Source organism: Microbacterium sp. 1.5R, assembly GCF_007667425.1.
In the GTDB taxonomy this organism is placed as follows: Bacteria; Actinomycetota; Actinomycetes; order Actinomycetales; family Microbacteriaceae; genus Microbacterium.
Window position 1 is genome coordinate 509105 of sequence record NZ_VDRC01000002.1, and the last position, 228340, is coordinate 737444.

Here is a 228340-nt window from a genome sequence, read left to right on the forward strand (position 1 = left end):
GTCGAGCACGGGCACACGACCGGGTCGAGGCAGAAGATCTCGTGCTGCGGGAACTGCGCGGCGAGGCGTCGCACCAGGTTGATCTCGGTGCCGATCGCGAAGGTGGTCGGCTCGGTCGCCGCGGCGATGGCCCGGCGGATGTAGTCGGTCGACCCCGCCTCGTCGGCGGCGTCGACCACCTCCATCGGGCACTCGGGGTGCACGATGACGCGGACTCCGGGGTGCTCGACGCGCGCCTGGGCGATCTGGTCGACGGTGAACCTGCGGTGCACCGAACAGAAGCCGTGCCAGAGGATGACGCGGGAGTCGGCCAGCTCGGCCTCGGTGGATCCACCGAGCGCCTTGCGCGGGTTCCACATCGGCATCTGCGCGAGGGGCACCCCCATCGCCTTCGCCGTGTTGCGGCCGAGGTGCTGGTCGGGGAAGAAGAGCACGCGACGTCCGCGCTCGAACGCCCAGTCCAGCACCGTCTGCGCGTTCGACGACGTGCAGACGATCCCGCCGTGCCGGCCGACGAAGCCCTTGATCGCCGCGGAGGAGTTCATGTACGTCACCGGGATCACCGGAACGCGCCCGTCCTCGTCCGGCTCGTCGAGGTCGCCGAGCACATCCGCGAGCTGCTCCCAGCAGTCCTCCACCTGGTCGATGTCCGCCATGTCCGCCATGGAGCAGCCGGCGGCGAGGTTGGGCAGCACCACAGCCTGGTCCGGCCCGGACAGGAGGTCGGCGGTCTCGGCCATGAAGTGCACCCCGCAGAACACGATCGCCTCGGCATCCGGTCTGCCCTTCGCGGCGGTGGCGAGCTGGAACGAGTCGCCGACGTAGTCGGCGTGCCGCACGACCTCTTCCCGCTGGTAGAAGTGACCGAGGATCACGACGCGATCGCCGAGCGTCTCCTTGGCGACTCGGATCCGCTGGTCGAGCTCGTCCTCCGTCGCCTCGCGGTATGCGGCCGGAAGCTCGCCCTGCCGCGGTGCGCCGGTGGGGATGACGTCGCCCATCGACGAGCCGGGACCGTACCCGGGGCGGATGTCGAAGTCCCAGGGCCCTGCTGCGAGATCGGTCGTACAGGTCGCGTCGGTCGAGGCTCCGGAGACGATCGCCTGAATCGCGTGATCCACGGACGCGTCGGGGGCTGCCCCGAGTGCCGGCACGGGCGGGGTGGGGACGAAGGTGATGCTCATCGGATGCTCGTTTCCTCGGGTCCGAGCGGGCCGTGGTCGGCCAGCTCCACATCGGTGTCGTATCGGTAGAGGCGCGCAGGGCGGTGACTGCCAGTGCGGAAACGCTCGGTGGGGATCAGATTCCCCGTCGCCTCGACCTGACGGCGGAAGTTGGCCGGGTCCAGCTGGCGACCGAGGATCGACTGGTACGCCTCGCGGAGGTCGGAGAGGGTGAACTCGGCGGGCAGGAAGCCATGCGCGACGCGGCTGTAGCCGACCTTGTTGCGGAGGCGCCACAGTGCGTAGTCGACGATCTTGTCGTGGTCGAAGGCAAGAGGAGGGCGCTCGGAGAGGTCGACCCAGCGCACGTTCTCGGGGGCCAGGCCGGAGGCGAGATGAGCGGCGCTCTGGGCATCGACGTCGTCCTGCCTGAGCAGCGCCCAGTACACGATCGACACGACCCGGGTGGGGGAGCGGTCGACGGCGCCGAAGGCGTAGAGCTGCTCGAGGTAACTCGGCGTGAGGCCGGTCGTCTCGGCGAGGGTGCGCGCTGCGGCATCCACGGGCGATTCGGTCGCCGTGAGCCATCCGCCGGGCAGAGCCCATTGCCCGTCGAACGGCGCACGCGTGCGACGCACCAGGGGCAGGGCGAGAACCGGGTCTCCGCTCTCCGTTCGTCGCAGCGTGAGGATCACGGTCGACACCGCGACATCGATACCGGCACTTTGAGTCTTTGGCACCTTAACCTCCCGCCTCGATCTTATTGTCGTCGCCACCTTTAGTCCAGCGATGTGACGGCATCCGCTGGTCGAGTCCGAAACGTTATGCAGGAGGGTCGCGAGGTCTTGTCGAGGATGGGCGGGTTTGTTAGGTTACTGTCCTAACAAACCCCTTCTCAGGGCGTTTGCCCGCGAGCCCCACCCAGGGTTCCGTCTCCAATCCGGAGAAATCCCTCCTGCAGTGCAGCACCGAGAGGAACGACAGAATGATCCGTACCGGAAAGCGCAAGATCGCGCTCACCGCCGTGGCGGGAGCTTCCGTCCTCGCCCTGGGCCTGACGGCCTGTGGCGCAGGTGGCAACGACGGGAGCGGCGCAGACGGCGACCGCGCGCTCCGCGTCTGGGCCGGAAGCCAGACCCCCATCACGGCGAACTACAACCCCTTCGCGCCCACCGTGCTCCACGGTGCGCTCGGCCCCATCTACGAGCCGCTGTTCTTCTTCAACAAGACGTCGGACTCGGAGCCCGAGGGCATGATCGGCGACACCTACGAATACAACGAAGACGGCACGGTGATCACGATCACCATCAAGCCCGACCTGAAGTGGAGCGACGGCGAGCCGCTCACCGCCGCCGACGTGGCCTTCTCCTTCAACTACGAAGCCAACAATCCCGAGGGCAACGGACTGGTCTCGGCCGAGGCGACCGACGACACGACCGTCGTGCTGACCTACTCGACCGCGCAGTTCACGACCGAGTTCCAGCGTCTCGGGTCGACCTACATCCTTCCCGAGCACATCTGGGCGGACGTCGACGACTACGCCAACTTCGCCAACGAGGAGCCGGTCGGCTCCGGCCCCTACGTCGTCGACAAGACCACGAGCGAGTCCTACACCCTCGTCGCGAACGAGAACTTCCGTGGCGCTGACGACCTCGGAGTCAAGAAGGTGCAGTACATCGCGGTCGACAACAACCAGACAGCTCAGGACCTCCTCGCCGCCGGGAAGCTCGACTGGACCGGCATGTTCATCCCGAACCCCGACGACGTCACCGCGAACGGCGCGATCTCGTGGGTCAACACCCCGCAGGACCCCACTGTCCTCTACACCTGCTCGAACGCCGAGCTCGGCTGCTCCGGTCCGCAGACCGACGTCGCCGTGCGTCAGGCGCTGAACGCGGCGATCGACCGCGGCACGATCAAGGACAAGGCGTTCGTCGGTCTCACCGGCGACATCTCGCCCACGTACGCGCTGCTTCCCCGCGACGAGAAGTGGGTCGCGGATTCCGCGAACGAGCTCAGCCCGCAGAAGGCCGACGCCGCTGAGGCGGACTCGATTCTCGAGGCGGCCGGCTACACCAAGGGCTCCGACGGCATCTACGAGAAGGACGGTCAGAAGGTCGAGCTCACGCTGACGTCCGTCGACGGCTGGACCGACTACAACGACGCCGCAAAGCTCATCGCCGAGCAGGCCGAAGCCGCAGGCATCAAGATCAACGCCTCGACCGTGCAGTGGCAGGAGTTCTCCGACTCGCGTCAGAGCGGCGACTTCCAGCTCATCGTCGGCGGCATGGTCGGAACCTCGGTCGCCGACCCGTTCCAGATCTACCGCGACTGGTTCGGCGGCACGACCGTCGGCTCCACCGGCCCCGTCGGTGAGGAGGTCCCGACCGGTCGCTGGAACTTCAGCCGCTACAACAACCCGATCGTCGATCAGGCCGTGCAGTCGGCCATCAGCACGGACGACGAGGCGACCAAGAAGGAGCTGTACGGGACGATCCAGACCGAGATCGTGCGCGACCTGCCCTACATCCCGCTGGTGATCAACGCGACCCAGACCTTCTACAACACGAAGGACTACACGGGCTGGCCGACGGAGGACGACCTCTACGCCTTCCCGCCGTCCTGGGGTTCGATCGCGGCAGGCTACGTCCTGACGCACCTCCAGCCGGCCAAGTAGTCCGCGTCACCGGGGAAGCAGGGAGTCGAAGAAGACCGTCATGAAGTTCTACGCACGACGAATAGGGTTCTACGCGTTCACGCTGTGGGCCGCCATCTCCATCAACTTCCTGCTTCCCCGCATGATGCCGGGCAACCCCGCCGACATCATGATCGCCAAGATGCAGCGTGCGGGCGGCGAGGTCTCCGAGACCACCATCCGCAACATCAAGCTGCTGCTCGGTGGCGACGACTCCTCCCTCTGGGAGCAGTACATCTCTTACTGGGGGCGCATGTTCCAGGGCGATCTGGGCGTCTCCGTCACGAAGTTCCCGACTCCGGTCACCGAGCTCATCGGGCAGGCGCTGCCGTGGACGCTGATCCTCGTCGGCACCGCGACCGTCATCTCCTTCATCCTCGGCGTCGCGCTCGGCGCCTGGGCCGGCTGGAAGCGCGGCACCTGGGTCGACCACATCATCCCGGCCACGACCGTCCTGCAGTCCATCCCGTACTTCTGGATGGCCCTCATCCTCGTCGCCGTGTTCGCCGTCGGTCTCGGCTGGTTCCCGATCTTCGGCGGCTACGACGTGTTCGACTTCCCCGACGGGCCCGAGCCGACGTGGGCGTTCTTCTCGAACGCCGTGTCGCATGCGATCCTGCCGGCGCTCACCATCGTGGTCAGCTCCGTCGGCGGATGGCTCTTCGGCATGCGCAACATGATGGTGCAGACGATGTCGGAGGACTACGTCCTCACCGCCGAGGCCAAGGGCCTGCGCCCTCGTCGCATCATGACGACGTACGCCGCCCGCAACGCCGCGATCCCCTCGATCGCCGGCTTCTCGATCACCCTCGGCTTCGTGGTCGCCGGTTCGATCGTGATGGAGCAGGTGTTCACCTATCCCGGCATCGGCAAGCTCATGTTCCAGGCGGTGACGAACAACGACTACGCCCTCATGCAGGGGCTGTTCCTCGTCATCACCATCACGGTGCTCGCCGCCAACTTCTTCATGGACCTGATCTACGGATTCATCGACCCGAGGGCGCGCCAGAATGTCTGACACCAAGCTCACTCCGATGCAGATCGTCAAAGAGGTGCCGACCTCCGAGCCGGCCACGACCGTCACGCTCGCGACGCACAAGCCGAAGAAGGGTCGTGGCCTGCTGCCGACCCGGTCGGCGAAGTTCGTCGTCGGCATGGTGCTCGTGCTGTCGATCGTGCTGTTCGCGATCATCGCGCCGATGTTCACGCAGAACCCGCGCAGCACCGACAACGCGGCCCTGCAGCCGCCGTCTGCCGAGCACTGGCTCGGTACGACCAAGCTCGGCAACGACATGCTCGCGCAGCTCGCGATCGGCGCCCAGGGGTCTCTGCTCGTCGGTCTCGTCGCCGGCGGCATCGCGATCGTCCTGTCGCTGGTCTTCGGTGTCCTGGCCGGCTACCTCGGCGGCTGGCGTGAAGACGCCCTCGCGCTGCTGACGAACGTCATGATCGTCATCCCCGGTCTGCCGCTGGTCATGGTGGTCGCCTCCTTCGTCCCGACGCGCAGCTGGCAGCTCGTCGCCTTCGTGCTCGGCATCACCTCGTGGGCGGGTGCCGCGTACGTGCTGCGGCTGCAGACGCGCTCGCTCCGCACCCGCGACTACGTGTACGCGTCGAAGGTCGCCGGCGAACGGTCGTTCCGCGTCATCCTGGTCGAGATCATGCCCAACCTGCTGCCGCTGCTCACCGCGCAGTTTTTGTTCGCGATCATCTTCGCGATCCTCGGCGAGGCCGGCCTGTCGTATCTCGGTCTCGGACCCAACTCGTCGATCACCTGGGGCAGCATCCTCAACGACGCGCAGTCGGGGCAGGCGCTCGGACGAGGCGCGTGGTGGTGGTTCGTGCCGCCGGGCGTGATGATCGCGGTGCTCGGCGCCGGCCTCGCACTGATCAACTTCGCGATCGACGAGGTCATCAATCCCAAGCTGCGCAACGCGCCCGACGCGGCGCGCCGGGTGCGCCAGGCCGCCAAGACGAAGGGAGTGGCGGCGTGAGCGCCCCCGAGGCTGTGCTGACGGCACGCAACGTGTCCATCGAGTACGAGGTCGACCCGCCGGTGAAGGCCGTGCGCAACGTGTCGCTCACGCTCCACCGCGGCGAGATCCTGGGCCTCGCGGGTGAGTCGGGATGCGGCAAGACCACCCTCGCGTACGGGATGAACCGGCTGCTCAAGGCGCCGGCGCTGATGACCGACGGCGAGATCGTGTTCCACGACCGCGACGGCTCCGACATCGACGTCGTCGCTCTCGACGGCGATGGGCTGCGTGCCTTCCGCTGGGACAAGATCTCGATGGTGTTCCAGGGGGCGATGAACTCGCTCAACCCGGTGATCGACGTCCGGGCGCAGATCTTCGACATCTTCGACACGCACCGACCGGGCATGTCGAAGCAGGACAAGCAGGCGAGGGCGGAGGAGTTGCTGACCCTCGTCGGTGTCGACCCCTCCCGCCTGCGCAGCTTCCCGCACGAGCTGTCCGGCGGCATGCGCCAGCGCATGATGATCGCGATGGCGCTCGCACTCGACCCCCAGGTCATGGTCATGGACGAGCCGACCACCGCGCTCGACGTGGTCGTTCAGCGCGGCATCATCCGCGAGATCATGCGGTTGCGGGAGCGGCTCGGATTCGCCGTCATCTTCATCACCCACGACCTCCCGATGCTGATCGAGATCAGCGACCGCATCGCCGTGATGCTGCAGGGCGAGATCGTCGAGCAGGGCACGGCGGAGGAGATCTACCGCACCCCGCAGCACGAGTACACCAAGCGTCTGCTGTCGAGCTTCCCGAGCCTGACGGGGGAGCGGGGCGACTTCGTCCGCACCGGCAGCCGCGTCACGCAGGAGGAGATCCGATGAGCGCCCCCACCCTCGAGGCGAGGAACCTCGTCAAGGACTTCCACCTGCGATCTGGCTTCACGACCTCGACTCTGCACGCGGTGAAGGACGTGTCGTTCACGATCGAGGCGGGCAAGACCATCGCGCTCGTCGGCGAGTCCGGATCGGGCAAGTCGACCATCGCGCGGATGCTGATGAAGCTGGAGACCCCGACGAGCGGGCAGATCCTGCTCGACGGCCAGGAGACCGGCACGAGCGGCCGCGCGGTCGAGGGGTACCGTTCGCAGGTGCAGATGGTGTTCCAGGATCCGTTCGCATCGCTGAACCCGTACCACACGATCTTCCACCACCTCGAGCGACCGATCCGTCTGCACCACCCGCGGCTGTCGCGCACCGAGGTGCGCGAGCGCGCGCTGGAGCTGCTTGAGCGGGTGCGCCTGAGCCCCGCCGAGAGCTTCGCCGAACGCCGCCCGCACGAGCTGTCCGGGGGCCAGCGGCAGCGCGTCGCGATCGCCCGAGCACTCGCACCGGGTGCCCGCTTCATCGTCGCCGATGAGCCGGTTTCGATGCTCGACGTGTCGATCCGGCTCGGGGTGCTGAACCTCCTCGCCGATCTGCAGCGCGAAGACGACCTCGGGGTGCTGTACATCACCCACGATCTCGCCACCGCCCGGCACTTCAGCGACGAGATCATGGTGCTCTACAAGGGCGACGTCGTCGAACGGGGGCCCGCTGACGAGGTCATCCTGAACCCGCAGCACGAGTACACGAAGACGCTGCTCGGCGCGGCACCAGAGCCGGAGAACCTGGGCCGTCTGCGCGACGAGGTGAGGGCGGAGCTCGCGGGCCTCTGAGGCGCGGCATCCTGGTCCGTCGCGCTCCGGTCGCACTCCGGTCGCACTCCGTGCCGCTCCGGTCGCGCTCCGGTCGCACTCCGTGCCGCCCCAGCGCGACCGACGCGGCACGAATCGCGATCGGAACGGCGGATCGTGCCCGCTACACTGGGACCACAATCGAACATCGGCCGAACGGGCCACGCGGGAGAGCCCCGGCGAACGCAGCCGGGCACCGAAGGAGCAAGCCTCCCCGCCAATCTCTCAGGTACGCGTACCGCGGGGTCCCGGCCACTCTGGAAAGCGATTTCGAGCGGAGCGAGAAATCGGGTTGAGCGAGGGCGTCCACGCCCGAGTCGAAACCCCGGCGACCCGAACACCACGAGTCTCCGTCTCCCGCATCCCGCAGAGATCCGCCGACGGTGAAAGCCCCTCAGGGGTGAAACTCTCAGGCCCATGACAGAGGGGGAGTTCCGAGGAACGACGTCACCGCCGTTCCGCCCGATCCAGCCCGGGAGAACTCCATGTCCGACCCCCGCTACACCCCGCTGCGAGACCGTCACGAGTCTCTCGGTGCATCCTTCACAGACTTCGGCGGCTGGCAGATGCCCGTGCGCTACACGTCGGACCTCGCCGAGCACCACGCGGTGCGCCGGGCGGCCGGGATCTTCGACATCTCGCATATGGCCGAGTTCCTCGTGACGGGCCAGAGCGCGGCGGAGTTCCTCGACTACGCCCTCGCGGGGCGTCTGTCCGGGATGGCGGTCGGCAAGGCCAAGTATTCGCTGATGCTGTCGGAGTCCGGGGGGATCGTCGACGACGTGATCGTCTACCGGCTCGCCGACGACCGCTATCTCGTCATCGCGAACGCCGGCAACCGCGGATTCGTCGACTCGGCGTTCGCGTCGCGCGTCCGGTCGTTCCCGTCGCTCATCGAACGACAGGCACCGCCCCTGGCGCCCGGTGAGGAGCGCAGCTTCGCCGGGTTCCTCGGAGACCGCGGCGTCGACGTCGAGGACGTGTCCGACGACTTCGCGTTGATCGCGGTCCAGGGTCCGTCGGCCGAGGCCGTGCTCTCGTCGACGGAGGGGATCACCGAGCTCAGTACGCCGTGGACCGAGCAGAGGTACTACGCGTGGGCCGACGCCGCGTTCCTCGGACACCCGCTGATGATCGCCCGCACGGGCTACACCGGCGAAGACGGCTTCGAACTTCTCGTGCGCGCCGATGACGCGCCGGCGCTCTGGGATGCGGTGGTCGCCGCGGGAGAACCGCACGGACTGATCCCCGCCGGCCTCGCCGCCCGCGACACGCTCCGCCTCGAGGCGGGCATGCCGCTCTACGGCCATGAGCTCACACTCGACACGAAGCCCGCGCAGGCCGGCCTCGGCCGCGTCGTCGTCGCGGCGAAGGAGAGCTTCGTCGGGAAGGACGCCGTCGACCCGGCATCCGACGCCCGGGTTCTCGTCGGCCTCGCCGCCGAGGGCAAGCGCGCCGGTCGCGCCGGCTACGCGGTCGTGACCGCCGACGGCGCGACCATCGGCGAGATCACGAGCGGCGCGCTGAGCCCGACGCTCGGCCATCCCATCGCGATGGCGTACGTGGATCCTGCTTCCGCTGCGGAGGGATCCGCAGTATTCCTTGACGTGCGGGGAACCCGCATCCCCGCGACCGTGACCGCACTGCCTTTCTACCGGAGGACGAAATGACCGATCTGACCACCCTCAAGTACAGCGAAGAGCACGAGTGGGTCGCCGTCGACGGCGCCGTGGCGACCGTCGGCATCACCGACTTCGCCGCCGATGCGCTCGGCGACATCGTGTTCGTCGAGCTGCCGGCCGTCGGCACGGCGGTCTCGCGCGGCGACGTGTTCGGCGAGGCGGAGTCGACGAAGTCGGTCTCCGAGCTCTACGCGCCCGTCGCAGGCACCGTCACCGAGGTCAACCAGGCCGTCGTCGACGACCCGGCGCTGCTGAACGCCTCGCCGTTCGAAGACGCGTGGCTCATCAAGGTCGAGGTCGCGGACGACGCGCTCGACGGACTCCTCGACCGCGACGCCTACGTCGCGCACACGGAGGGCTGATCGCGTCGTGGTCTCTTTCGCCGATCGTCACATCGGACTCTCCTCGTCCGCCCAGAGCCGGATGCTCGGAGTCCTCGGACTCTCCGACGAGTCCGCCGACCAGAGCCCGATCGAGTCGCTCATGCGCGAGGCCGTGCCCGCGTCGATCTTCACAGGCGAGCGCGAGGACAGCGTCATCCCGCCCGCCGCGAGCGAGACGGAGGCGCTGGCCGAGCTGCGTTCGCTGGCACGCCGCAACGCGGTGAACCGACCGATGATCGGCCTCGGCTACTACGGCACCGTCACGCCCAGCGTGATCCAGCGCAACGTCCTCGAGAACCCGTCCTGGTACACCGCGTACACGCCGTACCAGCCGGAGATCTCGCAGGGCCGCCTCGAGGCGCTCATCAACTTCCAGACGATGGTCTCGGAACTCACGGGTCTCACCACCGCGAACGCGTCGATGCTCGACGAGTCCACGGCGGTCGTCGAGGGGATGCTGCTCGCGCGCCGCGCCTCGAAGAAGGCGTCCAACGTCTTCGCCGTCGACGCCGACGCGTTCCCGCAGACCATGGCGCTGCTCGCCGCTAGAGCAGAAGCCGTGGGCATCGAGCTCGTGACCGTCGACTTCGCCTCGGGGGAGGAGCTGCCCGCCGAGCTGTTCGGCGTGTTCGTGCAGTACCCCGGTGCCTCCGGTCGCGTCTGGGATCCCACGGCCGTGATCGACGCCGCGCACCTCGCCGGCGGACTCGCGGTGGTCGCGGCCGATCTGCTGGCACTCACGCTCATCGCATCGCCGGGCAGCCTGGGCGCCGATGTCGCGGTCGGCACGACGCAGCGATTCGGTGTGCCGATGGGCTTCGGTGGACCGCACGCCGGCTACATGGCCGTGCGCGCCGGACTCGAGCGCCAGCTGCCGGGTCGCCTCGTCGGCGTCTCGGTCGACGCCGACGGTCGCCCAGCCTACCGTCTGTCGCTGCAGACGCGAGAGCAGCACATCCGCCGGGAGAAGGCGACGTCGAACATCTGCACCGCGCAGGTGCTGCTCGCCGTCATGGCCGCGATGTACGCGGTGTACCACGGGCCGGACGGGCTCAGCGACATCGCTCGCCAGACGGCGGCGAAGGCCGCCCTCCTGCGGGACTGGCTGGTCGAGGCCGGCGCCGAGGTCGTGCACGACGCCTTCTTCGACACGCTCCGGGTGCGCGTACCCGGCGCCGCAGCCGAGCGCGTCGCCGCCGCCCACGAGAAGGGCATCCTCCTGCTGGCCGTCGATGCCGACACTGTCGGCGTCTCGGTCGACGAGACCACCACGACCGCCGACCTCCACGAGGTCGCGCGCGTGTTCGGCGGTCCGCAGCAGCGCGTGTTCGGCCTGACGGGTCCTCTGTCGGCGCTTCCCGAGGAGCTGCTCCGTCAGGACGAGTACCTCACGCACCCCGTCTTCCATGCGCACCGCAGCGAAACCGCCATGATGCGGTACCTCAAGTCGCTCGCCGACCGCGACTATGCGCTCGATCGGGGCATGATCCCGCTGGGGTCGTGCACGATGAAGCTCAACGCGGCCACCGAGATGGCGGCCATCACGTGGCCGGAGTTCGCCGGCATTCATCCGTTCGCTCCGGCGTCCGACGTGCAGGGCTATCTCGACCTCATCGAGCAGCTCGAGTCGTGGCTCGCCGAGGTCACCGGGTACGACGCCGTCTCCCTGCAGCCGAACGCCGGCTCGCAGGGCGAGCTCGCCGGTCTGCTGGCGATCCGCGGGTACCACCTCGCGAACGGCGACACGCACCGCACGATCTGCCTGATCCCGTCGTCGGCCCACGGCACCAACGCCGCCTCGGCGGTGCTCGCCGGCATGAAGGTGGTCGTCGTCGCGACCGACGAGCTCGGCAACGTCGACCTCGCGGATCTGCGCGCCAAGATCGCGCAGCACGCCGATGAGCTCGCCGCGCTGATGATCACCTACCCGTCCACGCACGGCGTGTACGAGCAGGATGTGGTCGAGATCACCTCGGCCGTGCACGACGCCGGCGGTCAGGTGTACGTCGACGGAGCGAACCTCAACGCCCTGCTCGGGTACGCCCGCTTCGGGGATCTCGGCGGAGACGTCTCGCACCTCAACCTGCACAAGACGTTCGCGATCCCGCACGGGGGCGGCGGACCGGGTGTCGGCCCGGTCGCGGCGAAGGCCCACCTCGCTCCGTTCCTCCCCTCGCACCCGCTCGCGCAGCGCCCCGAGCACGCGGGCGGCTTCGTGTTCGAGGGCGGCCCGATCTCGGCGGCGCCGTACGGCTCAGCCGGCATCCTGCCGATCTCGTGGGCGTACGTGCGCATGATGGGCGCCGATGGCCTGCGGCGGGCGACGGCATCCGCAGTCCTGTCGGCGAACTACATCGCGGCGCGGCTCGGAGAGCACTACCCGGTGCTCTACAGCGGCGAGAACGGACGGGTGGCGCACGAGTGCATCCTCGACCTGCGTCCGCTCAAGGAGGCCACCGGGGTGTCGGTCGACGACGTCGCGAAGCGGCTCATCGACTACGGCTTCCACGCCCCGACCATGTCGTTCCCGGTCGCCGGCACCCTCATGGTCGAGCCGACCGAGTCGGAGGACATCGATGAGATCGAGCGTTTCGTCGAGGCCATGGTCATGATCAAGGCGGAGGCGGATGCCGTCGCCGCCGGTCGCTGGCCCGCCGATGACAACCCCCTGGTGAACGCTCCGCACACCGCCGTGTCGCTCATCGCGGGGGAGTGGGAGCACGCGTACACCCGTGAGGACGCCGCCTACCCGGTGCACGCCCTCGTCGCGGGCAAGTACTGGCCGCCGGTGCGCCGGATCGACCAGGCCTACGGCGACCGCAACCTCGTGTGCGCCTGCCCGCCGATCGAGGCCTTCGCCTGATCGAGATCTCAGGACGGGGGTCGGATGCCGCGGCATCCGGCCCCTTTTCCGTCGAGGGTCGCGATCACCGCTGCGAACCGGCGAACAACCGTACTCCGGTGGCTCCCGTGTTTCAGCAATATTACGGATGGTCACCACTGAGTAACGGTTCGTTAGCTGGGGGATGTGCTGGGATACCGCCGGGTTACGCTCAATCATCCCTACGCGTTCGACGTCGAGCGCGCAGTCTGATGAATACCCGTCCACAGGAGGACACACAGTGAAGCGCAACAAGATCGCCCTTTCGGGCACCGCGCTGTTCGCGATCGGCGCCCTGGCGCTCGCGGGCTGCGCGAGCGGCGGCAGCGACGACGGCGGCAACGCCGGCGGAGACGCCAACGCGGATGCCATCATCACCACGAACGGCTCCGAGCCCGAGAACCCGCTCATCCCCACCAACACCAACGAGGTGGGTGGCGGAAAGATCCTCGACGAGATCTTCGCCGGTCTGATCTACTACGACGCCGACGGCAAGCCGGTCAACGACATGGCCGAGGAGATCACCACCGAGGACCCGCAGAACATCACGGTGAAGATCAAGGAGGGCATGACCTTCACCAATGGTGAAGAGGTCACCGCCGACAACTTCATCAAGGCGTGGAACTACGGCGCCCAGGCCGAGAACGCTCAGCTCTCGGGCTACTTCTTCGAGGACATCGAAGGCTTCGTCAACGACGCCGGCGACCCCGACAACCCCGACGACGACATCTTCGGCGCGCAGGGCGACCTGACGGGTCTGAAGCAGGTCGACGACTACACGTTCACGATCGCGCTGAACAAGCCCGCGTCGGACTTCGCTCTGCGTCTCGGCTACTCGGCGTTCTACCCGCTGCCCGACGTCGCGTTCGACGACATCGACGCGTTCGGTCAGAACCCGATCGGCAACGGCCCGTACATGATCGACGGCGACGACGCGTGGCAGCACGACGTGCAGATCGACCTCGTTCGCAACGACGACTACGACGGCGGCCGCAAGGCAGCCAACGGCGGTCTGACCATCAAGTTCTACGCCACGCAGGAGGCCGCGTACGCCGACCTGCAGAGCGGAGACGTCGACGTGATCGACGCGATCCCGACCGGTTCGCTCCAGGTCTTCCAGGACGAGCTCGGCGATCGCGCCGTCAACCAGCCGTCCGCGGTCTTCCAGTCCTTCACGATCGGCCAGTTCCTCCCGCACTTCAGCGGCGAAGAGGGCCAGCTGCGCCGCCAGGCGCTGTCGATGGCCATCAACCGCGAAGAGATCACCGAGACGATCTTCTCGGGCACCCGCACCCCGGCATCCGACTTCACCTCCCCGGTGATCGACGGCTGGTCGGACTCGGTCCCCGGCAGCGAGGTCCTCGCGTACGACCCCGAGAAGGCGAAGGAGCTGTGGGCCCAGGCCGACGCCATCGCACCCTGGGACGGCGAGTTCAAGATCGCGTACAACTCCGACGGCGGACACGACGCCTGGGTGGACGCGGTGAGCAACAGCATCAAGAACACGCTGGGCATCGAGGCATCGGGCGACCCGTACCCGACCTTCCAGGATCTTCGCTCGAAGATCAACGACCGCACCATCACCACGGCTGCGCGCTCGGGCTGGCAGGCCGACTACCCGGGTCTGTACAACTTCCTCGGCCCGCTCTACGCGACCGGTGCCGGCTCGAACGACGGTGACTACTCGAACCCCGAGTTCGACGACCTCATCAAGGCCGGTATCAGCAACCCCGACCCCGACGCGCAGCTCGAGGACTTCACCAAGGCGCAGGAGGTCCTCTTCCAGGATCTGCCCGCGATCCCGCTGTGGTACTCGAACGTGACCGGTGGTTTCAGCGAGAGCGTCGACAACGTCACGTTCGGCTGGAACTCCGTCCCGCTGTACTACGAGATCACGAAGGCCGGCGAGTAAGTCTGACGGCACTTCACCTGTGAGGCGGTGACGATTCTTCGTCGCCGCCTCACAGGCTTGTGTTCGCAGCCTTCTCCCCCTCAAGAAGGGACAAGCGGATGCTCGGTTACATTCTGAGACGTCTTCTGCAGGTGATCCCGGTCTTCTTCGGCGCCACCCTGCTCATCTATTTCCTCGTGTTCGCCATGCCCGGCGACCCGATCCTCGCTCTGTTCGGCGACAAGACGCCGAGTCCGGCGGTCGTGTCGCAGCTGCGCGAGCAATATCACCTGAACGAGCCGTTCATCGTGCAGTACGGGTACTACATCGCCGGTGTGTTCCAGGGAGACCTGGGCATGACCTACTCCGGTCGCCCTGTCTCCACCGTGCTCGCCGCGACTCTGCCCGTCACGGGGCGCCTTGCCGTCATGGCGATCGCCATCGAGTTCACGCTGGCGATCATCATCGGCACGATCTCCGCACTGCGCAAGGGCAAGATCTTCGACAACGTCTCGCTGGTCGTGGCTCTCGTCGCGATCGCGATCCCGATCTTCGTCATCTCGTTCCTCGCCCAGTACTTCCTGGCCATCCAGTGGGGCTGGTTCAAGCCGACGGTCGGCGCCGACAACGACTGGGGCGGGCTCTGGCTCCCTGCGATCGTCCTCGGATTCAGCCTGTACGCCGTGAGCATGCGTCTGATGCGCAGCTCGGTGATCGACACGCTCAATCAGGACTGGGTGCGCACGGCCTACAGCAAGGGGCTCTCGCGCTCGCGCGTACTGCCCGTGCATGTGCTGCGCAACTCGCTGATCCCCGTGATCACCAACTCCGCCACCAACTTCGGCGTGCTGCTGGTCGGCGCGACCGTGACCGAGGGCATCTTCAATGTTCCGGGCGTGGGTAACACCTTGTTCCAGGCGATCCAGCGCGGTGAGGGTCCGACCGTCGTCTCGTTCGTGACGGTCTTCGTGATCCTCTACGTCCTGGTCAACCTTGTCATCGACCTGCTCTACGGTCTGCTCGACCCGAGGATTCGCTATGCCTGATCCCACTTCCCAGACTCACTACGTGGCCCCCGTCGAGACCCAGTCGATCGCTGTCGACGCCGTCCGCGTCGCCGACAAGCCGAGCAACCTCTGGCGCGACGCATGGGCCGACCTGCGCCGTCGTCCGCTCTTCTGGTTCTCTGTCGTGCTCGCGCTCTTCTTCCTCGTGATGGCGCTCTTGCCGACGCTGTTCACGGCCACGCCGCCCAATGCCGACTGCCAGCTGTCGAACAGCAACGGCGGACCGGCCGAGGGCCACCCGCTCGGCTTCACGTTCCAGGGCTGCGACATCTACGCCCGGATCGTGTGGGGTTCGCAGACCTCGCTCGCAGTCGGCCTGATCGCCACGGCGATCTCGTCGATCCTGGGTCTGATCATGGGCGCTCTCGCGGGCTTCTACGGAGGGTGGCTCGACTCGATCCTCTCGCGCGTCGGAGACATCTTCTTCGCGATTCCGTACATCCTCGCGGCCGTGGTCGTCATGACCGTGTTCCGCGACTCGCGATCGGTGTGGACCCTCGCGTTCGCGATCGGCGCGTTCGCGTGGGCGTCGACAGCGCGGGTCGTGCGCGCAGAGGTCCTGCGCGTCCGGCAGGCGGACTTCGTGATGGCGTCCGAGGCGCTCGGGCAGTCCAAGTTCCGCATCCTGCTGAACCACGTCATCCCCAATGCGATCGCGCCGCTCCTCGTGGTCTCGACGCTCGGCCTCGCGGCGGCGATCGTCGCCGAGGCGACCCTGTCGTTCCTCGGTGTCGGTCTCGGCAGCAACGTGATGTCCTGGGGCCTCGACATCAGCAAGGCGCAGGCGTCTCTGCGCGTCGCACCCATGGCGCTCATCTATCCGTCGATCGCGCTCACCCTCGCGGTGCTCGCGTTCGTGACCCTGGGCGAACTCATCCGAGACGCCCTCGACCCGAAGGCGAGGGCACGCCGATGAGCGAGCGCACAGCCGCACAGGTTCCCCTGCTCAGCATCCGGGACCTCACCGTCGCCTTCCGCACTCAGGAGGGTCTCCGCGAGGTTCTCCACGGCGTGAGCTTCGACGTCATGCCCGGCGAGACCGTCGCGATCGTGGGGGAGTCGGGTTCCGGCAAGTCCACCACCGCGACGGCCATCGTGAACCTGCTCCCGGGTACGGGTCAGGTCACCGGCGGGTCGATCACCCTCGAAGGGCGGGAGCTCACGACGCTCGGCCGTCGCGAGATCGAGAACGTCCGCGGTCGGGACATCGGGTTCGTCCCGCAGGACCCCATGTCGAACCTCAACCCCGTCTGGAGCATCGGGTTCCAGGTGAAGGAGGCGATCCGCGCCAACGGCATCGCCCAGGGCCGCCAGGAAGTCAAGGCGCGCGCGGTCGAGGTGCTGCAGCAGGCGGGTCTCGCTGACGCCGAGCGCCGTCTGCATCAGTTCCCGCACCAGTTCTCCGGCGGTATGCGCCAGCGCGCGCTGATCGGCATCGGTCTCGCGGCCGACCCGAAGCTGCTGATCGCCGACGAGCCGACCTCGGCTCTCGACGTGACGGTGCAGCGGGTCATCCTCGATCACATGGCATCGCTCACGCGCGACAAGGGCACTTCGGTGCTGCTGATCACCCACGACCTCGGCCTCGCGGCCGAGCGCGCCGAGAAGATCATCGTGATGAACGGCGGGAACATCGTCGAGGCCGGACCCAGCCGCGAGATCCTCGAGAACCCGCAGCATCCGTACACGAAGCGGCTCGTGTCCGCGGCCCCCAGCGTGGCGTCGCAGCGCATCCAGGCCGTCGTGGAGGACCGCGGTATCGAGACGCTCGACGACCTCGCCGACATCCCGCCGACGGTCAAGGTGGCTGGTCTCACGAAGGACTACAAGATCCGTCAGGGCGGGTTCCGCAGCGAGGACTTCCGCGCCGTGGACGATGTCTCCTTCGAGATCCCGCGCGGCAAGACGCTCGCTCTCGTGGGCGAGTCGGGGTCGGGTAAGTCCACCGTCGCGAAGATGGTGCTCAAGCTCGAAGAGCCGACGGCCGGCACGATCGAGATCGACGGTCAGGATGTGTCGAGGCTGTCGAGCGCGCAGGCGTTCGGTCTGCGTCGCCGCATGCAGCCGGTGTTCCAGGACCCGTACGGTTCGCTCGATCCGCTGCGCAACATCGGCAACACGATCGCCGAGCCCCTGCAGATCCACGGGGTCGGCGACCGCACGTCTCGTCGCGAGCGCGTCGAGGAGCTGCTCGATCAGGTCGCGCTGCCCCGTGCACTCGCGACCCGCTATCCGAACGAGCTCTCCGGTGGCCAGCGTCAGCGTGTCGCGATCGCGCGGGCTCTCGCGCTCAAGCCCGACATCATCGTGCTCGACGAGGCGGTCTCGGCCCTCGACGTGCTCGTGCAGGATCAGGTGCTGCAGCTCCTCGCCGATCTGCAGTCGGAGCTGGACCTCACGTATCTCTTCATCACGCACGACCTCGCGGTTGTTCGGGTGTCGAGCGACCTCGTGTGCGTGATGGAGAAGGGCAGGATCGTCGAGCAGGGGACTGTCGACGAGATCTTCGCCAACCCGCAGCAGGAGTACACGGATCGTCTGCTTCAGGCCATCCCGGGCGCATCGATCACTCTCGGCGGACACTGAGCGTGTCGGCTGACTCACGGCCGGAGGCCGCGCGGACCTTCCGCGCGACCTCCGGGCCGGTCTCGTTGCTCCTGTGCTCGCTGCTCGCCGCGTTCCTCCTCGGCGACGCCGTCGTGCGCGCGGGGTGGGGGCAGATGCTGCTCCTCGCCCCATGGGTCCTGCTCGGGCTGTGGGTCGTCTACGAGATCGCCTTCGTCTCGTCGGTCCGGGTCGACGACGAAGGCGCGGTGGTGCAGAACATGCTGCGGCGGACGTCTTTCGGCTGGAACCGCGTCCGCGACATCGATCTGCGCTGGCAGCTCGTGTTCTCGCTCGACGACGGCACCGACGTGACCTGCTACGGCGGGCCGGCGCGTGCGCGTCCGGCGCGCCGGTCGACGGGCGACGACGGCGAGGCCAAGGCGCCCTCGGGCCTGCGGGAGCTGACCGAGATCCGTGACCGGTGGCAGGCCGCCGTCGGCACGGTCGATGCGCCGATCCGCCGCGGGTGGGACACCCCTGCGCTGCTCGCGCTCGCGGGCATCGTGCTCTGGGCCGTGGTCGCGATCGTCATCGCCGCGAACTGAGCGCCGGACGCGCCCGGCTCAGCCCGGAAGTCCGAACAGCTCCGGCCAGGTCGCGGCGGCCCAGGGGTAGCCGACGAAGACGGTCGCGTCGATGAGGAAGTGCGCGACGAGGAACGGCATGAGACGTCCGCTGCGCTGGAACAGCCATCCGAAGAGCAGTCCCATCGCGAGGTTCCCGATGAACGCGCCCGGACCCTGGTACAGGTGATAGCTCGCCCGCAGCACGGACGTCGCGAGGATGATGGGCCACGGCCCCCAGCCCAGTCGCCTCAGCCGCGCGAAGAGGTAGCCCAAGACGATGAACTCCTCCTGGATCGAGGCGCGCGCCGCGGCGAGCAGCAGCACGGGGACCGTCCACCAGTGCGCGTCGAGGCCGGCGGGGTTCACCGCGACGAACAGCCCGAGTGCGCGACCGACGAGGTAGAGCGCGAGCCCGGGGATGCCGATCGCCAGCACGAGCAGCAGGCCGCGCCCGGCATCCGCTCCCACTCTCCGGCCGTCCAGGCCGAGCGCCCCGAGGTGCGGGCGGCGCGACTGCCAGAGCAGGAAGCAGACCAGCAGCACAGGCACGATCGAGAATCCGATCGAGAGGATCTGGTAGATCAGGTCGAAGACCTCGCGGTCGCTCCGCGATGGATTCAGCGTCGCCGTCTGGTCGGCGAGAGGCGTCGTGTCCGTCAGGCGATACGCCAGCTGCACGATCGCGTAGACGGCGGACTGACCGAGCCCGAGGGCGAGGACGATCGCGATCTCCCACCACAACCGGGAGCGCGAGGGGGCGGGGGAGAGGTCGACGGCTGTCACGCCCCGATCGTACTTCGCGCGCTCAGGAACGCGCCGCGTGCATACGGTAACCTGGAATGTCGGCTTCCCGGCGAAAACCCACACTCTTTAGGACTCCTGCATGGCGCACGCCCTCCGCTCTGACCTCCGCAACGTCGCAATCGTCGCGCACGTCGACCACGGGAAGACCACCCTCGTCGACGCGATGCTCCGCCAGACGGGCTCGTTCGGTGAACACGCCCACGTCGACGAGCGCGCCATGGACTCCAACGACCTGGAGCGCGAGAAGGGCATCACCATCCTCGCGAAGAACACGGCGATCACCTACAAGGGTGAGCACGCCGACGGCCAGGAGATCACGATCAACGTGATCGACACCCCCGGCCACGCCGACTTCGGCGGTGAGGTCGAGCGCGGCCTCTCGATGGTCGACGGCGTCGTCCTGCTCGTCGACGCGAGCGAGGGCCCGCTGCCGCAGACCCGCTTCGTGCTGCGCAAGGCGCTCGAGGCGAAGCTGCCCGTCATCCTGCTGGTCAACAAGACCGACCGTCCCGACGCGCGCATCGCCGAGGTCGAGGAAGAGGCGCACGACCTGCTTCTCGGCCTCGCGTCCGACCTCGTCGACGACGTGCCCGATCTCGACGTCGACGCGCTGCTCGACGTGCCGGTGGTCTACGCGTCCGGCCGCGCCGGCGCCGCGTCGCTGAACCGCCCCGCCGACGGCTCGCTGCCCGACAACGACGACCTCGAGCCGCTCTTCGGCGCGATCCTCGAGCACGTCCCGGCTCCGGCCTACGACGACGAGCACCCTCTGCAGGCGTGGGTGACAAACCTCGACTCCAGCCCGTTCCTCGGCCGTCTCGCCCTGCTGCGCGTCTTCAACGGCACGCTCAAGAAGGGCCAGACCGTGGCCTGGGTGCGGTCGGACGGCACGACGAGCAACGCTCGCGTCACCGAGCTCCTCAAGACCCGTGCGCTGGAGCGGTACCCGGCCGAGTCCGCCGGGCCCGGCGACATCGTCGCGATCGCCGGCTTCGAGAACATCACCATCGGCGAGACCATCGCCGACCCCGAGGACGTCCGCCCGCTGCCCGCGATCACGGTCGACGACCCCGCCATCTCCATGACGATCGGCACCAACACCTCCCCTCTGATGGGCAAGGTCAAGGGGCACAAGCTCACCGCTCGCATGGTGAAGGACCGTCTCGACAAGGAGCTCATCGGCAACGTGTCGCTGAAGGTGGTCGACATCGGCCGCCCCGACGCGTGGGAGGTCCAGGGCCGCGGAGAGCTCGCCCTCGCGATCCTCGTCGAGAACATGCGCCGTGAAGGCTTCGAGCTCACCGTCGGCAAGCCGCAGGTGGTCACGAAGAAGATCGACGGCAAGACCTACGAGCCCTTCGAGCACCTGACGATCGACACGCCGGAGGAGCACCTCGGCGCGATCACGCAGCTGCTCGCGGGCCGCAAGGGCCGCATGGAGAACATGACGAACCACGGCACCGGCTGGGTGCGCATGGAGTTCATCGTCCCGTCGCGCGGCCTCATCGGCTTCCGCAGCGAGTTCCTCACCACCACCCGCGGTACCGGCATCGCGAACGCGATCTCGCACGGCTACGAGCCGTGGGCGGGGTCGATCACGACCCGTCAGAACGGCTCGATCGTGGCCGACCGGCAGGGTGTCGTGACTCCGTTCGCGATGATCGCCCTGCAGGAGCGCATGTCGTTCTTCGTGCAGCCGACCGCCGAGGTCTACGAGGGAATGGTCATCGGCGAGAACTCGCGCGCCGACGACATGGACGTGAACATCACCAAGGAGAAGAAGCTCACCAACATGCGTGCGGCGAGCTCCGACACCTTCGAGTCGATGACGCCTCCTCGCGTGCTGACCCTCGAGGAGAGCCTCGAGTTCGCCCGTGATGACGAATGCGTTGAGGTCACGCCCGAGGCCGTCCGCATCCGCAAGGTGAACCTGGACGCGAACACCCGCGCCCGTGAGACCGCGCGCCTCAAGCGTCAGGATGCCAACGCCTGACCCCGGTCATGAGAGAGGGCCCTGCACCGTCGGAAGACGGGGCGGGGCCCTCTCTCATGAAGCATTCAGGTGGAGTGTTGCAGAATCGTTACCTTGCGCCTGGGACCGACTCCCGATGAGGGTTCCGTGAGGGGCGCACGACGACCCGAAAGTCGAACAACACCCATGCTGCAGAACACCCGTGCGCTTCGGCGCGCCTCGTCCGCGGCGGAGGCCCGCAGAGCGGTCACCGCCCGTCGCCCGAAGTGGATCTTCGGAACCATCGCGGGAGGCGTCATCGGCGCCGCCCTCACTGTCGGCATCGTCTCCGCGCCGGCCGCCGGCGCCGAGACTCCGGATGCCGTCGCCGAGGTGGCGTCCTTCGTCACCGGCGGTGCCGTGCCGCTCACCAAGAAGGTCGACGACTCCGCGATCCGCATCTCGCTCGCGCAGGACGCGACGGCCGCCGCCGATGCCGTCTCCGCCGAGGTCGCCGGCTCCGGTCTCGACCTCGCGGGAGCGCCGGCCGCCGTCGACACCGGCGACCTGAACGCCTGGATCGACCGGCTCGGCGACCGCGACGGACTGTCGTCGCGTGAGATCACGAGCCTCACCGCGTACGTCGCGTCCGAGACGGAGGCTGTCACCGCCGAGACCGCGACGCTGCAGAACGACTACGCGGCCGCCCAGCAGCGCAAGGTCGAGGAGGAGCAGGCCGCTGCCGCTGCGGCAGCCCTCGCTCAGGCCAACACCCCCGAGGGTGCGAAGGCCACAGCCCGCGCCATGATGGCCAGCCAGTACGGCTGGGGCGACGACCAGTTCTCCTGCCTGAACTCGCTGTGGACCAAGGAGTCCGGCTGGAACTACAAGGCCTACAACAAGTCCGGTGGCGCGACCGGCATCCCGCAGGCGCTCCCCGGAAGCAAGATGGCCTCCGCGGGGAGCGACTGGCAGGACAATGCCGCGACGCAGATCGCCTGGGGTCTCGGCTACATCAAGTCGGTGTACGGCGCTCCGTGCAGCGCCTGGGGGCACTCGCAGGCCAGCAACTGGTACTGACGACCCCGCCTCGACGAAGACCCCGTAGCCTGCGCTGCGGGGTCTTCGTCGTTCAGCGCAGTTCGGAGATGAGCACGGCGCTCGTGCCCGGTACGACGGCCTCGAACACGTGGGGCACGTCTCCCGCGTACGACAGGTAGTCGCCGGGATTCAGCAGCACGGCCTCGCCGACGGGGCCGATGTGCGCCTGGCCGGAGACGAGGACCACGTGCTCGGTGGTCCCGCCGTGGTGCGGATCGGAGCGGCGGGGATCACCGGGTTCGGCCTGGATCAGGTACACGTCGCGACGAGCACCGGGGGGAGAGGCTGACAGCAGGGTCGCACTGTAGGCGGCGGCCGATGACGGAACTCCGGCGTGCTCGTCGGCGCGGATCAGCGTGGGGGCGTTCGACTGCTGATCCACCAGGACGGCGAAAGGGACGCCGAGCGCGACGCCGAGAGCCCAGAGCGTTTCGACGCTGGGGTTGCCCGACCCCGACTCCAGCTGGGAGACGGTCGCCTTCGAGATACCCGCGCGGCGCGCGAGCTCCGAGACGGAGAGTCCGGATGCTTCCCGTTCCCGGCGGAGGGTGCGGGCGATGCGAGTGCGGAGGTCATCCATTCGTTCATCATGTCAAACGATCGTTCGCTTGACTATCCTGCTGGCCGTGTTCAGAATGATGGTCATGTGTTCATCGAATCGAACGTCACGTCGGTGACCGCGGACCGGGAGGTCTGGCGCGAAGCCACCGGGGTCGTGATCGCCACCAGCGCGTACGGCGTCTCGTTCGGCGCGCTCGCCGTCGCCTCCGGGCTCGACGTCTGGCAGACCTGCGTGCTGAGTCTGCTGATGTTCACCGGCGGATCGCAGTTCGCCTTCGTTGGTGTGTTCGCCGCCGGGGGCGTCGCAGCGCTGCCCTCCGCGATCGCCTCGGCGGTTCTGCTCGGCGTGCGCAACGTCGCGTACGGCATGCGCATGTCATCGGTGGTCGGCACGACACCCGCTCGGCGCGTCGCTGCGGCGCACTTCACCATCGACGAGTCCACGGCGGTCGCGGTGTCGCAGAACGACCCCCGCCTGCGACGGGTCGGCTTCTGGGTGACGGGCATCGGGATCTTCCTCGGCTGGAACGTCACCACCCTCGTCGGCGCGCTCGTCGGCGACATCCTCGGCGACCCGAAGACGTGGGGATTGGATGCCGCGGCCGCCGCAGCATTCCTCGCCCTGCTCTGGCCCCGCCTGCGGCGCCGGCAGCCGATCGCGGTCGGCATCGCCGCGGCCGTCGTCGCGGCCGCCCTCACACCCGCTCTGATGCCGGGGCTCCCCGTCCTGGTCGCTGCGCTGGTCGCGATCCTCGTCGGGTGGTTCGACTGGCTCGGCCACGACGGTGCGCCGAGCACCTCCGCTCCGGAGGCGATCCGATGAGCGTTTGGAGCGCCGTGCTGCTCGCGGCGGTGATCTGTCTCGCGCTCAAGGCGGTGGGGTATCTCGTGCCGCCGAAGGTGCTGGAGGCGCCCCGTCCGGCGCGCATCTCCGACCTGCTGACCGTGGCGCTGCTGGCGGCACTCGTGGCTGTGCAGACTCTCGGTGCGGGGCAGGCCGTCGTCGTGGACGCCCGGGTGCCGGCGCTCCTCGTCGCGGCCGGTCTGCTGTGGCTGCGACAGTCGTTCCTCGTGGTCGTCGTGGCCGCGGCGGCAGTCGCCGCGGTGCTGAGGTTGGTGGGGGTCGCGGCGTGAGCGCGCGTAGGATCGTTCCGTGCGTATCGGATGGATCTCCCGGGTGTTCTCCTGGATCGCCGCGGCTCTCGTCGGCGGCGTCTTCGGTGTCGCAGGGACCATCGCGCACAGCGTGATGTGGGGTCCCGTTCCGGTCGGCCTCATCGTCGGCGCAGTCGCGTGTGGAGCGATCCTCATCGCCATCCGCGCGCTGACTCACGATCGCGGTGCCGCGCTGGCCTCGGGGCTCGGCATGGTCGGCATGCTCGTCCTGATCTCCGGCGTCGGACCGGGCGGCTCGATCGTCGTGCAGGACTCGGTGAGCGGGCGGATCTGGATCTACCTGGTCGCGGGCCTGGTGCTCCTCGTGGTCGCGTGGCCGCGGATCACGCGCATGCCGACGCGGACGGAGGCGCCGGCGCAGACGATTCCCCCCACGGCCGCGCCGATCACCGAGGTCCCCGGTATCGATCGCCAACCCGTCGCCGGCACTCACCCCGAGCGGGGAGATCGCACGGGTCTCGGCACGTAGACTGTGGGGGTGACGTATGTGATCGCCCTTCCGTGCGTCGATGTCAAGGATCGCGCCTGCATCGACGAGTGCCCCGTTGACTGCATCTACGAGGGTGAGCGCTCGCTGTACATCCACCCCGACGAGTGCGTCGACTGCGGCGCATGCGAACCGGTCTGCCCGGTCGAGGCGATCTACTACGAAGACGACCTGCCCGACGAGTGGCAGGACTACTACAAGGCCAACGTCGAGTTCTTCGACGAGGTCGGGTCGCCCGGTGGGGCTGCCAAGGTCGGTGTCATCGCGCACGACCACCCGATCATCGCCGCTCTGCCGCCCCAGGGCGAGTAGTCCGTGGGCGTTCACGATCTCGCCGATTTCCCGTGGGATGCGGTGGTCCCGTACCGCGAACGCGCGGCGCAGCATCCCGACGGCCTCGTCGATCTCTCGGTGGGCTCGCCCGTCGATCCGACGCCCGAACTGATCCGACGCGCCCTGGCCGACGCGACCGATGCTCACGCCTACCCGCAGACGGTGGGGACGCCCTCGCTCCGCGAGGCGATCGTCGAGTGGTACCGGCGCCGCAGGGGAGTGCCGGATCTCACGGTGGACAACGTGCTCCCCACGATCGGCTCCAAAGAGCTCGTGGCGCTGCTCCCGACACTCCTCGGGCTCGGCGAAGGCGACATCGTCGTGCATCCGCGCGTGGCTTATCCCACCTACGAGGTGGGCGCGCGTGTCGCAGGTGCGACCCCGGCCGCCGCTGACGACCCCGCCGACTGGCCGGAGGGTTCCCGGCTCATCTGGATCAACACGCCGGGCAACCCCGATGGACGGACCTGGACCGTCGACGAGCTCGCCGCCGCGGTGCGGCGTGCGCGCGAACTCGACGCCGTGCTCGCGAGCGACGAGTGCTATGCGGAGCTCGGCTGGGACGGCGCGTGGGCGTCGGAGACGATCCCGTCGATCCTCGACCCGCGGGTCACCGGGGGCAGCAGAGCCAATCTGCTGAGCGTCTACTCGCTGAGCAAGCAGTCCAACCTCGCCGGCTACCGGGCTGCCTTCCTCGCCGGATGCGCGCGCATCGTGGGCGACCTGCTCACGGCGCGCAAGCACCTGGGCCTCATGCCGCCGGCGCCGGTGCAGCACGCCATGGCCGTCGCGCTCGGCGACGACGAGCATGTGGCCGCGCAGAAAGAGCTGTACCGCGAGCGTCGCGACGCTCTCCGGCCGGCGCTCGAGGCAGCGGGGTTCCGCGTCGAAGGGTCCGAGGCGGGCCTCTACCTGTGGGCGACCGCAGGCGAGGACGCCTGGACCAGCATGGACCGCCTCGCCGACCTCGGCATCCTCGCCGGACCCGGCTCGTTCTACGGTGCTTCCTCGGGTCAGCACGTGCGGCTCGCGCTGACGGCACCCACCGAGCACGTGCGCGCGGCGGCGCGTCGCCTGCGCGACTCGGCCCTGTAGGAGTCCTCCCGCGCTGCGCCTTTGTTTTGTGCGATGTCACAGTAGGCCGATGCGCCTACTAGGCTGTAAAAGCGATTCGGTCGCGTATCGACGATCTCGGCCCGACCCCGACGCACAGCGTCGTGACATCGCCACACAAGGCTTGATGAAGACCCATGAGGAGGCCCCCGCGTGAGCGCAGCGGCAGACCAGCAGCCGACGGCGAAGCTGACGATCGGCGACACCACCGCAGAGTTCCCCGTCGTGCGCGGCACGGCCGGACACGACAGCATCGACTTCTCGACGCTGACGAAGCAGACCGGCTACACCGGCCTCGACTACGGATTCGTGAACACCGCGTCGACGAAGTCGGAGATCACGTTCATCGACGGCGACAAGGGCATCCTGCGCTATCGCGGATATCCGATCGAGCAGCTCGCCGGCCGGACCAGCTACCTCGAGGTCGCGTGGCTGCTCATCTACGGTGAGCTGCCCTCGGCGGCAGAGCTCGCCGAGTTCGACGAGAAGATCCGTCGCCACACGCTGCTGCACGAAGACCTCAAGCGCTTCTTCTCCGCCCTGCCGCACACCGCGCACCCCATGTCGGTGCTCTCGTCCGCCGTCGCCGCGCTCTCTACCTACTACGAGGGCCAGACCGATCCGCACAACCCCGAGCACGTCGAGCTCAACATGGTGCGCATGCTCGCGAAGCTGCCCGTCATCGCGGCGTACGCGCACAAGAAGAGCGTCGGCCAGGCGTTCCTCTACCCGGACAACTCGCTCGGCTTCGTGGAGAACTTCCTCAAGCTGAACTTCGGGGTCAACTCCGAGCCGTACGAGATCAACCCCGTCATGACGAAGGCGCTCGAGCTGCTCCTCATCCTGCACGAGGACCATGAGCAGAACGCCTCGACCTCGACCGTGCGTCTGGTCGGCTCCACCGGGGCGAACCAGTTCGCGTCGATCTCCGCCGGCATCCAGGCCCTCTCCGGCCCCCTCCACGGCGGGGCGAACGAGGCCGTGCTCACGATGCTCGGTCAGATCCGCGATTCGGGTCAGAGCGTCTCGCGGTTCGTGGAGCGGGTGAAGAACAAGGAGGAGGGCGTCAAGCTCATGGGCTTCGGCCACCGGGTCTACAAGAACTACGACCCGCGCGCCAAGCTCGTCAAGGAGGCCGCCGGCGAGGTGCTCGCCGAGCTCGGCGTGACCGACCCCCTGCTCGACCTCGCGCAGGAGCTCGAAGAGATCGCCCTCGCCGACGACTACTTCAAGGAGCGTCGCCTCTACCCGAACGTCGACTTCTACACCGGCGTGATCTACAAGGCGATGGGCTTCCCGACCCGCATGTTCACCGTGCTGTTCGCGATCGGCCGCCTTCCGGGGTGGCTCGCCCAGTGGCGCGAGCTGCAGCTCGACCCGCAGACCAAGATCGGCCGTCCCCAGCAGCTCTACACGGGCTCGGTCGAGCGCACGTTCCAGACCCGCTGACCCAGCGGCACACGAAGAGCGGATGCCGTCGGCATCCGCTCTTCGTCGTCTCTGCACACCGTCTCGCCGACGCTCCACCGGAACGACGACGCCCCACCTGAACGACGCTGCCCGGGTGGGGCGTCGCGGCGCAGATGGGGCGTCGAGGAAGTCGGGCTGGGGTCAGCGCGCCTGGCCGCCGCGTCCGCGGCCGCCCTGACGCTGCTGCCCGCCCTGGCGGGAGCCGGATGTCGACTGGCCGGAGCCCTGGCCGCCCGCGCCTGAACGGGGGCGGCGACGACGGCGAGCGGGCGGCGTGGCCGCGCCGTTGCGCTCGCCGCCCGCCGGCCGCTGCTTCGCAGCCTGGCGCTGCGGCTGCGCCTGCACGGGGGCGGGGCGCACGTGCGGCGCGCGCTCCGGCACGAGCTCGGTCACGGCGGCGGCGGTGACCTCTTCGAGGGCGACCGAGATGGCCGCCTTGCGGAGCAGATCCTTCACGTCGCGGCGCTGCTCGGGCAGCACCACCGTGACGACGGTTCCCGCGGCACCCGCGCGTGCGGTGCGACCGGAACGGTGCAGGTAGGCCTTGTGCTCCATGGGCGGGTCGACGTGCACCACGAGGTCGACGTTGTCGACGTGCACCCCGCGGGCTGCGACGTCGGTCGCGACGAGCACGCGCACGCCGCCGTCCTCGGGGTCGCTCGAGAAGGCGCCGAGATTGCGCTCGCGCGCGTTCTGCGACAGGTTGCCGTGCAGATCGACCGCGGGGATCCCCGCGGCGGTGAGCTGCTTCGCGAGCTTCTTCGCCTGGTGCTTCGTGCGGGTGAAGAGGATGCGGCGACCGGTGCCGGAGGCGAGGTCGCGCACGAGCGTCGTCTTGTTATCGGTGGACTCGACGACGAGCACGCGGTGGGTCATCTCGCCGACGGGCACACTGGCCTCGTCGACCTCATGGCTCACCGGGTTCACGAGGAACCGGCGGGCGAGGCTGTCGATGCCGCGGTCGAGCGTCGCGCTGAACAGCAGCCGCTGTCCACCGGCGGGCGTCGCATTCAGGATGCGGGTGACGCCGGGGAGGAACCCCAGGTCTGCCATGTGGTCGGCCTCGTCGAGGACGGTGACCTCGATCTCGCTCAGGCGGACGACCTGCTGCTTCATGAGGTCCTCGAGACGGCCGGGGCAGGCGACGACGATGTCGACGCCGCCGTTCAGCGCCTGCTCCTGCGGGCGCTGGCTCACACCGCCGAAGACGGTCGTGACCTTGAGGCCGGCGGCCTCGGCGAGCGGGGTGACGGTCGCCGCGATCTGCGTGGCGAGCTCGCGGGTCGGTGCGAGCACGAGTCCGCGCGGCAGGCCGGCGCGGCGCTTCTTGCCGGAGGCGGCGAGGCGCGCGACGAGCGGCAGCGCGAAGGCGATGGTCTTGCCGCTGCCCGTGCGGCCACGGCCGAGCAGGTCGCGTCCGGCGAGGGAGTCGGGGAGGGTGTCGCGCTGGATCGCGAACGCCTCGGTCTTGCCGGATTCGGCGAGGACGGCGGCGAGATCGGCTGGTACGCCGAGTTCGAGGAAGGAAGGCATTGAGAAAACTCCACCAGCGCGTGCGAACGACCGCACGCGAGGGTTCTGGGTATGAGGTGGCGACGGCGCAGGACAGCGCATCGGTTCGCCGTGCGAAAGGCCAGCAACGGCTGGTTGTGGGGGCGAATGACTGCCCGCTTCGGTCCTCGGAGACCCCGTGACGACGACGACATCGCCGGACTTGGGGCCCGTGCGACCCCATCAGTCTATCAGCGCAGGCGGATCACCCGGCGCGCCTCGGCGTCAGGCGTGCAGCGCGTCGTTCAGGGTGACGCCGACGCCGGCCCGCGCGACGGCCTCGACCGCACCGCTGAGCGAGTTGCGACGGAACAGCAGCCCGTCGCGCCCCGACAGCTCGGCGCCCTTGACGGTCGGTCGTCCGCCGCCCGGCGTCGCGGGTGCGTCGACCAGCACGACCTTGGTCCCGGCTGTGACGTACAGGCCCGCCTCGACGATGCAGTCGTCGCCGAGCGAGATGCCGATCCCGGCGTTCGCGCCGAGGAGCGTGCGTGCGCCGATCGAGACGCGGTGGGATCCGCCCCCGGAGAGGGTGCCCATGATCGACGAGCCGCCGCCGATATCGCTGCCGTCCCCGACGACCACGCCCTGCGAGATCCGTCCCTCGACCATGGAGGCTCCGAGCGTGCCGGCGTTGAAGTTCACGAATCCCTCGTGCATGACCGTGGTGCCGGGGGAGAGGTGCGCACCGAGGCGCACTCGCGAGGCGTCGGCGATGCGCACGCCGGCTGGCTGGACGTAGTCGGTGAGACGCGGGAACTTGTCGAGGCCCTGCACCTGGATGCCGGCACGCTGAAGAAGCGGTCGAAGCCGCGCCGCGTCGGCGGGGAGCATGGGACCGGCGTTCGTCCACGCCACGTTCGGAAGATGCCCGAAGATGCCATCGAGGTCGAGCTCGTTGGGCCGCACGACGAGATGGGACAGGGCGTGCAGACGGAGGTAGGCGTCGACCGTCGACGCGGGCGACTCATCGAGGTCGATGTGCAGCTGCACGGTCTCGACGGTCGCGTTGCGCCGTTCGTCGGGACCCGCGGCGGCGTCCAAAGCCAGGAGGGCTGCGGCGGCGTCCTCCGCCGAGGGGGCCGTCGTCGAGACCTCGGGGAACCAGGCGTCGAGTACGGTGCCGTCTCCGGCGATCGTCGAAAGTCCAATACCCCACACGGTGCGCGACTCAGTCATTCCTCCACGGTATCGTCCTCCGCTGACCGTGACCGTCCGCATGACGGGGTAAGTAGGCTGGGGTCCATGCTGCTCGACCTCACCGCGTCATCCCTCGATCTGACCCGCGCGATCTGCGACATCCCCAGCGTCTCCGGCGACGAGAAGCCGCTCGCCGACGCGATCGAGGCGGCCGTCTCGGGTCTCGCGCATCTCGAGGTGATCCGGCACGGCAACACGATCGTCGCGCGCACCGCCCTCGGCCGCGAGCAGCGGGTCGCGATCGCCGGCCACATCGACACGGTGCCGATCAACGGCAACGTGCCCACGCGCGACATCGACATCGACGGTGCGCCGCATCTGTGGGGTCGAGGGACCGTCGACATGAAGGCCGGCGTCGCCGTGCAGCTCAAGCTGGCGGCCGAGCTCACCGATCCCGCCGTCGACATCACCTGGATGTGGTACGACAACGAAGAGGTCGAGGCCTCCAAGAACGGGCTGACGCTGCTCGCTGCCGACCGTCCCGATCTGTTCCAGGCGGACTTCGCGATCCTCGGCGAGCCATCCAACGGCGAGGTCGAGGGAGGATGCAACGGCACCATGCGCGCGATCGTGCGCCTCGCCGGCGTGCGAGCCCACGCGGCGCGGGCATGGATCGGCGAGAACGCGATCCACCGCGCGGCGCCCGTTCTCGCGAGGCTCGCCGAGTACCGGGCTCGGGAGGTCGCCGTCGAGGGGCTGCTGTACCGCGAGAGCATGAGCGCGGTGCGGATCACCGGCGGCGTCGCCGGCAACGTCATCCCGGACGCCTGCGAGATCGAGGTCAACTACCGCTTCGCTCCGAGCAAGTCCGCGGCGGATGCCGAGGCCCACATCCGCAACCTCCTCGCCGGCTTCGACGTCGAGATCACGGATGCCGCGGAGGGCGCGCGCCCCGGTCTCGACGCCCCGATCGCGCAGGAGTTCGTCGCGGCAGTGGGCGCAGAACCGCGTCCGAAGTACGGATGGACCGATGTCGCGCGGTTCTCGGCCCTCGGCATCCCCGCCGTCAACTACGGGCCGGGCGACCCGCACCTCGCCCATCATGACGAAGAGCGCGTCCCCGTCGCGCAGATCGAGGCCGTGGAGCGAGGGCTGCGTACGTGGCTCAGCTCGCGCTGACGCTCGCGCGGCGGTGGGCACGCGTCCCCGTGCCCCTGCAGGTCGCCGTGATCTACCTCGTGGCACGTGCGGTCACGACCGCGCTGATGATCGTGGCCGCCCTGCAGTCGACCTCGCTCTCGCGCTTCGGCGCGGATCCCGGGCTCGGCGATTTCGTCGTCGGGTGGGACGCGCAGTGGTATTGGCTCGTCGCCGAAGAGGGCTACCCGTCGACGCTGCCGCGCACGGACTCCGGCGATGTCGGCGAGAGCGCGTGGGCGTTCATGCCGGTCTTCGCGTACGCGGCGAAAGGCATCGGGTTTTTGGTCGGGTCATGGGGCGCGGGTGCGCTGCTGCTCTCGTTCGGGGCCGGCTACCTCGCCTGCCTCGCCCTGAACCGGCTCCTCCGTGAGCGGATCGGACGGGCCGCCGCGCTGTGGGCGGTGACGTTCTTCGCCTTCGGTCCGCTGGCCGCGATGTTCCAGGTCGGCTACGCCGAGACGCTGTTCCTCCTGCTGCTGTTCCTCGCGCTGGACGCCACGATCCGTCGGCGGTATGTCTGGCTCTACCTCTTGATCCCCGTGATGGCGTTCACGCGCCCCGGGATCCTGGCGTTCGCGCTGTACCTCGGGCTGCACGGCATCCTGCGCGTCCTGCGCCGCCGGGAGGATCCGCTCCGTCGCCTCGAGGTGGTCCACATCCTGGCGGCCGGTGCGCTCGCGGTCGCTTGCGGTTTCGCCTGGCAGCTCATCGCCGGCGTCGTCACCGGCGACGTCGACGCCTACCTCGCGACGGAACTCGCCTGGCGGCGCCTCTGGATCGTCGGGGGCGTCGAGGGGTTCATCCCGTTCGAGGGGTGGGTGCAGGCGTCGTCGTTCTGGTTCGCGCAGTGGGGCCTCCCGACGGGATGGGGTCCCGCCGCCCTCGCCCTCCTCGTCGTCGCGCTGGCTGCGGCGCTGCTGTATCTGCCCCAGGTGCGCCGTCTCGGCCCCGACCTGCGTCTGTGGAGCGCGAGTTACCTGCTCTACCTGCTCGCGGTCTTCTTCCCGCAGTCGAGCACCTTCCGCCTGCTGCTGCCGGTGAGTCCGCTGTGGGGAGCACTCGCCGTTCCCCGATCCCGTCTCTGGCGACTCGGGGTCCTCGCGGCCTGCGCGGCGGGTCAGTGGATATGGATCTTCCACGTGTACGCACTGGGGAACACCTTCTGGCAGGTCCCGTGAATGTTAACGCGCGGTTGCATTTCTTCTCAGCAGACATCCAGGTCTCGGTTGCACCCGATAAACTGATCGCATACCACCGGAGGAAAAGGAGCCCACGATGGCAGCGATGAAGCCGAGGACCGGAGACGGACCGATGGAGGCCGTGAAAGAAGGGCGCCTCATCATCGTGCGTGTCCCGCTCGAAGGCGGCGGCCGCCTGGTCGTGTCCGTGAACGACGCTGAGGCGAAGGAGCTTCACGACGTGCTGGCAGCCGTCGTGGCACCGGCCTGACCGAACTCCGGTCCGCTCGACGCGGACCACCGAAGAGGGCGACGGAGTGATCCGTCGCCCTCTTCGCGTTTCACGGCGCCGCCTCCGCGCCGCGATCGACGGGTCGGTCCGCCGCGATGCCGACAGGTCAGTCTGCAGCGATGCTGACGAGCTGGAGCAGTCCTTCACCGGCCGACGAGACCGTCGCGAGAACCGCCGGCGACTCCTGCGTCTCCTGGATCAGGGAGCGGAAAGCGGTGGTGACCGCGTCGCGCTGCACGGGGTCGGCGACCTTGCCGCCGACGAGCACGCGCGGGACCAGGACCATTCCGCCGGTGCGCACCAGGCGCAGACCGTGCTCCACGTACTCGATCACGTTCTCGGGGTCTGCGTCGACGAGGACGATGTCGTAGGACGCCTCGTTCATGCGGGGGAGCACGTCGGCCGCTCGGCCCGTGATGAAGCGCGCCTTGGTGGCGGGGATGCGCGCGTCGGCGAACGACTGACGCGCGGCCGCGAGGTGCTCCGGCTCGTTGTCGATCGACGTCAGCACCGCCTGCGGCGCTCCGCGCATCAGCCAGAGGCCCGAGACGCCTGCGCCGGTGCCGATCTCGACGATCGAACGGGCGCCGGTCGCGGCGGCGAGCACCGCGATCTGCGAGCCGACGGCGGCGCTGACCGGGGCGGCGCCGAGCTCGACGGCGTGCGCACGCGCGCGGGCGATCGCGGACGGCTCCACGATCGACTCGCGGATGAAACGTGCGTTCGCATCGTTCTCGCTCATGGCCTGATTCTCCCGACTGAGGTCTCTGTGTTCCCAGCGTATGCGCTCGGCGTGCGGCAGGCGGGCAGGCGCGGCGGTAGCCTGGACAGATGCAGTTCGGTATCACGTTCGAGAAGCTGCTGCTGATCGGTCTGATCGCTGTTCTGCTCGTCGGACCTGAGCGGCTGCCTCGCTATGCCGAGAGCGTGGCGAAACTGGCCCGCCGCGCCGGGGAGTTTCTCCGCGACACACGCACACGCGTACGAGACGAGATGGGTCCCGAGCTCGACGACGTCGACTGGCGCAAGCTCGACCCCCGCCAGTACGACCCTCGCCGCATCATCAGGGATGCCCTGTTCGAGGACGACCGAGCCCCGACCCCCACGCCCAGTGCCGGCGTGGTCGCCGAGCCCGCGGTCGTGCCCAAGAAGCCGACGGTGCGGCGGGACTTCTCCGTCGACAGCCCTCCGCCCTACGACGCCGAAGCGACCTGAGCCGACGTCGCGGTCCCGCGCTCAGCCGATGCGGTCGCGCAGCAGTGCGACCTCATGGTCTGTGAAGAGGATGCGCGGCACGGCGGTGACGGCTGACGAGCCCTGGACGCGGAGAATCACGGCGTCGCTCCCGACCCGCATGCCCTGGAACGTGTCGTACGGGATCACCGACACCCGGCGGTCGGCCCCGATCTGCAGCGTCTCGTCGTTCAGACGCGCCCAGGTGACCGTACCGGGCGGCAGCGCCTGACGCACCGCGCGTCGTGCACCCGAGACCGTCATGCCGACGGCCACCGCCATCAGCGCGACGCTGAAGAAGGGCAGCCACGCGGCCGTTCCGCTGACGGCTGCTCCTGACCCGACCGTCAGATTCAGGATGCTCAGCACGAGGCTCGCCGCGAGCGCGACCCACATGACGATCGCCCACGGCCGGGTGAGGCCGTAGACGGCGGCATCGCGGGCCATCCGCCGCACCAGCGCCTCGGAGACGGTGACGCTCACGCCGGGCCGACCGTCATCGGGAGCGAGCGCCCCGACAGCCTGCGACCCTGGCGCGCGAGCGTGCGGGCGAGGTCACGGATGGCAGCGGCAGCGGCATCCGTCTCGTCCGTGAGCACGATCGGTGCTCCCGCATCGCCGCCGGCGCGCAGCTCCGGGCTCAACGGGATCGAGGCGAGCAGCGGCACGGGGCTGTCGGCGGACAGCGCCTGCGCGACGGCTGCTCCACCGCCCGAGCCGAAGAGATCCATGACCGAACCGTCGGGCAGCGTCAGCGGGCCCATGTTCTCGACCACGCCGATCACCCGCTGCCCGGTCTGGCGGGCGACGAGCCCGCTGCGGATCGCGACGTCGGCCGCGGCCGTCTGCGGAGTCGTCACGACGAGCACCTCGGCGTGGGGGAGCAGCTGTCCGATCGAGATCGCGATGTCTCCGGTGCCAGGCGGCATGTCGATGAGCAGCACGTCGAGATCGCCGAAGAATACGTCGGTGAGGAACTGCTGCACCGTGCGGTGCAGCATCGGCCCGCGCCAGGCGACGACCGCCTCGCCGTCGCGCAGGAACATGCCGATCGAGATGGTCTTCACGCCGTGCGCCACGGGCGGCAGCATGAGGTCGTCGATGCGCGTGGGCTGCGTACCGGCGGGAATGCCGAGGAGGCCGGGGATCGAGAAGCCGTGCACATCGGCGTCCACGAGTCCGACCGCGAGCCCTTGATCGGCCAGCGCGACTGCGAGGTTCGCCGTCACCGAGGACTTGCCGACGCCGCCCTTGCCGCTCGAGACGAGGATGACGCGGGTCAGGGAGTCCGGACCGAACGGCATCTGCCTCGGTGCGCGGCCGTCTCTGAGCTTCTCGGTGAGCGCCTTGCGCTCCGTCGGCGTCATCACGCCGACCTGCACCTCGACATCGTCGATACCGGGGACGGATGCCGCGGCGGCGCGCACATCGGACTCGATGCGCGCCGCGGCAGGGCAGCCGACGATGGTGAGGACGATGCCGACCCGCGCGGCGGATCCGTCGACCGCGACCTCCCGCACCATGTCGAGGTCGCCGATCGGACGCCGCAGCTCCGGGTCCGATACCGCGGCCACGGCAGCGCGGACGGCTTCGACCGTGCTCATGGGGTCGAGCGGCTCTTCGCCCGCCGCTCCTCCGCTGATTCCTCATGCTCGCCGAGCTCGGCCAGCAGTGCCTTCAGCTCGTGCCGGAGCACGTCGCGCGTGATGACCTGGGAGTTGCGCTCCTCGAGCGACATGCGCAGAGCCACGATCTCGCGAGCGAGGTACTCGGTGTCGGCGAGGTTGCGCTCGGCGCGCTGTCGGTCCTGCTCGATCTGAACGCGGTCGCGGTCGTCCTGCCGGTTCTGCGCGAGCAGGATCAGGGGAGCGGCGTACGACGCCTGCAGGGAGAGCATCAGGGTCAGCGCGGTGAAGCCGAGAGCGGCGTCATCGAAGCGCAGACCGTAGGGCATCAGCGTGTTCCAGCCGATCCAGAGGACGCAGAAGAGAGTCAGGATGACGAGGAACGCCGGGGTGCCCATCGCGCGGGCGACCCACTCCGTGAACCGGCCGAAGCGATCGCGGGAGGTCGGGCGGGCGCGGGAGGTGCCGCGACCGAGCGGCGCATCGAGCTGGGGTGAGCGGCTGCGGGAGCGTGCCATCATCCCACCTCCTTCTGCACCGGTGCGGGCTGCTGAACGCTGTCGTCTGTGTCGTGCGTGCGCCAGTCGTCGGGGAGCAGGTAGTCGAGCACATCGTCGATGCTGATGGCTCCGACGAGCCGGTGCGCGGCATCGATCACGGGGAGGGAGACCAGGTCGTAGCTCGCCAGCATCCTCGCAACCTCTGCGGCGGAGGCGGTGACCGGAACGGGCTCGAGACTGTCGTCGACGATGGCGCCGAGACGCTCGTGCGGCGGGTAACGCAGCATCCGCTGGAAGTGCACCATTCCGAGCAGTCGGCCGGTCGGCGTCTCGAACGGCGGCAGGGTGACGAACACGGCCGCGGCCAGTGCCGGGTGCAGCTCGTGACGGCGGATCAGCGCAAGGGCCTCGGCGACGGTCGCGTCGGCCGAGAGCACGATGGGCTCCGGCGTCATCAGACCGCCGGCGGTGTCGGGGCCGTAGCGCAGCAGCATCCGCACGTCCTCGGCCTCCTCCGGTTCCATCAGTTCGAGGAGCTGCTCGAGACGGTTCGGCGGCAGCTGGGCGAGGAGATCGGCGGCGTCGTCCGGTTCCATCTGGTCGAGGATGTCGGCGGCTCGCTCGTCGCCGAGGCGGTCGAGGATGTGCACCTGCTCGTCCTCGGGCATCTCTTCGAGAGCGTCGGCCAGTCGGTCGTCGGAGAGCTCCTCGGCGACCTCGATCATGCGCTGCTGCGGAAGATCGAGGAGTGTGTTGGCGAGATCGGCCGCGTGCAGCTCGGAGTACGACGCGACGAGCTGCTCGGCGGACTGCGCCTCGCCGGGGGAGCGCTGCTCGGCGACCTCGCTCCAGGCGGCGAACGTGGTCGGCCCCTTCGCGAAAGGGGACGCGCTCGTCTTCGGTCGCCGCAGGAACAGCTGACTGATCGCCCATTCACCCAGGCGGTTCGGTTCGATCGCCACATCTTCGATCACGGCGTCGCCGGTGCCGTCGACAAGGGTCACGCGTCGCCCGAGCATCTCGGCGAGGATGCGCACCTCACCGGCGCGCGGAGAGAACCGGCGCACGTTGATGAGCCCCGTGGTGATGACTTGACCCGAGCGGATCGACGTGACGCGTCCGATGGAGAGGAACACGTGGCGGCGCCCCGGGATCTCGACGACGAGTCCGATCACGCGCGGCGCTGCCGTACTTCGGTACACGATGACGACGTCACGGACCTTGCCGAGCCGGTCGCCCACGGGGTCGAAGACGGCGCAACCTGCCAGGCGCGCGGCGAATACCCGTTGTGTGCTCACTCGTCCAGCGTAGTCCGCGAGACGCGGGGGAGAGCGGCGCATGTGTCCGAGGAGCGCTCGGCTCGGAGCCCGGAGCGAGGAGGGCGTGGGACAATGGCCGGATGAGCATGCTGAACCGTCCGACCGACAGTCGCGACGATGGCGAGATCGTCGCCTCGACCCGCGATTACGAGGGTGCGCAGAAGACCGTCTCCAAGTTGATCGCGCAGGAGGTGCCGGCCCGCGACATCGCCATCGTCGGGCAGAACGTCCGCACGGTCGAGCGCGTCACCGGCAGGCTCGGCTATGCCGCCGCTGCACGTTCGGGCGCCATCAACGGCGTGCTCATCGGACTCTTCCTCTCGGCCATCCTCGTTCTCGGCAACCCCGAGGTGCCGATCCAGCTGTTCGTGGGCTTCGTCTTCATCGGCGTCGCGCTCGGCATGCTGCTGAGCCTCGTGACGTACGCGATCGTCCGTCGGCGCCGCGATTTCGCCAGCGTCACCCAGTTCGCCGCCGATCACTACGAGGTGCGGGTGCAGGCCACCTCGCTCAGCAAGGCGCGTCAGGTGCTCGGCGCCGTGCGGCCGACGACCGTGCGTCAGCCGGTGGATCTCGACGAGCCGCCGAAGTACGGCGAGCGGATCCCCACTGGTGGGCAGCACACCCCGCCGCCCGCCGCTCCGGAAGGTCAGACCGGTGCGCCGGCCGGGCCCGACGCCCCGAGCGGGGAGCCCGTGGTCCCCCCGCGTCCCGCTGACCCGGCAGCGCCGCCGGTCGAGGCTCCCGAGACGAAGGTGCCCGGCACCCCGAAGCCGGAAGGCGCCTGATGAGCACGAACGACCCGCAGGGGCAGGGGCTGCAGCCGGAGTTCCCGCAACCGCAGCAGCCGCAGCAGCCGCAGCAGCCGCAGTACGGGCGGCCGCCGCAGTACGGGCAGCCGCCGCAGTACGGGCAGCCGCCGCAGAACGGGCAGCCGCCGCAGCAGTATGGGCAGCAGCCGCAGTATGGGCAGCAGCCGCCGCAGTACGGGCAGCCGCCGCAGTTCGGGTATCCCGCTCCGCCCGCCGGTTACCCGGCCGGTGCATACCCGATCGCCGCTCCGCCGAAGGGTCTGCTGCCCTGGGCGCTGGGTCTCCTCATCCTCATCCCGTTCCCGTTCGTCGGCGGCATCGCCTCGGGCGTCGCCATGGCTGTGAGCGGCGGCGCATCTCGTCGAGCCGGGGGAGTCGCGCGGGAGAACGCCCGCCAGGCCCTCAACTGGGGACTCACCTATCTGCTCGTCTCGACGGTGCTGCTCATCTCGCACTTCGTACTGCTGTTCGTGCTGTCGTCGAACGGGCCGATCTCGGGGTTCTTCCCCTTCGGCACCGTCATCCTGCTGTACATCGCGGTGGGCATCCTGCACCTCGTGGTCGTGATCGTCGGGATGGTGCGCGCGTCAGCCGGCAAGGTCATGCGCGTGCCGTTCGCCATCCCGTACCTCCGCCCCTGATGGCCGACGTCCGGGTCCCTCTGCCGACGGGGGAGACCACGGTGTCCGCCGACTGGTCGGGCGATGGCGACACGGTCGTCGTGATCGCGCATGGGGCGGGAACGGGCAAGGATCATCCGTTCCTCACCGGCTTCGCCGGCGCGCTGAACGACCTCGGCCTCATGACACTGCGCTTCAACTTCCCGTACGTGGAGCAGGGACGACGGATGCCGGGACCCGCCGCGCATGCGATCGCGACGTGGGAGGCGGTCGTCGAGGCAGTCCGCGAGCAGCATCCGGGTGGGGCGGTGTGGGCGGTGGGCAAGTCCTACGGCGGTCGGATGGCGTCGATGGCCGTGGCCCAGGGGCTCGCCGTCGACGGGCTCGCCTACCTCGGCTACCCGTTGCACGCGCCGGGGAAGCCGGAGAAGCCTCGAGCGGAGCACCTTCCGGCGATCGCGGTGCCGCAGCTGTTCGTGGAGGGGACCAACGACCCGTTCATCCAGCCTCGTTCGCAGTTCGAGGAGGTGGTGGCGACCTGCCGCGACGCCCGCGTGGCGTGGATCGAGGGCGGAGGGCACACCTTCGAGGTCAAGGGCCGCAAGCGACCGGCTGACGAGATCGGGGCCTCGCTCGCTCCGGTCGTCGCCGACTTCATCCGCTGACCTCCGTCCGACCAGGGGCATGCGCCGAGATCGGACGCGGTCGCCCAGATCAGGGGCATGCGCCGAGATCAGGAGGTTCTCGCAGAAACCCTCCTGATCTCGGCACAGCGTCCTGATCTCGGCGCGGCGACGGCGACGGCGTCAGGCCTGCACGCGGGCGATCCAGGCCTCGACCTCGTCGGCGGTGCGGGGGATGCCTGCCGAGAGGTTCACGGGTCCGTCCTCGGTCATGAGGATGTCGTCTTCGATGCGCACACCGATGCCGCGGTACTCGACCGGCACCGTGAGGTCGTCGATCTGGAAGTACAGTCCCGGCTCGATCGTGAACACCATGCCCGGGGCGAGGATGCCGTCGTAGTACATCTCGCGACGCGCCTGGGCGCAGTCGTGGACGTCGATGCCGAGGTGGTGCGAGGTGCCGTGCACCATGTAGCGGCGGTGCTGGCCGCCGGCATCCGCGTCGAGGGCCTCCTCGGCCGTGACCGGCAGCAGCCCCCACTCGGCGACCCGGGTGGCGATCACCTGCATGGCGGCGGCATGCACCTCGCGGAACCGCACACCGATACGGGCTGCGGCGAATGCGGCGTCGGCGGCTTCGCGCACGGTCTCGTAGACGCGGCGCTGCACGTCGGTGAACGTGCCGGAGACGGGGAGGGTGCGCGTGATGTCGGCCGTGTAGAGGCTGTCGGCCTCGACGCCGGCGTCGACGAGGATGAGGTCGCCGGGCACGACGGTGCCGTCGTTGCGGGTCCAGTGCAGGTAGCAGGCGTGCGGGCCGGATGCCGCGATCGTGTCGTAGCCCTCGCCGTTGCCGTCCTCCCGCGCGCGGCGGTGGAAGACGCCCTCGACGACGCGCTCGCCGCGGGCGTGCGCGATCGCGTCGGGGAGGGCGCGGATGATGTCGTCGAAGCCCTGCGCGGTGATGTCGACGACGCGGCGCATCTCGGCGATCTCGTACTCGTCCTTCACGAGCCGCAGCTCGGAGACCACGCGGGTGAGGTCTTCCGACTCGTCGAGCAGGAGTGCTCCGTCGGCCTCGGCGTATTCGTCGAGGTGGGCGGTGGCGATGTCGAGGTCGGCGGCGACGCCGGCGAGAGACGGGCGCGGTCCGATCCAGAACTCGCCGACCGTGGCATCCGCATAGAACTCGGTGGTGGTGCGGTCGGCGCGCTCGCGGAAGTACAGCGTGACGTCGTGGCCGTCTTCGGTCGGCTCGAAGACGAGCACCGAGTCGGGCTCCGAGTCGGCGGCCCAGCCCGTCAGGTGCGCGAACGCGGAGTGCGCGCGGAACGGGTAGTCGGTGTCGTTGCTGCGCTGCTTGAGCGACCCGGCAGGGATCACGAGGCGCTTGCCGGGGAAGGCGGCAGACACCACCGCACGGCGCGCGGCGGCGAAGGACGCCTGCGGGCGGGCCGTCGGAAGGGACTCAGGGCGGTCCGCCCAACCGCTCGAGATCGTGTCGAGGAAGCCACGGGGGAAAGGCTGCTTGCGGTTGGTGGTGCTGTTCTCGACCGGTGTCTCGACGGCGGGCTCTGCGATCGTGTCGCGCTCTGCGGTGCTCATCCCTCCAGTCTGTCACCTGACCGGCGGCGGGATGTCAGCCGGCGGGCTCCAGCTGCACCACGAGACCGCGGTGGTCGCTGCCGCCGGCGTCGTCGATCACGACCGATCCCGTCGGCGTCCAGTTCGGGGAGGCCATGACGTGATCGATCGGTGCGCTCAGCAGCGCGGGGAGCGAACTCGGCCAGGTGCCTCCGAGTCCGTTCCCCGTGCGCGAGGCGACGTCGCGGCAGTAGCCCATGTTGCCCCCCTCGACGCCGAGACCGGCCATGTGGTCGACGGTGGCGTTGAAGTCGCCGGCGAGCACGAAGTCGCCCTCGGGGCACTGGTCGGCGATCCAGCGCAAATCGCTGCGCCACTGCTCCATCTCCTCCATCCGAGGGGCGACGGCGTGGACGGCGACGATCGTCGGACCCGTCCCTCCCACCGGCATCAGCACGGCGCTCGGCACCGAGCCGGTGTTGCTCGATCCGTCCTCCGAGGACTCGATCACCGAGTACTCGCCGAGCTCGGGGGAGACGAGCACGGTGGTGTGCCATGATTTCGGCCCGTCGACGACGTCCGGCTGGAACTGCACGTGGTGCACCCACATCGGGTGCCCCTGCTCGCGCAGCATCACCGCTATCTGCTCGCCCACGGCCTCGGTCGTCTCGGGCAGCGCGACGATATCGGCGCCCTGGTCGAGGATCTGCTGCGCGATCTGCTCGGCGGAGACCGCGTCTCCGGCCGTGTTCCAGGTGAGCACGCGGATGCTGGTGTCGGTCGCCGCAGGCATCGTGCTTCCCCCGAAGCCGCGGGTCATCCCGACCACGCCCGTCGCGCCGGCGCCGAGCAGTGCCACGATGAGGACGGATGCCGCGAAGCCGCGCAGCGGCCGCGCGAGGAGCAGCAGGAGAGCCAGCACCGCGACGACGAGGAGGGCGCCGAGGACGAGCCCGCGAACGGCGACGATCTGCGCGAAGGGCCAGGTCTGCTCGAGGTGGAAGAACTGCGGCCACACGACGACCGCCGTCGCGATCGCGAGCAGCACCGTGAACAGGATCCCGAGGAGTCGTAGCATCGCGACCAGCCTAGGAGCGGTCGCTGTGAAGTCCCTGCCGCGTGCGCGCGTCTCGGGGCCTCGGCGCTGGGTACGCTCGGAGGATGGCCGTTCGCTCCTCCCGCTTCGCTGGTCCCGCAGACCTGCACCTGCATTCCAACCACTCGGACGGCACGGAGTCGCCCGCCACGGTCATGCGGCAGGCGCACGCGCACGGAGTGCGGACCGCGGCCCTCACCGACCACGACCGCACGACGGGGTGGGACGAGGCCGGGGCCGCCGCCGTCGACCTGGGGATGACCTTCCTTCCCGGCATGGAGCTCTCGGCGAAGCACGAATGGCGCAGCGTGCACGTGCTGGGCTACCTCTTCGACCCCGCCCACGAAGGGCTCGTGGCCGAGACCGAGCGCATCCGGGGGGACCGCATCGGACGAGCGGAGCGGATCGTCCGCAGCATCGGGCGCGACTACGACCTGCGCTGGGAGGATGTGGTGGCCCAGACGACTCCGGATGCCACGGTCGGCCGCCCGCACATCGCCGACGCGCTCGTCGCTCGGGGCATCGTCCGCGACCGCACCGAGGCCTTCGACGGGATCCTGCACCCACGCGAGGGGTACTACGAGCCGCACTACGCGCCGGATCCGCTCACGGCGGTGCGACTCATCCTCGAGGCCGGTGGCGTCGCGATCATCGCGCATCCGGTCACGGCGGGGCGGGATCGGATGATGCCGGTCGCTTTCATCGAGCGACTGATCGACGCGGGACTCGGCGGCTTCGAGATCGATCACCGCGAGAACACCGAAGACGGCAAGCGCACATTGCGGCGGATCGCCGCCGCTCACGACCTGATCGTCACCGGCTCCAGCGACTATCACGGAACGGGCAAGCCGAATCTTCCGGGGGAGAACACGACATCCGACGACATGGTCGCCCGACTGATCGACCGCGCCACCGGGTCTACGCCGCGGCTTCCCTGACGACCGACCGGGCGGTCCCGGCGTCTCTCACGGCCAACTGTCGAGGAGCGCGGATACGCTTCCCGGCATGCAGAGAGCGACCCCCCTCGAGCAGCGGATCGACGCGTTCGCCCACCGCATCCTCCTCGGCGCCTCCGACCGCGGCGTCCGCGCCGGACTCGTCGAGTTCGCCGTGTTCGTGCTCAAGCAGGCGTGGGCATGCGTGTTCGGGGCGCTGCTGCTGGTCGTGATCGTCGCGGCGCGGCTCTGGTACCCCGACGACGCCGCGCTCGCGCGCAACGACGCGCTCACCATCGCCGCCGTGCTCATCCAGATCGGGATGCTCGCGTTCCGCCTCGAATCCGGTCGCGAGCTCTGGGTCATCCTGCTCTTCCACCTGACCGGCACGGTCATGGAGCTTTTCAAGACCGACGTCGGCTCGTGGGCCTATGCCGCAGACGGCATCCTGCGCATCGGCGGCGTTCCCCTGTTCAGCGGCTTCATGTACGCGGCCGTCGGTTCGTACATGGTCAGGGTCTACCGCCTCTTCGACCTCGGATTCACCCGCTATCCGTGGCGATGGCTGACGACGCTGCTCGCCGCGGCGATCTACCTCAACTTCTTCACGCACCACTGGTGGTGGGACGCGCGGTGGCTGCTTCTCGCCGCAGTGGTCATCCTGTGGCTGCCGACCGTCATGCACGCGCGGGTCTGGCGACGCACGGTCCGACTGCCGCTGCTCGCGGTCTTCGCCGGGGTCGCCCTGTTCATCTATCTCGCCGAGAACATCGGGACCTGGGCGGGGGCGTGGGCGTATCCCGACCAGGTGGTCGAGTGGCAGCCGGTTTCCCTGAGCAAGCTCAGCTCGTGGTTCCTGCTCATGATCATCTCGGTCGTGATGGTCACGTGGGTCTATCCGCCCCGGTCGCCGGCACGTCGCCCGGAGACGACGGAGGGGGCGGATGCCGCAGCATCCGCCCCCTCGGAGGTCTTCTCTCGAGAAGCCGCTCAGGCTCCGGCGACCGGTGCCGCTCCGGCGCCCGAACCGCCGCGGCGGCGACGACGCCGGCGCGCAGGGGCCGGCTTGCCGTCGTGATGCTCCTTGCCGGCGCCGTCGTGGGTGCCGGCGCCCTCGGCGCTGCGGTCGGCGGATGCGGACGAGCCGGCGTCGTCTCCCGAGTTCTCGGTCGCACCCTCGGCGAAGGTCGATCCGACCTGGGCTGATCCGCCACGACGGCGGCGTCGACGACGCGTGCCGCCCTCCGCGGTACCGTCGGCCGCGGCGTCGGCGGCCCGCTCCGGGCGCGGGGTGCGTGCCGGCTTCTCGACCTTCGGGGCTGAGACGAGGCGGCCCTTCGTACCCTCGGGGATGTCGAGGTCGGTGTAGAGGTGCGGGCTCGAGGAGTACGTCTCGGTCGGCTCGGGCTGGCCGAACTCGAGCGCGCGGTTGATGAGGGCCCACTTGTGCAGGTCCTCCCAGTCGACGAAGGTGACGGCGATGCCCGTCTTGCCCGCGCGACCGGTGCGACCGGCGCGGTGCAGGTACGTCTTCTCCTCGTCGGGGATCGTGTGGTTGATCACGTGCGTCACGTCGTCGACGTCGATCCCTCGGGCGGCGACATCGGTCGCGACGAGAACGTCCTTCTTGCCGGCCTTGAACGCGGCCATCGACCGCTCGCGCTGGTCCTGCCCCATGTCTCCGTGCACGCCGCCGACGTTGAAGCCGCGGTCGCCGAGCTCGTCGACGAGGCGCTGCGCCGCGCGCTTCGTCCGCGTGAAGATCACGGTCTTGCCGCGTCCCTCCGCCTGCAGGATGCGGGCGATGACCTCGTCCTTGTCGAGCGAGTGGGCGCGGTAGACGAGGTGCTTGATGTTGGCCTGCGTCAGACCCTCGTCGGGGTCGTTCGCACGGATGTGGATCGGGTTGGTCATGAAGCGCCGAGCCAGCGCGACGATCGGACCGGGCATGGTCGCCGAGAAGAGCTGCGTGTGACGGACGGCCGGCACCTTCTGGAAGATCTTCTCGATGTCGGCGAGGAAGCCGAGGTCGAGCATCTTGTCCGCCTCGTCGAGCACGACCTCAGTGGCGTTCGACAGGTCGAGAAGGCGCTGTCCGGCGAGGTCGATGAGGCGACCCGGGGTGCCGACGACGATCTGCGCACCGGCCTTCAGCTGGTCGATCTGGCCCTCGTAGGCCTTGCCGCCGTAGATCGCGACGACGCTCGTGGAGCGGTTGCTGGTGAGCAGGTCGATGTCTTCGTACACCTGCACGGCGAGCTCGCGGGTCGGGACGACGATGAGCGCCTTGACGCCGTGCTCGGGGTCCTTGCCCAGACGCTGCACCACGGGGATGCCGAAGCCGAAGGTCTTGCCGGTACCCGTCTTGGCCTGACCGATGATGTCCTGGCCCGGGAGGCCGAGGGGGATGGTCTGCTCCTGGATGGGGAAGGCGTCGACGATGCCCTTGGCGGCGAGTGCGTCGACGATGTCCTGATCGATTCCGAGATCAGCGAAGGTAGTCAATGTTCAGATGCCTGTCCGGCGACCTGCGAGGATCGCCACGTTTCACGGATCCACGCCGTCTCATGTGCCACAGGCGCGGGCCCCGCTCCGACGGCGGGGACGGGTACAGCCTACCCGAGGGGGTGCGAACGCCTCGGAGCGACCGCTCGTCCGAGTATTGTGAACCCGTGGTCAACTGGTTCTGGAAGCGCAGCGCGCCCCGTCGCACACTGGCGTTGCGCAGCCGAGGCGATCAGGGCACGTCGACGAAGGTGGACTTCTCGGAGGTCGCCCCCGAGCTCGACCGATTCCTCGGGCAGGCGGCCTATCTGCAGCTCGGCTACTTCGAGACTCTGACGCGTCTCATCCGTGCCACACCGGAGCTCTCCGAGAAGGAGTCGCTGTCGCGCGCCGCAGGGGCCGCGCTCACCAAGCACCGCGCGATCGTCGACCTCATCGCCGAACGCGGTGACGACCCGACGCAGCTGATGCTGCCCTTCCGCGAGAACCTCGATGCTTTCCGCCGCAAGACGATCGGCGCACGCCCGCGCGAGACCCTGCTGTCGGTGTACACCACGGCCGGCATGCTGGACGACTTCTACCTGGCCCTCGCCTCGAGCTACGGCGAGGTGGGTGCACGTGTCGCCGGGATCCTCAGCCAGGACGACGCCCGGCATGAGATCGTCGCGATCATCCAGGAGACCATCGACGGCGACGGCGAGTGGCGCTCGCTGCTGTCGATGTGGGCGCGACGTCTGGTCGGCGACACGATCCTCGTGTGCCGCTCCGCTCTCCGCCAGCCGGAGCTCGCCGCCATGACCGAGGAGCGGGTCGAGCCGGTGTACACCGAGCTCATGGGCGCGCACGCGCGGCGCATGGACGCGATGGGGCTCGCGTCTTAGCCACCCGCAGTGCGCTGGCGCTGCAGTGGCGCTGCGGCAGTGCCCTGCTGGGGTGACGCCCGACTGAAGCCGAGCTGCGGTCAGATGCCGAGCGCGGCCTTGGCCGACGCATCGGACCGACGCCGGAAAGCCACCAGCGCCGCGGTCGCCGCGGCGGCGACCAGCGCGGAGCCGAGCACGCTCGCGACCCACAGCCAGATGTCGCCCTCACCCACGCCGAGCCACTGCAGGCCCGTGTACAGGATCGCGGCGACGGCGGTCGAGACTGCCGGCGTGAACGCCACTCCGCGCAGTTCACGACCACCGATCACGAAGTGCGCGGCGATCCCGAGCACGCACGCGCCGATGAGCGCGAGGAGGATGTACATCCGGGTCAGGCCACGAAGCCGACGCGGCGCGATTCCTCGGTGCCGAGCTCGATGTAGGCGAGGTGCGCGGTGGGGACCAGGTAGGAGTTCCCCTTCACATCGGCGAAGTTCAGGTGCGACGTGCTCTGCTCGAGCGCGGAGGACACCTGAGAGCGGACCTCATCCGCGCTCGCGGCGGTCTCGAAGCTGAGCTCGCGGCCGGTGTTGATGATGCCGATGCGGATTTCCACGCGTACTCCCGTTGTCGAATCGACCATGCTGTGCGCCCAACTCTACCCCGGGCGGGTGGGGCGGGATCGGCCGCGGAGCGCGGTTTCGCCCTGAGCGCACAGGCGCGGCGACGCGGGCGCCGCATCGATGTCGGTGCGCGCCAGTAGCGTGGAGGGCATGACTCAGGATGCCGCGCAGAACGCCGTGATCACCGCGGCCGACACGGCGTCCGGCATCATCATCGGGGCACCGGGAACGGGCAAGACGAGCACGCTGATCGATCGCGTCGTCCACTTGCTCGACGTCGGAGGTCTGAGTCCGGAGCAGGTGCTCGCGCTCACGCCGAGCAGGCAGGCGGCGACCGCGTTGCGCGACCGCATCGGCGTGCGCATCGGCCAGGCGACGCCCGGTCCTCTGGCCCGGTCGCTCGGGTCCTTCGCATTCCAGATCGTGCGCGGCGCGATGGTGCAGGACGGCGCCGAGCCGCCCGCTCTGCTCACGGGAGCCGATCAAGACCGGTTGATCGCCGAGCTGCTCGCGGGAGACATCGAGGACTCAGTGATCTCCTGGCCCGAGGCGCTGAGCCCGTCCGTACGGGCCTCGACGGGCTTCCGCTCCGAGCTGCGGGCGTTCCTCGCCGAATGCGTCGAGCTGGGCGCGCAACCATCCGAGCTGCGCGAGGCCGGTGATCCGGCATGGGCCGCGGCCGCCGACTTCCTCGTCGAATACCGCGCCGTGCTCGACCACGCGCGTTCCGCCCATCGCGACGCCGCCGATCTTCTCGCGGAGACGTCGGAGATCCTCCGGCATGCCGACGCGCCGACGCTCGGAGCTCTCGCCGGCCTGCGCGTCGTCCTCATCGACGACGCCCAGGAGCTCACGCGGGGAGGAATCGCGGTCGTGCGGGCGCTGAGAGAGAGAGGCACGGCGGTGCTCGCGTTCGGCGACCCCGACATCTCCTCCGGCGCTTTCCGCGGAGCGACCCCCGAGCTGTTCGCACAGCTCGCGAGCGCGCTCGGCGACATCCACGTTCTCGACGCACCGCACCGTCAGGTCCCCGAGCTCACGGCGCTGACCCGCACGGTGACGCAGGCGATCGGTGCGGCCGGCCGCGTCGATCACCGCCGCGCCCCCGAGCCGGTCGTCTCGCACGACGAGCGGGAGCCCGCGGTCCGCACCTTCCTCGCGCCGTCGCCGCACGAGGAGCTCGATCGAATCGCCGGCGTGATCCGGGAATGGCATCTCTCCGACGGGGTGCGCTGGGACCGCATAGCGGTCATCGCGCATGACACCCGACAGGTGGCGCAGCTCGAGACGGAGCTGGCCGCGCGGGAGATCCCGACCAGGGCCGCCGGCATCCAGCGTCCGCTCGGCAGCGAGTCGGTCGTGCGTGACATCGTCGGCATCGTCCGACTCGCCCTCACGCCCGCAGAGGAGCGCACGCCGCAGGACTGGGAGGAGGCGCTCCGCACGCCTTTCGGCGGCATGGACGCGATCGGTCTGCGGCGGCTCAGGGCTCGGTTGCGGCATGTCGAGCTCGACCTCGGTGGCGCGACCCCCGCCCGGGAGCTCCTCCGACACGCGCTCACCAGTCCCGACCACCTCACCCTCGTCGATGCGCAGGAGGCGCGCATCGCGGCGCGATTCGCGACGACGGTCGCCGAGGTGTCGGCGGCAGCGGAGGCGGGGGAGACCATCCACGACCTGCTCTGGCGCGTCTGGGACCAGGCACGCGCCGTCGACGGCCGACGTCTGCACATCGCGTGGCGCGAGTCCTCCTCGCAGGCGAGCGGAGCCGAGACAGCGCGAGCGCTCGACGCCCTGGTGTCGCTGTTCGGCGCGGCGAAGAGGTTCGTCGAAAGGACCCCGAACGAGAAGCCCGAGACGTTCGTGCGCGACGTGCTCGACAGCGAGGTGCCAGAAGACTCGCTCTCGAGTCCCGACCGACCGGGGCGTGTGACGTTGCTCACTCCGGCGACCGCGCTCGGCACGGAGTTCGACGCCGTCGTCGTCGCCGGCGTGCAGGACGGGATCTGGCCCAACGTGCGCCTCCGCGGGGGGCTTCTGCAGACGTGGCGGCTGGCCGATGCGCTGCACGCCGCCCGCACCGGAGCAACCGAAGACCCGCCGGGGACGCTCGACCGCCGTCGCGCGGTCCTGCACGACGAGCTGCGTCTCTTCGTGCGCGCGATCTCGCGGGCCGGGGCGCGGCTCCTCATCACCGCCGTCGACGACGACGACATGACTCCGAGTCCGTTCTTCGCATTCCTCCCCGCACCGGAGCCGCCCGAGCAGCACGCGTCGGCTGAGCACCCGCTCACGCTGCGCGGCCTCGTCGCGCGGCATCGCCGCGTGCTCACGACGTCCACCTCTCTCGCGGCGCGCGAGCACGCGGCCGGTCAGCTCGCCGTGCTGGCCAGAGAAGGAGTGCCGGGTGCCGACCCGCTCGACTGGTACGGCATCACGCCGCCGACGACCACAGCGCCGATGCACGACCTGACCGTGGAGGCAGCGCGGGTGTCTCCGTCGCGCATGGAGTCGTTCGAGGAGTGCGAGCTGAACTGGGCGGTGTCGGCGCTCGGCGGAGACACCGTCATGCCGCCGTCGGCCGGTATCGGCACGATCGTGCACGAGGCCATGGAGAAAGTGCCCGACGGCGAGCTCGACCGACTGCGCGCCGTGCTCGCCGAGCACTGGCCCGAACTCGATTTCGAGACCGCGTGGATCGGTCGCAAGGAACGTCGAAGGGCCGACCTCTACATCGACCGACTGCACAGCTATCTCGCGGCCGTCTCGGCCGAGGGAGGACGCGTGCTGGCGGGAGAGGTGGAGTTCCGATTCGCGGTCGACGTCCCCGAGGATCCGCTGTCGTCCCCGGACGTGCACGGCCTCTCGGATGACGCGGAGCCGCACCCGCACCGGGCGATCGTGCACGGCTTCATCGATCGCGTCGAGGCTTATTCTCCGGGCGGCGGTGAGCATGCGAAGGCCCGCGGGCAGAAATGGGAACGGATGCCGTCGCCGGAGGCGGAGCGGGTGGTCGTGGTCGATCTGAAAACGGGCAAGTACGAACCCGAGAGCGAGCAGAAGGTCGCAGCCCATGCGCAGCTCGCCGCCTACCAGGTCGCCGTCCAGCAGGGGCTCGTCGAGGGTGCGGAGCCGACCGCACTCGCAGGGGCCCGTCTCGTGCTCGTCGCCAAGACCCTGGCCGGCAGCGACTTCCGGGTCGCGCATCAGCACACGCTCGCGGGGGAGGAGCGTGTGCAGTTCCTCGGACGCATCGCCGACGCGGCGCGCGGGATGTCGGCATCGAGCTTCACCGCCCACGTCGACGCGCACTGCGCCGACACGCAGTGGCGCGTGCAGCCGTGCCGCATCCACACGGTCGCGGCGGTGAGCGCATGACGGCCTGGGCAGGCGCAGGACACGCGGTGTCGGCGCTCGACGTGGCCGCAGCGTTGGGGCTTCCTCCTCCCACCGCGGCGCAGCAGAGAGTGATCGAGGCGCCGCCCACGCCGGCGCTCGTGGTCGCCGGAGCAGGCAGCGGCAAGACCGAGACGATGTCCGGTCGGGTCGTGTGGCTGGTCGCGAACGGCCATGTCCGCCGCGACGAGATCCTCGGGCTCACGTTCACACGCAAGGCGGCGGGCGAACTCGCCGAGCGGATCGGCGCGCGGCTCGCCCGCATCGACGAGTACGGGCGGCGCGGATTGCTCCCGCATCTGCCGGAGATCGTCGCGACGGGCGCCCTCGACCGCGTGTCGGCTGCGGCCCCAGGACGGCAGCGCGACCTCGTGCGGTCCCACGTGCTCGACGAGCTCGCGGCACGCTACGGCACCGACGACGGGCCCGTCGCGCCGCCCGCGGTGGAGGACCTCCTGATCCGCCCGCGGGTGTCGACCTACAACGCTTTCGCCGACGGCATCGTTCGCGAGCACGCGGCGCGCATCGGGCGGGACTCCGATGTCGCGATGCTCAGCCAGGCGGCGTCCTGGATGCTCGCCCGCGACATCGTGCTGCGGGCGGATCTGCCCGAGCTCGAGGAGATCGATCGCGCGGTGAACGGGGTCGTCGACGCGGTACAGCGGCTCGCCGGCGATGCGCTCGATCACCGCGCAGATCTCGCGAGGGCCGACCGGATAGCACGGAGGCAGGCCGAGGCATTCGCGCCCTATGCGAGTCACGCCGAGATCGGCGGCGTGTCCGCGAACCTGCGCGCGCTCCCCGCGCTGACCACCCTGGTCCGCGAGTACATCGCGGAGAAGGAGCGGCGGGGCGTCCTCGACTTCGCCGATCAGGTCAGCGGCGCCTACGACATCGTGGAGTCCTCGCCCGACGTGCGCGACGAGCTGCGCGAACAGCACCGGGTCGTGCTGCTCGACGAGTACCAGGACACCTCGGTGATCCAGACGCGGTTCCTCGCCGAGCTGTTCCGGGATGCGCCGGTGATGGCGGTCGGCGACCCCCATCAGTCGATCTACGGGTGGCGCGGCGCCAGCGCCGACAACCTGCACGCCTTCGCCCGCACGTTCGCGCACCGGGAGCCGGTCGCGAACTACAGCCTCATGACCAGCTGGCGCAACGATCGAGGTGTGCTCGGCATCGCGAACGAGGTCCTCGGCCCGCTGCGCCGCGCCGAACTCGACGTCCCCCCACTGGAGGCGAGGCCTGGGGCGGGCGACGGCGTGGTCGATGTGCGGTTCCCGCTCACGGTCGACGAAGAGGCGGGTGAAGTCGCCGACTGGTTCGCTGCCCGTCGCGCCGAGCACGGCGACTCCTCGACACCGCACACCGGAGCGATCCTGTTCCGCTCGAAGCGCCACATGCAGACCTTCGCCGCGGCCCTCGCCGCGCGCGGCATCCCGCATCGCATCCTCGGTCTCGGCGGCCTGCTGTCGACCCCCGAGGTCGTCGACGTGGTGTCGACCCTCCGGGTGCTGCATGATCCGACCGCCGGTTCCGCGCTGATCCGGCTTCTGGTCGGACCGCGCTTCGCCGTGGGTGTCGCCGACATGGCGGCGCTGCAGGGTCTCGCGGCCGAGCTCTCCCGACGCGACAGCGGTCTGCTGCCGCTCGATGACGAGCTGCGTCAGCGCATCCGGGCGTCCCGCGGCGCCGACGAGGCCCTCTCCATCGTCGACGCCGTCGACGTCGTGCGGAGCCTGAGCGACGACTACCGGCTCCTCGCCGAGATCACCGCTGAGGGACGCGCACGTATCCGTGCAGCCGGCGAGATGCTGGAGCGGCTCCGTCGATCATCGTCGTTGCCGTTGCCCGATCTTCTCCGTCTGATCGAGCTGGAGCTGCGGCTCGACATCGAGCTGCCGGCGAATGAGACCAGGGGGCCTGCGCGGATCGCCGCCACGCAGCTGCGCGCCTTCACCGACGAGGTCAGGGCGTTCCTCGCCGCAGACGAGCGGGGCACGATCTCGAGCCTCCTGGCGTGGCTCCACAAGGCAGAGAGCACCGACGAGCTCATGCCGCGCCCGGAGCCGCCGGAGCCGGGGGTCGTTCAGCTGCTGACCATCCACGGTTCCAAGGGGCTCGAGTGGGATGCGGTCGCGGTCGTGCGCATGGTCGAGGGCGAGCTGCCATCGCGACCGACCGACACGGCCGGATGGTTCGGGTTCGGCGTGCTGCCGTTCGCACTCCGGGGCGACAGCGCAGCGCTTCCGACGTTCACCTGGATCCCGCCGACGGATGAGGAACCGGACGAGGCGAAGCGGCTGAAGTCGGGTATCGCGTCGCTCACGAGTCGCAGCAAGACCGCTCCGGGCGCCATCACCGTGTTCAAGGACGCGTATCGCGAGTATCAGCAGGAGGAGGAGCGGCGCCTCGCGTACGTCGCCGTGACCCGCGCCCGCACGCATCTGCTGCTGACGGGAGCCCACTGGGCGGGCCAGAAGCAGCCGAAGGCGCCGAGTCCGTATCTGCTCGAGGCGATCGAGGCGAGCGGCGCGCGCCCGATCGCCGAGGTCGATCCCGACGACAACCCGTACGACGGTCCGGGTGCGACGCTCGCGTGGCCCATCGATCCGCTGGGCGCGCGGCGCGCCGTCGTCGAGGCGGCGGCGCGCGCCGTGCACGACGTCGGAGGCGACGCCGCGGTGCCGACGCCCGAGCTGACGCGGCTGCTGGCCGAGCGCGCGGCGCGACTGCGCGGCACGGACGCCCCGCCGCCCACGCGCGTGCCTGCCTCGCGCTTCAAGGACTACGTCACGAACTTCGGCGACACGCTCTCCTCGATCGTGCGGCCGATGCCGGAGCGACCCTATCGGCAGACCCGCCTCGGCACGCTCTTCCACGCCTGGGTGGAGCGGCGCAGCGAGATCGTGGGAGTCGGGCAGCGTGTGGACGAGGCGCTGTGGGAGCTCGACGACGAGGATGCCGGCGCCTCCTCCGACGAGGCCACCGCGGAGGTGTCGCCGGCGGACGCCGCCGATCTCGCGGCGCTCCAGGCGATCTTCGAGCGCAGCGAGTGGGGCGGGCGGCGTCCGGTGGCCGTCGAGATCGAGATCGACTTCGTGCTCGGCGGCGGTCTGGAAGGTGTCAGTGACCAGGATCGCCACATCGTGATCTGCAAACTCGACGCCGTCTATCGTCGGGAGGACCGCGGCGGACGGATCGAGATCGTCGACTGGAAGACCGGCAGGGCGCCGCAGACGGCGAAGGACCGCGAGGAACGGATGCTGCAGCTCGCGCTGTACCGGCTCGCTTATCACCGCCGATTCGGCATCCCACTGGACGAGATCGATGTCGCTCTCTATTACGTCGCCGACGACCTCGTGATCCGAGACGACCGGGTCTATTCGGAGTCTGAGCTCCTCCAGCGCTGGAGCGCGGCTCGCGCGGCTCGCTGAGCCTCATCCTCCGGGGTGTCCTGGTAGTCCTCCGCTGATGACGCCGCATCCGCGGGCGGCGAGCCGGCGTCATCCGAGGCCGCGGTGGCGGGGTTGCCGTGACCGGACGTCGAGAAACGCCCCTGCACGGCCGAGAGGTCCTCGGTCTCGATGCCGCCGACGGCGACCCGTCGGGCGGCCTCAGCCGCCGCATCCGAGAGGTCGTGAGTGCTGTCCGCGTCGCCCGCCCCGACGGTGGCATCACCATTCCGCCCGTCCGCGTCGCCCGGTTCGTCGTGCCAGAGGTCGTCGGGGTTGTATGCGTCGGTCTCCATCGCGGTGCTGCCGACGGCACTCGCTCCCGAGGTCGCGCTGGCGGGAACACGGCCCAGCGCATCCATCGCGGAGTCCACGCCTTCGCCTCGCGCCGAGATCACGCTGAGGTCGTCGTGGCGGAGTCCGTCGGCGAGGGCCTCGAGCAGAGCGGCGGCGTCGTCGACGATGTCCGTCCGATGGAGCGCGTCGCCGTGCACGAGCCAGCGGGCGAACTCCAATTCGGCGAGAAGGCGCCCCCGCACCTCGAGTGCCGGGTCGGGGACGCGCGCGATGGCCGTGGCGTAGGCGGCGTGCACATCGTCGGCCGCGTCCGGTGCCGTCGAGAGCCAGGACAGATCGACAGCCGGATCGCCGACCGAGAGCGCATGCCAGCCGATCACCCCGGTGACCTGGGGCCCGGCGTCGGGGTCGTCGCGGAAGACGAACGAGGTCGACTGCACTCCGCCCAGCACCACGGTCGACTCGAAGCGCCACAGGTCGTCATCGGCCACGGCTTCGCGCCAGCGCACCGTGAGTCGGGCGGGGACGCGCCCGGTCGCGGCGGCCGTGTCGACGAGTCGGGCGATCTCGTCGCGGCTCTCCTGAGCGGTGCGGGTGAGCAGACCTGCACCGCGTACCACCGACGTCGGCAGTGCATGCACGGCGGCGATCGCGGTGCCCATGGACTCCGCGGCACCCCGACCGGACGGCACGTGTGCGGCCTCGATCTGGAAGCCGGGAAGGAGTTCGGTGACCAGCGCGCGGGCGTCGCCCAATCGGGTCTCACCGATGTAGGCGGGCGCGTCGAACGGGAGCATGGCCCGTGCCCCGGTCGTCAGCGCGCGGAGAGCGAGCGCCTCGGCGGCGAGCTCGCGTCCGGCCTCGTCGTCCTCCGCCACGCGGATCGCGAGCTCCCGGCCGTCGGCGAGAGTCGCGACGGCCGAGTCGAAACGTCCGTCGCTGTCGGCGGTCAGCGGTCGCGCTCCGGTGACCTCCGCTCCGGGCAGTGCGGCCGTCACCGCCGCGGCTAGAGTGAAAGGAGAGCGTCCCATACCCCCAGGGTAGGCGGGCGCCGGGGCGGTCCCGCCTCCGCCACGCCCGTGAGAGAGGGAGTCGATGACCACGATGCGCGCGTCCTTCGATCGTGCGGCCGAGCTGCGCACCGAGGCCGGAGTGGTCGAACGGCTTCGAGCCGACGACACCACCAGGGTCATCGCCGTCCGCGACGGACGCGCACGCATCGAGAACGCCGACCTCGACGAGCCTCGACTCCTGCGCGTCGCGCCGTCAGAGATCGCGGAGGCGACGTGGGCGCTGCTGGGGCGCGACGCGACCGGCGTCGTCGTGCTCCTGGCTCTGCTGACTCCGGAGGCCGACACGGTCGACACGACGCCGGACGAGACCTGGTTGGGACTGCGCGACCTCGGCGCTCGCCTCGACGACGAGGACTCCGAGCTGCTCATCGAGGCGCTGGCCCTCGGCGGATGGGTGCGCGACGCGCCCTTCTGCCCGACGTGCGGCGGCGGCACCGAGCTGCGCCAGGCGGGGTGGTCTCGGCGTTGCCTCGTGTGCGGTCGAGAGCACTTCCCGCGTACCGATCCCGCCGTCATCGTCGCCGTCGAGAGTCAGGGCGGCGAGCGGCTGCTGCTGGGAGCCAACGCCAACTGGGGCGGCCGCATGTACTCGTGCTTCGCGGGCTTCACGGAGGCAGGCGAGTCGTTGGAGACGACCGTGCACCGCGAACTCGCCGAGGAAGCAGGGGTGCGCCTCGCATCCCTGCACTACGTGTCGTCGCAGCCGTGGCCCTTTCCCCGGTCGCTCATGCTCGGTTTCCGGGCGGTCGCCCTCGACGAGGACGAGGTGCGCCCCGACGGCGAGGAGATCATCGACGTCCGGTGGTTCACGCGCGACGAGATCGGCACCGCGCTCGCCGGGGAAGGCCCGGTCGGGCTGCCCGGAGCCGCCTCGATCGCCCGCGCCCTGATCACGGCCTGGTACGAGGGGCGCGCGTGAGCGCACTGGACGCGCTCGACGACAGACAACGGGAGGCGGCATCCGTCCTGCGCGGCCCGGTGGCGGTGCTCGCCGGCGCCGGCACGGGGAAGACCCGCGTCATCACCCACCGCATCGCGCACGGCGTCGACACCGGCGCCTACTCGCCGTCGAGGGTGATGGCGGTCACGTTCACAGCCAAGGCGGCGGGCGAACTGCGTGGTCGTCTGCGGGCGCTCGGCGTCGAGGGCGTCGCCGCCAGGACGTTCCACGCGGCGGCGCTGGCCCAGCTGAACTTCTTCTGGCCGACCCTCGCCGGATCCCCCGCCCCCTCGATCATCGACAACAAGGTGCGGATGCTGGGACAGGCCGCCGACGCGATGCGTCTGCGCCCGAGCACCGCCACCCTGCGCGACATCGCATCCGAGATCGAGTGGCGCAAGGTGTCGATGCTCTCCGTCGAGCAGCATGCCGCGCTCGGCCGAGGGCCCGGCGGGATCGACGCGCAGCAGCTGGTCGAACTGCAGCAGCGCTATGAGGCGCTCAAGGACGAACGGCACCAGCTCGACTTCGAGGACGTGCTGCTCGCCTGCGCGGGGATGCTGGAGGCCGAGTCGCGCGTGGCCGCCTCGGTGCATGAGCAGTATCGGCACTTCACCGTCGACGAGTTCCAGGACGTCTCGCCCCTGCAGAACCGGCTCCTCGAGCTCTGGCTCGGCGACCGCCGCGACATCTGCGTCGTGGGCGACGCGAGTCAGACGATCTACTCGTTCGCCGGTGCCGAGCAGCGCTTCCTGCTCGACTTCGAGCGACGGCATCCCGACGCCACCGTCGTCCGCCTCGAGACGAACTACCGGTCGCAGGCGCCGATCCTCGAAGCCGCCAACGCTCTCATGCGCGGGCGCCCTGGCGCGCTCGAGCTCGTCCCTGCACGTGAGTCCTTCTCCGCGGATGCGCCGACGGTGACTGCCTACGACAGCGAGCGGGATGAGGCGGAGGGGATCGCCTCGTCGGTCTCCGCGCGCATCGAGTCGGGGGCATCGCCCGCCGACATCGCCGTGCTGTACCGCGCGCATGCGCAATCGGCGGCGTTGCAGCAGGCGCTCGCCGCGGAGGGCATCGCGACCTCTGTGCTGGGTGGCACGCGGTTCTTCGCCATGCCGGAGGTGCGCCAGGCCATTCTCGCCCTCCGTGCCGCTGCGGTGGCGCCGACCGAGCACGGGTTCCTCCCGGGTGTGCAGCGCGTGCTCCGCGAGCTCGGCCTCACGGATGAGCCGCCGGCGGCGGGAGGGGCGCAGCGCGACGGATGGGAGGCGCGTCGCGCGATCCTCCGCCTGGCCGAGGAAGCCGGTCCCGACGCGACGCTGCGCAACTTCAGCGACGCTCTGATGGCGCGCGCGAAGGATCAGCACGAGCCGACGATGCGCACGGTGACGCTGTCGACGCTGCATGCGGCCAAGGGTCTCGAATGGCCGCACGTCCATCTCGCGGGGTGGGCGGAGGGGGCCTTGCCGATCTCCTACGCGACCGGTTTCGACGCGATCGACGAGGAGCGACGGCTTGCGTACGTCGGAGTCACGCGGGCCGCGCGTACCCTCTCGGTGTCGTGGTCGCGTTCTGCCGGTCGAGGCGAACGGGCGCCGTCCCGCTTCCTGGCTGAGATAGGAACGACTGCTCGCGGCACCGGCATTCTGCGTGAAACCTCACCGGCGGCAGCTCGGAGCGAACGCCGCCGCTGAGGGAGACGACGCCGCCGTCTGCGCTCGGGGCTGCGAGCATGGTGGCGACGGCGGTGGCGGCCTGCGCGATGCGGGCCGCGCTGATCGCTCCGGCCGTGCGCCCGATCAGCTGCGCGTGCAGACGCGGCCACGCCGGGTCGCGGTCGCGTTCCTGGGCGTCGCGACACGACAGGCAGGGCGACTCGCCCGGGACGACGAGGGGGCCGACGGTGCTTCTTCCCCGCTCGAGTGCCACGGGGAGATGCGGGATGTCCTCGCGGAGATAGCGGGCGAGATGGAGGGCCGCCGCTGCCCCCTCGACCAGCACCACCGCGACGTCGCCGGGGGAGCGGCGATCGCCGGACGGCACTCCTTCGTCGAGCAGCGCTTCGCGCATGCGATACCCGCAGCGACCGTCGAGCACGTCGCTGCTGTCGACCCATGCGGCGCGGTGCGTCGTGATCTCATCGATCAGCAGGGGATCGATTCGGGCGTACAGGGCTCTGGCTTCGGCCCGCGGGGCACCGACGGAGTGCGCGATCACGTCGAACGCGGCGCGGCGGAACCCCGCGGCCATGCGCGCGAGCAGCTGCTCGACCCAGGGAGCGGATGCCGGGATGCGCAGAGTGCCCTCGATACCGATCTGCAGAGTGTCGCCATCGCGCCAGAGAAGCGGGACGGCGGGATCGAGACGGGTGATCGTGCGGGAGCTGAGCGGCATCCCTCGATTGTGCGGAGGATCCGGCGCGCTCGGGGACGAGGATCCTGTTTCCGTGGAGAACTCCGTGAGGCGCCCTTGCGTGCAGGAGCGGGCGCCTCACGAGGATCACACCGGGCGATCGCCCTCCGGCGATCCGTCGTCGCGCGGCTCGTCGTGCGAGTCGACGTCGGGGGAGTCGCCGGTGCGCTCCGACGGGCGATCCGTGCTCTCCGACGGGCGATCCGTGCTCTCCGACGAGTCCTCCACGCTGGCCGACGGGCCCTCCGTGCTTCCCTCCGACCGCTCCGTCGACTCCTCGGCGCTGCCGAAGTCCTCACCGTCGAGCAGGCGTGCGAGCGCCTCGTCGAACTCGTCGGCGACCGGCTCCTCGCCGCGCGCAGTCGCCTGCAGGCGTGCGACGAGCGCGGTGGGGTCGTCGATGTCCTCCGGCGTGGGCATGAGGTCGGGGTAGTCCCACAACGCGTCGCGCCCCGCGGCGCCGACGGCATCCGTCACCGCCTGCCACATGGCCGAGGCCTCGCGCAGCCGGCGAGGTCGCAGCTTGAGACCCACCAGTGCGCCGAGGGCATCCTCCGCAGGGCCACCGACCGCTCGTCGACGGCGGGCGGCCTCGGCGATCCGGGCGCCGTCGGGGAGCCGCGCGGTCGCCTGAGCCGTGACGACGTCGACCCACCCGTCGATGGTGGCGACGAGGTTCTCGAGTCGTGCGAGCGCGTCGCGCTGCGCGTCGGTCTGCGTGGGCAGCAGCGCGCCGCCCTCGATGGCGGCGCGCAGCTCCTCCGGGTTCGACGGGTCGAGGCGGCTGGCCACGTCCTCCAGGGCGTCGACGTCGACCGTCACGCCGCGGGCGAAGTCGGTGATCTGCGCCATGACGTGCAGGTGCAGCCACTTGGCGTGCCGGTACAGGCGTGCATAGGCGAGTTCGCGGGTGGCGAGATACAGCGCGATCTGATCCTCGGGGATCTCGAGTCCCTCTCCGAATCCGGTGAGGTTCTGCGGGATCACGGCGGCCGTGCCGGCCGGCAGCACCGGGATGCCGACGTCCCCGCCCGACACCACTTCCAGCGACAGGTTGCCCAGCACCTGGCCGAACTGCGCCGCGAAGACCGAGCCGCCCAGCCCGCGCATGAGCCTGCCCGCGCCCTGCACGACGTCGCGCATGTCATCGGGGACCTGCGTGTCGAGTGCCGCGGTGAGGGCGTCGGCGATGCTCGTCGACACCGGGTCGGCGATCTCCTTCCAGACCGGGAGCGTCGCCTCGACCCACTCGCCACGGGTCATGGCCCGCGGCGGCTCGGCGAGTTCGGAGATCGTCGTCGCCTCGCTCAGCCACAGCTCGGCGAGCGCGAACGAGTCGACGAGCGAGGTGCGCGACCCCTCCGAGATGCCGAGTCCGTCGCGGTTCGCGATGTGCAGCGCCTGCCTGAGCGCGTTCTCCCATGCGTCTCCGCCGAACGCTCCCTGGAGCTGCGACATGATGGTCTGCATCATGGCCGGGTCGAGCTGCAGCCCGTCCATGCCTGAGAACGCGTTGCGCAGTGCCTCTGGGTCGATGTCTCCGCCTCCCTGGCCGGACATCATTCGTCGGAGGAACTCCTGGAAGTCCTCGGGGGTCGGGTCGTTGTCTGCCATCGGGTTCGCCTCTCAGCACGTCTGAAGCCGTGCCATCTACGCTAGTCACAGGATCGGCCGCGGGACCCGGACACGGGGCAATCGCTGTACGCCGCCCGCGAACGACGGAGGAACCAGTGGATCGAACCCGGTCTGTGAAGCTCGGACTGGGCGTATGGGCGCTGATCGTCGCACTGATCGCGCTCGTCGTGCTCACCTTCCTGCCGACGCCGTACGTCATCCAGCGCCCCGGCCCCGTGTACGACACTCTCGGCACGGCGGCGGGCGCCGACGACGAGCAGGTTCCGCTGATCAAGGTCGACGGGGCTGAGACGTTCGAGACCGGCGGCACTCTCGACCTCACCACCGTGCAGGTCGTCGGCAACCGCGAGCGCACCCCGAGCTGGTTCGAGCTCGCACTCGCCTGGACGGATCGCTCGCGCGCCGTCGTGCCGATCGAGTCGGTGTTCCCGGCGGGGCAGACCAGCGAGCAGCGCGACGAGCGCAATGCCACGCTCATGGTCGACTCGCAGCATGAGGCCACCGCCGCCGCCCTCGGCGAGCTCGGCTACGACACCGGGGCCGCTGTCGCCGTCGTCGAGGTGATCGACGACGCCCCGGCGGCGGGGCTGCTGGAGCCGGACGACGTCGTGACCGCCATCGACGGCACGCCCGTCACCTCGGCGAAGGTGCTGCGACAGGCGATCCAGGATGCCGGCGGCGCGCCGGTGCAGCTGACCGTGCTCCGAGCGGGGGAGGAGCGGACCGTCGAGGTGACGCCCGAGAAGCAGGTCGACGGAGACGTCACCACGTGGCTCATCGGGGTGACGCTGCGGACCGACTACGACTTCGAGATCGACGTGACCATCCAGCTCGACAACGTCGGCGGGCCGAGTGCCGGCATGATGTTCGCGCTCGGGATCATCGACACGCTCACCCCCGGTGAGCTCAACGGCGGGCAGAACGTCGCCGGCACCGGCACGATCGAGGCCGACGGCACCGTGGGGCCGATCGGCGGCATCCGGCAGAAGCTCTACGGCGCCCGCGATGCCGGCGCGGAGTACTTCCTCGCGCCGCAGTCGAACTGCGACGAGGTCACGGGGCACGTCCCCGACGGACTGACGGTGCTCAGCACGTCGACGCTCGACGAGTCGCTCGCGGCGCTCGAGGCGATCGCCGACGGCGGCGACATCGGGGCGCTGCCGACGTGCGACGTCGCCGCGGCGAAGTGACGTCCTCCCGGCGAAGTGACGTCGTGACCTCCCCGTGACAGGAACGACAGCCGCACCACAGTAAGGGATGCCTAGGATGGAAGGGTGACCTCGACTTCCGCACCGAACCCGGCCACTCCTCGAACCTCACGAAGAATCTTCGGCATCTCCTTGGCGATCATCGCCGCGTTGATCGCCGTCTTCTTCGTCTTCTCGTCGCTCTTCACCGAGTACCTCTGGTTCGACCAGCTGGGCTTCACGAACGTGCTCACGACGCAGTGGTTCGCGACGGTGACCATGTTCGTCCTCGGCTTCCTCGGCATGGCGGTGCCGCTGTTCGTGGCGATCCAGCTCGCCTACCGTCTGCGTCCGGTGTACGTGCGGCTGAGCTCCCAGCTCGACCGGTATCAGGAGGTCATCGAGCCGCTGCGCCGTCTGGCGATGTGGGGCATGCCGATCTTCTTCGGTCTCTTCGCCGGGTTCTCCGCCGCGAGCCAGTGGAAGACCGTGTGGCTCTGGGCCAACGGCGTGGCGACCGACACCACCGATCCGCAGTTCGGGGTCGACACCGGCTTCTACATGTTCGCGATGCCGTTCTACTCGATCCTCCTCGCGTTCGTGTCGGCCGTGCTCCTGCTCACCCTGATCGTCACCGCCCTCGTGTCGTACCTGTACGGCTCAGTGCGGATCGGCCAGGGCGAGCTGCGCATCTCGAAGGCCGCCCGCATCCAGCTCGCGGTGCTCGCCGGCCTCTACCTCATCGTGCAGGCGGCGAGCCTGTGGCTCGACCGCTTCAAGACGCTCGTGAGCCCCGACGACCGCATCGTCGGTCCGGCGTACACCGGCGTCAACGCGACCATCCCCGGTCTGGCGATCCTCGCGATCATCGCGGCGATCGTGGCCGTGCTGTTCTTCGTCACCGCGGTGATCGGCCGGTGGCGGTTCCCGCTCGCGGCGACCGCGCTGCTCATCATCGCGTCGCTCGTCGTGGGTGTCGGCTACCCCTGGGCCGTCACGACCTTCCAGGTGCGGCCGAACCAGAACGCGTATCAGGCCGAGTTCTATCAGCGGAACATCGACGGCACGAAGGAGGCGTACGGGGTCGCCGACCTCGAGACCACGCCCTTTGAAGCCGAGACCGATGCCGAGGCCGGTCAGCTCCGCGCCGACGCCGAGACCACGGCATCCATCCGCATCGTCGACCCGGCCGTGATCAGCCCGACCGTCCGTCAGCTCGAGCAGTATCGCGGCTACTACCAGTTCCAGGAGAACATGGACGTGGATCGCTACGAGATCGACGGAGTCATGCAGGACACCGTGGTGTCGGTGCGCGACCTCGACATGAACGGCGTCGACGTCTCGAACTGGAACAACCGCGCCGCGGTCTACACCCACGGCTACGGCCTCGTCGCCGCTGCAGGCAACCAGCGCACGAGCGACGGCGAGCCCGTCTTCCTCGAACGGGGCATCCCGTCCTCCGGCTTCCTCACGGATCAGGAGAACTTCGAGCCCCGCGTCTACTTCGGCGAGAACTCGCCCGAGTACTCGATCGTCGGCGCCCCCGACGGCACGGATCCGGTCGAGATCGACTATCCGCGAGGCAAGGACGGGTCGAGCGAGACCAAGACGACGTTCGACGGCGACGGCGGTCCGAAGATCGGCGGCACGTTCACCAAGCTGCTCTACGCGCTGAAGTTCCAGTCCGAGCAGATCCTCTTCTCGAACCTCGTCAACGACGACTCGCAGATCCTGTACGACCGCGACCCCAAGACCCGTGTGCAGAAGGTCGCGCCGTACCTTGAGCTCGACAGCGATCCGTACCCGAGCGTCGTCGACGGACGCATCGTCTGGATCATCGACGGCTACACGACGAGCGCCTCGTACCCGTACTCGACGAACGTGAGCCTGTCGGAGGCAATCGCCGACTCGAACCTCCCGTCGCCGACCCTCGCGATCGATGACATCAACTACATCCGCAACTCGGTGAAGGCGACCGTGGACGCCTACGACGGCAAGGTCACGCTGTACGCCTGGGACGACCAGGATCCGGTGCTGCAGACGTGGCAGAAGATCTACCCGTCGACCCTGAAGCCGGTCAGCGAGATGTCGGGCGACCTGATGAGCCACGTCCGCTACCCGACCGACCTGTTCAAGGTGCAGCGCGACATCCTCGGGATCTACCACATCAACACGGCCGGCTCGTTCGCGCAGCAGGACAACCGGTGGCAGACGCCGAACGACCCGCGCAGCGATTCGGTCCTGCAGCCCCCGTACTACCTGACCATGCAGATGCCGGGTCAGGACTCCCCGCGGTTCTCGATGTTCTCGACGTTCATCCCGAACGCCTCGGGCAGCGGGGGCAACCGAGACGTGCTGATGGGCTATCTCGCCGTCGACTCCGACGCCGGGTCGGAGGCGGGCACGAAGGCGGAGGGCTACGGGCAGCTCCGGATGCTGGAGATCGACACCGACACCACGGTGCCCGGTCCCGGTCAGGTGCAGAACACCTACAACTCCGACACCTCCGTGGTGCCGCAGCTCAACCTGCTGCAGCAGGGTGAGTCGCAGGTGATCTACGGCAACCTGCTCACGCTGCCCGTGGGTGGCGGTCTGCTCTACGTGCAGCCGGTCTACGTGCAGTCGTCCGAGGGGACGAAACTGCCCCGTCTGCAGAAGGTGCTCGTCGCCTTCGGCGACAAGGTCGCGTTCGAAGACACGCTGACGGCGGCGCTCGACGCCCTGTTCGGCGGTGACTCCGGTGCGACGGGCGGTGACGATCAGGTCGAGCCGACGCAGCCCGATCCGGACACCGGCGAGGTTCCCACCGAGCCGAGCACTCCGACGGATGCCGAGGCCGCTGCACTCGCGGACGCGCAGCAGGCGCTGCTCGACCGTGACGCCGCCCTCAAGTCGGGGGACCTGACGAAGTTCGCCGAGGCCGACAAGCGTCTGACCGATGCGGTCAACACGCTTCTCGAGCTGGACGGTGCCGCCGGGGAGTAAGCCTCCAACGATCGGGCCGCGCATCCCGGCCGCCGCGAGAGGGCTCAGGCCCCGGCGGCGGCGGGGATGCGCGGCTTTCGTCTGCGGCGGTCTTCGCAGAGGACGCTGAGGAGGATCGCGGCGGCCAGGACTGTCATCGCGACCTGGGTGCCGGTGGCGAGAGGGGGCGCATCGCCGTGGCTCCCCGGCACGGCTAGCCATCTCGCGAGATCGCCGAGTCCGTGCAGCGTGATCGGCGCCCAGAGCGTGCCGGTGACCCGGAGCGCGGCATAGAAGAGAACGCCCTCCATCGAGGTCACGCCGACCTGGAACGCGATCGTGGAGATCGGCACGCCGCCCATCAGGCTGCCGACCGAGTGGGCGAGACCGAACCCGAGTGCGGTGGTCAGTAGCACCACGGTCTCGCCGTGGTGGGCGCGGACGGATTCGAGCAGGATGCCGCGGAAGAAGAGCTCTTCGCCGAGACCCACGAGAAGATAGGCGAGCACGCCGACGGCGACGTACGCGACGCTGAGCAGTGGCCAGTGCACCTCGCCGACGAGCGCCGCGATCTGAACGGCGACGACGACCGGAACGAGCCACCACCAGAGTCGCCGCGGAGTGCTCCTGCTGAGGGGAGGGTCGCTCCAGACGTCCGCCCACCATCCGGACACGCGGGCGAAGACCAGTCCGCCGGCGACGGCGAGGGGGAGCGGGATGAGGTGGGTCAGCGCCAGCTCGGATGCCGGGTCCGCGTCGGCGGCGCCGAGAGCATCGACGAGCGCACCGCCGCCCGCGGCGACGGCGACGTAGACGGCGACGGCGATGAGCCCGATCCCGAGGAGTCGCGGGACGCGATCGGAGCGGGAGGACGAGGTGGACGCAGGCGCGGGGCGTTCGCCTGGCTCGGTCATGGTGCGATCATGCCAGTCGGATACGGCGCCGACGACACTGTCCACAGGTCGCGCGGACAGAAGCGGCGTTGCGCCCATCGGCGAACCCGATGGGCACCACAGGGCCTCTGGGATGGGACGATGGCACATCGCGTCCTACTGTTGCTGACATGACGGTCTCCTCTGCGCGCAGCATCGAAGCCGTCGCCGTTAGTCCGATCATCGAGATCGGCGACGTGGAGGGAAACCTGCGTCGCCTCTCCGCCGCGCTGGCCGCGTTCGATGACGACACGCCCCGTCTCGTGGTCGCGCCCGAGCTCGCGACCAGCGGGTACGTGTTCGCCGACCGGGCGGAGGCCGCTCGGCTCGCGATGCGACGCGACGACGACCGGCTGACCCGGCTCGCGTCGGTCCTCGGCCCGCAGACGGTCGCGGTGATCGGCTTCGCGGAGAGCGACGGCGAGGTCCTCTACAACTCCGCGGCGGTGCTGACGCGCGACGGGGTGCGCGCGGTCTACCGGAAGTCGCACCTCTGGGGCGAAGAGAAGCTCGTCTTCACACCAGGACCGGATGCCGGGATGACGGTCGACTCACCTGTGGGGCGCTTGGGCGTCGCCATCTGCTACGACAACGAGTTCCCCGAGATACCCCGCGCCCTGGCCCTGTCCGGCGCTGACCTGCTGGCGCTTCCCGTGAATTGGCCGCTGGTACCTCGGCCGGCAGGGGAGCGGGCCCCGGAGACCATCCAGGCCATGGCCGCCGCTCGATCGTCGCGCCTGCCCACCGTCATCGCCGATCGGCACGGTGTGGAACGCGGGGTCGAGTGGACCGGCGGCACCGCGGTGATCGACGGGGAGGGCTGGGTCGTCGCGGCACGGAGCGACGGCGCGGCGACCGCGACGCTGCAGATAGTGACCGGCGACAAGGGGTTGGGGCCGCACAACGACCTGTTCGCCGACCGGCGCCCCGACATCTACCGCCCACACTCCTCCTGACCCGCAGGCCCCGCGCCGGCATCCACCGATTCCTCACCCGAGAGGGAACCCCCATGTCACACCAGAGCAACGGCCTTCCCGAGCCGCGTATCGCACAGACCGAGGTCGCCCTCCCTGTCACGAGCGGGATCGAGGTGAAGTCCATCGACTGGGTGCCGTTGACCGAGCGCACCGGAACCCCGTCGAGCCTGTTCTCGCTGTGGTTTATGTCGAACGCGAACCTCACGACCCTCGCGACCGGAATGGTCGGGGTCGCGATGGGCGCGAACTTCCTCGTCTCCGTCGTCGCGATCGTGCTGGGCGTCTGCGTCGGCACGGTGTTCACGGCGTTCCACTCCGCGCAGGGCCCGCAGTTGGGCTTGCCGCAGATGATCCAGTCCCGCGCCCAGTTCGGGTACCGCGGTGTCGCGATCGTCTGCCTCGTGGTGGTCGCGAGCATCGTCGGGTTCAACATCTTCAACCAGCTGCTCGCCGGCCAGGTGCTGACGACGACGACCGGCGTGGATGCGGGCGCGTGGTGGTACGTGCTCATCACGGCTCTCGCGCTGACCCTCGCGATCGTCGGCTACCACTGGATCCATCGCGTGCAGAAGTGGCTGACGTGGTTGTTCCTCGCCACCTTCGGCGTGTTCACGGTGGTCGCGATCTTCATGCTGCCGTTGCCCGCCGCCGACTTCTCGCTGGCGGAGCTGAACTGGCCCGCATTCCTCGTGCAGTTCGCGGCCGCCGCGGCCTACGCCCTCGGATGGGCGCCGTACGTCTCCGACTACTCGCGCTACCTGCCGCCGCAGACGAATCCGGGCAAGGCGCTCTTCCACACCGCATCGGGCGTCATCGTCGGGGCCGGCTGGCTCATGATCCTCGGCGCGTTCGTGGCGTCGCTCTTCACCGAGGCCGACCCGGTCGAGGCGATCGGCGCCGCCGCAGACGCGATCCTGCCCGGACTCGGTCCGGTGCTGCTGTGGTCGGCGCTGCCCGCGCTCATCACGGTCATCACGATCAACATCTATGCCGCGAGCATCGAGCTGATCACGGTCGCCGACTCGTTCCGCCCGGTGCGCCCCACGCGCCTGACGCGCATCGTCGCGTGCTCGCTGGTCGGTCTGGGCGGTCTGCTCGGTGCCGCGTTCTCGACGGGGGAGTTCCTCGACTCCTTCGGCAGCTTCCTTGTGGTGCTGCTGTACGTGCTCGTTCCGTGGACCTCGGTCAACCTCGTCGACTACTACCTGGTGCGACGCGGACGGTATGCGGTCGCGGAGATGTTCCGTCCGCACGGCATCTACGGCGCGTGGGGCTGGCGCGGCATCACGGCGTACGTCGTCGGCATCGTCGCGATGATCCCCTTCGTCGTCACGACCTGGTTCACCGGACCGATCGCCACGGCTCTCGGCGGGATCGACATCGCCCTGTTCGTCGGCCTGATCGCGTCGGCCGTCGCCTACGTGATCCTCGCGCGGGGCCTCGACCTGGACGCCGAGAGGCGACTCGCCCGCGAGGAGGCGGATGCCGCCGGCATCCGCTCCGTGAGCTTCGGCGCCAACCGGGGCTGACCACGCTCGGGAGCGAGTTCCGGAATGCCGGAACGCTGCCCGCGACGCTGAGGTGCGGGCAGCTCCCGCGACCTACCGTGCTGAATGACCACCATCGTGGTCGAGCAGATGCGGTACGGACGAATGGAGCAGCATGTCATATTTCGAGCTCGCCCCTCAGGAGCGACTGAGTCTCGCAGGACGGGTGCGCAAGGTCATCGACACCGTCATCGGGCGAAAGCCCACCATCGGTTGGAAGTGGTGACGGCACCATCTCGAGCGGAGCGGACCCTCTTCGGCGGGTCCGCTCTTTCGGCGTTCGGGACCGGCCTGACGCTTCCCTACCTGCTCATCTACCTCGTGGAGTCGATCCAGATCCCCCTGCACGTGGCCGTCCTCTGGCTCGCTGCACCAGCAATCGTCGGGCTCATCGGTACGGCATCCATCGGACCCGCCATCGACCGCATCGGACCGGCGCGGTTCGCTGCGCTGGCCTCCTCGTCGAGTGCGCTCGGATGCGGAGCTCTGGCTCTCAGCAACTCTTCCAGTGTGTGGACGGCGCTCGGTGGTGTCGTCGCACTCGAATGCGGCATGTCGATGACCGGAACAGCGCTTCAGGCCGCGGTCGGTCTGCTGGTCGTGCCGGATCGCCGATCGCGATTCTTCAGCGCGCAGGCGGGGTGGTCGAATGCGCTCTTCGCTCTGGGCACGGCCGCTTCCTCGCTGGCCGTCGCCGAGCACGGAGTGCGCATCGCGGCAGCGATGTTCGGCGTCAACGCCGTCGGCTATATCGCGTCTGGAGCGATGTTCGCCGTCCTGGCGCGCTCGGAACAGCGGGCGGCGACACCCGACGATCGTCGCACCGGTATCCGCTCCTACGTCGCCTCGATAGGCGTCCCGCTTCGTGATCCTCTCTTTCTTCGGCTCGTGATGCTCACGTTCGTCATCTCGCTCGTCATCATGAACCAGAGCGAGTACGCATTCCCTGCGTTCGCCGCGGGCTCGAGCCTTCAACCGTGGGTCGGGTTCGGGTTCACGGTCGGTGCGATCGCGGCCGCACTCACCCAGATCCTCGCGGCCCCGCTGCTGAAGGCGCGGCTCAATCGCATGTACGTGACTGTCGCGGCGATGACCGTCGCAGCGTCCTGGGTGCTGCTGTGGATGGGAACCTGGGGAGGCGCGGGATTTCTCCTCGGCTTCGCCGCGCTGCAGAGCATGGGCGAAGCTCTCATCATCGCCGTCGTGCCCGCCGTCGTCCTCGGAGCGGCCCCGGAGTCACAGGTCGGTAAGTACATGGCGTTGAACTCATTCGCCTTCCAGGCCGGACGCACCGCAGCACCGCTGCTGGTCGGCGTCATGGCGATCGGAGCCAAGGAGACGATTCCGCTGTGGGTCGCCCTGGGGTCGGTCATGGTCGGCGTTGCGGCCATGCGCGTTCTGAGGCCCGCTCGATGCTCGACGGCGGGTGATCAGCCGTGAGCATGCAGCCGTGGGACAAGCGTCGCTCGTGGCTCCGGCGCAGGTCGTGAAATGCGAAGAGGCCCGATCCTCTCGGATCGAGCCTCTTCATCTGTTGCGGGGACAGGATTTGAACCTGCGACCTCCGGGTTATGAGCCCGGCGAGCTACCGAACTGCTCCACCCCGCGGCACAAGAGATAACTTATCACGGATGCAAGAGGTGCGCGAATCGAGCCCGACTCCCCGGGCGTGTGGGGGAGGATGAGCACATGACCTCCGCCGCCGTGCCCGTCGCCGTCTGCCAGTTCGCTCCCTCCGAGTCCCGCGAGCAGAATCGCGAGCGCGTCGCCGAGCTGACCGGGCAGGCCGCGGCGCGTGGCGCCAGGCTGGTCGTGTTCCCCGAGTACTCGAGCTATTTCGTCGACCCGATGGACGAGACTCTCGCGGAGAATGCCGAGACACTGGACGGCGAGTTCGTGTCGTCGCTGCGCGCCGCGGCATCCGATCATGGCGTGGTCATCGTCGCCGGACTCGTCGAGCGGGCGTCCGAACCGGGCCACGTGCACAACACCGTCGTCGCGGTGCGGGGTGACGGGATCCTGGCCACCTACCGCAAGCAGCACCTCTACGACGCGTTCGGGCAGTCCGAGTCAGACTGGATCGAGGCGGGCGATCTCGATGCCGCCGCGACGTTCGAGGTCGCCGGGATCCGGTTCGGACTGATGACCTGTTACGACCTCAGGTTCCCGGAGGTGGCGCGCACGCTGGTCGACGACGGCGCGGACGTGCTGGTGGTACCCGCCGAGTGGGTGCGCGGCCCGCTCAAGGAGCATCACTGGACGACGCTGCTCGCCGCGCGGGCGATCGAGAACACGGCGTACGTGGTCTCCGCCGATCACCCGACGCCCATCGGCGTTGGGCACTCGCAGATCGTCGACCCGCAGGGCGTCGTGCTCGCCGGGGCCGGCACCACCGAGGGCATCGCCGTCGCCACGGTCGAGGCGGCCTCGATCGAGCGCGTCCGCGCGGTGAACCCATCGCTGCGCGCGCGGCGGTACCGCGTCGTTCCCCGCTGATCCCGTTCCCTGACCGCGGCGGGGGGCATGAGCCGGCTGCTGGTCCGGTCGGGGCGACGCTATTCGACGTCGGTTCGGCGTCAGAAACTGCTGGCGAGCCTGGCGGCCGCCTCCTGCAGAACCTCGACCCGCTTGCAGGCGGCGAACCGCACCAGCCCGGCGTAGTCCTGTCGATGCTCCGGAGAGACGAACGCCGTGAGGGGGATCGCGACGACCCCGGCGCGCTCCGGCAGGGCGCGGCAGAAGGCCGCGGCATCCGCTCCGCCGAGGTCAGTGGCGTCGGCCACCGTGAAATAGCCGCCCTGCGGCGCACGCACCGCGAAGCCGGCGGCCCGCAGGCCGTCGCCGAGGATCTCGTGCTTGCGCGCCATCGTGCGCGCGGCCCCGGTGAAGAAGTCGTCGCCGAGGCGGAGTCCCACGGCCACCGCCGGCTGGAACGGCGAGCCGTTCACGTAGGTCAGGTATTGCTTGACGGTGAGGACGGCCGTGATGAGGTCGGCCGGGCCGTGCACCCAGCCGATCTTCCATCCGGTGGCCGAGAACGTCTTGCCTGCGGAGGAGATCGTGAGGGTGCGCGCTGCCGCACCGGGGAGTGTGGCGATCGGGGTGTGCGGGGTCGCGAACGACAGATGCTCGTAGACCTCGTCCGTGACGATGACCGCGTCGTGCTGCTCGGCGAGCCGCACGACCTCTTCGAGGACGGCTCGGTCGAAGATCGTGCCGGTGGGGTTGTGCGGGTCGTTGATCAGGATGACCCGCGTGCGATCCGTCACGGCCCGGGCCAGCTGGTCGAGATCCGGATGGAAGTCCGGCGCGCGGAGGGGGACGGTGCGCAGCCGTGCCCCGGCAAGCGCGACAGCGGCGGCATAGGAGTCGTAGTAGGGCTCGAACACGACGACCTCGTCGTCGGGGCCGTCGATGAGAGCGAGCAACGTCGCCGCGAGAGCCTCGGTTGCCCCCGCCGTCACGATGACCTCGATCCCGGGGTCGACCTCCAACCCGTAGAACCGGCGCTGGTGCTCGCTGATGGCTGCGAGCAGATCCGGCGTGCCGCGGCCGGGCGGATACTGATTCTCGCCGCGGGAGATCGCGGTCCTCGCGGCCTCCAGTACCTCAGCGGGGCCGTCTTCGTCGGGAAAGCCCTGACCGAGATTTATCGCACCGGTTAGGGCCGCGGCCGCCGACATCTCTGCGAAGATTGTAGGTGCGACGGAACCGTCTGGTGCGAGCAGTCCGGCTCCTTCTGCCGTGCGTCGCCATGCGCCGGGGATGACACTCATGAAGAACAGGCTAAGGCCATAGCGGAAACTCATCTTCGACATACGAAACGCACAGATACGAGGCGCACTCTGAGGGGGCGTTGTTGAAGGAGCACACACCATGAACGAAGACACCACCCCCGACCAGCCGGCACCCGCGTCGCACGACGCCGTGTCGTCCGCCCCGGCATCGTCCGACGTCGACCGTTCGACGACGGATGCCGCCACCGACACCCCCGCGGGAGCGGCGGCCCCCGCCCCAGGCATCCCCGCCGCCCCGGCCCGCGGCCACGAGGTCCCCTCGACGTTCACGTCGTCTCAGCCGGCGGCGTCGACGTTCGAGGCACCGGCGGCGCACCTCGGGCAGTCTCCCACCGCACCGCACGCGCCCTACGGGGCGCCGGCGCAGCAGGGTCCGACCCCGTACGGCGGGCCCACCGCGTCCGCTCCGGGTGCCGCCTTCGGCATCCACACCGCTCAGCCGGCACCCGGCGCTGCGCCATCGGGTCCTGCTGTCAAGACGAAGGAGAAGCCGCGGGCAGGCGTGAAGTTCGCGGCCATCGTCGTCGCCGCAGCACTCGTCGGCGGTGTCGCAGGCTTCGGCGGCGGTGCGATCCTCACCGGGATCTCCAACCAGAACACCACGGGCGTCGCGCAGGGCCCCGACACCGTCACGGTCAACAACCCCGGATCCGTCAACGAGACCACCGCCGTCGCCACCGCCGCGCTGCCCTCGGTGGTCACGATCGAGGTCGCCGGCTCGAACGAGGCGGGCAGTGGCTCGGGTGTGATCATCAGCAAGGACGGCTACGTGCTGACCAACACGCACGTCGTGACGCTCGGCGGAGCCGTGGCCGACCCGACGATCAGGGTCACCACCTCCGACGGCCGCATCTTCTCGGCGACCGTGGTCGGCACCGACCCCATCTACGATCTCGCGGTCATCAAGCTGACGGATGCCGATGACCTCACTCCGATGGACTTCGCCGACTCGTCGAAGCTCAACGTCGGCGACACCGCCGTCGCGCTCGGCGCGCCCCTGGGGCTGTCGAATTCGGTCACGACCGGCATCGTCAGCGCTCTGAACCGGAGCATCCAGATCCAGTCGTCGGCCCTCCCCGACTCGTCGTCGGAAGACGCCCCACAGGAGCAGCAGTCGCCGGAGGACGGCGAGGGTCAGGGACCGTTCCAGTTCGACCTCCCCGGCAACGGCTCGCAGCAGAGCTCCGAGAGCATCTCGATCGCGGTCATCCAGACGGACGCGGCGATCAACCACGGCAACTCCGGCGGCGCGCTCGTCAACAGCAAGGGCGAGCTGATCGGCATCAACGTCGCCATCGCCGGCTCCGGCAGCTCCGAGGAGTCCGGGTCGATCGGCATCGGCTTCGCGATCCCCTCGAACGTCGCCAAGCGCGTGTCCGAGGAGATCATCGCCGACGGCGCGGCGACCCACGGCCTGCTCGGGGCATCCGTCCGTGACGCTGCCAGCACCGAGAACGCCTCCGTCTCCGGCGCGTACATCGCCGATGTCACCGGCGGGGGAGCAGCGGCCGCCGCCGGCCTCAAGGCCGACGACATCGTGACCGCCTTCAACGGCGTGCCGATCACGAGCGCCAACGACCTCACCGCGCAGGTCAGGGCTGCGGCCGCGGGCAGCGACGCGAAGGTCACCTACATCCGCGGCGGCAAGGAGTACGAGATCGACGTGACGCTGGGAGAGCTCGCCGGCTGACCCCGCGGCTTCTTCGCTCGCAGACAGGACGCCACCCCGCGATAGGCTCGCGGGGTGGCGTCCTTCTCGTTCGGCTCCGGCAATGCGGCCAAGCTGCTCCGGATCCCGCTCTACCTCGTGGGGCGCGTAGGGACACTCGTCGTTCCCCGAGGGACTCGATGGGTCTTCGGCTGCGGTGCGGGCATCGGCGACGGCGCACTCGCTCTGCAGCGGCATGCGGCCGCGCAGGGACACGACACCGTGTGGCTCACCTCCTCGGAGCGGGAGGAACGCGACGCGGCGGCCCTCGGCATCCGCACGCTCCCGAAGTCGGGCCTGCGCGGGTGGTGGGCCACGGCACGCGCGGGAGTCGTCGTCGTCACCCACGGTCTGGGCGATGTGAACCGCTACGCGAACGCCGATGCCTTCGTCGTGCAGCTGTGGCACGGCATCCCCTTCAAACGCATCGGCCTGGATTCCCCGGCGACGACCCAGGTGCCGGCTGTGCCCGGCGCGCCCGTGCTGCGCGCCCTCGTGGGATTCCTCTACCGTCGCGCCGCGCAGCGCATCCGCGTCCTCCCCGCAGCGTCCCACCGCTCGCGCGGACGGTTGGAGTCGGCCTTCGGCCTCGGTGGCGATCGGGTGGTCGTCACCGGGGAGCCGCGCGTCGACGTGCTCTCCGCGGGCGAGCCCGCGGGGCGGCGGGCGACGGCATCCGCCCTCCTGCAGGGCACGGTCGGCGACCTGTCCGGCGCCCGCACCGTGCTCTACGCGCCGACCTGGCGCGACGGTGCCGCAGACCCCGCCGTGCCGACGGCGGACCAGTGGGCGCGCATCGTGCACGCCCTCGATCGGCACGACGCCGTGCTCCTCGTGAGGTCGCATCCCCTGGGAGAGGGGCAGTACAGCCCGCCGGTCCCCACTGACCGGGTACGGATGCTCGGCGCCGGTGTCCTGGCCGACGTGACTCCCGCTCTGCCCGCCGTGGACGTGCTCATCACGGACTACTCCTCGCTCGCCTACGACGTCGGACTGCTCGGGATGCCGGTGCTCTTCCTCGCCCCGGACGCCGAGGAGTACGCCGAGACACGCGGCTTCTACGGCCGGTTCGTCGACGTCGCCGGTGACGACGCGGCTCGCGACTGGGACGGCGTGATCGCGCAACTGGTGACGCTGCTCGGCGACGAGGGCGCCTTCCGGGCGAGGTCGGAGCGTTCCGCTACGCTCAGCGCGGAGATGCATGCGTTCCGCGACGGCGGCAACACCCGACGCGTGTACGACAGGATCCGAGCACGGGGGATACCCGGGCCGAAGGGAGCAGCATGACCACCGCCCTGATCGACGAGGCGGCGGAGACCCTCGTGGTCGCGGGGACCGGAGCGCGCCCTGCCGACGCGTCGCTGGTCGGACCGCGCGCACGCGTCGACGGCCGCATCACCGGCGGTGGCAAGACCTGGAAGGCCACCTTCCCGCTCCGTGCCTCCCGCTGGGGCGGCGCCGAGCTGCCGCTGCCGTCCGGCAGATACGAGATCCGCATCCCCGGTGCCGCGCTCGACGATCTCTCCGTGCCCCCACACGTCCTCCCCGGCCTGCGCATCGCGGTAGAGGAGTCGGCCGTTCTCATCGCCGCGCCGATCGACCCCGTCTACGAGACCGCCGAGGGGCAGTCGACCCTCGAGGGCCGTTACGTCGCGCACTCCGGAGCGACGGAGAACGCGGTGTTCTTCGAGAGCTTCTACGGACGCAGTGTCGGCTGCAACCCGCGGGCCATCGACAGCGCGCTCGCCGCTCGGGCGCCCTCGGTCACGCGGTACTGGAGCGTCGTCGATCTGTCCGTCGCCGTCCCGGACGGCGCCATCGCGGTCGTCGAGGGCAGCCCCGAGTGGTGGCGCGCGCGTGCGGCGTCCAGGCTGCTCATCGTCAACGACTGGCTGCGGCGCCGTTTCGCGCGCAAGCCCGGCCAGCGGGTGCTGCAGACCTGGCACGGCACGCCCCTCAAGCGACTCGCGCTGCATCGCCCGGGGTTCGACCTCCGCCGCATGCTCGCGGTCGCGCGAGAGTCCCGCCGCTGGGATGTACTGCTCGCGCAGAACACCTACGCTGAGCGGGTTCTCCGCAAGGCGTACGCGTTCTTCGGGCGTCCGATCTGGGTCGAGGGGTACCCGCGCAACGACGCGCTCGTATCAGGCGACGCCGCAGCGATCCGCGCCGCCCTCGGCATCGGCGAGCAGGAGCGCGTGCTCCTGTACGCCCCGACGTGGCGCGACGACCGCGCCGAGATGGTGGACTTCGTCGACCCGGAGCTGCTCGCGCATCAGACGGATGCGGTCGTGCTGGTCCGCGGGCACTCCCGCACCATTGCCACCGACCGCGATCGCGCCGGAGCGCGCGTGATCGACGTCACCGGCTACCCCGACACGTCGCAGCTGCTGCTCGTCGCCGACGCCCTCATCACCGACTACTCCTCGGTGATGTTCGACTACAGCGTCACGGGCAAGCCCCTCTTCTTCCTCGTGCCCGACCTCGATCACTACCGAGGTCAGCTGCGCGGGTTCTACTTCGACCTCGAAGCGCGGGCTCCGGGGCCGGTGGTTCGCACGCAGGACGAGTTGGTGACCGCGCTGGGTGACGACGGCGTCGAATCCGCGTACGCGGACCGCTACGCGGCATGGCGGGCGCAGTTCAACAGCAGGGACGACGGGCACGCCGCAGACCGGGTCGTCGCCCGCATCCTCGATCAGGGGTTCGTCACACCCTGACCCCGGTCACACCCTGACCCCGGCGCCGACCGGTCAGGGGAGCGGTGTGTTCCTCGTGCCGAGGCGAGAGGCGTCCACGGTGTCGCGCGCGCCGCGCAGCACGCCCCCGAGAAAGCCGATGCCCCAGGAGAGGTGCATGGTCGGCATCACGATCGCCGTCCACATCCGCTGACGCGGGCCGCCGCCGCCGGGCAGCGCCGCCACGGCGAGCACGAGCACCACGTAGGCGAGCAGCGGCAGATAGAGCAGCGTCGAAAGCACCCACGAGAGCGCCTGACCGACGACCCCGGCCAGCTGCAGCACACCCAGGACCACGGCTGCCGCAGCGATGACGACGAGCGCGGGCGGTGCGAAGAAGCGGATGCCGTTGCGGCGGCCGAACCGTCGGACGAGCTCACCCCGCCATGCACCTGTCGCGCGGAACTGCCGCGCGAGGCGGATCCAGCTTTCCCGCGGCCAGTAGGTGACGGACAGCTGCGGGTCGAACCACACGACGTGCCCGGCCTGGCGGATGCGGAGGTTCAGCTCCCAGTCCTCGCCGCGGCGGATCGTCTCGTCGAAGAGCCCGACCTCCTCGACGACCGCGCGCCGCATCACACCAAGGTAGGCCGACTCGGCCTCGCCCTCGTGCGTGCCGCCGTGGTACGCGCCGCCGCCGAGACCGACGGGCGAGTTGTAGAGCCGGGCGACGGCGGTCTGGAACGGCGTGCGTCCGTCGGCGCGCATGACGCCGCCGACGTTGGCGGCGCCGGTGCGCTCGAGGGTGGCGAGGGCGCGCGCAGCGTACCCGGGGGAGAGCTCGGAGTGCGCGTCGACCCTGATGATGGTGTCGTAGCGGCTGGCCTTGATCGCCGCGTTGAGTCCGACGGGGATGTGGGCCTCGGGATTGTCGACGAGACGGATCCGATCATCCGCGGCTGCCAGTCGCTGGGCGAGTTCGGTGGTGCCGTCGCTCGAGGGGCCGAGGGCGAGCACGAGCTCGGCCGGCCCCGACAGCTCCTGCGAGAGCACCGAGCCGACGGCGTGCTCGAGGTAGTCGCGTTCGTTCAGCACGGGCATGACGAACGACACCCCTGCCGGGATGGCGTCGTCGTCTCTCTCTGGCACACCATGATCATGGCACGTGCGCTCGCGGGTTCCCTGATGGGCGGGGGCCCGTTCTCCGCACGTCTGAGCCCGGCGGGGTCACTCGGTATCCTGGAGGGATGGGTGCACTGTCCGACGCGAACAAGGCCTACCGACTCCTGAAGCGTGCTCTCGCCTCGCGGAAGGCCGTGCAGAAGGTGCGTCGCCGGCTCGCCGAGGGCGACCCGCATCCGGCGGGGCGGTACCAGGTGGCCGTGTACTTCGCCGATGGCGATGTGAACATGTACCAGATGCGCCAGTGGTACCGGCCGCTGCAGGAGCTGTCGAAGCACTGGCCGGTCGTCGTGCTCGCGAGGGCCGCGACTGGCGCCGCCAAGCTCGTTGACGAGGACGGCCCGCCCGTGGCATTCGTGCCGACGGTGCGTGATCTGGAGCGCTTCGTCGCGACGCAGGACATCCGCGTGGTGCTGTACGTGAACCAGAACACACGCAACTTCCAGATGTTCCGCTACGGCCGTCGCTGGCACGTCTTCATCAACCACGGCGAGTCCGACAAGATGTACATGACGACGAACCAGTACAAGGCGTACGACTACGCGCTCGTGGCCGGTCAAGCGGCGCGTGACAGACTCGCCCGCACTCTGTGGGGCTACGACATCGATCGGCGGACCATCGAGATCGGACGCCCGCAGGCCGACCACTACTCGGGCGCCCTGCCGTATACCGCCGATGATCGGACCGTCGTGCTCTACGCCCCGACCTGGGAGGGCGACCGCCCGAGCGCGCACTACGGCTCGATCGTCTCGCACGGCGAGGCTCTCGCCACGGCGGTGCTGGCGTCGGGGACGCATCGGCTCATCTATCGCCCGCACCCGCGCAGTGGCGTCGTCGACCCCGAGTACGGGGCCGCGAACCGGCGGATCCTCGCGGCCATCGCGTCGGCGAACAGCGCCAACCCCGGTGCCCAGCACGTCTTCGATGACGGCCCCGAGCTCGGGTGGCAGCTCGCGGCCGCCGATGTCGCCGTGGTCGACATCTCGGCGATGGTGTACGACCGTCTCGCCGTCGGCAAGCCGCTGATGGTCACCCGGCCCGCCGACGACCGCGCGGAAGTCGACACGAGCGGGTATCTCTCCGATTGCGAATGGCTGGACGCCGGAACCGCGTCCGAGATCCTGGCGCATGTCGCGAGGGTCCGCGCGGATGATGCCGCGATCGCCCGGCTGCGGATGTGGGTGCAGCACTACTTCGGAGACACGGCACCCGGCGTCGCCACCGAGAAGTTCCACGCCGCGATCGGGCGCCTCATGGAGGAGTGGGACGAGTGGCGGACCCGGGAGATGGGTGCCGTCCGCGCGGACGAGGACGACGATGACGACGAGGTCGACGAGGAGATCTGATGATGGACCTGCAGCGCACCCGCGGGATCGCCTCCCGCCTCGAAGTCCTGGACGAAGTCGGGTCGACGAACGCGGCGCTGCGGATGTTCGCGGCGGACCCCGAGGGCTGGCCCCATCTCTCGGTGCTGCTCACCGAGAACCAGACCGCCGGACGGGGGCGGCTCGACCGCACGTGGACGGCTCCGGCCGGCGCGGCGCTCGCCGTCTCGGTCGTGTTGCGCACCCTGCCCGCCGACTCTCGCGCACGCGGGTGGATCCCTCTCGCGGCCGGGGTCGCGATGGCGGATGCCGTCGCCGCTCAGCTTCCCGGCCGTGCCGTCGCGGTGAAGTGGCCGAACGACGTGCTCGTGGACGGGCGGAAGATCTGCGGCATCCTCGCCGAAGCGGCGGGTGATGCAGTCATCGTCGGGAGCGGCATCAACACCGCGATGACCGAGTCCGATCTGCCCGTGCCGACGGCGACATCGTTCGCGGTGCTGGAGGCGGAGGTCGACGAAGACGCACTGCTCTCGGCGTACCTGCATCGGCTGTCGGTACTCACGGACGCGCTCGCGAATGCGGGTGACGCTGTCGAGAGCGGCCTGCATTCGGCCGCGCTCGCGAGGTGCGCCACGATCGGCCAAGACGTACGGGTCTCACTCCCCGGCGACGCGGTGCTCGAGGGAACCGCCGAGACGATCGACGAAGACGGACGCCTCGTCGTGCGGTCGGGCACGGCGACGCATGCGGTGTCGGCGGGGGACGTGGTCCACGTCCGCCCCGCCTCGTCCTGACACGCGGAGTCATCGGAAAGCGGCTTTGTCGGTGATCGCGGGCACAATGGAGGGGTGACCCAGCCCGTGACACTCGGCGGCCGGCCGACTATGCCGCCGCCCGGCGTGCCGTCGGAGGAGCTGCTCGTCGCGCGTTTCCGCGGTCACGCGCGTCGCCTGACGTGGTCGGCGCTCGTGCTCATCGGGGTGTTCGGCGGCACGGGCTACTTCTTCGACAACCTGCCCGCCCCGTTCGAGAACTGGATGCTGCTGAGTGCGGCAGGCGCTCTGATACTGCTGCTCGTGCTGGTGCCGTGGATCGTCTGGTGGTCGCGCACCGTGACGGTGACGACGCGACGCGTGATCGTGCATCACGGCATCGGAGCGCGCAACAGGCAGGAGATGTCGCACGCCAGGGGCTACACGATCGGCGTACGACGCGGTGCACTGCAGCGGCTCTGGGGCGCGGGCACGATCACGCTCTCGAATGGCGTGGACGACCCGCTCCGACTGGCGAACGTGCCCAACGTGCGTCTGGTGCACGAGACGCTGGCCGACCAGATCGAGGTGAGCCAGATCCTGGCCCACCGCGATGCCCAGTCCGGTCAGGACGGCATCCCGACCTTCTGACCGGCCCCCGCGGCGCGTGCGAACGCACGCCGCGCGGATGCGGGAGAATGGTCCCGACGAATGGAGGCGGCATATGGCGCTGCGCGTGGGCGTGATCGGTGGAGGTCAGCTGGCGAGGATGATGATCGCTCCGGCGGTCGAGATCGGGCTCGATCTGCGGGTCCTCGCCGAGAGCGAGGGGATGTCGGCCCGGATCGCGGCGACGGCCGTGGGCGACTACCGCGACCTCGACACGGTGAAGGCGTTCGTGAAGGACGTCGACGTCGTCACGTTCGACCACGAGCACGTGCCGCAGGAGATCCTCCGCGCACTCGTCGCCGACGGGGTATCGGTGCACCCGGGTCCGGACGCGCTGCAGTTCGCCCAGGACAAGCTCGTGATGCGCGCGCGTCTCGCAGAGCTCGGCGTTCCACAGCCGGACTGGGCACCGGTTCGCGATGCGGCCGAACTCCAGGCCTTCCTCGATGCGCACGGCGGGAGCGGGGTCGTGAAGACGCCGCGCGGCGGGTACGACGGCAAGGGCGTGCGCGTCGTGCGCGCGGCCGATGAGGCGCAGGACTGGATCGACGCGCTTCCGGCCGGCGACGCGCTGCTCGTGGAGGAGCTCGTGGGCTTCGTGCGTGAACTCGCGCAGCAGGTCGCCAGACGCCCGAGCGGCGACATGGTCGCCTACCCGGTCGTCGAGACCGTGCAGCGCGACGGCGTGTGCGCCGAGGTCATCGCGCCGGCACCCGCGGCCGCCGAGCGGCTCGTGCAGGTGGCCGAAGCCATCGGTCGGCAGATCGCCGAGGGACTCGGCGTCACCGGGATGCTGGCGGTCGAGCTCTTCGAGACCGACGACGAGCGCATCCTCGTGAACGAGCTCGCCATGCGCCCGCACAACAGCGGCCACTGGAGCCAGGACGGTGCGGTGACCGGCCAGTTCGAGCAGCACCTCCGTGCCGTCGCCGACCTGCCACTCGGCGACCCGAGTCCGCGTGCGCCGTGGTCGGTCATGGTCAACATCCTCGGCGGTCCCCAGGAGGGGTCCCTGGGAGACCGCTTCCACGCTGCCATGGTCGAGCACCCCTCAGCGAAGATCCACACCTACGGCAAGGACCCCCGTCCCGGCCGCAAGGTCGGCCACGTAAACGTCTCGGGCGACGACCTCGACGACGTCGTGTACGTCGCCAGGGCGGCGGCATCCCACTTCGACTGAACGGCGCGGCGGCTCGGCGTTCCTCGCGCGCCGTTCGGGGGATCTCCCAGCCGTAGACCGTAGCCTGAGTGAGTGACTGAGCCACTGCACTCCTCCGCCGCTCCACTCGTCGGCGTCGTCATGGGTTCCGACTCGGACTGGCGTGTGATGAGCGACGCGTCCCAGGCTCTCAGCGACTTCGCCATCCCGCATGAGGTCGAGGTCGTCTCGGCTCATCGCACCCCCGACAAGCTCATGCAGTACGCCCGCGAGGCGCGCGGCCGCGGCATCCGGGTGATCATCGCCGGAGCCGGGGGAGCGGCGCACCTGCCGGGCATGCTGGCCTCGATGACCGCCCTGCCCGTCATCGGTGTCCCCGTGCCGCTGGCATACCTCGACGGCATGGACTCGCTGCTCTCGATCGTGCAGATGCCGGCGGGAATTCCGGTGGCGACCGTCTCGATCGGCGGTGCGAAGAACGCCGGGCTTCTCGCGGCGCGCATCCTCGGGACCTCCGACGACGATCTCGCGGATCGCATCGAGGCCTACGCCCTCGACCTCGAAGCGCAGGTCGAGGAGAAGAACGAGCGGCTGAAGGGCTCTCTGTGACGCTGGCGCCGCCGCGTGGCGCGGCGCGACCCCTCATCGAGACGCGGCCGATGCGGCATCCCGATACCGCGGACGCCGGTGTGATGATCAAGCGCGGGTGGTGGGTCGTTCTGCTGAACGCGCTGATCCCCGGCTCCGCGCAGGTCGTCGCCGGCAGTCGCAGGCTCGGACGCTTCGGTCTCGGCGCGACGCTGCTGTCGTGGGTCCTGGTGATCGTGGCTGCGGGTCTCGCCCTGTTCGCGCGCCCCGTCTTCCTCTGGCTCACCGTCGGCGGAGGGTGGATCTCCGCAGTGGTCCTCACGATCGTCCAGGTGCTGCTCATCGGCTACGTCGTGCTGTGGATCGTGCTGACCTTCGATGCGCTGCGCATCGTGCGACTCGTCCGGATCCCTGGGCCGTCGAAGTTCGCGATCCCGCTCGTCGCCCTGCTGATCCTCGGGCTCGTCGGCAGCTCGGCCGGCTACGCCTCGACCGTGGTGGGATCCGCGCGGAACACCATCTCTACGATCTTCGGCCAGAGCGGACCCAGCCTCCCTCCGAGTGACGGCTACTACAACATCCTGTTGCTCGGCGCGGACAGCGGCGACGGCCGTGACTCGATGCGATTCGACAGCATCTCCGTGGTGTCGGTGAACGCCGACACCGGGGCCGTCACGATCACGGGTATCCCTCGTGAGCTCCCGAACGCGCCGTTCAGCGAGGGCAGCCCGATGCAGGCGCTCTACCCGAACGGCTTCGAGGGGCACAGCTCGAACACGTGCGGCTGGAACGGCTGGATGAACCACGTGCGCAATGCCGCAGAGATCTGTCGCGAGGACGGCGGCACGAGCCTGTACCCCGATGCGGCCGCGCACGGCTCGGACCCCGGCATCGAGGCGACGAAGGATGCCGCCGAGGGCGTGCTCGGGATCGAGATCCCGTACTACGTGTTCGTCGACATGCACGGCTTCGCCGCCCTCGTCGACGCGCTCGGAGGTGTGGACATCAACGTCACCGAGCGGCTGCCGAAGGGCGGGCCGCCGGAGGGCGTGAACCCGCACGACGTCGACGCCTGGGCGATCGGCTGGATCGAGCCGGGCCAGCAGCACATGGACGGCGACACCGCTCAGTGGTACGCCCGTTCGCGGTACACGACGAGTGACTGGGACCGCATGAAGCGTCAGCGCGAGCTGCAGGAGGCGATCCTCGCCCAGTTCACACCGCAGACGGTGTTGACGAGGTTCAACGAGGTCGCCGCAGCGGGCACGGCGCTGATCGACACCGACCTTCCGCAGGACAAGCTGCCGGAGTTCTTCGATCTGATGACCAAGGCCAAGGAGCAGACGGTCACGACGATCGAGCTCACACCGGACAACGGCATCGACGAGCACTCGCCGAATTACGCCTACATCCACGAGGTGATGCAGCAGGCGCTGCACCCGCCGACGCCCACGCCCACGCCGACTCCCTGAGCAGCGGGCGGGTCCGAGCGGACTGCGCTCTCGGCTGACCGGCCTGCGGACCGGGCACCTCTATACGCCGGTGGCGGCGTCCTCGCGTGGACGAGCCGCTCGCCTGGATAACGCTCGCGTGGACACGCCGCTCGCCCGGACAACGCCCGCGCGGACAAACGACTGAGCCCACGGTTCTCTCTCAGAGGATTGAGAGAGAACCGTGGGCCCTCCGGCCGAAGACCGGACTCGCCAGACGACGGTGATCGGAGGGGGAGGGATCACCGTCGTCCAGTCGACCCCCGCAGAGCGGGAATCGGATCGCGCCACGCGTGCGTCGAGATGCTACGCGTGCGTGCGTCTGCGCCGTCAGGCGTTCCTGCGCCGGACGATTCCGGTGGCCACCAGCGCGCCGCCACCGATGAGGGCTGCCGCGCCTGCGCCGATCAGCCACGGCGACACGCTGCCGCCGGTGAGGGCCAGCTCGGTGCCGTTGCCGGTGAGCGCGAGCTCGGTACCGGCGGCTACGGGATCGTGGTGGCAGCTCGAGCCCGCGACGGCTCCGCCCGACACCGTGACGCGCGTCGTGTAGGACGCAGCATCCTGGGCGCGGTCGAAGGTGATCGCGTAGGTGCCCTCGGCGCCTGCCGGCGGGCGGAACGAGACCACGAGGCTCCCATCGGCCGCCGCCGTGTTCCCGGAGACAGCCGCATCGGCGGCGTTCTGACCGGACACGGACACGCCGAGGACTTCGGACGGCTGGTAGTAGCCGGCGCCGAAGGCGATGGTGGAGGCGCCGCACGATTCGATGACGGGATTGTCGACCGATACGCGAGGTGTGTTCGCGTACGAGTCGGAGTCGTCCGCGGCAGACGCCATCGACGGCGCCAAAAGCACGAGTGCGCCAGCGGTCAGGCCGATGGCAGCCAGTTTCTTCAGCATGATTCTCCCCAGAAATTCACGCGGAATCGCATCCGGACACACCCCTGCATCCAGCTGCGTGGGCCCACCCTGTCCCCACGACAGGTTTGTTGAACCCAGATATTCCCCAGTGCACAAGAGACTACATCATGGCCTGACGAAAGTCACTCACCGCAGCGAAGATCTTCCCGTGACACGTCGGGGTTCCGGACCATCGGCGTGTGCTGGACCTCTGTGCGGCGATTGCCCGCCCCCGAGCCCTGGAAGTCGACGGTGACCGTCGCGGATTCACCGGGCCCGAGGAGGACCTCCTGTTGCACGACGGGGCGGGTGTCGAGCAGCGCCGTCTGCACGTTGTCCTCTGCACCGCCCCCATCGCGGTCGACTCGAGACGGCGTCGCGTCCTCCGGCCCGTAGATCGCGATCAGCGTGCGCACGGCACCCGGCTGCACCCCGAAGGCTCCTGCGGCCGTCACGTACGGCGGCAGGCCGGTTGCGGCATCCGCTGGGGCGTCGTTCGTCCAGGTGACCTGCACGCGCGTCGTCGGCTGACCGTCGCAGGTTCCGATCGCGGTGGTGATGACGGCGTCCGTGTAGTAGTCCATCTTCCCGCCCGTGGTGTCGTTGAAGAGCACGCCGACATGGCTGGTCTCGCCGTCCACAGGCAGTGCGCCACCGAGAGCGGTGCCGGCGAGGAGCTCCTCCTCCTCGGGGTGAGAGCTCCAGATCCGGATGCGGCTCTCCTCGGCTGACGTCGCGAGCGCGGCGACGAGGGACTTCGGGTCGCCCCCGGAGAGCGCTGCGCTGAAGAGCGCGCCGGCGGCCTGGGCGAAGATCTCGTCCTGTGCCGCCGGATCGGGCACCTGCGCGTAGATCTGGGACAGGAGGAGGTCGACGACGTCGTCCTCCGTCGCCGTGAACGGTCCGAAAGTCAGAGGGCCGGTGGCGGCCAGGAGGTGCTCCATCACGACGGCGTCGACGGCGATGACCCCGTCCACGGGCGTTCCGAATCGCTGCTGCCACCGCGTCGCCACGAGCGGGCCGGCCTCGGTGAAGTCAGGGATGCTCGTGATGTTCTGCAGGTAGCGTCCTGGGCGGTCCTCGAACAGCGCCACCGTGGATTCGCTGAGCGGCAGCGACTCGTCGAGCGGAGGGAACTCCCTCGTCGATGCCTGCTGGACCAGGGTGATCTGACCGTTCTCCGCGTGCAGGAGGGCGATGGCTCCGACGATGCCGCCGTCCGAGCGCAACTCCGCGTTGTTCTGCATGGCGAGGACGTAGTTGCGGGGGCCGTCGGCACCGAGCATGCTCGGCAGCAGCACGGCGGCACCGTGGAGCGAGCCGACGACCGTGGCCGCCTGGGTGACCGCGCCTCGCATCTCGCGGACGGCGTCGGCCAGCGGAGGAAGGGTGGCGTCGGCGTCGATGCGGAGCGCGCGGTCCTCCGCGGCACTCAGCGTGGCGGAGGCCTCGGCCAGCGGGGGCTCGATCTCGGCGAAGGGCGTGAGGTCGATGCTCCCTCCTGAGAGACCCAGACTCGCGAGGTCGAGCCGGCCGGCCACGTCCAGCACCGGCACGAGCGCGTCGGAGGCGACATCGTCGGCGATCGCCGCGACGTCGCTCACAGCCGTGAAGTTGGGTCCGATCCAGGGCAGGATGCCGAAGGCGTGCCACACCGGATCGGCGGTGAGCCCGTGCGCCGACTGCGCGTGGTGAGCGATGCGGTCGGAGAGTCGCGACGCCTTCTCGAGGTCTCCCTCCGCGATCGCCGACTTCAGCTGCGACGACGACGTCGAGACCTCTTGCAGATCGTTGACCGCGCCGATGCCGCGTACGGTCACCCAGCCGATCGCGAGCACGAGGAGGGTCAGGGCGACGCCGATGGTCCACTGCAACCACCGGCGACGTGCGGGAAGGCGTCCGTCACTCACCCCTGCATTCAAGCATGAGCCGCAGATCGCCGTCGCCAGGCCGAGGTCCCAGGAATCGGCGGCGCCGCGATTACTCTGAGTTCATGGGTGCTCGGCTGCGTATTGTCCTCGATCAGCTGGTGCACGTCGTCGACGCGGACCAGGCGTGGGCGGCACTGGATCTCACCGCCGGCCTGGTCGCGACCGCGCCGACGGGCTGCGATGTCGAGGCGATCGTCCCCGCCGGGGGAGAGGCGACGGTACCGGGCGTCGCGGAGACGCGCCGCCTCTCGCTGGCTCGACGCGAACTGGCCGGCTCATGGCAGCTCGGCCTCGTGCCGGGGGTCGGGGGCGGGCTCATCCACTCCGCGTCCCTCATGGCACCGCTCGTCCGCCACGACCGGGTGCACCAGAACGATCAGACCACCGTGACCGTATGGGATCTCCGCGCGTGGGAAGCCCCCGACACCCTCCCGAGGTCGGTCGTCGGCTGGCAGCGGGCCATGCTCAGACGCGCAGCGAAGCATGCGGATGCCGTCGTGGTGCCGACCCACTCGATCGGCGCGCGCCTCTCGGAACTCGTCAAGCTCGGCGACCGCATCCGAGTCATACCGGGCGCCGCGCCCCATGCGTTCGGCGTCCCCTCCGACGCCGGAGAGCGGCGGAGGGACCTGTCCGTGCGGGAAGGGTACGTCGCGCTCACCGGGTCACCGGCGTCGCTGACGGAAGGATTCCGCGCAGCGATCGCGGCGGGGGCCGAGGCCGTCGTGCTCGACGCCCCTGAGGGCTCGGAACCGGCCGTCGTCGAGATCGGAGCAGCAGCGGGCCTCGCTGAGTCTCGCATCCATGTGCGGGGTCCTCTCGAGCGGGACGACCGTGCCGCACTCCTCGCCGGAGCCGCGGTCCTCGTGGCCACGGAGAACGTGTCGGCCTGGCCGTGGCGTGTGCTCGAGGCGATGACGCTCGGCGTCCCCGTCGTCGCCGTCAGCAGCGACAGCCACAGCGATGTGATCGTCGACGGAGGGGTGCTCGCGACGGTCGGTGACCTCGCCGACGCCGCGGCCGACGCCGCAGGCGGCGGGGCCCGTCGACTGAGCGTGCTCGCCGCCGACAGGGCGCGTGCGTTCTCGTGGCAGGGCGCCGGGGAGCGCGTATGGGGGCTGCACGCGGATCTCTGAGCACGCGGTCCGACGGCAGAGCGTCGAAGAGCGTCCGGGTTCTGCGGCGCACCCTCGCGCCGCCCCCAGGGCGATCAGGAGCGCATGAGCTCGACGGCGCTCTTGCTCGGACCGTCGAAACGAACTTTGCCGCCCTCGAGCAGGATGCCCCGCTCGCAGAGATCGGACACCATGTTCAGGTCGTGGCTCACGACCACCAGCGTCTTGCCCTGCGCGTGCAGCTCCCTCACCCGGGCGAGGCACTTCCGCTGGAACGGCTCGTCGCCGACCGACAGGATCTCGTCGATGAGCAGCACATCCACGTGCGTGTGGATGGCGACGGAGAACGCGAGGCGCAGGAACATGCCCGAGGAGTAGTGCTTCACCTCGGTGTCGATGAACTTCTCGATCTCGCTGAACTCGACGATCGAGTCGAACTGCTCCTTGGTCTCCTGCTTCGACATGCCGAGGATCGCGGCGTTGAGGTAGACGTTCTCCCTTCCCGACAGGTCGGGGTGGAACCCTGCGCCGACCTCGATGAGACCGGCGACCCGACCACGTGTGAGGACTCGACCCTCATCGGGGCGCAGCACCCCGGAGATCAGCTTGAGCATCGTCGATTTGCCGGAGCCGTTGAAGCCGAGCAGAGCGACGGCCTCGCCCTCCCCGATGTCGAAGGAGACGCCGTCCAGCGCTTGGAAGTCGGACGTGAGCGGCTTGCGCCGCATCGCAGCGACGAAGGTCTCCTTGATGGAGTGGGTGTGGCGGAGCTTGAAGTGCTTGTGAACGTCCTCGATGCGGATGCGGGACGTGTCAGAGATCCTGGGCAAAGCGACCCTCCAGGCGGCGGAAGACGAGCTCGCCGACGATCAAGAAGACGATGGAAACCGTGAGGGCGATGAGCGCGTGCACCCACAGAGAGGGGAGGGGCTGCGCGTCCGCCGGGTCGAGAGCGTGCCAGATCCCGTAATGGAAGAGCTCCACTGCACCGGTGATCGGGTTCAGGGCGTACAGCTGGAAGAGCCAGTCGGGCACCTTGCTCGCGACCATCTGCCACTGGTACATGACGGGCGATGCCCACACCGACACCATGACGATGATCTCGACGAAGCTCTGGGCGTCGCGGAACGTCACGTTGATGGCGCCGAAGAGCATGCCGAGGCCCGTCGCGAGCAGCGCGATGATGACGAGTCCGAACAGCACCGCCGCGACGCCCACCACCGACGGCACCCACCCGAAGAACAGGGCGATCACGATCACGACGATGATCTGGGGCACCGTGTTCACCGCCGCGACCATGGTGCTCGCGACGGGGAACATCTGACGGGGGAAGTAGATCTTCTTGATCAGCGCGGCGTTCTCGACCAAAGACTTGGTCGCGTTCGAGAACGACTCGTTGAAGAAGGTGACGGCCGTGATCCCGGAGAGCAGGTACAGCGGGTAGTACTCGATGCTGTCGTTGAGCCGCAGGAAGACCCCGAGCGCGAAGAAGAACACCAGGAACTGGATGAGCGGTTTGACGTAGGACCAGAGCCAGCCGAGGACGGAGCCCCGGTACCGGATCCCGACCTCTTTGCGGATGATCAGGCTCAGCAGATACCTGCGGCGGAAGACGTCGAACAGCCCGGTACTCGCCCCTGGCTGGACCATCCGCTCATCGACGGGGACGGATGCATGCGACACCGTCTCTCACCTCCTCAGGCGGCCGGTTCGGGCGGAACGCCTCACCAATCATAGATTCATCGCGTCGGCGTTCAGCACAGGTGTCACCGGGGTGTCGGCCGCCACTCGACCGCCACTCGACCGCGGTCCGAGCGAGTCCGAGTGCCGGCGGTAGGCTCTCTAGGACCACATTCGACGACAGCAGGGAAGATTCGGCAATGACTCCGCAGGGCGGCTGGATCGTGCTCGCCGCATACCGACCGGACCCCGAACTGTTCGCCCGGCAGCTGCGAAGCATCCAGGATCAGACGCTCACGGAGTGGACCTGCGTGATCTCGGTCGACGGCGAGGCGGATGTCGTGCACCGTGTGCTCGAGGAGACCCTGGGTGGCGACGTACGTTTCCGGGTGGTGAGCGACGGCACCCGACGAGGGTTCTACCTCAACTTCGAGCGCGGACTCCTGGAGGTGCCTGATGATGCCGACTGGGTGGCGCTGAGCGACCAGGACGACTACTGGTACCCCGACAAGCTCGCCGCACTCACCGCCCGGCTGGACGAGGCGCCGCTCGCATCCGGTCAGGCGCGTCTCGTACGGCATCCCTCCGGCGAGGTCACCGGCGTGACCGATCGTGCTTTCCATGGCGGCGCACAACTCGTCCTGGCCAACCAGGTCACAGGTTCGCTGTGCGTGTTCCGGGGTGAGATCCTCGCGACAGCCCTGCCGTTCCCGCGCGTACCGACCCGGGTCGAGACGCACGATCATTGGCTGGCAGTGGTCGCGGCGACGTACGGCGAACTGGCGATCGTCGAAGACGTCGTCCAGGACTACGTTCAGCACGGGGCGAACGTCTACGGCGACCCCTCTCAGCAACGCGCGATGGGCCTCGCCGAGACCATGCGGGTGACTCTGGCGAAGACACGTCGTTATGAGGGGAGCGCATCGCCGCTCGCCGTCCTGAGGATGATGTTCCTCGTGCAGGTGGGATGGCGTCAGGTGATCGTGGAGGTGCTGGAAGGGCGCGGACGCCCGGTGCCCCCCGACATCGCGGCCTCCTTCGGTCGTCGCCGTCGTCTGGTCCCGATGCGGCGTGTGCAGCGTGCTGCGGAGGAGAACGGGACCATGGTGCGGCGATCCTCCGTCGAGTACCTCATCGGGTGGGCCGCAGGCGCGCTCACCGGGGGGAGACGCCGCGCCCATTCGCTGGCCGTCGCCGCGCTGGCGGACCGTCCGTCACGCTGACTCCGAGGAGCACCCCGCGTCCGTAATAGGATCGGTCGGGCGCCGCCGTTGCCGATGCAGCCACGCGCCCAGTCCCGAGACACCCGCACCAGGAGCCCCGCACACGTATGACGATCTGGATGGAACTGCTGCTCGCCCTCGGAACGCTCGGCGTGCTCCTGTTCGTTCCCGGTTACATCATCGCCCGCGCGCTCGGGCTTCGGGGCCTGTGGTCCGTCGCCGTCTCGGGACCGGCCTCCGTGACGGCAGTCGTCTCAGCGTCGATCGTCGCGCCGCTGCTGGGGATGACGTGGGGCGTTCTTCCGGTCGCTGTCGTGACGGCGGCGATCGTGATCCTCGTAGTGGGGTTGCGAATGCTGCTGTGGCGGGCGACGCCGCCTCACGATCCTGGCGACAGTCTGCGTCCATGGGCACGGGCCGCCGTGGTCGCGGCCCCGCTGGTGATCGTCGTGCAGGTGCTGCTCATGATCGGTTCCCCCGATCACATCTCGCAGACCTTCGACAACATCTTCCATCTCAACGCGGTGCGATACATCCTCGAAACAGGCAACGCGTCCTCGTTCTGGGTGTCGTCGTTGACCAGCTCTGAAGCCGGCGTCCCGCCGAGCTTCTACCCCGCGGGATGGCATGCGTTCTCCGCTCTCCTCGTGGATGTGAGCGGCGTCTCGATCCCCGTCGCGTCGAACGCGCTGCTCATCGGCTTCGCGGCCTTCACATGGACGACCGGCATCGTGGTGCTGACCCGTGAACTGTCGGGCGGGCGGACCTCCACCATGGTCGGCGCGGCGGCCGCAGCCACATGCTTCCCCGCCTTCCCGATCCTGCTCGCCGATTACGGCGTCCTGTTCCCGTACATGATGGCGCTGAGCTTCGTGCCGGCGACGCTGGCTCTTCTCGTGCGGGCGGTGATGCGCGACCACACCGACGCCAGAGCGCGCGTTCCGTGGCTGGTCGCTCTGGTCGGACTACTGCCGGGAATGGCTGTCAGCCACCCGGGCGGCCTCGTCGTCCTCCTCGCAATGGGAGCCGTCGTCTTCGCCGCAGCCTTGGTGCGGCGCGCTCGGCGTCATGGAGGAAGACCGCCGGGCGGACTATGGGCGTGGATGGGGCTCGCCGGGTATCTCGTCATCGCGGGCTGCCTGTGGTTCTTCCTTCGCCCCTCCGCAGACGCACGCACGTGGACGCCGGAGCTGACCGTGGGTCAGGCGATAGGCGAGGTGCTGACGGCGTCTGTGAACCGTGCGCCGATCAATCTGGGCATGGCCGTGCTCATCGTGCTCGGCATCGTGGCGGCGTTCCGCACGCGCACAGCTCGTGGAGGACTGACGCTCGGGCTGTTCGCGCTCGCGGCGGGTCTCTACATCACAGCGGCCGGTGTTCCGTACCTCCTGCTCCGCGATGTGCTGGTCGGGGCGTGGTACAACAACATCCCTCGCCTCGCTGCGATCATGCCGCTCGTCTGGGTCCCGCTCGCGGCGCTGGGTTTCACCGCCGCGTGGGATGCGCTTCGCGCCCGGCGCCTCCGCGGCGGCCGTCGAATGGTGGCGACGCTGGGGCTCGCCGCGCTCGTGCTCGCTGTCTTCCCGCTGCCGCAGGCCATGAGCATGCGTCATGCCATCCGGGACGCGCGGGCGAACTACGCGGTCTCGGAAGACGCGCCGCTGTTGACCACCGACGAGTGGGCACTGCTCGAGCGCATCGACGAGTACGTCCCGGAGGACGCGGTGATCGTCGGCAGCCCGTGGACCGGCACCGCTCTCGCGTACGCGCTGGCCGACCGCGAGGTGCTGTTCCCACACACCCTGATGTACGTCTCGCAGGACATGCAGGAGATCCTCGACAGCCTCGACACCGCTGAGCCGGGTTCCGAGGTGTGTGATCTGCTCACCGATCGCCGGGCCGACTTCGTGCTCGACTTCGGGCGGCAGGAGGTGAACGGCGGTCGGCATGTGTATCGAGGGCTCGACCGCCTCGCGCGCTCCGACGCCGTGGAGCTCGTCGACAGCGAAGGCGACGCGCGGCTCTACCGCGTGACCGCCTGCGGCTGACCGGGGGAGCGGTTCACGGCCGAGCGGACGCGAGGCCGCGCAGGGCGACCCGCGAGCGGTAGACGGCCAGCCCGATCGACGTCAGAGCGAGTGCGGTCAAGGCCCCCGGGACTCCGACGAGCAGGGTTCCCGCGAGCACGCCGACCAAGGCCGCGGCCGTGGCGACTCCGGCGGACAGTGCGAGCTCTCGAGAGCGCCCGATGGTCACGAGCACTGCCAACCCCGTGACCTGACTGATGGCCTCCCCCGCGAAGCCGAGCCCCATGATGGCGGCGATCAGCAGGGGGATGGCGATGGCACCCTGCGAGAGCAGAGGCGAGACCCAGGGTGCACACGTGATCATGCCGATCGCGCCGATCGCTCCGATTCCGCAGGCGACGAGCATCGCGGTGCGGCCGCGCGACGGGATGTGCTCGGGTCCCGCCTCGGGCACCCAGCTCTGGATCGCCTGCAGCACCGGGGCGAGCACGAGTCCGGCGTAGCGCGAGAGCCTGTCTGCGAGCACGAAGAGAGGCAGCGCAGCGGCGGGCACGATCACCTGGACGATCACGACCGGGAGCGTGGTCAGCAGGCTGGTGGTGAAGGTCGCTGTGAATCCGGGCAGCTGGTCTCGCATCAGAGCCTGCAACGGTTGCGACCGATCCAGAGTCCAGCGCCCGTCCTTGCTGCGCGTGGCCACGAAGAGGCAGGCTGCCACGAGTCCGAGGACTGCTAGCGAGGCGGTGCATGACGCGTAGACCAGCATGGACGGGATCATCAGGACCCCCACGAGGGCCGCGGCTTGGCCGAGGATGGCGGGGAGCGCGTCGAAGAGGAAGAGAGCCACCGGCCGGTTCGTCCCGATGAAGTACCATCCGGCGCCGGCGGCGGGGGCGACGGCTGTCACGGCGATCAGCGCCGCGACGAGCGGGTCGATGCCGACGATGAGAGAGGCGGCGATCGTGCCCAGAGCGAGAACGGGCACGACGATGAGAAGTCGCGCGGCGAGGGACGTGGCGAAGAACGTCTTGCGTTCGGCTGCAGGGAGGCTCGCGACGGTGCTGGGCCCGGTGGCACCCCACCCGAAGCCGACGATGACGGCGAGGAACTGCGCGATCGCCTGGAGCACTGCCAGTCGTGCCCAGGTCGTGTCGCCCAGCTGGCCGATGAGGACGGGGATGGACGCGACGCCGACGAGCGTCGACAGGATGATCGAGAGCGAGAAGAGGGCCGACCGTCGGACCAGCTCGTGACCGATCGCCCGACGTGCGCCTCCTCGGCGCGACGGGCGGTCCGCGCTCACCGCGTCTCCCTGCCGAGTCTGCGGAGACGCGCCTGAAGGCCATCGGTGATGCGTCCGCCGATCCCCGCACGGCCGTCGCGGATGCCGCGCGCGAGCGCGACCAGCTGCGCCCTGCGGTCTCCGGCGACGAGGAGTCCGCCGAGGATCATGGTCGTGAGCAGCCGGGTTCGACGCCGGGTCCAGGCGGGGCGCTCGCGGCCGTACTCTCGGGCGATGATCACCGAGTTCCTGACCATGTAATAGGTGCGGAACGGCGCGTGGTAGAGCAGATGGCGGGCGCGTCCGCCGAGGACCAGCTGCCGTCCGAAGATCGTGAGTGGTACCAGCGTGCCCAGCTCGTGCCCGATGTCGGTGTCGGGTATGAGCACGTAGCGATAGCCCTCGCGCCACGCCCGGAGGGTGTACTCGCTGTCGACGGCATCGATGAAAAGCGTCTCGTCGAACGGGCCCACGCGGTCGAACACGTCGAGCTGGACCACCTGACCGGCCTGAATGGGGTCGAACGGTCGACCGACGGAATCGAGGATCACCCCGGTGCCCCCGGCGGACGCCGGCGCAGCACCGATCGTCCGCTCTCCGCGTGCGGCCGCTTCAGCGAGGACGGCGAGAGCGCGCCCGACGTAGCCCTCGGGGATCCACGAATCCTGATCGAGGGTCAGCACGTGCGTCGCGCCCCGATCGCGCGCAACGCTGATGCCGACGTTCAACGCGTGCGCGATTCCGCCGTTCTCGGGGAGTTCGACGACGTCGACGAGAGGACCGGCGATGCCGAGGGGAGCGGTCGATGCGGTGCCGTCATCCACCAGGACCACCGCGGAGACCTGAGTGAGGAGCGCACGAACCCGTTCGGGCAGCTCGTCCGGTGCTCGGAAGGTGGGGATCACCGCGACGACGGTGGATCCTCCCGGGTGCGGCGTCATCGTGGTCCCTCGCTGATCAGCTCGTTGTAGATGCCGGAGATCCGGCGTCGGAAGGCAGGTAGGCCGTATTCCGTGACGGCCCAGTCCCGGATGGAACCCGCGAGCTCGGGGCGGGGGTTCCGGATGGCTTCGATCACCGCCGTCGCGAACTCTTCGGGATCCTCGGTGATGTGGCTGATCGCTCCCTCGCGTTCGATGCCCTCGGCGCCGACGGGCGTCGCGACCACCGGAATTCCGCGCAGGAGCGCGTCGATCGTCTTGAATTTCACGCCCGCGCCGTTGTGCAGGGGGACGACGATCACATCGGCAAGGTTCAGATGGGGATCCATCGACTCGACGAAGCCCGTGATCTCCACCGCCTCGTGCTCCATCGCCAGGCGCTGCAGAGCGGCGCTGGGATTCGCGCCCACTACGGTGAACCGTGCTGAGGGAACAACCTCGCGCACCCTACTCCAGACTCGTTCCAGGAACCAACGCGCAGCGGCATCGTTGTCCGGCCTGCCCATGGCTCCGCTGAACACCACGAGCGGAGAGGAATCGTCGCGCGGAGTTCGCGTCGGCGCCGGCGGCACAGGGAAGCCGGGGCGGACGACCTCCGCCCTGGCTGTCGGGGCCAGTGACCGGACGAGACGAGCGTCTTTCTCGCTGAACACGATGACGCGATCGGCGGATTCGAAGGTGCGCCGCTCGCGGCGGGCGCTCAGCCATGCGGCAGCGCGGTACGCGGCGCGGCGCAGCGGATCGGGCGCGGTCGAGGCGGCACGTGACCACCTCTGGGTGATGACATCATGTGCGATGACGATCGTGCGCGAATGGGGCGAGACACCTCGCACCGACGGCAGCAGACTGCCCATCTCCGACCACTGGAACTCGATGACGGCGGCCCCTGCGAGGAGTTCGCATGCTCGGCTGCTGCGTCGAAGGGCGCGAGAGAACCACCGATGCGCCGCACTCCCGCGGATCAGCGAACCGATGTCCGCGAGGATCTTGAACCGGTCGTGCGACATGGGCCCCGATCCGAAGAGCAGGAGAACGGGCCAGGCGGGGGAGCGAGTGACGGCCTCGCGGTTGAGTGCTGTGGCTGGTGCGATCAGGGTGACGTCGAAGTCGGTCGCTAGCGCGCGATAGTGCTGAAGGGCGTACTCGCCGCCCGCGTGTGCGATACCGGAGTATGGGACGTATTTCGTCACGCTGACGACGGGGGGACGAGCTCCGTCTGCAGGCGGGGTGGATCGCATATGAGCTAGCCTAGGCCTCGATGTCCGAGATGAACGACGCCGCCTCATCGGCCGGCCGTTACGCCGCTGTGATCATCGCCTACCATCGACCGGACCTGCTGACCGCGGTTCTCGACCGCCTCGACGAGCAGACCCGACGGCCCGACCTGGTGATCGTCGTGGACAACGGGGGCGACATCGCCGAGTCATCGCTCACCGGACTCGCGCTCGCGCCGGTGTTGATCCGTCGCGCGGACAACCCGGGCTATGGGGCTGCTGTCAACACCGCCGCCGCGTATGCACGCGAAGCCGGGATCCAGAATCTCCTCGTCCTGACGCACGACGCTGTCTTCAGCCCGACGCTGGCGGAGGCGTTGGTCGGCGCGCTCGATGCGGATCCCGATGCCGGGTGCGTCGCGCCGACGCTGCGGTGGGTCTCGCGACCGGAGCGCGTCTTCTCCTCGGGTGGTGTCCTCACCCGCGGCGGGCGGGCCTACCATCGCATCGACGAGATCGCCGGCCCGCGCGCGGTCCACTGGGTCGACGGCGCGATCGCTCTCTTCCGCCTTCGTGCCCTCGAGGGGATCGGCGGCATCGACGAGAGGTACTTCCTGTACTTCGAAGACGTCGACACCGGCTGGTCGTTGGCACGAGCAGGGTGGCGCACTCTCGTCGTCCCGGAAAGCGCTCAGCAGGAGCCCGGGGCTCACCCGCTGCGCCTCGGCATCCGGAACATGGTGCTCTTCGCCCGGAAGGCGGGACTTCCTGCAGGACCGGTGGCACTTGCCGTGATGCGCCGCGTCGGGGAGGAGCTCATCGTCGCTGTCCGTCGCGATCGGAGGCTCCCCGTCTTCAGCGTCATCCGCGGCATAGCTGACGGCGTGGCGGGCCGGCGGGGGAAGCCGTGAGCGAAGGCGTGCGGATCGACATCGTCCTTCCGTACTACAGCCCGTGGGAGCAAGCCAGCGCGGCCATCACGTCCGTTCTCGCCCAGACCTACAGCCAGTGGCGGCTCGTGGTCGTCGACGACGCGTATCCCGGCGAGGGGGTGGCGGGCCGCATCGCAGCTCTGGGCGACCCGCGCATCGAATACATCCGACATGCCCAGAACATCGGGCTCGCTCGTAACTTCAGTTACTGCCTCTCGGTCGTGGAGGCAGACCATCTGGTCATGCTTGGCGATGACGATGTCATGCACCCGACTTACCTCGCCAGCGTCGCGGAGCGCATCGTGGCTCACCCGGACGCGGACATCATTCAGCCCGGCGTGCGAGTGATCGACGGCGAAGGACGACCTGTGCGCCCTCTCGGGGACCGCATCAAGGCCGTGCTCCGACCTCGCGGCGGCACCGGAGGGGTACTGATCCGCGGCGAGCAGATGGCGGAGAGCCTCATGCGCGCCGACTGGGCGTACTTCCCGTCACTCGTCTGGCGCACTGCGACGGCGCGCCGGCATGGGTTCCGCGAGGAATACGCGATCGCGCTCGACTACGGCCTTCTTCTCGACATAGCCCTCGAGGACGGCTCGATGCTCGTGTACGACGATGTGGTTTTCGACTACCGACGCCATCGGTCCTCGGTGTCGTCCGCGACGGCCGCGTCCGGCGTCCGGTTCGCACAAGAGCGGGATTTCGCCCTGGCCTTCTCCGCGCGAATGGCGGAGCGCGGATGGGATCGCGCAGCGCGGATCGGGCGGCGGCGCATCATCCCGAGGCTGCACGCGTTCTCGGAGCTGCTCGGGGCCCTCGTCGCACGGGACTCCACCCGCGCCCGCGCGCTGGTCTCGCACATCGTGCACTGACACCGCCGACGCGCGGTGCGATCGTGTTCCGCGTGCGCAGCCGGTCAGGCGATGTCTGCGTCGCCGCGCGCCGAGTCGTGTTGGTCGGCATGTTCCAGACGGTCGAGTCGCTGCGCGAGTCGATCGAGCTCAGTGCGGGCGAGCGCTGCCTCCTCGGCGACGCGACGCATCTCATCCTCAGTGTGCGAGAGCTCCCAGGACAGGTGCAGTGACACTCCGAGGAGGAGGACGATCGCCAGAGCGAAGAGGAGGTTCGCCGGCACCTGCACGCCAAGGAGCCCCGTCGCCCAGATGAGCAGTCCCGGCATGCATCCGAGGACCAGGACGCAGATCGCGATGACGATCCACATCACGGCGTATTTCTCTCGGATGCGGCGGGCGAGCAGCATCCAGAAGACGACGACGAGGATGATGACGGCCATCGCGATTCCGGCGGCGACGATCATGACTGCTCCGATCGGGCGACGGCCTGAGCTCGACGCGGGCCGCGAAGAAGGGCGAGGGCGAGAGCGAAGACGGAGCGCAGAAGGTACACGGTGGCACCGACCGGGCCCTGGCTGGGAGTGCCGTGCACACGGGCGCGCATGGCGACGGGCACCTGGGTGACGACGAGGCCCGCGTGGCAGGCAGCGACGAGCGAGTCGATCGTGTCTCCGAGGTACTCCGCGGGGTAGTACGCGATGTACTGACGCAACGCTCGGTGGTTGGCCGCGCGGAAGCCGCTCGTGACGTCGGTGAGCCGGGCTCCCGCGACACGCGACAGCGTGCGCGCAAGAAAGAGCATGGCCCATTTCCGTGGGCCGCGAACGGAGTAATCGCCGACGTCGGCGAAGCGGGCGCCGATGGAGATGTCCGCGTGCTCCAGCCCCGCGAGGACACGTGCGATGTCAGCAGGATTGTGCTGACCGTCGGCGTCCACTTGTATCACCCGGTCGTATCCGTGCCGGTGCGCGTAGGTGAATCCCGTGCGCATCGCGCCGCCGACCCCGAGATTGAAAGGGAGCGAGATCACCGTCGCGCCTGCGGCGCGCGCGACCTCGGCGGTGTCGTCCCCGGAACCGTCATCGACCACCACGACGTCGTACGCGGGACTCGCCTGCCGGATCTCCGCGACGGTGTGTGCGACGTTTCGGGCCTCATTCCACGCGGGCACGATGACCAGCACTCGATTAGCCAGGGTCGTCATAGTTCGTCCAGTCTACCCGGGGCGACCTGCAGCTCCCGGATGCCACGACGGTCTGCGCTGATGCTCGGAGCGACCGCAGGTGCCACCGACCGGATGCTCAGGATCCGAAGGTGAAGCTCCCGCGGAAGCTCTCGGGGAGAGTCTGGATCGGCGGAACCGCACCGCCCCCGAGCCGCAGGAGCGTCGCCCAGTCCTGGACATGCTGGAGGACCTTGCCCGTGTAGCGATAGACCTCGCCGCGTCCCGCGAAACTCACGAATGACCCCTCCGCGAGGTACGGAGCACCCTTCGCGTACGCGGCGATCGTCGCGTTGGACCAGGTCGCTGTGTAGGGCGACTTCCCGCCGCTGATCTCGAGGAGCCGCTGCTGCGACTGCACGTGGCGGATGGTGCCCTTCTCCAGTGAGTAGATGGGGTCAGACGACGCCGATTTGACGAACACGGGGTCGGGGAGAGTCTTGCCCGTCCGCGGCAGCACAGCGCACACCGAAGCCGGGAGCGTCGGTCCGGCGCCGGTCTTCGCAGCGCTTGCGAGCGCGCTCACCTTGCCGCCGTCGACGACGTACGCCTTCGCGCCGCAGGTGAAGAGCGGGGCCAAGGCCGACGAGCGGTCGTAGCCGGCGAATGTGCCGTTCGCGACCGGCTGGTACGCGGTGATCCCGGCGTCCGCGCTGAGCTCCCAGCTGGGGATGTGCGTGAGCTCGGAACCGTTTCCGACGATGAAGACCTCGTCGCGCGACTTCTCCTTGACGAGGGTGCCGGGTGCGAGGAGCGCGCGGCCGACCGGGGGGAACGCCGCGTTGCCGGCGGGGAAGACCGCGACATAGTCCTTGGCCTTCGCCCGCTCCAGCTGCCAGGCGAGCTGGTTGGCGATGTGGCGACGCTGACCGTTCTCCCACTTGAAGTAGTCGCCGGAGTCCTCGGACCGGAAATAGTCTCCGACCGGCCGCCCGGTGGGGTACGCGTCGAGGATCAGCGGCGAGAGAGGCGTGTAGTCCTCCGTGCTCATGCCGTATCGGGTGATCAAGGCCGTGGTCTGGAAGTGGTGCTTGGTGCCATCCGGCTGGAACAGGTAGACCGCACCGTTCCTGGCGTCTCGCACGAGCCGGATGAAGCGATTCCCCGTGGGAAGAGAGGCGACGTAGTTCGGCGACACGGTCAACACGGATCCGACACGCACGGTCAACACGCTGAGGTCCGCCGCGTTCGTCACGTAGTGCTTCGTGCCTGCAGAGACGAGGAACACCTCGCCCGTGGTGGAGGACCTGATCAGGTTCGACGAAGGTCCCTGGGTGCTGCCGAACCAGTCGGAGAAGATGCGGAAGAAGTTCCGGTTGCCGTGCGCCGAGCAGGAGTCACCGAGCCCGTACTGGTCGTTGAGAGCTGCGCGGTTCGGCTGGTACGGTGTGTAGTAGTAGAGCGCGGCGGTCGCGGTGTTCTCCACGAACACCGGCGCGCTGCCGCAGCTCACCGAGGGGTTGTAGCGGATGTTCCACGTCTTGCCCGGAGCGTAGTAGGTGAACCACTTGCCCTCGGCGTAGATCTTCATCTGACGGGCAGCGCCGTAGACCTGGTAGAAGAAGCCGGCGTACGCGGGGTCGCAGCCTGCGGTGTCGGGGCATCCCTGGCCCATCGCCGCGGTGAATCTGCCGGGCGCGGGGTATGCGTAGGTGACGAGGCTCTGCTCCTTCTCGAGCATCGTCAACAGCACCTGCGGGTTGATGCCGCAGGACTGGGCGACCTTGGCGATGATCAGGGACGCCAGCTCGCTGCGGCCGGCGGAGTAGCCGTTGCAGTATGCGTCGGCCGCCTTGTTCGGCGTGTGCTGGGAGTAGGTCTTGAGGCACGCGTACGACGAGCGGCACACGCTCACCTTGGAGTCGAGGAACGCCTGGATCTGACCCGAGTTCATCGTGCTCCGGTCGAAGAACACGGCGTCGGAGATGATGTTCCCGGGGCGGAACTGCGACATGTCGGCCGCCTTGCGGATCGACGAGTCCACGGACGGTGATCCGGAGGCGCTCTGCACCGCCGCGCCGACGCCGGAGGTCGCAACGGATGCCGTGGTCGACGCGCTGACGGGTGTCGCGACGAGGAGCGCCGCAGCGACGACGATCGCTGCTGCACTTGCGATCAGGCCGCGCAAAGGTGGGGTGGGGTAGGCGGTCACTCGCTCATTGTGGCGGAAATATACTCCCGATGCCAGTGTTAACGATGTGACGCAAGTAATAGGCGTTGCTCGGGCGCACAGCGGGGTGTGGCACGATATGGGGGTGAAAGGCATCATTCTCGCGGGCGGATCCGGCACTCGACTGCACCCCATCACCCTGGGCGTCTCCAAGCAGCTGATACCCGTTTACGACAAGCCCATGGTCTACTACCCGCTCTCGACGCTCATGCTCGCGGGTATTCGCGACATCCTCGTCATCACGACGCCGCACGATGCGGCGCACTTCGAGAGGCTGCTCGGCGACGGGTCGCAGTTCGGGATCAACCTCACGTTCGCCCAGCAGCCGTCGCCGGACGGACTCGCGCAGGCCTTCACCATCGGCGCCGATTTCATCGGCGACGACAGCGTCGCGCTCGTGCTGGGAGACAACCTGCTCTACGGGCCCGGTCTCGGCAACCGTCTGCAGCGCTTCGGCGACATCTCCGGCGGAGCGATCTTCGCGTACTGGGTGGCCGAGCCCGAGGCCTACGGCGTCGTGGAGTTCGACGCCGAGGGCACCGCGGTCTCGCTGGAGGAGAAGCCCGCGCAGCCGAAGAGCAACTACGCCGTGCCCGGCCTCTACTTCTACGACAACGACGTCGTCGAGATCGCCAGGAACCTCGAGCCCTCCGCGCGCGGCGAGTACGAGATCACGGACATCAACCGCGCGTACCTCGAGCGCGGTGCCCTGCAGGTCGAGGTGCTGCCTCGCGGTACGGCGTGGCTCGACACGGGGACGTTCGATCAGATGACGGATGCTGCGGAGTACGTCCGCACCATGGAGCGTCGCACCTCGCTCAAGATCGGCGTCCCTGAAGAGGTCGCCTGGCGCCAGGGGTTCCTCTCGGACAAGGAGCTGCAGGAGCGGGCGACCACGCTCGTGAAGAGCGGCTACGGCGCCTATCTGCTCGATCTGCTGAAGAGAGGAAACGCATGACCCGCCTGCTCGTGACAGGAGGGGCCGGCTTCATCGGTTCCAACTTCGTGCACTATGTCGTCGAGAACACCGAGTACGACGTGACGGTGCTCGACGCACTGACCTACGCGGGCAACCGGGAGTCCCTCGCGGGTCTGCCCGAGTCGCGGGTGCGGCTGGTGGAGGGCGACATCACCGACGCGGAGCTCGTCGACGGACTGACCGCCGAGGCCGACGCCGTGGTGCACTATGCGGCCGAGTCGCACAACGACAACTCGCTGCACAGCCCTCGTCCGTTCCTCGACACGAACATCATCGGGACCTACACACTGCTGGAGGCCGCGCGGAAGCACCGCACCCGCTTCCACCACATCTCCACCGACGAGGTCTACGGCGACCTCGAGCTCGACGACCCGGAGCGGTTCACCGAGCAGACGCCGTACAACCCCTCCTCGCCGTACTCGTCGACCAAGGCCGGCAGCGACCTGCTCGTCCGCGCCTGGGGGCGATCTTTCGGCGTCGAGGCGACCATCTCGAACTGCTCGAACAACTACGGGCCCTATCAGCACGTCGAGAAGTTCATCCCCCGGCAGATCACGAACGTGATCCGCGGCATCCGTCCCAAGCTCTACGGAGCGGGGGAGAACGTGCGCGACTGGATCCACGCCAACGATCACTCCTCCGCCGTGCTGACAATCCTGGAGAAGGGCCGCATCGGCGAGACGTACCTCATCGGCGCCGACGGGGAACGCAACAACAAGGAGGTCGTCGAGCTGATCCTCCAGGAGATGGGACAGCCTCGCGACGCCTACGACCACGTGACGGATCGAGCCGGCCACGACCTGCGGTACGCCATCGATTCCACCAAGCTCCGCACGGAGCTCGGCTGGACCCCGCAGTTCGCCGACTTCGAGTCCGGCCTCGCCGCGACGATCGCCTGGTACCGCGACAACGAGTCGTGGTGGGCGCCCTCGAAGGACCGCACGGAGGCCTTCTACGCCTCGAAGGGGCAGTGACGGCACGTGAGTGAGATCGAATTCGGCAAGAAGCTGACGGTCACGGAGACACCGATTCCCGGGTTGGTCGTCTTCGATCTGCCTGTGCACGGAGATTCCCGCGGGTGGTTCAAGGAGAACTGGCAGCGCGAGAAGATGACCGCCGCCGGCCTGCCGGATTTCGGTCCCGTGCAGAACAACATCTCCTTCAACGACGCGATCGGCACGACACGCGGCATCCATGCGGAACCGTGGGACAAGTGGGTGTCGGTCGCCACCGGGCGGATCTTCGGCGCATGGGTCGACCTGCGCGAGGGGCCGAGCTTCGGGCAGGCGTTCACCATCGAGGTCGATCCCTCCCGTGCCGTGTTCGTGCCGCGAGGAGTGGGCAACGCCTACCAGACCCTGGAGGCCGACACCGCCTACACGTACCTCGTCAATGACCACTGGTCGCCCGACGCCTCGTACTCCTTCCTCAATCTCGCCGACGAGACCGCGGCGATCGCATGGCCGATTCCCCTGGCTGAGGTGGAGATCTCCGCAAAGGACCTCGCGCACCCCCGTCTCGCCGACGTGGCCCACATCGCCGCGAAGAAGATCCTCGTCGTCGGTGCCGGTGGTCAGCTCGGGAGCGCACTCCGTGCGGAACTCGGCGACGACGCGGCGGTGGAGTGGACGACGCGCGCGGAGTTCGACCTCGCCGACCCCGCCGTCGCAGGGGCTCGTCGATGGCGCGACTACGCGGCCATCGTGAACGCCGCCGCCTACACGGCGGTCGACCTCGCGGAGACGCCCGACGGCCGTCGTGACGCCTGGGCCGCCAACAGCGAGGGCCCGGCGCGGCTTGCGAAGATCGCCTCCGAATACGGGATCACGCTCGTGCACGTGTCGAGTGACTACGTCTTCGACGGCACGGAGGAGAGGCCGTACCGCGAGGACGACCGGCTGTGCCCGCTCGGCGTGTACGGGCAGACGAAGGCCGCGGGCGATATGGCCGTGGCGACGGCGCCTCGTCATTACATCCTGCGCACGTCGTGGGTCATCGGCGAGGGCAAGAACTTCGTCCGGACCATGGCCTCTCTCGCCGAGCGCGGCATCGACCCATCGGTCGTGAACGACCAGCGCGGTCGGCTGACCTTCGCATCGGAGATCGCGCGGGCGATCTCTCACCTGCTCGACTCCGGAGCGCCGTACGGCACGTACAACGTCACGGGCTCAGGAGCACCGCGGACGTGGGCCGAGATCGCGGCCGACATCTTCGAGATCTCGGGCGCCGAGCGCTCCCGGGTATCCGGCGTGAGCACGGCCGAGTACTTCGCCTCGGCGAACGGTCCGATCGCGCCGCGACCGTCGAACAGTGTGCTCGACCTGTCGAAGCTCGAGGCGACCGGGTTCGTCCCGGCCGACGCCGACGAGCAGCTGCGGGAGTACCTGCGGCGGTGACCTCGACTGCGGCTCCGCCCGCGGTCTCCCGCGCATCGGTGCGCACCCGGGGTTTCCGCACGGACATCCAAGCCCTCCGCGCCGTGGCGATCGTACTCGTCGTGGTGAATCACCTCTGGCCGGATCGGCTTCCGGGCGGCTACGTCGGCGTCGACGTGTTCTTCGTCATCTCCGGATTCCTCATCACCGGCCACCTGCTGTCGGAGGTCGATCGCACCGGCCGGATCCGTCTCGCGGCGTTCTACGCGCGGCGGATCCGCCGGCTCCTCCCGGCCGCGCTGCTCGTGATCGTCGTCACGCTCGTCGGAGTCTGGTTGCTGCTGCCGTTCACCAGGTGGGGCGACAACGCCCTGCAGTCGATCGCGAGTGTGTTCTACGTCGAGAACTGGGCCCTAGCGGCGCTGTCGGTCGACTACTCGGCTCACAATGCCGCATCGAGCGCGGTGCAGCACTTCTGGTCGCTCTCCGTCGAAGAGCAGTTCTACCTGGTCTGGCCGCTGCTCATCCTGGTGACCGTCTCGATCGCGGTAGCCGGACGCGCTCCTGTCCGAAGGGCCGTGCTCGCCGTGATCGCCGGGGTGGCCGTCCTGTCCTTCGTGGCGGCCGTCGCCTACACCGCCGCCTCGCCCGCGCAGGCCTACTTCGTGACGTTCACCCGCGCATGGCAGTTCGCCGTCGGCGCGGCGATCGCCATGCTGCCGGCAGCCGTGCTCGGCCGATTGAACGCCGTCACCGCGGCGTCGATCTCGGCTCTGGGGTTCATCGGCATCGCCGTGGCTGCGGTCCTGTTCGGTTCGCACACGCCGTACCCGGGGGCGGCCGCAGCTCTCCCCGTGCTGGCCACGGCGGCCGTGCTCATCGCCGGAACCGGGCGGCGTGCTCCTGTGCTGCTGATCTCCACCGTCACGGACTCCCGCCCCGTGCAGTGGCTGGGCGACATCTCGTACTCGCTGTACCTCTGGCACTGGCCGCTCATCGTGCTGGCTCCCTTCGTGATCGACGCTCCGCTCTCGTGGTGGTCGCGCCTGAGCGTGCTCGCTGTCGCACTCGTCCTCGCCGCCGCGACTCGCCGACTCGTCGAGATCCCCGCGCAGCGCATGCTGTGGTGGCGGTCGCCGCGGCGTGCCTATGCGGGGGCCGCTGCGATGATGGCCGTGGCCGGGCTCGTCGCGCTTCTCCTGCTGGCCGCGTCGTCGTGGCGGTCGTCTGATGCCGCGGCCGATGAAGGCCGACCGACGACGTGCTCCGGCCTCGGCTCCGCCGGTGGACAGGATGCGTGCGATCCGACCGAACCGGTGGCGGATCCCGTCGTCACGCAGGATGATGCGTACTTCGGACTCGCCCCGCAATGCGGCGACCTGCTCCCGCTGCTCGAATTCGACGGCCGGGGCACGACGCGCGAATGCGACTTCTCCGCCGGGGCGGATGCGCCGCGGGTGTGGCTCGTCGGCGACTCGCACGCCGAACAGTGGCAGGCTGCGATCTTCCCGATCGCTGCCGAGCAGGGCTGGCGGCTCACGATCAGCTCCTTCCCCGGCTGCCCCCCTGCCGAGGTCGCCTTCGTCGGCTTCGACGCGTTGTGGGGTCCGGTCGACTTCGAGCGCTGTCGGCAGTGGGCGTCGTCTCTGAGCGACGAGCTCGTCGAAGAGGCCCCCGACCTCGTCATCACGTCGATGGCGGCCCGCCAGCAGCTCGTCGACGACGGCAGCGGTCGCCCGCACGACGAGCAGTTCGTCGAGGGCCTCCGCGAGACGTGGCAGCGGTGGACGGATGCCGGGATCGCCGTGGTGCCCGTTCTCGACACGCCGCTGAACGCCGACGTGCGAGACCAGGACTGTCTCATCCTGAACGCCGGCACCCCCCAGGACTGCGCCGTACCGCGCGATGTCGCGATGCCGTCGGATCCGGTGGCGCTCGCGGCATCCGGCATGAAGAGCGGAGTGTGGCCCGCCGACATGTCGCGCTTCCTCTGCGACGACTCGCTCTGCTTCGCCGCCGTCGAGGGCGAGCCGGTCTACTTCGACGCCGATCATCTGAGCAGCGCCTTCGCGGCATCCCTGAGCCGACAGTTCCAGGATGTCGTCGATGACGCCCTGGCGAGCGGGGCACAGCGCTCGCCGTGAACGGGGCGCAGCGCTCGTCGTGAGCTGAGCGGAGCGCTCGCCGTGAACGGAGCGTGCAGAATCCTGGGATAACGTGGAGACGACTCCTCCGACCGCCCGAACGGCGAGGACCCGCATCCGCCAGCCGACTTCGAACGAGGTGTCCGGGGTGACCACGACGCACTCGACCGCGCCCGTGTCGGGGCTGCGCCACCGGAGCGACATCGACGGTCTGCGGACCGTGGCCATCGTCCTCGTAGTGGTCTACCACGTGTGGTTCGGCCGCGTCTCGGGCGGCGTGGACGTGTTCCTCATGATCTCGGCCTTCCTGCTGACCGCGTCCCTGACGCGTCGTGCGGCCGACGGGACGCCCCTCGCGCTCGCGTCCTTCTGGAGCAGGCGCTTCCGACGACTGGTACCGGCCGCGGCCGTCACCATGCTCGGAATCCTCGCCGCCGCCCTCGCGTTCATGCCCCCGACGCAATGGCCGCGCATCTGGTCGGAGACCCTCGCGAGCCTCTTCTACGTCGAGAACTGGCACCTCGCGCTCGCGGAGGTCGACTACTACGCGCGCGACAGCGCGGAGACGAGTCCGCTGCAGCACTTCTGGTCGCTGTCGGTGCAGGGGCAGGTCTTCCTCCTCTGGCCGGCGCTGATCGCCATCGTCGCCGTCGTGCTGCGTCACCGGCGACACCTCGTGCGCCCCGTGCTCGGCGCGGTCTTCGCCCTCATCTTCATCTGGTCGCTGTGGTTCTCGATCACCGAGACGAGGGACGCGCAGGCGTTCGCCTACTTCGACACCCGGACGAGGCTGTGGGAGTTCGCCGCCGGTTCGCTGGTGGCGCTCGCGCTGCCCTACCTGCGACCGACGCGTCTCGTCGGTGCGGTCCTGGGGTGGGGCGGTCTCATCGGCATCGTGCTGTGCGGCATCGTGCTCGACGTCCGCGGGGGCTTCCCCGGCTACCTGGCGCTGTGGCCCGTGCTCTGCACCGCTGCCGTGATCGTCTCGGGTAACACGCAGAGCCGGCTGGGACCCGCTCGTCTGCTCTCGTCGCGGCCGTTGACGGTCCTCACGCCTGACGCCTACGCGCTGTACCTGGTGCACTGGCCGATCCTCGTCTTCTGGATGGCGGTGGCGGATACTGACCGCGTCGGTCCGCTCTCCGGTCTCGCCATCGTCGCGCTCTCGCTCGTCGCCGCGCGGCTGCTGTCGCGGGGTGTGGAGCAGCCCCTAATGCGGGGTTCCGCACGCCCCGGCCGGGGCACGGCGGTGCGGGGGATCGCGCTGGTCGCGGCATCCGTCGTCGTGGTCGCGGGAGTCACCGGGGGATGGCGCTGGATCGAGCAGTCGCGCACGCAGCAGCTCGCGTCAGCCGCCGCCGATGCCGACTACCCGGGCGCCGCGCAGGTCGAGGTGCCGTTCGAGATCGCGAGCGCGGATCTGCCGCTGCTGCCGGCGCCGACCGCGCTCGACGGCGAGTGGGAGGCGGTCGGACCGGCGTGCGAAGGGCTGCTCGCACCGTCCGAGTCGGTCCTCGAGGGCACCTGCAACCAGAGCCCCGACGCGGATGTCGCCGGGATGCGGATCCTCGTGATCGGGGATTCTCACGCGCAGCAGCTGGCCGCCCCGCTCATCGCCCTGTCGGAGGATCGGGATCTCGCCGTCATCACGCTGCTCCAGGGCGGATGCACCGTGGGCGTGCTCGAGGAGTCTCGCAGCGGCTCGATGGACTCGTGCGAGCCCTGGGTGCGCGCCGCCCTTCGGTACGCGGCCGAGATCGAACCGGACGCGGTGTACACCGTGCTCACGCGGGCCGACGCCGAGCAGCCCGAACGACTGCTGCACGGCGTCGACCAGGCGATCGACGCCTTCGCCGAAGCGGACATCCCCGTGATCGGCATCCGCGACAATCCCCGTTTCTCGTTCGACATGTACGCCTGCGCCATCGACGAATCACGGACGTGCGACGTGTCGCGAGACGACGTGCTGGCTCCTGACAATCCCGCGGCGGCGCTCTCCGATGCGGTGACCGTCGTGGACTTCACTCCCTGGCTGTGCCCGTGGGACGTCTGTCACGCGACCATCGGCAACATCGCCGTGTACATCGACGACAACCACCTGTCGCGCAGCTACGCGCGCACTCTGGCCCCTTTCCTCGACGGGATACTGGCCGAATCGCACAGGGTGGCCCTGCCCTCAGCATGATCTCAACACGCGCCAGCTAAAATGAGGGGACGCGTGCCTCGTCGGCTCGTCTCGTCATCGTGTCGCTCAGCATCAGGAAAGTTGCATCATGGATCTCCTCGTCGTCGGGTCGGGCTTCTTCGGACTCACCATCGCAGAACGCGCGGCCGCCGCAGGCCGGAAGGTCACCGTGATCGACCGGCGCTCGCACATCGGGGGCAACGCCTACAGCGAGAACGAGCCCGAGACCGGCATCGAGGTCCACCGGTACGGCGCGCACCTCTTCCACACGTCGAACCCGACGGTGTGGGAGTACGTCAACCGCTTCACGACCTTCACGAACTACGTGCACCGGGTCTACACGAACCACGACGGCGTCGTGTACCCGCTGCCCATCAACCTGGGCACCATCAACCAGTTCTTCCGCGCAGCGCACTCGCCCGACGAGGCCCGCGACCTGATCACCGAGCTCGCCGGCGAGTTCGACCCGAAGTCCGCGCAGAACCTCGAAGAACGGGGCATCGGGCTCATCGGACGTCCGTTGTACGAGGCCTTCATCCGCGACTACACCGCGAAGCAGTGGCAGACCGACCCGAAGGACCTCCCCGCGGAGATCATCAGCCGACTGCCTGTGCGCTACACCTACGACAACCGCTACTTCAACGACAAGTGGGAGGGCCTGCCCACCGAGGGCTACACGGCCTGGATCGAGCGCATGGCCGATCACGAGAACATCGAGGTGAAACTCGACGTCGACTTCTTCGACGACTCGCAGCCTCTGAGCAAGAGCGCCACCGTCGGACAGGTCCCGATCGTCTACACCGGGCCGGTCGACCGCTACTTCGACTACGCCGAGGGCGAGCTGTCCTGGCGGACCCTCGACTTCGAGGAGGAGGTCCTCTCCACCGGCGACTTCCAGGGCACGCCGGTGATGAACTACGCGGACGCTGGTGTCCCGTACACGCGCATCCACGAGTTCCGTCACTTCCACCCCGAGCGGGAGGACCGGTACCCCAAGGACAAGACGGTGATCATGCGCGAGTTCTCGCGTTTCGCCACCAAGGACGACGAGCCCTACTACCCGGTCAACACCCCGAGCGACCGCAGCGGACTCCTCGCCTACCGCGAGCTGACCAAGGGGGAGCAGGACGTGCACTTCGGTGGACGCCTCGGCACCTACCAGTACCTCGACATGCACATGGCCATCGGGTCGGCGCTGTCGATGTGGAACAACGACCTCGCCTGATGGGACACGCTATGAGCGACATTGAGACCGATCGATTCGTCACCGTCAACCACACCGTGTTCCCGACCGAGGGCGTCGCCGAGGTGTCGGCGCTGTACGTCGACACCGGGACGGGCGACGGATCGCAGCCCGGGCAGTCGTACGAGATCGTCGATCGGCGCAGCATCAAGGTCTACGCGCACCACCGGGTGTCGCTGAGCACCTACTTCAACGCGTTCCCGGCCAGCTACTGGCAGCACGGCACCACGGTGCGCTCCGTGCGGCTCGTCGCGACGGTCGAGGGCCAGGGGCTCATCTCCGTCTACAAGTCGAGCGCCCGCGGTCGGGCGTCGGCTCTGGCGTCCAAGCAGTTCACCGACGAGACGGTGACCTTCGATCTGCCGATCGCGTCGTTCATCGACGGCGGCTCGTACTGGTTCGACATTGCCGCCGGGAAGTCCGACGTCACGCTCCGGCAGGCGGAATGGCAGGCCGAGGCGCCCGAGGGATGGACGCCCGGCAAGACGACCGTCGGCATCACGACCTTCAACCGCCCTACGTACTGCCTCAATCAGATCATTGCTGTGGGCCAGAACGAGCACGTGCACGAGGTGCTCGACCGCGTGATCGTCGTCGATCAGGGGACCGATCTGGTCTCCGACCAGCCCGGATTCGCCGATGCCGCCGCGCGGCTCGGCGACAAGCTCGAGGTGCTCCGGCAGCCCAACCTCGGCGGCTCCGGAGGATTCTCTCGCGCGATGCTCGAGTCCCTCTCCTCAGAGGAGAGCCGCTACGTCCTCCTCCTCGACGACGACGCCATCTCGGAGCCCGAGGCGATCGTGCGCGCGGTGCGGTTCGGCGACTTCGCGGTGACGCCGACCATCGTCGGCGGAGGGATGCTGCATCTCGACGACCGATCCGTGCTGTACACGCAGGGCGAGGTCTGGGATCAGCGCAAGTCGTGGATGCGCCCCTCGGGTGCCAGCGAGTACGACCACGACTTCGCCGAGGAGCCGCTGCGCGACACCCCTGAACTGCACCGGTACCTGGGCGCGGACTTCAACGGGTGGTGGATGTGCCTCATCCCGACGGCGATCCTCCGTGAGATCGGGCTCTCGCTCCCGGTCTTCCTAAAGTTCGACGACGTGGAGTACTCGCTGCGCGCCCGCGAGCACGGGTACCCCACCGTCTGCCTCCCGGGTGTGGCCGTGTGGCACATGGCCTGGCACGACAAGGACCCCACGCGCACATGGGAGGAGTACTTCATCCACCGGAACCGGGTGGTGACCGGGCTGCTGCGATCGCACGTGTCGAACGGCGGCATCCTGCCCCTGCACTCGTTCCTCGGCGACGTCAAGCTGCTGTTCATGCTGCAGTACTCCGCGGTTCGCCTGCGGCACGAGGCGCTGCGCGACGTGATGCGGGGTCCGGCCGCGCTCCCGGCGATGCTGCCCACCAAGCAGGGCGAGATCAGGCAGCTCCGCACCCAGTACATCGACTCCGAGGTCGTTGCGGATCTGTCCGCCCTGCCGCCGATCCGACGCTCGTCGGTCGCCATCCTCGGAGGAGTCCGGAAGCCGACCAATCCGATCGCGGCGCTGCTCCTCGCGGCGCGCGTCGGCGTGCGTCAGCTCGTCATCAAGCAGTCCGCGGGCAGCCGTCGCAATCCGGAGCGGATCATCTCGGCGCAGGACATCAACTGGTGGCGCTTCGCCGACATCGACTCGGCCCTCGTCACATCGCCCGACGGGAACGGCGTCGCCTGGTACCAGCGCGATCGGACGATCATGCACCGATTCCTGTGGCGGAGCATCCGTCTGAACCTCGCCCTCGCTCGCCGGTGGAAGAGCCTGTCCGCGGAGTACGCGGACGGCACCCCCGCGATCACCTCGCCAGAGCGGTGGCGAGAGGCGTTCGACAGTGTGCGGACCGACTGACCGCCGCTCGTCCCCGGCCCGCTCGGCGGGCCGGGGCGAGAGAGTGTCATGACGGTCTCGACGGTCGGTGCACGGGGGACGCCGCGCCGCTACCTGCATTCGCTGTGGCTGCTCTCGGCGCGCGACCTCCGCGTCCGCTACGCGACGAGTTCGCTCGGCTACCTGTGGTCCGTGCTTGATCCGCTCGTGATGAGCGGGATCTACTGGTTCGTGTTCACGCAGGTCTTCCATCGCAGTGTGGGGGAGGACCCCTACATCGTGTTCCTCATCGTCGCCCTGCTGCCGTGGGTGTGGTTCAACGCCTCGGTGGGTGATTTCACCCGAGCGTTCATCAAGGACGCCCGGCTCGTGCGGTCGACGGCGATACCCCGGTCGATCTGGGTCAACCGGATCGTCCTCAGCAAGGGGATCGAGTTCCTGTTCTCGATTCCCGTCCTCATCCTCTTCGCCGTGTTCAGCGGTGCAGAGGTCTCCTGGGGTCTGCTCTGGTTCCCCGTGGCCGTCGTCATGCAGACTGCTCTCCTCGTCGGTCTCGGGCTCCTCGTCGCGCCGCTGTGCGTGCTCTACACCGATCTGGAGCGCACCACTGCGCTGGTCCTCCGCGCCATGTTCTACGCATCGCCGGTCATCTACAGCTTCCGCGACCTTCCGGATCCGATCCACATGATCGGCGCCTTCAACCCGTTGGCGGGGATCTTCACGCTGTATCGCATCGGGTTCTTCCCCGACCTGTGGGATCCGATCCCCATCCTCATCAGCGCGGTGATGTGCGCGGGCATCCTCGCTGTCGGCATCTGGACGTTCGGCAAGCTCGAACGACCCGTCCTGAAGGAGCTGTGATGCAACCAGCGATCGAGGCCTCCGGACTCGGGGTGCGCTTCCGCCGCAACCGTCGGGGCCGTCGCAACATCAAGGACCTGTTCGGCGGGTCGTCGCGGCGGTCGCGTCCGAACGAGTTCTGGCCGCTCCGCGACGTCACCTTCACCGTGTCGGCCGGAGAGTCGATCGGCGTGGTCGGACGCAACGGGCAGGGGAAATCGACACTGCTGCGCATCGTCGCGGGCGTGCTGCTGCCGGACGAGGGTGCGGTCGCCGTCCACGGGGGAGTAGCGCCGCTGATAGAGATCACGGGCGGGTTCGTCGGCGACCTCACGGTCGCGGAGAACGTGCGGCTCACGGCCGGTCTGCACGGCATGGGTAAGCAGGAGATCGCGAGGCGGTACGACCAGATCATCGCGTTCGCCGAGCTGGCCGGATTCGAGGACACACCGTACAAGCACCTCTCCAACGGAATGAAGGTCCGCCTCGCGTTCTCGGTGGTGTCGCAGCTCGATGAGCCGATCCTCCTCGTCGACGAGGTGCTGGCCGTGGGCGACAAGGCGTTTCGGGAGAAGTGCTACGCGCGCATCGACGAGCTCCTCGCCGACGGACGCACGCTCTTCTTCGTGAGCCACAACGAGCGCGACCTGCGCCGGTTCTGCACCCGCGGCCTGTATCTCGACCGCGGGACTCTCGCGCTCGACGGGCCGATCGGCGAGGTCCTCGACCGCTACAACGCCGACCACACCCGCTGATCCCGGCCGTCACTCCGGTACCAGCCGATAGGGTGGGCGGGACAGCGCGTTCACCCGGCCGCGCTGACGATGACCCTCCCGAGGCGGTCGTTCCTGCTATGCCCTCTTTTCCCGTCCCCTCGCGGACGCGCCTTCGGCGTGCCGCGTCAGCGCTCTTCGCGCCATCGCGCGAACCCGTCTACCTCGTGTCAGCCGGCGGGCAGCCGAACTTCGGCGACGAGTTCATCACGCGATCCTGGCTGGACTGGCTCGCCGAGAACCAGCCGGAGCGCGAGGTCTGGCTCGACACGATCGAGCCGGGGCGCGCCGCGCACCTCTTCCACGACACGCATCCGCGGCTGCGGACGACGAACACCCTGTGGCACCTCGCCCACACGGGACCTCGCGAGATCGAACCGGCCGAGGCACGAGTGCGGAATCTGATCCACGAACTGGGCACCCCTCGGTACGACCTCGGTCTGCGCGACCTCCGGCGGATGGAGTCCATCCATCTGCTCGGGGGCGGCTACATCAACGAGATCTGGCCCGAGAACTTCGGGATCATCGCGGCGATGACCACGCTCCGCGCGGATTTCGGAGTCCGCATCTTCGCGACCGGCCAGGGCTTCATGCCGGTGAGCGGTGGCATTCGCGACCGCCTCGCCGCGCACCTGGCCGATTTCGATCACGTCGACGCGCGTGACGCCTCCAGCGCCGAGGCCCTCGGCGTCGAACTGGGGACCGACGACGCGTTCCTCTCCTTCGCGAATCAGCGTGAGCTCTACGCCCCCGCGGATGACCTCCCCGATGCGATGGTGCTGATCCAGGGCGACATGTTCGAGGGTGAGGGCGAGCCGGCGCTCAGGACCCTCGTGTCGGACTTCGTCGGGCGACGGTCGCAGAGGACGGTCGGGTTCGCGGAGGCGATCCCGCCCGACGACGTGCGCTACGCGGAGCCCTTCGTCGCGGACGGGGCGCCCTTCTATCCGTTCATCCGGATGTGGGACGACGGTTTCCCCGCGAAGCCCGGCCAGGAGTGGCTCACCTCCCGATTCCACTTCCATCTGCTTGCAGCGGCCGCGGGGGCGACGGGAAGCGTCGTGAATGCGCGACAGGGGTACTACGACGTCAAGCACGGCCTGCTCACAGAGCTCGGCACGGGGTGGTCGGTGCACGATGCGGTGGAGGGTGCATTCGAAACCACGCCAACGGGCGACCCGCAGTTCGGAGCGACGGCACGTCGCCTCGGCGAGAGTCGGGCGGCACTTGCGGCCCGCCTTTACGCGTCGACTCCCTGAGCTGACGGAGCGACGGCGCTCAGCGGCCGAGCTCAGGCACCGGTGACGGCGCGCAGCTCGCGGAGTGCGCCACGCGCCGCCTCGACCGCGGCCGGTACGCCGGAGTCGGCGCCGACGGCGGAGCGCAGGTCCTCGAGCCGCGCGGCGTAGTCGTCGAGAGCAGCTCTCCACTCGGCCTCGATCGAGGCGGGGGCCGGGTTGTCGGCCAGACGCTGCACGTCGCCGCGCAGGGAGTCCACATAGCCCGCCGCCTCCTGGCCCGAGGTCTCGCTGACGAGTCCCAGACCCGTCTGCGCATCATCGAGGAGGGCCTGCACGCGGCCACGGAACACCTCGATGTCAGGATCGGCGGGCGGCGGCGGGGTCGTGACCGGGGTCTGCGACGGCTCGGGCTCGGCGGTCGGCTCCTCGCTCGGCGACGGTGTGGGCGTGGCCGATGCGGATACCGACGGCGAGGGAGAGGGAGAGTTCGAGGCCGTGGCGTCGGGCCCCGGGGCACCGCCGCGTGGAAGCAGCATGAAGAGCAGCACCGCGGCGACGACGAGGGCTGCGACGACGAGACCGACGATCAACCAGACGCGTCCGGCGTTGCGCGGCTTCTGCTCGAGGGGACCCCACTGCAGGTCGGGCTGGTGCTCGTCGCTCACGTTCAGTCCTCCAGAGGGGGCATCGGCTGCCAGGAGCGGTCGCGGCTCAGTCGACCGCCTTCCTTCAGCCCGCGGAAAAGGTTGCTCGTGCCGCGCACTGTACGTTCGACGAAGAGCAGCCGGATGAGCTCCTTCGCGAAGGTCATCGCGGTGCCGAGGCCGAAGAGCACCGGGTTGTAGTTGTCGTGCGCGCGGTAGTACTTCTTCAGGTACGCGCGATTGCGCATGATGTAGAACCGGTAGGCGTCGCTCGACGCGTTCATGTGGCGGATGCCCATGTCCCACTGCTTGATCTCGCGGGTGCGTCGCAGCACGAACTCGTCGACGATGACGGCCGTCGTCTTCCGCGACGCGAGCCAGCCGTACATCTGGTCATCCCAGTAGATGAAGAACCGGGGGTCGGGCAGGCCGATCTGCGCCACGATCGAGCGGTGGATGAACATGCCCTCGAAGCATCCGCTGTTCATCTCCTTGAATCCGGAGGCGTCGAACCCCGAGGGAGCGAACGGGATCGGGATGCCCATGCGCTCGGCGATCCGGTACTGCCAGTAGAACTCGCTGCCGTCGTAGTCGTAGCGTCGGCCCTGGATGCTCTTGAAGCGCGATGCCCATTTGCCCATCTTCGCGAGCCCGTCGGTGATGACCTCGACGTCGTCGTCCATCATCCAGATCCACTCGGAACCGAGCTCGTACGCGGTCCGCATGCCCTCGCTGAACCCGCCGGAACCGCCGGTGTTGGTCTCGAGCCGTCGGTACACGATCTCCGTGCCGACCCGAGGCCGGAACGACTCGACGACGTCCGTGGTGTCGTCGGACGACGCGTTGTCGATGATCACGACGCGGCCGGGCTGCGGGTCCATCGCCGTGATGCTCTCGAGGAGCCCGGTGAGGAGGTGCGAGCGGTTGTAGGTGACGATGACGATCGTGGCCGACGCCGGGTCGAAGGGGACGTGTGTCACGAGTGAGGTTCTCCGGGAGGTGTGTTCTCGCAGGGCGCCGCGAGCACCCCCAGCCTACCGGGCCGCGTCGGGAAACCCCCGAGGGCGCAGCGCGGGGTCACCGCTCGGGGTGCAGGGTCGGGATCGCGCCGGTGTGGGCCGCGTCGATGTTCTCCCGCCACGAACGGGACTGACCGGCGCGCAGGGCGCAGAGGACCAGCAGGAACCAGCCGGCCCCCTCGACCGTGAAGCTCTCGAACATCGAGTCGACCGCGAGCGTCACGAGCATGAGCGGCGTCCATGCGTAGACGACCGACCGGCGCGCGCTCGCGACCAGCCACGAGCGGACGAGGGCGACCCCGCCGAGCAGGAGGAAGAGGACGAGTCCGGCCCACCCGAGCTGCAGCATCACGTCGAAGTACGCGTTCAGCGCGCTCTGGTGCCGATCGTCGAGGAGGAAGTTGATGTAGGTGAACGGGAACTCGCCGCGCGACCAGGGTCCGAACCAGCCCCACCCCTGGATGGGCGTGAGCGAGACGAAATCGAGGATCGTGTTCCACAGCGTCGCGCGGATCGAGAAGTCCGAACCGGCGTCGAGAAGCCGGATGATCGCGTGGCGCAGGATGAAAGCTGCGACCAAGGCGAGTGCGACCAGCACGCCGAGCACCCACTGCACCAGGCCCCGGCGCTCGCGAGGAGTGTGCCGGACGATCATGAGGGCGACGGCGCTGACGCCGACGGCGACCGCGAGGACGATGACGGTCGGGGAGGAGGAGAGGAAGGCGAGCAGCGCCGCGAGAGCGATGGACGGGATCGCCAGAGGTGCGGTGACCGACTGCGAGCGCCATTCGATCACGAAGGTGATGAGCGCGATCACCGCGATGAAGCCGAGCATGTTCCGGCTTCCGAACAGGCCCTGGATCGGTCCGCCGAGCGCCAGATTCCCCTGGATGCCGAGGAAGCCGAACGGCATGTCGAGCAGGATGCCCGACAGGATCTCCGTCGCGAGGGAGACGACGAGCAGGCCGCGCAGGGTGTCGCCCAGCGCGCGGACGGTCTGCAGCGTGTCCCGCACGTGGCCGACGGTGATGGCCAGGAAGGCGAATCCGAACAGCGCCATCCACCCGAACGCGGTATCCGTCTTGTCCGTCGTCCACACCAGGCTCAGGAGCGCCCAGGCGAGGAACGCGAGCAGCGACGACGGCGCGAGACGCAAGGGCGACAGCTCCTCGCGGCGCACCCACAGGATGCCGGCACCGATGGCGCACAGCACCGCGACGATGGTCGCCAGTGTCACCCTGGACGTGAGGCTCTCGATCGTGAACGACGCGAACACCGCGGTCAGCACCGCGATGGTGAACGCTCTGGCGAACTGCGAGGACCCGAGCAGGTCGGCCAGTCGCCGTTCGGACGTCACGGAACCCGCCGCGCTCTCTCGCCGTGCTCGATCACGCGATCGCGTTCTCCGACACCGACGAGGGGGACGGACTTGATCTTGAAGGTGAGCACCACCAGGAGCATCCAGCCCCACAGCATGATCGGGGTGGACTCGGTGAGTCCCTGCACCAGCAGCACGACGGTGAACAGGCTGGGCAGGAGCGTGAGCGGCGAGTAGTCGCGGGTGGCGGTGAGGTCCCACCGCGGGCGATCGACGGCGAAGAACCAGGAGCGCCACAGCAGGCTCAGGTAGGCGAGCGCCATCAGCACCAGGCCGAGCACCCCGAGCTGCATCAGCACGTCGAGCCACATGTTGTGGGCGTGGAAGACGGTGATCCCGTGGTCGACGATCCACTCGTCGAATGCCGGGTCGAACGGCACCCACGGACTCGAGAAGCCGTTGCCGAAGAGCGGATGCTGGGCGACGCGCTCGAGCACCTTCTCCCAGATCTTGTCCGAGCGCCCGGTGAGGTCGGCGCTGCGGCCGAGCAGGCCGAGCAGCGGACCCCGGAGCAGCCACAGCGCGCCGGCGAGAACCGCGGCGCCGCCGATGAAGATCACGTAGAGACGCGTGCGGCCGCCGGGGGTCGTCGTCCGACGCATGAGCAGCGCGACGACGAGCACGACGGCCGCGGCTGCCGCGCAGGCGTACGCGGTGGCCGACCCCGCCCGCAGGAGGAAGTAGGCCGCGAGCAGCGACCACAGGGCGAGCGTCGTGCGCCACCGCGCCCTGGCGGCGAATCGCACGCCGAACGTGATGATGGCGAAGAGGCTGATGATCGCGAGGAGGTTGGAGTTGCCGACGATGCCCTGGATGCGCTCGCCGTCGAACAGGTTGCCGCGGACCCAGTACCAGTGCGCGTCGAGCTCACCATCCGGGCGGACGAAGAAGTTCGGGAGGATCGGGCCGTGCACGATCAGCGCCACCCACAGCTCGATCGCCAGGGACAGTCCGAGGATCCACTTGAAGGCCGAGGCGAGGGCGCGGACGATCTCGTTCCAGCTCAGGACGTGCGCGATGAAGAGGGCGTTCACGGTGACGCCGGCCAGCAGCGCCCAGGTGAGCAGAGTCGCCCCGCGCCACTGCGACCATGCCACCGACACGAGCGCCAGCACCGTGTACGCGGTCGCCGCCCACGGCAGACGTCGCCAGGCGAAGGGATGCGGACGACGTCGCGACACCATCGGGACGCCGATCGCCAGCGTCACGACGACGAAGGTCGCGAGCACGATGCCAGCCCCGAGCTCGCCGACGAAGTTGTAGACGGCGGAGTGGGCGAACGTGACGAACAGCACGACGATGATGTAGCCGCGCAACAGCAGATGCCCCGTCGACTCGCGTTCCGGTGCGCTGGGCGGAGCGGAGACCGGATGCTTCGTGTACTGCGCCATCGGGATCAGGCTACCGCGCGCGGTTGGACGCCGACCGGATGCGGTGCGCGGTCGCGTCGCCGAGTCGCTCGGCGACGCGTGCTCGCCCTACCCTGGTGACATGCTGCTCAGCCTCTCGAACGTCCCCCGCGATTACGCCTGGGGATCCACCGCACTCCTCGCCGAGCTCGAGGGTCGCGCACCCGCCTCGCAGCCCGAGGCCGAGGTCTGGTTCGGCGATCACCCCGGCGATCCCGCAGACGTCGTCGGCGGCGGCACGCTGGACTCCGTCACCGGCGGCACACTGCCGTACCTGCTCAAACTGCTCGCCGCTGCATCGCCGCTGTCGATCCAGGTGCATCCGACGCGCGAGCAGGCGCGCGACGGATGGAGCAGGGAGTCGGAGTTGGCGCAGGACGACCCGAGCCGCAACTATCGCGACGACAACCACAAGCCCGAGCTCATCGTGGCCCTGAGCGATCGCTTCGAGTCGCTCAGCGGCCTCCGCGACGTCCCCCTCACGCGCTCTCTTCTCGGGCAGCTCGGGGACGGCGCCGGTGTCTCCGCGCTGGTCGAGCGCCTGTCCGGCGACGGGGATGTCCTCCGCGACACGATCGGGTGGCTCCTCTCGGGCGACGCGCAGGCGGAGGTCGACGACGTCATCGCCGCGGTGCGCGCGGCGGCGGAATCCGCGACGGGGGAGTGGGGCGACACCCTGCGGGCGATCGCGGCGATCTCGCGCAGCTACCCCGGCGACCCCGGAGTGGTCGTGGCGCTCCTGATGAACTTCGTCGTGCTGAGGCGGGGTGAGGGCGTGTTCCTGCGTGCGGGCCTGCTGCACGCGTACGTGTCCGGTCTCGGCGTCGAGATCATGGCGGCGAGCGACAACGTCCTGCGCGGAGGTCTGACCCCCAAACGCATCGACGTGTCCGAGCTGCTGTCGATCCTCGACACCACAGCGGGCGAGGTGCCGGTGCTGCGCCCATCGGCGGCCGGCGGTCTGACGGCGTATGAGGTTCCCGTCGAGGACTTCGCTCTGCGGCGCGCCGAGCTCTCGGGCGAGCCCGTCGAGATCTCCGTGGACGGGCCGACCATGGTGCTCTCGACGGCGGGTGCGGTGGCGGTCGTCGCGGCGGACGGCACGAGGCACGAGGTACCCGTCGGCACGGTCGTCTTCGCGGATGCCGCGGAGGGGCGGGTCACGCTCTCCGGATCCGGGGAGGCCTTCATCGCGACGCCCGGTGTCTCGAGCGCGACGCCCTGATCCTCGACACGCCGATGCGACACGCCGACGGATCGTCATGAACCTTCAAGAGTTCGTTGAGGGTTTACGATCCGCGACTTGACCGGAGCGAATCACACGGGTGTAATTAGTGGTGCACGGCCCGCCGAGGGGGCGGAAAACAGGGTTGGAGATCGAGATGACGGGATACCGTTCGGACGTGCCGGACAACTGGTTCGTCGACCCGGTCAACCTCGGTGTTCCCGGGGTCCGCAAGGTCGAGGCCGACGATGACAACGCACTGGCATGGCAGACCGATGCGCTCTGCTCGCAGACGGATCCGGAGGCCTTCTTCCCCGAGAAGGGCGGATCGACCCGCGACGCCAAGCGCATCTGCACCTCCTGCGACGTGCGCGGCGAATGCCTCGAATATGCGCTCAACAACGACGAGCGATTCGGCATCTGGGGCGGACTCTCGGAGCGCGAGCGCCGGAAACTCAAGCGCCGCGCGAGCTGACCGGCGGGCTTGCGGCCACGCCGAACCCACTGCATCCGGTGGGCCGCGGGCCCGCTTAGGCTGACGACGTCATGCCAGCCCGAGTTCATGCCATCGTCGTGGCGCGCCCCGGTTCGTCCGCCCGCGCGCAGCTCCTGCACACGCTGGACGCGCTGCGTTCGCAGACTGCGCCGCCGGCGGCGATCACGCTGGTGATGTGCGGCGATGCGACGACTGCCCGCGAGAGCGGGACCGTCGCCGAGCTGGTCGAAGGGGTCATCGAGGCGCGCCAGAGCACCTCGTTCGCAGACGCGGTGGAGTTGGCGCGGCCGCGCATCGCCGAGGGCAGCGCTGTCTGGCTGCTGGCGCACGACACCGCGCCGCACCCCCGAGCCCTCGAGAGACTGGTCGGTGCGCTCGAGCGCTCTCCCTCCGCGGCCATCGCGGCTCCGAAGCTCGTGCTGACCGACAACGACCGCGAGATCGTGTCGCTGGGTGTGAGCATGACCGGCCTCGGCCGCTCCGTCGAACTGGCGGCGGGCGAGCTCGATCAGGGGCAGCACGACGGCCGAGAGGACGTCCTCGGTGCGGACATCCGCGGGATGCTGATCCGGTCGCAGGTCCGCAAGGCCCTGCGACCCGACCGTGCACTCGCCGGAGCCGACGAGGGGCTCGACCTCGGCGTCCGCGCCCGCCTCGGCGGCGGTCGCGTCGTCCTCGCGCCCTCCGCCCGGCTGTCCGTGTCGCCGGACGGTCCCGCCGCCCTTCCCACCGGGCGCGGCAGGCGAGCGTTCGCACAGCGGTTGGCTCAGCTGCACAGGCGCCTCGCGTACGCCCCCGCCGCCGCCGTGCCTCTGCACTGGCTGACGCTGCTTCCGCTCGCCCTGTGGAGATCCATCACCCACCTCATCGGCAAGCGCCCCGAGGCCGTCGCCCCCGAGTGGGCTGCGGCCGTCATGGCGATGGTGCGCGTGGGGGCCGTGTCGCGGTCACGCCGACGCATCCGTGAGTTCCGCACCGCGACATGGTCGAGCATCGCGCCGCTGCGCGTGACCGGCGCTGATCTTCGCAGACGTCTCGACGACGGCCACGGCAGCGAACGAGGCGTCGCGAACGAACTGCGCTTCTTCTCCGGCGGAGGTGCCTGGGCCGTGCTCGCGGCGCTGGTCGTCAGCGTCGCCGCGTTCACGATGCTGCTCGCCTGGCCGGTGCTCGGGGGAGGGGCGCTGCTGCCGCTGCGCACGACGGTCGCCGCGCTGTGGGCGGATGCCGCCTGGGGGCTGCGCGGCCTCGGGGTCGATGTCGTTGGGCCCGCCGATCCGTTCGCCGGCGTCATCGCGGTGCTCGGGTCGCTCTGGCCGGCGGGACCGTCCTTTGCGCTCGTGCTGCTCTGGGTGCTCGCGCTGCCGTTGGCCGTGCTGGGCGGATGGTTCGCCGCCACGCGGGTCACGGACCGCGCAGGTCTGCGAATCCTGGCGGGCATCGTGTGGGCGCTGGCGCCTGGGTTCCTCGCGGCGCTCGTCGAGGGGCGCCCCACGGGAGTCCTGGTCCATCTGCTCCTCCCATGGCTCTTCCACACCGCGATCGTCGCGCATCGCTCATGGGGGGCCGCCGGCGCGGCCTCTCTCGTCTTCGCCGCCGTCGCCGCATGCGCCCCGTCGCTCGTCCCGGCCATGCTCCTGCTCTGGCTGATCGCGGTCGGCATCAGCCTCGCAGGTGCACGGGTGCGCGGGGCGATCCGTCTGCTCTGGGTGCTCGTCCCCGCTACCGCGCTGTTCGCACCACTCGTCGTCTGGCAGCTGCGGCACGGGAGCCTGATCGCCCTGCTCGCAGACCCCGGCCTCGTCTCGGCCGGGCCTCAGGTCAGCGCCGATCCGGCGGGGCGGCTCGCACTCGCCTCAGGGTTCCCCTCGGCGGATCTCGGCGGCTGGGTGACGATCCTGGGTGCCGACGTCGCCCCGTGGATCGGTCTGCTGTTCGCCCCGCTCGCGCTCCTCGCCCTGATCGCCGCAGTCTCGCCGCGCTGGCGCGCAGGCATCATGTTGCTCGTCGTCGCATCCAGCGGCCTGGCGACGGCCTTCCTCGCGGTCGGCATCGCCGTCTCGTTCTCCGCAGGGACTCCGGTCGCCGTCTGGCCGGGCACGGGACTGAGTCTCGCCTGGCTCGGCATCCTCGGGGCGGCGCTGGTCACGCTCGACAGCGCGCTCTCGCTGCCCCGCCTGCGAGTGATCAGCGCCGCAGTCGCGGGCCTCGCCGTCGCGGTGTGCGCGGTCCCCGCGCTCGCCGCCTTCCACACGGGGCGCACGGCATTGACCGACGGCCCGGCGACCACGCTGCCCGCCTACATCGCCGCCCAGGCGGTCGACGACCGCCCTGTGGGCACCCTGGTGCTGACGCCGCGCGACGAAGGAGGACTCGCCGCCGAAGTCGCGTGGGGAGCGAGCGAGACGCTCGGAGCCCAGACGACGATGCTGTCCACCGCGACCGAGGTCCGCGGTCGGGACATCACCACGCTGGCCGTCGACCTGCTCTCGGCTCGCGACTTCGACGCGGCATCCGAGCTCGGCGAGTTCGGCATCTCGTACGTCCTCCTCGCGTCGGTCTCGGATGACCAGTCGGACCGCGCGAGAACGCTCGGGACCGCTGCGGTGACCGCGCTCGATCAGCGGGCGGGCTTCGTGCAGGCCGGCTCGACCGGTCGGGGCGTCCTCTACCGGCTCGAGGCCGACGCGGCGCCCCGCGACCCGCTCACCACCGGGCAGCAGGCGACCGCACGCCTCGTCATCACCATGCAGCTGGTGCTGCTCCTCGCGGCGCTGCTGCTGTCGATCCCGACGCGCGCTTCCCGACGCGCCGCACGAGCCACACCTCGGGTGGTCGGACTCGCACCCGAGGAGAGGTTGGTGCTGCCCCGTCACGCCGACGAGTTCGAGGGCCTGGGCGGACCGGCGGACCCGCGCCCACAGCAGGACGCCGCCGAGCGCGCCGCCGAGCGCGAGTCGGGTGAGACAGCGCCTGCTCGGCCCGGTGCGGGCGCACCAGGCGGGGAGGCCGCCGACAGCGACGGCGAACGGGCCGAGTCGGGCCCGGATGGTGCAGACGGCGGCGAGAATCGGCGGCGGTCCGCGGTCGACGAGCGGTCGGACGCAGACGGACAGGATGCCCCCGCCGGCGGCGCGACCGCGCAGGACGCCGACCACGACAGCGACCCCGAGGAGGGCAGGCGATGAGCGGCACCCGCGCCTTCAGAGTGGCGACGACCAGCGCGCGTGTCATCACGGGAGCGCTCGTCGCGGCCGCGTGCGTCGCGGGCACGGTGCTGGCCGTATCGGCGCCGTTGCCCACGATCTCTCACGAGCCGGCGCAGGCCGATGTCACACCCCTGCCCGGCGACACGGTCCTCGTATGCAACGGGGATTTCCGCGCGATCGGCCGCGACCCGATGAACTCGTCGGAGATGGTGTCCGCGGCGGCCCCGCGCTTCACGAGCGGCGGGACGGCCGGCACGCCCTCGTCGACCCCGATCACCGCCGAGGACCTCGTCGGAGCGGGCGAGGTGCGACGCCTCGTCGGCGAGGTGCAGGATCGCACCGCCCCGCTGATCGCCGGCTCCGAATCGTTCACGCTGGCCGAGGACGACCTGTACGGCTTCGCCGCTGCTCCCTGCCGCCCCGCCGGCAGCGAGTCGTGGCTGGTCGGCGGTTCCGTCGAGACCGGGGCGAAGGACGTCATCGTCCTCACGAACCCGGGCGCCGTGCCCTCGACGGTGTCGCTGTCGGTGTTCGGTACGACGCGCGGATCCACCTCGGTCATCGTGCCCGCGGGCTCGCAGTCCGCGCTGCCTCTGTCATCGATCGCGAGCGGGTCGGAGATACCGGTCGTCAAGGTCACCGCCACGGGCGCACCCGTCCGTGCCGTGCTGCAGTCCTCGCTGACGCGCACCCTCGACCCCGCCGGCGCTGACCTGCAGGACGCTGTCGCGGCGCCGCAGCGGCACCCCGTCATCCCCGGCGTCCAGGTGCTCCAGGCGCCGGCCGACGGCAGTGAGATGGCGGTGCTGCGGCTGATGTCGCCCGAGGTCGAGACGGAGGCCGTGGTGACGATGCGGGAGGTCGGCGAGTCCACTCCCGCGACGTCGCTGCCGGTCACGCTCGCGGCGGATCAGCCGACGGAGATCTCACTCGCGTCGGTTCCGGTGGGCGAGTACGTCGTCGACATCGAGGCTGAGTCTCCGGTGCTCGCCGGCGTCCGCGAGCAGGACGGGTCGGGGCCGCAGACGGATTTCGCCTGGCTGCTGCCCGCGCCCGAGTTCGACGACGACGTGGTCGTCGCGATCCCCGACGGGCCCGCACCGCGACTGGTGTTCGCGAACGACGAGGATCAGGATGCCGTCGTCGAGGTGGGCGTGCCGGGCGGAGAGACGTCATCGGTCACCGTCCCGGCGGGGTCATCCGTGTCGATCGACGTGGATCCCCGCACGGTGTACGCGTTGGCGCCGTCGGGCCCCGTGCACGCCTCCGTGCGGATGACGGCGGCCGGAGCGCTCGCCGGCTGGCCCGTGTGGCCGGAAGCAGGGGCGCAGCAGACCATCACCGTCTACCCCTGACCCCGCGGTTCCGCCGCTCAGATGCGGCTGCGCCGGCCGATGCGTAGGCGGCCGGGTGATGGAGGGTCTGCCGGCGATGCGACTCAGTGGTCGTGGCCGCCGAGGTCCCACGGCTCGCGGCCGACGTACTCCGCCGCGGCGCGGAAGACGGCGCTCTCGATGGACATGCGCCGGTGTGCGTTGTCGTCGTGCCCCGGCGGCAGGAGTCGCTCGATGGGGAGGCGGAACAGCACGATCCGACGGTTCTCGCGGTCGAGGTACCAGCGCGGAACCTCCCCGCCGCCGTCGAATCCCGGCATCGCGCCGATCTCGAAGCGCACGTCCTGCAGCTCGGGCCACGTGCCGCGGAGAAACTCCACAGCCGTGCCCACCGTGAGGTCGAAGCGGTCGATCCGTCCGTCCAGCGGGGCGAGCGGCGGGCGCACGACCTCGCTGCGGCCAAGGCGGCCGTGCCGTCCGTGACGCGCACCTCGTCGAGGGGCGGCGGACGAGCGGGACCTGCGGGGCATAGCGAAAGTCTAGGCCGAACGCCGCGCGGCGCGGCGTCGTCGCGCCGACCGGCCGCCGACGTACGCTGACGGGGATGGACGGAAGACTCTGCTCGAAGGTCGGCTGCGCGCGTGAAGCCGTGGCGACGCTCACCTACGACTACGGCGACCAGATGGCGGCGCTCGGTCCGCTGGGCATCGCGAATCATCCGCACGCGCATGATCTGTGCTCTCCGCACGCCGAGCGACTCTCGGTCCCCGCCGGGTGGCTCGTCGTGCGCCACGAGGCCCTTCGCGCCTGAACCGACATACTCCCGAGAACACGCCGAACGCTCGGGCAGCCGGCGCGCTTCCCGCCCGATACGCTGACCGCGGATGCGCCAGGTGGGCGCGGCCGGAAAGGCAGCCGTGATCGTCTGGCGACGCTGGATCTTCCCCCTCCTGCTCGTGATCGTGTTCGGGGCGTGCGCCGCGGCGCTGGTCAAGATCGCGTTCTTCCCCGATCGCTCCGACGCGGTGGCGGCGCCCGAGGCGTCGATCGTCGAGCCGGTGACGACAGTCGAGCGCGGATCGGTCGTCAACGCCCTCTCCCTCGACGGGAACATCGCGAGGGACGAGGAATACCCTGTCCGCAGTGAGATCACTGGCACGGTGCTGGCGGTCCACGTCGCAGACGGTGCGGCCGTCGCAGCGGGCCAGAAGCTGTTCACGATCCGGCAGGACGAACCGAAGAAGGACATCGACGTCCTGGCACCCGAGGCGGGCGACGTGTCGCAGATCGCGCTCGTCAAGGGCCAGGCGACCTCCGTCGGCACCGAGACGTACACGATGACCCCGGCGCGCTACCATCTCCTCGCCACTGTCGAACCGGTGCAGCTCTACCGCCTCGTCGACGCCCCCACCGAGGCGTCGGTGGCGATCACCGGCGGCCCGGCTCCGTTCGCGTGCACGGGGGTGCGGGTGCAGGTCAGCACAGACGGAACCGCGAGCGTGAGATGCGCGATACCCGCGGACCAGGTCGTCTTCGCCGGGCTCCCGGCGACGATGGACCTCGCCGTCGGACAGGTCGACGACGCACTCGTCATCCCCGTCACGGCGGTGCAGGGCGGTGCGGGCACCGGAAACGTCTGGGTGGATGCCGGCGACGGCGGCGACCCGGAGGAACGGGCCGTCGAGCTGGGCATCAGCGATGGCACGATGGTGCAGGTCCTCTCAGGACTCGACGAGGGCGACAGCATCCGGCAGTTCGTGCCGGGCTTCGTCGCTCCGGTCGAGGAGTACTGCTACGAGGTGGCGCCGGGCCAGGAGCAGTGCGACAGCGGGATGAGCTGGTGACGCTCGTCGCCCTCGAGGACGTCACGAAGGGCGTCCGCCTCGCCGATGACTCGGAGCTCGAGATCCTCAAGGGGATCACGCTGTCGGTCGGCGCAGGAGATCATGTGTCGATCGTCGGGCGTTCTGGTTCGGGCAAGTCGACCCTGCTGAACATCCTGGGCATGCTCGACGCGCCGACGAGCGGCACGGTGGCCTTCGAGGGGAACGAAGTGCGGCGGATGCGTTCCGGGCGACTCGACCGACTGCGCGGGGACAACGTCGGGTTCGTGTTCCAGCAGTTCAACCTGCTGCCGGGGCGTACGGCGCTCGACAACGTCATGATGCCGCTGGGGCACGCCAAGGGACGACTGTTCTGGTCTCGACGCCAGATCGCCGCCGACATGCTCGAACGCGTCGGCCTCGGGCACCGCGTCTCGCAGGTCGCCGACCGGCTCTCCGGCGGCGAGCAGCAGCGCGTCGCGATCGCACGGGCGCTCGTGCGACGACCCGTCCTCATCCTGGCCGACGAGCCGACCGGCGCCCTCGACATCGACACGGGGGCGTCGGTGATGGCGCTTCTCGACGAGGTCGCCACGGAGACGGATGCCGCCCTCGTCACCATCACGCACGACCTCCACGTCGCGGCGCGCGCCCGACGTCACTATCGACTGGATGCCGGGCGTCTCGCGCCGGCCGACCTGACTCGTGCCTTCGAGGCGTCGACGCTGGCGGCACCCGTGCCCGCCGGTGACGAGCAGATCCCCACTGACGACGGACACGTCCCTGCCCACGACGAGCACGTCCCGACCGACGACGGGTACGTCCCCACCGACTCCGCGTCCTCCCCGTCCGGGGCCCTCCGGACGCGCCGCACCATCGGGGCGGAGCTGTGACGGGCATCCTCGGCGCGCTCGCCGACGCCTGGGCGGAGATCCGTGTGCACAAGCTGCGGGTGCTGTTGAGCCTCATCGGCATCGCCGTGTCCGTCGCCGCGCTGACCGGCGTGGTGGCGATCTCCGAGTACCAGCGTCAGTATCAAGCGGAGCAGTCCGATCGATGGGGCGGGCGAGCGGCGACCCTCGTGGTCGGAATGAGCACCGACGACGGAGCAGCCGTCGACATCGACGAGTTCGACGAGCGCTTCGACCGCGCGACCGAACGGTTCGAGTTCAGCCACACCGCCCGGATCGCGCAGGGGCTGACGGTGCCGGTGGCGCTGCCGGACGGCATCGTCGACGTCAACGCGCGACTGCTCGACCCCGCGTACGGGGAGATCCACCGCGAGCAGCTCCTCGAAGGTCGCCAGCTGCAGGATGCCGACGCTGAGGCGCTCGCGCCGCCGGTCGTGGTCACGGAGGCCCTGTGGGACCGTCTCGGCCGGGTGCCGCTGACGCAGCATCCGACCCTCGCTCTCGCCGGTCCAGCCCATGGGACCTATCAGGTCGTCGGAGTCGTGCCCCGTCAGAGCTTCGGCGACGAGGAGCTCCGCGTCGACCTCCTCTTCGACGCGTACCGTTCCCGTGTCGACGCGCTTCCCGCCGGGGCCTGGCCGCAGTACGAGATCTGGGTCGGTCAGGACCGCGTCGACGAGATCGCCCCGGTGCTCGCGATGGACCTCCGCGCCGGTCTTCCCGAGGGGCAGACCGTCTCGGTCAGCCGCTCGGACTGGGCGGCGCAGCCCGGTGCGATGGACGTGCAGGCGACGTTCGAGATGGTGACCGGCGGCATCGCCGCAGTCATCCTCGCGCTCGGCGCGTTGAGTCTGATCAACATTCAGCTCGTCGCGATGCGGCAGCGAGTGCGTGAGATCGGCGTCCGGCGGGCGTTCGGCGCGAGCTCGGGAAGGGTCTTCGTCTCGGTGTTCCTGGAGAGCCTCGTCGCGACCACCGTCGCCGGTGTCATCGGCATCGCGATCGTCGTGGCCGTCCTGCGCTCGGAATGGGTCGTGTCGTCGATGTTCTACGGAATCCAGGACATCCCGCCGTTCCCCATGCGCGCAGCGTTCGTCGGCCTCGCGGCGTCGATCATCGTCGGGGCGATCGCGGGTTTCATCCCCGCCCTCGTCGCACTCCGGGTGAAGGTGATCGACGCGATCCGCTTCTGACTGGGCCGCCGCTCAGCGGAGCGTCGAGACGTCAGACGCCGACGCGACGACCGGTGAGCCGCTCAGCCCTCCGGTCGGCGATCTCGAGCGCCCGCCGTTCGCGCTCGCGGCGCAGCACGGTGACAGCGACGAGGACCTCCTCCGGCGACACCGGGGGGATCGGCGAGATGAACGGCGAGGCCTCCCGGAGCAGGTCGCCGGCCACCCTGGTGCGTGCGGCGGGGACCATGCGCGGAGCGCTCTGCAGGAACTGCGAGATGCGACGGGCGAGCCGGTCGGGCAAACGGGCGACGTCGGCGATCTGCGCCCAGCCCGCGAGCGACGGAGGGAGAACGGGAACCGAGGGCACCAGTTTCGGGGTGCGCACGCGCTGGCTGTACGTGCCGGCGACCATGTCGCCGAGTCGCTGCGAGCGGGCGCTGAAGGCACCGGCCAGCACGGCGACGCTGCCGAGAGTGAGATAGATCTCGAGCACGCCCAGCAGCGCGCGGATGAACGCGTGCCGGAAGCCGGGAGCACCGCCGTCGATGCGCACGATCCGCCCGCCGACAGCGAGCTTGCCGAGGCTGCGCCCCTTGAGCGCCATCTCCATCGTGATCGGCAGCACGACGAAACTGACGACGAGGGCGCTCACGGTGGCGATGCGGTCGGTGGCCTCGTCGAGGACTCCCGCGTTCCACAACCAGATGCGCAGGAAGACCCACAGCAGGAAGACGCCGAGGCTGACCAGCATGTCGATGATCGCGCCGGCGGCTCGCAGGACGAAGCCGATCGGCTGCACGTCGATCGCGACGGCTTCGCCGGAGAGCACCTCGTCTGAGGTATCGAGCGGCGCGGACATGAGTACAGTAAATCAGGTGGATGCCGATGCGCTGACAGATGCACGCCGCGCCGAATGGGAGCGGCTGGATCGGTTGAGCCGTGAGCGTCTCGACGGCGCGGGCGTCGACGAGCTGATCGTCCGCTACCGCGCGGCGTCCGCCGATCTCGCCGAACTGAAGACGACGGTCGGGGAGTCGCCGCAGGGGTCGTACCTGTCGACGATCCTGGTGCGGGCGCGGCTGCGCCTGACCGGGGCCTCCGACAGCATCCTCACCCAGGTCTCGCGCTTTTTCGCCCTGCAGCTCCCCGCCGCGCTCTATCGTCTGCGCTGGACCACGCTCGTGATCGCCGTTTCGTTCATCGCCATCGTGGTGGGCACGGCCGCGTGGATCTCATCGGATCCCGCTCTCATCGCCACCCTCGGGCCGCCGGACATGCTCGCCCAGTACGCCGACGAGAGCTTCACCGGGTACTACACCGAGAATCCGGCCGCGGTGTTCATGGGCATGGTCTGGACGAACAACGCGTGGATCGCGCTGCAGTGCGTGCTGTTCGGCATCACCGGCATCTGGCCCGTGAACGTCCTCGTGCAGAACGCGATGGGTCTGGGCATCTCCGGGGCGGTGATGGCCGCGCACGGTCGGGCCGACGTGATGATCCTGTACATCCTGCCGCATGGCCTGCTCGAGATGACGTGCATCTTCGTGGCCGCCGCCGGCGGTCTGCATCTGTTCTGGTCCTGGGTCGCACCGGGCGCCCGTTCGCGGGGCGAGTCGCTCGCCGCCGAGGGCCGTTCTCTGGCGACCGTGGCCATCGGCCTCGTTTTCGCGCTCTTCCTCGCCGGTCTCGTCGAGGGCTTCGTCACCGGCTGGGCCCTGCCGTGGCCCGTGAAGATCGGGATCGGTGTGGCCGCGCTCGCCGTCTTCCTCATCTACATGCTGGTCGTCGGTCGGCGTGCGGTACTGCGTGGTGAGACGGGCGACCTGGTCGAGTACGAGGCAGGGACTCCGCGGCTCGTCGCCGGGTGACCGAGGGGCTCCGTCGACCAGCGGCGGTCGGAGTCGTCCAGTGGTTCGACGGTCGGAGCATTCCGACGGTCGGAGTCGTTCCGCCGGTCAGAGTCGTCCCGCCGCCTTGAGTTCGAGATAACGGTCGGCGATGCGCGGCGGCAGCGACTCGGGATCGGAGGCGATCGCCTCACCGCCCGCCCGTCGGATGGCGTCGGCGACGTTCTCCGCCTCGCGCATCGTCTTCTCCGCTGCGGCGGCCACGTAGATCTCCTCTCGGCTCCCGCGCTGTCTGGCGAGATCGGCGATACCGTCGTCGGTCACCGAGCCGACGAGGATGGAGGTGGCCCTCGTGGCATCGGGGAAGGCGCCGAGGAACCCCCGCGCGGACTCCGCGGCGTCCTGCGCCGTCAGCACCACGAGGAGAGAGGGGCGCGTCGTGAGCGTCCGCACCGCGGCGAACACACTCGGCCAGTCGGTGTCGACGAGACGCGCGTGCACCGGCGCCATCGCGTCGGTGAGCGCGGGGAGCAGGGCCGCGCCCTCGACGCCAGAGACCCTGGCCCTGACCACTCGGTCGTACATCAGCAGGTGCACGTGATCACCTGCACGGGCGGCGAGGGCGGCGAGCAGCAGCGCAGCCTCCAGGGAGGCGTCGACTCGCGTGCCGTCCCCGACACGGGCAGCGGCGGTGCGACCCGTATCGATGATGATGACCACGTGCCGATCCCGCTCGGGTCGCCAGGTACGCAGCATGGTCGAGCCGGCGCGCGCCGTCGCACGCCAGTCGATCGACCGCACGTCATCTCCGCGCACGTATTCGCGGAGGGAGTCGAACTCCGTCCCCTGCCCGCGCACCTGGATGCTGGTGTTGCCGTCGAGTTCGCGAAGTCGCGCCAGCCGTGACGGGAGGTGTTTCCGCGAGGAGAAGGCCGGGAGCACGCGGATCGCGCCGCGGACGTCGTGTCGGGCCTGTCGACCGGCGAGTCCCAGCGGGCCGCGGGAGCGCACCATGACGAACTCGCTCACCAGTTCGCCGCGCCTGCGCGGGAGCAGCGGTATCTCCACCCGCCGCCGCTCGCCCGGTGGGATCTCGAGCCGCTGCCTGCCGGCGTCGGCGCCCGCCGTGGGCTGCCAGGCATCGCGGATCAGCGCGTGGAGAGTCCGGGTGCCCGTGTTCTGCAGCGCCACGCTCACCGGCACCAGCTCGCCGATGCGCGTGCGGTTCGGCACTCGGCGGGTCACCGTGACTGCACGCGGGCTCGGTGCCAGCACGGTGTCGAGCGCCGCGAGCACCACGCACAGCCCGATCCAGATGCCGAGCGCGGCATATGCGGGATAGCCGGCCAGGCCGACGAGGACGACGGGGACGACGCCGACGCCGACCGCCAGAGCGAGACGACCGGTGACGAACACCTAGATCGGAACCCTGGTCTGCTGCACGACGGATGTCAGCACCGCGTCGGCGGACACGCCCTCCATCTGCGCATCAGGACGCAGCTGCAGACGGTGGCGCCACACGGGAACGAGCATGGTCTGGATGTGGTCGGGCGTCACCGCGGTCGAGGCGTTGAGCCAGGCCCAGGCCTTCGCGGCCGCCAGGAGACCGGTCGACGCGCGGGGGCTCGCCCCCAGCTCGACCGACGGCGACTGCCGGGTCGCTCTGGCGAGGTCGACGACATAGCCCAGCACGTCGTCCGTGACCTCGACGCGTGCAGCCGCCTCCTGCGCCGCACGGATCACGTCGGCATCCACCACGGCGTCGACCCCGGTCAGTTCGCGGGGGGAGAACCCCGAGGCGTGCTTGCGCAGTACCGAGACCTCGGCATCGCGCTCCGGCATGCCGACGACCAGCTTCATGAGGAACCGGTCGAGCTGCGCCTCGGGCAACGAGTACGTGCCTTCGTGCTCGATCGGGTTCTGGGTGGCGGCGACGAGGAAGGGGTCGGGCAGCGGCCTGCTCGTCCCGTCGGCCGAGACCTGACGCTCCTCCATCGCTTCGAGCAGGGCAGCCTGGGTCTTCGGCGGTGTCCGGTTGATCTCGTCTGCGAGCAGGATGTTCGTGAAGACGGGTCCGGCTCGGAAGTCGAACTCCCCGCTGCGGGCGTCGTACACGAGCGAGCCGGTGACGTCGCCCGGCATGAGGTCGGGAGTGAACTGCACGCGCTTGGTGTCGAGTCCGACCGCGCGGGCGAACGACCGCACGACGAGGGTCTTGGCGACGCCCGGCACGCCTTCCAGCAGAACGTGTCCTCGGGCGAGGAGGGCGACGAGCAGCCCGGTCACCGTTCCGGCCTGGCCGACGACGGCCTTGTCGACCTCGGTGCGCACGCGGTGCATCGCCTGGCGCAGATCTGCGTCGGTGGGGGTGTCGGTGGTCACGCTTTGTCCTCGTCTTCCGGTCGGATTCGGTGCGGGCGGGCAGTGTCGTTCATTTCGGTCTCCGGGTCTCGTGCACGGCGACCTCGATGGCGCTCTCGAGCTCGCTCAGACGTCTGGCCAGCTCGATGAGTCCCTCGTCGTCGCCAGGAAGCGGTCCGGCGAGCAGGGTCTGCAGCGAACCACGGGGGATCCGCAGACGGTCGGATGCCGCGTCAGCCACCTCGTCGGCGCTCGCCCGCGCGGCGAGCCCGAGCCGACGTGCGAGCCGGCGACGGCTGCCGTCGCGGATCGCCTCGGCCGCGTGCGCCGCGTCGCCGGCCTTCGCCGTCAGCCGCGCACGGCCGAGCATCGTCTCCGATGCGCGCACCGTCACGGGGAGGGTCTCGGCGACCAGGGGCCCGAAGCGCTGCCCGCGCCAGAGGGCCGCAGCGAGCGCGGCGAGCATGAGCAGGAGGATCGCCGGCGTCACCCATCCGGGAGTGAGTGATCCGAGAGTGTCGGGCGCCGCGCCCTCGATGTCGGTGTCGCCGAAGCTCGGCACGTACCAGACGACCTCGTCGCTCTGACCGAGCAGCGCGAGTCCGAGCGCGGCGTTGCCGTTCTCCGCGAGGTAGCGGTTGCTGAACAGGCGGGACCCCTCGACCGCGATGCGGGTCTGACCGTCGACATCACCCACGAGGACGGCCGCAGCCGCGTCGGTGCCGAAACAGCCCCGCACGCCGGATGCCGGATCGAAGAGCCGATCCGGTCTGATGGCGCCCACATGGGCGAACTCGGCGACGTCGCAGTCGGCCGTGACCTCGGTCGAGTCCGCGGTCGCATTTGCACCGAGATCGAGTGACGCGACCAGATGCGTGCTGGTGGAGAGGAAGACGACCCGATCGGCCGGTTCGATCAGTTCGGCGATCCCCTCGTCGGTGAGGGTGTAGGGGTTGGTCGTGGCCAGCGTCGAGCCTGCATCCAGGGCGGCGCGCACCTCCGAACGGGAGCGCACGACCGTGACCTCCACTCCTCGATCGCGGAGCAGCTCCGCCAGGGCGCGTGTGCCGGAATCGCCGACGCCCTCGGGGTCGAGCCCGCCGCGGTCGCCCGGCATCTGCACGGCGACCTGCGTCGCGACGAAGACGCCGAGCAGGACGAGCACGGCGACGATGCCCCACCCGCCCACGGCCTTCAGGCGCCGTCGCGGATTCGTCGACGCAGCGGTCGACGTCGGCTGCTGCTCCGCCGAGACCGTCATACGGTGGCCAGCTCGGGTCGGAGGGCGATGAGGCGGTCATCCGTCGCGGCGAGCTCCGCATAGCTGTCTGAGGTCGCAGGTCGGCGGAGATAGCGGACGTCGTCGAACGACGTAGCCGCCCGGCGTACGGCGTCGGCGTCGGCGGGGAAAACCCGCGACACCTCGCGAGCGATCGCTTGCGCCGTCGCCCCGGGGGAGGGGTCGATCAGGTCGCGTTCGAGGAGGCCGCGTGCCAGGGCCCGGAATCGGAGGACGATCGCCTCGTCCCAGTCCTCGGACCGGGCAGCGCGCTCGGCGTCCGCCCGGAGCTGCGCCGCGGTGCGGTCGTCGTCGGCGCCGAGCAGGCCCGCGATCGGTCGCCGCACGGCGCGTCCGCGTCGCGGCCGCCCCCAGATGATGAGCGCGGCGACCAGTGCGGCGAACACGATGACGCACACCACGATCAGCGCGGTGGGGCCGACGTTCTCTCCGTTGTCGGAGCTGAAGAGGTCGGCGAGGAAACGGCCGATGTCGCGGGCGATCATGTCGAACCACGTGGGCTTGGCATCGGCGTAGCGGGGGTCGGAGAGTTCCTCCTCCGCCCACCGTCGCGCGTCGTCGCCGTCGGGTGCGAAGACATCGAGGAGGTGGATCATGCGGACTGGCCCGGACCGGATCCGGGGGCGGTCCAAGTGGTGGCTGCGGTGTCGGACGGGGCAGCTGCGGGCGGCGCGGCGGGCGGCGGCGTCGTGGGGGCTGCAGCGGGTGGCGCCGGATAGCCCGGCCCCGCGTACGGGGGCGGGGGCTGCGGTGCGTACTGCTGCGGTGCGTACTGCTGCGGTGCCTGCATCGCCGAGGGGTCAGCAGGGTAGGCGGGGTACTGCGGCGGGGGATAGCCCGCGCCCTGGTACTGCGCGTTCATCGCCCACTCGGGTACCTGCTTCGGAGGAGGAGCGCTCGTCACCGCTCGGTCGCGATCGACGGCGAACGGATCACCGAGCTGCTCCGCGCTCCAGCCGAGGTCACGGCGCTCGACGTGGCTGATCAGGGCCTGGTCGAGCCCCTCGTACCGCATACGGCAGTCGAGATAGACGAGAGTGCCCGCCGTGCTCTGCACGACCAGGGTGACCGCCTGGAGTACGAGGAGCAGGATCTGCGGGGCGAGCAGCGCGAACACGAAGCCCATGACCGCCGACGGGTCGGTCGAGCCGGTGGGCGCGATGACGGTGCCGAGCATCGAGCTCACCAACGCCACGGGGATGTTCACCACCTGCATCGCGAGCCCCATGATCGCGCCGATCAGGAAGGTGACGCCCCAGGCGACCCAGAAGCGCCCGCGCGTCAGGCGCCACGAACGCACCAGCGCGTCGCGGAACGTCGCGCGCTCGAGCACGAGGATCGACGGCACGAGCAGCAGCTTCGTCGTGAGCCACACGACGAGCGGGATGGTGGCGAGCACGAGCACGATCAGCAGGACCACGAGGCCGCCGATCGCCTCCATCGAGCCGCCGAGCCCGCCCGCGATGAAGGCGGCGATGATGAGGAAGGCGATCACGATGATCCCGAAGACGAACGCCACGGACAGCGAGGCGAACGCGGCGAGGCGCCAGAACGCCGGCAGCATCTTCTTCCACAGGGTGCCGAGCGTCGCCTTCACCCCGACGGCGGCGTTCCCGATCTCGGCGGCCACCACCCCCTGCATGAGGGCGGTGAAGGCGATCGAGGCCAGCCCGACGGCGATGCCGGCGAGGATGTTCATGCCGACCGTGCCGGCGAGCACCGCTTCGAAATCGGGTGACGAGGGCGAGAGCGATTCGAGACGCGCGAAGGTGGTCGCGAAGACGAAGGCCATCACCGACGCGCTCAGCACGACGACGATGAGCTGGATGACGACGCCGAAGCCGAACAGCACCTTCGGGTTGTGCCGCAGCGCTGAGAACGATCGTCCGAGCAGCATCCCGAAACTGAGCGGATGCAGCGGGATGATGCCCCTTCTGGGGGCGGGGGTCCACGTCTGGCCGGTCACCGGCACTCCCTCCGTCGTGCGCTCCCATCGTGTCATAACACACCTCGCCCGCGCAGACGCGGAGTCGTGGGACTGAGTGCCATAAGGTAACAGTTATGACCTCACGCATTCTTGTGGTCGACGACGACACCGCGCTCGCCGAGATGATCGGCATCGTGCTGCGCACGGAGGGCTTCGAGCCGGTGTTCTGCGCCGACGGCGCCAAGGCCGTCGAGGAATGGCGTTCCCAGCGGCCGGATCTGGTCCTGCTCGACCTGATGCTGCCCGGCATGGACGGGATCGAGATCTGCACCCGCATCCGCAGCGAGTCCGGCGTGCCCATCATCATGCTGACCGCTCGGAGCGACACCTCCGACGTGGTCCGCGGACTCGAGGTGGGAGCGGACGACTACATCGTCAAGCCCTTCAACCCGAAGGAACTCGTCGCCCGCATCCGCACGCGACTGCGTCCGGCGCCCACGACCGTCGGCGAGCAGCTGCGTGTCGGCGACCTCACCGTCGACGTCGACGCGCACGAGGTCCGCCGGGGCACCGAGCCCATCGCGCTGACGCCTCTCGAGTTCCAGCTGCTGGTCGCCCTCGCATCGAAGCCGCAGCAGGTGTTCTCGCGGGAGATGCTCCTCGAACAGGTCTGGGGGTACCACTACAAGGCGGACACCCGCCTGGTGAACGTCCACGTGCAGCGGCTGCGCGCGAAGGTCGAGATCGACCCGGACAACCCGAAGATCGTCATGACGGTGCGCGGCGTCGGCTATCGCGCCGGGAGCGCGGGCTAGGGCCGATGGCCGCGACGACAGCGACCACCACCGCGGTCGCCGTCCTCCGCGACTGGCGAGGGTGGCCCGACGTGCTCGGTGCCCTGTGGCGCAGGTCCCTCCGCTTCCGCACGCTCGCGATCACTCTGCTGCTCACCTCGACGGCCATCCTCATCACCTGTGTGACGATGGCCCTCGTCATCCAGAGCGATCTCTTCGAGTCGCGGAAGAACGAGGCGCTCGAAGACGCACGGCGTTCGATCGATCAGGCGCAGACCACGCTCGACTCGTTCGCGCTCGGCGACGATCCCGCCGCGCTGCAGGAGCTGTGGAACAGCGTCCAGAAAGACCTCGGGAGGAACTCCACAGCGGAGGGATTGGCCGGGTTTCGCATCAGGGACGAGGTCGCCGGGCCGCTCAACGGCTTCACCGCGGGGCTCAGCGACAACATCATCAGCTCTGCCCTGCACACCCGCGTGGCGGAGTTCGACGATCGCCAGGCCTGGCAGTCGGTGGCTCTGGACATCGGCGGACGTGCGGTTCCCGGTGTGATCGTCGGACAGCAGCTGCAGGTCCCGGAGGCGGGTCCGTTCGAGATCTATTTCGCGTACGACTTCGGTGATGCGAACGGCACCCTCACCTTCGTGCAGCGCACGCTGTGGATCGCGGGCATCGGTCTCGTGGCGATCGTCGCCGTGATCTCCTCCATCGTCCTGCGTCTCGTCTCGACGCCGATCGTCGAAGCGGCGGAGACGAGCGCCCGATTGGCGTCCGGCGACCTGGGTGTACGGATCGACGTGCACGGCGAGGATGAGATCGCAACCCTCGGCCGGTCGTTCAACGCGATGGCCGACAGCATCGAGTCGCAGATCAAGGAGCTCGGCGAGCTCTCGCTCGTGCAACAGCGATTCGTGTCGGACGTCTCTCATGAACTGCGCACCCCCCTGACCACGATCCGGCTCGCCGCTGACATGCTCAACGATCAGCGCGCCGAGTTCGACCCGACGACGGCACGGACGACGGAGCTGCTGCACACGCAGGTGCAGCGTTTCGAGACCCTGCTGTCGGATCTGCTCGAGATCAGTCGATACGACGCGGGCTCCGTGCAGTTGGAGCTGGAGGCCACGAGCCTCGCCCATCTCGCGGAGGACATCATCGAGCAGATGCAGCCGCTGGCCGACGGGCGGGGCAGCGACCTCCGACTGGTGGCGCCGGGCGGATACTCGCCGGTGGACATGGATCCCCGCCGCGTGCGCCGCGTTCTGCGCAACCTGATCGGAAACGCCATCGAGCACGGAGAGGGGCGATCGATCGTCGTCACGGTCGACAGCAATCAGCATGCGGTGGCCGTGGGTGTGCGCGACTTCGGCCTCGGCATGGATCCGGCGGACGCAGAGCGCGTCTTCGATCGGTTCTGGCGTGCGGATCCGTCCCGCCAACGCACGATCGGCGGCACGGGCCTCGGGCTCTCGATCGCGCTCGGCGACGCGACCCTGCACGGCGGAACGCTCGCGGTGTGGTCGGAGCTCGGCGTCGGTACCAACTTCGTCCTCACCATCCCACGAGGCACCTCGCTGGACGGCCCATCACCCGTGTCCGTCGAGCCGCAGGATCCTCTTCCGGGCATCGGTGATGCGACGCAGCCGATCCAGCTCGCGGATCTGCCCGCCGAGCTCTTCGACCGAGGGAGTCTCGAATGAACGCGCATCCGCGACGCGCACTCCTCGCGCTGCTGCTCGCCGTGAGCGCAGTGGCGCTCACGGCGTGCACCGGCCTCCCCACCACGGGCGACGTGCAGCCGGGACTCGCTCTGGGTGCCTCGCCGGAAGACCCGGACTTCCTCCCTCTCGCGTCTGGACCTGTCGAAGGGGCGGGCCCCGCCGAGATCGTCGAAGGATTCGTGGAGGCCGCCATCACCCCGGCCGACAACTGGGAGACGGCACGCAGCTTCATGACGCCCGAGATGGCGGCCGACTGGCGACCGACCACTGGTGTCTCGATCGACGTCAGCGCGGAGACGCGGTCGTTCTCCTCGACCGTCGAGGACGACGCCGAGGTCGACGACGGAGACACCGCCGACGTCCGGGTGACGTTCGACCAGATGGCGAGCGTCGACGGCACCGGAGCCTACTCCGAGGCGTTCGGGGCCTCGACCTCATCGTTCGTGGTGACGCGGACCGACGGTCAGTGGCGCATCTCCGGTGCGCCGGACGGCGTGGTACTCGATGAGTCGCGCTTCTCCCGTGTCTACGACGACTACGCCCTGCAGTTCTACGACCAGACGTGGGAGCGGCTCGTTCCCGACGTGCGCTGGTTCCCGCGGCGAGCCACGATCGCGACGACGATCGCGCAGACGCTGATCGGCGGCGCACCGAGCCCGTGGCTCGACCCTGCGGTGCAGAATGCTTTCCCCGCCGGGGTCCAGCTCGCACGCGATGCCGTGCCGATCGACCCGGACCAGGTGGCGGATGTCGCGCTCAACAGAGCGGCGGCGGGCTTGGACCAGGTCACGCTCGCCCGCATGCGCACTCAGCTGCAGGAGACGTTCCTCGCGGCGGGGGTGCAGGTGAGCCAGGTCCGGTTCAGCATCGACGGCCGGACCCTCGACGCCGGCGTCGTCAAGCTCGTCCAGGACCCGCCTGATGGGGGCAGTCTCGTCCTCAAGGACGGCGCATTCGGCAATCTGGTCGGTGGCGAGGTGACCCCCATCGCCGGCGTATCGGACGAGATCCTCGCCCTGACGCAGCCGATCGTCTCCGTCGATGTCGCCGTCGACGGTTCCCATGCTGCTCTGCAGCTCGGCGACGGACACGTCTACGTGGTCGGGAACGGGAACCTGGACGAGCTCGACCAGCGCGAGCAGCTCGTACGCCCCACTATGGATCCGTTCGACTTCACCTGGTCCGTGCCTTCGAACGCACCGTCCGCCCTGCAGGCCATCAGCGTGGAGGTCGCGTCCACCTCGATCGCGGATGCCTGGCCAGGCGCGTCCGAGGTCTCGGCCATCCGCGTGTCGGCGGACGGCGCGCGCATCGCGGCGGTCATCACCGTCGGAGGCGAGCGCTGGGTCGTCGTCTCCGCGATCATCAGGGACGAGACCGGCACGCCGACCGCGCTCGGGCCGACGGAGGAGATCACGGAACTGCGTGGCACGGCATCCGGCCTGGTCTGGCTCGGCCCAGACCGGCTCGCGCTGCTCGGTGACACCGACGACCGGATCGTGCTGACGCAGATCGTCGGCGGGACGGGGACCGTCGAGTCGGCACCGGCCGGTGCGGCGACGATCGCAGGGTCACGATCCGCCACGGGAGTGCGGATCCTCAGTGCCGACGGCTCGGTCTTCGCCCGCAGCGGGTCCGCGTGGAGCGAGGCGACGGAGGGCGTGCAGCTGCTCGCGACGCGCGCGGGACACTGACCCCGCTGGCGGGCGGCGTCCTCTCCTGCACGGATCCAGCGGCAGCAGAGCTCTCCCCGCGGTGCGGCGCAGGACCGACACGAGCGCTCGCCGCAGCGGGACGACCGACATGATCGTCGGATGCCAGGTCCTGCGACGTCGATGCCCACCCTGCGGTCGCTCGGGCTGGAGACGCTCGCATTCCTCCTCGCCGCCACCTGCGCGGGGTGCGGCACACCGGAGACCCTGCTCTGCGATCCGTGTCGCCGAGAACTGCGGCCCTCGCCCGTCGAAGTGCGTACTCCACGCGGTCGGACGGTGCGCGCGGCTCTCACCTACCAGGGCGTGGCCTCTCGCTGCATCCGACGGCTGAAAGACGAGGGAGAGACTCTTCTCGCCCGCCCGCTGGGTGCCGCGCTGGCCGCGGCCGTGGCCGAGAGCCAGCGCGGAACGGATGCCGCGGCGGTCCCCGTGCCGACCTCGCGATCGGCCTTCCGCCGTCGTGGGTACCGCGTCCCGGATCTCCTCATCCGCAGAGCGGGACTGCGGCCGCTGCGGGCGCTCTCCGCTGCGAGCACGCGGCGGGATCAACGCGGCCTGGGAGTCGACGGCCGAGCACGCAACGTCAGGGGCAGCCTGCGCGCACGTCTCCGGGGCGAAGGGGCGCCCGTCATCCTCATCGACGACGTCGTGACCACCGGCGCGACCATCGACGAGGCAGCTCGCGTGCTCGAGCGGGCGGGGTTCGACGTGGTGGCGGCGGTCGCTCTCGCCGCGACCCCGCTGCACAGCGGATTCCCAACCGACTCATCGGCGACACGGCGGAAGTGACCCGTGACATCGGTGCGCGACCGGACTACGGTGGGTGGTCACAAGGCGACCACGGTCCGCCCTTGGCCGGGTGGACCGGGACAAGGAGGCAGCAATGGAAACGAGCATCGTCGGCGTCGGAGTGGGTATCACCGATCGCTTCCGAACCGTTGTCGAGGAGAAGATCGCCAAGATCGAGACGTTCGCAGCGCGGGCGCAACGACTGGACGTGAAGGTCACCCATCGCGTGTACCGCAATGGGCGCGTCCCTGATGAGACCGTCGAGCTGACACTGATCGGCAAGGGTCCCGTCGTGCGCGCCGAGGCCACGGACGGCGACAAGTTCGTCGCGTTCGACCTCGCGGTCGACAAGATGGCCGAGCAGCTGCGACGCGCCAAGGAGAAGCGCGTCGACGGGCGTCAGCATCCTCGCGGAGCCCACTTCGAGAAGGAGAGCGGCGCGCTCGAGGGCATCGACGTCCAGCCGGCGTCGGCCGAGGTGCTCCACGCCGTCGCGACGGGAAGCATCCCCGTGCAGAACGACGAAGAAGAGGTCTACTCGCCCGTCGTCATCCGCACCAAGAGCTTCGACCCTGAGTGGATGACCGTCGAGGAGGCCGTCGACCGCATGGAGCTCGTCGGGCACGACTTCTTCCTCTTCGTCGATGCGCGCACCGATCACCCGAGCGTCGTCTACCGGCGCAAGGGCTGGGACTACGGTGTCATCGCACTCGAGACGTCGGCGCCGCCGGCCGAGGCGCTCGCGTCATAGAACCGCCTGCACGACGACGGCCCGCTCCGGAAGGAGCGGGCCGTCGTCTGCGTGGGGGAGAGCTCGGTCAGTCGAACATGCCGTCGAGCAGGCTGCCGATGACCAGACCGCCGAGGATGCCGGACGCGATGTCCCCGCCCCCGCCGCCACGGCGACCGCCGCCCCAGCCGCCGCCACCGCCCCATCCGTTGCCGCCCCACTGGTCCTGAGGGCGCGAGGAGTCGATATCCCGCTGCGCGAGCTGCAGCGCCTCGGATGCGAGGTGCGCGACGCGACGGGCGCTGGCGAGAGCCTGCTCCCTGGTCTCCTCCGCGGGCATGAGGTCGGAGAGATCGACGCGCAGACGCTCCGCCTCGGCGAGCCGCGTGCGGGCATCCGCGCCGATCCAGCCGCGATGACCGGCGATCAGGCCGCGAGCGACGCCGAGCTGCCGATCGGCGTCATCGACGGCGTGCTGCACCTGCTGGATGCTCGGGAGAGGGTGCTCGACGCGGTGACGTGCGGTGGCGATGGCGTCGTCGAGCGCGGTGTTCGCCGCACGCAGCTGCGAGAGCTCCGCGAACGGATCGCCGGGGGAGCCAGCGGGGGAGAGGGCGCTGAGGGCGTTCTGCAGGTCGCTCACCGCGGTGGCGACGGCCGGTACCTGCGGCGCCGTACGGGCGGCGATGAGGTCGGATCGGGAGTCGGCGACGACCTCGGCGAGAGTCGACTCAGCACGGAGCGCTTCGATCTCGAAGTCCTCCACGGCATCGAGGAGCGCGGAGGCCCGGCGGGTCGCCTCCGTCGCGGTCTCGAGCGCGAGGTTGGCTTCCTCGTTCTGCTTCGCCTCACGGCGTCGTTCGGAGACGTCCGCACCGTGCGTCGCGAAGGCGATCAACTGTTCCGCCTCGGCGGCGCTCGCGGTGATGTGGTGCATGGCGGAGTCCGAGTAGCGGCTCGACAGACGCGCGACCGTCGCATTCGTCTGCGGGATGCGTTCGCTCAGCGCGGCGGCGTCCGCGCGCACCTGAGCGATGACCTCGGGAGCCCGTCGGACCTTCGCGACCGATTCCGCGAGATCCGACGTCTTCTCGTCGAGCAGATCCTGGGCCCAGTCGCACAGCTGGACGATGCGCGCGTTGCGGGTGCGGAGCTCTTCGGCGGTGTCGGGGATCTCGTCGTGGTTGAGCTGGTGGAGTTGGAACGCCTCGCGCAGGTGTGTGCGCACGGCGGCGAGGGCTGCGCGGAGGTCTCCGGTGAGGGAGTCGCCCAACTCGGCTTCGGCGAACACCAGCTCGTCGGACGTCGTGCGGATGCGCTCGTCGGCCGCGACGAGAGCCTGCTCGGCGCGACGTGCCAGATCGGCATCCTGTGCGGCGAGTTCTTCCTGTTCGCGCTTGCGTCTGCCCCAAATACCAGCCATGACACGATCCTAGTTTCCCGGGTGATGACGGTGGCTGTGCATCCGCTTGAGGCGAACGGGCATCACACGAGCGCGGCACTCCCGGCTCGTGCGGGGCGGCCGCGCTTGGGCCGGTCGACGTCGAGGGCCAGTGCCAGCCCGTGATCGGGATGCTCGCCGAGGCGGGTGCGCGCGTGTTCGAGCCACTGCGACTCCGCCTCGGCGGAGAAGATCAGCGAGTCGAGAACGAGCGAGTGCGCGAGACCCTCAGGCCCTGCCTCATCCCTCGACGCGCGCATCATGCGCAGTTCGGCCAGGCGGCCCTCGGCGGCGGCGCGCTCCTCGTCGATGACAGCGGCGGCGTCCGCCCCCGGCAGGGTCGCGGCGAGAGCGATCTTGATGGCGACCTCGTCTCGCGGGGCGAGGGTGCGCTCCACCGCGCGGGAGAGCCACAGATCGACCTCGGCGAGACCTGGCGAGGTGATCTCCCAGTAGACGTGCCCCTGCGCGTCGGCGCCGTCGCGGCGCACCAGCCCGTCACGCTCCAGACGCTCGAGGGTGTTGTAGATCTGCCCCACGTTGAGCGGCCAGACCGACCCGGTGCGCCTGACGAACTCGTGGCGCAGCTGATAGCCGTAACACGGACCCTGCGCGAGGATCGCGAGCAGGCTCTGACGCACTGACATGGGACCTCCTGGGCTCGCGACCAATATACATACCGGGAAACGCGTCCCCCGCGCGCCATGCAGGCGACGTGCAGGTCACGGGCTTGTAACATGACAAGGTATGCCTTGCGCGCGCCGATGTGCGGCGGCGCGGGACCCATCGACAGGGAGATGACATCTGTGGCCAATCCTCTTGAGAAGCTGCTGCGCGCCGGTGAAGGGCGGGTCATCCGTCGTCTGAACCAGGTCGTGAAGGCCGTGAACGCGCTGGAAGAGGACATCTCCAAGCTCACCGACGACGAGCTGCGCAACGAGACTGTCGAGCTCCGCGCCCGGTATGAGAAGGGTGAGACGCTCGACCAGCTCATGCCGGAGGCCTTCGCCGCGGTGCGCGAGGCGGCTCGCCGTACGCTCGGCATGCGCGCCTACGACGTGCAGATCATGGGCGGGGCGGCCCTGCATCTGGGCAACATCGCCGAGATGAAGACCGGTGAGGGAAAGACCCTCGTCGCGACGTTCCCCGCGTACCTCAACGCCATCGCCGGCGAAGGAGTTCACGTGATCACCGTGAACGACTTCCTCGCGAGCTACCAGGCCGAGCTGATGGGGCGCGTCTACCGTGCGCTGGGAATGAGCACGGGCATCATCGTCTCCGGTCAGACCCCGGCCGTCCGGCGCGAGCAGTATGCGTGCGACATCACCTACGGCACCAACAACGAGTTCGGCTTCGACTACCTCCGCGACAACATGGCGTGGCGCAAGGAAGACCTCGTTCAGCGCGAGCACTTCTTCGCGATCGTCGACGAGGTCGACTCGATCCTCATCGACGAGGCCAGGACCCCGCTCATCATCTCCGGTCCGTCCTCGGGGGAGGCCAACCGCTGGTTCGCCGAGTTCGCGAAGATCGCCCGCACCCTCGAGGCTGGCGAGGACTACGAGGTCGACGAGAAGAAGCGCACCGTCGGGGTGCTCGAGCCCGGCATCGAGAAGGTCGAGGACTACCTCGGTATCGACAACCTCTACGAGTCGGCGAACACGCCGCTGATCTCCTTCCTTAACAACTCGATCAAGGCGCTCGCCCTGTTCAAGAAGGACACCGATTACGTCGTGATGAACGACGAGGTGATGATCGTCGACGAGCACACCGGTCGAATCCTTGTCGGCCGCCGCTACAACGAGGGCATCCACCAGGCGATCGAGGCCAAGGAGGGTGTGCCGGTCAAGGCTGAGAATCAGACCCTGGCCACGGTCACCCTGCAGAACTACTTCCGCCTCTACGACAAGCTCGCCGGGATGACCGGTACCGCCGAGACCGAGGCGGCGGAGTTCATGTCGACGTACAAGCTCGGCGTGATCCCGATCCCGACCAACAAGCCGATGGTCCGTAAAGATCAGTCCGACCTCGTCTACAAGAACGAGACGGCCAAGTTCGCGCAGGTCGTGGAGGACATCGCCGAGCGCCACGCGAGCGGCCAGCCGGTGCTCGTCGGAACCACGAGCGTCGAGAAGAGCGAGTACCTGTCGCGACTGCTCGCGAAGAAGGGTGTGAAGCACGAGGTGCTGAACGCCAAGAATCACGCGCGCGAGGCCGAGATCGTCGCCCGCGCCGGTCGCCTCGGAGCGGTCACGGTCGCCACGAACATGGCCGGCCGCGGTACCGACATCATGCTCGGCGGCAACGCGGAGTTCCTCGCCGTGCAGGAGCTCAAGGGCAAGGGTCTCGACCCGGTCGAGACGCCCGACGAGTACGAGGTCGCGTGGGACGAGACCTACGAGTCGATGAAGGCCGTCGTGACCGAGGAGGCCGAGAAGGTCATCGAAGCCGGCGGTCTCTACGTGCTGGGTACCGAGCGACACGAATCGCGGCGCATCGACAACCAGCTCCGCGGTCGCTCCGGTCGTCAGGGCGACCCCGGTGAGAGCCGCTTCTACCTGAGCCTCACAGATGACCTCATGCGCCTGTTCCAGTCGGGAGCGGCCGAGGCGATCCTGTCGCGCACGAACTTCCCCGACGACGTCCCGATCGAGTCCGGCCTCGTCTCGCGCGCCATCCGCAGCGCGCAGTCGCAGGTCGAAGCCCGTAACGCGGAGATGCGCAAGAACGTGCTCAAGTACGACGACGTGCTCAACCGTCAGCGCGAGGCGATCTACGCCGACCGTCGTCACATCCTCCAGGGCGACGACATCGCCGACCGTGTGCAGCACTTCATCGAGGATGCGATCAGCGGCGTGGTTCGCGACCACACGGGTGAGGGTCACAACGAGAGCTGGGACTTCGATGCACTCTGGACAGAGCTCAAGACGCTCTACCCGGTCAGCGTGACCATCGACGAGGTCGTGTCGGAGGCAGCCGGACGCAAGGGCGGCATCACCGCCGACGGACTCACGCGCGAACTGCTGTCGGACGCGAAGATCGCGTACGAGGGGCGCGAGGAGTCGCTCGGCGACGCAGCGACCCGCGAGCTCGAGCGGCGCGTGGTGTTGCAGGTCCTCGACCGTCGCTGGCGCGACCACCTGTACGAGATGGACTACCTCAAGGACGGCATCGGCCTCCGCGCCATGGCACAGCGGGACCCGCTGATCGAGTATCAGCGCGAGGGGTACGCGATGTTCCAGTCGATGATGGGCCAGATCAAGGAGGAGTCGGTCGGGTACCTCTACAACCTCGAGGTGGAGGTGCGCCGTGCGGGCGACTCCGAGACCGCCGAGGTCGAGGCCAAGGGGCTCGCCGACGGCGCGGCCGAACAGCGTCTCGAGTACTCCGCCGCGAACGACGCCGGCGAGGTCGAGGTGCGCAACGATCGCGGGCAGGTGCAGCAGGCCGCCACGGATCGCCTGCGCCAGGCTGCCGCGCGCGCGCAGGCTCCTGCGCCGGAGGCTCCGGTTGAGGAGGCCCCCCGCGGCGCCTTCGGACAGCGGACGGACGCGGCGCCCGCACAGGCCGCCGGCAATCGCGAAGAACGTCGGGCGCAGGCCAAGAAGAAGAAGTAGGAGGCGGCCGATACCGCCGCGATGAGGAGGGCCAGTCCGCGAGGATTGGCCCTCCTCTCGTCGCTGTAGGCTTGGCCGATGACACCATCGCGCCACTTCGACCAGTCGTCGAAGCTCAAGAACGTCCTGTACGAGATCCGTGGGAACACGCTCGTCGAGGCGGCGCGACTGGAGGCAGAGGGCCACCGGATCCTCAAGCTCAACACCGGCAATCCGGCGATCTTCGGCTTCGAGGCGCCGCACCAGATCGTCCACGACATGCTGGCTGCCCTCCCGACGGCCCACGGCTACAGCGACAGCAAGGGCATCGTCTCCGCCCGCCGCGCTGTGGTGAGTCGATACGAGGAGATCGAGGGCTTCCCGCGCTTCGATCCGGAGGACGTGTTCCTGGGCAACGGCGTGTCCGAGCTCATCACCATGACGATGCAGGCGCTCCTCGATGAGGGAGACGAGGTTCTGATCCCTGCACCCGACTACCCTCTGTGGACCGCGATGACGAGTCTCGCGGGCGGCACGCCTGTGCACTATCTGTGCGACGAGAACGACGGGTGGCAGCCCGATCTCGAAGACATCCGATCGAAGATCACGCCGCGCACCAAGGCGATGGTCATCATCAACCCGAACAACCCCACGGGTGTCGTGTATTCGCGCGAGATCCTCGAGGGAATGGTGCAGATCGCGCGAGAGCATGAGCTGCTCCTGCTCTCGGACGAGATCTACGACCGCATCCTCTTCGACGATGCCGTGCACATCCCGACGGCGACGGTGGCGCCCGACCTGCTCTGCCTGACATTCAACGGGCTTTCCAAGACCTACCGGGTCGCCGGCTACCGCTCGGGCTGGCTCGTCATCACCGGGCCGCAGAGACATGCCAAGGGGTTCCTCGAGGGGATCAACCTCCTCGCGTCGACTCGACTGTGCCCGAACGTCCCGGCACAGCACGCGCTTCAGGCGGCGCTCAGCGGAGTGCAGTCGATCGATGCCCTGATCGCGCCCACAGGGCGTCTGCACGAACAGCGCGACGTCTCGTGGCAAGGGCTCGAAGCCATCCCCGGGGTCTCGTGCGTCAAGCCGCAGGGAGCGCTGTACGCGTTCCCGCGGCTGGACCCTGAGGTGCACGAGATCCGCGACGACGCGAAGCTCGTCTACGATCTGCTCGTGTCGGAGCACATCCTGCTGGTGCAGGGGACCGGCTTCAACTGGCCCACCCCCGACCACCTGCGGATCGTCACGCTTCCGGAGCCCCGCGTCCTCGCAGAAGCCGTCGAGCGCCTCGGGAACTTCCTCTCGAGCTACCGACAGTAGCGCCGCCGCCACCCTCGCGGTCGAGCTCGGCTGCGAGGCGGCGTACGGCCGAGACCAGTGAGGAACGTGGGGCGACGTCGGCGATCGGCCTTGCGTGCAGCAGTGCGGCGTCCGTCGCTCGCTGATCGAACGGCAGGAACGCGACGTCCGTGACGCCGGCGAAACGGTCGAGCGTGGCGCGGATCTGCCCCCGCGCGTCGAGGCCGAGCGGGCCGGGACGCACCTTGTTCACGATGACGCGGACTCTCGCCCCGCTCGCGATCCGCCGCAGCTCGGCGTTGTCACGGACGAATCTGCCGATGCCCAGCGGATCGGCGGCGACGACCGCGAGCACGAGGTCTGCTTCCGCGAGCGCGGTCACCGTCGCTGCGTGTCGACGCGGACCGGCGATATCGAACGTGGCCTCGTCATCCGCGTCGAAGGCGCCGGAGACGTCGACGACGCTCTCCTCTGCCCAGGTGCGGCTCGCGGTCAGCGCCGCCTGAAGCCGGGCTGACGAGACCTCAGCCCACCGGCCGGGCCGACCGACACCCGTGAGGACGTCGATCGTGCCCCCGCTCGTCGTGAGGGGGATGGCGAGTCTGGTGAGTTCCGCGTCGTCCAACGCGCCCATCTCGGCGCGTCGACACGCGGCGGCGATGCCCGGCGACTCATCCCCGAGACCGAGCAGAAGCGCCATCGAGGGCGCCACCGTGTCGGCGTCGATGAGTGCGGTCCTGCGACCGCGGCGGGCGAGCTCGACGGCGAGTTGGATGGCGACGGTGGAGCGGCCGGGGGCGCCCTGGGGCCCCCAGACAGCGATCACCCGGGGCGATCGCACGTCCGGGTCAGGTTCGAGAGCGGCCGGTTCGTCGAGGAGCGTCGCCGCGATCTCCCAGCCGCTCGCCGTACTCGGCAGAGCCGCAGCGAGCCCGAAGCGCCCGAGCGCTCTGGTCTCCCGTCCGCCGAGGGGAACGATCCGCACGCCGGCGCGGTCGCAGGCGGTCACGAACTCCGGTGTCAGCACATCGCGTGCGGCGGGGACGATGATGGCGCGGCATCCGTCAGGGAACACCGCTGGGCCACCCGCCGGCGCGGCGACCGCCGCGACGCCCTCGAGGTTCAGCTCCGCGACCAGTTCGGTCGCACGCGGTTCGGGCAGCGCGACGACGACCGACGTCACTCCTCCGCCCCGATCGGAACGACCGACAGCGCCGCCTCTGCGGTGATGGCCGCGAGGACTGCGGCGACCTCGGACCGGTCGATGACCAGCTCGACCCCCGCCTCGTCGGACGCCAGCACTCCGTCGTCCACGATCACGGAGGCGACGGTCGCCCGGTCCAACAGGATACTCGGCGGTTCCTGCGCTGCTCCGTCTTCGGGAAGCGGAGACCTCCAGAGCTCGACCGTGCTCCCCGTGGTCACGCCACCGGGGATTCCGGTGCCGGTCTCGATCACGATCGTGGTCGTTCGGCGGCTGTCGGCATCCGCGAGTGCGGAGACCGGAACGAGTTCGTCCGCCACGAGCGTGCGCGCCAGGACGGATCCGGAGATCAGATCCTGCGGCCCGAGATACTCCCCGCCGACCGTCGACAGGTTCACCTCCACCACCTGGAAGTCACCGGACCCGACGGCTTCGCCCTCGACGAGCGTCCGCGTCGCCTGCAGCACCGGGGTCGTCGCGCCGGTAGCGGACACGACCGACCAGACGCCGCCGATCGACAGGGCGACCAGACAGAGGCCGATGAGGAAGCGGACGTCGCCCCAGAACGCACGACGAGGGCGGGAGTGTGATTCCATCCGGCCATGCTCACAGATCCGGAAGACGGCGGGGGAGTTATCCACAGCGTCGAGGCGCGGTCTGCGCACTCACGCACCCGGGGCAGAATGGGGGCATGCCCGACTCGACCCCGCCTGCACCGCGCTTCCTCGCGCCGGCGCAGGTCGCCGAGCTCCTCTCGATCGAGATCGACGAGGTGATCGAGCTCGTGTATCAGGGGCGACTCCGCGGATCACGACTGGGCTCGCCCGCCCGGTGGCGGGTGGAGGAGTCGAGTTTGTCCGAGTACCTCGCGGAGCAGTCGGAGGAGGCACGTCGCATGGCGCTGTGGCACCAGGCGAACGAGGCGAGCTTCCCCGAGCTGTGGGGGACGTCGCCCGCTCAGGGCATGTGATCTCCGGCGATCTGCACGGCGTCCAGGCCGGCGAACGGAATGACCCGGAAGTCCCGCACGGCGGAGATGGTCCTGGCGGTGCCTGCATCGTGGATCGCGAGATCGAGGTGGTCGGCGCCCGCCCGGTCGATCGTTCCCTGCAGCTCCGAGCCGTCCGCGCGGAAGATCCGGACTGCGATGCGACGGCGGGCGAGGTCGCGCATCACGAACCCGAGCGACATCCGCTCGCGGAGGGCGACCGCACCCGTATCCATCGATTCGAGGCTCGCCAGGAGCAGGCCGTGGTCGACGCCGAGCGAGCGGATCGCCGAGAGCGGGATGATTCGCGTCGACGGTGCTCGTCGCGCCCCCTCCGCCTCGATGATCCCCGCCGCGACCCAATCCGCGCCGAGCGTCTGCAGCCGTACCCGGATGCGCGCGCCTGAGGCGACGTCGACGACCGTGGGGGCGGCAGCGCCGCACAGCATCCGAAGTCTGTCCCGGAGGTCGAGGCGCGAGATCCTGAGACGTTCCGACTCGGCGTCCAGCGCTGCGCGCTCGCTCTCCCACTCCGAGGCGAGCTGACCTTCGAGGTCCTCGAACAGGCGATCCCAGTGCACTCGCACCACCGTAGGCCACCCGCCGACCGGACGTACGAGTTATCCACATTGTTCCGGAGCATCCCCGGATCGCGGGTGGCTGACGTGCTCTACTGACGGCAGTTTCCCGGACGGAGAGTGCTGTCAGATGTCGCTTCACGAGTACTTCGGCCCCCAGCCGACGCCGCGCACCGAGCTGCCCGACCCCCATCCGCTCCTGCGGAGCATCACCCGCGGTGTGCTGGAGGTGCTGGCGGGCGTGCGCGAGGTGGATCAGCTCGCACGATGGTTCAGCGAGGACGCGTACCGCAGCCTCGTGACGCGAGCGAACCTCTCTGCACGCGCCCGGAGCGCCAGAGGCGTCCCTCCGGCGCGGCCGTCCTTCGAGATCCTCTCTATCCGCACCTCGGAGCCCGTGGACGGCATCGTCGAGGCTGTCGTCGTGGTGGCCGGGCCCGGGCGCACTCGCGCGGTCGCAGCACGCCTGGAGGGCCTCGATCGTCGATGGCGTGTGACGTCTCTGGCCATCCTCTGAGCGGACGCGCTCTAGGCTGGACGGGTGTCAACCCTCAGTGATCTCATCAATGCCCAGGGACTTCTGACCGACAACGACGTGGAGTGGCTGCATCGCCTCGCGGGCGACGGTCAGCTGCTCGCCGATCTCGCCTCCGCCGACATCGTGGTGTGGGTGCAGACTGAGGACGACTCGTTCATCGCCGTCGCGCACGCGCGCCCGAGCGGTGCCGCCACCCTGTTCTATCGCGACATCGTCGGCGAACGGGTGCGTCCGCAGTGGCGCACGCAGGTGCAGGGGGCGTTCGACTCGGCTGAGATCGTGGACTCCTCGTCGCCGGACTGGTTCGAGGAGACTCCGACCCGCGTCCGTGCCGTTCCGATCGTCATCTCTCGCAAGGACGGCGCTCGCGCGGCATCCGTCATCGGCGTCGTCACCCGACACACGAACCTCGGCGAGGCGCGGACGCCGTCTCGCCAGCAGATCACCTTCGACGAGTGCGCCAACGACCTCTTCCGCATGATCGCGGACGGGAGCTTCCCCGACCTCGCGGCCCCCACGTCCCCCCGTCGAGGAGCGCCTCGCGCCTCCGACGGGCTCATCCGCATCGACGTCGACGGCATCACGACGTTCGCGAGCCCCAACGCCCTGTCGGCGTTCAATCGCATGGGCTTCGACGACGAGCTCGAGGGGGAGTCGCTGGCCGAGGTCACCACCCGCCTCGTACCGCCGTCCCGTCAGGTCGACGAATCGCTCCCCGTCGTCGTCACGGGGCGGGCGCCGTGGCGCACCGACATCGAGGCGCGCGGCGTGACGGTGTCGCTGCGTGCCATCCCGCTCAAGGACCACGGCACCCGGATCGGTGCGATCGTGCTCTGTCGAGACGTCTCGGAGCTGCGCCACCAGGAGCAGGAGCTCATCACGAAGGACGCGACGATCCGCGAGATCCACCACCGGGTGAAGAACAACCTGCAGACCGTGGCCTCCCTGCTGCGCATCCAGGCGCGACGCACGCACTCCGATGAGGCTCGCGACGCGCTGTCGCAGGCCATGCGCCGGGTCGACGCCATCGCCGTCGTGCACGACACACTCGCTCAGGGGCTGACGCAGAAGGTCGACTTCGACGAAGTGTTCCATCGCGTGTTGAAACTCGTCGCCGAGGTTGCATCGGCGCCGAACACCCGCGCCCGAACTCAGTCGACCGGTCGATTCGGCGTGCTCCCCAGCGAGTATGCGACTCCGTTGGCCCTCGCCCTGACGGAGGTCGTGACGAACGCCGTCGAGCACGGCCTCGCCGGCCAGGAGGGCGTCGTCACGATCGACGCCACCCGCACGGAGGAGAATCTGCGCGTCATCGTGCGCGACACCGGTCACGGCCTGCCCGAGGGGCGCATCGGTCAGGGGCTGGGGACGCAGATCATCCGCACTCTGATCCAGGGCGAGCTCGGCGGTTCGATCGCCTGGCGGGGGAGCGAGGGCGAAGGCACGGAGGTCGTGATCGACATCCCGCTGCGCTGGCTCAGCGCCTGACCTCCGACACGCGAAACGGCCCGAGACGATGTCTCGGGCCGTTTCCGTTCGCGCTGGAGCGCGAGAGCTCAGGAGGCGCGGCGGGCGCGGGCGGCGCGGCGCTTCAGAGCGCGACGCTCGTCTTCGGAGAGGCCGCCCCAGACGCCCGAGTCCTGGCTGGACTCGAGCGCGTACTGCAGGCAGACCTCGGTGACGGTGCAGGTGGCGCAGACGGTCTTCGCCTTCTCGATCTGGTCGACGGCCGGGCCGGTGTTACCGACCGGGAAGAAAAGCTCGGGGTCGACAGTCAAGCAGGCGGCTTTGTCGCGCCAGTCCATGGGGGCTCCTCGGTGTGGGACTTGTGAGACGTCGCAGCGCGACGACTCGGATTTCGGGTCGCAGTTCGGGTTCAGCTACCCTGTTGAGATACGGACGGATGCCCGCATTCTGTGATGCGGGCACGAAGCCCGCCCCACGCCGCTGTGGGAGCACATGACGCTATCCATTCTGTTACATGAAATCGGCGAAATCAAGGGTTTCTTCGCTTCTCATTCGATTCTCAGGAGACATCGTGCGCTCACCAGGACTGGCTCGCGCCGCCGCCGCGGTTCTCGCTCTCGAGGGGATCGCGCTGATCGTGTTCGCGCTCATCGAGCTGACGGGACTCGGGGCGGGCGCCGCCGCCTCCCTCCCCACGGCGCTCGCGTTGATCGTGTTGACGCTGATCGGCGCCGCCGCGCTCGTGGCCTTCGCTTTCGGCGTCAATGCCGGCCGCTCATGGGCGCGCTCGGGAGGGATCGTCTTCCAGGTGCTCGCGGTCGCACTCGCACTGGCGTCGCTCACGATCCAGCCCGTGCAGTGGTTCTTCACCCTCGCGGTCGGGCTGCCCGGCGCTCTCGGATTCGTGCTGCTCTTCGCGAGCGCCCGCGCCGAGAACCCGCGTCCGACGGAGTGACGCTCAGACGTCGATGCCGAGCTGCTTGCGCAGCCGCGCGACGTGGCCGGTTGCCTTCACGTTGTACTGGGCGAGAGTGATCGTGCCCTCTTCGTCGAGCACGAAGGTGGAGCGGATGACGCCCTCGACGACCTTGCCGTAGTTCATCTTCTCGCCCCACGCGCCGTAGGCGCTGTGCACGGCGTGGTCGGGATCGCTGAGGAGTTCGAAGGTGAGGCCGTCGCGCTCCCGGAAGGCCGCGAGCTTGGTCGGTTCGTCTCGCGAGATGCCGACGACGCGGTACCCGGCTCCCTCGAGGGAGGAGATGCTGTCGCGGAAGTCGCAGGCCTGCGTGGTGCAGCCGGGCGTCATCGCCGCCGGGTAGAAGTAGAGGACCGTCTTGCGACCGCCGAGGTCCGCCAGGGAGACCTGGGCGCCATCCTGGTCGAGAAGGGTGAAATCGGGGGCGGCGGTTCCGGTGTCGAGGCGCTCAGTCACGCCTCCAGCCTAGCGTCCGGGTGTCTGCTCGGCCTTGTCTGCGAAGGTCTGCAGAAGGCGCTGCAGCGAGTCGAGGCGCGCCCGGCCCGTCTCGCTCAGTTCGCCACGCTCGGCCGCCTCGATCAGGGCGCAGTCAGGCGCGTCGGGGAGGTGCGTGCACCCCCTCGGGCATCGCTCGGCGATCACTGCCAGCTCCGTGAAGGCAGCCAGGATGTTCGCCGGGTCCACGTGCCCCAGACCGAACGAGCGGACTCCGGGCGTGTCGATCACCCAGCCTCTGCCGGCCGAGCTCTCGTAGCGCAGCGAGACGGTCGACGACGAGGTGTGCCGCCCGCGCCCCGTGACCTGATTCACATGTCCGGTGGCGCGCAGCGCGCTCGGGACGAGGGCGTTCACGAGAGTCGACTTGCCCACGCCCGAGTGGCCGACGAAGACGGTCGAGTGACCGACGAGCGCCTCGCCGATGACATCGACGGGCATCTCGTCGCGCGCGCTGGTGAAGACGCGCAGATCATCGAGTCCGTCGAAGTGCGAGAGGAACGGCGAGGGATCTGCGAGGTCGGTCTTGGTGACGACGAGGAGAGGGCGGATGCCGGCGTCGAGAGCGGCCACGAGGTACCGGTCGACGAGGCGCTCGCGCGGCTCGGGGTCGGCGGCCGCGACCACCACGAGCATCTGGTCGGCGTTCGCGACGATGACGCGCTCGACCTGGTCGGTGTCGTCGGCGCTGCGCCGGAGCAGCGAGGTGCGGTCGACGATGCCGACGATCCGGCCGAGAGTGCCTTCGTCGCCGGAGGTGTCGCCGACGACGCGAGCGCGGTCGCCCGTGACGATGGGCGAGCGGCGGAGCTCGCGCGCCCTGGCGGCCGTGATCGTGCGTTCTTGCGCGGTGTCCTCGCCGATCATCACGGTGTAGCGGCCGCGGTCCACCCCGAGCACCCGGCCGATCTGCGCGTCCTCGTGGGCGGGGCGACGCTTGGTACGGGGGCGGTTGGCCTTCGGATTCGGACGCGAGCGGATGTCGCTCTCGTCGTACTCCTCGTACTCATCGTCGAGGTCGTCGGTGTCGCCCAGCCAGCTCACGCGGACGCGCCCTGCAGCATCCGCTCCCAGAGGATGGTGAACTCCGGGAGGGTCTTGGCCGTGGTCCCGATGTCATCGACCTCGACGCCGGGCACGCGGAGACCGACGAGCGCGCCCGTCGTGGCCATGCGGTGGTCGTGATGTGCCATCCAGGTGCCCCCGCGGAGTTCGCGGGGGAAGATGCGCAAGCCGTCGGGGAGCTCTTCGGCCTCCCCGCCGAGGGCGCGGAGGTTGCGGATCAGGGCGGCGATGCGATCGGTCTCGTGGAGGCGGATGTGTCCGATGCCGCGGATCGTCGTGGGCCCCGAGGCGAACGCCGCGAGTCCGACGAGAGTCGGCGTCAGTTCGCTCGCCGCCGAGAGATCGAGGTCGAGGCCGCGGATCTCGGTTCCCGCTCGCACGGTGAGAGTCCCGCTGTGTCGACTGACGTGCGCGCCCATCGCCTGCAGGATCTCGGGCAGCAGGGCGCCGGGCTGGGTCGAGTGGACCGGCCACCCCGTGATCGCGACGGCTCCGCCCGTGACGAGCGCCGCGCCCAGGAAGGGGGCGGCGTTCGAGAGGTCGGGCTCTATCGCGATCTCCTTCGCACGCGGCACCCCGGCCTCGACGAGCCATTCGCCGGTCGCCGGGCGCTCGATCCGGATGCCGCGACGACTCAGCGCCTCGATCGTCATGTCGATGTGCGGCAGACTCGGCAGGTGCTCGCCCGTGTGCACGAGGTGGAGCCCGACATCGAACCGGGGGGCAGCCAACAGGAGGCCGGAGACGAACTGGCTCGAGGCGGAGGCGTCGATCTCGACCCGCCCGCCCCGGATGCGGCCGTGGCCGCGGATGGTGAAGGGCAGCGACCAGGTGCCCTCGTCGTCGATGTCGACGCCGAGGTCGCGCAGAGCGCTGATGAGTCCCCCCATCGGGCGATGCAGGGCGGTCTCGTGCGCGGTGAGATGCACGTCGTGCTCGGCGAGGCCGGCGAGCGGTGCGATGAAGCGCATCACGGTGCCGGCCTGGCCGCAGTCGATCGTCGTGTCGCCGCGCAGCCTGGCCGGTGTCACCACGAGATCGGGACCGAATTCCCCGCCTGCGTCGACCTCTTCGATTCCGACACCGAGAGCACGCAGGGCGTCGATCATGCGGCGGGAGTCGTCCGAGTGCAGGGGCGCGACCAGGCGACCCGGCCCGTCGGCGATCGCAGCGATGACGAGCTCGCGATTCGTGAGCGATTTCGAGCCGGGGATCGTGAGGGTGGCATGCACGGCATCGGCTGCCGTCGGCGCGGCGTAGGAGCCCTGGGCCGGGGAGGGGGAATACCTGTTGGCGCTCATCGGTTCCCACCTTAGTAACAACGAGTCCTCGCCTCACCGATCGGCGCGGACTCGCCCAGGAGGAGAGACGATGCTCGCCACGCTCGAACGCGGTTCGGTGCGCCTCAGCGGCCTAGACTGGCCGGTGATGGATGACACCGAGACGGTAGACACGGTCGGCGACCCTCGACGACAGTTCGAGGATCAGGCGCTGCCCTTCATGGATCAGCTCTACGCGGCCGCGATGCGCATGACCCGCAATCCGGCCGACGCGGCGGACCTCGTGCAGGAGACCTTCGTGAAGGCGTACGGGTCGTGGTCGACGTTCACGCAGGGCACGAACCTCAAGGCCTGGCTGTACCGGATCCTCACGAACACGTACATCAACATCTACCGCAAGAAGCAGCGCGAGCCGTTCCAGGGCACGATCGACGAGCTCGAGGACTGGCAGCTGGGCGGTGCGGAGTCGACGACCGCATCGCACAGCCGTTCGGCTGAGGCCGAAGCGATCGATCACATGCCGGCATCCGTGGTGAAGGATGCCCTGCAGGCTGTCCCGGAGGACTTCCGGCTGGCGGTGTACCTGGCGGACGTCGAGGGCTTCGCGTACCAGGAGATCGCCGACATCATGAAGACGCCCATCGGCACCGTGATGAGCCGCCTGCACCGAGGCAGGCGGATGCTTCGCGAGCTGCTGGCCGACTATGCCGCGGAGCGGGGAATCTCCGCGGCCGACACGAGGAGCAGGAAATGAGCGACTGCGGCTGCGACAAGGCCCGTCTGGATCTGGAGGAGTACCTCCGCAACGAAGTGTGCAAGACCGAGCACTCCGAGATCCGCGAACACCTGGAGAACTGCCCGTCCTGCCGTGACGAGGCTCTCGTGGCGAAGACGCTCACCGACGTCGTCGCGCGGGCGTGCAGGGAGACGGCACCGGAGGAACTCCGCGACCAGGTGTTCGCGCGCCTGCGCGAGGTCCAGTCCGCGCAGCACTGACTCCGCGTCGCAGCTCGACCGGTACGCGTCCGTCGCCGCCCATAGGGTGGAGGGATGACGACCATCGATGCACGCGACGTCCCCGCCGACTCCACCTCCGCCGAGCGTCTCGGCGCGACCGGTCTCGACTACCGAGTCGTCGACGTGAAGGATCCGGCCTCCGCCGAAGCCTTCCAGCGCGCCGTGTCCCGCGGGTTCCTAGGTGCTGAGCCCACCGCCGAGTCTCTCGAGTTCGGGCGCGCCACGTTCGAATCCCGGCGGAACACCGGCGTCTACGACTCCGCCGTGCCGGACGGCCGCCCTGTCGCCACGATCGACTCATGGATCACGCCGCTGACGTTGCCCGGCGGCGACGAACTGCCGATGTGGGCGATCAGCGGTGTGACCGTGTCGGCCACCCATCGCCGCCGCGGCATCGCACGGGCTCTCCTCGAGGGCGAGCTCCGAGCCGCCGCATCGGCCGGCGTACCGATCGCCGGCCTCACGGTGTCGGAGGCGACGATCTACGGTCGGTACGGTTTCGGATCGGCGATACCGGTCATGGGATTCCAGGTGGATGCCCGGCGCGCGGGCTGGGCCGCACCAGCCGCCCCTGGCCGCCTGGAGTACATCGACCGCGACGCGCTGGCCGCCGAGCTCGGGACGGTGCACGAGCGGGCTCGCACGGCGCGGCCGGGTCAGGTGCCCGGCTGGTCCGCCCGGTGGGGTGGCATGGCGGGGCTTTCGCCGAGCGACACCGATCGCGATCGGGCGCGGGGCGTCCGCTACCGCGACGAGGCAGGGCGAGTGACGGGCGTCATCGCCTACACTCTCGCGGAGCACGGAACGGGTGCCGCGTGGCGGCACACGCTGAAGGTGCGCCTGCTCGTGGCGGAGACGGCCGACGCGACAGCGGCACTCTGGCGCTTCGCCCTGCAGCACGACCTCGTCGATGGTGTCGAGGCCGAGCTGCGGCCGATCGACGACCCGTTGCCCTGGCTCGTCCACGACCAGCGCGGTGTGACGCAGACGCTGCACGACCACGGCTGGCTGCGGGTGCTCGACGTGCCGACGAGCCTGTCCGCGCGCCGGTACTCCGCGCCGCTCGACGTGGTGCTCCGCGTGCAGGATCCCCTCGGCTTCGCCGATGGCGACTGGCGGCTGCGCGTCGATTCCGACGGCACGGCTCAGGTGGAGCCGACCACAGCGGATGCGGTCGACGTCGAGCTCGACGTGTCGGCGCTCTCGTCGCTGTACGTCGGGGGCGTCCGTGCCGCGGCCCTGCACGGTGCAGGCCGCATCGCCGCGGACGCGGATGCCGTGGCGGCGCTGGATCGTGCCTTCACCAGCACGCCCGCCCCCTCGCTCGACATCTGGTACTGATCCACGGCGTCACCCACGACGAAGGGCGCCGCGACCTCGGTCGCGGCGCCCTTCGTCGTATGCGTGCGGGCCGGGTGCCGGCTCAGCCGATGGTCAGCGCGTCACGGAGCAGCTGAGCCTGCTCGGCGGCGTGCACCTTCGAGGATCCGGTCGCCGGAGATGCCGATGCCGCGCGCGCGATCGGACGGAAGGTCCGGTCACCGGGCACATCCGCGAACGCGAGAGCGAGGAACGGCCAAGCGCCCTGGTTGACCGGCTCCTCCTGCACCCACACGAGCTCCGCGTTCGGGTAGGAGTCGGTGAGGGACTTGAGCGTCTCGATCGGCGTCGGGTAGAGCTGCTCGAGCCGCACCAGGGCGATCTCGGGGTTCGGCTTCTTCTCGAGCTCCGAACGGAGATCCCAGTGCACCTTGCCCGAGTGCAGGAGAACGCGCTTGACGGCCGAGCGGTCGAGCTCGCGGCTGTCGTCGATCACGGGCTCGAAACGACCCTGCGTGAACGCCTCGACCGGGCTCGTCGCACCGCGCAGGCGCAGCATCGCCTTCGGGGTGAACACGATGAGCGGCTTGCGGGGGCGTGCGTACGCCTGCCGGCGCAGCAGGTGGAAGTACGAGGCAGGCGTCGACGGGCGAGCGACGATCATGTTCTCCTGCGCGCACATCTGCAGGAATCGCTCGATCCGCGAAGAGGAGTGATCCGGTCCCTGGCCCTCGTAGCCGTGGGGAAGCAGCAGCGTGACGCTCGACTGCTGGCCCCACTTCTGCTCGGCGGCCGAGATGTACTCGTCGATTACGGACTGCGCGCCGTTCACGAAATCGCCGAACTGCGCCTCCCACAGCACGAGGGCCTCCGGCGCCTCGACCGAGTACCCGTACTCGAAGCCGAGCGCTGCGTACTCGCTGAGCAGCGAGTCGTAGACGAAGAAGCGTCCCTGCGAGTCGGAGAGATTCGACAGCGGCAGCCACTCCTGGCCGTTCGCGCGGTCGTGCAGCGTCGCGTGCCGCTGCACGAAGGTGCCGCGGCGCGAATCCTGGCCCGCGAGGCGGACGGGAGTTCCCTCGACGAGGAGCGAGCCGAAGGCCAGCAGCTCGCCGAAGCCCCAGTCGATGTTGCCGTTGCGGCTCATGTCGAGGCGCTTCTCGAGCTGCTGCTGCAGCTTCGGGTGCACGGTGAAGCCCTCGGGCTTGTTGACGAAGGCGTCGCCGATGAGCTGGATGATCTCGTTCGAGACGCCCGTCACCTCGGGCGCTCCGATCTGCTCCTCGATGGGTGCCTGCTCAGACACGACCGGGGTCGCGCCGGTCTCGGCGGCGTGCGTCTCGGCGAATGCGATCTCGAGGCGGTTCTGGAAGTCGGCCTTCGCCTGGTCGTACTCCTCCTCGGTGATGTCGCCGCGCCCGACGAGCGATTCGGTGTAGAGCTTGCGCACCGAGCGCTTGGCCTGGATCAGGTCGGTCATGAGCGGCTGCGTCATCGAGGGGTCGTCGCCCTCGTTGTGGCCGCGGCGGCGGTAGCACACGAGATCGATCACGACGTCGCGGTGGAAGCGCTCGCGGTACTCGAAGGCGAGCTGCGCGACGTGGATGACGGCCTCGGGGTCGTCGCCGTTCACGTGCAGCACGGGGGCCTGGATCGTCTTCGCGACGTCCGTGGCGTACACCGAGGTGCGCGAGTCGTTCGGCAGCGTCGTGAACCCGACCTGGTTGTTCACGACGACGTGCACCGTTCCGCCCGTGCGGTAGCCGCGGAGCTGCGACATCTGCAGGGTCTCGACGACGACGCCCTGTCCGGCGAACGCCGCGTCGCCGTGCACGAGGATCGGGAGCCAGGTGAAGGTGCCGATCGGCTTGCGGTCCTGCTTCGCCCGCACGATGCCCTCGAGCACGCCGTCGACGGTCTCGAGGTGCGAGGGGTTCGCGGCGAGGTAGACCGGCAGCTCCGACCCGTCGTCGGCGACGAACGTGCCCTGCGTGCCGAGGTGGTACTTGACGTCGCCGGATCCGCGCTGGTTGCCGGGGGTCTGCGTGCCCTCGAACTCCTGGAAGACCTGGCCGTAGGTCTTGCCGGCGATGTTCGTCAGCACGTTGAGGCGGCCGCGGTGAGCCATGCCGATGGCTGCACCTTCGAGGCCGGCCGTGGCCGCGCCCTGGAGGATCTCGTCGAGCAGCGGGACGAGCGACTCGCCGCCCTCGAGCGAGAAGCGCTTCTGTCCGACGAACTTCGTCTGCAGGAAGGTCTCGAACGCCTCGGCCTCGTTCAGCTTGCGCAGCACGCGCAGCTGCTCGTCGTGGCCGGGCTTCTGGTACTTGACCTCGACCTTCTCCTGGAACCACCGGCGCTGCTCGGGGTCCTGGATGTGCATGTACTCGATGCCGAGAGTGCGGCAGTACGAGTCCCGGAGCACGCCGAGGATGTCGCGCAGCTTGGCCACGCGGCGCCCGCCGAAGCCGCCGGTGACGAATTCGCGGTCGAGGTCCCAGAAGGTGAGGCCGTGGCTCTCGATCTCGAGGTCGGGGTGCGAGCGCTGCTGGTACTCGAGCGGGTCGATGTCGGCCATCAGGTGGCCGCGCACGCGGTAGGAGTTGATGAGCTCCTGCACCCGTGACTGCTTGTCGACGCGCTCGGCGAGGTCGACCGCGATGTCGGGGTTCCAGCGGATGGGGGAGTAGGGGATGCGGAGGGCGGCGAAGATGTCGTCGTAGAAGCCGCGCTGCCCGATGAGGAGCTCGTGCACCTTCTTGAGGAACTCGCCCGAGCCGGCGCCCTGGATCACGCGGTGGTCGTAGGTGCTGGTGAGTGTGATCGTCTTGCCGATCGCCAGCTCGTTGAGCGTCTTCGGGCTCGCGCCCTGGAACTCCGCCGGGTACTCGAGGGCGCCGGCGCCGATGATGCAGCCCTGGCCCTTCATGAGTCGCGGCACCGAGTGAACGGTGCCGATCCCGCCGGGGTTGGTGAGGGAGACCGTGGTGCCCTGGAAGTCGGCCGCGGTCAGCTTGTTGGTGCGAGCGCGGGTGACGAGGTCCTCGTAGGCGGTGAGGTACTCGGAGAACGTCATCGTGTCGGCGCGCTTGATGCTCGGCACCATGAGCGCACGCGTGCCGTCGGGCTTCGGGAGGTCGATCGCGATGCCGAGGTTGACGTGGGCGGGGGCGACCACCGAGGGCTTGCCGTCGATCTCGGCGTAGAAGACGTTCTGGCTGCGGAACTCGTCGAGGGTCCGGATGAGCGCCCAGCCGATCAGGTGGGTGAAGCTGATCTTGCCCCCGCGGGTGCGAGACATGTGGTTGTTGATGACGATGCGGTTGTCGATCATCAGCTTCGCGGGGATGGTGCGGACGCTGGTGGCCGTCGGGACGGTGAGGGACTCGTCCATGTTCGCCGCGAGGGTCTTCGGCAGGCCGCGGAGCGGCGTGACCTTGTCCTCTTCGGCCGCGTCGGCCGCCTCTTTCGCCTCGGGCTTCGGGGCCTGGGCGGGGATGGGCGCCGCCACGGCGGGCTTCGCGGTCGTCCGGGCGACGGGCTGCGACCCGATCACCGGGATGGGCGCGGTCACCGGGTGCGTGACCGGTGCGGACTCCGCGGCTGCGGGCGCCGTGCTCGGCGCGGCCTCGGAGTGGTACTTCTCGAGGATCGGCCACCACTCCTTGTCGACGGAGTCGCGGTTGACCTTGAACTGCTCGTAGAGCTCTTCCACGAGCCAGGAATTGGCTCCGAACCCCCCGTCGCCGCTGACGCCGGTCACCTGGTTCGTCACGCTCGATCGCCCTCTTTCATCGCTGAATTCCACGTGTGCGCATCAGGACGTCAGGATGCGTCCGGGCCCGCACACTCTCGACCATCAAGCCTAACGTGTTTCCACAGGGGATCGTCCAGGCGACGCCCCGGTGTGCGATCGATCTGGGTACCGTTGACCCATGGAGTTCTCCGGTGCATCCCCCTCAGTCGATCTGACCTACTCCGACGTCTTCCTCGTGCCGCGGCGATCGGCCGTGACGAGCCGACTGCAGGTCGACCTCGCCCCGCAGGACGGTACGCCGGCGACGCTGCCGCTGGTCGCGTCGAACATGAACTCGGTCACCGGCCCTCGCCTCGCCGCCGTGCTGGCCCGCCGCGGGGGCCTCGGCGTGCTCCCGCAGGATCTCCCGCTGCAGGATCTCGATGCGGCGATCCGCGACGTGAAGGCCCAGCCCGTGCTCTGGGACACGCCGGTCGTCCTCCCGCCAGAGGCATCGGTGTCGGACGCCCTGCGCCTGTTCCCGGCCGTGCAGGGGCACGGCGTCGTCGTGGCCAAGGGCGACGCCCCGTTCGACGCAGAGCGCATCCTCGGCATCCTTCCCGCGACTCGTCTGGCGACCGCCCTGCCCGACGCGCAGCTCGGCGACCTCGTGCACTCCGGCACGCCGTCGCTGGACGCCGACGACATCGGGTCGGGTCGTCACGCGTTCGACGTGATCACGGACGCGGGCGTCGAGATGGTCACGGTGACCCGTCACGGCCACCTGGTCGGCACGTTGAGCGCGCGCAGTGCGCTCCGGTCGACCCTGTACGGCCCCGCTGTCGACGCCGACGGCCGTCTCGCGGTCGCCGCCGCAGTGGGCATCAACGGCGACGTCGCCGCGAAGGCGCGCGCCCTCGCCGGAGCAGGCGTCGACGTGCTCGTCGTCGACACAGCCCACGGACACCAGGAAGGGATGCTGCACGCGCTCCGCGCCGTGGCCGACCTCGACCTCGGCATCCCGCTCGTCGCGGGCAACATCGTCACGTCGGACGGGGTCGACGATCTCGTCGAGGCCGGCGCGTCGATCCTCAAGGTGGGCGTCGGCCCTGGGGCCATGTGCACGACCCGCATGATGACGGCCGTCGGCCGGCCGCAGTTCTCCGCGGTGCTCGAGACCGCCGAGGCGGCCCGATCTCTCGGGGCGCACGTCTGGGCGGACGGCGGAGTGCGCTACCCGCGCGATGTCGCGCTCGCGCTCGCCGCGGGCGCGGCATCCGTCATGGTCGGCTCGTGGTTCGCCGGCACGATCGAGGCGCCCGGTGAGCTGCAGTCGGATGCCGAGGGGCGCGTGTTCAAGGAGTCGTGGGGCATGGCGTCGACCAAGGCCGTCCAGGCGCGGTTCGGGCGCCTCGACGCGTACGAGCGGGCGCGTAAGGAGCTGTTCGCCGAGGGCATCTCGTCGTCGAAGATCTATCTCGACCCGCTGCGCCCCGGCGTCGAAGACCTGCTCGACATGATCACGTCGGGCGTCCGCTCGTCCTTCACGTACGCGGGTGCGTCGTCGGTGCCCGAGTTCCACGACCGGGCGCTGGTCGGGCTGCAGTCCGCGGCCGGATACGAGGAGGGCAAGGCGCTCCCCGTGAGCTGGTGACCGCCCCGAGTCGCGCCCGATCCCGTATTATTCTGCTCACTATGGACGACCCTCCCAGTTGCAGTATCTCGCCCCACCGCCCGCCCCTCATCTGTGAGGGGAACCTGTGATGGACTACATCCTGCTGGGCGTGGGGCTTCTGCTCACGATCGGCACCGGACTGTTCGTCGCGAGCGAGTTCGCACTGGTCAATCTCGACCGCGCGGAGCTCGAGGCCCGTCATGCCCGCGGGGAGACCCGCCTGGCGATGACGATCGGCGCTCTGCGGCACACCTCGACGCACCTGTCGGCCGCACAGCTCGGGATCACCCTGACGACGCTGCTGACCGGTTACACGATGGAGCCGGCGCTCTCGAACATGCTGCGCCCGACGCTCACGGCCTGGAACTTCCCCGAGGCGACGGTGGCGCCGATCGCGACCGTCGTCGCCATGCTGATCGCCACGGCACTGTCGATGATCCTCGGTGAGCTGGTGCCCAAGAACTTCGCCCTCGCGCTGCCGCGGCACACGGCGAAGCTCGTCGTACCCTTCCAGGTCGCCTTCACCACGGTCTTCAAGCCGGCGGTCGTCGTGCTGAACGGATCGGCGAACGGCGTGCTGCGCGGCATGGGCATCGAGCCCAAGGAGGAGCTCTCCGGTGCCCGCACCGCGGAGGAGCTCTCGTCTCTCGTGCGCCGCTCGGCCAGCGCGGGTGTGCTGGAGGCCGACACCGCCACCCTGCTCGACCGGACCCTGACCTTCTCGCGCCTGACCGCGGCCGACGTGATGACGGCGCGTCCGAGCATGCACGCGATCGACGCGGCCGACCCGGCCGACGAGGTGCTGCGGATGGCTCGGCGCACCGGCCACAGCCGCTTCCCCGTGTACGGCGAGGACCTCGACGACATCACCGGCGTCGTGCACCTGAAGGCCGCGATCTCGGTGCCGCGCGATCGCCGTTCGGAGGTGCCGGCGGGTGCGCTGGCCACCGAGCCGCTGCGGGTGCCGGAGACGGCGCACGTCGACGGTCTCGTCGCCGAGCTCCGGGCGCGCGGCTACCAGCTCGCCGTCGTGGTCGACGAATACGGCGGCACCGCAGGTCTCGTCACCCTGGAGGACCTCGTGGAGGAGATCGTCGGAGAGGTGTCGGACGAGCACGACCGCACCCGCGCCGGTGTGGTCACCGGCCGCGACGGCATCGCGTTCCCCGGCGAGCTGCGTCCGGACGAGCTGCGGCGCCGCGCGGGCGTCGACGTCCCGGAGGGTGATGTGTACGACACCGTGGCCGGATACGTGATGAGCGTGCTCGAGAGAGTGCCCGTCGTCGGAGATGAGGTGCCGCTGGACACCGGGACGCTGCACGTCGTGAGGATGGACGGACGTCGAGTCGACCGCATCCGCTACGTCCCTGGTCCGACCGACGCCGAAGGTGAGGTGACCCGATGAGCGACTGGGCGGGAATCGCATGGCTCGTGGTGCTCCTCGTCGCCAACGCCTTCTTCGTCGGCGCGGAGTTCGCCGTGATCTCCGCCCGGCGCTCGCAGATCGAGCCGCGAGCCGAGCAGGGCTCGCGCTCCGCGAAGACCGCGCTGTACGCGATGGAGCACGCCACCCTCATGCTGGCGACGTCGCAGCTCGGCATCACGATCTGCTCGCTGCTGATCCTCAACGTGTCGGAGCCGGCGATCCACCACCTGCTCGCCGCTCCGCTGCATGCGATCGGCTGGTCGGATGCCGTGGTCGACACCGTGTCGTTCGCGATCGCGCTGCTGATCGTCTCGTTCCTGCACGTCGTGTTCGGCGAGATGGTGCCCAAGAACCTCGCATTCTCGGTGCCCGACCGCGCGGTGCTGCTGCTGGCGCCGCCGCTCGTCTGGGTGTCGAAGGCGTTCATGCCGGTGATCTGGGTCCTGAACGCCGCCGCGAACGGCGTGCTGCGTCTGTTCCGCGTCGAGCCGAAGAACGAGGCCGCCTCGACGTTCACCCTCGATGAGGTGGCCACGATCGTCGACCAGTCCCGCCGAGAGGGCGTCCTGATGGACGCCGCGGGGGCCGTCGCCGCAGCCGTGGAGTTCACCGACAAGAAGGCCAGGGACGTCGCGGTGCCGCTCAGCGACCTCGTGACCCTGCCGCAGACGACCACGCCGGACGACATCGAGAAGGCGGTCGCACGATACGGGTTCTCCCGCTACGTGATCGTCGATGCGGAGGACGTGCCCGTCGGGTACGTGCACCTCAAGGACATCCTTCGGGCCGCCGACGGGCCGGATGCGGACGCGAAGCTCTTCGAGCCGCTCCCCGCCAAGCGGATCCACCACATGGTGCCGGTGCAGGAGGATACCGACCTCGAGGACGCCCTCGCGGTGATGAGGCGTGCCGGCCGCCACCTCGCGAAGGTGCGCGATGCCGAAGGACGGACGACGGCCGTGCTGTTCCTCGAGGACATCCTGGAGGAGCTCGTCGGCGAGGTGCAGGACGCCACTCGTCGAGTCCGCGGGCACTGACCCCGAGATCGAGGCGGCCCTCCGGATCATGGGATCCGGAGGGCCGTTCTCGTGCACGGTGCGAATCAGCGCCAGTGCGCGCGCTCGTACTGCGGCGGCCAGGCGATCTCCACGCCGAGCTCGTGCGCCGCGCGCAGCCCGAAGTGCGGATCGCGCAGCCACTCGCGCCCCGCGAAGATCGCATCCGCGGAGCCCTCGGCCAGGACCTGCTCCGCCTGCTCGGCCGCGGTGATCAGACCCACCGCGGAGACGGGGATGCGACCGCCCTGCCGCAAGGTCGCCGCCAGCGGCACCTGGTAGCCGGGGTGCACGGCGATCTGCTGGTGGGCGACGAGTCCGCCGCTCGACACGTCGATGAGGTCGGCGCCGTGCTCGGTCGCCCAGGCCGCGACGGCCTCTGCCTCGTCCGGCGCGAAACCGCCGTCGGCGTGGTCGGTCGCCGAGATGCGCACGAACAGCGGCACGCCGTCACCGACCTCGACGCGCACGGCGTCGACGATGCGCAGCAACAGGCGCGCCCGGTTCTCGAGGGAGCCGCCGTATTGGTCGGTGCGCTGATTCGAGAGGGGGGAGAGGAACTGGTGCAGCAGATAGCCGTGGGCGCCGTGCAGTTCGAGGACGTCGAAGCCCGCATCGACCGCGCGACGCGCCGCTGTGACGAACCCGTCGACCACGGCGTCGATTCCCCCCGCATCGAGCTCGGCGGGTGCCGCATAGCCCTCGAACGCGATGGGCGACGGTGCGGTGGAGACCCAGCCGCCGTCCTCGGCCGGCACGGAGCCGCGCTCCGCGGCCCACGGCCACCACGTCGAGGCCTTACGACCCGCGTGGGCGAGCTGTACGCCCGCGGCGGCGCCCCGTGCGTGGATCGCCTCGACGATCGGCGCCCAGGCGTCGCGCTGCTCATCGGTCCAGAGACCGGCATCCCGCGGCGAAATGCGGCCTTCCGGGACCACGGCTGTCGCCTCGGCGACGATCAGCCCTGCGCCACCGGAGGCGAACTGGGCGAGGTGCGTGTGGTGCCATTCCTGCACGACGCCGTCGACGGCGCTGTACATGCACATCGGTGACACCCAGAGGCGGTTGCGGACGGTGAGGGAACGGAAGGTCACGGGGGAGAAGAGGATGCTCACCCCACCACGCTACGACGCTGGACCTGTCGCGCGGGCCGCCGCACTAACGTGGAGTCATGTCTGTTGCACGTGAGTGGTCTCGCAGCGATACTGCTCGATTCGTGCGGGTGCCGGGTGCCGACGACGACAAGTACTCTCGGGGCGTCGTCGGTCTGCGCACCGGTTCGCCCGCATACCCCGGAGCGGCGGTGCTCGGTGTCGAGGCGGCGTGGCGCGCCGGCGCGGGATTCGTCCGGTACATCGGCGAAGGCCGAGCCGCGGACGCGGTGCTCGCTCGCAGACCGGAGACGGTGGTCGGTTCGCACGCGGTCGGCGCGCGTGTGGGCGCCTGGGTGATCGGGTCGGGGACCGATGCCGCGTCCCGCACCGTCGAGGAGCAGCGGGAACTGCGTCAGATCCTCTCCGGCGCTGAGCCCGTGGTGGTCGATGCCGGTGCGCTGGACCTCGCCGCCGACGTCGCCGAGGAGTCGGGTGCTCGCGCCCCCCTGCTGCTCACCCCGCACGGGCGTGAGTTCGCGCGTCTACAGCGCCGTCTCGGCCTTGACGAGGAGTCGGACCGCTCGCTCGCGGCGGTCGCCGCGGCAGAGGCCGTCGGGGCTGTCATGCTGCTCAAGGGCGCGCGCACGATCATCGCCGCATCCGACGGTCGAGTCATCGCCGTCGAGGCCGGAACCGGATGGCTGTCTACGGCAGGGACCGGCGACGTGCTCGGAGGAGTCCTCGGCGCCCTGCTCGCAGCGAACCCCGACGCCGATGTCGCCGAGGTGGCTGCAGCAGGGGCGTGGCTGCACGGTCAAGCCGCCCGACGCGCGGCGGGGATCGTGAACGGTTCGGAGGCGACGGGGCATCCGATCGTCGCCCTCGATGTCGCCGAATCCCTGCCGGGCGTCATCGCGGATCTCCTCGTATGAGTCGAGGGAGTGCAGCGCGCGTCGCGCTGCTGTGGGTGGCGTTCCTCGCCGTGCACGTCGCCATCGCTGTGATGGGGTGGCTGTACCCCAGCCAGCCGATGGGTGACGTCGTGCTCGTCTACGAACCCTGGTCGGCCGCGGCGCTGTCGGGCGGACCGATCGTCGGGGTCACCGAGACCTGGGTGTATCCGCAACTCGCGCTGCTGCCGATGCTCGCTGCGAAGCTGCTCGCGGCGCCCCTCGTCGGGGCACTGGGGGTGTCGAGCGCCTATCTCGTGGCCTGGGCGCTGCTCGTCACGGCGCTCGATGCGTGGGCGTTCGCCGTGCTGGTCGGCCGCTCCGCCTCTCGGCCGCGTCGCCGGGGCGCATGGTTCTGGGTGGCGGCATTGCTGCTGCTCGGACCGATCGCGCTCTACCGGATCGACGCGGTCACCGTTCCGTTCGCCGTGGTCGGTGGTCTCTGGCTCTCGCGCCGCCCGGCCGTGGCCGCCGCACTGCTGACGATCGGCGCGTGGATCAAGATCTGGCCCGGGGCGCTGCTGGCGGCGGCGATCGTGGCGGCGACCACGCGCATGCGCATGCTTCTCACCGCAGCGGCGGTGACCGCGATGATCATCGGCGCGCTGCTTGTGCTCGGTGCCGACTCCGAGATCTTCGGCTTCCTCACCGAGCAGACCGGACGAGGGCTGCAGATCGAGGCGGTCGCCGCGACCCCGTTCCTCTGGCTCGCTGTCGCCGGCGCGGCGCGCATCGAGTACAGCTTCGACATCCTCACCTTCCAGATCGACGCCCCGGGTGCGGAGGCCGTCGGTGCGGTACTGACGCCGCTCATGCTCGTGCTGGTCATCGCCCTCGCTGCGATCGGAGCCCGCGCGGCCATGCGCGGTGCATCGTTCTCCCGCCTCCTGCCTCCGCTCGCGCTATCGCTCATCGTGACTCTGATCGTGTTGAACAAGGTGGGCTCCCCGCAGTTCCAGACCTGGCTGATCGCCCCAGTGCTGCTCTGGCTCGTGTGGGACCGCGCGAGGGCGACGACGCCGGCCGTGATCGTGCTCGCGCTGTGCGGACTCACCTGCCTCGTGTACCCCCTGTCGTACGACGCGCTGCTGCGGGCGGAGCCGCTGCCCGTGCTCGTCCTCACCGCGCGCAATGCACTGCTCGTCGTGCTCCTCCTGGTCGGCATCCGTGCTCTCGTGCGGGTACCAGCCCACCGCTCATCCACCATCAAGGAGTGAACTCATGCTGATCGCCTTCTCCGTCGCTCCGAGCGGCACCCCCGCCGATGGCTCGGACCGAACCGACGCATCCGTGCACGAGGCGGTCGCCGCCGCCGTGCGCGTCGTGCGCGGATCGGGACTGCCGCACCGCACCACGAGCATGTTCACCGAGATCGAGGGCCCGGACTGGGACACCGTCATGGATGTCGTCAAGCGGGCGACCGAAGCCGTCATGCCGTTCGGGTCACGGGTGTCCCTCGTGCTCAAGGCGGACATCCGCCCCGGCTACTCGGGCGAGCTCGACGCGAAGGTCGAGCGGCTCGAGGCGGCCATCGACGAGGACGACCGCTAGCCGCTGACGGCCCGCGCTACTCAGTCGTGCAGGCGCGCACCCTTCGTCATCCTGTCGACCGCGTTGCGAGGGCCTCGGATCGCGATCCCGACGAGATCGAGATCGTCGGAGCCCACCGCGGCGACGGCCGCGCGGTTGGCGGCGTCATGACCTGTGGCGAAGAGCTCGCGCGTGTACACCGCGGCCACAGTGTCGTCGCGTGAGGAGGACTTGGCTCTCACGGCGCGCAGCAGATCGGCGGACGCCGACATGATCAGGACGGGCTGTCGCAGCATGGGCAGGTAGTGGATGCCGTCGCCATCCCGGTAAGGCTCGCCGGTGAGTCCGGGAGCGCTCACCGTGATGCCCGAGACGAGGAACGCCGTCACGTTCAGCTCCTGCCACGCGGCCAGTCCCTCGTCGAGGAGCACCACGATCTTGGTATCGAAGCGGACGATCGTGTCGGGGTCGTCGAGACCGCTCTTCGGGCCGCGGACGAGAGTGTCGGCGGGGGACGTCGCGGGGGATTCGTTCATCCTTCCAGCATCCGATCCCGCCCCCCGCGACGTCTTGTACGTTTGTTGCGTGGCAGACGTCGTCCGAGCGTGGCATCCCGCGGTCCCGGGCATCAGGGAGATCTATCACGCCACCTTCCAGCACGCCTATCCGATGCACGCGCACGACGGCTGGGCCGTGATGCTCGTCGACCGCGGCGCGGTCTCCTACGGACTGCACCGGGAGTCGCACATCGCTGCGCCGCGCGCCATGACGCTGCTGCCGCCCGGCATTCCGCACGACGGACGCTCGGCGATCCCCGGCCAGCCCTATCGCAAACGCGTCGTCTACCTCGACGGCGACTGGCTGCCGACACGAGCGCGGTCTCTGTCGGTGTCTCGGCCGACGCTCACCGATCAGGGAGTGCTCACGGCGATCCGTCGCGTGCACGGAGCGCTCGCCGCGCCCGGTGATCTGCTCGCCGCCGAGCACTGGATGCTGTCGGTGCGCCGGCTCGTGCTCGCCCACCTGGGCGAGCCGACTGCGGGGCCAGCCGACTCCCCGCTGGCCCGTCGGCTGCGCGCGGAGCTCGACGAACGCTTCACCGAGACCTTCGCGCTCGCCGAGGTCGCCGCGTCGTTCGGTGTGCACCCGAGCCACCTCATCCGTGTGTTCTCGGAGACGTATGGGCTCGCGCCGCATCAGTACGTGGTGAGTCGTCGCCTCGATCTGGCGCGAAGGCTGCTTCTCGACGGAGAGGCGCCCGCGAGCGCCGCCGCGCACGCCGGATTCCACGATCAGTCTCATCTGACCCGCCATTTCCGCCGGGTGCTGGGCACCACGCCCGCCGCGTTCGCCCGGTCGAGCCGCTAAGCTGATCCGGTGAATCCCTCGACTCAATCGAGGGGTGCGGCGAAGTGGGCGCTCCTCTCCCTCGCCATCGGCAGCTTCGGCATCGGCATGACCGAGTTCGTCATCATGGGCCTGCTGCCCAACATCGCCGGTGAGCTGCTCCCAGGTCTCTGGGCACGCAGCCAGGAGGATGCGCTGAGTCAGGCCGGTTGGCTGATCTCGTTCTACGCGCTGGGCGTCGTGGTGGGGGCTCCGACCATCGCGGGCTTCGTGGCGCGGTTCCCACGGCACCGCGTGATGATCGGGCTCGCACTCGCCCTCACGGTCTTCAACGCCCTGACCGTGGTGCTGCCGACATTCGAGCTCGTCGGCGTCTCGCGCTTCCTCGCCGGGCTCCCGCACGGCGCCTACTTCGGGATCGGCGCTCTCGTCGCCGCCGAGGTCATGGGGCCGGGCAACCGCGCCAAGGGCGTCGCCTTCATCCTCACCGGCCTCACCGTGGCGAACGTCGTCGGCGTTCCCCTCGGCACGTTCCTCGGGCAGCAATGGGGCTGGCGCGCGGCGTTCGGTGTGGTCGCGCTCGTCTTCGCGATCGCGACCCTGTGCATCCTGCTGTTCGTCCCCGAGCACCCCGGCACGCCCGGACGCACGATGCGGCAGGAGCTCGGGGTGTTCCGCATCCCGCAGGTTTGGTTCACGCTCGGCATCGGGTCGATCGGGTTCGGCGGCTTCTTCGCGGTGTACAGCTACATCGCCCCCCTCGTCACCGAGGTCGCCGGGTCTCCGGAGTGGGTGGTGCCGATCGTGCTCGTCCTCATGGGCATCGGCATGACCGTGGGCAATCTCGTCGGCGGTCACCTCGCCGACATCGATCTGCGGCGCACCCTGCTGTTCGGCCTCGCCGCCATGGCTGCGGTGTTCGTGCTCCTCGCGCTCCTGTCGGCGTGGATCGTCACGCTGGCCCTGCTCGTGCTCGTCGTGGGCTTCGTCTCGGCGGCATTGAGTCCGACCATCCAGACGCGGCTCATGGACGTCGCCGGTGACAATCAGTCGATCGCCGCAGCCATCAACCACTCCGCGCTCAACATCGGCAACAGCCTCGGCGCCTTCCTCGGCGGCGTCGTGATCGCGGCCGGGTGGGGGTTCACCGCGCCGTCGTGGACGGGTGCCGTGCTCGCGCTCGCCGGCCTGCTGATCGCCCTGATCGCCTACCGCGCGCAGGCCCGCCGGCCCGCGCTGGTCTCCTAATCCGGTTCCCGTCTTCTGAGCCGGCTCTCACTCTTGAGCCGGCGCTCCATTCTGCCGGCGCTCGTCTCCCTGAGCCGGCGCTCGTCTCCGGTTCGAGACCGCGCCCGTAGAGTGACGGGATGACCGACCTCGATGACCTTCCCATCGCGGGCACCGTCGTCCTGCTGCGACCCGGCTCACCGACGCTCGGCGACGCTGCGGCGGTAGAGGTGCTGCTCATGCGACGCCCCGGGCGGGGGTCGTTCGCCGACGCCTGGGTCTTCCCCGGAGGAAAGGTCGAGGAGTCCGATCGCAGGCCGGGCGACGAGGAGGTCGATCTCGCGCGTCGCGCGGGCATCCGCGAGACATGGGAGGAGGTCGGACTGGTCGTCGACGACGCAGTGACCCTCTCGCGGTGGCAGCCTCCGGTCGAGGCGCCGGTGCGCATCCGCACCTGGTTCTTCCTCGCGACGGCACCGACGGGTGATCTGAGGCTCTCGGCCGGCGAGGTCGTCGACGCGCAGTGGATCAGCCCCGCGGGCGCGCTGTCCCGGCACGCGGCGGGGGAGTGGACGCTGTTCCCGCCGACCTGGATGACCCTCCACAAGCTGAGCACGGCGGGGTCGGTCGACGACGCACTCGCCACAGCGGGCGTCGTCAGACGTTTCTCCACGCGCGTGCTCCCCGGGGCGGCGGGAACCGTGTTCGCCTGGGGAGACCTGCGGCTCGACACCGGTGCTCTTCCGTGGAACCTCAACGCCGGGTGAGCGTCGCCCCGCGCCTCACCTCGTGATCGGTCGTCATGCCGCCAGCAGCCGCCGCAGATGCGCGCCGACGGCCTGCGTCTCGATGAGGAAGCCGTCGTGACCGAAGTCGCTGACGAGCACCACGGCCTCGTCACCGTCGAGCGTGTTCGGGATGCCGCGCGCGATCCGGTGTTGGCCGTCGACCGGGAACAGGCGGTCGCTGTCGATGCCGAGCACCAGAGTGCGCGCCGTCACGGCTGCGAGCGCCGCCTCGACTCCGCCGCGGTCGCGACCGACGTCGTGAGAGTTCATGGCCTCGACGAGCGTGATGTAGCTGTTCGCGTCGAACCGCCGGGTGAACTTGTTGCCGTGGAAGTCGAGGTAGGATTCGACGGCGAAACGCCCCCCGTGCCCCAGCGGTGAGACGTCGGACTGCCACGAGCGCTGGAACCGCTGGTTCAGCTCGATGGGGCTGCGATAGTTCAGCAGAGCCATGCGCCGCGCGAGCGCGAGTCCGCGGTGGGGTCCGTCGCCGTCGGACAGGTCGTAGTACTCGCCGCCCAGGTAGCGCGGGTCCATGCGGATCGTCTCCAACTGCACGGTGTTGAGCGCGATCTGGTCGGCGGTGGTGACGGGCGGAGACGACAGCACGGCGAGCCGCTCCACGCGCTCGGGGTGGGTGGCCGCCCACTCGAGCGCGTGCATGCCTCCCATCGAGCCGCCGATCACGGCCGCCCAGGTGTCGATGCCCAGCGCATCGGCGAGACGCACCTGCGCTGCGACCTGGTCCCGGACCGTCAGATAGGGGAAGCGGGACGCCCACTCGATGCCGCGGGGTGCGATGCTCGCGGGGCCGGTCGATCCCTGGCATCCGCCGAGCATGTTGGGCGCGATCACGAACCAGCGATCGGTGTCGAGCGGCGCTCCGGGACCGACGACGTCCTCCCACCACCCGGCGGTCGGATGGCCGGCACCCGCCTCGCCGCGCAGGTGGCTGTCGCCCGTGAGCGCGTGCAGCACGAGGATCGCGTTGTCGCGGGCGGCGTTGAGCTCGCCCCACGACTCGAAAGCCAGACGGATGCCGGGGAGCTCGGCCCCGCTCTCGGTGCGGAACGCCCCGAAGGAGGCGAAACGACGGCCGCCGACCGGATCGCCGTCGCGCCACGCGCCGGTCGCCGGTGGGCGTGCGCGGAGCAGCCGGACGTCGGCCTCCGTCACGGGTGCCGAGGGCACCGTGTCTTCAGAGGTCGTCTGCCAGTCCATCCCTCCATTGTCCCGTGATGGGTGCTCCGACGACTGAACGTTACGCCGCCCGGGAGCGTCGCCCGTCGCAGCGGCCCAGTCAGAGGACGAATGTCGTGACGGTGGCGAGGTGATCGCTCGCACCTGCGTGCATCGTGCCCGACGAGGCGACGTCGAGCCCTCGGGCGAACACCTGGTCGATGCGGGCGAGCGGCAACCCGGCCGGCCAGGTGAAGCCGAGTGTGCCGTCGGTCGGCCGCACCCAGTCGAGCTGCCCGCGCAGCGCGCCGAGCGCCGGGTCCGCCGAAGCGGCGTTGAAGTCTCCGACCGCGACGACTGCGCGGGCGCCGTCCGACGCCACCGTGTCGGCGAGGTTCGCGAGCATCGTGTCGCGGCCCTCCTGCTGCCCAGGACGCACGGAGGCGGCGTGCAGCACGTACACCGCGACCTCGGCATCCGGCGTCTGCACCGTCACGCGCAGCGCGCGCTTCCAGTCGAGACCGAGGGTGAGCGGATCGGCGCTCGTCAGCGGATAGCGGCTCCACACCCCGACCGTTCCGACGGCGTACGAGTGCGGGTACCGCTCGTCGAGCGCGGAGCGGGCTGCCCCGAGGCTGTCGCCGTCGAGCTCGGTGAGGGCGATGACGTCGGGGGAGGAGGCGGCGATCTGCTCGGCCGACGACATCGCGCCGCCCGAGTGTGCGCGGACGTTCTGACTGACGACCTGCAGGGTCGGCGCCTCGGTCGACATCGCCCAGCCCGGGGCGGTGGGGAGCACGGCCGACGTCCACACGACGACCGGGACGATCAGGAGCAGCAGGAGCCGCCGGGCCCGGATCAGCGCGACGACGACGAGGAGCGCGAGCACGAGTCCCACCCAGGGCAGCACGACGGATGCCGCGGTGCCGACGATCCCGGGCACCCACGCCGAGACGGTCGCGATCAGGGTCGCGGCGGCGGAGCCGGCGATCACTCGAGCGACGGTGCGGTGCCGGGAGCGGGCGGCGCGCGGTGCTGCGACGTCGGTCATGGTGCTCCTCGGGGTGGGGGTTCCATTCTCGACCGAGGAGCCTGGGCGCACGCCGAACGCAGAAGTGCCCCGGGAGAGGCCCGGGGCACTTCTGCGAGGAGGGCGGGTCAGGCGCGCGCCGCCTCCGACACGCGGCGGGCCGCAGCCAATGCCTCGTCGAGGTCGGCCTTGAGGTCGTCGATGTTCTCGATGCCGACCGAGAGGCGGACGAGACCGGGTGTGACGCCGGCGGTGAGCTGCTGCTCGGGCGTCAGCTGGGCGTGCGTGGTGGACGCGGGGTGGATGACCAGCGAGCGCACGTCGCCGATGTTGGCGAGGTGGCTGAACAGCGACAGGCTGTTGACGAACTCACGACCCGCCTCCACGCCGCCCTTGAGCTCGAACGACAGCACGGCGCCGACGCCCTTCGGCGCGTAGGTGTTCGCCGCGGCGTACCAGGGCGACGAGGGCAGGCCCGAGTAGTTGACACTCGCGACGTCGTCGCGGCGGTCGAGCCACTCGGCGATCTCCTGCGCGTTCTGCACGTGACGCTCGATGCGCAGCGACAGGGTCTCGATGCCCTGGATGAGGTTCCAGGCGCTCTGCGGAGCGATCGACGAGCCGAGGTCGCGCAGCAGCTGTACCCGGGCCTTGATGATGTAGGCCAGCGGGTCGCCGACGGCAGTGGTGTAGCTCGCACCGTGGTACGACGGGTCCGGCTCGGTGAGGCCGGGGAACTTCTCGACGTTCTTCGACCACTCGAAGGTGCCGCCGTCGATGATGACGCCGCCGATGGTGGTGCCGTGTCCGCCGAGGAACTTCGTGACGGAATGCACGACGATGTCGGCACCGTGCTCGAAGGGACGGATGAGGTACGGGGTCGCGATCGTGTTGTCGACGATGAGCGGGACGCCCGCTTCGTGCGCTGCGTCCGCCACGGTGCGGATGTCGAGGATGTTGATCTGCGGGTTGCCGATCGTCTCGGCGAAGAACAGCTTCGTGTTCGGACGGACCGCACGACGCCACTCCTCGGGGTCGTCCTGGTTCTCGACGAACGTGACCTCGATGCCGAGCTTCGCCAGCGTGTACTTGAAGAGGTTGTACGTGCCACCGTAGATCGAGCTCGACGAGACGATGTGATCGCCGGCCTGGGCGATGTTCAGCACGGCGAACGTGGACGCCGCCTGGCCGCTGGAGAGGACGAGGGCGCCGGTGCCCCCCTCGAGCGCCGCGAGGCGCTGCTCCAGGACATCCTGCGTCGGGTTCTGGATGCGCGTGTAGATGTTGCCGAACTCGGCGAGGGCGAAGAGGTTCGCCGCGTGGTCCGCGCTGTCGAACACGTACGACGTGGTCTGGTAGATCGGCGTCGCGCGGGCCTTGGTCACCGGGTCGGGCGCGGCGCCGGCGTGGATCTGCTTGGTCTCGAAACGCCAGGTCTCGGGTGCGGACATGTGTTCCCCCTGGAACGGTCGGAAGGTCGATGCGGCTGATGCCTTGCAGCGACAGTACGGAACATCGTTGCGTGTCAACAACGACCGGGAAATGTGACGTAACAGTGTGCGCCCGCGTTTTCTCGCGGAACATCGTACGGTGGAAGGCATGGCGAACAGGCGTGCAGTCGTGACAGGAGCGAGCTCGGGTATCGGGGAGGCCACGGTGCGCGCGTTGCGCGGCCGGGGGTGGGACGTCGTCGGCGTCGCCCGCCGACAGGAGCGTCTCGCGACGCTCGTCGCCGAGACGGGCGCATCGGCCATCGCCTGCGACCTGACGGACGCGGATGCCGTCGCCGCCCTCGTCGCGGAGCTCGACGCCACCGGCCCGGTGCACGCGCTGGTGCAGGTCGCCGGCGGCGCGCGCGGGACCGACCGCGTCGAGGACGGATCGATCGCCGACTGGCAGTGGATGTTCGACGCGAACGTGCTGTCGAGCCAGCGTCTGGTGGCCGGCCTCCTGCCCCTGCTGCGGCGTGCGGCTGCCGCCGATGGTCACGCCGACACCCTCTTCGTGACCTCCACCGCGGCGCAGGTCGCGTATCCGGGCGGTGCCGGCTACAACGCTGCGAAGGCCGCCGAGTCGATGCTGGTGCACGCGCTGCGGCTCGAGCTCAACGGCGAGCCCATCCGCGTGTCCGAGGTCGCCCCGGGGCTCGTGCACACCGAGGAGTTCACGCTCAACCGCCTCGGCGGCGACAAGGCGGCGGCTGAGGCCGTGTACTCCGGCGTCGAACAGCCCCTGCTCGCCGAGGACGTCGCCGATGTGATCGCCTATGCGCTCGACGCCCCCGGCCACGTGAACCTCGACCTCGTCACGATGCGTCCGGTCGCCCAGTCGGCGAACCACCTGCTGGCGCGCGGGCCGCTCCGCGTGCGCATGGTCGACGAGCGATGACGGCGCGGACCCTCTCGGAACTCGCGGCCGACGGGGCCATCGATCAGGGGTGGGCCGACGCCCTCGCACCCGAACAGGACACGATCACGGCGTTGGGGCAGCGGCTGCGCTCCGAGCAGGCAGAGGGGCGCGGATACCTGCCGGCCGGTTCCGATGTGCTCAGGGCGTTCCAGCGTCCGCTCGCCGAGGTGAAGGTGCTGATCACGGGGCAGGATCCGTACCCGACGCCCGGGCATCCGATCGGCCTGTCGTTCGCGGTGGACGGTGACGTGCGACCGCTCCCGCGCAGCCTCGGCAACATCTACAAGGAGCGCGAGAGCGATCTCGGCATCCCTCCGGCGCCGCACGGCGACCTCACCGCCTGGAGCGATCAGGGAGTGCTGCTGCTGAACAGGGTGCTCACGGTCCGCCCCGGCGAGGCCGCCTCGCATCGCGGCTGGGGCTGGGAGAAGGTCACCGAGCTCGCGATCCGTGCGCTCGTCGCGCGCGACCAGCCGCTCGTGGCGATCCTCTGGGGGAGGGATGCCGCGAATCTGCAGCCGCTCCTCGGCGACACCCCGGTCATCGCGTCCGCGCATCCCTCGCCGCTGTCGGCCAGTCGAGGCTTCTTCGGGTCGCGACCGTTCTCGCGCGCGAACGCCCTGCTCGACGGGCTCGGCGCAGACCCCGTCGACTGGCGTGTCGAGGGGGAGCCGCCCCTACACTGATCGCATGCAGTTCGAGCCAGGGGACCGTCGCCGCGTCCTGCCGCGCCATCTGCGCCCGGCCCAGGTCCCGGACGTGTTCTCGTACACGATCCGTCCCGCCCGGGTCGCCGACCTCGGGCATGTGCGCGAGATCTACAACCACTTCGTGAGCAACTCGGTCGTCACGCTCGACGAGCGCCGCAGCAGCATCCCCTACTGGCGGGACAAGTTCGCGTTCCTCACCAAGCTCGGGCTTCCCTTCCTCGTCGCCGTGTCGCCGTCCGGCGTCGTCCTGGGGTATGCCCTCGCGCAGCCGTGGGCGGGGAAGAACGCCTACCGCTACACGATCGAGGACTCGATCTACCTCGGCCCCGGCGCCGGCGGCAAGGGGCTGGGGAAGGCGCTGCTGCAGGCGCTCATCGACGCCTGCGAGCAGCTGGGGATCCGCGAGATGGTCGCGGTGATCAGTGACAGCAAGGCGGAGGCGTCGATCAGGCTCCATGAGCGCCTCGGCTTCGTGGAAGCGGGCCGGATGGGCCGCGTCGGTCACAAATTCGGCCGTGAGCTCGGCACGGTGTACATGCGCCGGGCGCTGACCCCGGCCAGACGTCGCCGACTCTTCGGGCGTTCGTCCGTCCGCTGACGCGCGCGCAGAGTCGACGGGCTCAGTCCTCGGGATGCGGAAGGACGGGGATCGCCGCCAGCAGAGCGCGCGTGTAGTCCTCGGTCGGGTGCAGCAGCACGTCGGCGGTCGTGCCCCGTTCGACGACGTGCCCGTCCTTCATGACGACGACGGTGTCGCAGAGGTTCTGCACCACCCCGATGTCGTGCGAGACGAGCAGCAGGGTGAGATCGGCGGTGCGCCGCAGCTCGATCAGGAGCTCGAGGATCTGTGCGCGCACGGTGACGTCGAGCGCCGACAGCGGTTCGTCGCCGACGAGGATGCGCGGCCGGTGCACGATGGCGCGGGCGAGCGCGATGCGCTGACGCTGCCCGCCGGAGAACTCGTGCGGGTAGCGGTCGGCCATCTCCGGCTCCAGACCCACCTGGCCGAGCACTTCACGGACGCGATCCGCATGGTCGCCCTCGATGCCCAGCGCCCAGAGCGGCTCGCGGATGATCTGCCCGGCGGTCATCCGCGGATCCAACGAGGCGTAGGGGTCCTGGAACACGAGGCCGGTCTGCCGGCGCAGCCAGTGCAGCGAACGAGCGGATGCAGTCGCGTCGACCCGGCGCCCCCCGACCTCGACGGTGCCGGCGGTCGGTCGGTCGAGACCGAGCAGCAGTCGCACGAGCGTCGACTTGCCTGAGCCGGATTCACCGATGATTCCGACAGACGACCCCTCGGCGACATCGAGGTCAGTGGGGGCGAGCGCAGTCTGGCGACGAGTGCGCTCGAACGGCGAGCGCTTCGGCACCACGAACTCGCGGCTCAGGCCGCGGGCCTCGATCAGACTCATGCCGTGCCTCCGTCCGGACGCCACAGGGTCGCCGTCGCATCGCGAAGCAGCCCCTGCGTCACGGGGGACACCGGGTCGCCGAGCAGCTGAGCGACCGGCGCCTGTTCGACGACCCGGCCGTGCTCCAGCACGACGCCGTGCGTCGCCACCTGGGCGAGTACGGCGAGGTCGTGGGTGATGAACACGAGCGACATGCCCTGGTCGGCGACGAGCGACAGCAGGAGCGACAGGATCTCGGCCTGGATGGTGACGTCGAGCGCGGTCGTCGGCTCGTCGGCGATGAGCAGGCGCGGCCGGCAGGCGAGCGCCATGGCGATGGCCACGCGTTGCCGCTGCCCGCCTGAGAGCTGGTGCGGGTAGCGATCGACGATCGACGCCGGGTCGGGCAGCCGCACTCGCGCTGCCTCCTCGACCGCCCGCTCCCGCGCCTCGCGTCGACCGATGCTCTCGTGGATGCGGATCGACTCGGCGATCTGCCTGCCGACGGTGCGGATCGGATTCAAGGCGGTGCGGGGCTCCTGGAACACGATGCCGATCTCGTCGCCGCGCAGTCGCGCGAGCGTGCGATCCGGCATCCCGATCAGCTCGGTACCGTTCCACCGGATGCTGCCGCTCGCCGTCGCGCCCTCGGGGAGCAGCCCGAGGATCGCCAGGGCCGTGAGGGACTTGCCCGATCCGGACTCGCCGATCAGGCCGACGCGCGCGCCGTCCGGCACCGCGAACGACACGCCGTCGACCACGCGGCGCCCATCGATCTCGACGACGAGATCGACGACTTCGAGGCTCACGCGACCACCGCCGGAGTGTGCGTCTCTGCGGCGCGATGCCGCAGCGTCGGATCGGTGGCCTCGCGCAGACCGTCGCCGAGCAGGTTCAGCGCGAGCACCGTGACCGTGATCGCGAGACCCGGCCAGATCACCGACAGCGGGTGCACGCCGATGTAGCGCTGCAGATCGGAGAGCAGCAGACCCCAGCTGGGCTCGACGACCGAGGCCCCGAAGCCCAGATACGACAGGCCTGCTTCGGCCAGCACGGCGACGGCCATGGACCACGACAGCTGCACGATGAAGACCGGGGCGACGTTCGGCAGCAGGTGACGGGCCAGACTCTGACCTGCGGTGAGGCCGGAGGCCCGCGCGGCGAGGATGAAGTCGCTCTGCTGCACACGGCGCAGCTCGGGCCGCGTGACGCGGGCGATGTTGACGCCGAAGCCGATGCCCACCGACCAGATGACGACCCACAGCGAACCGCCCCACACCGAGGAGATCATCATGGCGATGAGCAGCACGGGGAACGCGATCAGGATGTCGATGAGCACGGCGACCGTCTCCCGCAGCCAGCGCGCCGTGAGCGCGCCGAGCGCCGCGAGCGCGATGCCGACGACGGTCGCGACGAGCCCGGCGCCGATGCTGACGAAGACCGTCGTACGGGCGCCCGCCATGAGGAGGCTCAGGATGTCGCGACCGGTGTCGTCCGTGCCGAGCAGGTGCGGCCAGCTCGGCGTCGCCCAGCGCGACCGCAGGTCGGAGTCCTGGGGGTCGAAGGGCGTCCAGAACAGCGAGACGAGGGCGGTGACGCCGACGACCGCGATGACGATGACGCCGAAGCGACCCGTTCCGCTGCGCCAGAGCCTGCCGAACCAGTCGGACATCAGGCCTCCCTCTGTCGCGGATCGATCGCCCGGTGGACGAGATCGACCACGAAGCCGACGACCAGCACGAAGCCGGTGAGCACGAGCAGCTCGCTCTGCACCTTGATGAGGTCGCGCGTGCCGACGTCCGTCACCAGCATCCGGCCGATCCCCGGCAGCGTGAAGAGCTGCTCGATGACGACCGAGCCCACGATGATCCCGGCCACCTGCAGACCGAGCACCGTCACGATCGACAGCCCCACGGCCGGGATGCCGTGCGAGATGAGCGCCCGGGTGCGGGTGAGGCCCTTCGCCGCGGCCGTCCGCACGAAGTCCTGTCCGGCCGCCTGCAGCGTGGCGCTGCGGACGAACCTCATGAGCATGGCCCCCTCGACGATGCCGATCGTGAGCGCAGGCAGCAGCAGCGACTCGACGGCCCTGCCGGGGGTGCTCCACCCGGTGCGGGGGAAGCCCTGCGGCGGCAGCCATCCGAGCCACACCGAGAAGACGACGATGAGCATCATGCCGGCCCAGACGACCGGGACGGCGGCGAGGGCCTGGGCGCCCACGCTCAGGGCGGCCCCGGAGCGACGACCGCGCTGCAGGGCGGCGAGGATGCCGAAGGGGACGGCGATCAGGACCGCGATGAGCAGCGACATGATGCCGAGCGGGACCGTCACCTGCGCCTTCTGCGCGAGCTCCTCGCCGACCGAAGCGCCGGAGAGCAGGGAGGTCCCGAGGTCACCGCGGAAGATGCCGCCGATCCAGTCCGCATACTGCGCCGGGAGGGGGCGGTTGAGCCCCAGCGACTCACGCAGCGCTTCGACCTCGGTGGGCGATGCCTGGGTGCCGGCGATCAGCTGAGCCACGTCGCCCGGGAAGACGCGGAGAGTCAGGAAGATGATCACGCTCGACACGAGGAGCCCTGCGATGAGCAGGGCTCCTCGGACGAGCGTGTAGCGGATCACGGAATGCGGGCCGTGATCACTTCTCGGCGGCGACGGTCACGCCGGCGAGGTTGATGCGCGAGTTGATCGAGTCCTGCGGGAAGCCGCTCACGAGCGGGCTCACCGCGGTGATGGTCGCGCCGTTGTAGAGCCAGTCGGCCGCGTGGTCCTCCGACACGATGCGGGCCGCCTGGGCCAGCAGCTTCGCCGACTCGTCGGGGTCGACCTCGGCCAGGGCCTTCGTGTACAGATCCTGCACCTCGGCGTTGTCGTAGCCGAAGTAGTAGTCCGGATTCGCGAAGTTGCCGAAGTCGCGCGGCTCGACGTGCAGCACGAAGCTGAGGTCGTAGTCGTGGTTCGTGTACACGTCCTCCAGCCAGGTCGGGAACTCGACGGAGTCGACCTTGAGGGTCACGCCGATCTTCTGGAAGTCGGACACGAGCACCTTCGGCACCGTCGTGCCGTAGAAGCTCGGGATCGTCAGTGTGAGCTCGAGGTCCTCCTGACCTGCCTCCGCCAGGAGTTCCTTCGCCTTCTCGGGATCGTAGGAGACCACGTCGGACAGGTCTTCGTAGCCCGGGTCGAGCTCGGGGATCGGACCGTACAGGGTGGAGCCCGCGCCGACCGCCTCGACGAGACCCTCGTGGTCGATCGCCAGCCGGAGCGCCTCGCGTACGCGGACGTCGTCGAGGGGAGCCTTGGCGTTGTTGAACGCGAGTGTCGCCTTGTCGGTGGTGCGGCCCGTGGTCAGGGTGAAGTCGCCGGAGTCCTCGAGCTGCGGGGCGAGGTTCGGATCGACGGCGGTGAGCACCTGGACACCGCCGTCGAGGGCGGTGTTCACGCCGGCGGTGAAGTCCGGGATGTACTGGAACTCGACCTCGGCCACGCCGGCCGGCTCGCCCCAGTACGCGTCGTTGCGCGCGAAGGTGATCGCACTGCCCTTGTTCCAGCGTGAGAGCGTGAACGGGCCGGTGCCGTTCTCCGCGTTCTTCAGGTCCGTGGTGTCGCCGGTCTGGAACACGAGACCGGCGGGGCCGGTGAGGGAGAACAGGAAGTTCTGGTCGGGGGCGGTGAGCACGATCTGCACCGTGGTCGGGTCGGGTGCGGAGACGGACGCCACCGAGGCGAACTCCGCGTTGCCCTGCAGCGTCGTGTCGGTGCGCACGGCCTCGTAGGAGGAGACGACGTCGGCCGAGGTGAGCGCCGTGCCGCTGTGGAACGTGATGCCCTCGTTCAGCGTGAAGGTGTAGGTCAGGCCGTCTTCGGACACCTCGTAGTCGGAGGCGAGTCGAGGCACGATCTCGTTCGCCTCGTCGCGGCTCACCAGGCCCTCGTAGATGTTGTCGATGAGGATCTGCTCGATCGCCGCGCCGCTGGTGCGGCGGATGTCGAGGTTGGTCGGTTCGAGGACGAGACCGACCTGCAGCGTGGCGTCGGGATCGGGGTCGCCGACCGGCGTCGTGCTCTCGGGTGCTGCGGTGCCGGTGCAGGCGCTCAGGATGACGGCGCTCGCCGCGATCGCGGAGATCAGCGCGAGTCGCCTGGTACGTCGGAACATGGGTGGGATTCCTCTCGGTGCGGCAGTTGCTGTGTGCCGATGGATCGAGCCTAGGGACGAGGCGGAGGGGTCGGGGTCGGATCGGGAACGGAACGTCACAATTCGACGGGGAGGCGGTCGGCGACCAGGGCCGCCAGTTCACGCGGCGCCGTCTCCTGGACGTTGTGCGTGGCGTCCACCGCGGTCACGGTGGCGCGGGGGAGGCGGCGGCCGAAGTCCTCCGCATCGGCGGCTGTCACGAAGCCGCGTTCCGCCCTCACTAGAGTCACGGGCGCGGCGGTGCGCGCGAGGTCGTCCCATCCCGCGGCGCTGAGGAGAGACGGCGCCTCAGCCTGACCGGGGTCGTGGGCGGCGAGTGCCTGCGCGGCGAGGTGCGCGAAGTGGTGCTTCCACTCGACGCGGCCGTCTGATCGGACGCGGGTATTGAGGAACACTCCGCGCTCTGTGTCGGGGCGCGTGCCGCCGAAGCCGAACGCGATGGCCCGGTCGACGAGCTCGTCTCGAGTCGCGAAGTCGGTGGGGCCCGCGTAGAACTCGCGCAGGGCCGCAGGGCCGGCCGAGGTGTCGATGCCGGGGGTGATGTCGACGATGACGAGTGCGGCGACCAGGTCGGGGCGCGCGGCGGCGAGAGCCGCTCCGGTGAGGCCGCCGAGGGATTGTCCGACCACCAGCTGCGGACGGTCGGCCCACGCGTCGAGTGCGCTCGCGACGTCGACCGCGAGGGTGCGGGGCGTGTAGTCGAGGTCGTCGCGCCAGGCGGAGTCGCCGTGGCCGGCGAGGTCGACCACGAGGGCGGGCCGACCCAGGGCGAGCACCGTGGTGTCCCAGGTGTGGGCGTTGAGACCGGCGCCGTGCAGGAAGGTGACACGAGGCGGCTCGCTGCCATAGCGGAGTGCGCTGACCTGCCGGCCGTCGGAGAGCGGCAGGACGAGCCTGTCGACAGAGGGGACGGGGACGCCCAGAGCATCGGCCTGCGCGGTGAGATAGCTGAACTCGCTGATGTCGGTCGCCACATGATCATTCTGCTGCGTGCGGAGGGCGTCGTGGAAATGCGGGAGCATATCGCGAAGAGATAATGCATAGTCATTGGGCTTAATGCGAATCAGTACGCCCTTGTGTTGGTCATTCTGTGTTGGTCGGGCTGGCGTGATACCCAAGTGACTCCCCGTCTCCGCGGAATATCATGGAGGCATGACCGAGACGCGGGTGCACCTCTCCAAGACCGAGCCGACGGCGTACCAGGCTCTCGATGCCTTCTCGAAGACCGTCGGGCAGATCTGCGCAGCGAACGGCATCGACGATCGTCTCAAGGAGATCGTCATGATCCACTCGTCGCAGCTCAACGGATGCGCCTACTGCACACGCGTGCACGTCGACCGCGCCACCGCAGCGGGCATCGACGCCGACACCATGACGCAGATCGCGACCTGGCGCGAGAGCGACGTCTTCACCGAACGCGAGCGGGCGGCACTGGAGCTGGCCGAGGCGTTCACCTTCATCTCCGAGGACGGGATCTCCGACGACGTCTACGACCGCGTCGGAACCATCTTCACCGAGAAGGAGTATGCGGCGCTCAGCTGGGCGTGCATCTCGATCAATGCCTTCAACCGCGTCGTGATCGCGGGGCGCTACCCGGTGCCGCCGCGAGCGCCGCAGGCGCAGGCATGACGATCCTCGACATCGACGGCGTCACCAACGTCCGTGATGTCGGCGGGATCCCGGCCGAGGGCGGTCGCATCCGCTCCGGCATCCTGTTGCGTTCCGGCCAGCTCTCGGGGGCGACGACGTCGGGAGCCGACGCCCTGCGACACCGGGTCAGGCGCATCGTCGACCTTCGAGACGGCGAGGAGGTCGCCGCGGAGCCCAGCGGGATCGAGGGGCCGGAGACGACGCATCTCCCTCTGTTCCTCGGCTCGGTGCGGTCGTTCTTCGAGAGCGACACGAGTCTCGACGATCTCTACCTGCACCTGTTGGAGGAGAGCGGCGATCGTCTGGTCGCGGCCATCCGCGTCGTCGCCGACGGCGAGCCGACTCTCGTGCACTGCACGGTGGGGAAGGACCGCACGGGGGTCACGGTCGCCCTCGCGCTCTCTGCGGTGGGTGCCGACCGCAACGCGGTGATCGACGACTACGCACTGACCGAATCCCAGTTGCCCGCCGAGCGTTCCCGGCGCATCGCGGCCTACCTGCGCAGTCAGCATCCGGAGGCCGTGCACGCGGTGGCGCTCGCGACGCAGTCACCCGCCGAGGTCATGCGCACGCTCCTGGGAGTGGTCGACGAGCGGTGGGGTTCGGCAGCCGGCTATCTGCGGGCGAACGGGATGACGGATGCCGAGCTCGCTGCCCTCCGCGAGACACTCGTCGAATCGGCGGGCGAAGAAGGTTAGGCAACCCTTCACCTGGTGTACGATCGAAGCATCATGAGTGCTTCCCTCGACACCCGCAGCACGCGCGCCGAACGCCGCGCCGCTCGCCGTCGTGCGCACCACCTCGTGACGGCCGACGAGAACTCTCTCGCCGAACTCCAGGCCTTCCTGGCGACTCTGCCGCTGTGCGCCTCCGGCCGCATCTTCGTCGAGGTCGCGCAGGCGTCGGACATCGGGCTGATCGATGCTCCCGCACGGATGACCGTCACCTGGCTCGCTCGCGACCGGCGCTCCGGCGCTCCCGGCACTGGTCGCTCCTGCGCGCCCGGCCAGGCACTCACGCGCGCGACCTGCGCCTGGGCCGACGAGATGCTCTGCAACGACGAGGACGAGACGCACATCACACTCCTCGGCGGCTACCTGGGAACCGCGGATATCGTCGAGCACCTGACAGGCACGCTCGACGTCGATGCGCATCGCATCCACGCTCCCGAGCGCTTCGGTCTGCTGCCCTCCGACCGCTGAACTCGGTCGGCCGACCTCGATCGGCTGACCTCCAACCGCTGACCTCGGTCGGCTGCCCTGCGACTGCTGACCCGGTATCGCCGGCCGGAGCCGTGATGATGGACGCGCGGTGCGACTGTCAGCGTGTGCGTCGCACGTAGTTGCCGTCTTCCAGACCGGCCTCGATCTCGAAGCGGTTGCGCAGCGGATCGCGCCCCGCGAACAGATACAGCACCGGCATGAGGAATCCGTAGCGGAGCCACTGCGCCTTGTGCACGGCTTCGTGCCGCAGCATCGCTTCGCTCGGCTGTGCATCGCCGGTGAGGAAGCAGCCGCCCACGCACACGCCGCCGCGAGCGAACGTCCATCGCGGCATTCCGCGGAACACCCAGAGGCCCGCACGACGTTCGACCGGCCCGGTGCTCCACAGCGATCCCCACACCCAGCCCACGGCGGTGCCCCACCAGTAGCCCACGCGGCTGATCGGAGACCGCATCAGGAAGGAGGGGATGCGACGGTCGAGCCGGCGACCGCGCTCGAGGGTCCGCTCGGCTGCCGGCCGCCAGTCGACGGTCATGCGACCGCTCCGACGAGTCGCAGCAGGGCGCCGAGGTCGTCGACGGCGTCGCCGGGGGAGCGCGGTGCGAAACCCGCGATGGTGGCGCCCGCCAGCGGAACGCGCGCGCGCAACGCACGGATCGCCGCACTGAGCGTGGCGGGCGCGACGCCGAACGGAGCCGCGTCCGAGACGCCGGACATGTCGGAGGGGTCGAGGACGTCGACGTCGATATGAACCCAGACCCGGCTCGCTCCGGTCGCGGACACGGCGTCCGCGAGTGCATCGACCTGAGTGAGATCGTCGACGGAGAGACGGCGCAGTCCGTCGAGGACGGACACCTCCTCGTCGTCGAGGCTGCGCATCCCGACGGCGACGACGCGGTCGCGAGCGACGCCGGGTGCGAGAGCGAGCTGCGGTTCCCCTTCGCCGAGGACGGCGCGCAGCGCCATACCCGAGAATGCCCCTGACGGCGAGGTGTCGGGGGAGTGGAGGTCGGCGTGAGCGTCGCACCAGACGATCGCGAGGTCGTCGGTGCCGCCGGGGAGCGCGTCGAGGGCGGCCACCGTGACGCTGCAGTCGCCGCCGATCACGATCGTGTCGGCGGTCATGCTCTCGGCGACGAGCTCACGGGTGCGGCGCAGTGCGCTCAGACGGCGCACCCCTGTGCCGAGGGACTCGCCTGCCTCGACGGGGACGTCGAGCACGGTCGTGGCCGCACGGGGAAGATCGCCGGCGATCGCTGAGGCGCCGTCGACGAGCAGCATCGCGCGAGCGGCGGGCGACCCCTGCCACTGCGGCACGACGAGGAAACGCACCATGATTCTCTCCCGGGGAAGTGCGGATGCCCCGGACGCGGTCGTCCGGGGCATCCGCGGGGTGTGTCAGGAGCCTTCGATGGCCTGGCGCGAGGCGGTGGAGCCGCCGGCCTTCAGCTCGGCGAGGCGGGCTTCCACCTCGGTGAGCTCTCCGAGGTCTTCGAGGCTCTCGAACTGGGCGTCGAGGCTCGAGGCGGCGAGCTCGGCCTTACCCTGGGCGAGTGCCTCCTGTCGGCGCACCTTGTCTTCGAAACGGCCCAGTTCGCTGGTCGGGTCGAGGACGTTGATCGACGACACGGCGTCCTGCACCTTGGTCTGCGCCTCGGCCACCTTGGCGCGGGCCATGAGCTCGCTGCGCTTGTTCTTCAGCTCGACGAGCTTGTCCTTCATGCCGTTCAGGCCGGACTTGAGCTTGTCGACGATCTCGGTCTGCGACGCGATCTGCGGCTCGGCTCCGGTGGCCTCCCGCTCGGCACTGATCTGACGCTGCAGTGCGATCTTCGCCAGGCTGTCGAACTTGTCGGCATCCGCGGCGTTGCCGCTCGTCCGCATCTCGTCGGCCTTGCGGCTGGCGGCGAGAGCCTTGTTGCCCCACTCCGTGGCGGCCTGCACGTCTTCCTCGTGGTCGCGCTCGAGGAGCCGCAGGTTGCCGATGGTCTCGGCGATGGCCGACTCAGCGTCCGCGATGCTGTTGGTGTAGTCGCGGACGAGCTGGTCGATCATCTTCTGCGGGTCCTCGGCGGAGTCGAGGAGCGAGTTGATGTTCGCGCGGACGAGGGTCGAGATACGTCCGAAGATGGACTGCTTGGTCATGCGTGTTCCTTTCAGAGGGTCGTCGTCGAAGTATGGGTGTCGTGGTGTGTGCGGTTCAGAAGCGTCGACCTCCCGAGCGGCCGCTGCGGCCACTGGATCGACCTCCGCCCCCGAAGCCCGAGCTGCGGAATCCTCCGCTGCCGCTCGAGCGCCAGCTGCTGCGACGGGAAGAGCCGCCGCCTCCGCCGCCGGAGAGAAGGCCCCCGATGATGCCGCCGAGGATGTCCCCGCCCAGTCCGGAGCCACCGCCCCCGCCGAAGACTCCGCCGCCACCCCAGCCGTCGTTCTCATAGCGCGAGGGGTTCATGGCGGCGACGTCGGCCTGGGCCGATGCTGTGGCCTGGCGCGCGAGATCGAGAGCGCGGCCCGCCTCGGTGAGCGCGGCGTCGGGATCCGACGAGCGGAGGTTCAGGGCCTGGGTGAGCGTGGACTCGGCCTGCGAGAGCCTGGTGCGCGCCGTCGACCCGACAGTGCCACGGCGGGTCTCGATGTACTCCCGCGCCGCGCGGATCTCGGCATCGGCCTGCGCCAGGGTCTGCTCCATCATCTGCTGCACGCGGCGCGCGCGCTCCACGGCCTGCGTTCCCTGGGCGATCGCTGCGTCGATCTGCGCGTTGGCGGCGGTGAGCGCTTCGAGCGTCCGCTGCGGGTTCCGGGCGGTGCCGGAGCTGCTCGCCTGCGCCTGCTGCAGCTGCTGGGCGGTGGCGGCCGCGACTCCGGCGAGCGTACCGCCGGAGTCCGGCAGCTGCTGCGCTGCGGCGATGTCGCTCTGCAGTTCGGCCATGAGCGTCTGGGCCTGGGATTCGATGCGGCCGAGGTCGGCTCCGAGGGCCGAGATCGCCTGGATCAACTGCGTCGCCTGGGCGACCGACTGCTCAGCGGTGCGGATCGCGAACGCCGCTTCTCCGGTGCGGCCTTCGGCGATCGCCTGTGCGGCGGCGGCGATCGACCGGTCGGCGAGTGCCGCGCGCTCAGCCGCCTGGGCGGGGTTGTCGGTCACCGTGCTGAGGGCCTGCTGATCGTAGGTCGCGGCGAGGCCCGCAAGTGCGGCTCCAGCGCCCGCCAGCACCGAGGCGAGCGAAGCCCGCTCGCCTCGTACGCGATCGAGCTCCCGCGGAGCGTTCTGCTCCAGTTCGCGCAGTGCGTCGAAGGCCTCGGTGTTGTCTTCCAGCACGTCGTCGATCTCGTCGCAGAGCTGGATGATGCGGATGTGCCAGGCGCGACGGTCGTGGATCGTGTCCTCGATCTCGTCGTCGAGCTTCTGCTTGAGGTCGAACGCCTCCGACATCTTGGCCTTCGCCGTCTCGACGGCTCCGCTGAATTCGGCCGTCGCCGCCTCACCGAACTGGGCCACGGCGAAGCCGAGCTCCTCGCGACTGGAGGTGATCGCGTCGTCGGCCTGCACGAGCGCCGCGCCGGCCTGCGTCTGCACCTGCTCGTCGGTGAGAGTCGAGAACGGGTCGTTCGGATCAGGCTTCTCGGGCATCGCCCCTCTGGCGCGGATCGCTGCGTTGCGACGCGAGCGACGGACGAGCGCGATAACGAGCCAGACGAGAAGCGCCAGGACGACGATGCCGACGACGATGAGCGTCGCTCGCAGTGCCCCTGCGCCGCCGTCGCCCTGGATCTCGTCGGCGGCGGTGATGATGGCGCCGCTCCAGTCGTTGTCTCGGAGCTGCGGCTGGATCTTGGCCTCGATGTCGTCGAGGCGTGCGTCGCTGAGGGATCCGCCGTCCGCGGGCTGGGAGATGTAGTACGAGCGCCCCTCCACGGCGATGGCCAGGAGGTACTGCTCGGTGCCGATGTTGTTCGCGTCGGCGACGGCATCCGCCCATTCCGCGCTGTCTTCCGGTGACGTGAACTCATCGACGAAGACGACGAACAGCTCGACCGGCGAATTCTGCTCGAGTTCGACCAGTCTGTCCTCGACCTGCTGCTTCCGACTCGAATCGAGGACGCCGGCGACGTCGGTCACGTATCCGGCGTCGAGCCGCACGGGATCCGTGGCGAAGGCCACCGGTGCGCTCAGGACGACGAGCGCCGAGGTCAGAGCGGCGGCAGCCAGCGCGAGAAACCGTTTCTTCATCGTGTTCCCTCCGACTGGCAGCCGAGCCCCATGGCACGAGTCTATGCACTGAGTCCGACACGCGACAGCATCCGACGGCGGATGAGCGTTCGCCCTCAGCGGAGACACATACGCTGGAGGGCATGGACGACAGGTACGGATCCGACGTGCTCGCGGCGGGGTGGCGAGACCGGGGCAAGAAGCCCGTTCCCGACGTCGCTGCGGAGATCGACCTCGTGGTCGAGGTCGCGTCCGACGGCTTCTGCGGTGCCGTGACGCGCGTGCAGGGCGGGAACGTCGAGCTCGAGGACCGGGTGGGGCGCAAGCGACTCTTCCCGCTCGGCGGCGGCTTCCTCATCGACGGCGGGGCGGTGCGGCTGACCCCGCCGGCGGCGACGCAGCAGAGCGCGAAGCGCACGGCATCCGGATCCTTCGCGGTCGCCGACCAGCGGGCGCGGATCGCGCTCCCCAGCCGCATCCTCGTCGAGGGGCGTCATGACGCGGAGCTCGTCGAGAAGGTGTGGGGCGCCGACCTCCGGGTCGAGGGCGTCGTGGTCGAGTATCTGCAGGGGGTCGACCTGCTCGACGAGCTGCTCGCCGAGGAGCCGCCGAGCGCCGACCGGCGGTACGGCGTGCTCGTCGACCATCTCGTGCGCGGATCCAAGGAGTCGCGGATCGCGGATGCCGTCGCCCGCGGCCCGCACGGACGGCACGTGAAGATCGTCGGGCACCCGTTCGTGGACGTCTGGCAGTGCGTGACACCGCGTGCCCTGGGGATCAGAGCGTGGCCGGAGATCCCCCGGGGGATCGACTGGAAGACCGGGATCTGCCGCGCCTTCGGCTGGCCGCACGAGACGCAGGCCGACACGGCGCGGGCATGGCAGCACATACTGTCGAAGGTGCACTCGTATCGCGATCTCGAACCGGCGCTCCTCGGCCGCGTCGAGGAGCTCATCGACTTCGTGACCGCTCCGGCATCCTGACGCGCGTCGGCGGGGTCCGGGCCGCCGACTACCCTGGACTCATGCCCGAACCCCGCACCTTCCGTGATGAACCGGTGTCTTTCGTACGCCGAAGCGGACGGATGTCCGACGCGCAGGAGCGCGCCTTCGAGGAGCTCGGTCCGCACTACCTGCTCGACGTCCCGCGCGACGTCGCATGGACCTCGGTGCACCCGGAGGCGCGCCTCGACCCGACGGTCGAGTACGGGCGCGAGGCCGACCTGTACGTCGAGATCGGCTCCGGACAAGGCCACGCGATCGTCGCTGCCGCCGCCTCGCGCCCTGACGACGACTTCCTCGCGGTCGAGGTGTTCCGCGCAGGACTCGCTCGCACCATGCTCGACGCCGACCGTGAGGGCGCCAGGAACCTGCGAGTCGTCGAGGCCAACGCGCCCGAGGTGCTCGCGTCGTACCTGCCCGAGGGGGCCGCCGCCGAGGTGTGGGTGTTCTTCTCGGACCCGTGGCACAAGAAGAAGCACACCAAGCGCCGCCTGATCCGACCGGGCTTCGGCGCCACGGCCGCGCGGGCCCTCCGCGACGGAGGTCTGCTGCGGCTCGCGACCGACTGGGAGGACTACGCGCTGCAGATGCGCGAGGTCCTCGACGCCGAGCCCGACTTCGAGCGCGCATTCGAGGGGGAGTGGGCGGAGCGCTTCGACGGCCGCGCCATGACCGCCTTCGAGCGCAAGGGCATCGCGAAGGGCCGAGACATCCGCGACCTCGCCTATCGTCGCAAGCCCCGCGGCGCGTGACCACGGTGAGGAGCGAGGCGACCGTGTGGCCGGGCATCGCACCCGCGGTGCTCGTCTGCCTCGCAGCTCCGGCCTTCTTCGTGCTCGAGACGCCGTGGCTCGGATGGCTGCTCCTCGCCCTCGGCATCCTCTCCGCGTGGCTCCTGGAGCGCAGACGCCCCGGAGCAGCCGACCAGGTCGTCAGCGCGGGGTCGCGGCGCGACACCGCGCGCGTCGTCGGGGTCAGCCGTGAGCCGTCGCTCACCCGCGACCTCTCGCTCATCGCGCTCGGGATGCTGATCGTCAGCGTCATCCCGCTCGCCGCCGAACTCGACAACCTCGCGATGCTGCGCTTCACGCTCGCTCTGGGCGGCGCGGTGGCGGTGCCCTATCTCGTGTCGCGCTTCGTGTTCCGCGATCGCGCGATCAGCTTCCCGTGGCGTTCGGGCAGACGCTGGGGCCGACTGCAGTGGGGCTGGCTCGTGGCGGTGCTCGTGCTCGGCTGGCTGATCCTGCCGTTCTACTTCATCACGAGCGGCGTCTACCAGAACTGGCCCGTCGTCGACACTCCCGACCTCATCGCCCGGCTGTTCGTCGGGGTCGGCGCGGTCGGCATCTGGGACGAGCTGTTCTTCATCTGCACGGTCTTCGCGCTGCTGCGCCGGCACTTCCCCGATGCGCTCGCGAACGTCCTGCAGATGATCGTGTTCGTGTCGTTCCTGTGGGAGCTCGGCTACCGTGCCTGGGGTCCCGTGCTCACGATCCCGTTCGCGCTGCTGCAGGGGTTCATCTTCCTGCGTACGCACTCGCTCGCCTATGTGGTCACGGTGCACCTGCTGTTCGACGCGGTCGTCTTCGGCGTCCTCGTGCACGCGCACAACCCCGGTCTGCTGCCGATCTTCCTCGTCTAGCACGAGCCCGCTCGGTACGATCGAGTCATGCTCATCGTCGGTCTCGTCCTGGCAGCCGCTGCCGCCGCCTTCCACGTCTTCATCTTCGCGCTCGAGTCGCTGAAGTGGACGGAGCCCGAGACCCGCAAGATCTTCGGCGTGCCGAGCGAGGCGGACGCGGTCACCATGAAGGCGCTGGCCTTCAACCAGGGGTTCTACAACCTCTTCCTCGCCCTGATGACGCTGCTCGGCATCGGACTCGTGATCGTGGGTGCGCCGACCGTGGGCCTCACCCTCGTGTTCGCGGGCACCGGGATGATGGTCGCCGCCGCGCTGGTGCTCGTGCTGTCGGATCGCAGCAAGGCGCGTGCCGCGGCCATGCAGGGGACGCTCCCGCTGCTCGCGGTGCTCGCGACGGCCATCGCCGTCGCGATCGGCTGACACCCGGGGCGCGGATCCCCGCAAGGGGGATGACATCGCGGCAGCCCACCGCCACACTCGTTCCATGGCCGACTGGGTGCTGCACGTGGACATGGACCAGTTCATCGCCGCCGTCGAGGTGCTGCGGCGTCCCGAACTCGCGGGTGTCCCTGTGATCGTGGGCGGGCGCGGCGACCCGACCGAGAGGGCCGTGGTGTCGACCGCGTCGTACGAGGCCAGGGCATTCGGCATCGGGTCGGGGATGCCATTGAAGATCGCTGCGCGCAAGGCGCCGGAAGACGCCGTCTTCCTGCCCGTCGACCATGAGGCCTACGAATCGGCCTCGACGCAGGTGATGGAGACGCTGCGCGCGCTCCCCGGCGTCGTTCTCGAGGTCATCGAATGGGACGAGTGCTTCCTCGGCGTCTCGACGGACGACCCCGATCTGGTCGCACGCGCCGCGCAGACGGCAGTGCTCGAGGCCACGGAGTTGCACTGCTCGGTCGGGATCGGCGACAACAAGGTGCGGGCCAAGATCGCCACCGAGTTCGGCAAGCCACGCGGTGTCTTCCGCCTGACCGAGGCGAACTGGTTCGAGGTGATGGGGGAGCGCTCGACGCGCGAGCTCTGGGGCGTCGGGCCCAAGGTGCAGAAGAGGCTGGCCGCGCACGGCATCGACACGGTCCGAGACCTGGCCGACGCGGACGAGTCCGAGCTGATCGCGGAATTCGGGCCGCGGATGGGCGTCTGGTACCACGGGCTCGGAGCGGGGATCGGACCGGCCGTGGTCGACGACACGCCGTGGGTGGCGCGCAGCCACAGCCGGGAGAGCACCTTCCAGCAGAACCTCACGACGCCGGCGGAGGTCGAGGCTGCACTCATCGAACTCGCGACGCAGGCGTTCGACGACTGCGCTGCAGAGGGACGCCCGGTGATCCGCGTTCACCTCAAGGTCCGCTACGCCCCGTTCGAGACCAAGACCTTCGGCCGCAAACTTGCGGCTCCGACGGTGCGACGTGAGGACGTCGTCGATGCCGCCCGCGTGCTGGGTGCCACGCTCGACGCCGGCCGGGAGGTGCGTCTGCTCGGAGTGCGCGCGGAGATGGCGATGCCCGAGCGAGGTGACGCAGTGGAGCGGACGCCCGTGCGCGGTCGGATCTGAGTCGGGGGTCCCTGGCCGGCGGGACCCCCGATTCAGGTCAGAAGCGCAGGAGCACCTTGCCCACGCGTCCGGCGGAGGTGCTCGCACGCACCGCGTCGGCGATGTCGGCGGCGTCGAAGACGTCGGCGACGGGGAGGGTCAGGGTGCCGTCGGTGACGCGCTGGATGAGCTCGCCGAACAGTGCACCACGGGTCTCGGCGGCCATCGTCTGGATGACCTTGCTGCCCCAGAAGCCCTTGACGGTCGCCTGCTTGAAGATGACGTCGGAGGAGGCGATCTCCATCACCGGTGACTGCATCGCGCCGAACGCGACGAGCGTTCCGCCCTCGCCCACGAGCGAGAGCACGTCTCCGGCAGCCGAGCCGCCGACGGAGTCGACGCCGAATGCGATGTGAGCGCCGCCCGTGATCCGCTCCACCTGGTCGCGCCAGTCGTCGGCGTCGGTGGCCACGACCCGGTCGATGCCCTGCGCGCGCAGCTCGTCGACTCCTGCCGCGCGACGGACGAGCCCGATCACATTCACGCCCCGCGCGGCGCCCAACTGTGCCAGCATGCGGCCGACCGCGCCGTTGGCGGCGTTCTGCACGATCCAGTCGCCCTCCTCGGCGCCCAGGAACTGCAGCAGGCTGATCGTGCTGAACGGCATCGACACCAGCTGCGACGCGCTCTCGTCGCTCAGTGCTTCCGGCACGGGGATGAGGCCGGCGGCGTTCGCCACCACGTACTCCGCCCAGGCCCCGAACGTGCCGCCGGTCGCGACGCGCTGTCCGACCGAGAGGTGCTCGACGCCTTCGCCCAGGGCTTCCACGACTCCGAGCGCCTCGGTACCGGAGGCCGCGGGGAGCTCGGGCACGAACCCGTAGGTGCCGCGGACGGTCCACAGGTCGTGGTTGTGGATCGGCGAGAGCACGATGCGCAGCCGCACCTGCCCCGGCCCGGGGTCGGGGGTCGGTCGCTCCTCGACGGAGAGGACGTCTTCTGGTTCGCCGAAGGCGTGGTGGATGAGGGCGCGCATGGGTTTCTCCTTGTGGGATGTGTGGGTGGGAGCCGGGTGACGGGGTCAGTCGTCCGACACGGTGATCGCGACGTCGATGTTGCCGCGCGTCGCGTTCGAGTAGGGGCAGACCTGGTGGGCGGCGTCGGCGAGGGCCTGCGCCTCGTCGTGGGGGAGGCCGGGGATGACGACCTCGAGCTCGACGGCGAGGCCGAAGCCGCCCTGGCCGTTCGACCCGATGTGCACGCGGGCGCCGACCGAGGAGTCGGCGATCGCGACCTTCTGGGTGCGGGCGACGGATTGGAGGGCGGAGTGGAAGCACGCGGCGTAGCCGGCGGCGAACAGCTGTTCGGGGTTGGCCCCGGCGCCGCTGCCTCCCATCGCCTTCGGGATGGCGAGGTCGAGGGCGAGCGCGCCCTCCTGAGTGACGACGCGACCGTCGCGTCCTGCTCCGGTGGCGAGTGCCTCGGCGGTGTAGAGAGCGTCCATCGTGTGGACTCCTTTCCTGTGGTGCGGTCTGCGGGAGGTGTCAGGGGTCGGCCGCGGCGTCAGCGGCGCGGAGCCGCGGCATCCTCGCGGTCGGTCACGCCCTGGAGGAGCGCCGTGAGCTCGCGGAGTTCGGTGATGAGGCGCCGGCGGTGCGCGGGATCGGCCATGCCGGCGAGCTCGGCGACGGTGGCTCGGGCAGGGGCGACCTCGGCGCGCAGCGCTGTCCCTGCGTCGGTGAGGCGCACGAGCACGACGCGCTCGTCATCGACGCCGCGCGCGCGGGTGACGTACCCTGCCTGCTCCAGTCGACGCACCAGTGGCGACAGCGTGCCGGAGTCCAGCTGCATCGCCTCTCCGAGTGCGCCGATGCTCTGTTCGCCCTCGTTCCAGAGGATCGCGAGCACGAGGTACTGCGGATACGTGAGTCCCCAGGGTGCGAGCAGCGAGCGGTACGCCTGCGTGGTCGCGCGGGCGGCGGAGTACAGCGAGAAGCACACCATCTCATCGGTCACGGCCATGGAAGTATCGTACACAACTAAATTGTGCACAATCTATACGCAGGCGCTGATTCCCATCCGATTCAGAGGATGGTCAGCGGCGCAACCGAGCGCGGGTCTTGGTGACGCTGCTCAGCGTCGCGCGCACCGGGGTGCCGAGGTAGAGACCGAGCGAGGCGCCCGAGGCGAGACCGATGCCGATCACGGCGGCATCGATCAGCGAATTGCCCGCCCCCATGACGCCTGAGGCCGTGCCGCCGGCGTGCACCATCTCCAACAGCCCCTGGAACACCGCCACACCAGGCACGAGCGGCACGATCGCGGCCGTCGTCACCGCCACCGACGGCACATGGAGATTGTGGGCGATGAGCACGCCGACGAAGCTCGCCAGCAGAGCCCCCACGGCGCTCGCCGCCGCCGGGTGCACGTTCACCGACGTGGCGAGCGTGTACCCGGCGATCGTGATCGCGCTCAGAAGGGCGCTCACGAGGATGATCCGCAGCCCGGCCCCGTTGAAGACCGCCACGGCCACGGCGATGATGATCGCCCCGGCGAACACCGCGATCAGCGGGCCGAACGGTGCGGGGTCGTCCGGCAGGTCCATGGTGAACCCGAGCAGGCTGCCCAGCTCGAGACCGACGAGGATGCCGATCACCACGCCGAGCGTCTGCATCGTCAGATCGAGGATGCGCCCGCCGGCTGTCAGTGCGAAGCCGTCGATCGCGTCCTGCGCCGCCCCCACCACCGTGAGCCCGGCCAGCATCAGCACGATGCCGGACGCGACGATGATCGAGGGGCGGATGCCGACGAACGGCCCGATGCCCGCCGCGCCCAGGGCCGACACGATCACCGCCACGACGGTGGTGACGAAGCCTCCGGCGATCTGACTGAAGAACAGCGGCACCCGGATGCGGGCGAGCGCCGCCTGGGTGATCGCGGCGCACAGCGCTGCGACGAACGTCAGCCCCACGATGAGCGGGGAGGCGCCGAGAAGGATGCTGACGCCCACCGCGAGCAGAGCGCGCGCGACGATGACGACGGGCTGCTGATAGCGGAACGGCAGCCGTCTGATGGCGCGGAACGTCGACCTGGCCGATTCGAGGTCGAGACCGTCGTCGATGTCGGCGACGAGCGCCTGCACGCGCTGGAGTTTGGAATGGTCGGGTGCGGCCACCCGCACCACGCGCACCAGGGTCTCGGGCCAGACCTCGCCGCTCAGGTGGAACGACACCGTGATCGAGTTGTAGGTCACGTCGACCTGCACCCCGCGCAACCCGTAGGCCTCGCACACGCGGATGATCGCCAGCGTGACCTCGTGCGCCGACGCCCCGACGGCGAACATGGACTCCCCGATCCGGGTCGCGAGGTCGAGGACGCGCGGCACCGTGCGTTCGTCGATCACGGGCAGCGCCTCGGTGTAGGCCACGGCCGACGGATCGGTGTGCAGGATCCGTCGCATCGAGGAGAGCAGCCGTCGGCGCGGGTTCGAGGACATGCTCTCCATTCTCGCCGTTGCCGCCCGAGAGCCCGCGCCGACGCGGGCGCGTCGCATCAGGCGGGCGTGTCGCCGTCGGATGACGTCTCGGTCGCCGCCTCGGCCCCGGCGGCTGCGGTGGTGTCGCGCGGCGCGAACCCCGCGGCACTCGGCCACCCGTCGGGCCCGTCCGTGCCCGCCGCGTACTCCTGCAGAGGCACCGCGCCCGCCGCCCAGGCATCGCGGATCGGCTGCAGGATGCGCCAGCACTCCTCGGCCTCGTCGTCGCGCACCGACAGAGTGACGTCGCCGTCGAGCAGCTCGTCGAGGACCTCCTCGTACGACCGCTGCTGGCCCTGGCCGAGCTCGGCGACGAGATCCTCCTCGCGGAGGTCGAACGGCTCGTCGCCGCTCGTCACGTGCACGCCCAGGGTCATCCGGTCGGGCCCCAGCGCGAAGGTGAGTCGGCCGCCGTCGCGCGGTGCGTTGCGGAGCCCCTCCGGCAGATGCCGCACCGGACGGAAGGTCACCACCACCTCCGAGCGCTTCGCCGGGAGCGCCTTGCCGGAGCGCAGCACGAACGGCACCCCGGCCCAGCGCTCGTTCGCCACCTCGAAGACCACCTCGGCGAGGGTCTCGGTGCCCAGCGACGGGTCGACGCCCTCCTCGTCGGCGTACGAGGGGATGTCGCGGTCGCCCACCCGCCCCGCGGTGTATCGCGCACGGAACGAGGCCTTCTCGGGGTCGTTGCGCCACACGTGCGTCGCACGCAGCGCTGCGGCCTTCGCGTCGCGCAGGTCGCGCTCGCCCAGGGTCGCGGGGGGCTCCATGGCCATGAGTCCGAGCACCTGCAGCAGGTGGCTCTGGATCATGTCGATCATGGCGCCGGCGTGGTCGTAATAGCGTGCGCGGTTCTCGAGCGCGAGGCTCTCGTCGAAGCGGATCAGCACCGAATCGATGTGCTCGGCCGACCACACCGGATCCCACATGCGGTTGGCGAGTCGCAGACCGAGCAGGTTCAGCAGCATCGAGCGCCCGAGGAAGTGGTCGACGCGGAAGATGCGGTTCTCGGGCACCAGCGCCACGAGTGCCTCGTTGAGCGACCTGGCGCTCGCCGCGTCGTCGCCGAAGGGCTTCTCCATCGCCAGCACCACGCCGTCGGGCAGCTTCGCGCCCTGCAGCGCCTCGATGGCCTTGCGCGTCACGGCGGGGGGCAGCGCGAAGTACAGCACGGTGCGGGGTGAGAGGGTCTTCACGAGCGCGCCGATGTCGTGCGGGTCGGTCACGTCCAGCGCGGTGTAGTCGCCGACGGTCACGGTGCCGTCCTCGACCGGCGCGCCGACGGCATCCTGCACCGTCTTCTGCCAGCGCGCGGCGTCCCAGTCCTCGACGCCCGCCCCGCGGACGGTCACGGTGCGACCGGGCTCCCGGGTGAGGAGGGATCCGAGCGAGGGCAGCAGCAGGCGCGAGGTGAGATCACCCGAGGCGCCGAGGATGAGGAGGGTGCATGGCGAACCGGTCATGCCGACGAGAGTATGCATCGGCTGTGTCCCTGCGCCACCCCGTGGCCTCCCGGCCTGGAATCGTGACACACTACGGTCCGTGCCGGAACGGATCGAGGACTACGCCCTTCTCAGCAGCTGTCGGACGACCGCCCTCGTGTCCCGAGGGGGGAGCATCGACTGGCTCTGCCTGCCGCGACTCGACTCGCCGTCGGTGTTCGCCGCTCTGCTCGGCGATGAGAGCCACGGTCGCTGGGAGCTGCGGCCGACGGAGGCGGATGCCGTGAGCAGTCGGCACTACGACGGCGACACCTTCGTGCTCGTGACGCGGTGGCGGCACGGCGATGCGATCGCCGAGGTGCACGACTTCATGCCCGTGGGTCCCGATCCCGAGTCCGCGATCCTGCGCACCGATCTCGTGCGTCGCGTGGTCGGCGTCGCGGGGGAGATGTCGTTCACCCAGCATCTGACCCTTCGGTTCGACTATGCACGGGCCATGCCGTGGCTGCGTCAACTGGGCACCGCCGATGCGCCCTGCCTCGTCGCGATGGCCGGCCCCGACGCGGTCGCGGTGCGCGGAGCGTCGCTCGCATCGGTCGACCACGAGCACCGCGGCGAGGTCGTCGTCCGCGCCGGGGAGGTCCGCGATCTGCAGCTCACCTGGTTCCCGTCCTATCTCGACGTGCCGGAGCCGCTCGATGTCGGGCAGGCGCATGTCGAGACGGTGGCATGGTGGCGGGACTGGGCGACGCAGATCTCGCACGAGGGACCGCATCGCGATGAGGTGGTCCGTTCGCTGCTCATCCTGCGCGCGCTGTCGAACCATGAGACGGGAGGCATCGCGGCCGCGGCCACGATGGGGCTCCCGGAGGAGATCGGCGGCGAACGCAACTGGGACTACCGCTACGTGTGGCTCCGCGATGCGGCGCTGACGCTCGAGGCCCTCGTCGGTCACGGGTTCCTGCACCTCGCCGACGCGTGGCGCACGTGGCTGCTGCGCGCCGTCGCCGGTGACCCGGGTGATCTGCAGATCATGTACGGGCCGGCGGGTGAACGCGACATCGCCGAGCGTGAGCTCGGCCACCTGCCCGGTTTCGAGGGGTCGCGCCCCGTGCGCCTCGGCAACGGCGCCTCCACCCAGTACCAGGCGGATGTCGTGGGCGAGGTGATCGTGACGCTGTCTGCGGCGCGCGCAGCCGGCGTCGCCGAGTCGGCGTTCTCGTGGGCGCTCGAGCGGCAGCTGCTGCGCTTCGCCTCGGAGCAGATCGAGCGGCGAGACCAGGGGCTCTGGGAGATCAGGGGAGAACCGCGCTTCTTCACACACTCGCGCGTCATGATCTGGGCGGCGTTCGACCGGGCGGTCCGTGCCGTCGAGGAGGACGGACTAGACGGGCCTGCCGACCGATGGCGCGAGCTCCGCGACCGCCTGCGAGACGAGATCGACGCCCGTGGTGTCGTCGACGGCCACTTCGTGCAGCACTACGACACCGACGAAGTCGACGCGTCGCTGCTTCTGCTCCCGCAGGTCGGCTTCTGCACCCCCGATGACGCTCGCATGCTCGCGACGGTGGGGCGCATCGAGCAGACGCTGATGCACGGCGGGCTCGTCCATCGCTACCGCACCACGACGGGGGTCGACGGTCTGGCCGGCACCGAGGGCGCGTTCCTCGCGTGCTCGTTCTGGCTGGTCGAGCAGTACGCGTGCACAGAGCGCACGGACGAGGCTGAGGCGCTCATGGAGCGCCTGTGCGGGCTCGCGAACGATGTCGGGATGCTGTCCGAGGAGTACGACGTCGCCGCCGGCAGACAGCTCGGCAACACTCCGCAGGCCTTCTCGCACCTCGCGCTCGTGCGGGCCGCCGACGCCCTCGCCCGCCGCGCCCACCGTCCGCGCGGCTGACCGGGCGCGCGTTCCCGGCGACGCGAAGGCGGACCCCCGCAGGTGCGAGGGTCCGCCTCTCGGCCGGGAGGGTCAGCCGATCGGTGTGGGGTTCACGGGGTTCGGAGGGACGGGCAACGAGCCGTTGATGCGGTTCTGCGCCTGGCACTGGCTCGTGCAGTTCGTCGCTCCGGCGGAGAGCTCGATCGCGTCCTCGCCGAGGACGCCGCCCATGCGGCCTCCGGACTGCACGACCCACTTCGTCACGGTGCCCGACTGGAAGGTCTTGGTGGCGACCTGCGGGCTGTCCTTGCCGAGCAGCATCTGGTGGGCGTTCGCGCCGGAGGCCACGGCATCCTTCCCGTCGCCGAAGTTGATCTTGCCGGTGTACGAGTTCACGAAGTAGAAGAGGCCGGTGCCCAGCGTGTGGACGATCTCGACCGGCGCCGCGAACTCGGGCTCCATCTGGAAGATCCCACCCTGAGCCCCGTCCTTGGCCTGCACCTTCAGCTTGCCGGCGGAGGTGCTGAAGATCGCGACCACCGAGTCGTCCTTGACCTCGAGCTTCGACAGGCGCACCCCCGAGAGCTGGGCGGGGGTGAGGGTCGGAACCTTCGAGGCGAAGACGACGGTCGGCGTCGTGACCATGCGCTGCGAGTCCGAGGCACCCGTGAGCGTGTAGTCGTACACCCCGAGCGTCGCGGGGTCGATCGTGAAGCGGTTGTGTCGACCGGCGACCGACACCGGTCCGCTGACGGCGAGGTTCTGGAGCTTGATGTCCCTGCCTGCGGCGGGGTTGTAGGTGGTGCCGTTGACGGTGACCGCGTAGTCGCCGCCGGTCGCCGAGGTCTTCGCCTGGGCGGGTGCGGCGGTGAGCAGGAGAGCGGATGCTGCGACGAGTGCGGTGGCGAGCACCGCGGCGCGGCGCCTCACGGGGATGTGATGCATCGGGGTTACCTCTTTCGGTGGGAATCGATGCGTCCACGATCCGGCCAAGACCGGAGCACCGGCAATCGGACCATGGTCGTAGTACCCGTGCCCGACGGAGAGGTACTACGACCAAGGTCCGATGGTGCGCCTCGGCGGAGCAGGCGAGTCTGGAGCGAACCTGCCGGACCCGCGTGCTTCTCCGAGTGCCGGACGCAGGACACAATGGATGCGAGGTCGACCATGATGAAGAAGCGGATTCTCTGGAGCGCGGGTGCGCTCCTCCTCGTCGCGATGCCCGCGGTGATCGGTCTGTGGGGCAACGCGTCGTTCGCGCAGTCGGTGCCGGTGCGCGTGCCGACGTCCGGTCAGGTCTCGTCGCCCGCGCCGACCGTCGCTCCGGGCCCGACCGCGACCCCCTCGTCGTCGCCGGGCGTCGACGATCACGGCGGCGACGTGCCCCGCGACGAGCGCACCGAACCCGGTGACGATCGCGACGTGCAGGGCGGCACCGTCCCCGCACCTGCTCCGACGGCGGACGATCGCGGCGGCGACGTGCCGCGCGACGAGCGCACCGAACCAGGTGACGACCGAGGCGGGAGCGGTGGCGACGACCACGGCGGAGACGACGACAGCGACGACCACGGCGGACACGGTGGCGACGACCACGGCGGACACGGCGGGGACGACTGAGTGACGAGCGTCCCGAACGACGACGCGCCGGTGCCGTGGAAGACCCTGGTGACCGCGCCGACGAGCGCGGTCGCTCCCCGGCCACGGGCGACCACCCGCGCGATCGTCGTGCGGTTGGCCGTCGGCCTCGCGGCGGTGCTCGTCGTCGTCGGGCTGCTCGCGGCGTGGGCGGCGCAGTGGCTCGCCGAGCGGGAGGCGGTGAACGACGCCGCGACCGTGACCGACGTCCTCGCGGATGCCGTCATCCAGCCGCATCTCACTGACGCGTTCGCGGACGGCGACCCGGCGTCGGTCGAGGAGTTCGACGCTGTCGTGCGCGCACAGGTGCTCGGCGACGACGTGGTGAGGGTCAAGATCTGGGAACCCGACGGCACCGTGCTGTACGCCGACGAGGCGCAGTTGATCGGACGCACGTTCGAGCTCGACGAGGCGCAGCGGGAGGCGTTGGAGAACCCGTCGACGCGCGCGTCCGTCTCCGACCTCGATGAGGAGGAGAACGTCTTCGAATCGGGCTCCCGCCTGCTCGAGGTGTATCGCCCGGTGTGGGCACCCGACGGACGTCAGCTGCTGTTCGAGGTGTACCTGCCGTACGAGCCGGTCGCGACGCGCTCGGCCGATCTCTGGCGCGGCTTCGCCGGCGTCACGACGAGCAGTCTTCTCCTGCTCATCGTGCTCACCGCGCCGATCGTCTGGGGCCTGCTACGCCGCCTGAATGCCGAGGAATCGCGGCGCGCCGATCTGCTCCAGCACGCGGTCGACGCGTCGGATGCCGAGCGTCGCCGGGTCGCCGGAACCCTCCACGACGGGCCGGTGCAGGAACTCGTCGCCACGAGCTTCGCCGCCGAGAGCGCGGCGGACGCCTCCGTCCGCTCCGGCGACGACGCGGCCGCCGACCGCTTGCGCTCCGTCGCGGCGGCCGTCCGTGGCAACGTGCGTGTGCTGCGGTCGCTGCTGATGGACATCTATCCGCCCGGACTCGCGGCCGCCGGCCTGTCCCACGCCCTGCACGACCTCGCCGCGACCGCACGCAGTCGCTCCGCCGATGTCGAGCTGGACCTGCCGTCACCCCCGCCCGAGCTGTCGGCGGGGGACGAGCAGCTGATCTATCGGGTCGCCCAGGAGACTCTGCGCAACGCGGTGACCCACGCGGTGCCGTGCCGCGTCGTCATCCGGCTCCACGTCGAGGGCGACGAGGCGATCCTCGATGTCGTCGACGATGGAGCCGGGTTCGACCCGTCGATCCTCGACCGGCCACCACGGGGCGGGCACCTGGGCACCACTGTGCTCCGAGACCTCGCGCGGCAGGGTCGCGCCGAGCTGTCGGTGGCCACGTCGCCCGGACGGGGCACGCGATGGCGTCTGCGCCTGCCGATGCTGTCCGCAAGGATGGAGGATCCCTCATGATCACAGTGCTCGTCGTGGACGACCATGCGATGGTCCGCGAGGGCCTCGCCTCGGTGCTCGCCGCCGACGGCGACATCTCGGTGGTGGGTGCCGCAGCCACCGGAGCCGAAGCGGTGCGTCTCGCGGCGGAGCTGCGCCCCGACGTCGTCGTGATGGATCTGTCGATGCCGGTCATGGACGGAATCGAGGCGACGAAGGCCGTGCGGGAGGAGGTCGCAGGAACCCGCGTTCTCGTCCTCACCTCGTTCACCGAGCGCGATCGGGTGCGGCGGGCGATCGACGCCGGCGCCACGGGTTATCAGCTGAAGGATGCCGAGCCCGCCGACCTCCGTGCCGCGGTGCGCTCGGTGCATGCAGGTCACGCGCCCCTCGATCCGCGTATCGCCGGCGTCCTCCTCTCGGCGGATCGACCGGCATCGGGGCTGAGCGTCCGCGAGCGCGAGGTCCTGCGTCTCGTCGCCGAGGGGCTCGCGAACAAGCAGATCGCCGCCTCTCTCGGCATCGCCGAGCGCACGGTGAAGGCGCATCTCGGCAGCGTGTTCCGGCAGATCGGAGTGGCCGACCGCACGAGCGCGGCGCTCTGGGCCCGCGACAACCTCGACTGATATGCAGCAGCAGATGCAGTGACCGGGACCCGGGGATCGCGTTCTCGCCCGTCCGTGGATCTCGGAACTCGAGAAGTGCACGTGGACGACGAAGACCCCGCCCGAATGGGCGGGGTCTTGTCGTGGTGTTCCGTGCCCCCGACAGGAGTCGAACCTGCGACCTACGGTACCGGAAACCGGCGCTCTATCCACTGAGCTACGGAGGCGTACCGAACGACGATATCACTGCTCGGCGGTGGGCTCCGACCCGGCCTCCGTCACGGGCGCGTCGCCGAGTTCGGACAACGCCGCGGCCACCTTCTCGGCGAGGTACCGGTGCCCGTCGGTGGACGGATGCTTGCGCCCGACCTCCACGTCGATGACCGAGAGGTAGTTCTGGTCGGTGATCCAGTTCTGGGAGACGGGGGAGATGTACCACCACCCACGTGCGGCGGCGAGCTCCGACAGGTCGCTGTCGATGCGGGCGGTGCCGGCGCCGACGGGGAGCTCGTGCGGAGCGGGGCCGAGGATCACGATGGTGGCCGCCGGGTACTTCGCGGCCATGGCGTCCCACGCCGCATTCACGGCATCCCGGTATCCGGCGGCGCCCTGCTTCCGATCGTTGATGGAGCCCTGCAGGATGATCAGGTCCGGGTCGAGTGCGGGGTCGAGAGCGGCGATGCGCTCGCCGAAGGCCGGGCCGTCTATGCCCGGTTTCAGGTAGCCGCTCCCACGCACGCCGTTCACGATCGTCTCGCCGTCGAGCAGGTCGGCGAGCACGTAGGCGTATCCCTCCGTCGGCACGGTCGCGGCGGATCCGTACGTCCACGAATCGCCGAACACGAGCACGGTGGGGTGCTCGGGCAGCGCCAGCGGAGCGGGGGCGACAGCGACGACGTCATCGCCCGCAGGGGCAGCGCCGATGGGGTCCGTCGACGGCGTTCCGGTCCATGGTCGCCACACCCCGAGAGCGACGGCCGCGACCGCGAGGATGACGGCGACGACGACCCCTGCGACGGGCAGGCGACGACGGGCGGAGGCGGGCTGCATGGCATGACTGTAGATCACGTTCCGTCCGGCGCAAATTCGATCGTGCGACGCGCCGTAAACTGGGAGCTCTATGACTCCTAAAACGCTCGCCGAAGCCCTCCTCGCCGTCCTCGCACCGATCGCCGAGGAACGACGCCCCGGCGAGTCGCTTCCCGTCGCCGCGGCCGACATCGTCTTCGAGCGCCCGCGCAACCGCGAGCATGGTGACTGGGCGTCGAACATCGCGATGCGCCTCGCGAAGCAGCTGGGCACGAACCCCCGTGAGCTCGCCCAGCAGATCGCCGACGGTCTGGCCCGCGTCGAAGGCGTCGAGAGCGCCGAGGTGGCGGGTCCCGGATTCATCAACATCCGCCTCGGTGCTGCGGCTGCCGGCGCGCTCGCGAAGGTCATCGTCGATGCAGGCACCGCCTACGGCACGAACGACTCGCAGGCCGGTCAGAGCATCAACATCGAGTTCGTCAGCGCGAACCCCACCGGCCCACTGCACATAGGGCACACGCGCTGGGCGGCGCTCGGCGACGCGATCGCCCGGGTGCTCGAAGCCTCGGGTGCGACGGTCGCCCGCGAGTACTACATCAACGACGCGGGCGTGCAGATGGAGCGCTTCGCGCATTCCGTGCTCGCAGCCGCCAAGGGCGAGCCGACCCCGGAGGGCGGGTACGCCGGAAGCTACATCGGCGACCTCGCCGCCCGGGTGCTGGCCGCGCGCCCCGATCTGCTCGAGCTCGCAGACGACGAGCAGGTGCTCGTGACGCGCGAGCTCGCCTACGAGTTCCAGCTCGCGGAGCAGAAGGAATCGCTCGCGAAGTTCAACGTCGAGTTCGACGTCTGGTTCTCGGAGCGCCGTCTGCACGCGAAGGATGCGAGCGGTCTCAGCCTCGTCGACCGTGCGGTCGACCGGCTGCGCGAGCAGGGACACGTCTTCGACGAAGAGGGCGCCGTCTGGGTGCGCACCACCGACTTCGGAGACGATAAGGACCGCGTGATCCGTCGCTCTAACGGCGAATACACCTACTTCGCGGCGGACGCCGCCTACTACCTCGACAAGGGCGACCGCGGCTTCGAGTACAAGCTCTACCTGCTCGGTGCCGACCACCACGGCTACGTGCACCGTCTGAAGGCGATCGCCGGTGCGGCAGGGGAGGACCCCGCGAAGAACGTCGAGGTGCTCATCGGTCAGCTCGTCTCGATCGGCGGCGCTCGCCTCAGCAAGCGCGCCGGGAACATCATCGAGATGGACGACCTGCGCGAATGGCTCGGGACGGATGCGCTGCGCTACTCGCTCGAGCGTTCGCCCGCCGACTCGCCGCTCGCTCTGGACCCCGAGCTGCTGCAGAAGCGCAGCAACGACAATCCGGTCTTCTACGTGCAGTACGCCCACGCTCGCACGCACAACGTCGGCCGGAACGCCGCCGACTCGGGCGTCGACCGGTCGGACTTCGCTCCCGAGACCCTCACGCACGAGACCGAGGGCGCCCTGCTCGGCGCGCTGCAGGAGTTCCCGCGCGTCGTGGCGTTCGCCGCGGAGGTGCGCGAGCCGCACCGTGTGGCTCGTTACCTCGAGGAGCTCGCCGGCCTCTACCACCGCTGGTACGACAACTGCCGCGTGATCCCGCTGGGGGACGACCCGGTCGAGAGCGTGCACCGCACGCGGCTGTGGCTCAACGACGCGACGGGGCAGGTGCTCCGCAACGGCCTGCAGCTGCTCGGAGTCTCCGCGCCGGAACGCATGTGACACCGGTCGGCCGTCCTCCGATATACGGCAGGATGGCAGCATGAGCGACGACAACCACACCCTGCCGTACCCGGAGGCCGACTCGCAGCATCCGACGCTCGTGATCCCCGGCGGAGCGGACGGGACGGATGCAGCGGTCGCGCCGCGTCGTCGTCGCCGCTGGCCCTGGGTGCTCGTGATCGTCGTGGTGGTGCTGGCTCTGCTCGTCGTCGCCGCGGAGTTCATCGCTCGCGCCGTGCTCCCCGGCGTCGTCCGCTCGCTCGTCATCGAGCAGCTCGATCTCCCGACCGACCAGCAGATGGAGGTCGAGGCCGACGGCATCCTGCTCCCGCAGCTCATCGGCGGGCGCCTCGACACCCTTCACCTCTCGACCGATTCCGTCACGCTCCAGGGCATCACCGGCGCGGTGGACGTCACCGCATCCGGCGTGCCGCTGCGCGGCGGTGATCTCGCGGGCGCCGACGGCACCATCCGCATCGACGAGTCGCAGTTCACGACCCTGGTGGGGCGTACCGACCTGCCCGTCGACGAGGTCACCCTGGACGCGCCGAACGCGACCGTCTCGGGATCCGTCACGGTGCTCGGCATCGCGATCCCGGTCTCCCTCACGGTCACGCCAGGAGTGGCGGAGGGCGACCTCGAGCTGACGCCGGTCGGACTCACGATCGGCGGACTGCAGGTGGACGCCGATCAGGTCGGCTCGTCCCTGGGATCCCTCGGAGAGGACATCACCAGGACGCAGCGTGTGTGCATCGCCGATCAGCTGCCGGCCGGGATCACGATCACCGGGCTGCAGATCGACGGAAGCGAAGCGGTGATCGATGTGGACGTCGACGGCGCGATCGCCACCGACGCCACCCTGCTCGACAACGGCGTCTGCCCGCGCGGCTGACACCCGGCCCTCCGGTCGGTCAGCGCGCCTCGCGCTCGGCTTCCTGCGCCCTGCGCAGCTCGGCCGTCGCGATCGCCACGTCGACCTCCGCCCGCTGCACGCGGCGCTGCGGGAAGGTCGTCGCGCCGAAACGCGCACGGACCCGGTCATGGCGCTCCTCCTCGGAAGTGACGATGAACGCGCTCGAGATGAGGATGACTTGGGTCGACAGGTTGAGCCAGATGAGCAGCGCCAGCAGCGAGGCGAAAGAGGCGAGCAACGGGTTGCTCGTGGCGCCGCCGACGAAGAGGCTCGACAGCTGCTGCAGCACGACGAGGCCTGCGCCGCCCACGATCGCACCGGTCCACAGCGATTTCGCCGACGCCTTCACACCGGAGAGGACCCGGAAGACCCCGGCGATCAGCACGGTGTCGAGCGCGAAGACGATCAGCACCGAGGCGATCCCGATGATCCACGTCGCGGCGGCCGAGTCGTCGGCGATCCCCAGCAGCCCGGAGATCCACGAGATCCCGATCCGGCTCACGAACGTGACGCCGGCCGCGGTGACGAAGAGACCGCCGATGCCGATGGCGAGCAGGAGGTTGCGCAGCATCACCCAGATGAACAGGACGTCGTCGTGCGACGTGCCCGCGACGACGCGGATGGCGGTGCGGAGCGAGCCCACCGCCGCCAGCGCCGAACCCAGCAGGGCGACCGCGGAGACGATGCCCGCTACCGAGAGTGAGATCGGCTCACGCAGGTCGTCCGGGTTGATCACGCCGCCCTCGCCGATGAGGCCGGGAACGACCGACTGCACGGCATCGATGATGGCCCTCCAGGCATCCGGGTTGCCTGCGAGCCACAGCGCGGCGATCGAGAACCCGAGCAGCACGGCCGCGAAGACGCTGAACAGAGCGCGGTACGTCACGCTGTCCGCGAGCATCGGGCCTCGTCGCTCGGAGTAGAGGAGGAACGACCGCACGGCGCGTCGCTGCAGCGCCCATCGGATGGCGCCCGCGCTCACGCGCTGGATGAACCCGGGCCGGGCGTCGTCAGGGGCAGGGGTCTCTGAACTCGTCACGTGTTCACCCTATGAGCCCTGGAGCAGGGCTCCCAAGGGGTTGACGCGGAGAGTCCCATGACGGGCGCGGCATGGAGGGTGCCCTAGAATCGGGGTCAACTCGCCGTGCCCGCTCCGGCCCGAGACCCGCCCCACGATTGGTGATCCTTGCTTTCCCCTGCCGACTCGCCCGCCCCGGAATGGCTCGTCGCCCCCGACGACGCCAACGATCTCGCGACGGAGGTCTGGCCGGCGTCGGCGGCCCGTGACGGCGACGGTGCGATCACTCTCGCCGGGATTCCGGCCACCGCCCTCGCGCAGACCTACGGCACCCCGCTGCTCGTGATCGACGAGGACCAGGTCCGCGCCCGGGCCCGTTCCTTCCGCATCGCGTTCGACCGAGCGGCCGCCGACAACGGCACGACCGCTCAGGTGTACTACGCGGGCAAGGCGTTCCTGTGCACCTCCGTGGCCCGCTGGGTCGTCGACGAGGGACTCCGCATCGACGTGTGCACCGGCGGCGAGCTCGAGGTCGCCCTCGCGGCGGGTGTCGCCCCTGCGTCACTCGGCTTCCACGGCAACAACAAGTCGGTGGCCGAGCTCGAACGCGCCGTCGAGGTGGGCATCGGCACGATCATCGTCGACAGCGCGATCGAGATCGAGCGCCTCGCGGCGATCGTGGCACGCACCGACTCGACGCAGCGCGTTCTGGTGCGCGTCATCAGCGGGGTGCACGCCGAGACGCACGAGTTCCTCGCGACGGCGCACGAGGACCAGAAGTTCGGCTTCCCGCTCGCCGAGGCCGAGGAGGCCGTCGCGCGCATCCGCGAGATCGACGGTCTGGACTTCGCCGGGCTGCACTGCCACATCGGCTCGCAGATCTTCGGCGTCGCCGGGTTCCGCGAGTCGGCATCACGAGTCCTCGAGCTGCACGCGTCGCTGCTCGAGGGCGGCCCGGTGCCCCTGCTCAACCTCGGCGGCGGCTTCGGCATCGCCTACACGCGCGTCGACGACCCGACCCCCATCGAGACCCTGGCCGCCGAGATCGTCGCGGCCGTGGCCGAGGGGTGCGCCGCGCGCGGCATCCCGATGCCGGCTCTCTCGTTCGAGCCGGGGCGCGCGATCGTCGGCACCGCGGGCGTCACGCTCTACGAGGTCGGCACGACCAAGGACGTCGAGCTGGGGTCCGACGTCGTCCGGCGCTATCTCAGCGTCGACGGGGGGATGAGCGACAACGCGCGCCCCGCACTGTACGGTGCGCAGTTCTCCGCTCGTCTGGCTTCGCGTGAAGGGGTGGGCGCCCCGCAGCTCAGCCGCGTCGTCGGCAAGCACTGCGAATCCGGCGACATCGTCGTCGAACACGAGTATCTCCCCGACGACGTCGTACCGGGCGACCTGCTGGCCGTGCCGGTGACCGGCGCCTACTGCGCGTCGCTCGCGAGCAACTACAACCACGTGCCCCGACCCCCGATCGTCGCCGTGCGCGACGGTCGGTCCACGGTGATCGTGCGGGGCGAGACGATCGCCGACATCCTGTCCCGCGACGCCGGGATCCCCTCGGCGGACGCCGAGCGTGCGTGACCGGCACCGCGTCGGACGACACACAGCATCACCGATCCATCCTCCGAAGGAGAAGCAATGACGACTGAGTACCGACGACTTCGGGTGGCGCTGCTGGGCGCAGGAGCGGTCGGCTCGCAGGTCGCCGCCCTTCTGCTGCGGCACGGCGACGAGCTCGCCGACCGCGCGGGCGCCGCGCTCGAGCTGGCTGGTATCGCCGTGCGCGACGTCGACGCCCCTCGTGACGTCGATCTGCCGAAGGAGCTGTTCACGACCGACGCGGAGTCGCTCGTCCTCGGCGCCGACATCGTGATCGAGCTGATCGGCGGCATCGAGCCAGCGCGCACGAGCATCCTGCAGGCGATCGGCTCCGGAGCCGACGTCGTCACCGCGAACAAGGCCCTGCTCGCCACGCACGGTCCGGAACTCTTCGAAGCCGCCGACCGCGTCGGCGCCTCGGTCTACTACGAGGCAGCGGCAGCCGGCGCCATCCCGATCATCCGTCCGCTGCGCGACTCTCTCGCCGGTGACCGAGTGGTGCGGATCATGGGCATCGTGAACGGCACCACCAACTACATCCTCGACCGGATGGAGACCGAGGGCGCCGACTTCGCCGAGGTGCTCGCCGACGCCCAGCGTCTCGGGTACGCCGAGGCCGACCCCACGGCGGACGTCGAGGGATACGACGCCGCGCAGAAGGCCGCGATCCTCGCGAGTCTCGCCTTCCACACCGCCGTCCCGCTCGACGCCGTGCATCGCGAGGGCATCACGTCGATCACCGCGTCGATGATCGACGAGGCCCGTTCCGCCGGGTTCGTCATCAAGCTGCTCGCGGTCTGCGAGCGCCTCGAGGCCGACGGCTCCGAATCGATCTCCGTCCGCGTGTACCCGGCCCTCGTCCCGCAGTCGCACCCGCTCGCATCGGTGCACGGTGCGAACAACGCCGTGTTCGTCGAGGCCGAGGCAGCCGGTTCGCTGATGTTCTACGGCGCGGGCGCCGGCGGCGTGCAGACTGCGTCGGCCGTGCTCGGGGACGTCGTCTCCGCGGCGCGTCGCCACATCGCCGGCGGCGTCGGAGTGGGGGAGTCGACCCGGGCCAACCTGCCGATCGTGCCGATCGGCCACGTCACCACCCGCTACCAGATCACCCTCGAGGTCAGCGACGCCCCCGGTGTCCTCGCCACCGTCGCCGGGACCCTCAGCGACGGCGGCGTCTCCGTGGCGACGGTCGTGCAGACCGTCGAGGGGGAGGCCGAGCCGACCGCCCGTCTCGTCATCGGCACCCATCGTGCGACCGAGCAGGCGCTGAGCGCCACCGTCGACGCTCTCGCCGAGAGCGCCGTGGTGGAGGGCGTGGTCTCGGTGCTGCGCGTCGAGGGCGAGTGACGATGGGGCTCGGGCGCACCGTCGAGGTGACGGTCCCCGCGACCAGCGCGAACCTCGGTCCCGGCTTCGACACCCTCGGCCTCGCGCTGAGCATCTACGACACCCTCTCGGTCACCGAGCTCCCTGCGGGCGAGCTCGAGATCCAGGTGTCCGGATCCGGTGCGGAGGAGATCCCGCGCGACGCGTCGAACCTCATCGTCCGCACCATCGCCCACGTCTACGCCGATGTCGCGCGCGACATGCCCGGTCTGCGCATCGTCGCCGAGAACGGCGTGCCGCACGGTCGCGGGCTCGGCTCGTCCGGAGCGGCGGTGACCGCCGGCATCCTCGCGGCGAAGGGCCTGCTCGAGGGAGACGTCGCGATCGCGGATGCCGACATGCTGCGCCTCGCGACGGAGATCGAGGGCCACCCCGACAACGTCGCCCCCGCCCTCTTCGGCGGTCTCACGATCGCGTGGGTGGGCGAACGGGGACCCCAGCACAAGAAGCTGCTCGTGCATCGAGGCGTGTCGCCGCTCGTGCTCGTGCCGTCGTACACGATGTCGACGTCGAAGGCCCGTTCGCTGCAGCCGCCGCAGGTGTCGACCGCGGACGCCGTGTTCAACGTGTCGAGGTCTGCGCTGCTGATCGCGGCGCTCATGCAGAGCCCCGAACTGCTGCTGGATGCCACGGCCGACCGCCTCCACCAGGACTACCGTGCCGAGGCAATGCCCGAGACGCAGCGTCTCGTGCAGGCGCTCCGAGCCGCCGGCTTCGCGGCCGTCGTCTCGGGAGCCGGGCCGAGCGTGCTCGTCCTCGCGGACGGTCCGGGCAGCCGTCAGGAGGCCGCCGAGCTCGCCGCGACGACCACCGACACCCCGTGGGACGCGCTCCTGCTCGCCGTCGACGTCCGTGGTGGTACAGTGGGGAACCGAGCGGAGGGCTCCACGTAGTTTCGTGAATCTGGCCCCATTGCAACTCTGCAAGACCCGCACGTGAACCCCTGATGCACTGATCGTCCCCGTACGCCGTCTCTTCCGAGAGATCGTCGATCCGGGAGCACAGTGCTGAGGTCGGCTGGCGCCGAGCGTCAGCCCGTGCGATCGCGCGCAGCACCCGTTGCGCGTGTACCGCTCATGTCTTCGAGACCAAAGAGGGAGCACTCGTGGAGAACTTCTCCGAGACCCAGAACGACCAGGCGGCCCCGGCCGCCGAAGCCCCGGCGTCCGCCGCGGCATCCGACACGGCGACCGAGGCGCCCGCGGCACCCGCCCGCAAGCGTGCTCCCCGGCGCGCGACCACCGCCAGCGCCGCGGCGAAGGCCGAGAAGGCCGCCGACACCGCAAACGCGACTCAGGCACCCGAGGCCCCCGCGGCTCCGGCCGCCGATGGCTCGGCATCCGACGCCCCCGCGGCAGAGGCGCCGAAGGCCAAGGCTCCCCGCCGCAGCCGCGCGAAGAAGGCCGACGCCGAGCCCGCAGCCGAGTCCGCAGAGGGTTCCGCCGTACCGGCGGTCGCCGACAAGCCCGGCGACGCCGCGCCTGCGTCCGACGCGCCGGAGGCGACCGAGGAGCCCAAGAAGGGCCGAGGTCGCCGCACCGCCAAGAAGCCCGCTGCCGACACCGAGGCGGCTCCGGCCGACGAGAAGCCGGCGGAGACCGCTCCGGCCGAGACCCAGAGCCAGGCTCCGGCGCAGACGTCCGGCGACTCCGGCTCCGACAACGCCGACGGTGGCGAGGAGCAGGGCGGCCGCAGCCGTAACCGCAACCGCAGCCGTAACCGCGGACGCGGCCAGAACGGCAACGGCCAGCAGGAGCAGCAGCAGAGCGCCCCGGCCGACGACGAGCAGGGCGGCAACGGCCGCAACCGTCAGCGCAACAAGCGCCGCAACGGAGCGCCGACCGACGAGTTCGAGACCGAGATCGGCGAAGACGACGTCCTGATCCCGATCGCCGGCATCCTCGACGTGCTCGACAACTACGCATTCGTGCGCACCACCGGCTACCTCGCCGGCCCGAGCGACGTCTACGTCTCGCTCGGCCAGGTGAAGAAGTACAACCTGCGCAAGGGCGACGCTGTCGTCGGCTCGATCAAGCAGCCGCGCGAGGGCGAGCAGCAGGGGCGTCAGAAGTACAACGCTCTCGTCAAGGTCGACTCCATCAACGGACTGTCGGTCGACGACGCCGCCACGCGCGTCGAGTTCGGCAAGCTCACCCCGCTGTACCCGCAGGAGCGCCTGCGCCTCGAGACCGCGCCCGAGAAGCTGACGCAGCGCATCATCGACCTGGTCGCCCCGATCGGCAAGGGTCAGCGCGGGCTCATCGTCGCGCCGCCGAAGGCCGGCAAGACCATCGTGCTGCAGCAGATCGCCAACGCCATCGCGCAGAACAACCCCGAGGTGCACCTCATGGTCGTGCTCGTCGACGAGCGCCCCGAAGAGGTCACCGACATGGAGCGCACGGTCAAGGGCGAGGTCATCGCCTCGACCTTCGATCGCCCGGCCGAAGACCACACGACGGTCGCTGAGCTCGCGATCGAGCGCGCCAAGCGTCTCGTCGAGCTGGGGCGCGACGTCGTCGTGCTGCTCGACTCGATCACCCGGCTGGGTCGGGCGTACAACCTCGCCGCGCCCGCCTCGGGCCGCGTGCTGACGGGCGGCGTCGACGCGTCGGCGCTTTACCCGCCCAAGCGCTTCTTCGGTGCGGCGCGCAACATCGAGAACGGCGGCTCGCTCACGATCCTCGCGACGGCTCTCGTCGAGACCGGTTCCAAGATGGACGAGGTCATCTTCGAGGAGTTCAAGGGCACCGGAAACAGCGAGCTCCGCCTGTCGCGTCAGCTGGCCGACAAGCGGATCTTCCCGGCGGTCGACGTCAACGCGTCGAGCACCCGCCGCGAGGAGATGCTCCTCTCGGCCGACGAGGTGAAGATCACCTGGAAGCTGCGCCGCGCCCTCGCCGGTCTCGACCAGCAGCAGGCCCTCGAGGTCGTGCTCGGCAAGCTGAAGGAGACCCACTCGAACGTGGAGTTCCTCGTGCAGATGCAGAAGTCGATCCCGACGCTGCCCGCCGGCGGCCACGGGCACGACAACAACATCCGCTGAGCGGAGGGGCCGTGTTCGAGTCCGTCCAGACTCTCATCGACGAGCACCGCCGGGTCCAGGAGGAACTCTCCGATCCGGCGGTGCACGCCGACGCCGCACGGGCGAAGCGGGTCAATCGTCGGTACGCCGAGCTCTCGCGCATCGTCGCGGCCCACGAGGCGTGGGTCGCGGCCACCGACGACCTCGACGCTGCGCGCGAACTGGCCAGGGAGGACGAGGCGTTCGCCGACGAGGTGCCCGCGCTCGAACAGGGCCTGCAGAGCGCGCAGGAGAAGCTCCGTCGGCTGCTGATCCCGCGGGATCCGGACGACGCCCGAGACGTGATCATGGAGATCAAGGCGGGGGAGGGCGGTGCTGAGTCGGCGCTGTTCGCCGCCGACCTGCTGCGCATGTACGTGCAGTACGCCGCCTCGAAGGGCTGGAAGACCGAGCTCCTCGAGCGCAACGAGTCCGACCTCGGCGGCTACAAGGACGTGCAGGTCGCGATCAAGGGATCGTCATCCGACCCCGCGCAGGGCGTCTGGGCGCATCTCAAGTACGAGGGCGGCGTGCATCGTGTGCAGCGGGTGCCGGCGACCGAGTCGCAGGGACGCATCCACACCTCCACCACGGGTGTGCTGGTCTTCCCCGAGGTGGACGAGCCTGATGAGATCGAGATCAACCAGAACGATCTCAAGATCGACGTGTTCCGCTCGTCAGGACCCGGCGGGCAGTCGGTGAACACGACCGACTCGGCCGTGCGCATCACTCATGTGCCGACGGGGATCGTCGTCTCAATGCAGAACGAGAAGTCGCAGCTGCAGAACCGCGAGGCCGCGATGCGCGTGCTCCGTGCGCGTCTCCTCGCGAAGCAGCAGGAGGAGTTGGATGCCGCGGCCTCCGACGCCCGCAAGTCGCAGATCCGCGGCATGGATCGTTCTGAGCGCATCCGCACCTACAACTTCCCCGAGAACCGGATCGCCGACCACCGCACCGGGTTCAAGGCCTACAACCTCGACCAGGTCATGGACGGAGCGCTCGAGCCGATCATCGAGAGCGCGATCCAGGCCGACGAAGAGGCCCGCCTAGCGGCCGTCGGCTCGGAGGGCTGACCGCACGAGCGCAGGGCGCTAGGCTCAGCGCGTGATCACCTTCCTGCTCCGCGCGGTGACGTATCTGGCCTCCGCCGCCCTCGGGCTGCTCGTCGCCGACATGCTGCTCGACGGGTTCCGCATCCAGTGGGATCGCTGGTGGGGTTTCGTCGTCTGCATCGTCGTCTTCGCCATCGTGCAGAGCATCCTCGCGCCGATCGCGAGCCGGCTCGCCGATCGGTACGCGCCCGTGCTGATGGGCGGAATCGGCATCATCTCGACGCTCGTCGCTCTCGTGATCGTCGTGCTGCTGCCGATCGGCGGCCTCCGCATCGTCGACGCCTCCGGGTGGTTGCTCGGCGCGCTGATCGTCTGGATCGTCACCGCGCTGGGCAGCGTACTGCTGCCGTTGCTGTTCCGCAGGAAGCGCGACAAGGAGCGCCGAGACCGCTGACTCAGATCGAGTACTCGGGCGCGGTGAGCAGCGCCCGGGTGTCCTCTCCGACCGTGCGCCCGCGGGGCTTCGCCGGGATTCCGACGAGGATGCTGTCGGCCGGTGCGTCGCGCGTGACGACGGCGTTCGCGCCGACCACCGAGTGCGCTCCGATCGTGACGGGACCGAGGATCTTCGCTCCCGCCCCCACGGCGACGCCGTCGCCGATGGTCGGGTGCCGTTTGCCGGAGTCCCGGGTCCGACCGCCGAGCGTGACGCCGTGGTACAGCATCACGTCGTCGCCGATCTCCGCCGTCTCGCCGATCACGACGCCCATGCCGTGGTCGATGAAGAATCTGCGCCCGATGCGCGCCCCGGGGTGGATCTCGACCCCCGTGAGCCACCGCGAGATCTGCGACCCTGCGCGGGCGAGGAGCCTCAGGTGACGACGCCACAGCGCATGCGAGACGCGGTGCGCCCAGATGGCGTGCAGTCCCGGGTACAGCAGAGCGACCTCGACGGCGCTGCGCGCCGCCGGGTCGCGGAGACGCGCCGCGGCGACGTCCTCGCGCAGTCGACCGATGACGTTCATCGGGCGGATCAGGCCTCGCGCAGGTGCTCGTACAGAGCGGTCGACAGGTACCGCTCGCCGAACGAGGGGATGATCACGACGATGGTCTTGCCCGCGGCCTCGGGGCGCTTGGCGATCTCGAGCGCCGCCCAGATCGCGGCGCCGCTCGACATGCCCACGAGGATGCCCTCGCCGGCCGCGGTCTCGCGCGCGACGCGGATGGCGTCGTCGAACGTCACGTCGATGACCTCGTCGAGCACCTCGCGGTCGAGGATGGGCGGCACGAAGTTCGGGCCGATGCCCTGGATCTTGTGGGGCCCGGGGTGGCCCTCGGTGAGGATGGGGGAGTCCTTGGGCTCCACTGCGACGACCTTCACGCCGGGGATCCGCTCCTTGAGCACCTGGCCGACGCCGGTGATGGTGCCGCCAGTGCCGATGCCGGCGACGAAGTAGTCGACGTGGCCGTCGGTGTCGCGCAGGATCTCCTCGGCGGTGGTCTTGCGGTGGATCGCCGGGTTCGCCTCGTTCGCGAACTGCTTGGCGAGCACGGCGCCCGGCGTCTTCGCCGCGATGGCCTCGGCCTCGGCGACCGCGTGCGTCATGCCCTTGGTCGGGTCGGTGAGCACGAGCTCGGCGCCGAACGCCTTGAGCAGCAGTCGGCGCTCCTTCGACATCGAAGCGGGCATCGTGAGGATCACCTTGTAGCCGCGGGCGGCGCCGACCATCGCGAGCGCGATGCCGGTGTTGCCGCTGGTGGCCTCAACGATCGTGCCGCCGGGCTGCAGCTCGCCCGACGCCTCCGCGGCGTCGACGATCGCGATCCCGAGGCGGTCCTTGACGCTCGACGCCGGGTTGTAGAACTCGAGCTTGGCGAGAACCGTGGCGTCGAGGCCCTCGGTCACCCTGTTGAGGCGGACCAGCGGAGTGTTGCCGAACGCCGTGGTGATGTCGGAGTGGATGCCGGGCATGGGAGCGCCTTCCTGTGCGGGGTGACTGGGCTCCAGCCTAGGCGAGCGCCCGGTGCGGGGCGGCAATGTGACGGGTGCGGCGCTCTACGCTGGAGGGCATGCCCGACACCTCTCTCGCCGCTCTCGTGCGTGCTGCCGCAGTGCGGCTCGCCGCCGCAGGCGTCCCCGATCCGCTGGTCGACGCCGAGCTCCTCGCCGGGCATGTCCTCGGCGTCCGTCGGGGCGAGGTGCAGGCGGCGACCATCCGGGGCGACGCTGTGTCGGAGGCGGACGCCGCCGCGCTCGACGCGCTCGTCACGCGGCGGGAGGGTCGCGAGCCGCTGCAGCACCTCACCGGCACCGCACCCTTCCGTCACCTCGAGCTGGCTGTCGGGCCCGGGGTCTTCGTGCCGCGGCCGGAGACCGAGACAGTGGTCCAGTTCGCGATCGATGCCCTGCTGGCGGCCCCTGAGCCCGCTCCGATCGGCATCGATCTCGGAACGGGGTCCGGAGCGATCGCCCTCGCCATGGCGACAGAGGTGCCCCACGCCCGGGTGTTCGCGACCGAGCTGTCGCCCGAGGCCTTCCCCTGGGCGCAGCGCAACACCGCCGACGCGGCGAACCTGACGCTGGTGAACGAGGACTTGGGCGACGCGTTCCGCGACCTCGACGGTATGGCCTCGGTAGTGATCTCGAACCCGCCGTACGTGCCGGATGCCGCGGTGCCGCGCGACCCGGAGGTGCGGCTCTTCGATCCGGCCATGGCGCTGTACGGCGGGGAGGACGGACTCGACATCGTCCGCGTGCTCAGCACCCGCGCTCTCGATCTGCTGCGACCCGGCGGTCTGCTGGTCATCGAGCACGGTGAGCTCCAGGGGGAGGAGATCCGCAGCATCCTCACCGTTGACGGATGGCGCGCGGCAGCGACCCATCGCGACCTCACGCTGCGCGACCGAGCGACCACGGCCCTGCGCCCCTGACGGCGGCGTCACCGGTCGCACAGGCACCCGGCGTCTAGAATCGGAAGGTCATGTCCACCATCTTCGACTGCGGCGACGAGTCCGAGCTCCTCGCCGGCATGCGCCACGCGCGCCAGGCCATCGCCAGGGGCGAGCTCATCGTGATGCCCACCGACACGGTCTACGGCGTCGCCGCCGACGCGTTCTCCCCTGCGGCGGTGCAACGGCTCCTCGATGCGAAGGGCCGTGGGCGCAACCAGCCGCCACCCGTGCTGATCGGCACGAAGGACACGCTGCTCGCCCTCGCCGAGTCGGTGCCGGAGCCCGTTCAGCGGCTCGTCGACGAGTTCTGGCCCGGTGGGCTGACGATCGTGCTCCCAGCGCAGCCGTCGCTGGTGTGGGATCTCGGTGAGACGGAGGGCACCGTCGCCGTGCGCATGCCCGAGGGACGCGTCGCGCTCGAACTCCTCGCCGAGACGGGGCCGCTCGCCGTCTCGAGCGCGAACCTCACCGGCCGCGACGCGGCCATCTCGGCGTACGACGCCGAGCGGATGCTGGGCGACAGCGTCGCCGTGTACCTCGCCGACGGGCTCAGCCGGGAGGGCATCGCCTCGACGATCGTCGACGCTACGTCGCTCGTGCCGCGCGGGATGGAGCAGACGACCGGTACGGCGCGCATCCTCCGTCAGGGTGCTGTCAGCCGCGAGCGGCTCGAGGAGGTGCTCGGCGACCTGCTCGAGCCGGCTCCGGAGGTCGAGGCGGACGAGAGTTCGTGAAGCAGTACGTCTTCACGGTCCTCATCACCGCCGCGATCACGTTCGTGCTCACCTGGGCGGTGTTGAAGGTGAGCCTGCGGTTCAAGCTCTACCCGGCGATCCGTGAGCGCGATGTGCACACGACTCCGAAGCCGCGGCTCGGGGGAGTGGCCATCTTCCTGGGCATCGCGGTGGCGATGGGCGTCTCCGCCGCGAACCCCTTCTTCGCGACCATCTGGATGCCGCCGCAGACGATGTGGTCGGTGCTCGCCGCAGCCTTCCTCATCGCGGTCATCGGCGTCGTCGACGACCTCTGGGACCTCGACTGGATGATCAAGCTCGGCGCGCAGTTTCTCGCCGCCGGCATCATCACCGTCGGGGGAGGGCTGCAGATCCTCTCACTGCCGTTCGGCGACCTCATCGTCTTCTCGAGCTGGCTGAGCATCACGATCACGATGTTCGCGATCGTGATCGTCATGAACGCCGTGAACTTCATCGACGGCCTCGACGGACTCGTCGCCGGCGTCTGCCTCATCGCGAACGGCGTCTTCTTCGCCTACTCCTACATCCTCACGCGCGACACCGGTGCCTCGAGCTACTTCAACCTGGCCTCCTTCCTCGCCGCCGTCCTCATCGGCGCCTGCATCGGGTTCCTTCCGTTCAACTGGAGTCCGGCGAAGATCTTCATGGGGGACTCGGGCGCGTTGGTGCTCGGGCTGCTCATGGCCACATCGGCGATCGCGGTCACCGGGCAGCTCGAGCCGTCCGCGCTCGACCTCGAGCGGCTGGGCCGTTCACAGCTGCTGGGTGCCTTCATCCCGATCCTGCTGCCGCTGCTCGTGGTGCTGCTGCCGCTGCTCGATTTCGGACTCGCGGTGCTGCGGCGGATGAACGCGGGCAAGAGCCCGTTCTCGCCCGATCGCAAGCACCTGCACCACCGGATGCTGGACCTCGGTCACCGCGACCGTGACGCGGTGCTCATCTTCTACGCCTGGACGGCGATCATCTCGTTCGCCGTGCTGCTCATGTACGTCGGCGCCCGCGAGGACTGGCCGGGCCAGTACCTCCCCGGCGTCGCCTTCGGCGTGGTGGGTATCGTCGCCTGCCTCGTCATCACCCTCATGCCTTCCCGTCGCAAGAAGCCGGCGACCGCCCCCGAGCCCGACCCGACCTCCCTGGAGTCCTGATGAGCCCGAACCCCGTATCCAGCACGCCGATCCTGCGAAGGGTCCTCACGTGGTCGGCCGTCGCGACGGTCGTCCTCGCGATCGCGGCCGCGATCGTCGGGTACGTCGTCGCGGAGGGGGAGGGCCTCGTCAGCGGGCTGCTCGGCGTGCTGCTCGCCGCCGTCTTCCTCGGCATCACCGGCACGAGCATCCTGATCGCCAATCGCTGGTACGGAGAGCCGCTGTACGTGCAGTTCTTCTTCGCCCTCGTGCTCGGCGGATGGATCCTGAAGCTAATCGTGTTCTTCCTGGTGATCGTCGTGCTCAAAGATCAGCAGTGGATCCAGCCGGTCGTCTTCTTCGTCTCGATCGTCGCGGGCGTGCTGGTCTCGCTCGTGGTCGACGCGGTCGTCATCAGCAGGATGCGCCTGCCTGTCGTCAGCGATTCCTCGCTCCCGACGGAGGTTCCGGAGGACACGGCACCCGGCGCGGCACCCGCTGAGGACGGCCCCGCGCGGTCCTAGGGCACCCCTGGATTCTGATAGTGTTGACGAGTGCCCGCCGCTCGCCCGCGAGCGCTTGCGCAGAAGCACACCGACCATCGTCGCCCCGGTCCTGATCCGGTGCCCCGAAGCTGGAGCCCGCGCTGTTCAATCTTGCTGCGACCCTGATGCCCCGACTCGCCACGGACGACGAGTTCCACGCTCCGTCCATTGCCGAGTTCTTCCCTGACGCCGTCTTCCAGATCGGCGACCTGGTGATCCACCGGATCCACCTCGTCCAGTTCATCGCGACCATCGCCGTCGTGCTGTTCCTGTGGCTGGGTACTCGTCGCATGCGCGTCGTTCCCGGTCGCTTCCAGAGCGTCGTCGAGATGGGGCTCGACTTCGTGCGGGTCAACGTCGCGGAAGACCTGCTCGGCCGCAAGGACGGACGCCGGTTCCTGCCGATCCTCGCCACGATCTTCTTCATGGTCCTGTTCATGAACTTGACGGGCATCATCCCGTTCATGAACATCGCGGGTACGAGCATCATCGCGGTCCCGGCGCTGCTCGCGCTGGTCAGCTACGTGTCGTTCATCTACGCCGGCATCAAGAAGAGCCCGAAGAACTTCTTCCGCAACGCGCTGTTCCCGTCCGGGGTCCCGCCGTTCCTGTACATCATCGTGACGCCGCTCGAGATCCTCTCGACGTTCATCATCCGGCCGATCACGCTGACTCTGCGACTGCTTATGAACATGGTCGTCGGGCACCTCATGCTCGTCCTGTTCTTCTCCGCCACGCAGTTCTTCGTGTTCAGCCTCAGCGGCGGCTGGATCGCCCTCGGCGCCGGCACGCTCGCCTTCGGCTTCGCCTTCACCCTGTTCGAGGTCCTCGTGGCCTTCCTGCAGGCCTACGTCTTCACCATCCTCACCGCGGTCTACATCCAGCTCGCGGTCGCAGAAGAGCACTGAGCGGACAGGCAACTGCCTGTCCACCCAACTGAAAGGAAAAACCCGTGGACGCAACTACGGTTCTCGCTGAACTCAACGGCAACATCGGCACCGTCGGCTACGGCCTCGCAGCCATCGGCCCGGCCATCGGCGTCGGCATCGTCGTCGGAAAGACGATCGAGGGCGTTGCCCGTCAGCCCGAGCTCGCCGGTCGCCTGCAGGTCCTGATGTACATCGGTATCGCCTTCACCGAGGCGCTCGCCTTCATCGGCATCGCGACCTACTTCATCTTCCAGTAATCCGACCTCTTCGATAAGGAGACAGGATGCTGAACGCTCTTGTCACGAACCTCGCAGCAGAGGGTGAAAACCAGAACCCGCTGATCCCCGCGTGGTACGACATCATCTGGTCGGCGGTGTGCTTCATCGTCATCCTCGTGGTGGTGTGGAGGGTCGCCCTTCCGAAGCTCTACGAGCTGCTCGACAAGCGCTCCGCCGCGATCGAGGGCAACATCGCCAAGGCCGATGAGGCTCAGAAGCAGGCCGAGGCCGCGCTCGAGGAGTACACGCGTCAGCTGGCCGAGGCCCGCACCGAGGCCGGTGAGATCCGTGAGGCCGCCCGCGAGGACGGCAAGAAGATCGTCGCCGAGGCCAAGGAGACCGCGACCGCTGAGGCCGCTCGCGTCACCGCGGCAGCGCACTCGCAGATCGAGGCCGAGCGTCAGACCGCTCTCGTCTCGCTCCGCAGCGAGGTGGGCACGCTCGCGATCGACCTCGCCGGCGGTGTGGTCGGCGAGACGCTCTCCGACGATGCACGCGCGACGGCGGTCGTCGACCGCTTCCTCGCCGACCTCGAAGCATCCGAGAAGGCGGCTCAGTAATGGGCAGCGCGACCACTCAGGCACTCGCGGCATCCACTCAGGCGCTTGCCGCAGCGACGGACGTCACTCTCGACACGGCACGGGAGCTGTTCGCAGCCGCCCGCGCCGTCGGAGAGTCGTCCCAGCTGAGCGGCGCGCTCGCTGACCCGGCAGCTGCCGCGGTGGCGCGACAGAACGTCGTCGCAGCGGTGTTCGGCGGGTTCTCCCAGAACGCGCAGAACGTGCTGAAGGTGGTCGTCGCCGAGCGCTGGTCTTCGGCCTCCGAGCTGACGGACGGCATCGAAGAGCTCGCCATCCGTGCTGCGGCGCTCGCGGAGCCGCGGGCCGACATCGAGGGGGAGCTGTTCGGCTTCACCCGGGTCGTGGCCGCGAACCCGGAGCTCGAGCTCGCGCTCGGCAGCCGGCTCGGCGGTGCGGATGCCAAGGGCACGCTGATCGACCGTCTGCTCGCAGACGGAACCACGAGCGCCCCGACCGCTCTGATCGTCTCCTCGCTCGTGCGCCAGCCGCGTGAGCGGCGCGTGCGTCAGCTGCTGTCCCGGGCGATGCGCATCGTGGCGAGCCAGGGTGACCGCGTCGTCGCCACGGTCTACACCGCGACATCGCTCACCGAGGCCCAGCGTGCCCGACTGAGCGACGTGCTCTCGCGTCGCTACGAACGAACCGTGGCGCTCAACGAGGTCCTCGACCCCGCCGTCGTCGGAGGTCTGCGCGTGCAGATCGCCGATGACGTCATCGACGGCAGCATCTCCGCCCGTCTCGCCGATCTTCGCCAGAAGCTCGCCGGCTAACACGACTTCGCGCGGGGAACCGCGCACCCAGATACAAAGGGAAGACAATGGCAGAACTATCGATCAGCCCCGACGTCATCCGTGACGCGCTGAAGGACTTCGCCGCGGCATACGAGCCCACCGGGGCTGCGGCGACCGAGGTCGGCACCGTCATCGACGCGGCCGACGGCATCGCCCACGTCGAGGGACTGCCCGGCGTCATGGCGAACGAGCTCGTGACCTTCGCGGACGGCACCAAGGGTCTCGCGCTGAACCTCGACGAGCACGAGATCGGCGTGGTCGTGCTCGGCGACTTCACCGGCATCGAGGCGGGCCAGGAAGTCACCCGAACGGGCGAGGTCCTCTCGGTCCCCGTCGGCGACGGCTACCTGGGCCGCGTGGTCGACCCGCTCGGCAACCCGATCGACGGCCTCGGCTCGATCGCGACCGAGGGTGTCCGTGAGCTCGAGCTCCAGGCCCCCGGCGTCATGCAGCGCAAGTCGGTGCACGAGCCGATGCAGACCGGTATCAAGGCGATCGACGCCATGATCCCTGTCGGCCGCGGCCAGCGCCAGCTGATCATCGGCGACCGCCAGACCGGCAAGACGGCCATCGCGATCGACACGATCATCAACCAGAAGGCCAACTGGGAGTCCGGCGACGTCAGCAAGCAGGTCCGCTGCATCTACGTCGCGATCGGTCAGAAGGGCTCGACCATCGCTTCGGTGAAGGGCGCGCTCGAAGAGGCCGGCGCCCTGGAGTACACGACCATCGTGGCCGCTCCCGCGTCCGACCCCGCCGGCTTCAAGTACCTCGCCCCCTACACGGGTTCCGCGATCGGTCAGCACTGGATGTACGGCGGCAAGCACGTCCTGATCATCTTCGACGACCTGTCGAAGCAGGCCGAGGCCTACCGCGCCGTGTCGCTGCTCCTGCGTCGTCCGCCGGGCCGCGAGGCATACCCCGGTGACGTCTTCTACCTCCACTCGCGTCTGCTCGAGCGGTGCGCGAAGCTGTCCGACGAGTTGGGTGCCGGGTCGATGACGGGCCTCCCGATCATCGAGACCAAGGCGAACGACGTCTCGGCGTACATCCCGACCAATGTGATCTCGATCACGGACGGCCAGATCTTCCTGCAGTCCGACCTGTTCAACGCCAACCAGCGTCCGGCGGTCGACGTGGGTATCTCGGTCTCGCGAGTCGGCGGTGACGCCCAGGTCAAGTCGATCAAGAAGGTCTCCGGAACGTTGAAGCTCGAGCTGGCGCAGTACCGCTCGCTCGAGGCGTTCGCGATGTTCGCCTCCGACCTCGACGCGGCCTCGCGTCGTCAGCTCTCGCGTGGAGCGCGTCTGACCGAGCTGCTCAAGCAGCCGCAGTACTCGCCGTACCCCGTCGAGGAGCAGGTCGTG

Annotated in this window: 206 protein-coding genes, 2 tRNA genes and 1 riboswitch (2 of these 209 cut by a window edge); of the genes, 129 read left to right on the forward strand and 79 right to left on the reverse strand. The window is 69.6% G+C overall.

Translation table 11 applies throughout. The features are described from left to right. Both nadA and FSY98_RS13355 read right to left on the reverse strand, forming a co-directional pair. Nucleotides 1-1184, reverse strand: the 5' portion of a protein-coding gene (gene nadA / locus FSY98_RS13350; protein WP_144877145.1) for a quinolinate synthase NadA. The gene continues 166 nt to the left of window position 1, outside the view; only the first 1184 of its 1350 coding nucleotides appear in the window; it begins with the start codon at nucleotides 1182-1184; the stop codon falls past the left edge of the window. After that, a complete protein-coding gene (locus tag FSY98_RS13355) occupies nucleotides 1181-1867 on the reverse strand; it encodes an NrtR DNA-binding winged helix domain-containing protein (protein WP_144877735.1) in 687 nt (228 codons plus the stop codon). The genes nadA and FSY98_RS13355 overlap by 4 nt, the downstream gene beginning before the upstream one ends. A gap of 281 nt (nucleotides 1868-2148) precedes the next feature. Between FSY98_RS13355 and FSY98_RS13360 the strand changes: the two genes are divergently transcribed. The 13 genes from FSY98_RS13360 to FSY98_RS13420 all read left to right on the forward strand — a co-directional run bounded on the left by FSY98_RS13360 (nucleotide 2149) and on the right by FSY98_RS13420 (nucleotide 18619). Then, nucleotides 2149-3840 (forward strand): ABC transporter substrate-binding protein, encoded by a 1692-nt coding sequence (locus tag FSY98_RS13360; protein WP_144877146.1) that lies wholly within the window; start codon nucleotides 2149-2151, stop codon nucleotides 3838-3840. 40 nt (nucleotides 3841-3880) lie between these two features. Further along, a complete protein-coding gene (locus FSY98_RS13365; RefSeq protein ID WP_144877147.1) occupies nucleotides 3881-4876 on the forward strand; it encodes an ABC transporter permease in 996 nt (331 codons plus the stop codon). Beyond that, complete coding sequence (locus tag FSY98_RS13370) at nucleotides 4869-5852, forward strand: ABC transporter permease (RefSeq protein WP_144877148.1); 984 nt, start codon at nucleotides 4869-4871, stop codon at nucleotides 5850-5852. Before FSY98_RS13365 ends, FSY98_RS13370 begins: the two co-directional genes overlap by 8 nt. Then, nucleotides 5849-6712: an ABC transporter ATP-binding protein gene (locus FSY98_RS13375; protein ID WP_260857403.1), complete on the forward strand. Its 864-nt coding sequence runs from the start codon at nucleotides 5849-5851 to the stop codon at nucleotides 6710-6712. Before FSY98_RS13370 ends, FSY98_RS13375 begins: the two co-directional genes overlap by 4 nt. Further along, complete coding sequence (locus FSY98_RS13380) at nucleotides 6709-7545, forward strand: ABC transporter ATP-binding protein (protein WP_144877149.1); 837 nt, start codon at nucleotides 6709-6711, stop codon at nucleotides 7543-7545. Before FSY98_RS13375 ends, FSY98_RS13380 begins: the two co-directional genes overlap by 4 nt. A 174-nt stretch (nucleotides 7546-7719) precedes the next feature. After that, nucleotides 7720-7814, forward strand: a riboswitch (glycine riboswitch). A 234-nt stretch (nucleotides 7815-8048) separates the two neighbouring features. Next, a complete protein-coding gene (locus FSY98_RS13385) occupies nucleotides 8049-9233 on the forward strand; it encodes a glycine cleavage system aminomethyltransferase GcvT (RefSeq protein WP_144877150.1) in 1185 nt (394 codons plus the stop codon). Beyond that, entirely contained in the window at nucleotides 9230-9607 is a 378-nt protein-coding gene (gcvH, locus tag FSY98_RS13390; RefSeq protein ID WP_144877151.1) for a glycine cleavage system protein GcvH, read from the forward strand. Before FSY98_RS13385 ends, gcvH begins: the two co-directional genes overlap by 4 nt. Nucleotides 9608-9614: 7 nt before the next feature. Further along, entirely contained in the window at nucleotides 9615-12491 is a 2877-nt protein-coding gene (gcvP, locus tag FSY98_RS13395; RefSeq protein ID WP_144877152.1) for an aminomethyl-transferring glycine dehydrogenase, read from the forward strand. 259 nt (nucleotides 12492-12750) lie between these two features. Then, the gene (locus FSY98_RS13400; RefSeq protein ID WP_144877153.1) at nucleotides 12751-14421 is read left to right on the forward strand and encodes an ABC transporter substrate-binding protein; all 1671 of its coding nucleotides are present in this window, start codon (nucleotides 12751-12753) and stop codon (nucleotides 14419-14421) included. 98 nt (nucleotides 14422-14519) lie between these two features. Further along, on the forward strand, nucleotides 14520-15446 hold the full coding sequence (locus FSY98_RS13405; protein WP_144877154.1) for an ABC transporter permease: 927 nt from the start codon (nucleotides 14520-14522) through the stop codon (nucleotides 15444-15446). Then, on the forward strand, nucleotides 15439-16383 hold the full coding sequence (locus FSY98_RS13410) for an ABC transporter permease (RefSeq protein ID WP_144877155.1): 945 nt from the start codon (nucleotides 15439-15441) through the stop codon (nucleotides 16381-16383). Before FSY98_RS13405 ends, FSY98_RS13410 begins: the two co-directional genes overlap by 8 nt. After that, nucleotides 16380-18053, forward strand: coding sequence for an ABC transporter ATP-binding protein (locus FSY98_RS13415; protein ID WP_144877156.1), 1674 nt, complete (start codon nucleotides 16380-16382; stop codon nucleotides 18051-18053). The genes FSY98_RS13410 and FSY98_RS13415 overlap by 4 nt, the downstream gene beginning before the upstream one ends. 2 nt (nucleotides 18054-18055) lie before the next feature. After that, nucleotides 18056-18619 (forward strand): PH domain-containing protein, encoded by a 564-nt coding sequence (locus FSY98_RS13420; RefSeq protein WP_144877157.1) that lies wholly within the window; start codon nucleotides 18056-18058, stop codon nucleotides 18617-18619. Nucleotides 18620-18637: 18 nt separating this feature from the next. Here the strand turns inward: FSY98_RS13420 and FSY98_RS13425 are convergent, their stop codons facing one another. Beyond that, nucleotides 18638-19423: a CPBP family intramembrane glutamic endopeptidase gene (locus FSY98_RS13425; RefSeq protein ID WP_144877158.1), complete on the reverse strand. Its 786-nt coding sequence runs from the start codon at nucleotides 19421-19423 to the stop codon at nucleotides 18638-18640. Nucleotides 19424-19523: 100 nt separating this feature from the next. Here FSY98_RS13425 and typA point away from each other — a divergent pair, with 100 nt between their 5' ends. Both typA and FSY98_RS13435 read left to right on the forward strand, forming a co-directional pair. Beyond that, on the forward strand, nucleotides 19524-21437 hold the full coding sequence (typA, locus tag FSY98_RS13430; RefSeq protein ID WP_144877159.1) for a translational GTPase TypA: 1914 nt from the start codon (nucleotides 19524-19526) through the stop codon (nucleotides 21435-21437). A gap of 165 nt (nucleotides 21438-21602) precedes the next feature. After that, nucleotides 21603-22475, forward strand: coding sequence for a phospholipase (locus FSY98_RS13435; RefSeq protein ID WP_144877160.1), 873 nt, complete (start codon nucleotides 21603-21605; stop codon nucleotides 22473-22475). Between the two features lie 52 nt (nucleotides 22476-22527). On the opposite strand, the gene FSY98_RS13440 is transcribed toward FSY98_RS13435, so the two are convergent. Beyond that, nucleotides 22528-23076 (reverse strand): helix-turn-helix domain-containing protein, encoded by a 549-nt coding sequence (locus FSY98_RS13440; RefSeq protein WP_144877161.1) that lies wholly within the window; start codon nucleotides 23074-23076, stop codon nucleotides 22528-22530. 93 nt (nucleotides 23077-23169) lie between these two features. On the opposite strand from FSY98_RS13440, the gene FSY98_RS13445 reads away from it, so the two are divergent. The 6 genes from FSY98_RS13445 (at nucleotide 23170) to FSY98_RS13470 (ending at nucleotide 27615) form a co-directional block, all read left to right on the forward strand. After that, nucleotides 23170-23880: an AzlC family ABC transporter permease gene (locus FSY98_RS13445; protein ID WP_260857555.1), complete on the forward strand. Its 711-nt coding sequence runs from the start codon at nucleotides 23170-23172 to the stop codon at nucleotides 23878-23880. Continuing rightward, nucleotides 23877-24191, forward strand: a complete 315-nt coding sequence (locus FSY98_RS13450; protein WP_144877163.1) for an AzlD domain-containing protein — start codon at nucleotides 23877-23879, stop codon at nucleotides 24189-24191. Before FSY98_RS13445 ends, FSY98_RS13450 begins: the two co-directional genes overlap by 4 nt. Before the next feature lie 19 nt (nucleotides 24192-24210). Then, nucleotides 24211-24702: a histidinol dehydrogenase gene (locus FSY98_RS13455; RefSeq protein WP_260857404.1), complete on the forward strand. Its 492-nt coding sequence runs from the start codon at nucleotides 24211-24213 to the stop codon at nucleotides 24700-24702. Nucleotides 24703-24711: 9 nt separating this feature from the next. Then, the gene (gene fdxA / locus FSY98_RS13460) at nucleotides 24712-25032 is read left to right on the forward strand and encodes a ferredoxin (RefSeq protein ID WP_042542002.1); all 321 of its coding nucleotides are present in this window, start codon (nucleotides 24712-24714) and stop codon (nucleotides 25030-25032) included. A gap of 3 nt (nucleotides 25033-25035) precedes the next feature. Continuing rightward, a complete protein-coding gene (gene dapC, locus FSY98_RS13465; protein ID WP_144877164.1) occupies nucleotides 25036-26148 on the forward strand; it encodes a succinyldiaminopimelate transaminase in 1113 nt (370 codons plus the stop codon). Nucleotides 26149-26319: 171 nt separating this feature from the next. After that, nucleotides 26320-27615, forward strand: a complete 1296-nt coding sequence (locus tag FSY98_RS13470; protein ID WP_144877165.1) for a citrate synthase — start codon at nucleotides 26320-26322, stop codon at nucleotides 27613-27615. A gap of 162 nt (nucleotides 27616-27777) precedes the next feature. Here FSY98_RS13470 and FSY98_RS13475 read toward each other — a convergent pair whose 3' ends face one another. Together FSY98_RS13475 and dapD are read right to left on the reverse strand one after the other, a co-directional pair. Continuing rightward, nucleotides 27778-29169 carry a DEAD/DEAH box helicase gene (locus FSY98_RS13475; RefSeq protein ID WP_144877166.1) on the reverse strand — a complete coding sequence of 464 codons (1392 nt, stop codon included), beginning with the start codon at nucleotides 29167-29169 and terminating at the stop codon, nucleotides 27778-27780. Nucleotides 29170-29412: 243 nt separating this feature from the next. After that, a complete protein-coding gene (gene dapD / locus FSY98_RS13480; RefSeq protein WP_144877167.1) occupies nucleotides 29413-30366 on the reverse strand; it encodes a 2,3,4,5-tetrahydropyridine-2,6-dicarboxylate N-succinyltransferase in 954 nt (317 codons plus the stop codon). A 66-nt stretch (nucleotides 30367-30432) separates the two neighbouring features. Here dapD and dapE point away from each other — a divergent pair, with 66 nt between their 5' ends. The 3 genes from dapE to FSY98_RS13495 all read left to right on the forward strand — a co-directional run bounded on the left by dapE (nucleotide 30433) and on the right by FSY98_RS13495 (nucleotide 32976). After that, complete coding sequence (gene dapE / locus FSY98_RS13485; RefSeq protein ID WP_144877168.1) at nucleotides 30433-31506, forward strand: succinyl-diaminopimelate desuccinylase; 1074 nt, start codon at nucleotides 30433-30435, stop codon at nucleotides 31504-31506. Then, a complete protein-coding gene (locus FSY98_RS13490) occupies nucleotides 31488-32705 on the forward strand; it encodes a hypothetical protein (RefSeq protein ID WP_144877169.1) in 1218 nt (405 codons plus the stop codon). Before dapE ends, FSY98_RS13490 begins: the two co-directional genes overlap by 19 nt. A 97-nt stretch (nucleotides 32706-32802) precedes the next feature. After that, nucleotides 32803-32976 (forward strand): DUF3117 domain-containing protein, encoded by a 174-nt coding sequence (locus FSY98_RS13495; protein WP_017203323.1) that lies wholly within the window; start codon nucleotides 32803-32805, stop codon nucleotides 32974-32976. A 127-nt stretch (nucleotides 32977-33103) separates the two neighbouring features. Here FSY98_RS13495 and FSY98_RS13500 read toward each other — a convergent pair whose 3' ends face one another. Beyond that, entirely contained in the window at nucleotides 33104-33739 is a 636-nt protein-coding gene (locus tag FSY98_RS13500) for an O-methyltransferase (RefSeq protein WP_144877170.1), read from the reverse strand. An 89-nt stretch (nucleotides 33740-33828) separates the two neighbouring features. Here FSY98_RS13500 and FSY98_RS13505 point away from each other — a divergent pair, with 89 nt between their 5' ends. Beyond that, complete coding sequence (locus FSY98_RS13505; RefSeq protein WP_144877171.1) at nucleotides 33829-34212, forward strand: twin-arginine translocase TatA/TatE family subunit; 384 nt, start codon at nucleotides 33829-33831, stop codon at nucleotides 34210-34212. Between the two features lie 21 nt (nucleotides 34213-34233). On the opposite strand, the gene FSY98_RS13510 is transcribed toward FSY98_RS13505, so the two are convergent. The 4 genes from FSY98_RS13510 to FSY98_RS13525 are packed head-to-tail and all read right to left on the reverse strand — an operon-like array spanning nucleotide 34234 to nucleotide 37653. Beyond that, nucleotides 34234-34713 carry a YcxB family protein gene (locus FSY98_RS13510; protein ID WP_260857405.1) on the reverse strand — a complete coding sequence of 160 codons (480 nt, stop codon included), beginning with the start codon at nucleotides 34711-34713 and terminating at the stop codon, nucleotides 34234-34236. Beyond that, nucleotides 34710-35834: an Mrp/NBP35 family ATP-binding protein gene (locus tag FSY98_RS13515; RefSeq protein ID WP_144877172.1), complete on the reverse strand. Its 1125-nt coding sequence runs from the start codon at nucleotides 35832-35834 to the stop codon at nucleotides 34710-34712. Before FSY98_RS13515 ends, FSY98_RS13510 begins: the two co-directional genes overlap by 4 nt. After that, entirely contained in the window at nucleotides 35831-36373 is a 543-nt protein-coding gene (locus tag FSY98_RS13520; protein ID WP_144877738.1) for a DUF1003 domain-containing protein, read from the reverse strand. Before FSY98_RS13520 ends, FSY98_RS13515 begins: the two co-directional genes overlap by 4 nt. Further along, on the reverse strand, nucleotides 36373-37653 hold the full coding sequence (locus FSY98_RS13525; protein ID WP_144877173.1) for a magnesium transporter MgtE N-terminal domain-containing protein: 1281 nt from the start codon (nucleotides 37651-37653) through the stop codon (nucleotides 36373-36375). Before FSY98_RS13525 ends, FSY98_RS13520 begins: the two co-directional genes overlap by 1 nt. A 101-nt stretch (nucleotides 37654-37754) precedes the next feature. On the opposite strand from FSY98_RS13525, the gene FSY98_RS13530 reads away from it, so the two are divergent. The 3 genes from FSY98_RS13530 to FSY98_RS13540 are packed head-to-tail and all read left to right on the forward strand — an operon-like array spanning nucleotide 37755 to nucleotide 39771. Then, complete coding sequence (locus FSY98_RS13530; protein ID WP_186307689.1) at nucleotides 37755-38462, forward strand: general stress protein; 708 nt, start codon at nucleotides 37755-37757, stop codon at nucleotides 38460-38462. Beyond that, complete coding sequence (locus FSY98_RS13535; protein WP_144877174.1) at nucleotides 38462-39127, forward strand: DUF4870 domain-containing protein; 666 nt, start codon at nucleotides 38462-38464, stop codon at nucleotides 39125-39127. Before FSY98_RS13530 ends, FSY98_RS13535 begins: the two co-directional genes overlap by 1 nt. Next, complete coding sequence (locus FSY98_RS13540; protein ID WP_144877175.1) at nucleotides 39127-39771, forward strand: alpha/beta family hydrolase; 645 nt, start codon at nucleotides 39127-39129, stop codon at nucleotides 39769-39771. The genes FSY98_RS13535 and FSY98_RS13540 overlap by 1 nt, the downstream gene beginning before the upstream one ends. A 141-nt stretch (nucleotides 39772-39912) precedes the next feature. On the opposite strand, the gene FSY98_RS13545 is transcribed toward FSY98_RS13540, so the two are convergent. Beyond that, nucleotides 39913-41334, reverse strand: a complete 1422-nt coding sequence (locus FSY98_RS13545; protein WP_144877176.1) for an aminopeptidase P family protein — start codon at nucleotides 41332-41334, stop codon at nucleotides 39913-39915. Nucleotides 41335-41368: 34 nt separating this feature from the next. Next, nucleotides 41369-42391: an endonuclease/exonuclease/phosphatase family protein gene (locus tag FSY98_RS13550; protein WP_144877177.1), complete on the reverse strand. Its 1023-nt coding sequence runs from the start codon at nucleotides 42389-42391 to the stop codon at nucleotides 41369-41371. A gap of 83 nt (nucleotides 42392-42474) precedes the next feature. Between FSY98_RS13550 and FSY98_RS13555 the strand changes: the two genes are divergently transcribed. Beyond that, on the forward strand, nucleotides 42475-43347 hold the full coding sequence (locus FSY98_RS13555; RefSeq protein ID WP_144877178.1) for a PHP domain-containing protein: 873 nt from the start codon (nucleotides 42475-42477) through the stop codon (nucleotides 43345-43347). Between the two features lie 67 nt (nucleotides 43348-43414). Next, nucleotides 43415-44422 carry a DUF817 domain-containing protein gene (locus FSY98_RS13560; protein ID WP_144877179.1) on the forward strand — a complete coding sequence of 336 codons (1008 nt, stop codon included), beginning with the start codon at nucleotides 43415-43417 and terminating at the stop codon, nucleotides 44420-44422. Here FSY98_RS13560 and FSY98_RS13565 read toward each other — a convergent pair. Further along, nucleotides 44335-45849: a DEAD/DEAH box helicase gene (locus tag FSY98_RS13565; RefSeq protein WP_144877180.1), complete on the reverse strand. Its 1515-nt coding sequence runs from the start codon at nucleotides 45847-45849 to the stop codon at nucleotides 44335-44337. The genes FSY98_RS13560 and FSY98_RS13565 overlap by 88 nt on opposite strands. A 167-nt stretch (nucleotides 45850-46016) precedes the next feature. Here FSY98_RS13565 and FSY98_RS13570 point away from each other — a divergent pair, with 167 nt between their 5' ends. Further along, on the forward strand, nucleotides 46017-46730 hold the full coding sequence (locus tag FSY98_RS13570; RefSeq protein WP_144877181.1) for a ferritin-like fold-containing protein: 714 nt from the start codon (nucleotides 46017-46019) through the stop codon (nucleotides 46728-46730). 80 nt (nucleotides 46731-46810) lie between these two features. On the opposite strand, the gene FSY98_RS13575 is transcribed toward FSY98_RS13570, so the two are convergent. Together FSY98_RS13575 and FSY98_RS13580 are read right to left on the reverse strand one after the other, a co-directional pair. Continuing rightward, nucleotides 46811-47098, reverse strand: a complete 288-nt coding sequence (locus FSY98_RS13575) for a hypothetical protein (RefSeq protein WP_144877182.1) — start codon at nucleotides 47096-47098, stop codon at nucleotides 46811-46813. Nucleotides 47099-47103: 5 nt separating this feature from the next. Next, nucleotides 47104-47328, reverse strand: coding sequence for a DUF3107 domain-containing protein (locus FSY98_RS13580; protein ID WP_144877183.1), 225 nt, complete (start codon nucleotides 47326-47328; stop codon nucleotides 47104-47106). Nucleotides 47329-47485: 157 nt separating this feature from the next. On the opposite strand from FSY98_RS13580, the gene FSY98_RS13585 reads away from it, so the two are divergent. Next, entirely contained in the window at nucleotides 47486-50713 is a 3228-nt protein-coding gene (locus FSY98_RS13585; protein ID WP_144877184.1) for an ATP-dependent DNA helicase, read from the forward strand. Next, a complete protein-coding gene (locus tag FSY98_RS13590) occupies nucleotides 50710-54168 on the forward strand; it encodes an ATP-dependent DNA helicase (RefSeq protein WP_144877185.1) in 3459 nt (1152 codons plus the stop codon). The genes FSY98_RS13585 and FSY98_RS13590 overlap by 4 nt, the downstream gene beginning before the upstream one ends. Here FSY98_RS13590 and FSY98_RS13595 read toward each other — a convergent pair. Beyond that, nucleotides 54114-55514 carry a phosphotransferase gene (locus tag FSY98_RS13595; protein ID WP_260857406.1) on the reverse strand — a complete coding sequence of 467 codons (1401 nt, stop codon included), beginning with the start codon at nucleotides 55512-55514 and terminating at the stop codon, nucleotides 54114-54116. The two genes, FSY98_RS13590 and FSY98_RS13595, sit on opposite strands and share 55 nt — an antisense overlap. A 64-nt stretch (nucleotides 55515-55578) precedes the next feature. On the opposite strand from FSY98_RS13595, the gene nudC reads away from it, so the two are divergent. Both nudC and FSY98_RS13605 read left to right on the forward strand, forming a co-directional pair. Further along, entirely contained in the window at nucleotides 55579-56475 is an 897-nt protein-coding gene (gene nudC / locus FSY98_RS13600) for an NAD(+) diphosphatase (protein WP_144877186.1), read from the forward strand. Next, nucleotides 56472-58193: an ATP-dependent helicase gene (locus tag FSY98_RS13605; protein ID WP_144877187.1), complete on the forward strand. Its 1722-nt coding sequence runs from the start codon at nucleotides 56472-56474 to the stop codon at nucleotides 58191-58193. Before nudC ends, FSY98_RS13605 begins: the two co-directional genes overlap by 4 nt. Nucleotides 58194-58998: 805 nt before the next feature. Here FSY98_RS13605 and FSY98_RS13610 read toward each other — a convergent pair. Continuing rightward, on the reverse strand, nucleotides 58999-60525 hold the full coding sequence (locus FSY98_RS13610) for a zinc-dependent metalloprotease (RefSeq protein WP_144877188.1): 1527 nt from the start codon (nucleotides 60523-60525) through the stop codon (nucleotides 58999-59001). A gap of 116 nt (nucleotides 60526-60641) precedes the next feature. On the opposite strand from FSY98_RS13610, the gene FSY98_RS13615 reads away from it, so the two are divergent. After that, nucleotides 60642-61736, forward strand: coding sequence for a PDZ domain-containing protein (locus tag FSY98_RS13615; RefSeq protein ID WP_144877189.1), 1095 nt, complete (start codon nucleotides 60642-60644; stop codon nucleotides 61734-61736). Between the two features lie 84 nt (nucleotides 61737-61820). Continuing rightward, entirely contained in the window at nucleotides 61821-64718 is a 2898-nt protein-coding gene (locus FSY98_RS13620) for a UPF0182 family protein (protein WP_144877190.1), read from the forward strand. 44 nt (nucleotides 64719-64762) lie between these two features. Here FSY98_RS13620 and FSY98_RS13625 read toward each other — a convergent pair whose 3' ends face one another. Beyond that, a complete protein-coding gene (locus FSY98_RS13625) occupies nucleotides 64763-65611 on the reverse strand; it encodes a CPBP family intramembrane glutamic endopeptidase (protein ID WP_144877191.1) in 849 nt (282 codons plus the stop codon). 149 nt (nucleotides 65612-65760) lie between these two features. Between FSY98_RS13625 and FSY98_RS13630 the strand changes: the two genes are divergently transcribed. The 3 genes from FSY98_RS13630 (at nucleotide 65761) to FSY98_RS13640 (ending at nucleotide 69593) form a co-directional block, all read left to right on the forward strand. Continuing rightward, complete coding sequence (locus FSY98_RS13630) at nucleotides 65761-66585, forward strand: nitrilase-related carbon-nitrogen hydrolase (RefSeq protein ID WP_144877192.1); 825 nt, start codon at nucleotides 65761-65763, stop codon at nucleotides 66583-66585. Nucleotides 66586-66638: 53 nt separating this feature from the next. Beyond that, a complete protein-coding gene (locus FSY98_RS13635; RefSeq protein WP_144877193.1) occupies nucleotides 66639-68135 on the forward strand; it encodes a cytosine permease in 1497 nt (498 codons plus the stop codon). Nucleotides 68136-68375: 240 nt separating this feature from the next. Beyond that, nucleotides 68376-69593, forward strand: a complete 1218-nt coding sequence (locus tag FSY98_RS13640; RefSeq protein WP_186307690.1) for an MFS transporter — start codon at nucleotides 68376-68378, stop codon at nucleotides 69591-69593. Nucleotides 69594-69687: 94 nt separating this feature from the next. Here FSY98_RS13640 and FSY98_RS13645 read toward each other — a convergent pair. Further along, nucleotides 69688-69761, reverse strand: a tRNA-Met gene (locus tag FSY98_RS13645). An 81-nt stretch (nucleotides 69762-69842) separates the two neighbouring features. On the opposite strand from FSY98_RS13645, the gene FSY98_RS13650 reads away from it, so the two are divergent. Continuing rightward, entirely contained in the window at nucleotides 69843-70649 is an 807-nt protein-coding gene (locus FSY98_RS13650) for a carbon-nitrogen hydrolase family protein (RefSeq protein ID WP_144877195.1), read from the forward strand. A gap of 80 nt (nucleotides 70650-70729) precedes the next feature. Here the strand turns inward: FSY98_RS13650 and FSY98_RS13655 are convergent, their stop codons facing one another. Continuing rightward, complete coding sequence (locus tag FSY98_RS13655) at nucleotides 70730-71929, reverse strand: aminotransferase class I/II-fold pyridoxal phosphate-dependent enzyme (protein ID WP_144877196.1); 1200 nt, start codon at nucleotides 71927-71929, stop codon at nucleotides 70730-70732. 100 nt (nucleotides 71930-72029) lie between these two features. Between FSY98_RS13655 and FSY98_RS13660 the strand changes: the two genes are divergently transcribed. From FSY98_RS13660 to FSY98_RS13670, 3 genes are read left to right on the forward strand one after another with little or no spacing between them, the layout of a single operon-like run. After that, a complete protein-coding gene (locus FSY98_RS13660) occupies nucleotides 72030-73640 on the forward strand; it encodes a S1C family serine protease (RefSeq protein ID WP_144877197.1) in 1611 nt (536 codons plus the stop codon). Between the two features lie 54 nt (nucleotides 73641-73694). After that, entirely contained in the window at nucleotides 73695-74945 is a 1251-nt protein-coding gene (locus tag FSY98_RS13665) for a CDP-glycerol glycerophosphotransferase family protein (protein WP_144877198.1), read from the forward strand. Beyond that, entirely contained in the window at nucleotides 74942-76378 is a 1437-nt protein-coding gene (locus FSY98_RS13670; RefSeq protein ID WP_144877199.1) for a CDP-glycerol glycerophosphotransferase family protein, read from the forward strand. Before FSY98_RS13665 ends, FSY98_RS13670 begins: the two co-directional genes overlap by 4 nt. 33 nt (nucleotides 76379-76411) lie before the next feature. Here the strand turns inward: FSY98_RS13670 and FSY98_RS13675 are convergent, their stop codons facing one another. Next, nucleotides 76412-77437 (reverse strand): glycosyltransferase family 2 protein, encoded by a 1026-nt coding sequence (locus FSY98_RS13675; protein ID WP_144877741.1) that lies wholly within the window; start codon nucleotides 77435-77437, stop codon nucleotides 76412-76414. A 146-nt stretch (nucleotides 77438-77583) separates the two neighbouring features. Between FSY98_RS13675 and FSY98_RS13680 the strand changes: the two genes are divergently transcribed. From FSY98_RS13680 to FSY98_RS13705, 6 genes are all read left to right on the forward strand, one after another. Then, nucleotides 77584-78864: a CDP-glycerol glycerophosphotransferase family protein gene (locus FSY98_RS13680; protein ID WP_144877200.1), complete on the forward strand. Its 1281-nt coding sequence runs from the start codon at nucleotides 77584-77586 to the stop codon at nucleotides 78862-78864. Then, on the forward strand, nucleotides 78864-79637 hold the full coding sequence (locus FSY98_RS13685; protein WP_144877201.1) for a biotin--[acetyl-CoA-carboxylase] ligase: 774 nt from the start codon (nucleotides 78864-78866) through the stop codon (nucleotides 79635-79637). The genes FSY98_RS13680 and FSY98_RS13685 overlap by 1 nt, the downstream gene beginning before the upstream one ends. A gap of 54 nt (nucleotides 79638-79691) precedes the next feature. Continuing rightward, complete coding sequence (locus FSY98_RS13690) at nucleotides 79692-80246, forward strand: PH domain-containing protein (RefSeq protein ID WP_260857408.1); 555 nt, start codon at nucleotides 79692-79694, stop codon at nucleotides 80244-80246. Between the two features lie 73 nt (nucleotides 80247-80319). Continuing rightward, nucleotides 80320-81444: a 5-(carboxyamino)imidazole ribonucleotide synthase gene (locus FSY98_RS13695; RefSeq protein WP_144877202.1), complete on the forward strand. Its 1125-nt coding sequence runs from the start codon at nucleotides 80320-80322 to the stop codon at nucleotides 81442-81444. 120 nt (nucleotides 81445-81564) lie between these two features. Further along, nucleotides 81565-82032, forward strand: a complete 468-nt coding sequence (purE, locus tag FSY98_RS13700; RefSeq protein WP_144877743.1) for a 5-(carboxyamino)imidazole ribonucleotide mutase — start codon at nucleotides 81565-81567, stop codon at nucleotides 82030-82032. 50 nt (nucleotides 82033-82082) lie between these two features. Continuing rightward, nucleotides 82083-83483, forward strand: a complete 1401-nt coding sequence (locus FSY98_RS13705; protein WP_144877203.1) for an LCP family protein — start codon at nucleotides 82083-82085, stop codon at nucleotides 83481-83483. Nucleotides 83484-83831: 348 nt separating this feature from the next. On the opposite strand, the gene FSY98_RS13710 is transcribed toward FSY98_RS13705, so the two are convergent. Beyond that, nucleotides 83832-84404, reverse strand: a complete 573-nt coding sequence (locus tag FSY98_RS13710) for an LPXTG cell wall anchor domain-containing protein (RefSeq protein WP_144877204.1) — start codon at nucleotides 84402-84404, stop codon at nucleotides 83832-83834. 143 nt (nucleotides 84405-84547) lie between these two features. Beyond that, entirely contained in the window at nucleotides 84548-86314 is a 1767-nt protein-coding gene (locus FSY98_RS13715; RefSeq protein WP_144877205.1) for a DUF4012 domain-containing protein, read from the reverse strand. An 83-nt stretch (nucleotides 86315-86397) separates the two neighbouring features. Here FSY98_RS13715 and FSY98_RS13720 point away from each other — a divergent pair, with 83 nt between their 5' ends. Beyond that, nucleotides 86398-87471, forward strand: a complete 1074-nt coding sequence (locus FSY98_RS13720) for a glycosyltransferase (protein WP_144877206.1) — start codon at nucleotides 86398-86400, stop codon at nucleotides 87469-87471. Nucleotides 87472-87545: 74 nt separating this feature from the next. On the opposite strand, the gene FSY98_RS13725 is transcribed toward FSY98_RS13720, so the two are convergent. After that, complete coding sequence (locus FSY98_RS13725) at nucleotides 87546-88280, reverse strand: ABC transporter ATP-binding protein (protein WP_144877207.1); 735 nt, start codon at nucleotides 88278-88280, stop codon at nucleotides 87546-87548. Next, complete coding sequence (locus FSY98_RS13730; protein ID WP_313955880.1) at nucleotides 88264-89133, reverse strand: ABC transporter permease; 870 nt, start codon at nucleotides 89131-89133, stop codon at nucleotides 88264-88266. The genes FSY98_RS13725 and FSY98_RS13730 overlap by 17 nt, the downstream gene beginning before the upstream one ends. A gap of 197 nt (nucleotides 89134-89330) precedes the next feature. Between FSY98_RS13730 and FSY98_RS13735 the strand changes: the two genes are divergently transcribed. Then, a complete protein-coding gene (locus FSY98_RS13735) occupies nucleotides 89331-90353 on the forward strand; it encodes a glycosyltransferase (protein ID WP_186307691.1) in 1023 nt (340 codons plus the stop codon). Nucleotides 90354-90472: 119 nt separating this feature from the next. After that, nucleotides 90473-92401, forward strand: coding sequence for a DUF6541 family protein (locus tag FSY98_RS13740; protein WP_222119171.1), 1929 nt, complete (start codon nucleotides 90473-90475; stop codon nucleotides 92399-92401). A 13-nt stretch (nucleotides 92402-92414) separates the two neighbouring features. Here the strand turns inward: FSY98_RS13740 and FSY98_RS13745 are convergent, their stop codons facing one another. From FSY98_RS13745 to FSY98_RS13755, 3 genes are read right to left on the reverse strand one after another with little or no spacing between them, the layout of a single operon-like run. Continuing rightward, nucleotides 92415-93683, reverse strand: a complete 1269-nt coding sequence (locus FSY98_RS13745; protein WP_144877210.1) for a lipopolysaccharide biosynthesis protein — start codon at nucleotides 93681-93683, stop codon at nucleotides 92415-92417. Continuing rightward, nucleotides 93680-94603, reverse strand: coding sequence for a glycosyltransferase (locus tag FSY98_RS13750; protein ID WP_144877211.1), 924 nt, complete (start codon nucleotides 94601-94603; stop codon nucleotides 93680-93682). Before FSY98_RS13750 ends, FSY98_RS13745 begins: the two co-directional genes overlap by 4 nt. After that, entirely contained in the window at nucleotides 94600-95793 is a 1194-nt protein-coding gene (locus FSY98_RS13755) for a glycosyltransferase family 4 protein (protein ID WP_186307692.1), read from the reverse strand. Before FSY98_RS13755 ends, FSY98_RS13750 begins: the two co-directional genes overlap by 4 nt. A gap of 68 nt (nucleotides 95794-95861) precedes the next feature. Here FSY98_RS13755 and FSY98_RS13760 point away from each other — a divergent pair, with 68 nt between their 5' ends. Together FSY98_RS13760 and FSY98_RS13765 are read left to right on the forward strand one after the other, a co-directional pair. After that, complete coding sequence (locus FSY98_RS13760; protein ID WP_144877213.1) at nucleotides 95862-96728, forward strand: glycosyltransferase; 867 nt, start codon at nucleotides 95862-95864, stop codon at nucleotides 96726-96728. Next, complete coding sequence (locus tag FSY98_RS13765; RefSeq protein ID WP_222119172.1) at nucleotides 96725-97621, forward strand: glycosyltransferase; 897 nt, start codon at nucleotides 96725-96727, stop codon at nucleotides 97619-97621. The genes FSY98_RS13760 and FSY98_RS13765 overlap by 4 nt, the downstream gene beginning before the upstream one ends. Before the next feature lie 44 nt (nucleotides 97622-97665). Here FSY98_RS13765 and FSY98_RS13770 read toward each other — a convergent pair whose 3' ends face one another. From FSY98_RS13770 to FSY98_RS13780, 3 genes are all read right to left on the reverse strand, one after another. After that, nucleotides 97666-98067, reverse strand: a complete 402-nt coding sequence (locus FSY98_RS13770) for a DUF2304 domain-containing protein (protein WP_144877214.1) — start codon at nucleotides 98065-98067, stop codon at nucleotides 97666-97668. Further along, a complete protein-coding gene (locus FSY98_RS13775; protein ID WP_144877215.1) occupies nucleotides 98064-98807 on the reverse strand; it encodes a glycosyltransferase family 2 protein in 744 nt (247 codons plus the stop codon). The genes FSY98_RS13770 and FSY98_RS13775 overlap by 4 nt, the downstream gene beginning before the upstream one ends. A 97-nt stretch (nucleotides 98808-98904) precedes the next feature. Further along, the gene (locus tag FSY98_RS13780) at nucleotides 98905-100977 is read right to left on the reverse strand and encodes a hypothetical protein (protein WP_144877216.1); all 2073 of its coding nucleotides are present in this window, start codon (nucleotides 100975-100977) and stop codon (nucleotides 98905-98907) included. A 103-nt stretch (nucleotides 100978-101080) separates the two neighbouring features. On the opposite strand from FSY98_RS13780, the gene rfbA reads away from it, so the two are divergent. The 10 genes from rfbA to FSY98_RS13830 all read left to right on the forward strand — a co-directional run bounded on the left by rfbA (nucleotide 101081) and on the right by FSY98_RS13830 (nucleotide 114670). Further along, nucleotides 101081-101953, forward strand: a complete 873-nt coding sequence (gene rfbA / locus FSY98_RS13785) for a glucose-1-phosphate thymidylyltransferase RfbA (RefSeq protein ID WP_144877217.1) — start codon at nucleotides 101081-101083, stop codon at nucleotides 101951-101953. Continuing rightward, nucleotides 101950-102948: a dTDP-glucose 4,6-dehydratase gene (gene rfbB, locus FSY98_RS13790; RefSeq protein WP_144877218.1), complete on the forward strand. Its 999-nt coding sequence runs from the start codon at nucleotides 101950-101952 to the stop codon at nucleotides 102946-102948. Before rfbA ends, rfbB begins: the two co-directional genes overlap by 4 nt. Nucleotides 102949-102954: 6 nt before the next feature. Continuing rightward, complete coding sequence (gene rfbD / locus FSY98_RS13795) at nucleotides 102955-104370, forward strand: dTDP-4-dehydrorhamnose reductase (protein WP_260857410.1); 1416 nt, start codon at nucleotides 102955-102957, stop codon at nucleotides 104368-104370. Between the two features lie 38 nt (nucleotides 104371-104408). After that, nucleotides 104409-106493, forward strand: coding sequence for an acyltransferase family protein (locus FSY98_RS13800; RefSeq protein WP_260857556.1), 2085 nt, complete (start codon nucleotides 104409-104411; stop codon nucleotides 106491-106493). A 148-nt stretch (nucleotides 106494-106641) separates the two neighbouring features. Beyond that, the gene (locus FSY98_RS13805; RefSeq protein ID WP_186307694.1) at nucleotides 106642-108678 is read left to right on the forward strand and encodes an acyltransferase family protein; all 2037 of its coding nucleotides are present in this window, start codon (nucleotides 106642-106644) and stop codon (nucleotides 108676-108678) included. An 88-nt stretch (nucleotides 108679-108766) separates the two neighbouring features. Further along, nucleotides 108767-109903, forward strand: coding sequence for a UDP-galactopyranose mutase (glf, locus tag FSY98_RS13810; protein WP_144877221.1), 1137 nt, complete (start codon nucleotides 108767-108769; stop codon nucleotides 109901-109903). An 11-nt stretch (nucleotides 109904-109914) separates the two neighbouring features. Beyond that, nucleotides 109915-111819: a glycosyltransferase gene (locus FSY98_RS13815; RefSeq protein ID WP_186307695.1), complete on the forward strand. Its 1905-nt coding sequence runs from the start codon at nucleotides 109915-109917 to the stop codon at nucleotides 111817-111819. 48 nt (nucleotides 111820-111867) lie between these two features. After that, nucleotides 111868-112659, forward strand: a complete 792-nt coding sequence (locus FSY98_RS13820) for an ABC transporter permease (RefSeq protein ID WP_144877223.1) — start codon at nucleotides 111868-111870, stop codon at nucleotides 112657-112659. Further along, nucleotides 112659-113393: an ABC transporter ATP-binding protein gene (locus FSY98_RS13825; RefSeq protein WP_144877224.1), complete on the forward strand. Its 735-nt coding sequence runs from the start codon at nucleotides 112659-112661 to the stop codon at nucleotides 113391-113393. Before FSY98_RS13820 ends, FSY98_RS13825 begins: the two co-directional genes overlap by 1 nt. Before the next feature lie 98 nt (nucleotides 113394-113491). Then, on the forward strand, nucleotides 113492-114670 hold the full coding sequence (locus FSY98_RS13830) for a polysaccharide pyruvyl transferase family protein (protein ID WP_144877225.1): 1179 nt from the start codon (nucleotides 113492-113494) through the stop codon (nucleotides 114668-114670). A gap of 32 nt (nucleotides 114671-114702) precedes the next feature. Here FSY98_RS13830 and FSY98_RS13835 read toward each other — a convergent pair whose 3' ends face one another. The 4 genes from FSY98_RS13835 to FSY98_RS13850 all read right to left on the reverse strand — a co-directional run bounded on the left by FSY98_RS13835 (nucleotide 114703) and on the right by FSY98_RS13850 (nucleotide 119084). Beyond that, nucleotides 114703-115317 (reverse strand): hypothetical protein, encoded by a 615-nt coding sequence (locus tag FSY98_RS13835; RefSeq protein ID WP_144877226.1) that lies wholly within the window; start codon nucleotides 115315-115317, stop codon nucleotides 114703-114705. Nucleotides 115318-115319: 2 nt separating this feature from the next. After that, nucleotides 115320-116276: a glycosyltransferase family 2 protein gene (locus FSY98_RS13840; protein WP_144877227.1), complete on the reverse strand. Its 957-nt coding sequence runs from the start codon at nucleotides 116274-116276 to the stop codon at nucleotides 115320-115322. 97 nt (nucleotides 116277-116373) lie between these two features. Continuing rightward, nucleotides 116374-117672 carry an O-antigen ligase family protein gene (locus FSY98_RS13845; RefSeq protein WP_144877228.1) on the reverse strand — a complete coding sequence of 433 codons (1299 nt, stop codon included), beginning with the start codon at nucleotides 117670-117672 and terminating at the stop codon, nucleotides 116374-116376. After that, entirely contained in the window at nucleotides 117669-119084 is a 1416-nt protein-coding gene (locus tag FSY98_RS13850) for an O-antigen ligase (RefSeq protein ID WP_144877229.1), read from the reverse strand. The genes FSY98_RS13845 and FSY98_RS13850 overlap by 4 nt, the downstream gene beginning before the upstream one ends. Nucleotides 119085-119184: 100 nt before the next feature. Here FSY98_RS13850 and manA point away from each other — a divergent pair, with 100 nt between their 5' ends. The 4 genes from manA (at nucleotide 119185) to FSY98_RS13870 (ending at nucleotide 125387) form a co-directional block, all read left to right on the forward strand. Next, the gene (gene manA, locus FSY98_RS13855; protein ID WP_144877230.1) at nucleotides 119185-120327 is read left to right on the forward strand and encodes a mannose-6-phosphate isomerase, class I; all 1143 of its coding nucleotides are present in this window, start codon (nucleotides 119185-119187) and stop codon (nucleotides 120325-120327) included. A gap of 157 nt (nucleotides 120328-120484) precedes the next feature. Then, complete coding sequence (locus tag FSY98_RS13860) at nucleotides 120485-120802, forward strand: WhiB family transcriptional regulator (protein WP_144877231.1); 318 nt, start codon at nucleotides 120485-120487, stop codon at nucleotides 120800-120802. Between the two features lie 71 nt (nucleotides 120803-120873). Further along, entirely contained in the window at nucleotides 120874-124011 is a 3138-nt protein-coding gene (locus FSY98_RS13865) for a glycosyltransferase (RefSeq protein ID WP_144877232.1), read from the forward strand. Then, nucleotides 124008-125387: a DUF5719 family protein gene (locus tag FSY98_RS13870; protein ID WP_144877233.1), complete on the forward strand. Its 1380-nt coding sequence runs from the start codon at nucleotides 124008-124010 to the stop codon at nucleotides 125385-125387. Before FSY98_RS13865 ends, FSY98_RS13870 begins: the two co-directional genes overlap by 4 nt. An 83-nt stretch (nucleotides 125388-125470) precedes the next feature. On the opposite strand, the gene FSY98_RS13875 is transcribed toward FSY98_RS13870, so the two are convergent. Then, nucleotides 125471-125812 carry a metallopeptidase family protein gene (locus FSY98_RS13875; protein ID WP_144877747.1) on the reverse strand — a complete coding sequence of 114 codons (342 nt, stop codon included), beginning with the start codon at nucleotides 125810-125812 and terminating at the stop codon, nucleotides 125471-125473. A 158-nt stretch (nucleotides 125813-125970) separates the two neighbouring features. Between FSY98_RS13875 and FSY98_RS13880 the strand changes: the two genes are divergently transcribed. The 4 genes from FSY98_RS13880 to FSY98_RS13895 all read left to right on the forward strand — a co-directional run bounded on the left by FSY98_RS13880 (nucleotide 125971) and on the right by FSY98_RS13895 (nucleotide 129293). Further along, nucleotides 125971-126177, forward strand: a complete 207-nt coding sequence (locus FSY98_RS13880) for a DUF3499 family protein (protein WP_144877234.1) — start codon at nucleotides 125971-125973, stop codon at nucleotides 126175-126177. A 73-nt stretch (nucleotides 126178-126250) separates the two neighbouring features. Beyond that, nucleotides 126251-127210 (forward strand): biotin/lipoyl-binding protein, encoded by a 960-nt coding sequence (locus FSY98_RS13885; protein ID WP_260857411.1) that lies wholly within the window; start codon nucleotides 126251-126253, stop codon nucleotides 127208-127210. Next, the gene (locus FSY98_RS13890; RefSeq protein WP_144877749.1) at nucleotides 127207-128082 is read left to right on the forward strand and encodes an ABC transporter ATP-binding protein; all 876 of its coding nucleotides are present in this window, start codon (nucleotides 127207-127209) and stop codon (nucleotides 128080-128082) included. Before FSY98_RS13885 ends, FSY98_RS13890 begins: the two co-directional genes overlap by 4 nt. Further along, the gene (locus FSY98_RS13895; RefSeq protein ID WP_144877235.1) at nucleotides 128079-129293 is read left to right on the forward strand and encodes an ABC transporter permease; all 1215 of its coding nucleotides are present in this window, start codon (nucleotides 128079-128081) and stop codon (nucleotides 129291-129293) included. Before FSY98_RS13890 ends, FSY98_RS13895 begins: the two co-directional genes overlap by 4 nt. Before the next feature lie 31 nt (nucleotides 129294-129324). Here FSY98_RS13895 and FSY98_RS13900 read toward each other — a convergent pair whose 3' ends face one another. After that, on the reverse strand, nucleotides 129325-130134 hold the full coding sequence (locus FSY98_RS13900; RefSeq protein WP_144877236.1) for an RDD family protein: 810 nt from the start codon (nucleotides 130132-130134) through the stop codon (nucleotides 129325-129327). Nucleotides 130135-130150: 16 nt separating this feature from the next. Between FSY98_RS13900 and FSY98_RS13905 the strand changes: the two genes are divergently transcribed. Then, a complete protein-coding gene (locus tag FSY98_RS13905) occupies nucleotides 130151-131143 on the forward strand; it encodes a stage II sporulation protein M (RefSeq protein WP_144877750.1) in 993 nt (330 codons plus the stop codon). An 87-nt stretch (nucleotides 131144-131230) separates the two neighbouring features. On the opposite strand, the gene FSY98_RS13910 is transcribed toward FSY98_RS13905, so the two are convergent. From FSY98_RS13910 to FSY98_RS13930, 5 genes are all read right to left on the reverse strand, one after another. Then, nucleotides 131231-132538, reverse strand: coding sequence for a DUF58 domain-containing protein (locus tag FSY98_RS13910; RefSeq protein ID WP_144877237.1), 1308 nt, complete (start codon nucleotides 132536-132538; stop codon nucleotides 131231-131233). Next, the gene (locus FSY98_RS13915) at nucleotides 132539-133462 is read right to left on the reverse strand and encodes a MoxR family ATPase (RefSeq protein ID WP_144877751.1); all 924 of its coding nucleotides are present in this window, start codon (nucleotides 133460-133462) and stop codon (nucleotides 132539-132541) included. Between the two features lie 91 nt (nucleotides 133463-133553). Continuing rightward, a complete protein-coding gene (locus FSY98_RS13920) occupies nucleotides 133554-134744 on the reverse strand; it encodes a DUF4350 domain-containing protein (protein ID WP_144877238.1) in 1191 nt (396 codons plus the stop codon). Beyond that, nucleotides 134741-135379 carry a DUF4129 domain-containing protein gene (locus FSY98_RS13925; RefSeq protein ID WP_144877239.1) on the reverse strand — a complete coding sequence of 213 codons (639 nt, stop codon included), beginning with the start codon at nucleotides 135377-135379 and terminating at the stop codon, nucleotides 134741-134743. Before FSY98_RS13925 ends, FSY98_RS13920 begins: the two co-directional genes overlap by 4 nt. Further along, a complete protein-coding gene (locus FSY98_RS13930) occupies nucleotides 135376-136749 on the reverse strand; it encodes a hypothetical protein (protein ID WP_186307696.1) in 1374 nt (457 codons plus the stop codon). Before FSY98_RS13930 ends, FSY98_RS13925 begins: the two co-directional genes overlap by 4 nt. Nucleotides 136750-136844: 95 nt before the next feature. Here FSY98_RS13930 and mtrA point away from each other — a divergent pair, with 95 nt between their 5' ends. From mtrA to hpf, 5 genes are all read left to right on the forward strand, one after another. Beyond that, complete coding sequence (mtrA, locus tag FSY98_RS13935; RefSeq protein WP_144877240.1) at nucleotides 136845-137525, forward strand: MtrAB system response regulator MtrA; 681 nt, start codon at nucleotides 136845-136847, stop codon at nucleotides 137523-137525. Nucleotides 137526-137530: 5 nt separating this feature from the next. Continuing rightward, nucleotides 137531-139204 carry an MtrAB system histidine kinase MtrB gene (gene mtrB / locus FSY98_RS13940; RefSeq protein WP_144877241.1) on the forward strand — a complete coding sequence of 558 codons (1674 nt, stop codon included), beginning with the start codon at nucleotides 137531-137533 and terminating at the stop codon, nucleotides 139202-139204. Continuing rightward, on the forward strand, nucleotides 139201-140919 hold the full coding sequence (locus FSY98_RS13945; RefSeq protein ID WP_144877242.1) for an LpqB family beta-propeller domain-containing protein: 1719 nt from the start codon (nucleotides 139201-139203) through the stop codon (nucleotides 140917-140919). Before mtrB ends, FSY98_RS13945 begins: the two co-directional genes overlap by 4 nt. Nucleotides 140920-141039: 120 nt before the next feature. Beyond that, complete coding sequence (locus FSY98_RS13950) at nucleotides 141040-141729, forward strand: ComF family protein (RefSeq protein WP_144877243.1); 690 nt, start codon at nucleotides 141040-141042, stop codon at nucleotides 141727-141729. Nucleotides 141730-141823: 94 nt separating this feature from the next. Then, a complete protein-coding gene (hpf, locus tag FSY98_RS13955; RefSeq protein ID WP_144877244.1) occupies nucleotides 141824-142480 on the forward strand; it encodes a ribosome hibernation-promoting factor, HPF/YfiA family in 657 nt (218 codons plus the stop codon). 67 nt (nucleotides 142481-142547) lie between these two features. On the opposite strand, the gene FSY98_RS13960 is transcribed toward hpf, so the two are convergent. Both FSY98_RS13960 and FSY98_RS13965 read right to left on the reverse strand, forming a co-directional pair. Continuing rightward, nucleotides 142548-143882: a hypothetical protein gene (locus FSY98_RS13960; RefSeq protein WP_144877245.1), complete on the reverse strand. Its 1335-nt coding sequence runs from the start codon at nucleotides 143880-143882 to the stop codon at nucleotides 142548-142550. Between the two features lie 62 nt (nucleotides 143883-143944). Next, a complete protein-coding gene (locus FSY98_RS13965; protein ID WP_144877246.1) occupies nucleotides 143945-144547 on the reverse strand; it encodes a PadR family transcriptional regulator in 603 nt (200 codons plus the stop codon). 159 nt (nucleotides 144548-144706) lie between these two features. Between FSY98_RS13965 and secA the strand changes: the two genes are divergently transcribed. Both secA and FSY98_RS13975 read left to right on the forward strand, forming a co-directional pair. Continuing rightward, the gene (secA, locus tag FSY98_RS13970; RefSeq protein WP_144877247.1) at nucleotides 144707-147517 is read left to right on the forward strand and encodes a preprotein translocase subunit SecA; all 2811 of its coding nucleotides are present in this window, start codon (nucleotides 144707-144709) and stop codon (nucleotides 147515-147517) included. Between the two features lie 78 nt (nucleotides 147518-147595). Next, nucleotides 147596-148822, forward strand: a complete 1227-nt coding sequence (locus FSY98_RS13975) for a pyridoxal phosphate-dependent aminotransferase (RefSeq protein WP_144877248.1) — start codon at nucleotides 147596-147598, stop codon at nucleotides 148820-148822. Here FSY98_RS13975 and FSY98_RS13980 read toward each other — a convergent pair. Together FSY98_RS13980 and FSY98_RS13985 are read right to left on the reverse strand one after the other, a co-directional pair. Beyond that, nucleotides 148746-149984, reverse strand: a complete 1239-nt coding sequence (locus FSY98_RS13980) for a P-loop NTPase (RefSeq protein WP_144877249.1) — start codon at nucleotides 149982-149984, stop codon at nucleotides 148746-148748. The genes FSY98_RS13975 and FSY98_RS13980 overlap by 77 nt on opposite strands. Further along, the gene (locus tag FSY98_RS13985) at nucleotides 149981-150601 is read right to left on the reverse strand and encodes a flagella basal body P-ring formation protein FlgA (protein WP_144877250.1); all 621 of its coding nucleotides are present in this window, start codon (nucleotides 150599-150601) and stop codon (nucleotides 149981-149983) included. The genes FSY98_RS13980 and FSY98_RS13985 overlap by 4 nt, the downstream gene beginning before the upstream one ends. Before the next feature lie 95 nt (nucleotides 150602-150696). Between FSY98_RS13985 and FSY98_RS13990 the strand changes: the two genes are divergently transcribed. Next, nucleotides 150697-150975, forward strand: a complete 279-nt coding sequence (locus tag FSY98_RS13990) for a helix-turn-helix domain-containing protein (RefSeq protein WP_144877251.1) — start codon at nucleotides 150697-150699, stop codon at nucleotides 150973-150975. Here the strand turns inward: FSY98_RS13990 and FSY98_RS13995 are convergent. Continuing rightward, complete coding sequence (locus FSY98_RS13995; protein WP_144877252.1) at nucleotides 150963-151574, reverse strand: hypothetical protein; 612 nt, start codon at nucleotides 151572-151574, stop codon at nucleotides 150963-150965. The two genes, FSY98_RS13990 and FSY98_RS13995, sit on opposite strands and share 13 nt — an antisense overlap. A gap of 127 nt (nucleotides 151575-151701) precedes the next feature. On the opposite strand from FSY98_RS13995, the gene FSY98_RS14000 reads away from it, so the two are divergent. Together FSY98_RS14000 and FSY98_RS14005 are read left to right on the forward strand one after the other, a co-directional pair. Beyond that, on the forward strand, nucleotides 151702-152088 hold the full coding sequence (locus FSY98_RS14000) for an Rv3235 family protein (protein ID WP_144877253.1): 387 nt from the start codon (nucleotides 151702-151704) through the stop codon (nucleotides 152086-152088). 24 nt (nucleotides 152089-152112) lie between these two features. Continuing rightward, nucleotides 152113-153597, forward strand: a complete 1485-nt coding sequence (locus tag FSY98_RS14005) for a sensor histidine kinase (RefSeq protein WP_144877254.1) — start codon at nucleotides 152113-152115, stop codon at nucleotides 153595-153597. A 68-nt stretch (nucleotides 153598-153665) separates the two neighbouring features. Here the strand turns inward: FSY98_RS14005 and FSY98_RS14010 are convergent, their stop codons facing one another. Further along, nucleotides 153666-153914 carry a WhiB family transcriptional regulator gene (locus tag FSY98_RS14010; protein ID WP_036277523.1) on the reverse strand — a complete coding sequence of 83 codons (249 nt, stop codon included), beginning with the start codon at nucleotides 153912-153914 and terminating at the stop codon, nucleotides 153666-153668. Nucleotides 153915-154147: 233 nt separating this feature from the next. Here FSY98_RS14010 and FSY98_RS14015 point away from each other — a divergent pair, with 233 nt between their 5' ends. Then, nucleotides 154148-154531 (forward strand): hypothetical protein, encoded by a 384-nt coding sequence (locus tag FSY98_RS14015; protein WP_144877255.1) that lies wholly within the window; start codon nucleotides 154148-154150, stop codon nucleotides 154529-154531. Between the two features lie 3 nt (nucleotides 154532-154534). On the opposite strand, the gene bcp is transcribed toward FSY98_RS14015, so the two are convergent. The 3 genes from bcp to aroA are packed head-to-tail and all read right to left on the reverse strand — an operon-like array spanning nucleotide 154535 to nucleotide 157413. Beyond that, entirely contained in the window at nucleotides 154535-155008 is a 474-nt protein-coding gene (gene bcp / locus FSY98_RS14020; RefSeq protein WP_144877256.1) for a thioredoxin-dependent thiol peroxidase, read from the reverse strand. Between the two features lie 9 nt (nucleotides 155009-155017). Continuing rightward, entirely contained in the window at nucleotides 155018-156091 is a 1074-nt protein-coding gene (gene rsgA / locus FSY98_RS14025) for a ribosome small subunit-dependent GTPase A (protein WP_144877257.1), read from the reverse strand. Then, nucleotides 156088-157413 (reverse strand): 3-phosphoshikimate 1-carboxyvinyltransferase, encoded by a 1326-nt coding sequence (gene aroA / locus FSY98_RS14030; protein WP_144877258.1) that lies wholly within the window; start codon nucleotides 157411-157413, stop codon nucleotides 156088-156090. Before aroA ends, rsgA begins: the two co-directional genes overlap by 4 nt. Nucleotides 157414-157483: 70 nt before the next feature. On the opposite strand from aroA, the gene FSY98_RS14035 reads away from it, so the two are divergent. The 3 genes from FSY98_RS14035 to FSY98_RS14045 are packed head-to-tail and all read left to right on the forward strand — an operon-like array spanning nucleotide 157484 to nucleotide 159750. After that, on the forward strand, nucleotides 157484-158146 hold the full coding sequence (locus FSY98_RS14035; protein ID WP_144877259.1) for a sigma-70 family RNA polymerase sigma factor: 663 nt from the start codon (nucleotides 157484-157486) through the stop codon (nucleotides 158144-158146). Further along, nucleotides 158143-158388, forward strand: coding sequence for a zf-HC2 domain-containing protein (locus FSY98_RS14040; RefSeq protein ID WP_144877260.1), 246 nt, complete (start codon nucleotides 158143-158145; stop codon nucleotides 158386-158388). The genes FSY98_RS14035 and FSY98_RS14040 overlap by 4 nt, the downstream gene beginning before the upstream one ends. Nucleotides 158389-158442: 54 nt before the next feature. Beyond that, nucleotides 158443-159750 (forward strand): GNAT family N-acetyltransferase, encoded by a 1308-nt coding sequence (locus FSY98_RS14045; RefSeq protein ID WP_144877261.1) that lies wholly within the window; start codon nucleotides 158443-158445, stop codon nucleotides 159748-159750. Nucleotides 159751-159832: 82 nt separating this feature from the next. Here FSY98_RS14045 and FSY98_RS14050 read toward each other — a convergent pair whose 3' ends face one another. Further along, the gene (locus FSY98_RS14050; RefSeq protein ID WP_144877262.1) at nucleotides 159833-163504 is read right to left on the reverse strand and encodes a multifunctional oxoglutarate decarboxylase/oxoglutarate dehydrogenase thiamine pyrophosphate-binding subunit/dihydrolipoyllysine-residue succinyltransferase subunit; all 3672 of its coding nucleotides are present in this window, start codon (nucleotides 163502-163504) and stop codon (nucleotides 159833-159835) included. A gap of 160 nt (nucleotides 163505-163664) precedes the next feature. Between FSY98_RS14050 and FSY98_RS14055 the strand changes: the two genes are divergently transcribed. From FSY98_RS14055 to FSY98_RS14065, 3 genes are all read left to right on the forward strand, one after another. Continuing rightward, entirely contained in the window at nucleotides 163665-165119 is a 1455-nt protein-coding gene (locus FSY98_RS14055; RefSeq protein ID WP_144877263.1) for a GuaB1 family IMP dehydrogenase-related protein, read from the forward strand. Nucleotides 165120-165228: 109 nt separating this feature from the next. Then, nucleotides 165229-166545 (forward strand): hemolysin family protein, encoded by a 1317-nt coding sequence (locus FSY98_RS14060; protein ID WP_144877752.1) that lies wholly within the window; start codon nucleotides 165229-165231, stop codon nucleotides 166543-166545. Further along, nucleotides 166542-167603: a hemolysin family protein gene (locus FSY98_RS14065; RefSeq protein WP_144877264.1), complete on the forward strand. Its 1062-nt coding sequence runs from the start codon at nucleotides 166542-166544 to the stop codon at nucleotides 167601-167603. Before FSY98_RS14060 ends, FSY98_RS14065 begins: the two co-directional genes overlap by 4 nt. 65 nt (nucleotides 167604-167668) lie before the next feature. Here FSY98_RS14065 and FSY98_RS14070 read toward each other — a convergent pair whose 3' ends face one another. Further along, entirely contained in the window at nucleotides 167669-168736 is a 1068-nt protein-coding gene (locus FSY98_RS14070) for an NADH:flavin oxidoreductase/NADH oxidase (protein ID WP_144877265.1), read from the reverse strand. A gap of 56 nt (nucleotides 168737-168792) precedes the next feature. Here FSY98_RS14070 and FSY98_RS14075 point away from each other — a divergent pair, with 56 nt between their 5' ends. The 3 genes from FSY98_RS14075 to FSY98_RS14085 are packed head-to-tail and all read left to right on the forward strand — an operon-like array spanning nucleotide 168793 to nucleotide 171216. Next, the gene (locus FSY98_RS14075; protein WP_144877266.1) at nucleotides 168793-169647 is read left to right on the forward strand and encodes an NAD(P)H-hydrate dehydratase; all 855 of its coding nucleotides are present in this window, start codon (nucleotides 168793-168795) and stop codon (nucleotides 169645-169647) included. Further along, nucleotides 169644-170882: a glycosyltransferase 87 family protein gene (locus FSY98_RS14080; RefSeq protein WP_144877267.1), complete on the forward strand. Its 1239-nt coding sequence runs from the start codon at nucleotides 169644-169646 to the stop codon at nucleotides 170880-170882. Before FSY98_RS14075 ends, FSY98_RS14080 begins: the two co-directional genes overlap by 4 nt. A 4-nt stretch (nucleotides 170883-170886) precedes the next feature. Next, complete coding sequence (locus tag FSY98_RS14085; protein WP_144877268.1) at nucleotides 170887-171216, forward strand: thiamine-binding protein; 330 nt, start codon at nucleotides 170887-170889, stop codon at nucleotides 171214-171216. Between the two features lie 20 nt (nucleotides 171217-171236). Here the strand turns inward: FSY98_RS14085 and FSY98_RS14090 are convergent, their stop codons facing one another. Beyond that, on the reverse strand, nucleotides 171237-171731 hold the full coding sequence (locus tag FSY98_RS14090) for a DUF2000 domain-containing protein (RefSeq protein WP_144877269.1): 495 nt from the start codon (nucleotides 171729-171731) through the stop codon (nucleotides 171237-171239). Nucleotides 171732-171780: 49 nt separating this feature from the next. On the opposite strand from FSY98_RS14090, the gene FSY98_RS14095 reads away from it, so the two are divergent. The 3 genes from FSY98_RS14095 (at nucleotide 171781) to FSY98_RS14105 (ending at nucleotide 174536) form a co-directional block, all read left to right on the forward strand. After that, nucleotides 171781-172563 (forward strand): AraC family transcriptional regulator, encoded by a 783-nt coding sequence (locus tag FSY98_RS14095; protein WP_186307728.1) that lies wholly within the window; start codon nucleotides 171781-171783, stop codon nucleotides 172561-172563. A 9-nt stretch (nucleotides 172564-172572) separates the two neighbouring features. Continuing rightward, nucleotides 172573-173790, forward strand: coding sequence for an MFS transporter (locus tag FSY98_RS14100; protein WP_144877271.1), 1218 nt, complete (start codon nucleotides 172573-172575; stop codon nucleotides 173788-173790). 119 nt (nucleotides 173791-173909) lie between these two features. Continuing rightward, nucleotides 173910-174536: an NUDIX hydrolase gene (locus FSY98_RS14105; protein ID WP_144877272.1), complete on the forward strand. Its 627-nt coding sequence runs from the start codon at nucleotides 173910-173912 to the stop codon at nucleotides 174534-174536. Nucleotides 174537-174569: 33 nt separating this feature from the next. Here the strand turns inward: FSY98_RS14105 and FSY98_RS14110 are convergent, their stop codons facing one another. From FSY98_RS14110 to FSY98_RS14120, 3 genes are all read right to left on the reverse strand, one after another. Further along, a complete protein-coding gene (locus tag FSY98_RS14110) occupies nucleotides 174570-175778 on the reverse strand; it encodes a homoserine O-acetyltransferase (RefSeq protein ID WP_144877273.1) in 1209 nt (402 codons plus the stop codon). A gap of 79 nt (nucleotides 175779-175857) precedes the next feature. Then, nucleotides 175858-176787, reverse strand: coding sequence for an endonuclease/exonuclease/phosphatase family protein (locus FSY98_RS14115; protein WP_144877274.1), 930 nt, complete (start codon nucleotides 176785-176787; stop codon nucleotides 175858-175860). 107 nt (nucleotides 176788-176894) lie between these two features. Then, on the reverse strand, nucleotides 176895-178217 hold the full coding sequence (locus tag FSY98_RS14120; RefSeq protein WP_144877275.1) for a bifunctional o-acetylhomoserine/o-acetylserine sulfhydrylase: 1323 nt from the start codon (nucleotides 178215-178217) through the stop codon (nucleotides 176895-176897). Nucleotides 178218-178365: 148 nt separating this feature from the next. On the opposite strand from FSY98_RS14120, the gene FSY98_RS14125 reads away from it, so the two are divergent. The 3 genes from FSY98_RS14125 to FSY98_RS14135 are packed head-to-tail and all read left to right on the forward strand — an operon-like array spanning nucleotide 178366 to nucleotide 180483. Then, entirely contained in the window at nucleotides 178366-179154 is a 789-nt protein-coding gene (locus FSY98_RS14125; protein WP_144877276.1) for an SDR family oxidoreductase, read from the forward strand. Further along, nucleotides 179151-179861: a uracil-DNA glycosylase gene (locus FSY98_RS14130; protein ID WP_144877277.1), complete on the forward strand. Its 711-nt coding sequence runs from the start codon at nucleotides 179151-179153 to the stop codon at nucleotides 179859-179861. The genes FSY98_RS14125 and FSY98_RS14130 overlap by 4 nt, the downstream gene beginning before the upstream one ends. Nucleotides 179862-179865: 4 nt before the next feature. Next, nucleotides 179866-180483, forward strand: a complete 618-nt coding sequence (locus tag FSY98_RS14135) for a GNAT family N-acetyltransferase (protein ID WP_144877278.1) — start codon at nucleotides 179866-179868, stop codon at nucleotides 180481-180483. 22 nt (nucleotides 180484-180505) lie between these two features. On the opposite strand, the gene FSY98_RS14140 is transcribed toward FSY98_RS14135, so the two are convergent. The 6 genes from FSY98_RS14140 to FSY98_RS14165 all read right to left on the reverse strand — a co-directional run bounded on the left by FSY98_RS14140 (nucleotide 180506) and on the right by FSY98_RS14165 (nucleotide 186496). Next, complete coding sequence (locus FSY98_RS14140) at nucleotides 180506-181300, reverse strand: ABC transporter ATP-binding protein (RefSeq protein ID WP_144877279.1); 795 nt, start codon at nucleotides 181298-181300, stop codon at nucleotides 180506-180508. Then, complete coding sequence (locus FSY98_RS14145) at nucleotides 181297-182088, reverse strand: ABC transporter ATP-binding protein (RefSeq protein WP_144877280.1); 792 nt, start codon at nucleotides 182086-182088, stop codon at nucleotides 181297-181299. Before FSY98_RS14145 ends, FSY98_RS14140 begins: the two co-directional genes overlap by 4 nt. Next, nucleotides 182085-182951: an ABC transporter permease gene (locus FSY98_RS14150; protein ID WP_144877281.1), complete on the reverse strand. Its 867-nt coding sequence runs from the start codon at nucleotides 182949-182951 to the stop codon at nucleotides 182085-182087. The genes FSY98_RS14145 and FSY98_RS14150 overlap by 4 nt, the downstream gene beginning before the upstream one ends. Continuing rightward, nucleotides 182951-183898 (reverse strand): ABC transporter permease, encoded by a 948-nt coding sequence (locus FSY98_RS14155; protein ID WP_144877282.1) that lies wholly within the window; start codon nucleotides 183896-183898, stop codon nucleotides 182951-182953. Before FSY98_RS14155 ends, FSY98_RS14150 begins: the two co-directional genes overlap by 1 nt. Nucleotides 183899-183914: 16 nt before the next feature. Continuing rightward, on the reverse strand, nucleotides 183915-185435 hold the full coding sequence (locus FSY98_RS14160) for an ABC transporter substrate-binding protein (protein ID WP_144877283.1): 1521 nt from the start codon (nucleotides 185433-185435) through the stop codon (nucleotides 183915-183917). Between the two features lie 95 nt (nucleotides 185436-185530). Then, the gene (locus tag FSY98_RS14165; protein WP_144877284.1) at nucleotides 185531-186496 is read right to left on the reverse strand and encodes an alpha/beta fold hydrolase; all 966 of its coding nucleotides are present in this window, start codon (nucleotides 186494-186496) and stop codon (nucleotides 185531-185533) included. A 130-nt stretch (nucleotides 186497-186626) separates the two neighbouring features. Between FSY98_RS14165 and FSY98_RS14170 the strand changes: the two genes are divergently transcribed. Genes FSY98_RS14170 through FSY98_RS14180 form a run of 3 tightly spaced genes read left to right on the forward strand, consistent with a single transcriptional unit; the run spans nucleotide 186627 to nucleotide 188326 of the window. Next, nucleotides 186627-187103, forward strand: a complete 477-nt coding sequence (locus FSY98_RS14170; protein ID WP_144877285.1) for a carboxymuconolactone decarboxylase family protein — start codon at nucleotides 186627-186629, stop codon at nucleotides 187101-187103. Further along, complete coding sequence (locus FSY98_RS14175) at nucleotides 187100-187822, forward strand: tyrosine-protein phosphatase (RefSeq protein ID WP_144877286.1); 723 nt, start codon at nucleotides 187100-187102, stop codon at nucleotides 187820-187822. Before FSY98_RS14170 ends, FSY98_RS14175 begins: the two co-directional genes overlap by 4 nt. 33 nt (nucleotides 187823-187855) lie before the next feature. Then, nucleotides 187856-188326, forward strand: coding sequence for an SIP domain-containing protein (locus FSY98_RS14180; protein WP_144877287.1), 471 nt, complete (start codon nucleotides 187856-187858; stop codon nucleotides 188324-188326). Between the two features lie 118 nt (nucleotides 188327-188444). Here FSY98_RS14180 and FSY98_RS14185 read toward each other — a convergent pair whose 3' ends face one another. The 4 genes from FSY98_RS14185 to FSY98_RS14200 form a co-directional block, all read right to left on the reverse strand. After that, on the reverse strand, nucleotides 188445-188882 hold the full coding sequence (locus tag FSY98_RS14185; protein WP_144877288.1) for a Fe-S oxidoreductase: 438 nt from the start codon (nucleotides 188880-188882) through the stop codon (nucleotides 188445-188447). After that, nucleotides 188879-189682 (reverse strand): arginase family protein, encoded by an 804-nt coding sequence (locus FSY98_RS14190; RefSeq protein ID WP_144877289.1) that lies wholly within the window; start codon nucleotides 189680-189682, stop codon nucleotides 188879-188881. Before FSY98_RS14190 ends, FSY98_RS14185 begins: the two co-directional genes overlap by 4 nt. A 63-nt stretch (nucleotides 189683-189745) precedes the next feature. After that, nucleotides 189746-190492, reverse strand: coding sequence for a PspA/IM30 family protein (locus tag FSY98_RS14195; RefSeq protein WP_144877290.1), 747 nt, complete (start codon nucleotides 190490-190492; stop codon nucleotides 189746-189748). A 55-nt stretch (nucleotides 190493-190547) separates the two neighbouring features. Beyond that, a complete protein-coding gene (locus FSY98_RS14200; RefSeq protein WP_144877291.1) occupies nucleotides 190548-192578 on the reverse strand; it encodes a TPM domain-containing protein in 2031 nt (676 codons plus the stop codon). Between the two features lie 122 nt (nucleotides 192579-192700). On the opposite strand from FSY98_RS14200, the gene FSY98_RS14205 reads away from it, so the two are divergent. From FSY98_RS14205 to FSY98_RS14225, 5 genes are all read left to right on the forward strand, one after another. Continuing rightward, nucleotides 192701-193540: a DUF3097 domain-containing protein gene (locus FSY98_RS14205; protein WP_144877292.1), complete on the forward strand. Its 840-nt coding sequence runs from the start codon at nucleotides 192701-192703 to the stop codon at nucleotides 193538-193540. A gap of 41 nt (nucleotides 193541-193581) precedes the next feature. Beyond that, on the forward strand, nucleotides 193582-194310 hold the full coding sequence (gene trmB, locus FSY98_RS14210; protein ID WP_144877293.1) for a tRNA (guanosine(46)-N7)-methyltransferase TrmB: 729 nt from the start codon (nucleotides 193582-193584) through the stop codon (nucleotides 194308-194310). Next, a complete protein-coding gene (locus FSY98_RS14215) occupies nucleotides 194307-195200 on the forward strand; it encodes a CPBP family intramembrane glutamic endopeptidase (RefSeq protein ID WP_144877294.1) in 894 nt (297 codons plus the stop codon). The genes trmB and FSY98_RS14215 overlap by 4 nt, the downstream gene beginning before the upstream one ends. A gap of 27 nt (nucleotides 195201-195227) precedes the next feature. After that, nucleotides 195228-195620, forward strand: a complete 393-nt coding sequence (locus tag FSY98_RS14220) for a DUF1304 domain-containing protein (protein ID WP_144877295.1) — start codon at nucleotides 195228-195230, stop codon at nucleotides 195618-195620. Nucleotides 195621-195684: 64 nt separating this feature from the next. Next, on the forward strand, nucleotides 195685-196761 hold the full coding sequence (locus tag FSY98_RS14225; RefSeq protein WP_186307697.1) for a DNA polymerase IV: 1077 nt from the start codon (nucleotides 195685-195687) through the stop codon (nucleotides 196759-196761). 37 nt (nucleotides 196762-196798) lie between these two features. Here the strand turns inward: FSY98_RS14225 and FSY98_RS14230 are convergent, their stop codons facing one another. The 5 genes from FSY98_RS14230 to FSY98_RS14250 form a co-directional block, all read right to left on the reverse strand. Further along, nucleotides 196799-197776: a zinc-binding dehydrogenase gene (locus FSY98_RS14230; protein ID WP_144877296.1), complete on the reverse strand. Its 978-nt coding sequence runs from the start codon at nucleotides 197774-197776 to the stop codon at nucleotides 196799-196801. 45 nt (nucleotides 197777-197821) lie between these two features. Further along, nucleotides 197822-198244: an organic hydroperoxide resistance protein gene (locus FSY98_RS14235; RefSeq protein WP_144877297.1), complete on the reverse strand. Its 423-nt coding sequence runs from the start codon at nucleotides 198242-198244 to the stop codon at nucleotides 197822-197824. Nucleotides 198245-198303: 59 nt separating this feature from the next. Next, complete coding sequence (locus FSY98_RS14240; protein ID WP_186307698.1) at nucleotides 198304-198762, reverse strand: MarR family winged helix-turn-helix transcriptional regulator; 459 nt, start codon at nucleotides 198760-198762, stop codon at nucleotides 198304-198306. A 73-nt stretch (nucleotides 198763-198835) separates the two neighbouring features. Continuing rightward, on the reverse strand, nucleotides 198836-200236 hold the full coding sequence (locus tag FSY98_RS14245) for a threonine/serine exporter ThrE family protein (RefSeq protein WP_144877298.1): 1401 nt from the start codon (nucleotides 200234-200236) through the stop codon (nucleotides 198836-198838). A gap of 56 nt (nucleotides 200237-200292) precedes the next feature. Next, entirely contained in the window at nucleotides 200293-201738 is a 1446-nt protein-coding gene (locus FSY98_RS14250; protein ID WP_144877299.1) for a glucose-6-phosphate dehydrogenase, read from the reverse strand. A 79-nt stretch (nucleotides 201739-201817) separates the two neighbouring features. Between FSY98_RS14250 and FSY98_RS14255 the strand changes: the two genes are divergently transcribed. Next, nucleotides 201818-203617 (forward strand): glycoside hydrolase family 15 protein, encoded by a 1800-nt coding sequence (locus FSY98_RS14255; protein WP_260857434.1) that lies wholly within the window; start codon nucleotides 201818-201820, stop codon nucleotides 203615-203617. 72 nt (nucleotides 203618-203689) lie between these two features. Here FSY98_RS14255 and FSY98_RS14260 read toward each other — a convergent pair whose 3' ends face one another. Next, nucleotides 203690-204544, reverse strand: coding sequence for a hypothetical protein (locus FSY98_RS14260; RefSeq protein WP_222119174.1), 855 nt, complete (start codon nucleotides 204542-204544; stop codon nucleotides 203690-203692). Between the two features lie 225 nt (nucleotides 204545-204769). Here FSY98_RS14260 and FSY98_RS14265 point away from each other — a divergent pair, with 225 nt between their 5' ends. Genes FSY98_RS14265 through FSY98_RS14275 form a run of 3 tightly spaced genes read left to right on the forward strand, consistent with a single transcriptional unit; the run spans nucleotide 204770 to nucleotide 207225 of the window. Then, the gene (locus FSY98_RS14265) at nucleotides 204770-205216 is read left to right on the forward strand and encodes a hypothetical protein (RefSeq protein WP_144877301.1); all 447 of its coding nucleotides are present in this window, start codon (nucleotides 204770-204772) and stop codon (nucleotides 205214-205216) included. Further along, a complete protein-coding gene (locus FSY98_RS14270; protein WP_144877302.1) occupies nucleotides 205217-206620 on the forward strand; it encodes a sensor histidine kinase in 1404 nt (467 codons plus the stop codon). It begins immediately after the preceding gene. Further along, nucleotides 206617-207225 (forward strand): response regulator transcription factor, encoded by a 609-nt coding sequence (locus FSY98_RS14275; protein ID WP_144877303.1) that lies wholly within the window; start codon nucleotides 206617-206619, stop codon nucleotides 207223-207225. The genes FSY98_RS14270 and FSY98_RS14275 overlap by 4 nt, the downstream gene beginning before the upstream one ends. 133 nt (nucleotides 207226-207358) lie before the next feature. Here FSY98_RS14275 and FSY98_RS14280 read toward each other — a convergent pair. Further along, nucleotides 207359-207431 (reverse strand) — tRNA-Arg (locus FSY98_RS14280). Nucleotides 207432-207447: 16 nt separating this feature from the next. Then, on the reverse strand, nucleotides 207448-208254 hold the full coding sequence (locus FSY98_RS14285; protein WP_144877304.1) for an SGNH/GDSL hydrolase family protein: 807 nt from the start codon (nucleotides 208252-208254) through the stop codon (nucleotides 207448-207450). A gap of 70 nt (nucleotides 208255-208324) precedes the next feature. Here FSY98_RS14285 and argS point away from each other — a divergent pair, with 70 nt between their 5' ends. Both argS and FSY98_RS14295 read left to right on the forward strand, forming a co-directional pair. Next, the gene (gene argS / locus FSY98_RS14290; RefSeq protein ID WP_144877305.1) at nucleotides 208325-209989 is read left to right on the forward strand and encodes an arginine--tRNA ligase; all 1665 of its coding nucleotides are present in this window, start codon (nucleotides 208325-208327) and stop codon (nucleotides 209987-209989) included. A 40-nt stretch (nucleotides 209990-210029) separates the two neighbouring features. Further along, nucleotides 210030-210881 (forward strand): DUF2993 domain-containing protein, encoded by an 852-nt coding sequence (locus FSY98_RS14295; protein ID WP_144877306.1) that lies wholly within the window; start codon nucleotides 210030-210032, stop codon nucleotides 210879-210881. Nucleotides 210882-210900: 19 nt separating this feature from the next. Here FSY98_RS14295 and FSY98_RS14300 read toward each other — a convergent pair whose 3' ends face one another. Beyond that, on the reverse strand, nucleotides 210901-211941 hold the full coding sequence (locus FSY98_RS14300) for a YihY/virulence factor BrkB family protein (protein WP_186307699.1): 1041 nt from the start codon (nucleotides 211939-211941) through the stop codon (nucleotides 210901-210903). 147 nt (nucleotides 211942-212088) lie between these two features. On the opposite strand from FSY98_RS14300, the gene lysA reads away from it, so the two are divergent. The 6 genes from lysA to FSY98_RS14330 all read left to right on the forward strand — a co-directional run bounded on the left by lysA (nucleotide 212089) and on the right by FSY98_RS14330 (nucleotide 219472). Then, a complete protein-coding gene (lysA, locus tag FSY98_RS14305) occupies nucleotides 212089-213501 on the forward strand; it encodes a diaminopimelate decarboxylase (RefSeq protein WP_144877307.1) in 1413 nt (470 codons plus the stop codon). Nucleotides 213502-213558: 57 nt separating this feature from the next. Beyond that, nucleotides 213559-214866: a homoserine dehydrogenase gene (locus tag FSY98_RS14310; RefSeq protein WP_144877308.1), complete on the forward strand. Its 1308-nt coding sequence runs from the start codon at nucleotides 213559-213561 to the stop codon at nucleotides 214864-214866. A 2-nt stretch (nucleotides 214867-214868) separates the two neighbouring features. Further along, the gene (thrB, locus tag FSY98_RS14315) at nucleotides 214869-215798 is read left to right on the forward strand and encodes a homoserine kinase (protein ID WP_144877757.1); all 930 of its coding nucleotides are present in this window, start codon (nucleotides 214869-214871) and stop codon (nucleotides 215796-215798) included. 149 nt (nucleotides 215799-215947) lie between these two features. Next, a complete protein-coding gene (gene rho / locus FSY98_RS14320; protein WP_144877309.1) occupies nucleotides 215948-217948 on the forward strand; it encodes a transcription termination factor Rho in 2001 nt (666 codons plus the stop codon). 11 nt (nucleotides 217949-217959) lie between these two features. Beyond that, a complete protein-coding gene (gene prfA / locus FSY98_RS14325; protein WP_144877310.1) occupies nucleotides 217960-219039 on the forward strand; it encodes a peptide chain release factor 1 in 1080 nt (359 codons plus the stop codon). A gap of 31 nt (nucleotides 219040-219070) precedes the next feature. Then, nucleotides 219071-219472 carry a phage holin family protein gene (locus tag FSY98_RS14330; RefSeq protein WP_144877311.1) on the forward strand — a complete coding sequence of 134 codons (402 nt, stop codon included), beginning with the start codon at nucleotides 219071-219073 and terminating at the stop codon, nucleotides 219470-219472. A gap of 1 nt (nucleotide 219473) precedes the next feature. Here FSY98_RS14330 and epsC read toward each other — a convergent pair whose 3' ends face one another. Both epsC and cysK read right to left on the reverse strand, forming a co-directional pair. Then, a complete protein-coding gene (gene epsC, locus FSY98_RS14335; protein WP_144877312.1) occupies nucleotides 219474-220043 on the reverse strand; it encodes a serine O-acetyltransferase EpsC in 570 nt (189 codons plus the stop codon). 8 nt (nucleotides 220044-220051) lie between these two features. Beyond that, nucleotides 220052-220990, reverse strand: coding sequence for a cysteine synthase A (gene cysK, locus FSY98_RS14340; RefSeq protein WP_144877313.1), 939 nt, complete (start codon nucleotides 220988-220990; stop codon nucleotides 220052-220054). A gap of 98 nt (nucleotides 220991-221088) precedes the next feature. Between cysK and prmC the strand changes: the two genes are divergently transcribed. The 9 genes from prmC to atpA form a co-directional block, all read left to right on the forward strand. Continuing rightward, on the forward strand, nucleotides 221089-221949 hold the full coding sequence (prmC, locus tag FSY98_RS14345; RefSeq protein ID WP_144877314.1) for a peptide chain release factor N(5)-glutamine methyltransferase: 861 nt from the start codon (nucleotides 221089-221091) through the stop codon (nucleotides 221947-221949). A gap of 50 nt (nucleotides 221950-221999) precedes the next feature. Then, nucleotides 222000-222704 (forward strand): L-threonylcarbamoyladenylate synthase, encoded by a 705-nt coding sequence (locus FSY98_RS14350; protein ID WP_144877315.1) that lies wholly within the window; start codon nucleotides 222000-222002, stop codon nucleotides 222702-222704. Beyond that, nucleotides 222701-223870 carry an MraY family glycosyltransferase gene (locus FSY98_RS14355; protein ID WP_144877316.1) on the forward strand — a complete coding sequence of 390 codons (1170 nt, stop codon included), beginning with the start codon at nucleotides 222701-222703 and terminating at the stop codon, nucleotides 223868-223870. The genes FSY98_RS14350 and FSY98_RS14355 overlap by 4 nt, the downstream gene beginning before the upstream one ends. Further along, a complete protein-coding gene (locus tag FSY98_RS14360; RefSeq protein WP_144877317.1) occupies nucleotides 223870-224373 on the forward strand; it encodes a hypothetical protein in 504 nt (167 codons plus the stop codon). The genes FSY98_RS14355 and FSY98_RS14360 overlap by 1 nt, the downstream gene beginning before the upstream one ends. Nucleotides 224374-224519: 146 nt before the next feature. Next, the gene (gene atpB / locus FSY98_RS14365) at nucleotides 224520-225302 is read left to right on the forward strand and encodes a F0F1 ATP synthase subunit A (RefSeq protein WP_144877318.1); all 783 of its coding nucleotides are present in this window, start codon (nucleotides 224520-224522) and stop codon (nucleotides 225300-225302) included. Nucleotides 225303-225346: 44 nt separating this feature from the next. Beyond that, nucleotides 225347-225580 (forward strand): ATP synthase F0 subunit C, encoded by a 234-nt coding sequence (gene atpE, locus FSY98_RS14370; RefSeq protein ID WP_050721281.1) that lies wholly within the window; start codon nucleotides 225347-225349, stop codon nucleotides 225578-225580. Nucleotides 225581-225606: 26 nt separating this feature from the next. Continuing rightward, a complete protein-coding gene (locus tag FSY98_RS14375) occupies nucleotides 225607-226161 on the forward strand; it encodes a F0F1 ATP synthase subunit B (protein ID WP_144877319.1) in 555 nt (184 codons plus the stop codon). Beyond that, nucleotides 226161-226952 (forward strand): F0F1 ATP synthase subunit delta, encoded by a 792-nt coding sequence (locus FSY98_RS14380; protein WP_144877320.1) that lies wholly within the window; start codon nucleotides 226161-226163, stop codon nucleotides 226950-226952. The genes FSY98_RS14375 and FSY98_RS14380 overlap by 1 nt, the downstream gene beginning before the upstream one ends. A 47-nt stretch (nucleotides 226953-226999) precedes the next feature. Next, on the forward strand, nucleotides 227000-228340 hold the 5' portion of the coding sequence (gene atpA / locus FSY98_RS14385; protein WP_144877321.1) for a F0F1 ATP synthase subunit alpha. It continues 300 nt past the right edge of the window; the window shows 1341 of its 1641 coding nt (coding positions 1-1341); it begins with the start codon at nucleotides 227000-227002; the stop codon falls past the right edge of the window.

Bases quoted from the DNA above. Each gene is read 5' to 3' on its own strand.
- FSY98_RS14120 (WP_144877275.1), bottom strand. From the start codon at position 178,217: ATGTCCGCACCCGAGACCTGGCGTTTCGAGACCAAGCAGATCCACGCC.
- FSY98_RS13825 (WP_144877224.1), top strand. From the start codon at position 112,659: ATGCAACCAGCGATCGAGGCCTCCGGACTCGGGGTGCGCTTCCGCCGC.
- FSY98_RS13530 (WP_186307689.1), top strand. From the start codon at position 37,755: ATGAGCATGCTGAACCGTCCGACCGACAGTCGCGACGATGGCGAGATC.
- FSY98_RS13920 (WP_144877238.1), bottom strand. From the start codon at position 134,744: ATGACGGTCTCGGCGGAGCAGCAGCCGACGTCGACCGCTGCGTCGACG.
- FSY98_RS14055 (WP_144877263.1), top strand. From the start codon at position 163,665: ATGGAGTTCTCCGGTGCATCCCCCTCAGTCGATCTGACCTACTCCGAC.
- FSY98_RS14010 (WP_036277523.1), bottom strand. From the start codon at position 153,914: ATGGACTGGCGCGACAAAGCCGCCTGCTTGACTGTCGACCCCGAGCTT.
- FSY98_RS14110 (WP_144877273.1), bottom strand. From the start codon at position 175,778: ATGGACTGGCAGACGACCTCTGAAGACACGGTGCCCTCGGCACCCGTG.
- FSY98_RS13965 (WP_144877246.1), bottom strand. From the start codon at position 144,547: ATGTCAGTGCGTCAGAGCCTGCTCGCGATCCTCGCGCAGGGTCCGTGT.
- mtrA (WP_144877240.1), top strand. From the start codon at position 136,845: ATGACCTCACGCATTCTTGTGGTCGACGACGACACCGCGCTCGCCGAG.
- FSY98_RS13860 (WP_144877231.1), top strand. From the start codon at position 120,485: ATGACGGGATACCGTTCGGACGTGCCGGACAACTGGTTCGTCGACCCG.
- thrB (WP_144877757.1), top strand. From the start codon at position 214,869: ATGGGGCTCGGGCGCACCGTCGAGGTGACGGTCCCCGCGACCAGCGCG.
- FSY98_RS14185 (WP_144877288.1), bottom strand. From the start codon at position 188,882: ATGACCGTCGACTGGCGGCCGGCAGCCGAGCGGACCCTCGAGCGCGGT.
- FSY98_RS14065 (WP_144877264.1), top strand. From the start codon at position 166,542: ATGAGCGACTGGGCGGGAATCGCATGGCTCGTGGTGCTCCTCGTCGCC.
- FSY98_RS14130 (WP_144877277.1), top strand. From the start codon at position 179,151: ATGACGGCGCGGACCCTCTCGGAACTCGCGGCCGACGGGGCCATCGAT.
- FSY98_RS13680 (WP_144877200.1), top strand. From the start codon at position 77,584: ATGGGTGCACTGTCCGACGCGAACAAGGCCTACCGACTCCTGAAGCGT.
- FSY98_RS13985 (WP_144877250.1), bottom strand. From the start codon at position 150,601: ATGGAATCACACTCCCGCCCTCGTCGTGCGTTCTGGGGCGACGTCCGC.
- FSY98_RS13760 (WP_144877213.1), top strand. From the start codon at position 95,862: ATGTCCGAGATGAACGACGCCGCCTCATCGGCCGGCCGTTACGCCGCT.
- FSY98_RS14105 (WP_144877272.1), top strand. From the start codon at position 173,910: ATGACCGACCTCGATGACCTTCCCATCGCGGGCACCGTCGTCCTGCTG.
- FSY98_RS13710 (WP_144877204.1), bottom strand. From the start codon at position 84,404: ATGCTGAAGAAACTGGCTGCCATCGGCCTGACCGCTGGCGCACTCGTG.
- epsC (WP_144877312.1), bottom strand. From the start codon at position 220,043: ATGAACGTCATCGGTCGACTGCGCGAGGACGTCGCCGCGGCGCGTCTC.
- FSY98_RS13735 (WP_186307691.1), top strand. From the start codon at position 89,331: ATGACTCCGCAGGGCGGCTGGATCGTGCTCGCCGCATACCGACCGGAC.
- FSY98_RS14350 (WP_144877315.1), top strand. From the start codon at position 222,000: ATGTCCACCATCTTCGACTGCGGCGACGAGTCCGAGCTCCTCGCCGGC.
- FSY98_RS14375 (WP_144877319.1), top strand. From the start codon at position 225,607: ATGCTGAACGCTCTTGTCACGAACCTCGCAGCAGAGGGTGAAAACCAG.
- FSY98_RS14160 (WP_144877283.1), bottom strand. From the start codon at position 185,435: ATGTTCCGACGTACCAGGCGACTCGCGCTGATCTCCGCGATCGCGGCG.
- FSY98_RS13520 (WP_144877738.1), bottom strand. From the start codon at position 36,373: ATGGCACGCTCCCGCAGCCGCTCACCCCAGCTCGATGCGCCGCTCGGT.
- FSY98_RS14140 (WP_144877279.1), bottom strand. From the start codon at position 181,300: ATGAGTCTGATCGAGGCCCGCGGCCTGAGCCGCGAGTTCGTGGTGCCG.
- FSY98_RS13370 (WP_144877148.1), top strand. From the start codon at position 4,869: ATGTCTGACACCAAGCTCACTCCGATGCAGATCGTCAAAGAGGTGCCG.
- FSY98_RS14285 (WP_144877304.1), bottom strand. From the start codon at position 208,254: ATGCAGCCCGCCTCCGCCCGTCGTCGCCTGCCCGTCGCAGGGGTCGTC.
- typA (WP_144877159.1), top strand. From the start codon at position 19,524: ATGGCGCACGCCCTCCGCTCTGACCTCCGCAACGTCGCAATCGTCGCG.
- FSY98_RS14195 (WP_144877290.1), bottom strand. From the start codon at position 190,492: ATGACCAAGCAGTCCATCTTCGGACGTATCTCGACCCTCGTCCGCGCG.
- FSY98_RS13720 (WP_144877206.1), top strand. From the start codon at position 86,398: ATGGGTGCTCGGCTGCGTATTGTCCTCGATCAGCTGGTGCACGTCGTC.
- FSY98_RS13815 (WP_186307695.1), top strand. From the start codon at position 109,915: ATGAGCGACATTGAGACCGATCGATTCGTCACCGTCAACCACACCGTG.
- FSY98_RS14150 (WP_144877281.1), bottom strand. From the start codon at position 182,951: ATGTCCGACTGGTTCGGCAGGCTCTGGCGCAGCGGAACGGGTCGCTTC.
- FSY98_RS13560 (WP_144877179.1), top strand. From the start codon at position 43,415: ATGCAGAGAGCGACCCCCCTCGAGCAGCGGATCGACGCGTTCGCCCAC.
- FSY98_RS14235 (WP_144877297.1), bottom strand. From the start codon at position 198,244: ATGGACGCTCTCTACACCGCCGAGGCACTCGCCACCGGAGCAGGACGC.
- FSY98_RS14295 (WP_144877306.1), top strand. From the start codon at position 210,030: ATGAGCGACGACAACCACACCCTGCCGTACCCGGAGGCCGACTCGCAG.
- FSY98_RS13870 (WP_144877233.1), top strand. From the start codon at position 124,008: ATGAGCGGCACCCGCGCCTTCAGAGTGGCGACGACCAGCGCGCGTGTC.
- FSY98_RS14360 (WP_144877317.1), top strand. From the start codon at position 223,870: ATGAGCCCGAACCCCGTATCCAGCACGCCGATCCTGCGAAGGGTCCTC.
- dapD (WP_144877167.1), bottom strand. From the start codon at position 30,366: ATGACTGAGTCGCGCACCGTGTGGGGTATTGGACTTTCGACGATCGCC.
- FSY98_RS13630 (WP_144877192.1), top strand. From the start codon at position 65,761: ATGACGGTCTCCTCTGCGCGCAGCATCGAAGCCGTCGCCGTTAGTCCG.
- FSY98_RS14380 (WP_144877320.1), top strand. From the start codon at position 226,161: ATGGGCAGCGCGACCACTCAGGCACTCGCGGCATCCACTCAGGCGCTT.
- manA (WP_144877230.1), top strand. From the start codon at position 119,185: ATGCTGCTCAGCCTCTCGAACGTCCCCCGCGATTACGCCTGGGGATCC.
- FSY98_RS13405 (WP_144877154.1), top strand. From the start codon at position 14,520: ATGCTCGGTTACATTCTGAGACGTCTTCTGCAGGTGATCCCGGTCTTC.
- FSY98_RS13975 (WP_144877248.1), top strand. From the start codon at position 147,596: ATGACACCATCGCGCCACTTCGACCAGTCGTCGAAGCTCAAGAACGTC.
- FSY98_RS13625 (WP_144877191.1), bottom strand. From the start codon at position 65,611: ATGACCGAGCCAGGCGAACGCCCCGCGCCTGCGTCCACCTCGTCCTCC.
- FSY98_RS13650 (WP_144877195.1), top strand. From the start codon at position 69,843: ATGACCTCCGCCGCCGTGCCCGTCGCCGTCTGCCAGTTCGCTCCCTCC.
- glf (WP_144877221.1), top strand. From the start codon at position 108,767: ATGGATCTCCTCGTCGTCGGGTCGGGCTTCTTCGGACTCACCATCGCA.
- FSY98_RS13435 (WP_144877160.1), top strand. From the start codon at position 21,603: ATGCTGCAGAACACCCGTGCGCTTCGGCGCGCCTCGTCCGCGGCGGAG.
- FSY98_RS14240 (WP_186307698.1), bottom strand. From the start codon at position 198,762: ATGGCCGTGACCGATGAGATGGTGTGCTTCTCGCTGTACTCCGCCGCC.
- FSY98_RS14310 (WP_144877308.1), top strand. From the start codon at position 213,559: ATGACGACTGAGTACCGACGACTTCGGGTGGCGCTGCTGGGCGCAGGA.
- FSY98_RS13865 (WP_144877232.1), top strand. From the start codon at position 120,874: ATGCCAGCCCGAGTTCATGCCATCGTCGTGGCGCGCCCCGGTTCGTCC.
- FSY98_RS13830 (WP_144877225.1), top strand. From the start codon at position 113,492: ATGCCCTCTTTTCCCGTCCCCTCGCGGACGCGCCTTCGGCGTGCCGCG.
- FSY98_RS13410 (WP_144877155.1), top strand. From the start codon at position 15,439: ATGCCTGATCCCACTTCCCAGACTCACTACGTGGCCCCCGTCGAGACC.
- FSY98_RS14200 (WP_144877291.1), bottom strand. From the start codon at position 192,578: ATGAAGAAACGGTTTCTCGCGCTGGCTGCCGCCGCTCTGACCTCGGCG.
- FSY98_RS13695 (WP_144877202.1), top strand. From the start codon at position 80,320: ATGGCGCTGCGCGTGGGCGTGATCGGTGGAGGTCAGCTGGCGAGGATG.
- FSY98_RS14230 (WP_144877296.1), bottom strand. From the start codon at position 197,776: ATGCGCGCCCTCATCCACCACGCCTTCGGCGAACCAGAAGACGTCCTC.
- FSY98_RS13925 (WP_144877239.1), bottom strand. From the start codon at position 135,379: ATGATCCACCTCCTCGATGTCTTCGCACCCGACGGCGACGACGCGCGA.
- FSY98_RS14125 (WP_144877276.1), top strand. From the start codon at position 178,366: ATGGCGAACAGGCGTGCAGTCGTGACAGGAGCGAGCTCGGGTATCGGG.
- FSY98_RS13960 (WP_144877245.1), bottom strand. From the start codon at position 143,882: ATGGCTGGTATTTGGGGCAGACGCAAGCGCGAACAGGAAGAACTCGCC.
- FSY98_RS13440 (WP_144877161.1), bottom strand. From the start codon at position 23,076: ATGGATGACCTCCGCACTCGCATCGCCCGCACCCTCCGCCGGGAACGG.
- FSY98_RS14225 (WP_186307697.1), top strand. From the start codon at position 195,685: ATGGCCGACTGGGTGCTGCACGTGGACATGGACCAGTTCATCGCCGCC.
- FSY98_RS13885 (WP_260857411.1), top strand. From the start codon at position 126,251: ATGCGCCAGGTGGGCGCGGCCGGAAAGGCAGCCGTGATCGTCTGGCGA.
- hpf (WP_144877244.1), top strand. From the start codon at position 141,824: ATGGAAACGAGCATCGTCGGCGTCGGAGTGGGTATCACCGATCGCTTC.
- FSY98_RS13775 (WP_144877215.1), bottom strand. From the start codon at position 98,807: ATGACGACCCTGGCTAATCGAGTGCTGGTCATCGTGCCCGCGTGGAAT.
- FSY98_RS14090 (WP_144877269.1), bottom strand. From the start codon at position 171,731: ATGAACGAATCCCCCGCGACGTCCCCCGCCGACACTCTCGTCCGCGGC.
- FSY98_RS13535 (WP_144877174.1), top strand. From the start codon at position 38,462: ATGAGCACGAACGACCCGCAGGGGCAGGGGCTGCAGCCGGAGTTCCCG.
- FSY98_RS13540 (WP_144877175.1), top strand. From the start codon at position 39,127: ATGGCCGACGTCCGGGTCCCTCTGCCGACGGGGGAGACCACGGTGTCC.
- FSY98_RS13945 (WP_144877242.1), top strand. From the start codon at position 139,201: ATGAACGCGCATCCGCGACGCGCACTCCTCGCGCTGCTGCTCGCCGTG.
- FSY98_RS14000 (WP_144877253.1), top strand. From the start codon at position 151,702: ATGTCGCTTCACGAGTACTTCGGCCCCCAGCCGACGCCGCGCACCGAG.
- FSY98_RS14265 (WP_144877301.1), top strand. From the start codon at position 204,770: ATGAAGAAGCGGATTCTCTGGAGCGCGGGTGCGCTCCTCCTCGTCGCG.
- FSY98_RS13575 (WP_144877182.1), bottom strand. From the start codon at position 47,098: ATGTACATCCTCCTCGCGCTCATCGGCGCGTGCGTGCTCGGGATCGCC.
- FSY98_RS14075 (WP_144877266.1), top strand. From the start codon at position 168,793: ATGTCTGTTGCACGTGAGTGGTCTCGCAGCGATACTGCTCGATTCGTG.
- FSY98_RS14205 (WP_144877292.1), top strand. From the start codon at position 192,701: ATGGACGACAGGTACGGATCCGACGTGCTCGCGGCGGGGTGGCGAGAC.
- FSY98_RS13915 (WP_144877751.1), bottom strand. From the start codon at position 133,462: ATGCACCGCGTGCGCACCGAGGTCGACAAGGCCGTCGTCGGCCAGGCC.
- atpB (WP_144877318.1), top strand. From the start codon at position 224,520: ATGCCCCGACTCGCCACGGACGACGAGTTCCACGCTCCGTCCATTGCC.
- FSY98_RS14250 (WP_144877299.1), bottom strand. From the start codon at position 201,738: ATGACCGGTTCGCCATGCACCCTCCTCATCCTCGGCGCCTCGGGTGAT.
- FSY98_RS13750 (WP_144877211.1), bottom strand. From the start codon at position 94,603: ATGACGCCGCACCCGGGAGGATCCACCGTCGTCGCGGTGATCCCCACC.
- trmB (WP_144877293.1), top strand. From the start codon at position 193,582: ATGCCCGAACCCCGCACCTTCCGTGATGAACCGGTGTCTTTCGTACGC.
- FSY98_RS13900 (WP_144877236.1), bottom strand. From the start codon at position 130,134: ATGTCCGCGCCGCTCGATACCTCAGACGAGGTGCTCTCCGGCGAAGCC.
- FSY98_RS14085 (WP_144877268.1), top strand. From the start codon at position 170,887: ATGCTGATCGCCTTCTCCGTCGCTCCGAGCGGCACCCCCGCCGATGGC.
- FSY98_RS14035 (WP_144877259.1), top strand. From the start codon at position 157,484: ATGCTCGCCACGCTCGAACGCGGTTCGGTGCGCCTCAGCGGCCTAGAC.
- aroA (WP_144877258.1), bottom strand. From the start codon at position 157,413: ATGAGCGCCAACAGGTATTCCCCCTCCCCGGCCCAGGGCTCCTACGCC.
- FSY98_RS13820 (WP_144877223.1), top strand. From the start codon at position 111,868: ATGACGGTCTCGACGGTCGGTGCACGGGGGACGCCGCGCCGCTACCTG.
- prmC (WP_144877314.1), top strand. From the start codon at position 221,089: ATGCCCGACACCTCTCTCGCCGCTCTCGTGCGTGCTGCCGCAGTGCGG.
- gcvH (WP_144877151.1), top strand. From the start codon at position 9,230: ATGACCGATCTGACCACCCTCAAGTACAGCGAAGAGCACGAGTGGGTC.
- FSY98_RS14220 (WP_144877295.1), top strand. From the start codon at position 195,228: ATGCTCATCGTCGGTCTCGTCCTGGCAGCCGCTGCCGCCGCCTTCCAC.
- FSY98_RS14165 (WP_144877284.1), bottom strand. From the start codon at position 186,496: ATGCTCCCGCATTTCCACGACGCCCTCCGCACGCAGCAGAATGATCAT.
- FSY98_RS13660 (WP_144877197.1), top strand. From the start codon at position 72,030: ATGAACGAAGACACCACCCCCGACCAGCCGGCACCCGCGTCGCACGAC.
- FSY98_RS13515 (WP_144877172.1), bottom strand. From the start codon at position 35,834: ATGAGCACGGTCGAAGCCGTCCGCGCTGCCGTGGCCGCGGTATCGGAC.
- FSY98_RS13880 (WP_144877234.1), top strand. From the start codon at position 125,971: ATGGACGGAAGACTCTGCTCGAAGGTCGGCTGCGCGCGTGAAGCCGTG.
- FSY98_RS14260 (WP_222119174.1), bottom strand. From the start codon at position 204,544: ATGCATCACATCCCCGTGAGGCGCCGCGCCGCGGTGCTCGCCACCGCA.
- purE (WP_144877743.1), top strand. From the start codon at position 81,565: ATGGGTTCCGACTCGGACTGGCGTGTGATGAGCGACGCGTCCCAGGCT.
- FSY98_RS13610 (WP_144877188.1), bottom strand. From the start codon at position 60,525: ATGGCAGACAACGACCCGACCCCCGAGGACTTCCAGGAGTTCCTCCGA.
- FSY98_RS13990 (WP_144877251.1), top strand. From the start codon at position 150,697: ATGCCCGACTCGACCCCGCCTGCACCGCGCTTCCTCGCGCCGGCGCAG.
- FSY98_RS13545 (WP_144877176.1), bottom strand. From the start codon at position 41,334: ATGAGCACCGCAGAGCGCGACACGATCGCAGAGCCCGCCGTCGAGACA.
- mtrB (WP_144877241.1), top strand. From the start codon at position 137,531: ATGGCCGCGACGACAGCGACCACCACCGCGGTCGCCGTCCTCCGCGAC.
- FSY98_RS13675 (WP_144877741.1), bottom strand. From the start codon at position 77,437: ATGCCCGTGCTGAACGAACGCGACTACCTCGAGCACGCCGTCGGCTCG.
- FSY98_RS14245 (WP_144877298.1), bottom strand. From the start codon at position 200,236: ATGTCCTCGAACCCGCGCCGACGGCTGCTCTCCTCGATGCGACGGATC.
- FSY98_RS13415 (WP_144877156.1), top strand. From the start codon at position 16,380: ATGAGCGAGCGCACAGCCGCACAGGTTCCCCTGCTCAGCATCCGGGAC.
- FSY98_RS14180 (WP_144877287.1), top strand. From the start codon at position 187,856: ATGAGTGCTTCCCTCGACACCCGCAGCACGCGCGCCGAACGCCGCGCC.
- dapE (WP_144877168.1), top strand. From the start codon at position 30,433: ATGCTGCTCGACCTCACCGCGTCATCCCTCGATCTGACCCGCGCGATC.
- FSY98_RS13475 (WP_144877166.1), bottom strand. From the start codon at position 29,169: ATGCCTTCCTTCCTCGAACTCGGCGTACCAGCCGATCTCGCCGCCGTC.
- FSY98_RS13500 (WP_144877170.1), bottom strand. From the start codon at position 33,739: ATGAGCGAGAACGATGCGAACGCACGTTTCATCCGCGAGTCGATCGTG.
- FSY98_RS13385 (WP_144877150.1), top strand. From the start codon at position 8,049: ATGTCCGACCCCCGCTACACCCCGCTGCGAGACCGTCACGAGTCTCTC.
- FSY98_RS13590 (WP_144877185.1), top strand. From the start codon at position 50,710: ATGACGGCCTGGGCAGGCGCAGGACACGCGGTGTCGGCGCTCGACGTG.
- FSY98_RS13770 (WP_144877214.1), bottom strand. From the start codon at position 98,067: ATGATCGTCGCCGCCGGAATCGCGATGGCCGTCATCATCCTCGTCGTC.
- FSY98_RS13365 (WP_144877147.1), top strand. From the start codon at position 3,881: ATGAAGTTCTACGCACGACGAATAGGGTTCTACGCGTTCACGCTGTGG.
- FSY98_RS13505 (WP_144877171.1), top strand. From the start codon at position 33,829: ATGCAGTTCGGTATCACGTTCGAGAAGCTGCTGCTGATCGGTCTGATC.
- nudC (WP_144877186.1), top strand. From the start codon at position 55,579: ATGACCACGATGCGCGCGTCCTTCGATCGTGCGGCCGAGCTGCGCACC.
- FSY98_RS13635 (WP_144877193.1), top strand. From the start codon at position 66,639: ATGTCACACCAGAGCAACGGCCTTCCCGAGCCGCGTATCGCACAGACC.
- FSY98_RS13550 (WP_144877177.1), bottom strand. From the start codon at position 42,391: ATGCTACGACTCCTCGGGATCCTGTTCACGGTGCTGCTCGCGATCGCG.
- FSY98_RS14170 (WP_144877285.1), top strand. From the start codon at position 186,627: ATGACCGAGACGCGGGTGCACCTCTCCAAGACCGAGCCGACGGCGTAC.
- rfbB (WP_144877218.1), top strand. From the start codon at position 101,950: ATGACCCGCCTGCTCGTGACAGGAGGGGCCGGCTTCATCGGTTCCAAC.
- FSY98_RS14045 (WP_144877261.1), top strand. From the start codon at position 158,443: ATGACGACCATCGATGCACGCGACGTCCCCGCCGACTCCACCTCCGCC.
- FSY98_RS14190 (WP_144877289.1), bottom strand. From the start codon at position 189,682: ATGGTGCGTTTCCTCGTCGTGCCGCAGTGGCAGGGGTCGCCCGCCGCT.
- FSY98_RS13380 (WP_144877149.1), top strand. From the start codon at position 6,709: ATGAGCGCCCCCACCCTCGAGGCGAGGAACCTCGTCAAGGACTTCCAC.
- argS (WP_144877305.1), top strand. From the start codon at position 208,325: ATGACTCCTAAAACGCTCGCCGAAGCCCTCCTCGCCGTCCTCGCACCG.
- FSY98_RS13555 (WP_144877178.1), top strand. From the start codon at position 42,475: ATGGCCGTTCGCTCCTCCCGCTTCGCTGGTCCCGCAGACCTGCACCTG.
- FSY98_RS14275 (WP_144877303.1), top strand. From the start codon at position 206,617: ATGATCACAGTGCTCGTCGTGGACGACCATGCGATGGTCCGCGAGGGC.
- FSY98_RS13740 (WP_222119171.1), top strand. From the start codon at position 90,473: ATGGAACTGCTGCTCGCCCTCGGAACGCTCGGCGTGCTCCTGTTCGTT.
- FSY98_RS14175 (WP_144877286.1), top strand. From the start codon at position 187,100: ATGACGATCCTCGACATCGACGGCGTCACCAACGTCCGTGATGTCGGC.
- FSY98_RS14040 (WP_144877260.1), top strand. From the start codon at position 158,143: ATGAGCGACTGCGGCTGCGACAAGGCCCGTCTGGATCTGGAGGAGTAC.
- FSY98_RS14115 (WP_144877274.1), bottom strand. From the start codon at position 176,787: ATGACCGACGTCGCAGCACCGCGCGCCGCCCGCTCCCGGCACCGCACC.
- FSY98_RS13705 (WP_144877203.1), top strand. From the start codon at position 82,083: ATGCGGCATCCCGATACCGCGGACGCCGGTGTGATGATCAAGCGCGGG.
- FSY98_RS13655 (WP_144877196.1), bottom strand. From the start codon at position 71,929: ATGAGTGTCATCCCCGGCGCATGGCGACGCACGGCAGAAGGAGCCGGA.
- FSY98_RS13670 (WP_144877199.1), top strand. From the start codon at position 74,942: ATGACCACCGCCCTGATCGACGAGGCGGCGGAGACCCTCGTGGTCGCG.
- FSY98_RS13595 (WP_260857406.1), bottom strand. From the start codon at position 55,514: ATGGGACGCTCTCCTTTCACTCTAGCCGCGGCGGTGACGGCCGCACTG.
- FSY98_RS14135 (WP_144877278.1), top strand. From the start codon at position 179,866: ATGCAGTTCGAGCCAGGGGACCGTCGCCGCGTCCTGCCGCGCCATCTG.
- FSY98_RS14080 (WP_144877267.1), top strand. From the start codon at position 169,644: ATGAGTCGAGGGAGTGCAGCGCGCGTCGCGCTGCTGTGGGTGGCGTTC.
- FSY98_RS13450 (WP_144877163.1), top strand. From the start codon at position 23,877: ATGAGCGTTTGGAGCGCCGTGCTGCTCGCGGCGGTGATCTGTCTCGCG.
- FSY98_RS13585 (WP_144877184.1), top strand. From the start codon at position 47,486: ATGACTCAGGATGCCGCGCAGAACGCCGTGATCACCGCGGCCGACACG.
- FSY98_RS13685 (WP_144877201.1), top strand. From the start codon at position 78,864: ATGATGGACCTGCAGCGCACCCGCGGGATCGCCTCCCGCCTCGAAGTC.
- cysK (WP_144877313.1), bottom strand. From the start codon at position 220,990: ATGCCCGGCATCCACTCCGACATCACCACGGCGTTCGGCAACACTCCG.
- FSY98_RS14060 (WP_144877752.1), top strand. From the start codon at position 165,229: ATGGACTACATCCTGCTGGGCGTGGGGCTTCTGCTCACGATCGGCACC.
- FSY98_RS13950 (WP_144877243.1), top strand. From the start codon at position 141,040: ATGCCAGGTCCTGCGACGTCGATGCCCACCCTGCGGTCGCTCGGGCTG.
- FSY98_RS13360 (WP_144877146.1), top strand. From the start codon at position 2,149: ATGATCCGTACCGGAAAGCGCAAGATCGCGCTCACCGCCGTGGCGGGA.
- FSY98_RS13850 (WP_144877229.1), bottom strand. From the start codon at position 119,084: ATGGCGCAGTACACGAAGCATCCGGTCTCCGCTCCGCCCAGCGCACCG.
- FSY98_RS13495 (WP_017203323.1), top strand. From the start codon at position 32,803: ATGGCAGCGATGAAGCCGAGGACCGGAGACGGACCGATGGAGGCCGTG.